This is a genomic window from Solirubrobacter soli DSM 22325 (assembly GCF_000423665.1).
Taxonomy (GTDB): Bacteria; Actinomycetota; Thermoleophilia; order Solirubrobacterales; family Solirubrobacteraceae; genus Solirubrobacter; species Solirubrobacter soli.
In genome coordinates this window covers 1-188,572 of record NZ_AUIK01000026.1, presented here as the reverse complement: position 1 = coordinate 188,572, position 188,572 = coordinate 1, and the positions used below count along the sequence as shown (strand labels likewise).

The following is a 188,572-nucleotide window of genomic DNA, read 5'->3' as shown; positions in this document are numbered from 1 at the left end:
ACGCCGCGATCGCCTGGATCGCCAGCTCGTCAGTCCGGTTGGCGACGCGATGAGGCGCTGAAGAGCGATCCAACAGCCCCGGCTTGCCTTCGGCGCGGTAGCGCGAGACCCACTTCGAGCACGTGCGCTCGCTGACTTCGGCCGCCTCGGCGGCCTTCGCCAGCGACCACCCATGCTCGATCACACGCGACACCATCCGCTCGCGCTGTCTCAATGACAACGCCGCGTTAGCGTGCAACTTCATCCGGTGTCCTCCTTGGATCTGGCGGCCTCGAGAACCACCAGCCTCCAAGGAGGCCCGGATGAACAACCTCCTCAGGAACTACACCTAGGGGCGGATCTCTTCGAGCGGCGGGCAGTGCGGCGGCGCGGCTGCACCCGCGCGCCCGGTGACCGGGTCCAAAACGGCGAGACCGCGTGACGGACGGCCGGCGATCGAGGCGAAGAGGCCGCCCGCGAACACCTGCCCGCCGGACACGCGCAACTCGTTCACGGGCTCGTCCGGGGACGGATCCCACGGCGTCAACGCGCCGGTCGCCGTGTCGAACGCGCCCGCGAAGCAGCGGGCCACGCCGCCCAGCCGAGTGAACGAGCCACCCACGTAGAGCGTGGACTCGTCGGGTGAGAGCGCCAGCGCCGCGATCTCGGTCCGCGCGGCCCGCGGGTGCCACGACGTCGCGCGAGCCGTCCGCGGGTCGAGCGCCGCCAGACCATCACGAGAACGCCCGCCCACGCGGCTGAAGTAGCCCGCCACGTAGACGGCGCGCCGGCCGACCGCGACCGCCCGGACGTCACTGTCCAGGAGCGGATGCCAGTCGAGCACGCGCCCGCTCACGCGATCGACCGCCACCATCCGATTGGGGCCGAACCGCCGGCGGACGAGGACGTAGACCCGGCGGCCGGCGGGGATGATCGACTGCACGGAACCGGAGATCCTGGGCGCCCACCGCGTGACCGCGCCGGTGCGCGGGTCGAAGGCCGCGAGCCGCGCGCGCCGCTCGCCGCCGATGCGATCGAACTCGCCCCCGACGTACACCCGCCCGCGCGACGTGGCGAGCGCGTAGACGGCGGCGTCGACGCGCACACCGCCGCGCACCCGCCGGCCACTCGCCGCGTCCACGGCCGTCACGGTGCGGCCCGCGATCTTGTAAAGCCGACGCCCCGCGACGATGAACTGGGAATCGAGCCGCTCGCGGTACGTCGCGAACGCGGTCGGCTGCCCGGTCACCGCGTCGATCGCCGCCATCCCCGCGCGGGGGACGCCGGTGGCGGAATCGATCGCGCCGCCGGCGAAGAGGGTGTCGCCCGCGAAGGCGAGCACGTCCGCGTCGCCCGCGAACCCGGGCGCCCAGGCACGCCCCGCGCCGGAGCCGCTGTCGAACGCCGCGATCCCGGCGCCGCCGCCGCCCGTCTCGTGCGCGCCGTCGCCGACCCCCTCGCCGCCCACGTAGACGACCCCGGCGGCGGCCGCGAGCGCGTGCACCTCACCGAAGGCGTCGCCGTGCCACGGCGTCAGGGTGCCACTGGCCGCGTTCACGGCGGCGAGCTCGGTCCCGATCCCGCCGGTGATCGCGGCGACGTAGAGCGTCGAGCCGGAGAGCGCGAGCGCGATCGCGTGGCCCCCGTCGAACGCCGGCGCCCACGGCCGCGGCGTCGCGGTGACCGGGTCCAGGGCGACCACGACCGGGTGCGGCTCGCCGTGCACGCCGGTGAAGTCGCCGCCCGCGTACACCGTCGCGCCGTCGGTCACGAGCGCGTCGACGATGTCGTTGGCATTGCCGTCCCATGCGGCGACCGCGCCGGTGGCGGCGTCGACCGCTCCCAGGCGGTTGCGGGAGTGCCCGCCGAGCGAGGTGAAGGCGCCGCCCGCGTACACGGTGCCGCCGATCGCCGTCAGCGCGAGCACCTCACCGTCCGCGCCGAGCACGAACGGCAGTGGCAGGCCCGAGCCGGCGTCGACCGCCGCGAGGTTCGCGCGCAGCCCGCCGCCGACGGCGGCGAACCGACCGCCCACGAACACGCTCGAGCCGCTGACGGCGAGCGCCAGCACGGCCCCGTCCACCTCCAACACGTTCCAGGCCGGGTCCAGGGTCCGGTCGGCTCGCACGTGCAGCAACCGGCTGTTCGTCGGGCCTTCGTCGCCGTGGCCGCGTCCCGCGGCGACGTACCACCCGCCGGACCCGTCCGACGCCGCGGCCGTCACCCGCCCGTCGATCATCGGCCAGGAGGGGTCGCGCGCTCCGGTGAGTGGATTGAGCGCGACCCAGCCGCCGACCGGTGGGCCGACCGTCGTGAACTCGCCGCTCAGATACAGCCGTCCGCCGACGGGCTGGATGTGGTCGACGTCCCCGTTCGGCACCCAGACGACCGGCGGCGTGGCCGGCCAAGCCGGCGCCGCGAGCACCAGCCAGGCCAGGAGGATCGCGACCGCGGGGCGCATAGGGCGTTCATGGCGACCTTACGCCCGTGGCGGGCGCGAAGCTAGCCGAAGCGCCCGGGGTCCGTCGGCGAGGTGCTCGCGCTCGGGCGGGTGGTCGACGCCACCTCGTGCATGACCACCTCGGACGGCGTGGAGAGCAGCTCGTCGACCGGCGTGCTGGTAGTCGGCGTGGGCCGAGGTCGAGAAGTGCGCGCGCAGCGCGTCGTTCGACGCCCAGGTCTGGACGATCACGAACGACGCCGGCTCGTCGAGGCGCTCGGCGACCTCGTAGCCCAGGCAGCCGTCCTCGTCGCGGACGGCGCGTGCGCGGTCGGCGAGCAGCTGACGGAGCTCGGCGGAGCGGCCCGTCAGACCCGCGAGCTTGGCGACCACGACCTGGATGCTCATGGCGCGAACCCTAGCCTGCGGGCGCGTTCGGCGGCCGGAGCCGGGTCGAACGGCGCCTCCATCCAGGTGGCGGTGCGGGCGGCGAGATCGAGCGACAGCCAGGACGCGACCCCGCTCGGCATGTACACCGCGCCCGGGTTGAGCAACCACTTGCCGTCGCTGATGTCGAGCGGCTCGCCGACCGCGATCCGCACGCGTCGGACCCGGTCGCTGAACGCCGCCGGCACGTGCGTGTGGCCGACCAGGCCGATCGGCGCCCGCTGGCGTTCGAGACACGAGTCGGCATTGCGCGGGCCGACGAACTCGTGCACCGCGTTGTGCGGGCCGCCATGCCACATCTGGACCTCGTCGCCCCGCCGGGACGCGGGCTTGCGCGAGCGCATCCACGCCATCGCGTCGTCATCCAGCGCCGCCCGGGCATGCAGGATCGACGGGTTCGCCTCGCCGTCGCGCAGCGCGAGATAGTCGTGGTTGCCGATCAGCGCGACGCGGCACACCGCTCGCACCCGCGCCACCACCTCGCAGGGGTCCGGCCCGGTCCCGACCATGTCCCCGAGCGACCACAGCTCGTCGAATCCGGAAGCGGCCGCGAGCACGGCCTCCAGCGCTTCCGCGTGCGCGTGCATGTCCGCGAAGACCGCTACCCGCATCGGGAATAAACCCGGGGGACGCCCCGTTCGGAACCCATATGCGGATCATCTTCGCGACCGGACAGGGCGGCGGGCACTTCGGGCCGCTGGTGCCGTTCGCCCGCGCGGCGGTCCGCGCCGGCCACGACGTGCTCGTCGCCGCCCCCGGCTCGGCGCGCTCCATGGTCGAGCAGGCGGGGTTCGTGTGCCACGCGCTCGGTGAGCCGTGGGACCGCGAGGCCAAGTGGGCGCCGGTGTTCAACGGCAACGCGCCGGGCGCGCGGCACGTCGTCCAGGAGCTGTTCATCGCCCTCGACGCGCGCGCCGCGCTCCCCGGGATGCTCGCGCTCGTCCACAACGACCGGCCGGACCTGATCGTGCGCGAGACGACCGAGTTCGCGTCCTGCGTCGCCGCCGCACACTTCGGCGTGCCGGTGGTCGACGTCGGCCTGCACCTGGACGCCGCGGTCGACACCGACGCCGGCCTGCGCGCCCTCGCGGAGCCCGCGCTCGGGATGCTCGGCCCGTTCCGCCTCGACGCGCCCGTCCTCACGCTCTCCCCGTTCGGCGACAGCGACGCCGTCTCCCGCTTCCGCTATCCGGCGCAACCCCACGAGAGCGACGAGCTCGTCTACGTCTCCTTCGGCTCGGAGATCCGCCACCCGGACCTGTTCAGGGCGACCGCGCACGCCTTGAAGGACGTCCCGAAGCGCGTCCTGATGAGCATCGGCCGCCACGTCGACCCGGAGGCGCTCGGCCCGCTGCCCGCGAACGTCCGCGTCGAGCGCTGGGTCGATCAAGGGGAGATGCTGCGGCACGCCGCGGTGATGGTCGGCCATGGCGGCTCCGGTGGGACGCTGGCGGCGCTGGCCGCGGGCGTGCCGATCGCGTTCCTGCCGCAGTTCGTCGACGGGCCGGCCAACGCGCGGCGGGTCGAGCACCTCGGCGCCGGGATCATCGCGACCGACGTCAAGGACGCGGTCCACCGCCTGCTCGCCTACCCGACCTACCGCCAGGCGGCGCAGCGCGTGGCGAGCGAGATCCGCGCGCTGCCGCCGGTCGACGATGCGGTGGAGCTGTTCAGTCGTAGCGCTGGATCAGCCGTACGTTGAGCGCGACCATCAGCGCGCCGGCCACGAACACGACCGCGAACCCGGGCCAGATCGAGCTCCAGTTGAGGTCCTCGAGCACCAGCGAGCGCAGCGACTCCATCACGTAGGTGACGGGGTTCAGCGTCGCGGCGATCTCCATCGGCCGCGTCAGCAGGTCGCGCGGGACGAAGTTCGGCGTCAGGAACAGCAGCGGGAAGAAGATCAGGCCGGCCGAGTTGGTCGCCGCGGCCGACCGCGTCTTGAGCGCGACCAGCTGGATGAACCCGACGAACACGACCGCCCACAACGCGGTCAGCGCGATCAGCAGGATGAAGCCGAACACGCCGGACGCGATCGAGATGCCGAAGACCATGCCGAGCACGACGATCGCGGTCGAGATGATCAGGGCCTTGGCGAGCTCGGCGATCAGGCGGCCGAGCACGATCGCCACGCGCGAGATCGGCGCCGCGCGCAGCTTGTCGAAGTAGCCGCCCTCGATGTCCTCGACCAGGAACAGCGCGGCGGTGCCGAAGGACGCTGCCAGCAGCAGCGACTGCGGCAGCTGGAACGCGCCGTAGCCCTGGCCGTGCAGGAACTCCGTCGACGCCGACGGGAAGATCTTGCCCGCCTGGCCGACGTTGACCACCAGGAAGAACAGCGGGATGAACAGCGTGGGGAGGATCGCCTCCGGCGTGCGGTACGCCTCGCGCAGCGCGCGCTGCCCGAGCACCCAGGCCTGGGTCATACCCCGACCTCCTGCACGTCGCCCCGCGCGCGCCGGCGCCCGGTGGCATCGAGGAACACGTCGTCGAGCGTGGGCTCACGGTCCAGCTCCAACCGCTCCCGCAGCTCGAGCTTGAGCTCCGCCGGCGTCCCCTCGCGCACGATCCGCCCGCCGTCGATGATCGCCAGGCGGTCGCAGAGCTGGTCGGCCTCCTCGAGGTACTGCGTCGTGAGGAAGACCGTCGTCCCGTGGCGGTTGATGCGCTGGACCTCCTCCCAGACCGTCAGCCGGCTGGCGGGGTCGAGGCCGGTGGTCGGCTCGTCCAGGAACAGCACGTCGGGCTCGTGCACGAGCGCCGAAGCGAGGTCCAGCCGCCGCTTCATCCCGCCGCTGTAGCCCTTGATGCGGCGGTCGGCGGCGTCGGTCAGCTCGACCAGCACCAGCAGCTCCTGCGCCCGCGCGTGCGCGTCCGCGGTGGACATCCCGAACAGCCGCGCCTGCAGCACGAGCAGCTCGCGACCCGTCTGGCGCGGGTCCAGACCCGCCTCCTGCAGCGCGACGCCGATCCGGTGGCGCGCCGCGTCCGGGTCGCGCGCGACGTCGACGCCCGCGACCTCCGCCGTCCCCGCGGTGATCGACAACAACGTCGTCAGCATCCGCACCGTGGTCGATTTTCCGGCGCCGTTGGGCCCCAGGAAGCCGAACACCTCCCCGCGCTCGACCCGCAGGTCGACGCCCCGTACCGCCTCCACGTCGCCGTAGTGCTTGACCAGCCCTTCGGCCCGCACCGCGATCTCTCGTTCGCTCATTGCCGCGTAAGACTTCGCGGCGCGCCAGAAGTCATCGGTACGTGAGGAGGACGCCCGCGCCCGCGCGCTCGCAGCCGGTCAGCTCGAGGTCGCGCGCGCCGTTCTCGAACAGACGCCGGCCCTGGCCGAGCACGACCGGGAACACCAGCAGGCGGTATTCGTCGACGAGGTCGCGCGCCATCAGGTCACGGGCGACCTCGAGGCTGCCCACCACGATGAGGTCCCGCTCCGTCTCGGTGTGTCGCGTCGAGTTCGCCCAGGCGTCCAGGTCGAGGTCCGACCGCGACAGCACACGCTTCTCGATCCGGTTGATGATGTCCGCGAACGGGTCGTCGCGGTCCGGCCAGAAGCTCGCGAAGCTCTCCCACGTGCGGCGGCCCATGAGCAGCGAGCCGGTCTCGAGCGTCGCGCCGAGCCGGAACTTGTCGCCGGCGACGGTCTCCGGTCCGAACCGGAACGCCCAGCCGCCGAAGCTCGTGCCGTCCCGGCCGTCCGGGTCCTCGACGACGCCGTCGAGGGTGATGAACTGCACAAGGGTGATCATGTCCCGTTGACGAACGGGGGACGCCGCCGGGGACAGGTCGATCAGAGGTCGCGCACCGAAGCGATCCCATCGTGCTCGAGCAGCGCGACGAGGCCGGCGAGGATCTCCTTGACGAGGCTCGGGCCGTGGTAGACGAGGCCGGTGTAGAGCTGGACGGCCGTCGCTCCGAGGCGGAGCTTGCGGTAGGCGGCCTCGGCGGTCGTGACACCACCCGCGGCGATCAGCGCGTAGCGGTCGCCGACGATGTCCTTCAGCGTCGCCAGGATCGCGTTCACGAGCGCTTCGACCGGTGGGCCGCCGACGGCGCCGGGCATGCGGGCGAGCGAGTCCCGCGAGACGGTGAGCCGCAGATCGTCCGGCTTGCCCGCGGGGAGGTTGATGGCGAAGCCCGAGACGAACGGATGGCCGTCGGCGATCGCGACGATCTCGCGGAGCACGCCCGCGTCGCGGGTCGGCTTGAGCTTGAGGATCAGTGGGCGGCGGACGTCGCACGCGCCGAGCCGCGTCAGCAGCTCGTCGATCCGCGGCAGCTCGTCGAAGAAGTCGCGATCGGCGGCCGAGTTCGGGCAGCTCATGTTGAGCGCGATGTAGTCCGCGCGATCCTGCAGCGTGGTGAGCGAGGCGGCGTAGTCCTCGTAGACCTCGGGCCCCGCGGCGGGTTTGAGCGGGTCGTTGGTCTTGACGAGGTTCAGGCCGATCGGCACGCGGCGTGGGCCGGTCAGGCGCTCGCGGACGACGTCCGCGCCGTCGTTGGGCACGCCGTAGGCGACGACGATCCCCTCGTCCTGCGGGATCCGGAACAACCGCGGCTTCGGGTTGCCGTCGGACGCGTCCGCGGACACCGAGCCGATCTCGAGATGCCCGAAGCCCAGCGCGCCCAGCATGCCGATCGCGCGCGCGTTCTTGTCGAAACCGGCGGCGAGGCCGAGCGGGTTCGCGAGCGGGAGCCCGGCGAGGGAGGTCTCCAGGCGCGGGTCGCGGAACGTGAACGCCCGGCCCGCGGCGCGGCGGAGCAGCGACGAGCGCCCGCTGAGCTCCGAGGCGCGCAGCGCGAGGTTGTGCGCGCGCTCGGCGTCGAGCCGGAACAGCAGCGGCCGGACCGCGGATTCGTACACGCTCATGGGCTAGGAGTTCGTTGAAGAATGGTCGGTGTATCGGAATTCTTCAACGGGCTCTTACATGATGAACTCGGCGCGAGAGCGGCCGCAGGTGGCGCAGCAGAAGCCGGTGACGTTGACCGTGCCGTCGTCCGGGCAGTCCCAGACGAAGCCGAGCGCGCGCACCATCTCGTCGTAGGTCGCGCCGACGCGAAGCGGGTGCTTGCGGCGGAAGCGGCGACGCAGGTGCGGGTCGGTCAGCTGCGCCCGGTTGTGCTCGCGCACCTCGTCGTCGAAGTCGAGGTCGACCGGACCCTCCAACGTCCATGGACGCGTCGCCACGACAGCAACTTACGCGTCGCGGCGGCGGATGGCGAGATCCCGTCAGGGACCCGACGCGCAGCGCGCGAGCTTGTCCACGTCGCCCTCTGCCTTCTGGACGCATGCGAGCTGCCGCTTGGCCGCGCCGAGCTGAGGCGAGTCCGTCTGAGCGATGACCGGCGCGGGGTCGGGCGTCGTGGTGTCGAGCCACACGCCGTCGAGCAGTGTGCTGTCGGCGGGGCTGCCGCCGCGGGCGTCGAACGCCTTGGCCAGCGCGGCGAACTCGGCGTCCGAGAGCGCGTCGCCCGGGACGTCGGCGGGCGCGAGCTCCTCGATGCCGGTCACCTTGTCGTAGCCGTTGACGAGCATGCCGCCGTTGAACGCGAGCTCGACCACCATCGGGCCCTTGGCGGTGTCGAGCAGGACGTCGCCGACGAACCACGTGGTCGCATCGTTCCCGTGGCCGTGGGTGGTGTTGCGGGTGTCGATGACGCGTGCGGATTTGATCGGGCCGAAGTTGGCGAGGATGCCGTCGAGGTAGTCGTCGGCGCCCTTCGGGCCGGCGTTCGGGTTCTTGTTGACGAGCGCGGTCGCGAACTGGGTCGACGCGTCGCGGGCGGCGCTCTCGTGGCTGAGGAGGACCCACGCGACCAGCACGCCGATGGCGACGGTGCCGCCGAAGACGGCGCCGAGGATCAGGAACAGCCGTGTCGAGATCATGCCGCGCAGCCTGCCGTTCGGCGGGGCGTGCGTCTGTGAAGGCAGCTTGCGGACCGTTTGGCGGTTTCCCGCCGTAATGGATCAGCGGGTGGTGTAGATCCCGGTCGTCTCGGCGTGGTAGCCCTTGGCGCCGACGTGGTGCGTGAGCGCGCTGCGCCAGTCCTCGCCCTTGTCCAGCTTTGCGAGGACGGTGCCGAAGTCGTAGCGGGGCGCCCAGCCGAGGTCGCGGCGTGCGGCGGCGTTGACGTACACGCGCTCGATCGCGGGGAACATCCGCCAGCCGAGTCGCTCGTAGATGGCCGCATAGCCGGGGTGGTGGCGCTCGACGACGGCGGGCGCGTCGGTGTGGAGCTCCTCCAGGTCGGCGCGCGTGAACGGTGTCGTGGCGCTGATGATGTAGCGGCCGAAGCCGAGCTCCGGCGCCCGCTCCAGCGCCAGCTTGTGCGCCTCGGCGATGTCCTCGATGTCGGCGCGGCGGTAGAGCAGCTCGTTGACCTTGAGGTTGGCGTCCTCGTACGCGGTGCGGACCTCGTCGCGGTCGTCCGGCTCGGGGAAGAAGCGCGAGGTGCGCAGGATCACGACCGGCAGGCCGTGGTCGCGGTGGACGAGCTCGCAGACGTTCTCGGCCGCGACCTTGGTGACGCCGTAGATGTTGCGCGGAACCGGCACGACGTCCTCGGTGATCCAGTTCGCGGGGGCGCCTTCGTCGGGGGTCAACGCGCGGCCGAACGCGCTGGTCGTGGACGTGTAGACGAAGCGGCTCACGCCCGCGGCGACCGCCTCCTCGAGCAGGTTGACCGTGCCCGTGACGTTGGTCTCGACGAAGTCGTTGCGGGTGTGAGAGCCGACGTGCGGCTTGTGCAGCGTCGCCGTGTGCAGGACCGCGTCCACGCCCCGCATGGCCTCGCGGACGAGCTCGCGATCGGCGATCGAGCCCACGTAGGTCGTGTGCGGCGACGGGAGGACGTCGATCCCCACCGTGTCACCCAGGATCCGGCACAGCGCTTCGCCGAGGTGACCAGAGCTGCCGGTGACGAGGATGCGCATGCCGTCTAGGTTATACGTATGACGGCGCCGTTTTCAAGGGCGACCCAGAGCGCGTCGTCAGGGCCGATGGCCATCCCGTGCGGCTCGCTGCCCGGCGGCAGGTCGATCGTGGCGATCTCGCCCTCGTCGGACACGTGCGCGATCTGGTCGGTGCCCCACAGGCTCACCCACACGCCGTCGGACTGCGCGGCGATCACCGCGTGCGGCTTCGCCTCGGGGTTCTCCAACGGCAACTCCTGGATCGGCGCCTCGTCCGCGATCCGGCCGATCCGCGCCGCCAGCAACTCCGTGAACCAGAGCGCGTCGTGGGTCGCCGCGATGCCGACCGGGCCGGCGCCGCGGGTCGGCAGGTCGCGCACCGTGAGGTCGCCCTCGACGTCGATCCGCCCGAGCGCACTCGCCTGATTGAGCGTGAACCACAGCGCGCCGTCGGGGCCGGTCGTGATCATCGCCGGCATCGAGCCGCCTGGCAGCGCCCACTCGTCGAGACGCCCGTCGAGCGCGAGCCGGCCCACCCGGTCGGTCGCGGTGAACCACAAGGCACGGTCCGGCCCGGCGGTGATCCCGAACGGCTCTTCGACCTCGAAGACCGTCTGCTCGCCGTCCGTCGTGAGCCGCACGATCGCGTCCGCGCGGGTGAACCACAGCGCCCCATCAGGCCCGGCGGTGATGATGGTCGGCCGCAGCCCGGCGTCGAACGTCGTGACGTCGCCGTCCATGGACACGCGCGCGATCTCCCCGCCGTGCACGCACGTCACCCACATCGCGCCATCCGGTCCTGCCGCCAGCGCGTACGGACCCCCGCCCAGCTCAACCCGCATGGGCGGCGACTCTAGCTACCGCGCGAACAGGTCCTCGCCGGCGACGAACAGCGTCTTGTCGTTGCGCCGCTCCCAGCGGCTGAGCGTGCCGGCGGTCACGAGGTCGGTCGCGCCCATTGCGAGCGCCACCCCCGCCGCCGCGGGCGTGAAGCCGGTCAACACGGTGAGGACGATCAGCCCGGCGACGAGCATCGGGCCGCGGATCAGCCGTGCGGGCCGGAACGGCACGATCGAGGCCTCCGCGGTGGCCGGCCGGACCTTGTCGAGCCCCTTGCCCAGGTCGCGTCCGTCGAGCCACCAGAAGACGGGCATCAGCACAGCGCCGAGAACGACGGCGTACACCGCGTCGGCCTCTTTGCTCAGCGCGAGCAGGAGCACGACCCCGCCGAGACCCGCGAGCAGGAGCGCCCAGCCACGCAGCCGCCGCGGCCGCACGGGGGCGCGCAGCGGGGCGTGGACCGGGCCATCCATGGCGTCGAAGATCGGCATCCTGCCGCGAGTCTCAACAATTCCACCGCGCCTGTCCAGTACGACTATCGTCCGCGCATGGACAACCCGTTCGCGCACAAGAAGCGCCGGCATCGCAGAAAGAAGCGCCGCGGCCCTGACGCCGACGACTGCTGTTGCATCGTCGGCGAGGTGTTCGACGGGCCGTGCTTCGTCGCCACCGCCGCCCACGGCGACAACGCCGCCGCGGAGCCCGTGCGCACGCTGCGCGCGTACCGCGACCAGCGCCTCGCGCAACACAACGCGGGCCGTGTCTTCGCCCGCCTCTACTACCGCTACGGTCGCTACGGCGCGCGGTTCCTGAGGCGCTTCCCGGTCTTCAAGCCGGTCGTGCGCGTGGCGCTGAGGCCGCTCGTGGCCTACGCCCGCACCCCGGATTGGCTGAGGGTCGCGCGCCAAGGTCGGATGATCGGGGTGGGGCGGAGGGGCTGCCCCTGCCTTGGTTTAACGGGTCGTGGACTCGTCGGGCTCGCGCACCGACGGCCAGAGCGCGGACGCGCCGGGGACGACGTCGACGACGATCGCGGAGACGTTGTCGCGGGCGCCGCTCTCCAGCGCGAGGTGGACGAGCGCGTCGACGCAGGCGTCGCGGTCCTCGTAGGCGAGCAGGAGGCGTTGGAGGGCTTCCTGCTCGACGACGTCGGAGAGGCCGTCGGAGCAGAGCAGCAGGCGGTCGTCCGCGGTGGCGGCGAGCGACGTGATCACGGGGCGGCGGTCGGGCTTGCCGTCGAGCGCCTCCAACACCAGCGAGCGCGACGGGTGCTTGCGCGCCTGCTCGACGGTCAGGTGGCCCTCGTCGATCATGTGCTGGACGAAGGAGTCGTCGCGGGAGAGCTGGGTCAGCTCGCCGTCGCGCAGCAGGTAGGTCCGCGAGTCGCCGATGTTGGCGAGCGTGTAGACGCCGTCGTTGGCCAGGGCGACGGCGGTCAGCGTCGTGCTCATGCCCGACATCTGCGGGCGGTTGGAGCCGACGAAGCCGATCGTCTCGTTGCCCCACGCGATCGCTTCGCGCAGGGCGTCGTCGAGCGACCCGCCGAGCCGGGACTTGTCGAGGGTCTGGAGCGCCTGGATGATCCAGCCGCTCGCGACCTCACCCGCCGCGGCGCCGCCGACGCCGTCCGCGACGGCGGCCATCCGGGGGGACGAATAGACCGCGTCCTCGTTGTTCTTGCGCCGCCCGATGTGGCTCCTGGCCGCACATTCCAAGCTGAGCGTCGCGATCACCACGCGCATCGTACGCCTGCACGGAGTACGCGCAATGACAACTGGTCTATTCGGGAGTCACGTAGGCCCCTGAGAGACCCCCGTCGACCATGAAGGTCGAGGCCGTCACGTAGGACGACTCGTCCGAGGCCAGGAACAGCGCCGCGTTGGCGATCTCGCGGGCGAGCGCGAAGCGGCCCATCGGCAGGTGGACGAGCCGGCGCGCCGCCTTGGCGGGGTCGTTGGCGTAGAGCTCGCGCAGCAGCGGCGTGTCGACCGGGCCCGGGCAGAGCGCGTTCACGCGTACGCCCCGGCGGGCGAACTCGACGCCGAGCTCGCGCGACAACGCGAGCACCGCGCCCTTGGACGCCGTGTACGAGATCTGCGAGGTCGCGGCGCCCATCACGGCCACGAACGACGCCGTGTTGATCACGGAGCCGCCGCCGCTCGCCAACAGATGCGGGATGCCGTGCTTGCAGCACAGGAACACCGAGCGCAGGTTGACGTCCTGCACGCGCTGCCAGGCCTCGAGCGTCGTGTCGAGCACCGAGACGTCGTCGTCGGGGGAGATGCCCGCGTTGTTGAAGAGCACGTCCAGGCGTCCGTACTCGGACGCCGCGCGGGCCATGAAGGCGATCACGGCCTCCTCGGACGCCACGTCCGCGGCCAATGCCAGATCGACGCCCTCGAAGTCGTCGCTCAGGTCGATGCCGACGACGGTCGCGCCCTCCGAGCGGAACAGCGCGGCCGCTTCGGCGCCGATGCCACCCGCCGCGCCGGTGATGACACAGACCTTGCCCTCGAGCCGCCCGCTCACGACCGCGCCGCTTCCACGAGCGCCGCGATCTCACGCGCCGCGGGGTCGGCCTCGGGATGCCACTGCACCCCCAACGCGAAGCGGCGCGAGCGATCCTCGAACGCCTCCGGCAGCTCATCCATGACAGCCCACCCGGTCACCTCGAACCCTTCTCCGATCTGATCCACGCCTTGATGATGGTGCGACTTGGTCGGGTGCGTGGTCGCCCCCGCCGCCCGCGCGGCCAGCGAGCCTTCGACGAGTCGCACGTCGTGATCGCCGAACGCCCCGGGCACCGCGCGGTGGTCCTCGTGCCCGAAGACGTCCGGCAGATGCTCGATCAGCGTCCCGCCGCGGGCGATGTTCATCAGCTGCATCCCGCGGCAGACCCCGAGCAACGGCAGGTCGGCGTCCAGCGCCGCCAATCCCAGCGCGATCTCGAACTCGTCCCGCACCGGGTTCTCGCCGTAGTCCGCGCCTCCGGCGAGGATGAGCCCGTCCAGCAGGTCGAGGATGCCGGACGGATCGGGATCGGGCGGGAGCATCACGGCGATCCCGCCCGCACGCTGGATCGCGTCCGAGTAGCCGCGCGGAAGCAGCACCGCCTCGTCATCCCATACCGTCCACCGCGCGCGCTCCACAGCCGCGCACAGGCCGATCACCGGCCGCTTCATTGCACCCCGGCGCCGTCGTCGAACTCGACCGTCCGCACGGGTCCCGTGAACGTATGCCGCGCGCGCACCAGCCACCACACGCCCACGATCAATAGCAGCGCGCCCACCGTGATCGGCGCGTAGTTGACGTACTTCCAGTCGAACTCGTCACGCCACGGCACCGCGGCGGGCGTGAACGGCAGGCAGAAGATGATCACGCAGATCGCGACCCAGATGATCGCGGCCGGGTTGATCCACTTGTACTTCTTGCCGAGCGTCCACGGCCCGGGCACGAAGTCGTCGCCCTTGCGCCAGCGCAGGTAGACCGGCATCACGTAGGCGATGTAGAGGCCGATCACGCAGATCGAGACGACCGCGAAGAACGCGTAGGGCGCGCCGTTGGCGTCGCCCTCGAGCGCCGGCAGCGTCATGATCAGCGCGGCGATGCAGGAGAAGACCACGGCGTAGGCGGGCACGCGATGGTGGTTCAGGCGCGTCCACAGCCGCCAGCCCGGAACGGCCCGGTCTCGCGAGAACGCGTAGGTCATGCGCGAGCACGACGTCACACACGCCATGCCGCAGAACAGCTGGCCGATCGTCGCCGTCACCACGACCACCTTCTGCCAGCCCTCCGGCAGCGCCGTGGCGAACACGGCGAGCGACGAGCCGGCGCCCTTGTTGATGCCGGCGACGTCGGTCGCCGCGAACGTGATCGCGAGCAGGACGATCCAGCCGCCGACGCCCGACCAGAAGACCGAGCGCCACACGCCCTGCGCCGCGGCCTTGGCCGCGCCGTGCGTCTCCTCGGAGATGTGGGCCGACGCGTCGTAGCCGGTCTGCGTGTACATCGTCAGCAGGAAGCCGAGCGGCAGCACGTAGAACCAGAACATCCCGCCGCCGAACCCGGAGTTGTTGATCGTCGCGGTGAAGACGAAGTCGACGCTCTGGTGCGTGTCGGGAACGAACGCGAGGATGAGCACGATCGCCGCCACGCCGGCGACATGCCAGAACACGGAGATGTTGTTGAACAGCGCGACCAGCGGCGACGAGTAGATGTTGATCAGCGCGTGGACGAACAGGATCGCCATGAACAACATGAACGTCTCGGAGAGGATGTGCGCGCTGTCACCCCAGTTGGCGAACCCGAGGTTGACGCCGAAGAGCATCAGGGTGGCGTTGAGGAACTGCGAGCAGCCGTAGTCGACGGAGGCGACCACGCCGACCAGCCCGACGAGGTTGAACCAGCCGGTGAACCAGCCCCACTTCGGCCCGCCGAGCGTCGAGGCCCAGTAGTAGATCCCGCCCGCGGTCGGGTACGCCGACACGAGCTCGGACATCGAGAACGCGACCAGCAGGATCAGCCCGCAGATGATCGGCCAGCCCCACGAGATCGCGATCGGGCCGCCGTTGTTCCACGCCTGCCCGTAGGTGGTGAAGCAGCCGGCGAGGACCGAGATGATCGTGAACGAGATCGCGAAGTTCGAGAACGAGCTCCAGGACCGCTGCAGCGCCTGCGTGTAGCCCAGCTCGGCGAGCCTTCGCTCGTCGTCGGATTGCTGCTGCTGCGGCTGGACCGTCTCAGTCATGACCCGACCTCCGTAAAAGGTACGCTCCTCCGTCCTTAGACCGGGAGCGTACTGGCGCCGTCAAGGCAAGAGGCCGGCGAGCACGTGCTCGGTGCCGCGGAGGTGGTCGACCATGATCCGCATGGCGGCGGACGGATCACGCTTTTGTAGGCAATCGAGCAGCCGCGCGTGCTGCGCGTTGGACCACGCGAGGACCTCGGGCGGGTGGGCGATGTAGGAGATCAGGTCCGTCATCGCGCCCTGCGCCTCGGTGGCCGCCGCGACCAGCGCGGATGAGCCGGTCGCCTCGGCGAGGCCGACGTGGAAGCGCACGTCGGCGCGCCGGTAGCCGCCGAAGTCGTCCGAGCACGCGGCCATCTCGTCGACGTAGGAGCCGAGGCGGGCGATCGCCGCCACGTCGGCACGCTCGGCGGCCAGGTAGGCGATGCCGACCTCGACCGAGAAGCGCACGTCGCAGCGATCGCGCCAGTCGACGAGCTCCTCGGCCGGCGCGATGTCCAGCGGCTTCTCGGAGACGAACGTGCCGCCGCCGCGCCCGCGCACGGCGTGCAGGTGCCCGCTCTGGACGAGAGCGGTCAGCGCCTGGCGCAGGGTCGAACGGGCGATCCCGAGCTGCTCGCACAGGTCGCGCTCCGGCGGAAGCCGGGTGCCGGGCGGAAGCAGCCCGAGCTTGATCGCTGTGCCGAGACGCTCCAGCGTCTCCTCGAACGCTGTCGTGGACTGGACCGGCGCGAAGACGGCCTCCACGATCACAGCCGCTCGAACCCCCGTACTCGCTCCCAATCGGTCACGAACGACTCGTACGCCTCGAGCTCGACGCGGGCGTAGTTGAGGTAGTGGTCGACGACGTCCTGGCCGAAGGCGTTCTTGGCCACCTCACTGCCCGCGAAGAGGTCGCGAGCCTGCGTCAGTGTGCTCGGCACGTGCGGCTTGTCGGACGCGTAGGCGTTGCCGGGGAGCGGCTCCTCCAACTCGAGCTCGGCGTCGAGCCCGTGAATGCCCGCCGCGACCATCGCCGCGAGTGCCAGGTAGGGATTGACGTCGGCGCCGGGGACGCGCAGCTCGACCCGCAGGGCGTCGCCGTGCCCGACGACCCGCACCGCGCACGTCCGGTTGTCCCGCCCCCAGGCGACCGCGGTGGGCGCGAACGAGCCCTTCGCGAAGCGCTTGTACGAGTTGACATTGGGTGCGTAGAAGAGGGTCAGCTCGCGCAGGCAGGCGAGCTGACCGGCGATGAAGCGGTTGAAGAGCTCCTCGTCGCGCCCGAACGCGGCGTCGCCGTCACGCCGCAGCGAGAGGTGGATGTGGCATGACGACCCCTCGCGCTGGTCGTACTTGGCCATGAACGTGATCGCCATGCCCTCCTGCGCGGCGATCTCCTTGGCGGCGGTCTTGTAGATCGAGTGCTCGTCGGCGGTCCGCAGCGCCGGGCCGAAGTGGAAGTTGATCTCGTGCTGGCCGTCGTTGCACTCGCCCTTGGAGCTCTCGACCGCCATGCCCGCGCCCGCCATGTGGTTGCGGATCTTGCGCAGCAGGGGCTCGACGCGGGTGCCGCCGAGCATCGAGTAGTCGACGTTGTACTGGTTGGCCGGCTTGAGATCGCGGTAGCCCTTCTCGAACGCCTGCTCGTAGGTGTCCTTGAAGACGATGAACTCGAGCTCGGTGCCGGCGAACGCCTGCAGCCCGCGCTCCTGCAGGCGGTCGAGCTGCGCGCGCAGGATCTGGCGCGGCGAGGCGACGACCGGCGCGCCGTCGGCCCACGCGAGGTCGCCGAGGCAGAGCGCCGTGGCGTCGTTCCACGGCGTGATCCGCAGGGTGCCGAGGTCCGGCTTGAGCTCGAAGTCGCCGTAGCCGCGTTCCCACGAGGACATCGCGTAGCCGTCGACAGTGTTCATCTCGACGTCGACGGCGAGCAGGTAGTTGCAGGCCTCCGACCCGTGGGTCGCGACGTGCTCGAGGAAGTACGGCGCGGTCAGTCGCTTGCCCTGGAGCCGGCCCTGCATGTCGGTCAGCGCGAGGGCGACGGTGTCGATCTGCTTCGCCTGCACGGCGTTGCGCAGTTGGTCCAGCGTGAGCGCGGGGGGAAGGTCCATGCGGCGCGAAACGCTACACACTCCTATCCATGAAGCAACTTGCCTACATCACGCAGGGTCACTCGGAGTACGACCCCGCGCTGCGCGAGCTCCTCGATGCCACCGGCATCGATCCGGAGGAGTTCGTCGGCCTCGACTACTTCTCACTGACCCCGTTCTTCGTGCTCGCGGGCGCGACCGTCACCCCGGACGCCCACACGCACGGCACCGACGTTCACGTCACCGGCGTGGTCGTCTCGATCCCGGAGGAGCTCGAGACGGGCTTCTTCGCCGCGCTGCCGGAGTTCCTGGCCGACGCGTACGGCGCCGACGAGGCGTAGGTCAGCTCCCAGCCGGGCGTCTGGAGCACGGCCAGCAGCGCCACCACGACCTGTGGGTCGAACTGGGTGCCCGAGCAGCGGCGGAGCTCCTCCACCGCTGCTGCGACCGGCATCGCCTCGCGGTACGAGCGGGTCGTGGTCATGGCGTTGAAGGCGTCGCAGACGGCCACGATCCGCGCCGCGAGGGGGATCGTGTCTCCTTTGAGCCCGTCGGGGTACCCGCAGCCGTCGTAGCGCTCGTGCGAGGCGCGCACGACGCGGCCGACGCTCCCGAGCAGGCCGCCGACGCGGTCGAGCATGCGCTGGCCCTCGACGGTGTGGGTCTTCATCAGCGCCCACTCCTCGTCGTCGAGCGGGCCGGGCTTGTTGATGATGGCGTCGGGGATGTGGATCTTGCCGATGTCGTGCAGCATCGCTCCGAGCTCGGTCTCGCGTTTGACCTCCTCGGAGACGTCCATGTGGTCGGCGACCTTGGCGGACAGCTCGACGACGTCCTGGGTGTGGTGGCCGGTGTACTCGTCGTCATCCTCGAGCAGGTCGCACAGGAGGAGCGCGGTGCCGCGGTAGGAGCGGCCGAGCTCGAGCGTCTGCGCGATCCGCGCCTCCCGCTCGCGGCTGAAGACGTTGAGGATCACGACGACCGGGAGGACCAGCAAGGCGGTGGCCGGTTGTCGCGCGGCGGCGATCGCGGCGAGCAGGCCGATCGGCGCGATCAGCGCGTCGAAGCGGAACACGTGCGCCATCTCGGTCAGCACGACCTTCGGGGCGATGCGGGCGCCGAGGGTCGCGCGCAGCGACTCGCGCACCGTGTCGGTGGCGAACTGCGCCGCCAGCGCGGCGACGTAGGCGGGCCAGTGCTCCCAGGCGGGCAGCTCGGCGTCGAGCGCGACGAGCACGGCGGCGGGGACGAACGCGAAGGTGCCGTCGTTGACCGCGAGGATCACCCGTCCCGGCGCCGTGCGTCCGCGGGCCACGTTGAGGAGCGCCGCCGCGGTCGCCGCCAGCACGATCAGCAGCGGGACGATCGGCGTGGGCAGGAGCAGCAGCATCGGCACGACGATCAGCTGCGTGGGGATCAGATAGCCGTCGCCGAGCACGAACTCCACCCGCGCGACGATCGCGTACGCGGTGACGAACGCGGCCGCGAGCGGGAGCGAGAGGTCCCGAGCCGGCTCGGTCAGCAGCGCGAAGGCGATGATCGCCGCGACCGAGAGGACCGCGAACGTCCCCTCGACGATCCGCTCGCGCGCGGTGAGCACCGAGGTACGGCGCTCGACCGCGTCCTGGAGCAGGCGTTCGGTGGCGGCGTCGATCGGTGCGGGTGACATGTGTTGGACACCCGTCCGGTCCGGTGCGGGTGTCCTTGTGGTCGACCGCCCCACGTGCCGACTTTAGGAACATGCACAGCTCCCGTATCCGCCGCGCCGCCCTGTTCGCCGCTGCTGTGCTGGCAGTTTCAGCCGCCCCCGCGAACGCGGCCTCGTTGGTGAAGACGACGACCGACTGCGGCGCCCCGACCGTCACGCAGCCCTTCGCCCCGTGGGGCGACAACGCGTGGTACAAGCCCGTCGACGGCGGCTCCTTCGAGAACGGCGCCGCGGGCTGGGACCTGCGCGGCGGCGCCCACGTGGCCGACGCGGCGCTCTCCCTCCCGCCCGGCTCGTCGGCGGTCTCGGCGCCCGTGTGCGTCGGCCACGACGAGCCCACCATGCGCTTCTTCGCCGGGGGCGCGCGCTCACTCTCCGTCGCCGTCCAGTTCGAGCTCGTCAACGGCACGCGCGTCACATTGCCGATCGGCCTCGACTCCGGCGGCGGCTGGGCGCCCTCGCCGACGATGCTCGTGCTGGCGAACCTGCTCCCGCCGCGCGGCGAGCAGACCGCGGTGCGCTTCGTCTTCACCCCGCTGCTCGGTGGGGACTGGCAGATCGACGACGTCTACGTCGATCCGCGCATGCGCATCTAGGCGTAGTGTCCGGGCGGATGATCGATCCGCTCGAACGCTGGCGCGAATACGGTGAGAAGCCGGACTACGCCGGGCTTCTCACCTTCTCCGGCATGCCCTACACGCAGGACGCCGCCGAGCTGGCGGGCGTCGACGTGGCGATCGTGGGCGCGCCGACGGATGACCTGGTTTCCGACCGGCCGGGCACGCGGTTCGGGCCGCGGGCGATCCGGGCGGCGTCGTGCCCGCACGGTCCCCACCTCGAGGTGGGCGTCGATGCCATGGAGGTGTTGAAGGTCGTCGACTTCGGCGACGCGCCTGTGCTGCCCGCCGACGCCGAGCGCACGCACGCGGCGATCGAGGCGACGGTCGGCCAGGTGGTCGACGCCGGCGCGCTGCCGATCATCCTCGGCGGCGACCACTCGATCGCCGAGCCGGACATCCGCGCGATCGCCACCCGCCGGGGCGGGCCGGTCGGGCTGATCCACTTCGACACCCACACGGACACCGGCCAGGAGGTGTTCGGGGTCGAGCTCTCGCACGGCTCGATCATGTACCGCCTGGTCGAGCAGGGCCACGTGGACCCGACCCGGTACGTCCAGATCGGCCTGCGCGGCTACTGGCCGGGGGAGACCGAGTTCGGGTGGCAGCGCGAGAAGGGCATCACGTCGCTGTTCATGCACGACGTGCGCGACCGCGGCATCCGCGCGATCGTCGAGGAGGCGCTGGCGATCGTGGGGGACGGGCCGACGTTCCTCTCAGTGGACGTCGACGTGCTCGACCCGGTCTACGTCCCCGGCACGGGCACGCCCGAGCCGGGCGGGATGCAGTCGATCGACCTGCTGTGGGCCTGCCGCGAGATCTGCAGGCGGGTCGAGCTGGTCGGGATGGACGTCGTCGAGGTGATCCCGACGATGGTCGGCTCGGCCGACATCACGGCGCTCGTCGCGGACCGCATCGTCCGCGAGGTCCTCACAGGTGTGGCGTTAAGCCGCGCCTGAGTGGCGAGCCTGGAGCTTGCGCGTCCGCGTCCGCTCCTCCTGCTTGAGCACCACGTTGGCGATCAGCTTGAGGATCTCGGGCGGGCCGGAGGCCTTGACGTGCCCGGATGCGAAGCCCTCGCGCCACGCCCGGATCGTCCCCTCCTTGACGAGCTCGTTGAACTCGGCGCGGGGGATGCTGAGGCGGACCTTCGCGTCGGAGGCGATGTCCCGGGTGATCTTGGGGCCCGGGACCTCGACGCGGAAGAGCTGGATGTCACCGCGGCCGCGCAACTCGAGCTCGAAGACGAGCTTGAGCTTCTCCAGAGCGGGGACCTCGTGCTGGAAGCCCTTGATCGCGGTCTCGATCAGCGCCTTGGTATCCGCGGTCGACATGCCGCGAGATCTTAGTCGGCGGCGCGCTTGACCTTGGTGGAGTACTTGCTCGGGGTGACCGGGACGGTCGGGTTGTCGATCTCGGAGAGACGGCCGATCAGCTTGATCCACTGCTTGGGCTTCAGGATCGCGTTGATCTGCTTCGCGGCTTCCTTGTTGTCGCCGTAGAGCGGGCGCCAGCCGACGTGGATGTGGTCGGCGTGGTCGGCCATCGCGAGCGTGTTGTCGGCGTCCTTGAAGGTCATCAGCGAGATGATCTGGTGCGGCTTCATCGTGCCTTGGAGCGTGAGCAGGCGCTGGATCGTCACGTCGGCGATCGACCCCGGGCCCTGGTGGCCGTAGATGTTGATGCCGTTGATGGCGGCGATGTCGACGGCGGTGCCGGTGGTGTGCTCGGACACGTTGCCGGAGCTGGTCAGATAGCCGTGGCCGCACTTGAGGCTGGAGACCGTCGGCTTCAGGCCGCTCGACGCGAGGAACTCGAGCGTGGCCAGCACGCGGCGGTCGATCGCGCCGGAGCGGATGTCGGACTCGCCGCAGCCGTAGATCGTGACGCGGCGGTCGGCGAGCACGCGGCGGGCGAGCGTCTCCTTGCTCATCAGCATGATCTGGCCGATGCTGAGCTCGTTGTCGGCGTCGGCGCCGAACAGCGCGTTCTTGCCCTTGGCGCGGTAGACCGCGGTCGACTCGAGCAGCTTCCAGCCGTCGAGGATCGGCTTCGGGTCGATGCGCGGGGCGCCGCGGCCGGCGGGGCGGATCTCGAAGAGCAGGTGGGGGGCGAGCTGCGTCGTCTTGCCGATCCGGCCGAGTGTGGTGCCGCCGAGGATGCGGGCGCCCTTGACGAGCTTCTTGGCGGTGAAGTCCTTCGGGTTGAGCCCGAGCGGGGCGCCGGCGCTCGCCAGCTCCTCCGCGGGCGCGTCGCCGTCGACGAGTTGGGCGTCGCCGCCGTTGGCGAGCGCGTTCCTGCGCTTGGGGTGGGCGAAGAGGCGGACCTTGGCGGTCGGGGCGGCCGTGGCGGCCGGGGCGGGCGTGGCGGCGGCCTTCGCGACCTTCGTCGCCTTGGCGTCGGCCTTGCTCTCGTGCTCGGAGGTGATCTGGGCGATCCCGCGGCGCTTGGCGCCCTTGTCCGCGGGCGCCTTCTTGGTGCGCCGCTTCGGGAACGGGTAGGTCTTGGCGACGCTGCCGAGGTGGCCGTAGGTGTACGTGTTGCCGTAGACGTCCTGGACGATCACGAAGCGGCCGAGACGCTTGCTCGTGCCGATCTTGACGACCTTGCCGTCATTGACGGAGATCACCGGGGAGCCGGCCTTGGCGTAGATCTCGATGTTGCGGCGCGTCTTGTCGGCCTCGACGGTGACGGCCGCGTTGGCGCCCTTGATCTTTCGGTCGGACTTCTTCAGCGCACCCGCGTAGGTCGCCTTGGCGCGAACCGGGAAGCGGCCCTGGGTCAGGCCCGTGAGCGAGCCGACGAGGTCGCCGGGGATACCGCCGATGACCTGCGCCCGCATCAGCACGCTGTCGACGTACCAGTCGGCGTGGTTGTAGGCGAAGATGCCCTTGCGCAGGTCCTTGTCGCCGCCCGCGGCCTTGAGGTAGCGCGCGGCCGCGAAGATCGCGTCGACCGGGTTGAACGGGTCCTTGACGCCGTCCTGGTTGGCGTCGACGCCGTACATCTTCCAGGTGGCGGGCATGAACTGCATCCAGCCCACGGCGCCGGCGCTGGAGACGTTCAGGTTGCGGCCGTAGTCGGTCTCGATCTCGTTGATCCCGGCCAGGATCTCCCAGCGGATGCCGTACTGCATGCCCGCGGCCTGGTAGATCGGGAGCAGGAAGGGAGGAATCCGGAACTTGTCGATGAAGAAGTTCGGCACGCCGATCTTCGCCGGACCCGGAACCGCGAGCGAGTAGCTCGGGTTCGAGGCGGCGGGGCTGCCGTCGGTGTTGGTGAGCTTCGGAGCCGGGGCGGCGGTCGGGGCGGGCGCGACGGGAGTCGTGTCGATCTTGACGCACCCTGAAGCTGAGGTCGAGGTCGAAGCCTTACCGGTGTTCTTCGCGGTGCACTCGCGAGCCTGACCGTTCTTCGCCTCGGACGTGTTGGCGGCGCGGGGGGCCTTCTTCTTCTTGGGCGCCTCGGTGGCCGTGGGGGTCGCCGTGGCCGTCGCGTCAGCAGCAGCCGCCGTCTCCGTGGGAGCGGGCGTGGCGATCGTCGTGTCGACCGGGGACGGGAAGGGCGTCTCCGTCGGAGCCTCGGTGGCGGTCTCGGTCGGCGCGGCCGTCGCGGTGTCCTGTGCCTGAACCGTGGGCGCCTCCGTGGGCGCCTGGGTCGGGGCCTCCGTCGGAGCCTGCGTGGGCGCTTGCGTGGGCGCCTGGGTCGGAGCCTCCGCCGGCGCGGACGAAGCGGTGGCGGTCGGCGTGGCGTCATCCTGCGCAGTGGCGGGGATGCCGAGCACGGCCGCGGCGGCGGAGGCGCTGATCAGGGCTGTAGCGAGGATTCGGCGGGTCACGTCCCCCTCGGTGTCGGCATCGCGGCATGGCCGCTTGAATCCTGAGGGTGGGGTTCAGACCCGATCCGCCAATATCTCACCCTCGACTCGAGCCTGAGATAACCCGGACTTCGATACAGTCGTCACGAATGGACGCGACAGCGCTGGACATCCGGATCGCGGTGCCGGATGACGCGCCCGCGCTCGCCGAGACGACCCGGCTCGGCTTCGACTCCTACCGCGAATGGGCGCCCGAGGGGTGGGAGCCGCCGCCGCACGCGCTCGAGGTCCGCGCGATCCGGGAGCGCCTGCGGCACGACACGACCTGGTGCGCCATGGCGGTCGAGCTCGGCGGCGAGCAGGCCGGGCACGTGGGCATCACCCATGCAGCGGATCGTGCACGCCCGCACGTCCGGCTGCCGAACCGCGCGCACCTGTGGATGCTGTTCGTGCGCCCCGCGTGGTGGGGGACCGGGTTGGCGGCACGGTTGCACCGGCTCGCCCTCGAGGAGGCGGGGCGTCAAGGCTACGAGACGATCCGCCTGTACACGCCCTACGGGGCCTCCCGCGCCCGCGCCTTCTATGAGCGCGAGGGCTGGGAGCTCGCCTCGCCGGCGTTCTCCGAGCCGCTGCTCGGGCTGGACCTGGTCGAGTACCGTCGCGGGCTGTGATCCCCGAGCGCTTCTTCGAGGACGCCGCGGAGCGCTCACGGGTCTCGATGGCCACGCGCTGGCACCGGGTGGTGACCAGCTGGCGGACGATGGTGCAGGCGGGCGTCGCGGTCGCCGCGGCGTGGGCGGTGGCCAAGTGGGTGCTCGGGCACCCGGCGCCGTTCTTCGCCCCGATCTCGGCCGTGATCGCGCTCGGGACCTCCTACCACCAGCGCGGCCGCCGCGCCGTCGAGCTCGTGGTCGCCGTGACGCTCGGGATCGCCGCCGCCGACCTGCTCGCGTACCAGCTCGGCTCCGGCGTCGCGCAGCTCTCGCTGGCGGTGTTCATCGCGATCGGCCTCGGCGTCTTCTTCGGCACCAGCGCGCTGTTCGTCAACCAGGTCGCGGTCTCGACCGTGCTGGTCTTCACGGTCTCGACGGCCGGGCACGGCTTCTCGTTCGCGCGCTCCCTCGACGCCCTGACCGGCGGCGTGATCGCGCTCCTGGTCGCCGCTGTGATCCTGCCCGACGACCCGCTGCGGATCCTGCGTGACGCCGCCAAGCCCGTGCTCGACGAGCTCGCCGCGACGCTCGAGGACATCGCCGCCGCCCTGCGCGAGCGCGATCCGGACCGCGCCGAAGCGGCCCTCGTCCGGGCACGCGGCATCGACGATCTCGGTGCGCGTCTCTTCGACGCGACGCGCGAGTCGCGTGAGACGACCCAGATCTCGCCCGCGCGCAGGCGCGCCCGCGGGACCGTCGAGTTCTACGCCGAGGCCGCCGCCCGCGTCGACCTGGCCGTCCGCAACGTCCGCGTCCTCGCCCGCGGCGCCATGCGCGCGCTCTCGCTCGACGAGAACGTCCCGCCGGAGGTCGCGGACGCGCTCGACGACCTCGCCGCCGCCGTCCGCGCGCTCCGAGGCGCCCTCGAGGACGGCAACGACCTCGACGCCGTCCGCGACCCCGCCCTGCGCGCCGCGTCCACCGCGACCCGGGTGCTCGAGGGAACGGCGAACCTGTCGGTCTCGGTGATCGTCGGCCAGATCCGCTCGACCTCGACAGACCTGTTGACGGGGATCGGTTACACGTACGAGCAGGCCACAGGCGCGGTCCGCGAGGCGTCCGCGGGCGCGTAGACTTCCCTTCGGAACTGGAGGGTCCGATGTCCGTGCCGCTCGCTGGTCTCGTCGGTACCGATGCCTTGCTCGAGGCCGTGCTGCAGACGGTCGCTCAGCCGATCTGCGTCGTCGATCCCGAGGGGCTGATCCGGTTCGCCAACCCCGCGGCGGCCGCCGCGCTCGGGTACCGGGACGCGGGCGAGTTGCTCGGCCGCCCCGGCTCGACGATCCCCGTCGCCGCCGTCGTCGCCCCGATCGCGTTCTCCGCGGGCGACGGCTCGGTGCTCACCTGGGAGTCCACACGCGGCCAGGCGGCGCTGAACCGGCTCGCGGGGCGCGTGCGGCGCGGCGAGCCCGCCCACGAGATCCTCGCGGCGATCGCGCGCGAGATCGCCGATGCGCTGGAGGCTGCGCGCGTCGAGCTGCTCCAGGACGGGGCGGTGGTCGCGTCCGCCGGTGGCGTCGGGCACGGCGCGCGCGCCGAGGTCCCGATCACGGCCGACGGCAACGCGTGGGGTACGCTCGCCGCCTACGGAGACGGCGAGCCGCGCCTCGAGGGCTTCGCGGAGCTGGCGGCGACGGTGATCGGCGGCATTCAGGCGCGCGATCGGCTCCGTGCGCTCGCCGACGAGCAGGCCGCGCTCCGCCGGGTGGCGCTCCTCGTCGTCGAGGGCGCGGCGCCGGAGACGATCTTCAACGCCGTCTGCGCGGAGGTCGGCCGGTTGGCGGGTACGCACATGGTGATGCTTTCCCGCTACGAGCAAGACGGCTCGGCGGTGGTGGTCGGCGCGGCGGGCGAGCATCCGTTCCAGCCGGGTGTCCGGTGGCGGCTCGACGGCCCGAGCATCCAGCGCACCGTACTCGAGACCGGGCGCGCCGCGTGGACCGACGAGTCTCCCGGCGATACGGGGACGATCGCCGAGGTCGCGAGCGCGCATCGCGTGCAGACGCGGATCGCTGTCCCGATCGTCATCGACGGCGAGGTCTGGGGCGTGATCGGGACCGGCTTCACCCGCGAGCAGACGCCGCCGCCGCACATCGAGACGCGGGTCACGCTGTTCACCGACCTGCTTGCGATCGCGGTCTCGAACACCCAGGCGCGCGAGGACCTCAAACGGCTCGCCGACGAGCAGGCCGCGCTGCGCCGGGTCGCGACGCTCGTCGCCCACGGGTCAGACCCCGCGACGGTGTTCGGCGCCGTCGCGCGCGAGGTCTCGGAGCTGCTGGACCTGCCGATGGTCGAGCTCGCCCGCTACGACGACGCCGGCACGGCGACCGTGATCGGCGCGACCGGCGACCATCCGTTCCAGCCAGGGACGCAGTGGGTGCTCGACGGGCCGAGCCTGACCGGGCAGGTCCGCGAGACCGGCCGCCCGGCCCGCGTCGACGACTACACGAACGTGACCGGGATGGTCGGCGAAGCGGCGCGCGCGGGCGGCGTACACGCCGGCGTCGCGGCGCCGATCTTCGTCGACGCCGAGCTTTGGGGAGCGCTGGCCGCCGGCGGCGGTCCCGGTGTACGCCTGGCGCCCGACGCCGAGCTGCGCCTGGACGCCTTCACGGAGCTCGTCGAGGCCGCGCTCTCCAACACGCAGGCCCGCGACGACCTCGGCCGCCTCGCGGAGGAGCAGGCGGCGTTGCGCCGGATCGCGACGCTGGTCGCCCACGGGGCCGAGCCGCCGGTCGTCTTCGACGCCGTCGCCCGCGAGACCGGCAGCCTCGTCGGCGCGGCGACCGTCAACCTCGTCCACTTCGACGACGACGTCAACGTCACGATGGCGGGCTGGAGCGAGCGCGGCATCCACGTCCCCGTCGGGACACGCCTGCCGCTGACGGGCGAGACGATCAACACGCTCGTGATGACGACCGCCGCACCAGGGCGATTCGACAGCTACGAGCACGCGACCGGCGAGCTCGCGCACAGGTTGCGTGAACTCGGCATCCGCTCCGAGGTCGGCGCGCCGGTCGTCGTCGAGCGACAGCTCTGGGGCGCGCTGATCGCCGGCACCGACGCGCCCGACCCGCTGCCGAGCGGCACCGAGTTCCGGCTCGCCGGGTTCGCGGAGCTCGTCGGCACGGCGATCGCCAACGCCGACGCGCGGACCGAGCTGATCGAGTCGCGCGCCCGCATCGTCCAGAGCGCGGACGAGCAGCGACGGCGCGTCGTGCGCGACCTCCACGACGGTGCGCAGCAACGGCTCGTGCAGGCGATCATGACCCTGCAGCGTGCGCAGGCCTCGGGCGGAGACGCCGAACGTCTGGAGCGGCTGGTCGGCGAGGCGCTCGAGCAGGCGCGGCTGGCCACGAGCGAACTGCGCGAGCTCGCTCACGGGATCCATCCGGCCGTGCTCACCCATCGCGGGCTGCGAGCGGCGGTCGAAGGGCTCGCCGATCGCGCGCCGCTGCCGGTCGACATCGCGATCGCCGAGGAGCGCCACCCGCCCGCGATCGAGTCCGCCGCGTACTTCATCGCGGCTGAGGCGCTGACGAACGTCGCCAAGTACGCGAACGCCACGACGGCGCGGGTCGAGGTCACGCACAGGGGCGACGCACTGGCGATCGAGGTGGCCGACGACGGCGTCGGCGGGGCGAGGCCCTACCCCGGCAGCGGCCTCGCCGGGCTTCAGGACCGCGTCGCGGCGGTCGCGGGCACGCTGACGCTCGACAGCCCACCCGGCGCCGGCACACGGGTGCGGGCCGAGATCCCGCTCAGCGCGTCCCACGAGGCGGCGAACGCGGCGAGGCCCGCCTCCTCCAGCGACCGCGTCACGTCGTCGTAGTCGATGCCGGCGGCCGTGACCTCGGCGAAGGTGCGCTCAGCATCCTCGACGTCGCGGTCGAGCGTGCGCTCGGCGCGCCCGTGCGCGGCGAATGCGCGCAGCGTCTCGAGAGGCATCGTGTTGATCGTTCCCGGGCCGATCAGCTCCTCGACGTAGCGGACGTCGCGGTACCGAGGGTCCTTGGCCGACGTCGACGCCCACAGGCAGCGCTGGATGTGCGTGCAGCCCGCGAACAGGCGACGCGCGTTGCGGTAGGCGAGCTTGGCGTTGGCGATCGCGAGCCGTCCGAACAGTTGCTCGGGGGCGCCGAGCGCGGCCAACCGCGCGTCGGTCTCGGTGTCGACGCGCGAGACGAAGAAGCTCGCGACCGACGGCGCCCGCCCGCCGCGATCGATCCCCCGCAGGTAGGCCTCGGCGACGGCGCGGTGGCGATCGAGGCTGAAGAGCAACGTCACGTTGACCGGGATGCTCAGAGCCGTCATCTCCTCGACCGCGTCGACGCCGGCCTCTGTGGCGGGGATCTTCACGAGCAGGTTCGGACGGTCGATCTCCGCGCGCAGCCGGAGCGCGGCCTCGACCGTCGCACTGGCATCGCCGGCGATCGCCGGGTCGACCTCGAGCGACACGAAGCCATCGTGGCCGCGCGACGCCGTGAAGGTCGCCGCGAAGCGGTCGCAAGCGGCCTGGATCGCGGGTGTGATCGCGTCGCCGGCGACGGTGCGTTCGAGGATCGTGGGATTGGTCGTCGCGCCGGTCACGCGGCTGTCGCGGACGAGACGGTCGAGGTCGGCCGGCGTCGGAAGCGTGTCGATCCACACGCTCTGCCCGAGCGCCACGAGGCGGTCGATGGAGGAGGGCATGCGGCGACGGTACGGCCGCCGCTTCGTCGCGGCCATCGGGAAATCCCGAGGTCCGGCCTAACGCCGTCCCCATGGCCCGTGCGGGCCCGCACCCATACCGTGCCTGGCATGCCGATCGCCACGCCGCGCCGGTACGCGGAGATGCTCGACGCCGCCCACGACGGCGCGTTCGCGTACCCGGCGGTCAACGTCACCTCGTCACAGACGCTCAACGCCGCGCTCGAAGGCTTCGCCCACGCCGGATCCGACGGCATCGTCCAGGTCACCGTGGGCGGCGCCGCGTACCTCGGCGGCGGCGACGCGCTCGCCGGCGCGCAGGCGTTCGCCGCGGCGGCGCACGAGCTGGCGGCGCGCGTCGACGTCTCGATCGCGCTGCACACCGACCACTGCCCGCCCGCCCGCGTCGACGACTTCCTGCGCCCGCTGATCGCCACCCGCCGCTTCAACTCGCACATGTTCGACGGCTCGACGCTGCCGCTGGGCGAGAACCTCGCCCGCTCGCGCGAGCTGCTCGATGCCACTCACGCCGCCGGCCTCGTGCTCGAGGTCGAGGTGGGCGCGGTCGGCGGGGAGGAGGACGGCATCGCCGGGGAGGCGCTCTACACGACCACCGACGACCTGCTGGAGGTCGCGCGCGTGCTCGGGACCGGCGAGCGCGGGCGCTACCTGCTCGCGGCCACCTTCGGCAACGTGCACGGATTGAGCGCGCCCGAGCGCGTCCGCCTGCGCCCGGAGATCCTGCGCGAGGGTCAGGAGGCGCTCCAGGCCGGCCGCTTCGACTACGTCTTCCACGGCTCCAGCGGCACGCCGGTGGCCGAGCTCCAGCGCACGCTCGCCTACGGTGTCGTCAAGGTCAACGTCGACAGCGAGAGCCAGCTGGCGTTCACGCGCGCCGTCGCGGATCACCTCGCGCGCGAGTTCGACTCTTCGGGCGTCCGCAAGGCCGCGTACGACCCGCGCGCGTGGGGTAGGGCGGGGGAGGCGGCGATGGCCGAGACCGTCGCGCAGGCGTGCCGGACGCTGGGCTCCGCGGGGCGAGCGCGATGATCCCGGGCTTCGCGCCGGAATCGGTGCTCGAACGCTCCTTGCTCGGCGAGCCTGAGCTCCGGCGCGGTTGGGCGTGGGGAGCGCCGCGGTACGGGCACCCGGAGGGCGCGGTCGGCAACCACGTCGCGGCGATGCTGGCCGCGATCGAGCCCGATGACCCGTTGCGCGCCGACCTGCGGCTGCTCACGCTGCTGCACGACACGTTCAAGTACCGCGTCCGGGCGGGTGAGTCCTGGTCGCCGGACAACGACCACGCGGAGCTGGCGCGCGAGTTCGCCGAGCGCCACGGCTGTCCGCTTCGGATCGCGCGCACGCTGGAGTTGCACGACGCGCCCTACTGGGTGTGGCATCGCCGCGGCGGCGATCGAGCGCTGCTGGCCGAGATCCTCGCCCGCGCACCCGATCGCGAGCTGCTCGAGCGCTTCATCGCGCTCGACGCCTCGACCTGCGGCAAGGACCCGGCGTTTCTCGAGTGGTTCCAAGAGGAGTAGCGTTGGCCGCGATGTCGCCGATCCGCGTGCTCGTCGGGGAGGACCAACCGCTCGTCCGCGAAGGCATCGTGAGCGTGCTCGAGGAGCGCGGGTTCGAGGTGGTCGGCGTCGCCGGCGACGCCGACGAGCTGGTCCGCAAGGCCGGCGGGCACAAGCCCGACGTGGTGGTCACCGACATCCAGATGCCGCCGCACAACGCCGACGACGGGCTGCGGGCGGCGATCACGATCCGCCGGCAGCGGCCCGAGACCGGCGTGATCGTCCTCTCGCAGTACCTGGAGGACCGCTACGCGCTCGATCTCGTGGGTGACCGCGCGGAGGGTGTCGGCTACCTGCTCAAGGACCGGGTCGGCGACCTCACACGGTTCATCGACGCCGTCGAGCGCGTCGCCGAGGGCGGCTCGGCGCTCGATCCCGACGTGGTCCAGCGCATGGTCGGCCGGCGCCGGCACAAGAGCAAGCTCGACGACCTCTCCAAGCGCGAGCGACAAGTGCTCGAGCTGATGGCCCAAGGGCGGTCGAACCAGGGCATCGCCGACGAGCTCGTCGTCACGGTCGCGGCGGTCGAGCGCCACGTGACGAGCATCTTCTCCAAGCTCGACCTGCGCCAGGCCCCGGAGGACCACCGGCGGGTGCTCGCCGTGCTGGAGTTTCTCAAGCGCTCTTGAGTTTTCCCGATTGCGGACCGGCGGCGTGACCGTAGCCTGGGCTGCGTGACCGTGATCATCGTGGACGACGACGAGGGCTTCCGCCGCGCGGCGCGCGAGTTGCTCGAGGGGATGGGGCTGCGCGTCGTCGCCGAGGTCGCCGACGGGGCGGCCGCGCGGGCGGCGTGCGCTGCGCGGCGCCCGGCGGGCGTGCTGCTCGACGTCACGCTCCCCGACATCGCGGGCCACGCACTGGCGCGCGAGCTGCGCGCCGCCTACCCCGGGCTGCGGATCCTGCTGACCTCCAGCGACGACACGATCGGCGGCGAGGCCGGCGTGGCGGACTTCGTGCCGAAGATCGACCTCGCCGTCTCGGATCTCGCCGGCTACTTCCGAGGCTAGCCCCGCGGCCCTTTGGAGCTTGCCCTATGGGACGGGGCCGGCGCGGGCCTAGAACTGATTGCATGAACAACAACCGTGATCTTCGCGTCGCGCTCGGACTCGCGCTCGCGCCCGTGGTGGCGCTCGGGTTCTCGCGCTTCGCCTACGCCCTCCTGCTCCCGCCGATGCGGGACGACCTCGGCTGGAGCTACACCCGCGCCGGGGGCATGAACACCGCCAACGCGATCGGCTACATCGCGGGGGCGGCCGGCGGCGCCTGGCTCGCCAAGCGCCTCGGCATCCGCCGCGCCTTCATCGCCACGCTCGCGCTCAGCGCGGCCGCGTTGACCGCGACGGCGGCGACCAGCGACTACGTCGCGCTCCTGGCGCTGCGCGCGACCGGCGGCGTAGCCACCGCCGTCGCGTTCGTCGTCGGCTCCTCGCTCGCCGCGCGCCTGCGCCCGGGCGTCCTGCCCGTCTACTTCGCCGGCGTCGGCGTCGGGATCGTTCTCTCGGGGATCGTCGTGCCCTCGGCGCTGACCCGTGCTGCGCCCGACAGCTGGCGGCTCGGGTGGCTGCTGCTCGGCCTCGCCTCGCTGCTCGCCCTCGTCCCGGCCTGGCTGGCGGCGCGTGCTGTTCCCGAGACCGGCGAGCGCCCGGTCGCCGCGCTCAGCCGCGGCGACCTGCGCAAGCTCGCTCCCACGCTCGCCGGATACGCGCTGTTCGGCGCCGGCTACGTGAGCTACATGACCTTCGTGATCGCGCTGCTGCGCGGCCAGTCGCTGCCGGGCTGGGTCCCGGACGCGTTCTGGCTCGTGCTCGGCACGTCGTCGGCGGTCTTCATCGGGCCGTGGGGCCGCTTCCTCGCCCGCTCGCGCGGCGGAAACGGCAAGGCGGTGGTCTCCGGCGTCGTGCTCGTGGGGACGCTGCCGATCCTGATCGCTCCGGGCCCGGTCGCTGCACTCGCCTCCGCCGTGATCTTCGGTTCGGCGTTCATGGCCGGCCCGGCGGCGGTGACCGCGATCTCGCGCCACGTGCTCCCGCCGGGCGCCTGGACCGCCGGCATCGCCGTCATGACCACCGGGTTCGCGCTCGGCCAAGCGGTCGGGCCACTGGTGTCCGGGCTGCTGTCGGACGGCTCCGGTGGGCTGAAGGCCGGCCTGTGGCTGTCGCCGATCCTGCTGGCGGCAGCCGCGGCCGTCTCACTCCTCCAGGCCCACCATCCCCATCACAGCGCTACACGGGCATGAGCTCTGCCTCTTCCGCCGGGGCGGGGGCCTGCGGGTCCTCGTCGCGGCGGTTGCCCGGCCACCACGCGCGGCAGCCGAGCAGCGCGGTGATGCTCGGGACGAGCAGCGTCGAGACGACGACCGCGGCGAGGATGATGCCCAGCGCGAGCCCGAAGCCGATCTGCTTGGAGCCCTCGTCGTGCTCGATCAGCAGCGTGCCGAACGAGACGGCGAGGACCGCGCCGGCGGCGCCGACCGCGGGCGCCGTGTGGCGGACGGCGGTCGCGACCGCCGCCCGCGGTGAGGTCCCGCCGCGCATCTCCTCGCGCAGCCGCGCCGAGGCGAGCATGTTGTAGTCGGTCCCCAGCGCGACCACGAACAGGAACAGGATCAGTGGGAGCGTGAACACCAGGCCGGGCTGGTCGAGGACGTCCTGGAAGAGCCAGACCGACGCGCCAAGCGTGGCGGCGAACTCCAGCCCGACCGCCGCCAGCAGATACAGCGGCGCGACCAGCGAGCGCAGCAGCACGATCAGGATCAGCAGGATCAGGAGGGCGGCGAGCGGGAAGATCAGCCGCAGGTCCCGGTTGATCGATCGGCTGACGTCGGCCAGGATCCCGGCGTTGCCGCCGACGAGAGCCTCGGTGCCGGGCGGTGCGGCCTTGTGCGCCGCGTCGCGCAGCGGGCCCGCGGCGATGTCCATCGCCTTGCTCGTGGCCGAGTTGTACGCGAGCACGAGCGGGATCTGCGCCGCCCGGCGGTCACGCGTGAGCACGGGCTCGCCGACCTGCTCGACGCCCTTCACGGCGGCGAGCGCGTCCGTCATCGTCTTCAACTCGCCGACCTCGAGCGTGCGCGATCCGCGGACGTAGACGACCTGTGGGTCGGTGGCGCCGCGTGGGAGCGCGCGGGTGATCTCGCGCTCGACCCGGGCGGACTCGGTGCCGTCCGCGTTCGCCCGCAGGTCGTAGTTCATGCGCACGCCGAGGGCGCCGACCGCGAGGATCGTCAGCGCACCGGCGCTGGCGAGCGCGACCCGGGCGGGATGGCGGGCGACGAGCCGGCCGAGACGAGCGGCGACGCCGTCGCGCGGCTCCCGCCGCCAGGACTTCGACGGCCAGAACAATGCGCGGCCGGTGACCGCGAGCAGGGCGGGCATCAGGGTCACGCCGGCCAGCAGCATCATCGCCACGGCCAGGGCGATCGCTGGGCCGAGCGCCTTCAGCTCGCCGTACTGGGCGAGGCCGAGCGTCGCGAACGCGACCACGACGGCCAGCGCGGCCGAGGCGATGACGGGCGCGATCCGCCGTGCCGCGCCGCGGGCGGCCTCTTTGCGGGGCTTGCCCGCGCGCAGTTGCTCGCGGAAGCGGAACAGCATGAACAGGAAGTAGTCGATGCCGATGCCGACCAGGACGACGGTGATCAGCTGCGGCGTGCTCGTCGCCACGGTGAGGCCGAGCGCGTCGGCGCCGAGCGTCACCAGCCCGGACGCCGCGCCGCCGACGATGAAGACCGTGACCAGCGGGACGAGCGCCGCCAGGATGCCGCGGAAGAAGACCGCGCAGAGCAGGATCGCGGCGGCGAACAGCAGCGTCTGACCGAGCTGCTCCGAGGGTCGCGCGTCGTCGGCGGCGTCGCTGGCGGACGCGACGCCGCCGGTGAACCCGGTGCTGTAACCGGCTTGCCCGAAGTCGCGGCGGACGTCCGCGCGCAGCTGCTTGAACGCCGCCTGCACCCACGGATCCACGGCGTTGCCCTTGAAGACCATGCTCACGAGCTGGAAGCCGTGCGGGTCGACCGCGCCCGCGACCGCGCCCACCACGCCCGCCGAACGCTCCTTGGCGTTCGGATCGCCCGAGGCGCCATCCGGTGGCTCGACGCGCTCCCAGTCGGGCTTCCAGGTCGAATAGCGCCGTGTGAGCTCCTCGACCGCGCCGGCATCCGCCCGCGGGTCGCGCGCCCTGACGAGCACGGTCGTGGTCGTCGCGCCCTCGACCTTGCCGAAGCGCTCCTCGCCGAACGCCAGCGCCCGCGCGGACTCATAGCTGGAGGGCAGGAACTCGGCCTCGTCGTCGGTCATGACATCGGTCGCCTTCTTGGCCCCCGCCGAGCTGAGCACTCCGAACGCGGCGAGCCAGATGGCGATCACCACCCATGGGTAGCGGGTGACGGCGGCGGTGAGTCTGGAGAAGACCATCGGAGCTCCTTCGGCGATCGGACACTGGACCGCGGGTCATCCTCCGGCGCGGCAGCCCGCTCGAACATCGGGCGCGATCCAGTTCGGCTGCGGGAAAACCCCAGATCTCGGTTGGAGGCGGCTCGACGCCCGGCGTCTCATGACCGCCGCTGGGAACGCCTGGTAGAAGCGGGATCTTGACGGTGCCGACGGCGTTCCCGACAGCCGATTTCGTCGGGCGAGAGGACGAGCTAGCCCGGCTTCGAGACGCCTTCGAGGCCCACCACCGACCGGTCGTGGTGGTGCACGGCGAGCCCGGCATCGGCAAGACGAGGCTGCTGCGGGAGTTCGCCCGCGGCGTCTCCGGCGTGCGGGTGCTGTGGGGGACATGCGACCCGGTGCGGGTCGGCTCGCCCTACGCGCCGTGGGCGGAGGCGCTCGGCGTGCTCGCGGACCCGCGCGACTACGAGGCGGTGGCGCAGGCGCTCGACGGGTCGGTCCTGGTGCTCGACGACGCGCAGTGGGCGTCGCCGGAGACGCTCGAGCTGCTCGTGCACGCCGCGCGCTTCGCGTCCGACGCGCTGATCGTCGTCGCGCTGCGCGGGGTGGAGATCGAGTCTGCGCCGCTGGCGGTGATCGCCCGCCGGCGCGAGTGCGTCTACATCGGGCTCGGGAGCCTCTCGCCCGACGAGTCCGTGGTGCTCGTGGAGGGCGCCGCGGAGTCGCGGGTCGGTCCCGACGTGCTCGACGCGATCTACGCCGAGAGCGGCGGGAACCCGTTCTTCGCGCAGGAGCTCGCGCGGCACCTGCGCGCCCGCGACGGGGACCCGTCGGCGCCCGCGTGGCGGCCGCCGGTGACGATCAGGCGGGCGATCGGGCTGAGGCTGGGCGAGCTGTCCGAGCCCGCGCAGACGATGCTCGGGCTCGCCGCGGTGTTCGAGCAGGGCTTCGGGTTCCGCGAGCTCGAGACCGTGACCGGGTTCGAAGAGGCGCAGCTGCTCGATTGCCTGGACGAGGCGCTCGAGGCGGACCTGCTGCGCCCGGCCGGCCCGGAGCGCTACGACTTCGCCCACGCGCTGGTACGCCGCGCGCTGTACGCGCGGCTGGCGCCGAGCCGCCGCTCGCGCGTGCACCGGCGGCTCGCCGAGGCGCTCGAGGGGCGGGAAGAGCTGGCGGCCGAGGTCGCGCGCCAGTACCACGCCTCCGCCGACCTGCCAGGGGCCTCGCGCGGCGTGCAATACGCCCTGGCCGCCGCCGAGGCCGCGGGCGAGCCGGCCGACGCGGCGCGCATGCTCGAGCTCGCCGTCGACATGCTCGACCCCGGCGACTCCGAGCTGCGCGCGAGCATCCTCGGCGACCTCGCGTACGCGCTCGCGATCGGCGGGCACCCGGCGGACGCGACGCTCACGCTGACCGACGCCGTCGACGTTCACGAGCGGCTCGGCACGGACGGCGAGCGGCTCGCAGACCTCGTCCAGCGCGTGAGCGCGGCCGTGCTGGATCTGATGGGGAGCCCGCTGAGCCTGCAGCCGCTGCTCGCCCGCGCGCTGGCCGCCTTGGGCGATGAGCGCGGGCTGCCGTGGGCGCGGCTGAAGCTGCTCGAGCGCCCGGTGACGGTGATCGACGCGGCGCCGGTGCGGATCGCCCGCTTCGAGGGCTTCGATCCCGAGGCCGTGCGGATCATCCGCGAGCAGGGCACCGAGGCGGACGCCGCGCGGGCGGTCGAGGAGGTCGCGCAGTGGCCGCTCGACCGCTTCGAGGCGTACATGCCGACCGTGCACCGTTGGCGCGATCCCCGCGCGCGGCTGCGCGGGGTCCTCCTGCTCGGGATCAACGCGGTCGTGGGGCGCTGGGCGGGCTCGGCGCTGCCCGCCGCGCGGCTGTGCGCGGAGATCGAGGCGCTGGCGGACCTGACCGGCTCACCCCCGGCGCGGGCGAGCGCCGCGGCGCTGCGGACCGCGCTGCACGGGGCGCGCGGGGAGCTCGCCCAGGCGCGAGCATCGCTGGCGCGCGCGGAGGACGCGCTGCGCGAGCTCGGGCGCGATCACCGGGCGGCGTCGCTGGTCGCGTTGGTGGCGGACCTGACGCTCGTGCACGTCGATCCCGACTGGGCCGACGTGGGCGAGCGGATGGAGGCGTTCGCGACCCGCCGCGAGCCGGGGCCGTGGGCGGGGCAGCTGTGGGCGGCGATCGGGGCGCACGCGTTCGCCCGTGCCGGGATGGAGGAGCGGGCGCGTGCGTTGTTGGAGACGATCGTGCCGGTCCTGGTCGCGTCGAGCCCGTGGGAGGAGGCGCAGACCGGCGCGGTCGGCTTCGCCGCCGAGGCCGCGTGGGTGCTGCAGGCGCCGGATCTCGCGCGGCCGCTCGCCGGTCCCGTGCAGGCCGTGGTCGAGGCGCGCGCGGGCGACTTCTACATGTCCAACTCGTCGCTCGCGCTGGCGCGGGTGATGGCGCTGTTGGGTCGAGGCCGGGAGGCGGAGGCGGCGTTCGCGCGGGCGCGGGCGCAGGTGGCCGAGCGCGAGCTGCCGATCCTCGCCGCGATCGTCGACCACGACGAGGGCGTGGCCCGCCGGCGCGCCGCGTCGCCGGACGCCGAGCCGCTGCTGGCCGCGGCCGCCGAGCGCTTCGACATGCTCGGCATGACCGCGTGGCGCGAGCGTCAGCAGGCGTCGCGCGAGCGGCTCCCCGACGCGCTGACGCCACGCGAGGTCGAGGTGCTCCGGCTCGTCGCCGCGGGGCGGACGAACAAGGAGATCGCCGCCGAGCTCGTCGTCAGCGTGCACACGGTCGAGCGCCACCTCGCGAACGCCTACCGCAAGATCTCCGTCCGCAACCGCGCGGACGCGACCGCCTACGTGCTGCGCGCGAAGCTCTGAAAGCGCCAGGCGAGCGCGTCCTGCGCCTCGTCGGCGCGGTCCTGCGCGTCGCGGTAGTGCGCGTAGGCGGTCGCGCCGCCCTGCTCGCGCCAGGCCTCATAGGCCATCCGCGCGTGCGCCTGCGCCTCCCTCCAGCGCCAGGTGTGGTCCTCGAGTGTCGGCTCGGCGGTGCGCATCATCCCGCTCCGGGACACATGAGCAGCGAGAGCTCGACGAGGCGCCGCTGCGACGACCCGCCCGGAGGAGCAAGGACGGGCCGCTGACCAGGCGGCGGCGCCTCCGGGCGGGGTCGCTGCGATTGGGGCGTCTCGTTCCCCTGCTTCGAGACGGTCGCCTTCCCCAAACTCGGCATGGCGCATGTTCTACGCGTGCCCGGGCTAGCCCGCATCACGGCAATTGCCCATCTTGTGTAAAGACGACCATGTAGATGGCTAGCCTCGACGCCGTGCGCATTCTGATTGCAGTGCTCTTCGTGTTGGCCGTTCCGGGTGTCGCCGCGGCCCAGACCCCTGTCGACGGCCACGTGGACAGCCAGATGTCGCTGAGCCTCGACCAGCCGGCCAAGGGCTTCGCCGCCTTCACCAAGGCCAAGACGTACGAGACGTCACTGAAGGCGCGCGTCACCGCGACCGACGGCGCGATGCTGCTCTCGATCACCGACGGCGACGCTTCGAGCGGCGCTTCCCGCGGCCACCTGTCCGTCGGCTCCAAGCGTCTCGCCTCGCCGCTCGAAGCGACGGTCGGCACGGCCGCCTTCCAGCCCCTGGACGCCTCCGTCGACCCGCTGTTGAAGCGCTGGTCGTCGTTCGGCAGCAACCTCGCGGCCACGATCAAGCTGCGCCAGAAGGTGACGGGCAAGACGACGGGCAGCTACCGCAAGCTCGTCCTGGTCACGCTCTCGACCGAGACGCCGTAGAACGCGTCGCGCTTTTCTGCGCGACGCGCTCGACCTCTAGACCTGCTCCTTCGGGCACCAGAACGTCGTCCGCCCACCGATCGTCGCCCGCTCGAGCGTGGTGCCGCAGCGCGGGCACGCGCCGCCGCGCTTGCGGAACGGGATGAACTCGCCCGTGTGGACGCCGCCTTTGCGGATCGCGGACCGCGTCGCCTTGCGCAGCTCGCGGCGCAGGTGGTCGAGCTCCTCGATGCTCAGCGAGCCCGCTTCGCGGCGGGGCGAGAGCCGCGCCTGCCAGAGCGTCTCGTCGGCGAGCAGGTTCCCCACGCCGGCGATCGACTTCTGGTCCAGCAACCGGGCCTTGATCGCCATCGTGCCGCGGCCGACGCGCTCGCGGAAGACGTCGCGCGAGACCTCGGCGGCGTCGGGGCCGACGTGGGCGAAGTCGGGCTCGATCACGGCGCGGCCGAGGCGGCGCTTGTCGCGCAGCGCCAGGCGGCCGCCGTCGGCGAACTCGAGGACGAAGCGGTCCCAGCCGACCGGTTCCTCGTCGAGGACGATGCGGCCGGCCATGCCGAGGTGCAGGCCGAGCTCGGGGCCGCCGTCGGTCTCGGCCCAGAGGAACTTGCCGCGGCGCAACGCCTTCGTGAGCTTGTGGCCGACCAGCGCGGAGGCGATCTCGCCCGGCGTGTGCGGGCGGGTGACGTAGACGTCGTTGTCGTCGACGGCGACGATCTCGCGGCCGAGCGCGCGCTCGATCTGCTGGCGGGCGCGTTCGGCCTCTGGGAGCTCCGGCATGGCTCTGAGACTACGATCGCGGGTGATGCCGAGATCACGCCGCACCTGCCACGCCGTTCCCGGGTCCAGCGAGCGCTTCATCGCCAAGGCGGTAGGACTTCAGGCGGACGAGATCTTCCTCGACCTCGAGGACGCGGTCGCGCCGAACGAGAAGGACGCGGCGCGGGCGCGGGTCATCGAGTCGCTGAACACATTGGACTTCGGCTCCAAGACCGTGGTGGTGCGCGTCAACGGGACCGACACGCCGCACTACTACAAGGACCTGATCGCGGTGGTCGAGGGCGCGGGTGCACGCCTGGACGCGATCATGCTGCCGAAGGTCCGCACTCCCGGCGACGTCGAGATGACCGACAAGCTGCTCACCCAGATCGAGCTCGCTCAGGGCCTGGAGCCGGGGCGGATCGGCATCGAGGCGCAGATCGAGGACGCGACGGGGCTGATCGCGTGCGAGGCGATCGCGGCCGCTTCACCGCGGATGGAGACGCTGATCTTCGGTCCGGGCGACTACAGCGCGGCGGTCGGGATCCCGATCACGACGATCGGCGCCGCCCCGGCCGGGTATCCCGGTGACCATCTCAACTACGTCTACACGCGGCTGGTCGTCGCCGCCCGCGCGGCGGGCATCCAGGCGATCGACGGGCCTTACGGGAACATCTCCGACGTGGACGGCCTGCGCGAGCGCTCCCAGCTCGCCCGCGCGCTGGGCCTCGACGGCAAGTGGACGATCCACCCCGGCCAGATCGACGTCGTCAACGAGGTCTTCTCGCCGGCCCCTGAGCAGTGGGAGCGGGCGGAGGCGATGCTCGCCGCATACGAGCAAGCGCACGCCGACGGTGCGGGCGCGGCTATGTTCGATGGCGAGATGATCGACGAGGCCAACCGCAAGATGGCCGAGCGGATCGCCTTCGCCGGGCGCGCCGCGGGGTACGAGCGATGAGCAAGGGACTGCGGTTCGCCTTCCTGGGCGTCGCGGTCGCGATCCTCGTGGTCGCGTTCCTGATCCTGCGCCCGAGCTCCGACAACCCGGAGACGACGGCCGACGCGCCCACGCAGACCGCCACGCCGTCTCCGGGCGAGACGGCGACCGAGACGCCGACCCCGACGCCCACGCCGACCGTCGACCCCGGCCCGGTGCTGACCGGCTCCAAGGTGGTCAAGCTGCGGTACGCCAAGGGCGACACCGTGCGCTTCCAGGTCAAGGCGCCGCAGGACGAGGAAGTCCACATCCACGGGTACGACATCAAGAAAGACGTCAAGGCCGGCGAGACCGAGCAGATCAGTTTCAAGGCCACGATCGACGGCATCTTCGAGATCGAGTTCGAGGACTCCGCGAAGCAGATAGCGGAAATGCGCGTCGATCCGTAAGGTGTGCGGCGTGCCGTGCTTCGCCGCGCTGCTCGCCTTCATCTCGCCCCGCCTGGCGATCATCTTCGTCGCGATCTTCAGCAACATCCTGACGCGGGCGTACGACAGCTGGTTCCTGCCGTTCATCGGCTTCTTCATCCTGCCGTGGACGACGCTCGCCTACGCGATCATGTGGGACGTCGGCACGCATGAGGTGACCGGCTTCGAATGGTTCGTGGTCGGGCTCGCGTTCCTCTGCGACCTCGGCTCCTACTTCGGCGGCAGCCGCGCCCGTGGCTAGGCCCGAGCGCGGACGCGGCGGCGCTGGCCCGCGAGGACGCCGGTCCCACCGGCGAGCGCAGCGGCGCCGGCCGCCAGCACGTAGAGCTGCGGCACCAGGACGCCCACGGCGAAGAGGATCAGGCCGAGAACCGCGAGAGCGGCGGCCAGCAGGCTGAGGACGTCACGTCGTTCGATGGTCATCGATCCTAGGCGGACGACGCAACGAATTCTTCTACCGAGCGTCGGAAATGCGTCCAGGCGACTTAGACTCGATTGCATGATCCGAGTCCTCCGAGGCCGCAGCCTCCACGACGTCGACGTCGGCTGATTCAACGCGCTGGCGGCGCGCTACGACCGCCTCACGATCGACCTCGGGACCGGTGACGGCCGCCACGTGCTGGCCGCCGCGCGGGCGCGTCCCGACACATTGACGCTCGGCCTGGACGCCAACGCGGCGGCCATGGCCAGGAGCTCGCGGCGGGCGCCGGACAACGCGCTGTACGTCGTCGCCGCGGCCGAGCACCCGCCATAACCGCTGCAGGGCCGCGCTCACGCGATGACGATCAACTTCCCGTGGGGCTCGCTGCTGCGCGGCGTGCTCGGGCACGACGAGACGGCGCTCGCCGGCCTCGCGGCGCTGCTCGCGTCGGGAGCGCGCGTCTCGGCGCTGTTCTCCGTGATCCCGCGCGACGGGGTCCCGGCGTTGCGCGAGGACGTCGCGGCCGTCTACGCCCGCGCCGGCCTCTCGCTGCTCGAGCGCCGCGCCGCCACCGCGGAGGAGATCGCCGCGTCCGGCTCGAGCTGGGCGAAGCGCCTGCGCGCCGGTTCGGCACGCCCGGTGACGCTCCTAGAGATCGAGCGCGTCGCGCAGCGTCTGGATGACGAATCCGTGCCGGTGCTCGACGTCGATGTGTGAGAAGCGAACGACCGCGTATCCGGCGTCGCGGAGGATCCGCTCGCAGCGGGCGTCGTTGCGTCTGGCCCGTTCGCGGGCATGGCCCGGACCATCGACCTCGACGACCAGCCGGCGGTCGGACCAACGGAAGTCCGGCTCGACGTCGAGCGTCGGGGTGTTCACCAGCGGTTCGGGCAGCCCGGCCCCGTCGACGATGGCGAGGAAGGCGTCCTCGAGATCGCTCCGGGTTCCGGCGCTGCCGCTCGCGTTGAGCGCCAGCGCTTGCTCGAGCACCCCGAGCTTCTGCCGTCCGGTCGCTCTCGCCATCGCCGCTCGCGTCGCGGGTTCGCTGAAGCGCTTGTGGAACGCGGCCTCGTAGATCACGTTCGCGAGCTGATGCGGGGTGTTGGTGTCGGTGAGGTCGACGAACATCCGGGCGGTGTGCGTGACCGGGATGCCGCGGTGGCGGACGATGTCCCCTGGGACGAGCGTGCGCGAGACGAGCAGCCGGATCGTCCCCTGGGCCCGTCGTTTCTGCGGCACGACCACCTCGACATGGGGGACCCGTTTGCGGGCGACGCCCCAGAACTCCCCGACCGATCGCGCACCCAGGCCGGCATCGCTGCCCGACGCGAGCACCGCCGCAAGCCACTCGGCTTCGCGTGAGAGTGCCGCGTGACCGACGGCGTACACGGCGCGGTAGATGCGATGCAGGCGTCCGTGCTTGACGCGCTCGGACACCGCGCGGTGATCGAGCCCCAGAGCGCGCAGTTGATCGAGCCGCACGAGCCCGTGCTGAGTTGCCGCGAGCCGCGCGATCAGCACATCGCGCGAGGGGGTGTTCGACGTTCTGCCCTTGTACAGGGGCGGTTTGTTCGCCACCCCCGGATGATCAGTGCGGCGGCCGCAACCGATCTACCCGCGATCGTTACGAATGTGTGCCAAACGTGTGCCGCGTTACGCTCGGCGACATGCCGACCTATGAGTACCGGACCGAAGTGCTGACCCACGGCTTCCTCGGGCGCAAGGACGAGGAGTTCGACCGCAAGGAGTTCGAGGAGCGCTTGAACAAGGTCGGCGCAGAAGGGTGGGAGTTCGACAAGCTGCTCCCGAACATGGCGCTGCACGGTGAGAAGGACGGACACCTGCTCGTCTTCAAGCGCGAGAGCGCCTAGTCGCCGCTCGTCTTGCGCGACCGCGCGAGGAACGGGATGCCGGCGAGCGTGATCGCCGAGCTGATGAGGTAGCTCGCCGGGTAGCCCCAGGCGTCCGCGGCGCGGCCCAGGACCGGCTGCGCCCACACGCCGCCGGTGCTGGTGGTCAGCGAGTCGAACGAGAGGATCGTCGCGCGCTCCCGCGACGGGATCAGCGCGTTCAGGTAGGCCTGGCGGATCGGGACGGTCGCCGCGAACAGCAGCGCCCACACGACGGCGATCGCGATCGCGGCCCAGAAGTGCTCGAGCAGGCCGAGCGCCAGCAGCGTCAGCGCGCTCAGCAGCGCGACCAGCAGCAGGGCGGAGGTGCGGCGCTTGAAGCGGGCGCGGATTCGCGGCGCGCTGATGCCGCCGAGGATCTGCGCGCCCGCCACGATCGCCGCCGACAGGCCGGCGATGACGTACGCGTGCGGGTCGCCGTAGAGCTCGAGCAGGTACGGCTGGAGCGCGTAGAAGCCATAGATCCCTACCCCGCCGGTGACGAGACCCTGCACCATCAGCCACTTAACCGGCGGCACCCGCCAGCCGTTCTCGATCGAGGCGCGGGCGATCGCGCGCATCTCCGTGAGCGGGCCGCCGCGGCGCTCGGGCGTGAAGCCGATGTCGCGCATCAGCACCCACGCGACGACGAACATCACCGCGAGAACGGCTGCGCGCAGGACGAACGGGAAGCCGAGGCTGATCTGCTTGGCGAGCACGCCGCCGAGGAGCGAGCCGGTGAGCATCGCCGCGCCGCCGACGATCTGCCCGCGACCGAACACGGTCTCCAACTCGCCGGTGAAGCCGGTGGCGTGCAGCGCGTCGACCAGCCACGCCTCGACCGCGCCGGAGAAGAACGTGAAGCCGAGCCCGAGCCCGAGCGACGCCAGTGCCCACAGCCAGAACGCGGCGCGGACGTCCCACAGCCACACGTACAGCAACGTCGCGAGCGTGAGCGTGACCGTCCCCCACAGGTACGACGCCCGCCGCCCGATCGTGTCCGCCACGATCCCGGTCGGTACCTCGAAGATCACCATCCCCGCCGTGAAGAACGCGTTGGCGGCGAACGCCTCGAGGTTCGACAGCCCCGCGTCGAGCAGGAAGATCGTGTTGATCCCCCAGATGAACGACGCGGCGAGCGTGTTCCCGAGCGTCAGGATGAGATACGTCCGCTGGACGGTGCGGGTGGTCGGCACTCCCATGCATGTTGGGACCGCGCCCGGCGGCTCGACTCATCGGTCACCCCGCGCGCGAGGTGGGCGGCGAGCAGGCAGAGTCCCCCGACCGCGGCCAGCGAGACGCGCAGCGAACTCGCGTGGGCGAGCAGCCCGACCGCCGGCGGGCCGAGCAGGAAGCCGACGTATCCGAGCGTCGTCACCGCGCCGATCGCCACCCCTGCCGGGACGCCGGGCTGCGCAGCGGCCGTCCGCATCGTCAGCGGGTAGACCGACGCGAGGCCGAGGCCGAGCGTACCGAACGCGACGATCGCCGTGACCGCACTCGGCGCGGCCGCCGCCGCGACGAACGCCAGCGCCCCGCCGAGCAACCCACCGCGCGCGACGGCACGCGAGCCGAAGGCCGTCGCCAGCCGGTCGCCGGCGAGCCGTGCGAACCCCATCGTCAGCGAGAACACCGCGAGCCCCGCTGCCGCCGTCCCGGCCGCGGCGCCGTGGACACGCGAGAGATAGACCGCGCTCCAGTCGTTGAGCGCGCCCTCGGCGAGCAGCACGCAGAACGCGACCGCCCCGAGGCCGAGCAACGCCGGCGACGGCCGGGCGAAGCTGCCGCGGCAGGGCGCCTCGCCGCCGCCTGCCGGTTGGCCGCCGCGTGCCGGTTGGCCGCCGCGTGCCGGTTGGCCGCCGCGTGCCGGCTCGGCGCCGCGTGCCGGCTCGGCGCCGCGGGGCGCCTCGCCGCCGCGCGCCGGCTCGCCGCCGCGCGCCGGTTGGCGGGCGCGGCTCGTCCCGTCCGGGGTGAACCGGCGGATCGCGACGGCCATCGCCCCCGCGACGAGCGCGCCCACGCCGACCAAGTGCGCGGTGAGCGGGACGCCGGCGTGGGCGATCAGCCCCGCCGACGCGGCGCCCGCGAGCGCGCCGAACGAGAAGCCGGCGTGCAGGGAGGCGAAGATCCGGCGCGGGGCGCGGGCTTCGACGGCGATCCCCTGGGTGTTCATCGCGACGTCGAGTGCGCCGCTCGCCGCGCCGAGGGCGAACAGGGCGAGTGCGAGCGCGGCCATGCTCGGGGCGACCGCCGGGAGGAAGAGCAGGCCCGCATAGCCGGCGGCGCCGACGGCCGCCACGATCCGCGACCCGTGCCGCGTGACGAGCGGGCCGGAGAGCGCGACCGCGGCGATCAGCCCGACGGGCGCGGCGAGCAGTGCGAGGCCCAGCGCGCCCTCGTCGAGCCGCAGCCGCGTCTGCACCTCGGGCAACCGCGAGAAGAGCGAGGCGAACAGCAGACCGTTGCCCGCGAACACCGCGGTGACGGCGATACGATCACGTGTGAATCGATCCACAAGGCGCAACCTAGCGCCGTGTGGAACGATTCACAACGAACGATGTCGCGAAACCGACCCACGCTGCTCGACGTCGCCCGCGCCGCGGGCGTCTCCCGCTCGACGGTCTCCTACGCCTACAACCAACCCAACCGGCTCTCGGATGAGACGCGGGCCCGCGTCCTCGCGGCGGCGCGCGAGGTCGGCTACGCCGGACCCGACCCGCTCGCGGCCTCACTGCGCCGCGGCCGAACGGGTGCGATCGGCGTCCTCTTCACCGAGAAGCTCTCGTACGCGTTCGACGACCCTGGCGCGGTCCTGTTCCTGCGCGGCGTGGCCTCGGCGGCCGAGAACGCCGACGTGGCCCTGACGCTGCTCCCGGTCCCGCCGCGCGGGGAGGGGGCGCCGCCCGGGGCGGGTGCGCTCGCCGCCGTGCGCGGGAGCGCCGTCGACGGGGTGATCGTCTTCTCGCTCCCGCCCGAGCACGCCGCGGTCCGGGCGGCGGTCGAGCGCCGGCTGCCGATCGTGCGGGTCGACATGGACGCCCCGCCCGGCGAGCCGGTCGTGCGGATCGACGACCGGGGCGGCGCGCGCGCCGTCGCCGAGCACGTGCTCGCGCAGGGGCACCGTCGGGTCGCGGTCCTCGTCGACCGCCTGCTCGACGACGACGTGCGCGGTCTTGCGGACGCGCGACGCCGCTACGCCGCGACGTTCGCCGTCTCCCGCGAGCGCCTGAAGGGCTACGACGACGCAGGCCTCGGGGGCGTCCCCGTGTTCGAGTGCGCGGGCAACACGATCGAGGACGGACGCAGCGCCGCCCAGGAACTGCTGGCGACGCCCGACCCACCCACCGCGCTGCTGTGCATCACCGACCAGCTCGCCCGCGGCGCCCTGAGAGCCGGCGACATCGCGGTGACCGGCTTCGACGACCTGCCCGAAGCAGCGGCGAGCGATCTCACGACGGTCCACCAGGACCACATCGCCAAAGGCGCCCACGCCGCCCGCATGCTGTTGGACCCGGACGCCCCGCGCGAGGTCACGCTCCCGACCCGCCTGGTCGTCCGGGGGTCGAGCGCGAGAGCTCCCACCCGCGACGGCCGGTGAGCCGCTCGGCGGCGTCCGGCCCCCAACTGCCCTGCGCGTACGGCTGGACACTGGGCGGCGCGGCCAGCAGCGGCGCCGCGACCTCCCAAACGCGCTCGACGCCATCCGCTCGCGTGAACAACGTCTGGTCGCCGATCAATGCGTCGTGGAAGAGGCGCTCGTACGGCGCCAGGAGCTTGTCGCGGTCGGCGGCACGCACGCCGAAGTCGAGCGAGGACTCCTCGACGACGAGCTCCGGCCCCGGTTCCTTGCCGAGGAACTCGAGCGTGATCGCGGGCGGGTCGTGGAGCTCGAACCGCAGCGCGTTGCGCGCGTCGCGCACGCCCTCGGCGCGCGCGAAGAGCCGCATCGGCGGCTCCTTGAAGACGACGGTCACCGTCTCGCGCGACACCGCCATCGCCTTGCCGGTCCGGAGGAAGATCGGCACGCCCGCCCACCGCCACGAGTCGATCTCGACGCGGGCGGCGACGAGCGTCTCGACGGTCGAGTCCGCCGCGACGCCCGGCTCGGAGCGATACCCGTCGTACTGCCCGTAGACGACCTCGCGCGGATCGATCGGCCGCATCGACTGGAACACTCCGCCCGTGCGATCGCGCAGCGCGTCGGGCTCGAGCGAGACCGGCGGCTCCATGGCGACGAACCCGAGCACCTGGAGCAGATGGGTCGTGACCATGTCCTTCAGACAGCCGGTCTGCTCATAGAAGCCGGCGCGCCCCTCGATCGTCAGTTGCTCGGGGACGTCGATCTGGATCGAGTCGACGTGGTCGCGGTCGAACACGGGCTCCACGAACGCGTTCGCGAAGCGCAGGGCGAGGATGTTCTGCAGCCCTTCCTTGCCGAGGAAGTGGTCGATGCGGAAGATCTGCGCCTCGTCGAAGACCTCGTGCAGATCGGCATTGAGGGTCCGCGCCGAGTCGAGGTCGGTCCCGAACGGCTTCTCCAGGATCACCCGCGTCCGCTCGCGATCGGCCAGCCCGGCCTGATCGATCGACCGCACGACCGCCGCGGCCGCCGAGGGCGGGACCGCGAGGTGGAAGAGCCGTCGCGGCGAGCCGCCCAGCTCCCGCTCGGCGGCGCCGATCGCGCCCGCGAAGTCGTCGTGCCCGAACGACAGCATCGCGGCGAACCGCTCCCACGCCTCGTCGGTGAGCTCGACCCGCGCGTGCTCCTTCAACGACTCGTGCACGACGTCCTTGAACCCGTCGTCATCGAGATCGTCGAGCGAGAGCCCCACGATTCGGCACTGCTCCGGCAGCAGCTCGGCGACCATCAGGTGAAAGCACCCGGGGATCACCATCCGCCGCGCGAGGTCGCCCGTCCCGCCGACGAGCCCGATCACCGTCGCCTCAGGCCTGTGCATCCCCCGACTGTCGCAGGTCCCGATGAAGCTACGCCGCGGCGTGGATCGCGCCGCGCAGGACCTCGTGGTGGTGGTCGGCGAACATCTTCGCCACCAGCTCGGCGCGGCTCGAGACGCCCGTCTTCTCGTAGACGGCCTTGAGGTGGTCCTGGATCGTGTAGCGGGAGAGGTGCAGCTCGTGGGCGATCTCGTTCGTCGACAGCCCGCGGGAGAGCGCGCGGGTGACGTCCACCTCGCGCGGCGTGAGCTCGTAGGCGTCGACGATCAGCGGGGCGACCTCGCTCGCCTTGGCCGGCTCGATGACCACGGCGACCTCGCCTTCGGCGGCGCCCTGCAGGCAGGAGGCGTGGATGAGCAGCCAGAGGCCGGCGCGGGTGCGCACGCGGGTGCGTGAGGCTCCGCCGCGAGCGCGGGCCTCGGCGGCGGCGACGGTGATCTCGCTCGGCAGGTCGCCGTCGAGTCCCTGTCCGCGGAGGCGGTAGATCGACTCGAGGTCGTCGAGCCAGGCGAGCGCTTCCGGGGTGGCGGAGGCGAGGTGGTTGGAGGCGTCGAGGATCGCCATCCCGGGGCCGCGGACGGCGGTGCCGTGCGCGGGGTAGGAGATCAGCGCCAGTCGCAGCGCTCGCCCGAGGATCGGGGCGATCGTCTCGACGAACGCGATCTCGTCCTCGGTGAATCCCGTGCTCGTGTCGGCGCGATTGATCTGCACGAGGCCCCAGCCGCGGCCGCCGGCGTTGAACGTCGCGCGCAGCTCCGCGTCGGCGTCCATGTGCGTGCGCAGCTCGCGCCAGCGGGCGCTGCGCTGCGGGCGGCCGCCCGTCGCGGCGTGCAGGTCGGCGACCGGCCGCGGCGCGCGGGCGATGTCACTGAACTTGTTGAAGTCGGGGACCTCGAACTCGTACTCCCAGAACGGCTTGCACATGCTCTGCGGCATGTTGCGGACGACGCCGGCGCCGATGCCGAGCAGCGTGTCGGGGTCGGTCGCCGCGACGATCAGCGCGTCGATCGGCATCGCCGCGCACAATTCGTCCGCCACGCCCTCGATCAGGCTCTGGGCAGGGAGACGCTCGGCGGCGAGCGCCTCGATCCTTCGCACTGCTCGGGAGAGGCCGTTCGCTGGCATGCGGCGACCCTACGGACGCCATGCGCACCGGGCGATGCGGCTAGCTTCACCGCTCGGGGTGGATCGCCGAACCCCCCTGAAACGCGGGGGTGGCCGGGGCGCGACTCACCCCTGATCGCGGGATCGACGCCGGGGCCCGGAATCCCGACCATCGGCGACATGCTCACCGCGCCTGAAGCCATCGACTCCCTCGTTCTCCCTGGCGACCCGACCTACGACGACGCCCGCTCGGCCTTCAACCTCCTGCTCGACCAGCACCCCGCTGCCATCGCCTTCCCCGCCGACGCCGACGAGGTCGTCGCGGCGGTCGACTACGCCCGCGAGGCGGGCCTGCGCATCGCGCCCCAGGCGACCGCACACAACCAGGGCCCGCTGGGCGGCCTCGAGCAGACGCTGCTGCTCAACGTCAGCCGGCTGCAGGAGGTGCACGTCGACCCGGGCGCCAAGCTGGTGCGGGTGGGCGCCGGCGCCAAGTGGGAGCGCGTTGTCCCGCGCCTGTCGGCGTACGGCCTGGCGGGGCTGCACGGCTCCTCGCCCGACGTGGGCGTCGCCGGCTATTCGCTCGGCGGCGGGATCGGCTGGCTGTCGCGCAAGTACGGCATGCAGGCCAACGCGGTGACCGCGTTCGAGCTGGTCACGGCCGACGGTCGGCTCGTCCGCACCGACGCCGAGCACCACCCCGACCTGTTCTGGGCGCTGCGCGGCGGCGGCGGGAACTTCGGCGTGGTGACCGCGATCGAGTTCGAGGTCTTCGAGGTCGACGAGCTCTACGCCGGCGCGATGTTCTTCCCGATGTCGCACGCGTCCGCCGTGCTGAAGACGTGGGTGGAGCTGCTGCCCTCGCTGCCGGACGAGATGATGACCTGGGCGTCGATCATGCACTTCCCGCCGATCCCGGACGTCCCGGCCTTCGCCCGCGGCCGCTCGTTCGCGGTCGTGATGGGCGCGTTCCTCGGCAATCAGGCCGACGGTCGCGACCTCCTGTGGCCGCTGCGCGACCTGCGCCCCGTGCGTGACACGTTCGCGATGGTCCCGCCGGTCGCGCTCTCAGATCTCGCGATGGACCCGCTCGACCCGGTGCCGTTCCACCTCACCCACCAGCTCCTGGACGGGCTCTCGCCCGAGACGATCGAGACGCTGGTCGCCTCCTCCGGTCCCGAGTCCGGCGTCACGATCCTGCAGCTGCGCCACATGGGCGGCGCGCTGGCGCGCGAGACGCCCGAGGCAGGCGCGCGGGCGACGCTCCCGGGCGAGATCTGCATGATGGCGCTGGGCGTCGTCGTCAACGCCGAGTCCGACGCGGCCGTCCGCCTCGCGCTCGCTGACATCGACGCCACCGTCCTCCCGCACCGCGCCGGCCACTACCCGAACTTCGTCGAGGTGCCGGCGGACGCGAGCCGCTTCTTCGAGCCCGCCACGTGGGACATGCTTCGCGAGGTCAAGGCCCGCTACGACGCCACCGACCTCTTCGTCGGCAGCCACCACATCCCGCCGCGCACTTAAAGGGGTCAGGCCCCTTTAAGTTATGCCGGGCCTTCGCCGAAGGGCTCGAGGCCCGGGTCGTCGGCGACGGCGCCGACGGCCACCCGCAGCCAGGAGTCCACGCGCGGCTGCACGCGCTCCAGCGACTCGAGCTCCTGCGCCAGCTGCAGCGCGCGATCGGCGGCGATGTCGCCCTGGCCGCGCGCCGCGGCGTCGTCGACGGCTCGCAGCGCGCGTTCGAGGTCGCCGCGGAGCGTGGTGATGCGGGCGTCGACGCGGCGGGCCGTCCATGCGTACCCCATGACGCGCTTGCGGTGGCGTTCCTCGATCCCCTTGGGAACGGAGGCGATCAGGCGGTCGATCTGGGCGGCGTTCACGAGAGCCGCGCCTTGCGGAAGTCGCGATTGAGCATCGCGATGAAATCTATGCTGATCTCCTTCGGGCAGGCGGCCGAGCACTCCTGGTGGTTGGTGCAGGAGCCGAAGTACTCCTCCATCGTCCCGACCATCGCGAGCGTGCGCTTGCCGCGCTCGGGCTGGCCCTGCGGGAGCAGGTTCAGGTGGGCGAGCTTGGCGGCCGTGAAGAGCTGGCCCGCGCCGTTGGGGCACGCGGCGACGCAGGCGCCGCAGCCGATGCAGGCGGCGGCGTCCATCGCGCGGTCGGCATCGGCCTTCGGGACCGCGATCAGGTTCGCGTCCGGGGCGGACCCCGTAGGCGCGGTGATGAAGCCGCCCGACTCGATGATGCGGTCGAACGCTCCGCGGTCGACGACGAGGTCCTTGACGAGCGGGAAGCCCGCCGCGCGCCACGGCTCGACGGTCACGACGTCACCGTCGTTGAAGCGGCGCATGTGCAGCTGGCATGTGGCGGTGCCGCGCTGCGGGCCGTGGGCCTGGCCGTCGATCATCAGCCCGCACGAGCCGCAGATCCCTTCGCGGCAGTCGCTGTCGAACGCGACCGGCTCGCGCCCCTCGCCGACGAGCTTCTCGTTGAGCGAGTCCAGCAGCTCCAGGAACGACATCTCGTGGGTGACATCGTCGACCTCGTAGGTCTCGAAGTCGCCCTCGACGTCCGGGCCGGCCTGGCGCCACACGCGCAGCGTCAGCTTCATGCGTAGCTCCTCTGCGACGGCCGCACGTGCTGGAAGGTCAGGTTCTCCTTGTGCAGGATCGGCTCGCCCCCCGTGTACTCCCACGCCGCCACGTAGGCGAAGCGGTCGTCGTCGCGCAGCGCCTCGCCATCGGGCGTCTGGTGCTCCTCGCGGAAGTGCCCGCCGCAGGACTCCTCGCGGTGCAGCGCGTCGCGGCACATCAGCTGGGCGACCTCGAAGAAGTCGTCGACGCGGCCCGCCTTCTCCAGCGACTGGTTCAAGGACTCCTCGTCGCCGAGGACCTTCACGCCCACCTTGAAGCGATCGTGCAGCTTGGCGATCTCGGCCATCGCGTGCTCGAGGCCCGGCCCGTTGCGGGCCATGCCACACGCCTCCCAGAGGATCTTGCCGAGCTCGCGGTGGAACCAGTCGACGGAATGCTCGCCCTCGGCGCGCAGGTAGTGCGAGACCCGGTCGCGCACCGTGGCCTCGGCCTCCGCGAACGCCTCATGCGAGGTGTCCAGCGGCGCGGTTCCCAGCAGCGGCGCCAGGAAGTCGCCGATCGTCACCGGCAGGATGAAGTAGCCGTCCGCGAGCCCCTGCATCAGGGCGGAGGCGCCGAGCCGGTTCGCGCCGTGGTCGGAGAAGTTCGCCTCGCCGATCGCGTACAGCCCGGGCACCGTGGTCATCAGGTCGTAGTCGACCCACAGGCCGCCCATCGTGTAGTGCGGAGCGGGGTAGATGCGCATCGGAACCTGGTACGGGTCCTCGCCGGTGATCCGCTCATACATCTGGAAGAGGTTCCCGTACCTGGCGCGGATGACGTCCATCCCGAGCCGGTTGATGGCGTCGGCGAAGTCGAGGTAGACGCCGTTGCGGCGGGCGCCGACGCCGCGGTCCTCGTCGATCATCGCCTTCGCGGCGCGCGATGCCACATCACGCGGGACGAGGTTGCCGAACGCCGGGTAGCGGCGCTCGAGGAAGTAGTCGCGCTCGGCCTCGGGGATCTTGTTCGGCGCGCGGTCGTCGCCGACCTTGATCGGGACCCAGATGCGGCCGTCGTTGCGCAGCGACTCGCTCATCAGCGTCAGCTTGGACTGCGTGTCGTCGGACTGCGGGATGCAGGTCGGGTGGATCTGCGTGAAGCAGGGGTTCGCGAACGCGGCGCCGCGCTTGTGGGCGCGCCAGATCGCGGTGGCGTTGGACGCCTTGGCGTTGGTGCTCAGGAAGAACGCGTTGGAGTAGCCGCCGGTGGCGAGCACGACCGCGTGGGCGGAATGACTCTGCACCTCGCCGGTCAGGAGGTTGCGCGTGACGATCCCGCGGGCGACGCCGTCCGAGACCACGACGTCGAGCATCTCCGTGCGCGTGTGCAGCTGCACCTTGCCGGCGGCGACCTGGCGCATCATCGCCTGGTACGCGCCGAGCAGCAGCTGCTGCCCGGTCTGCCCACGCGCGTAGAACGTGCGCGAGACCTGCGCGCCGCCGAAGGAGCGGTTGTCGAGCAGCCCGCCGTACTCGCGCGCGAACGGGACGCCTTGCGCGGTCGCCTGGTCGATGATCTCGTTCGAGACCTGCGCCAGCCGGTACACGTTGGCCTCGCGGCTGCGGAAGTCGCCGCCCTTGATCGTGTCGTAGAAGAGCCGGAAGATCGAGTCGCCGTCGTTGCGGTAGTCCTTGGCGGCGTTGATGCCGCCCTGGGCGGCGATCGAGTGCGCCCGCCGCGGCGAGTCGTGGAACGTGAAGACCTGGACCTCGTAGCCGAGCTCGGCGAGCGTGGCGGCGGCGGAGGCACCGGCGAGGCCCGTTCCCACGACGATGACCTTGAAGCGCCGCTTGTTGGACGCGTTGACCAGCCGGACGGTGAAGCGATGGTTGTCCCAGGCCCGCTGGATCGAGCCCGGCGGGATCATCGACTCGAGCTCGATCAATTCACCACTCCGAGCATCACCGACAGCGGGAACGAGACGTTGCCGACGACGATCACGACGGCGAACACGGTCGCGATCGTCCGCTGGCGCGGAATCCGCAGGCCGAGGCTCTGGAACATGCTCCAGACGCCGTGGAACAGGTGCAGGCCGAGCGCGAGGTTGGCCACGATGTAGATCAGCGCGACCGGTGTGCGCTCGAAGCTCGCGATCAGGTTGTGGTACGGGTCGCCCTCGACGAAGTCCGGGTTCGCCGGCCCCCAGGTGAGGTCGAGCAGGTGGAAGACGATGAACAGCGCGACGATGATCCCCGTCCAGCGCATCGTCCGGCTGGCGAAGCTGGCGACCACGTAGTCGCGCTTGGAGCGGTATGCGTCCGGCCGCGCGCGCCGGTTGATCATCGTCAGCGCGTAGGCGGCGTGGATGTGCGCGGCCACCGCCACCAGTAGCAGGATCCGCGCGGCCCACAGCATCGTCGCGCGCGGCAGCGCCGGCTCGCCGATCTCGCGCAGCCAGTGGCTGTATGTGTCCAGCGCCGACTCCCCGAAGTAGAACTTCAAGTTGCCGACCATGTGCAGCAGGACGAAGCCCATCAGGATGAACCCTGAGATGGCCATGACGTACTTCTTGCCGACCGCCGTGGAGTAGAGCGACGGCCGCGTTCCGAGCGCGGCGCCCATGTAGAGGAGCGATCCTAGCCCGCGCGCTGCGAACCACCCGGTCACGTCGGACATGTCCGCGTCGCGACAGACCGGACTTCGTCCGGTGACAGACGCTCCTGATGCGACTAGCGTCGCGCCATGGAGTACGAGCGCGGGGTCGTGGAGGAACCCCGGCGGCCGCGGTCGACCGTCCCGGATACCGCGCCCGTGCGTCATCCGCTGCTGGCGCTCCAGGGAACGGCCGGAAACCAGGCCGCGACGCGCTGGGTCCAGCGCCAGTTCGTCGAGCAGACCACGGCCAGACGGGTCGTGCCGCCGTCCGAGATCGCGACGACGCTCAAGGACGTCGACTTGCAGAAGCTGATCGCCGGCCGCCTGGGGGGTCCCGTCGAGCCCGAGAAGGCGGTTCCGTACGCGCTGAAGAAGCTCGCGGAGGGTCCGGACATCACGTTCACCACCAAGGAGGAACTGGTCAAGAACATCGATCAGCGCCTCGCGCAGATCGCTCCGACGGCGGGTGACGAGCCGACGAGCAGAGGGCGGCGCAAGCTCAACCGGATCGTCGGCCAGCTGAACGAGAAGTTGCAGCGGCTCGCGGCGACCCAGACCGCCGCCAAGAAGCTGCTCGACAAGTTCGGCCCGGTGGTCGAATACGCGTCCCGGCCGGCCGACAAGCGCGACGACCAGAAGCTGCTGATCGAGTGCCAGGCGTGTCTCGACGCGTTCAGCGTGCTGCTGTCGGGCGACGTGCACGGCATGTGGGTCGGCTACGACGCCGTTTCGAGCTTCGGTCCGTTGGGCCACGCGCTCGTCACCGCGGCGGGGACATCGAAGGGCGCCGACGGGCTCAAAGACGTGCACGGTCAGAACCTCGGCAAGCTGCGGGAGATCCGGCGCCTGATGGCCACACGGCCGGGCGTCTCGGTCGTGGCGCACCGCGGCAGCGGCCCCACCAACCGCACGATGGGCGGGCTGATCGCCCAGGCCGACCAGCGCCGGACGACCCGACCCGCGGAGAACTCCCCGGACGCGTTCAAGGCCGCGCTCGACGAGACGACGCACGTGGAGTCGAGCACGAAGCCGCCGGTCCCGCGGCTCGACGGCGTCGAGTGCGACGTCTTCCTGTCACAGGACCGCGTCCCGATCCTCACCCACGAAGGACGGATCAAGGAGCAGCTCAACCAGATCCGTCAGACCGCGGAGAACACGCTCGCCGAGACGACCGAGGTCCACCAGGTGACCGCTGACCGCATCAAGCAGATCCTGCGCACGCAGAGTCCGACGAGCCGCTTCATCACGCTCACCGAATTCCTGGCGCAGGTCCGGCCGTACGGCCAGCTGTACTTCGAGGCGACGGGCTTCCCGTTGCGGGTCGAGATCGAGATGAAGGGCACCAAGCACGACAACGACTTCGCGCACGCCGAGGGCGAGTCGCCGCTCACGAAGGCGGTCGCGAAGATCGTCAGCCAGGAGATCAAGAGCGCGCAGGGCAACCCGGTCGAGTACATCCTCTTCAACGGCACGCCGGCGGACATCCCGGTGTTCTCGGCCGTGCGCACCGAGAAGTCCGCGCTCGGCGGCCTGTACACGGGAACGGCACCGGCGTCGACCACGCTTCCGGAGACCTTCAACAAGCTCTGGGTCGACGAGCTCCGCTACCAGTTCACGACGGCGATCCCGCCGCGCGACCAGATCGAGAAGTTCCACGCCAAGACGAACCCCAAGGCCGCGGAGGTCCTCGGGAATCTGCTCAAGGGGTACATCGTCACGCTCGTCTACGGCCAGGAGTTCGCGCCGCGCGATCATCCGGCCTACAACTCGCCGGAGCTGCAAGGCTCAGAGCCGACCCACGACATCGCGCTGACAGGACGCACCAGCGACCAGGTGACGAAGGCGCTGGAGCGGCGCATCGCCCACGGCACGGACACCGAAGAGCTGATCCAGCTGTGGCTCGAGTGGTACGTCAAGGGCGGTGGGCAGGTCTCCCACCTGCACGTGCTGACGGACTTCCCCGCCAAGGCCTGGTGGATGAAGGACAAGCTGAGCAAGGTCTGACCGCGCGCAGGCGTACAGTCGTGGCGCAATGAGCGCCGTCGAGCACCTGCCCGCCGAGCGCGCGCCCCGCGGCGTGGAGCTCAACGGGATCAACGTCATCGCCGAGAGCGAGCGCCAAGGGGAGCCGCGCTCGCTGTTCTGGCCCTGGTTCGCCTCGAACATCTCCGTGCTGGGGGTCTCCTACGGCGCGTTCATCCTCGGGTTCGGGATCTCGTTCTGGCAGGCGGTGCTCGCGGGCGTGGTCGGCATCGTCGTGTCCTTCTCGCTGTGCGGCGTGATCGCGCTGGCGGGCAAGCGCGGGTCGGCGCCGACGATGGTGCTCTCGCGCGCGGCGTTCGGCGTGCGTGGGAACCGGCTGCCGTCCGCGCTCTCGTGGCTGCTGACGGTCGGCTGGGAGACGGTGCTGGTGGTGCTGGCGACGCTGGCCACCGCGACGGTCTTCAAGGAGCTCGGCTGGGGCGGGGGAGACGGGACCAAGGTCGTCGCGCTGGTCGTGGTGTCCGCGATCACCGTGGCCGCGGGCGTGGCGGGCTTCGACGTCGTGATGCGCCTGCAGGCCGCGATCACCGTGATCGCGGGGGTGCTGACCGTCGTCTACATGCTGCTGGTCGCCGACGAGATCCACTGGAGCGTCGTCTCGGCGCGCCCGGCGGGCTCCACGCAGGAGCAGATCGGCGCGCTCGTGTTCGTGATGACGGGCTTCGGGCTGGGGTGGGTGAACGCGGCCGCGGACTACTCCCGCTACCTGCCGCGCAACGCGTCCGGGCGCGGCGTGTTCGGCTGGACGACGTTCGGCGGCGCCGTCGGCCCGGTCATCCTCGTGATCTTCGGCCTGCTGCTCGCCGGGTCGTCGCAGAAGCTCTCGGACGCGATCGCGCTCGACCCGATCGGCGCGCTGACGACGCTGCTGCCGACGTGGTTCCTGGTGCCGTTCGCGATCACGGCGGTGCTGGGCCTGATCGGCGGCGCGGTCCTGGACATCTACTCCTCAGGGCTCGCGCTGCTCTCCGCCGGCCTGCCGATCCCGCGCTTCCTGGCGGCGGGCGTCGACGGCGTGATCATGGTCGCGGGCACGATCTACGTCGTCTTCTTCACCGACAACTTCCTCGCGCAGTTCCAGGGCTTCCTGATCACCCTCGGCGTGCCGATCGCGGCCTGGTGCGGCGTGATGCTCGCCGACGTGGCGCTGCGCCGCGCCCCCTATGCCGAGCCCGAGCTCTTCGACCCCGCCGGCCGCTACGGCGACGTCCGCCTGCTGCCGCTGACGCTGGTCGTCGCCGGCTCGGCGATCGGCTGGGGCCTGGTCACGAACACCGCCGCGGGCTGGCTCGACTGGCAGGGCTACCTGCTCGGCCCGCTCGGGCTGGGCGGGAAGGACGGCGCGTGGGCGTTCGCGGGCCTCGGCGTCCTCGCCGCCTTGGTGATCGGCCTGCTCGGCACCTTGATCGGCACGCGCAGCCAGGTGCGCGCCCAGGAGCGGCCGGCGGGGATCTCGTAGCGGCAGACGCGCTCGACGTTGCGGGTGGCGATGAACAGCGTGGCGAATTGGTCCATGCCAGGGTTGACCGGCCCGCGACGCCAAAGTGATCGCTACTCGCGAATCTCTTCCGGAAGGCCGAAGCGCGGGAAGATCCCCTTGGTCTTGAACGCCGTCACCGCGGCGATCCGGTCGCCTCGGATCGTGTAGACGTCGAGCGCCTCCGGGAGGAAGAGCCCCGCCGCCGGCTCCCACATGTAGGAACCGATCGCCGTCTGGCCGTTGGCGCGGGCGGGCAGGTGGCGCCACTGGTTCGTCAGCGGCCACTCGACCAGGAACGCGCGCAGCGCCTCGCCGCGATACCACGTCGAGTCGGGCGGCATCGACCAGGTGGCGTCCGCGGTCAGCTCGGCCACGACCGCGTCGACGTCGCTGCGCTCCATCGCGTCGACCAGCCGCTCGACGAGGGCCCGCAGCCGCGTGTCTCCGAGCCCCCGCGCCGCGGTCTGCTGGCTCTCCTGGGGCAGCCGGCTCTCGAGCGTGCGCCGCGCGCGGCCGAGCGCGCTGTTCGCGGAGGCGACCGACATGTCGAGCACGTCCGCGACCTCGCGCGCGGAGAACCCGAGCACGTCGCGGAGCAGGAGGACCGCGCGCTGACGCGGTGGGAGGAACTGCGTCGCCGCGACGAACGCGAGCTCGACGCTCTCCCGCCGCTCGTAGCGCGCCTCGGGCCCGGCGAGGCCCTCCGGCTCCTCGTGCGGGTAGGGCTCGATCCACACCGACTCCTCGAGCGGTCGCCCCGGCACCGCGTGGACCTCGGCGGGGCCGACGTGGTCGGTCGGAAGCGCGCGGGACGCTCGCCGGGCGGCGACGTCGAGCGAGGCGTTCGTCGCCACCTTGTACAGCCACGTGCGCACCGAGCTGCGGCCCTCGAAGCGCGCCAGGCCCCGCCACGCCCGCAGCAGGGCGTCCTGGAGCGCGTCCTCGGCGTCCTCGACGGAACCGAGCATCCGGTAGCAGTGCGCGTGCAGCTCCCGCCGGAACGGTTCGACGAGCTCGAGGTAGGCGGTGTCGGTCATCACCGTTTAGACCGCTTTCAATCCGCAAACTGATCGGCCGCAATAGACTGCCGCGCCGTGAGAGGCATCGTGCTTGCCGGAGGATCGGGAACTCGCCTGTACCCGATCACCAAGGGCATCTCCAAGCAGATCATGCCGGTGTACGACAAGCCGATGATCTACTACCCGCTGACGACGCTGATGCAGGCGGGCATCCGCGAGATCCTGGTCATCACGACCCCTGAGGATCAGAGCCAGTTCCAGCGCCTGCTGGGCGACGGCAGCCAATGGGGGTGCCGGATCGAGTACGCGGTCCAGGACGCGCCGCGCGGGCTGGCCGAGGCCTTCATCATCGGCGCCGACTTCATCGGCGACGGGCCCGTGGCGATGGTCCTGGGCGACAACATCTTCTACGGCTACGGCCTCGGGAACCAGCTCAAGGGCTACACCGATCCCGACGGCGGCGCCGTCTTCGCCTACCACGTCGCGGACCCCGAGCGCTACGGCGTCGTCGAGTTCGACGAGCGGATGCAGGCGCTCTCGATCGAGGAGAAGCCGGAGCGCCCGCGCTCGCGCTTCGCGGTCGTCGGCCTGTACTTCTACGACAACGACGTGGTCCGGATCGCGCAGTCGATTAAGCCGAGCCCGCGCGGCGAGCTCGAGATCACGGACATCAACCGCGAGTACCTCGAGCGCGGCAAGCTGCAGGTCGCCGTGCTCGGCCGTGGGACCGCGTGGTTGGACACCGGCACGTTCGTCTCACTGATGCAGGCCGCCGAGTTCGTGCGCGTGATCGAGGAGCGCCAGGGGTTGAAGATCGGCTCCCCGGAGGAGATCGCCTGGCGCGAAGGCTTCATCGACGACGCCGGCCTGCGGGCGGTCGCCGAGCCGCTCGTCAAGAGCGGCTACGGCGAGTACCTGCACGGGCTGTTGGACACCTAGCAGCGCAGCCGCGCGACCGCCACGCAGGCGACTCCCTGGCCCGGTCGCGGCCCGTAGATGCGCGTGTCCGCGTGGTCGTCGACAAGGTGCGCGTTGCTCGCCGTCGCGGCGGCGATGTTGCGTTTGAGCCCCGGGCTGCCCGCCTTGATCACGACGCTGCCGTGGACGGTGCGCGACTCGCCCGGGTCCAACGTCCCGATCCGCCAGACCGCGTTGCCGCGCACGCGGCGGTAGGGCGTGTCGGTCTTGAGCGAGGTGAACGCCACCGCGGCGGGCGGGATGTCGGCGACCTGGACGCCGGTCGCCGCCACGTCGCCGGTGTTCGTGACCTTCAGTGAGAAGCGCACCGTCTGCCCGACGGCGGCGACCTCCGGCGCGGTCTTGACGATCTCGAGCTCGGTCGCGTTGGTGTCCGACGCGCCCTCGGTGCCGCCCTGGTCAGGGGTCGGCGTCGGGCTCACCGTCGGCCCGGGCGTCGCCGTCGCGGTCGGCGTGGGCGAGACGCTGGGCTGCGGCGTGGGCGTCGTTGTCGGGGTCGGTGTTGGCGTCGGCGTCGGCGTCGGCGTCGGGAACGGCGGGTTGGTGCGCAGGTCGTGGTAGGTGCAGACGACCGAGTCGCCGGGCCCGATCGTGATCGTCACCTGCGCGCCCGCGATCAGCACCGCGGGGTCTGAGCAGGTGATGCTCGTCAGCGCCCAGTTGACCGGCACGCGCTCGCTCACGGTGTAGGTGCCGGGCGGCAGGTTGGCGAAGATCTTCGACGCCGCGGCCGGATCGGCCGCGCTGTCGACGAGGGTGAAGTCGCCCAGCGGCCCCGAGCCCGTGAACTCGAAGGCCTTCGCGCCTTGCGGGGTCGCCGCCTTCTCGATCTCGATCGTGCCCGGGATGATCCGGTTGCGGACCGTGCACCTCGCGTACTGGTTCGGCCCGATGACCGCTGTCGCACGCGGGGTCGGCGAGGTCGTGCGCTTGATGATGCGGGTCCCGGTGCGGGTCGGCGCGGCGGTCGCGCACGTGGCGTCGACGAAGGCATAGCCCGCCTTGAGCGTCTCCTCGAGGGTGACGGTGCTGGTCGCGGTGGAGTCCGTCGGCTTCCACTGGAACGTCGCGATCCCGTCGTCGTTGGTCACCTGCTTTCGCTCGCCGCGATCGGGTGGCGGCGCCGGCTGCACCCAGGCGTACCTCCCGTCGCTCATCGACACCGACGCTGAGAACTCCCACCCGGGGTCGGGCCGGAAGACGCCGTCGCCCTCGTCGACGAGCTTGGTGACCGTGACCGATGCCTCGCACAGCGCGACGGCGATCTGCCGCAGCGCCGCGGCAAGGTCGTCGAAGTTCTGCACGAGCGTGTAGTCCGCCGACTCGAACGCCGTCTCCGGGAAGCTGTCGAAGCCGGAGATCGCGGTGAGCCTGCTCGCGCTCGCGGGCTTGGTCACCGCCGCGCCGACGCCCATCGCGAACACGTGCGAGCCCTGTCCCTTGACCAGGTCGGCCTGGATCGCCGCCGGGCGCATCGCACGCACGTCGCCGTCGGGCAGGCCGGTCTGCACGCCGGTGGCCGTGTTGCGCGCGGTCGGGTCGCCGTCGGTGATGAACACGACCAGGTCGGCGAGCGGGCCGAGGTCGTTGGCGGCGCGGACCTCGCCGAACGCGGCCTCCCAGTTGGTGTAGCCGTTCGGCTTGTAGCCGGTCGCCAGGTACGGGTTGAAGACACTGGAGATCGTGTCCACCGTCACCGTCGTATAGGGCACCGGACGCGCGGCCGACGAGCTGAAGTCGACGATCGAGACCTTCGCCCCGGTGCCCGCGAGCGCGGTCAGGAACGCGCGGGTCGCGTTCTTGACGGTCTCGGTCTGCCCGGACGAGGCGATCGAGCCCGACTCGTCGAGCACCAGCATCACGTTGATCCCGCAGCGCGGCGGCAGGTTCGGGTTGGCGGCGGGCGTGGTGACGCGCAGGCCGTCCACGAGCCTGTACGGCGTCCCCGCGGTGCCTGCGCAGTCGTCATCCGCGTAGGGCGTGAACGTCACGTCATAGTTGCCGGGGTCGCCAGGTGCGGTGACCCTGAACGCCGCGTGCCGCCCGATCCCTGAGCTCTCGTTGTCGTGACCGGCGCAGACCGGGGGCTCGCTGCCGAAGCGGACCCGGGTCGCCCGCCAGGTCGTGGCCGTGACGTTGGCGGTCACGCTCGCGTCCATGACACTGCCGGCCGGCGCCGACGTGCTCGCGACGCCGTCGATGGTCGCTCCCGTGGCCGTGATCCCCGCGGCCGCGACGGCCGGGAACGCCGCGGCGGAGAAGAACACCGCTGCGACGAGACTCAGAAGACCAGAACGACCCCTGCGCATGGTGCATCCTGCGCACTCAGACGCGGTGTGTGCATCATCCGAACCGGATGACGCCGTGCGGCGGGGCCGGCCGCGGCGCGGCCGGCCCCTCCGCGGTTGGGACCCCTCTACGGCGTGGTCGTCGACAGCGTGAACGTCAGCGTCTTGCTGTACGTCCCCGTGCGCAGCGCCTCGTTCTGACCGATCGACTGCTTGAAGCCGATCGCCACCGACTCGTTGGACGTCGGCGCGTTCCAGGTCTTCACGGTGGCCGGGATCGGCGCGTAGGTGCCGCCCGTGCCGGCCTGCAACGTCTGTTGCAGGGCGAAGGACCCGTTGACGAGCTTGCCGGTGTTGACGGCGCTCGGGTCGGCGACGCTCAGTGCGGCGTCACCGGCGGTCGAGATGACCGTGGCGGTGGTGGTGGCGAAGTAGTCCTTCGCGACACCCGGCGTGAACGCCCCGAACGCGGCCGGTGCGCCCATCGACAGCGAGAGCGTGGCCGGCACCGTGCCGCCGACGCCGCCGCTCACCGAGGTGATCGGCGCATCGAACGCCTGGACCTCGTCCTGCGTCGTCTGGAAGGCCACGAGCGCGGAGCCGCCGCTCGAGATCTTCGCCGCGCCGGCCTCGCTCACGGGGAGCGAGATGACCTGGTGGCCGGCGGTGATCGTCTTCTTGACGTCGGTCACGACGCGGCCGCTCATGTCCGGCGACCAGGCCGGGATCGAGCCATCCGTCAGCGCGCAGGCCGACAGGCCGTCATCGGCGGTGCCACTCGCCGCGCAGCTCGAGTTGAACACCGGGATGTAGCCCTTCTCGCCGTCGTACAGGAACGCGTGCAGCGTGCCCGGGCCGGCGGCGTCGATGTCGATGTCGACCGAGCCGGTCTTGAGCACCGCGCTGTTGACGGTGATGCCACGGCTGGCCGGCGCCGGCACGCGACCGGAGATCGGCACGCCGCTGCGGGCCGACTGGGCGATCGTCTGCGGCGAGTCGATCCCGTTCAGGTTCGGGTTCGACACGTTCGGCGCGGGCGGCGTCGTCGGCAGGTTCGCCGGCGGCGTGTAGCCCGCCATGATCGCCTTGCCCCAGCGGTACGGGTCGGACTGCACGCTGCCGAACGTCGACCAGGCCATGCGGGTGCTCTGGTCGATGTGGCGCAGCGTCGTCGTGCCCGCGGCCGAGGTGTCGTCCTCGTCGTAGGGCGTGATGTTCAGGCCCATGTTGTTGGGGTCGACCGCGGCCGGCAGGTCCGCCAGCGGGATCTTGACCTCGAGGTTGTAGCCGCCCTCGGCGCCGTAGCCGTGCGGCACGGTCGTCGAGTTGGAGCCGACCCAGGTCGCCGTCGACTTCACGACCACGCCGGGGGCGTTCGGGGCGTCGGAGACGTTCGCCGCCAGCGGCCCGGTCGAGAAGCCCTGGTGGTTGTCCGCGTCACGCGCCCAGCACGGCCCGTTGACGCCGTTGCCGTTGAAGTTCGACGGGTCGTTGGTGAACGGGAAGATGCCGAGCTTGAACGTGTTCGCGGTGTCCTTGAGCACCTGCGACGCGTTCCCGCGCGGGTCGATGATGATCTCCACCGAGTCCGCGAGCCAGTGGCCGACGCACTCCTCCGGCTTGACCGCGTAGGACTGGAAGTCGTCCTTGACGTGGATGAAGAAGTAGAGGTCCTCGCCGGAGCGGGTGACCTTGGCGTACGTGCTGTTCGCGGTGCCCGTGGCGGAGGAGGAGCCGCAGTCCACGCCGAGCGGCGAGCAGTTGCGGGTCGAGCCGCCGGGCTCCCACTTGCGGCCGATCTCGAGCGCCTCGCCCGAATACTCGCCCGCGCCCTCCTGGCCGTCCATCGTCGGCGCCCCGGCGGCCGCCGGGATCGTCGTCTTCGGGACGATGCCGAGCGTCAGGTCCTCGAACCCGGTCCCGTTGGCGCCGAACGTGGTCGTGATGCGCACGTTGACGTTGCCGTTCTGCGAGTCCGCGGGCGTCGCCGTGGTGGGCAGCGTCGCGTTCGTGTACGAGTTGGAGACGGTGAAGTTGACCGTCGCGTCCGCGCCCGGGGCGAGGTTGGTGTACGGCTTGGTCACGGCGTCGGCGGTCACGTTGGCGGGCAGCGTCAGGGTGACGTTGCCGCTCTGCGGCGCGTCGGTCCAGTTGTGGACGATGACCGGCAGCGTGAAGGACGTGCCGACCGCGACCGTCTGGATCGCGGCCGAGCGGCCGAGGCGACGCGCCGACGGAGCCGTGTTCTCGGTCCAGTTGTCGTACTCGAGCCAGTTGCCCCAGCGCTGGAAGCGGCCCTCGACGGGGGAGACCACGCGCACGACCTGGTCGGTGTAGCCGGAGGCGGTGCCCACGGTCCACGTGGCCGAGATCTTGAAGTTCGTGTTCACCGCGGCGGTCGCCGACGGCGTCACGTTGAAGGTCACCGTCTGGCCCGAGCCGTCGGTGGCGGGAACGGTCTTGGCCGCGTCAGCGGTCCAGCCCGCCGGGACGTTGAGCGTCGCGGTGCCCGCCGGGATCGTCGTCCCCGCCGGCGCCTTCACGTTCAGCGTCGCCGTGAACGGCACGCCGGGCGCGTTGTAGAAGCGGTTGAACGTCAGGTACTCGAGCGTGCCCAGCGGCAGCCCGCCCTTGTCGGCGACGGTCGCGCCGTACAGGATCGCGTCGTCCTTGCCGGCGTTGGCGTTGGCCGAGCCGTCCGCGTTGACGTTGGGTTGGAACGGCACGAAGTTGTTGGTCATGCCGAAGCGCGAGCAGCCGGGCGCGATCGTGCCCATCTGCATAACGCGGCTCTGCGTCGGGTAGGCGGAAGCGCCTTCGGAGGCGACCTGCGCCCAGATCTTCGGCGTGCCCGCCGGGCGGCCCTGGACGTTGCCGGCCGGCCACAGGTACGGCGAGTCGTAGCCCGTCCACACGCCCGCGACGTTGTCGAGGCCCGTGGGCGTGAAGCCCGTGGTGCAGTCCGCGGCGGTCGTGGTGCCGCCGGTGCCGGCGGTCGCGCCGCCGGAGAACGCCTTCTTGACCTGCCAGGTCGAGAGCGCGTTCGGCCCGGTCAGCTGCTCCGGGAACATGGTCGGGTCGGCCGCGGCCTTGATGCCTTCCCAGATGTAGCGGCCGGCCTGCTGGTGGTTGCCGTGGCCGGCGCCGAGCGTCGGCGTGAAGCCGATGTAGATGTCCGGCTGCGTCATGCGGATGATCCGCGTGACCCGGCGCAGCGTCTCGTCCTGGCCCCAGAACGACTGCGTCAGCGGCGCGCTCTGGTTGTAGAAGAAGTCGACGCGATCGAGGTTGAAGATGTCGACCGTGCCCGAGCGGAAGTGGGCGACGCGATCCTCGTTCTCACGGCGCAGACCGAGCGCCGGGCCGATCTCCGACGCGACGGCGTTGCCGCCGCCCTCGCCGCGGGTGACCATGATGATCCCGCACTTGACGCCGTAACGCTGATGCCACACGCCGCACGGGCCGATGATGCTCGTGTCGTCGTCCGGATGGGCCCATTCGCCCATCACGTTGATCTTCACGGCCTTGTCGGCCGTGTAGGGCGCCGCGCTGGCTTTGGATGCCGCTCCGAGCAGCACCGCCAGCGCCGACAGCAGGACCAAACCCGTTCGTCTCACGTCCCTCTCCCTCACGCTCGCACCTCTTCGCACGACTTCGAACAGGGAACCTATTCCTGGCATTTAGCTCGTGTCAAGTTCCCGGGCTACCCTCATCAACGTGCGGATCGCCGTTGGACTGACGCTGGCTCTCATTCTCGCGCTCCCCGCGAGCGCGCAGGCCGCACCGACGATCGGCGTGACGCTCGCCAAGCCGTCGGTCCGCTACGGCCAGACCCACAAGATCGACGGCACGCTGATGGACGGGACGGTCCCGCTCGGCGCCCAGGAGGTCGTGCTCGAGGGCCGCCGCTACCCCTACGAGGGCTCGTACCGGGTCATCGCGCGGACGACGACCGACGCCGAGGGCAACTTCAGCTTCAAGGCCGAGCTCGACCGCAACCACCGGCTGCGGGTCACCGCCCCCGCGCAGAACCTCACCTCGAAGCTGGTGCAGGCCTACACGCTGCCGGCGTTCGAGTTGAGCTTCCGTGCGCTGCGCCCCGGCGTCGTCCGGCTCTACCAGCGCTACACGGTGCCCAAGACGGTCAAGCTGACCTCGCCGACGTACTTCTATCTCGGCCCGCGCAAGGCGAAGAAGTCGACGATGCGCAAGACGGCCAAGACCGAACGCACCAAGGCCGGGCACTACACGGCGCAGATCGACGTGACGCTGCCCGACAGCTGGCACGGCGCGTTCCGCTACGCCAGCTGCTTCCGGCCCTCGCCGGGCGCGGGCATGGGCGATCCCGCGGCGACCTGCCCCAAGCTACGCCTTGAATTCTAAGGCGACGCAGCCCCTCCGCCCCACCCCGATCATCCGACCTTAACGGGGAGGCGTTTTTGCACGTGGGCGTTCGAAGCTGGTAGAAGTCCGCTCGGAACTGTTCAATACTGTTCCCGCCCAAGCGATGACGCTCCTACCCGCTCAGCGACGCCAAGAGATCCTCCGCGCGGTACGCAACGGGACCGCGCATGTCTCCGACCTGGCCGAGTCCTTCGGCGTGTCGGAGATGACGGTCCGGCGCGACCTCGGCGCGCTGGCGCGCGACGGCAAGCTCGAACGGGTCCACGGCGGCGCCGTCGACGCCGGCACCGAGCCGGGCTTCTCGCAGATCGAGGTCGAGCGCTTCGACATCAAGGACCGCCTGGGCCGCGCGGCCGCCGCGATGGTGCAGGACGGGATGACCGTGATGATCGACATCGGCACCTCGACGCTGCAGATGGCGCGCCACCTGCACGGCTGCAAGATCACCGTGGTCACGACGAACCTGGCGGTGGTCGAGGAGCTGCTGCCCGACCCGGACATCGAGCTCGTGCTCCCGGGCGGGATCGTGCGGCGCAACTACCGGTCGCTGGTCGGCGTCCTCGCCGAGGACTCGCTGCGCCAGATCAAGTCCGACATCCTCTTCCTGGGGACCAGCGGGGTCGATCTCGAGATCGGGGTGTGGGACACCACGATGGTCGAGGTCCCGATCAAGCGGCTGATGATCGCCGGCGCCTCCGAGGTCGTCCTGATCGCCGACGCCGCCAAGTTCTCGATGACCGGCATGGTCCGCGTGTGCGGACCTGAGTCGCTCTCTCACATCGTCACCGACGCGCCGCTGCCGGCATCCGCGCGCTCGGCCGTCGACGCCGCCGGGATCGAGGTCACCGTCGCATGAAACTGACGATCGTCGGAGGAGGCGGGTTCCGGGTTCCGCTCGTCTACGGCGCGCTGCTGGACAAGAAGGAGCGGCTCGGGCTCGAAGAGGTCGTGCTGCACGACATCGACGGCGGCCGCCTGGAGCGGATCGGCGCGGTGCTCGAGGGCCTGGCCGCCGAGCGCGGCACGCAGCTCCCGTTCCGCTTCACCACCGACCTGGTCGACGCCGTCGAGGGCGCGGACTTCGTGTTCTGCGCGATCCGCGTCGGGCAGCTCGAAGGTCGCGTGGTCGACGAGGACGTCCCGCTCGGGCTCGGCGTGCTCGGGCAGGAGACCACCGGGCCGGGCGGCATCTGCTTCGCGCTGCGCACGATCCCGGTGATGGTGCGGCTGGCCGAGACGATGGCCAAGCACGCGCCCAACGCCTGGCTGATCAACTTCACGAACCCCGCCGGGATGGTCACCGAGGCCGTCCAGCAGGTGCTCGGCGACCGCGCCGTGGGCATCTGCGACTCGCCGTCCGGCCTCTGCCGGCGGGTGGCGGCGGCGGTCGGCCGCCAGGCGGACGACCTCTGGTTCGACTACTTCGGTCTGAACCATCTGGGCTGGCTGAAGGGGGTCCGCGACGCGGGTGGAACGCAGCTGCTCGACGGTCTGCTCGAGGATGACGAGCGGCTGAACGGCTTCGAGGAGGGTCGGCTGTTCGGTGGCGAGTGGCTGCGTTCGCTCGCGATGATCCCCAACGAGTACCTGTACTACTTCTATTACGCCTCGGACACGGTCAACGCGATCCGCGGCTCGAGCGCCTCGCGCGGCGCGTTCCTGCTCGAGCAGCAGCGCGCGTTCTACGCGCGCTCCGGCGGCGACGCCCTGGGCGACTGGCGCGCGACCCGCCACGACCGCGAGCGCACCTACATGGCCGAGGCACGCTCGGCCGCGGGCGACGAGCACGAGCACGACAACGACACGAACGCGGGCTACGAGTCCGAGGCGATGGCGGTGCTGGAGGCGATCGCGCTCAACAGCCGCAAGGTGCTGATCCTCAACACCGCCAACCGCTCGGCGCTGCCGTTTCTGGACGAGCGCGCCGTGGTCGAGGTGCCGTGCGTCGTCGGCCGCGCCGGCCCGGTGCCGATGGCGATGGGCCAGGTGCCTGCACACGCGCGGGCGCTGGTGGAGATGATGAAGGACGTGGAGCGCACGACGATCGACGCGGCGCTGCTGGGCTCGCGCGAGCTGGCCGTCAAGGCGCTCTCGCTGCACCCGCTCGTGCCCTCGGTCAGCACGGCGCGCGAGATCTTCGACGGCTACCGCCGCCGTCTGCCCGCGCTGCAAGAGGCCTTTGCGTGAGCCCGAGCCTGAAGACGCGCCGTGGCGGCACCGGCCGTCCGGTTTCAGGCATCCCGGGGGTGGCCCTGTGAGCCCGGGCGTCGACCTCGCCTGCGCGGAGCCCGCGTTCCTCGACCTCACGATGACCGGCCTGGACAAGATCCCGGGGCCGGGCGAAGAACGGCTGGCCACGGATTTCCTGCGCTCGCCCGGTGGCGGAGCGATCACGGCGGTGGGTGCCGCACGTCTTGGTCTGTCCAGCGCGCTGGTCTCGCCGCTGGGCGACGACGCGGTCGGCATCCTGCTGCGCTCGCTGCTCGCCGACGACGGCGTGCGCTGGTCGGGGCGGCTCGTCGACCGCTCGCCGGTCACCGTGATCATGCCGTCCGGCGGGGACCGGGCGATGGCGACCTTTGACCCGGGGGAAGGGGTGACCGCCGAGGAGCTTGCCTCCGTGGATCCGCGCGCGGTCGTCCTGTCGATCCCCCGCTTGCCCCTCGCGCCGGCGGGCGCCCGCGTCTATGTGTCGATCGGCGACGTCGACGCGCGGGCGCTCGCCGGCAGCGAGTTGCCACCCGAGCTGAGCACGGCGCGCGCGCTGCTGGTCAACGCGCGGGAGGCGCGCCTGTTGACGGGCGCGAGCGATGTCGAGACCGCGGCGGCGCAGCTGGCGACCGCCGCCCCGGTCGTGATCGTCACCCTCGGTGCCGACGGCGCGCTGGCCGCGAGCGCGGAGGGCGCGGTCCGCGTTCCCGGCGTCGAAGTCGACGCCGTCGACACCACCGGTGCCGGCGATCTGTTCGCCGCCGCCTACGTCTGGGCCGACCATTGGGGCGCCGGGCTTAACGAGCGCCTCCGATGGGCGGTGCTATACGCATCCCTCTCAGTGAGGGTCGCCACCGCCGTCGCGGGGGCGGTGACATTGAGGGCGCTCTTGGAGGAGGGCGCTGAACACGGGCTGGCGTCGCCAGTGCGACAGCCGTCAGCAGCGATGAAGGAGGACCAGTGATGGCACGGAGAGTGTTCGCCGCTTTGGCGCTGGCGATGGTGGTGGCCGCCTGCGGTTCTGCTCCCGGATCCAAGGACGACACCGCGAAGTCGACGGCGACGCCCGCACCCTCGGTCGATGCCAAGCCGGACATCTCCAAGGTCGGCGATGTCACGTTGACGGTCTGGGATCAGAACGTCCGCGGCGGTCAGAACGCGGAGATCGAGGAGCTCAACAAGCAGTTCATGGCCAAGTACCCGAACGTCAAGATCGAGCGCACGGCCAAGTCGTTCGAGGACCTGCTCAAGACGGTCAAGCTCGCCGTCTCGGGCCCCGACGCCCCGGACGTCGTCCAGGCCAACCAGGGCCGCGGGACGATGGGCGAGATGGTCAAGGCGAAGCTGATCCGCCCGGTGACCGACTACGCGAAGGTCTACGGCTGGAACGACCGCTACTCGCCGACGCTGCTCGCGCTGAACTCGTTCTCGCCCGACGGCAAGGAGTTCGGGTCCGGCGACCTCTACGGCCTCTCGCAGGCCGGCGAGATCGTGGGCGTCTTCTACAACAAGGACAAGGTCGCCACGCCGCCGACCACGCTCGACGAGTTCGAGGCGTCGCTGCAGGAGGCCAAGGACGCGGGCGAGACGCCGATCATGTTCGGCAACCTCGAGAAGTGGCCGGGCATCCACAACTTCGAGTCGGTGCTCGGGCAGACCGCCGACAAGCAGGCGATCCGCGACTTCGTCTTCGCCAAGCAGGGCGCGTCATTCGACAACCCCGACTTCACCGCGGGCGCGACGAAGATCAAGGAGTGGGTCGACAAGGGCTACTTCAACAAGAACTTCAACGGCACGGACTACGACCCGGCCTGGCAGCAGTTCGCGAAGGGCAAGAGCCGCTACCTGATCGCCGGCACGTGGGTGACCGCGGACCTGGCGAAGCAGATGGGCGACAAGGTCGGCTTCATGCTGATGCCGGGCAAGGACCCGAACGCGCCGGTCTCGCTCGGCGGCGAGGACCTGCCGTGGTCGATCACCTCCGCGGCCAAGAACCCGGACGTCGCGGCGGCCTACATCGACTTCCTCACCGACGCCAACGCGGCCAAGGTGCTCGTCGACACCGACAACCTGCCGGCGATGAAGGGCGCGCCGGCGCCGGCCGAGGGCCTCTCGGTCGACGTCGCCAACGCCTGGCAGAAGCTCAACGAGGCCGACGGCGTGATCCCGTACCTGGACTACACGACGCCGACCTTCTACGACGACATCTCGGGCGCCATCCAGGAGCTGCTCGCGGGCAAGCAGGACCCCGCCGCGTTCACGAAGGGCGTGCAGGCGGACTTCGATAAGTGGGCCCAGAAGCAAGGCTGAGCCGGTGGCGCGGCTCCCGGGAGGATCGTCCCCCCGGTGAGCCGCGTCTCGTCGGCTACCTCTACCTGCTGCCCGCGTTCGCGGTCTTCGCGACGTTCGTCCTGTACCCGCTCTACCGGGCGGTGTACATCTCGTTCTACGACTGGGACGGGCTGACCGTCGGCACGTGGACCGGGCTGGACAACTACAAGGAGGTCGTCACCGACCCCGAGTTGCGCAGCGCGTTCGCGCACGCGCTGATCCTGCTGATCTTCTACGCGGTGCTGCCGGTGATGATCGGGCTGCTGCTCGCGGGGCTGATGGCGCGGGCGCGGATCCGCGGCCTGGCGCTCTTCCGCACGATCCTGTTCCTGCCGCAGGTGATCGCGCTGGTCGTCGTCGCGGTCATGTGGAAGATGATCTACGACCCCGACAACGGCGCCCTGAACCGCTTCCTCGGCGTCTTCGGGATCGAGGGCAAGTCGTGGCTCGGGGACTTCAGCCTCGCGCTGCCGTCGATCGGCCTGATCGGCACGTGGGTCTACTACGGGCTGGCGATGGTGCTGCTGACGGCGGGCGTGCAGAAGATCCCGTCCTCGCTCTATGACGCGGCGCGGGTGGACGGCGCGGGCGCCTTCCGGGAGTTCACCGCGGTCACGCTGCCGGCGCTGCGCGGGGAGATCGCGGTCGCGCTGACGCTGACGACGATCTACTCGCTGCGCAACTTCGACCTCGTCTACGTCACGACGCAGGGCGGCCCGGGGGACGCGACCACGGTGCCGGCGTTCCAGGTCTTCTCGCGCGCGTTCCAGTCCGGGCAGGTCGGCTCGGCCGCGGCGGTCGGCATCACGCTGACGGCGATCATCTTCCTGATCTCGCTCGGCATCAACCGCTTCTCGGAGCGTGCGACATGACGTCGCGGACCGAGCAGACGGTCGCCTACGTGGTGCTCGGCGTCTTCTCGCTGATCGCGCTGCTGCCGATCGCCGGGATCGTCTTCACCGCGCTCCAGAACCCCGACGGCGGCGCGTCCTTCGGGTCCTTCGACGGCTTCCACTTCTCCAACTTCAAGAACGCGTGGGAGGAAGGCCACTTCGGGTCCTACCTGAAGTCCTCGATCCTCGTCGCCGTGGTCGTCGTGACCGTCGCGGGCGTGTTCTCGATCATGTCCGGCTACGCATTCGGGCTGATGCGGTTCCGGGGGCAGAACGTCCTGTTCTACGTGTTCCTGCTCGGGCTGATGGTGCCGATGGAGGCGATCATCGTCCCGCTCTACTACGACTTCCGCGACCTCGGGCTGACCAACACCTACTGGGGCCTGATCCTGCCGCAGATCGCGACGTCGGTGGCGTTCGGGACCTTCTGGATGCGGGCGTTCTTCCGCGGCGTGCCGCGCTCGCTGGTCGAGGCGGCGCGGATCGACGGCGCGTCGTCGTGGTTCACGCTCTGGCGCGTGCTGCTGCCGCTGGCGCGGCCGGCCGTGTTGACCATGACGGTGCTGCTGTTCATGTGGACCTGGAACGAGTTCCTGCTCGCGCTGGTGATGGTGTCCGACGAGAACCTGCGCACGGCGCCGCTCGGGCTCTCGTTCTTCCAGGGGCGCAACACGTCGGACCTGACGCTGTTGGCCGCCGGCTCGGTGATCGTGGCGCTGCCGGTCGTGATCTTGTACGTGTTCCTGCAGCGGCATTTCATCCGCGGCATGCTCTCGGGGGCGGTGAAGGGCTGATGGCGGGTGTGACGTTCGACGGGGTCGGCAAGACGTTCGGGACTTCGGTCCAGGCGGTGCGCGACTTCAATCTCGACATCGCCGACGGCGAGTTCATGGTGCTGGTCGGCCCGTCCGGCTCCGGCAAGACCACGGCGCTGCGGATGCTCGCCGGGCTGGAATCGGTCACGTCGGGGTCGATCGCGATCGGCGAGAAGGTGGTCAACAAGATCGCCCCGCGCGAGCGCGACATCGCGATGGTCTTCCAGGACTACGCGCTCTACCCGCAGTGGACGGTGTTCGACAACCTCGCGTTCGGGCTGCGACGGCGCAAGGTGCCGCGCGAGGAGATCCAGCGGCGGGTGACCGAGGCCGCGCGGGTGTTGGACCTGGCGCCGTACCTGGATCGGCGCCCTGGGCAGCTGAGCGGCGGCCAGGCCCAGCGGGTCGCGCTGGGGCGCGCGCTGGTGCGCGAGCCGCAGGTGTTCCTCATGGACGAGCCTTTGAGCAACCTGGACGCGAAGCTGCGCACGCAGACCCGCGGCGAGATCCGGCGCCTGCAGCAGGAGGTCCGCACGACCACGGTCTACGTCACCCACGACCAGGTCGAGGCGATGACGATGGGCGACCGGATCGCGGTCATGAACCACGGCGTGCTCGAGCAGGTCGGGACGCCGGAGGAGCTCTACGAGCGGCCCGCGAACCGGTTCGTCGCCGGCTTCATCGGCTCGCCCGCGATGTCGTTCATCGAGGACGGCGCGTTGCCGGGGCTGCGGGAGGGGGTCGTGGTGGGCGTGCGGCCGGAGCACACGCGGCCGTGGCGTGACGGTCTGGTCGGCCCGTTCCGCGGAACGGTCGCCTTCGTCGAGGCGCTGGGCCGGGAGACGTTCGTGGGCGTCGACGTGGGCGAGACGCGGCTGGTGGTCTTCGAGGAGGGCCGCGCCACGCGCGACGTGGGCGAGGAGATGGAGTTCGGGCTCGTCGAGTCCGGGCTGCGCCACTTCGACCGCGAGACCGGCAGAGCCGTATAGGGCATTCCTACGGATGTAGATCGGGCGAACACCCGATGGCAGCGCGGCCGGGTGGGCGTAGCGTCGCGGCCTATGAAGGGTCGAGGAGTTGCCATCGCGATCGCCGCCGCGCTGGCGGCGCCCACCACCGCCGCCTGGGGATACCCCGACTGGCGCGATCCCGCGAGCATCGGCGTCGCCCAGGACGGCGTTCTGCGTTTCCCGCAGGCGCTGGCCTATGACGCCTCCGGCGTCCCCGATCCGGGCGCCGGCGCGCCCGCCGGGCCGTACGTCTACGTCGCCGACCAGCATTCGTTCACCGTCCAGAAGTTCACGGCGGACGGGACCTTCGTGCGGCGCTTCGGCGGCTACGGCTCGGAGCCGGGGCGCCTCGGCGCCACGTCGTCGAGCGCGAGCCCGACCACCGGCCTGCTCGGCGGCGTCGGCGGCGTCGCCGTCGACGCCCGCGGGCACGTGTATGTCCTCGACTCGTTCAATGCGCGCGTCGAGCGCTTCACTTCCGGCGGCCAGTTCGAGGGCCAGTTCGGGTCGCTCGGCACGGCGCCGGGACAGCTCAACCCCGGGATCAACGGCGGGCTCGCGCTGCTCGGCGACGAGCTCTTCGTCGGCGACCAGGACAACCACCGCATCCAGCGCTTCCACCTCGGCGCCGACGGGCTCCCAGACTCGCCGCCGATCGTGTTCGGCGTACACGGCGCCGGTCCGGGGCAGTTCGACATCGTCTCCGGCCTCTCGGTCGACCCGGCGCGGGACCACAAGGTCTTCGTCGCCGACGACCGCAACAACCGCATCCAGCGGCTCACGCACGACCTCGCCTTCGACGCGCTGACCGGGACGCTCGGCAGCGGACCGGGGCAGTTCGACAACCCGTACGACACCGGCGTCGACCTGGCGGGGCGGCTGTTCGTCGCCGACAACCAGAACCACCGGGTGGTGCGGCTGGACGCCGGCACGCTGGCGTTCACGACCAGCTTCGGCGGCTCCGGCCTCGGCCCGGGGCGGCTGAACAACGTGCGCGGGATCACGGTTTCGCCCGAGGGCCGCGTCTACGCCACCAACACCTCGCTCAACCAGGTGTCCGAGTTCACGCCCGACGGCGGGTACGTACGCAGCTTCGGACTCGACGGGCGGGGGCCGACCGCATTCATGCAGCCCCGCGACGTCGCGGTCGAGGCCAACGGCGACGTGGTGATCGCCGACACCCGCGCGGACCGCGTGCAGGTCCTGCGCGCCGACGGACGGGTGGACACGTGGGCACGGATCAGCGCGAACCTCGGCACCCCGGTCGGCGCCGGCGGCAAGCGCGAGTTCCAGGAGCCGACGGCGGTCGCCGTCGACCCGCGTAACGGCGACGTGTGGGTCGCCGAGGGCGGAAATCACCGCGTCCAGAAGATCCCGCAGGACGGGGCCATCGCCGGCGTCGTCACCTTCGGCGGGAGAAGCGCGTCGACCGCTCCCGGCGGGTTCACCGAGCCGCTCGGGATCGCCGTGGCGGCGGACGGGACCGTGTGGGTGGCCGACACCCGCAACGACCGCCTGCAGAAGCGCGACCCGGTGTCCGGCGTCTGGACGGTGCTCGGCGGCTTCTCGCACCCGACGGCGGTCGCCGTCCTGGCCGACGGCCGCATCGCGGTCACCGAGCTCGACCCCGGCCGCGTGAGCATCCTGGCGCCCGACGGCACGCGGGTGGCGAGCGCCGGCGGGCTGGACAACCCCGAGGGCGTCGGCTCCGACGGCCACGGCGGCGTGCTCGTCAGCGACACGCAGCACAATCGCCTGCTCGCCTACGACGCGCAGCTGCAGCAGGTCGGGGAGATCGGCGCAGGCACGTTCACGCGCCCGATGGGCACCGACATCGACGCACAGGGCCGGCTGCTGGTGGCCGACACGTACACCAACCGGGTCCTGCGCTTCGCCGCGCCAGCGGTCTCCGAGCCGGGCGGCACGGGTGGCTCCGTCGCTCCGGCGCTCGCGGTGACCTTGGCGGGCGGCGGCTTCGGATCGTTCACGCCCGGCGTCGCGCGCACCTACAAGGCGACGATCGCGGCGGACGTGCTGTCGACCGGCGGCGACGCCGCGCTGACCGTCTCGGACCCCAGCCCGACCGCGCCCGGCCGGCTCGTCAACGGCGCCTTCGCCCTGCAGCAGCCGCTCCTCGTCGCCGGCTCGCCGCTCCCGGCGACCGCGAAGACCTGGCAGGCCCCGGTCGCCCACGACCCGGTCGCGATCGAGCTCGCACAGTCGATCGGCGCGAACGAGCCGCTGCGCACGGGGACGTACGCGAAGACGTTGACCTTTACGCTGTCGACGACGCAGCCGTGAACGATGTCGACCTCCAACATCTGCGCCGTGCCGTCGAGCTCGCCGAGATCGCGCTCGAGGCCGGGGAGGAGCCGTACGGCTCGGTGCTCGTCGGCGCCGACGGGACGGTGCTCTTCGAGGATCACAACCGCACCTCGGGCGGCGACCAGACACGCCACCCGGAGTTCGAGATCGCGCGCTGGGCGGCGAACCACATGGCGCCCGAGGACCGCCCCGGCGCGACCGTCTACACATCGGGCGAGCACTGCGCGATGTGCTCCGCCGCCCACGGGTGGGTCGGGCTCGGGCGGATCGTGATCGCCGCGTCGTCGGCCCAACTGCGCGGCTGGGCGAGCGAGCTCGGCGTGCCGGCCCCCGCGGTCGCCACGCTGCCGATCAACGACGTCGTGCCGGGCCTGCCGGTCGAAGGCCCGGTCGACGAGCTCGCGCAACGGGTGCGCGAGCTCCAGCGCCGCTCCTTCGCGCGACCGTAGGCGATGGGCCGGCTCCTGCTCGCCGTGGCGCTGCTCCTGGCGTTCGCCGCGCCCGCGCAGGCGGACACGCGCACCCTGACGCTCCGCTACGGCCCGGTCCACATGGGCGGGTACAACGTCGACTTCCCGAAGGCGGCCGTGCGCGCACCGAAGCTCGACGGCTACGTGACGCACATGAGCGCGCGGCTGGTGGACCGGCGCGGGCGGGCGATCACGATCCGCGACGTGATGCTCCACCACCTCGTCTTCCACCGGGTCGGCACCCGTCCGGAGCTCGGGCCGTGCACGAGCGGCTCCGGTGAGGCCATCTACGGCACCGGCGAGGAGGACGAGGAGTTGCGGCTGCCGGGCGGGTACGGCTATCGGGTCGCCAAGCGGGACCGCTGGCGGGTCACGGCGATGCTGATGAGCCACTCCGAACGCTCGGTCGACGCATACATCCAGTACACGGTCACGGTCGTCACCGGGCGCTCGATGACGCCGGTCGAGCCGTTCTGGGTGCGCGCCAACGGGTGCGGAGCGCAGGTCTCCTACGCCGTGTTCGGCGGTGGAGCGCCGGGCTCGACCTACATCCGCTCCTACGACTGGCGGGTGCCGTTCGACGGCCGGATCGTGGCGGTCGGCGGTCATCTGCATGGCGGCGCGAAGGACATGTGGATGTCCCAGCCGCGCTGCGGCGACCGGCGCATCCTCGACAACTCGCCGCACTTCGGGATGCCGGATCACATCTACTACCGCGCGCGACCGATCCTGCACGAGCCCGGGCCGTTCGACACCCGCTACTTCCTCTCGCGTACGGGCATCCCGGTCCGCAAGGGCGAGGTGATCAGGCTCAACGCCGGCTACGACAACAGCGCGCCACACCCGCGGGTGATGGCGATCTCGCACGTCTACGTCGCCCCGGACAAGGCGTTGCCGAAAGCCTCGGCCGCGTGCGCCCCGCTTCCTGCCGACGCGGTCGAGCTGACCAAGCCGGGCCCGTTCCGCGCCGAGCCGCCCGCCGTCTCGGTGCCGCTGAACCGGATCGGCAAGGACGGGCGCACGGAGACGTTCTCGCTGAACCCGGCGAGCGCGAAGCAGGTCAAGTCGGGCTCGACGGTGCAGCTGCGAGATCTCCGCTTCGCCCCGTCGCACATCCAGCTGCCCGCCGGGGGATCGGTCAAGTGGCGCTTCGCGGACGCGATCCCGCACAACGTGCTGTTCGCCTCCGGTCCGCGCCTGGTCGGCAGCCCGACGTTGAGCAACGGGCAGACCTACACGACGACCTTCACCACGCCCGGCCACTACGAGCTCTTCTGCTACCTGCACCCGATGACGATGCACGAGACCGTCGAGGTCACGGGGTGATCGTGCGCGCGCTCGACGAGGCGACGTGGCCGGCGTACGCGGCGCTGATCGAGCGCCACAACGGCGTCTGGGGCGGGTGCTGGTGCATGGGCTTCCACCCCGAGGGCGTCGGGCGCCACAAGACGCCGGCGATCAACCGCGCCGAGAAGGAGCAGCGGGTGCGGTCGGGACACGCCCACGCCGCACTGGTCTTCGAGGACGGGACGTGCGTCGGCTGGTGCCAGTTCGGCTCGCCGGACGAGCTGCCGCGGATCAAGTTCAAGCGGGCGTACGAGGCGGGCTCGCCCGCGCCGCCGGACTGGCGGATCACGTGCTTCTTCGTCGATTCCGGCCATCGCCGTCAGGGCGTCGCGGACGCCGCGCTCGGCGGAGCGCTCTCGTTGATCGCGGGCCTGGGAGGCGGCGTCGTCGAGAGCTCCCCGGAGGACATCGGCGAGCGCACGAAGGTCTCGGCCTCGTTCCTGAACAACGGCACGCTGGCGATGTTCGAGCGTCACGGGTTCGAACGCGTCCGGGCGCTCGGCAAGCACCACTGGCTGGTGAGCCGTACCGTCTGACGCGTGCTCGACCGCTACCGCGCCGTCCTCACGCTCCCGGGGGCGCGTGGGCCGGTGGCGGCGTCCGCCCTGGGCTCGCTGCCGATCGGGATGTTCGGGCTGGCGATCCTGTTGCTGGCGCGCGAGGAGACCGGGTCGTTCGCGGTCGCCGGCCGCGTCGCCGGGGCGTTCGGGCTCGCGAACGCGATCGGCGCGGTGGTGCAGGGGCGCCTGATGGATCGGCTCGGACAGAGGCGGGTCCTGCGGCCGGCGTCGGTCGCCCACTTCGCGGCGGTGGGTGCGCTGGTGGCGGTGGCCGACGCGGGGGCGCCCTTCATGGCGATCGCGGCGGCCGCGGGCGGCTTCACGCTCCCGCAGGTGCCGGCCGCGATGCGCTCGGTCTGGGGCGAGCTCGTGCGCACCGCCGCGCAGCGCCAGGCGGCGTACGCGCTCGTGTCGATCACGTTCGAGGTGGCGGTGATGACCGCCCCGGTGCTGGTCGCGGTCGTGACCGAGGTCGCGGGACCCGGGGAGGCGGTGCTGCTGGCCGCCGCGCTGTGCAGCGCGGGCGGGCTGGCGTTCTCCGTGACCGGCGCGTCGCGGCGCTGGCGCGGCGAGCCGCACGACGTGAGCTGGCTCGGGCCGCTGTCCGCCGGCGGCATGCAAGCGCTGCTGGCCGTGCTGCTGGCGTTCGGCGTCGCGCTCGGGATCGTCCAGGTCGCGGTGCCGGCGTTCGCCGCCGCGCACGGCTCGGCCGCGGCCGGTGGACTCCTGCTGGGGGCGCTGTCGGTGGGGAACCTGACCGGCGGCGTGGTCTACGGTGCGCGCTCGTGGCCGGGCACGCCCGCGTTCCGGCTCACCGTGTTGCTGCTGGCGCTGGGCGCGGGGCTCGCGTTCCTGTCGCGGGCGGGCTCGCCCGCGATATTGGCCCTGCAGCTGGCTCTGGCCGGGCTCGTGCTGGCGCCGTCGACGGTCGTCGGGTCGACGCTGCTCGACCACGTCGCCCCGCCGGGGACGACGACGGAGGCGTTCGCGGTGCTCGTGATGGGGATCGTCGCCGGCTCGGCCGCGGGGAATGCCCTGGGCGGGGCGCTGGTCGACGGGGCGTCCTACGAGGCGGCGACCCTGACGGCGGGCGCGCTCGCCGTCGCGGGCGGCGGGCTCGCGTGGGTGCTGCGGCGACCGCTCACGGGATCGTCAGTCGCTCACGCCCGACCGTGACCGCGTTCAGGTTGCCCATCGGGAGCTGCCCGGGCTCGGTCGCCTGGTTGTAGGTGACGACGATCCGGTACTCGCCGCCGCCGTTGAGGTGCTGGAAGAGCACCTCGGGGCGATCGCCCGCGCGAACCTGGCCGCGCACCGGCCCCATCGCGCTGCGGCCGGACTTGGTGGGCGGGAAGATCCGGACGCCGTAGCCGGCGGACACGCCGTCGGCGTCGCGTCGCGCGTTGAAGCGCACGCGCAGGTTCCAGAATCGGCGACCCTGGCGGGCGGTGGCGGTGATCGGCGAGCCGACCGCCGCCTGCTCGGGCAGCGTGATCGTCCGTGGGTGGAAGCCGGGGAGCGGGCAGGCCGCGGCGTCGAACTGCTCGCGCGTGCAGGTGCGGCCGTCCCGGAACGTGATCGCGGTGATGGCCTTCGCACGCGGGTAGCGGGAGGCGCCGCCGGGGTCGTTGGCGTTCGGCGGCGCGATCAGGTACACGCCTTCGGGGCCCGAGACGGGAACCGTCTTGGATCCGAAGGTCACGCTCGCCGCCTCCGGCCCCAGCGCGCCGTACAGCAGCGGTTCCTGGCGCGGATTGCCGCACGACGCGGGCGTGAGGTCGCGGGCGCAGGCGTCGTCGAGCAGGGCTGCCCGGGATTCGTTGAAGAACAGCCGGTCGCCGGCGTCGAGCGGGGAGCAGTCGAAGATCCCGGCCGGAGTGCGTCTCGCGCCGCCGACGCGTTCGGGCGTGAGACAGGCGGCCTCGCCGATCCGGGAGAGCCGCAGCGTCCACCCTTCGACCTCGATCGGGAGCAGACGGTCGGTGCCGTCGACGACGACCCCCGTGTCCGCGTCGGCGGGGGCGACGCCGATCCGAGCCGGCACGCTCTTGCTCGAGAGCGCGCCGCTCGCGGCGAGCGCGATCCCACCGGTGGCGACCAGCGCGACCGGCGTCAGGCCGAGGATCCAGCGCCGGCGACGGCGCGTGCGGCGCTCGAGGGTCGCGCCCAGCTCGGACCGCAGCTCCGGGATCAGCGTCATCGCGGTGCCCTCCAGGTCTTGCGCAACGTCGCCAGGCCGCGGCTGACGCGCTGGCGCACGACCGCCTCCGAGCATTCCAGGTCCGCCGCGATCGACGCGTAGTCGTCCTCCGCCAGCACTCGCCGGCGCACCGCCTCGCGCTGCTGCGCGGGCAGGTCCGACAGCCACGTCTCGACGACCGCCGCCTCGGACTCGAGCACCGTCCGCTCGACCTCCGCCAGCGTCTCTTCGGTGAGCGCGATCGCCTGCATCGTCAGCTGCCGCCGCGCCTCGGCCTCGACGCGTCCACGCCGCCAGCTCGCGAACACCACGTGCCGCGCGATGCCGAGCAGCCACGCCCGGGCGCTGTCGGCCTCGCGGAACGTGCGCCGCGACTGGTAGGCGCGGGCGAACGTCTCGGCAACGATGTCGATCGTCACGTCCGGGTCGCGCACCATGCCGCCGACGAACGCGACCAGCGCCCGCTCATGGCGGTCGTAGAACGCGACGTAGGCCGCGGGGTCGCGGTGGGCGCGGGCGAGCAGTTGCGCGTCGGTGGGCGGCACTCTGAGACCTCTATTGCGCGGTTCGCGCGCTCTTGTGACTAGAGGATCTCGCCGACGTCGAACTCCGTCGCGACCTCCAGCTGCGAGAAGCCGCAGGAGGCGGCGTCGCGGTCCGGCCGCCAGCGCAGGAACGTCGCGGGGTGGCGCAGGAAGCCGCCGTCCATGTGGTCGTAGCGGACCTCGACCACCCGTTCCGGGGCGAGCGGGACGAACTTCGCCTCGCGGGCCGGGTTCCAGCGGTTGCCGTCGCGCTCGTGCTGGAGGGCGCCGCCCCACGGGTGGTCGGCGGCGGGGATCTCGAGCGGGCGCAGCTCCAGCAGCAGCTCCTTGCGGCGCGCCATCGGGAACGAGGCGGTCGCGCCGATCGGCAGCAGCCCGCTGAACATCTCCCCCCAGGGCGCCGCGCGCTCGTCGTCGGCATACAGGCCGAGGAGCAGCGAGCCGATCGCGTCCTCGGCCGTCTTGTGCACCCGGTAGCCGCAGACGACGCAGTCGGCGGTGCGCTGGTGCTTGACCTTGAACATCGCGCGCACGTTGGGGCGGTAGGGGTGGGCCGGGTCCTTGGCGATGATGCCGTCCAGGCCGGCGCCCTCGAAGCGCTCGAACCACTCGCGGGCCTGCGTCTCGTCGCGCGTGAGCGGCGTGATGTGCAGCGGCGGGGAGGCGTGTTGCAGCAGTCGCTCGAGCGCGGCACGGCGGTCGCCGAAGGGCACGGGCTGCAGATCGGTGTCGCCGAGCTGCATGAGGTCGAACGCGATGAAGCTCGCGGGGGTCTCGGCCGCGAGGCGGTCGACCCGGCTCGCCGCCGGGTGCACCCGCTGCTGGAGGGCGAAGAAGTCCAGCCGCCGGTCGGTGACCACGACGATCTCGCCGTCGAGCGTGCAGCGATCCGGCAGCTGCGCTCTGAAGGCCGCGATCAGGTCGGGGAAGTAGCGCGCCATCGGCTTCGTGTTGCGGCTGTGGATCTCGATCGCGTCGCCGTCCTTGACGACGATCGCGCGGAAGCCGTCCCACTTGGGCTCGTAGAGCAGGCCGGGCGGGATGTCCGCCACGAGCTTGGCGAGCATCGGCTTCACGGCGCGAACCGGCTCACGGTGAAGTCCTCGGGTCGCACGTCGTCGAGCTGATCCCATTCGAGCGGCGCCGAGATCAGGCCGCCGGGGCGGATCGAGTAGGCCGAGGCGACGGTCTGCGGGCCGCAGTCGACGTACACGCGGGCGCCGCGGTCGCGCTTGAGGCGACGCATCGTCGCCAGCTCGGGCGCTCGGGCGACGACCGCTTCGCCGATCGCCTCGCGCAGCTTCTGCACGTCGCCCCAGGGTGCGGGCTCGATCGGGACGATGACGTGGATCCCGCGCCCGCCCGACGTCTTCGGCGCGCCGCTGAGGCCACGCTCGGTCAGCGCGTCACGCACCAGGCGGGCGACGGCCACGGCCTCGGCGAAGCCGGTTCCCTCCTGCGGGTCGAGGTCGATCAGCAACCGGTCGGGCGTGGTGAGGGCGCCGCGTCGCACCGGCCAAGGATGGAACGTCACCGCGCCCAGGTTGACCATCCACGCGACCACGGCGAGGTCGTCGGGGCAGACGAGCTCGTAGTCCGGACCTCGCACCGTCGGCACCCACTCCGGCGCGCCCTGCGGGACCCGCCGCTGGAAGAACACCTCGCCGTCGCGGCGGCGCTCGAGCATCACCGGCCGGTCACGGAGCGCGCCGACGATCCCGTCCTCGACGGCGGCGAAGTAGCGCAGCGCGTCGCGCTTGGTGACGCCGTCGACGAGCACGCGGTCGGGGTTGGTGATGCGCACCTCGCGGCCGGCGACTTGGAGCTGCACCGCAGCGACCATACTGGCCTCGTGCGCAAGCCTCGGCGCAAGGGCGGCACTTTAAAGGACGGCGAGCGCCGCCAGCTCGCGCGTGCCTCGCGACACGGACCGGTCCCGTTGCCGGCATGCGCCGACCGCCCGCTCCTGCTCTGCGACGGCGGCTCGCGGGGCAATCCCGGGACCGCCGCGATCGCCGCGGTGTTGGTCGACGGCGACCGCGTGCTCGAACGCTCGGCGCTGATCGGCCACGCGAGCGCCGCGGAGGCCGAGTACCGCGCGATCGTCCTCGGGCTCGAGCTGGCCGCGTCGGAAGGGGTCGATGAGGTCGAGGTGCGCTGCGACTCCCAGCTCGCGATCCGCGCGATCGAGGGCGGCGCGGCCGTCGCCGCCCCGGTGTTCGAGGCCGCCCGCCCGTTCCGCTCGGTGCGCTGGCGCTGGCACCCGCGGGGCGAGAACGAGGCCGCGGACGCGTTGGTGCGCGCGCTGCTCTGGCCTTAGCGTCCGAGGCCGGTCTCGCGCAGCGTCAGGTTCAGGCGGCCGTTCAGCAGCCCGGGGCTCGTCCCGGGCAGGATCTTCGGGACGCCGTGGTAGGCCCAGCGCGACGGCCCGCCGAAGACGAACAGGTCGCCCGACCGCAGCTCGATGTCGGTGAAGGGCTTCCCGCGCGTCTCGGCGTTGCCGAAGCGGAACACGCACGTGTCGCCGATGCTCAGCGAGACCACCGGCGCGTCCGCGCGCTCCTCCTTGTCCTGGTGCATCCCGAGCTTGGCGGCGTCGTCGTAGAAGTTGATCAGCGCGGCGTCGGGGTTGTACTCGCGTGTCTCGCCGTACGCCGCGGTCAGCGCTTCGCGGCCGAGCTCCGCCAGCCACTCCGGGAATGGCTCGACCGGCGCGCCGTCGACGTCGTCGGCCGTCCGCGAGTAGCGGTACGGCAGCCAGTGCCAGCCGAGACAGACCGTCTGGACCGACATGACGCCACCGCTCGGGAGCTTCGTGTGCCGCATGCGCTTGGCCCACCCGCGGCACGCCTCGACCAGCCGCCGCTGCTGCTCGGCGTCCAGGTAGCCCGGCACGTGGACCGCGCCGGGCGCGATCTCGACCGGCTCCCGGCTGAACAGCGCTTCCGTCATCGCAGGATCACGGTACGCATCGGGTCCCAGCTCTCGGTCTCGCGCAGGCGCCGCTCGATGTTCGCCCACCCCGCAGGCGTGTCGGCGATCACCCATGCGTCGGCGTCGGCCGCGGTGAGCCGTTGCGCCGGGCGCAGCCAGGACGCCGCGGTGCGCGGCCAGTCGACGACCACGGCGATGTCGTGCGGCCACGTCGCTCGGAACGCCCGCGCCGCGGCGACCGACGCCTCGTCCCGACCGTGACCGACCGCGACGAGTCGCGCGTCCATCTCGGCGAGGAGCTCCAGTGCGCGGCGCAGATCGGGCACGATGAGGTGAACGCGTGGGAGGGGTGGGAACGTGAGGAATGCGCTGATCACCGGGGTGAGCCGGCGGGCCGGGATCGGGTTCGCGACCGCGCGGCGCCTGCTCGACGACGGGGTGGCGGTCTTCGCCCACCACCACGTCGAGCACGATCTCGAACGGCCCTGGGGCGGCGATTCGTTGCCCGACGTGCTCACAGAGCTCGACTCACCGCCGCACCGCGGGCTCGACCTGGCGGTTCCGGACGCGCCTGAGACGCTGATGCAGGCCGCCGTCGACGCGCTCGGCCACGTCGACATCCTCGTCTGCAACCACGCGTCCAGCGGCCCCGACGGCGGCCTCGGCGACCTGACCGCCGCGATGCTCGACGACCACTACGCCGTCAACACCCGTGCCTCGCTCCTGCTCGTCCAGGCGTTCGCCGCCCAGCACGACGGCCGCCCCGGCGGCCGCGTCGTCCTCATGACCTCAGGCCAGAACCTCGGACCGATGCGCGGCGAGATCGCCTACGCCGCCTCCAAAGGCGCCCTCTCCGCGATCACCGCGACCCTGTCCGACGAGCTGATCGACCGCGGCATCACGGTCAACTGCGTCAACCCGGGCCCGGTCGACACCGGCTGGCCGGACCCAGAGCTGCGCGAGACCGTCGCGGCACAGATGCCGCTCGGGTGGGCGTCTCCCGACGACCCGGCCCGCCTGATCGCGTGGCTGGTCTCCGAAGACGGCCGCTGGATCACCGGCCAGGTGCTAAACAGCGAGGGTGGGTTCCGCCGCTGACGGCGCCATCGTCGGCGCCTCCATCCGCACGCTCGATCCTGACCGGCCGTGGGCGTCCGCGCTCGCGTGGCGCGACGGCGTGCTGATCGCGGTGGGCGAGGACGTCGGTGAGCACATCGGGCCGCGCACGCGGGTGATCGACGGCGCGGGGATGGCGGTCGTGCCCGGGCTCACGGACAGCCACATCCATCCGTTCTGGGGGACGCGGCTCACGCGCGGCGTCGATCTGCGCGACGCGGGCACGTTGGACGAGATCCGCGCGCGGTTGGCGACTGCGCCGCGGGAGGGGGAGTGGGTGCTCGCGCACAGCGCGCACTACGAGCCGTTCCACGAGTCCGGGCTGCGGGCCGACGCGATCGAGGAGGCGCTCGACGGCGCGCCGGCGGTCATCCACTTCTTCGACGCGCACACGTCGCTGGCGTCGTTCGAGGCGCTCAGGCGCGCCGGGATCACCGGCGCGCGGGCGTTCGAGGAGGCCGCGGAGATCGTCGTCGATCAGGACGGGACGCCGACCGGCGCGCTGCTGGAGAACGCGGCGATGGACCTCGTCAACGCCGTCGTCCCGGACTGGACCGACGACGAGCGGCTCGACGCCTACGCGGAGACGATGCGGCGCCTGAACGCGGTCGGGCTGACGGGCGGGCACGTGATGCTCGGCGATCCGTGGCTGCTCGATGATGTGAGAGCGCTCGAGGGTCGGAAGCAGCTTACGTTGCGGATTGTCGTCCCCATGCACCAGGAGCCGGCGATCAGCGACGAGGAGGTCGAGCACAGGCTCGGGCTGGCGGACGAGCGCGGGCGGCTGTGGCGGACCGGGACGGCGAAGTTCTTCCTCGACGGCGTGCTCGAGTCCGGCACCGCGTGGCTGCTCGATCCTGGCCCGAACGGCGAGAACGCGCACCCGTTCTGGCCCAGCGTCGAGCGCTACGCGGAGCTCGTGGCGCGCTTCACCGACGCCGGGTTCAGCGCGATCACCCACGCGGTCGGGGACGGCGCGGTCAACGGCGCGCTCAACGCCTACGAGGCGGCCGGGCCGCCACGGCGCGGGATGCACCGGGTCGAGCACATCGAGACGCTGGTCGACAGCGACCTTCCGCGGTTCACCGCGTTGAACGTGGCGGCCTCCATGCAGCCGCTGCACATGGAGGGCCTCGACGACCCGGACGCTCCGAGCGCGTGGCACGAAGGCTTGTCGGCGGGCCGCGCGGAGCGTGGGTTCAGGTCCGGCGACCTCGTGCGCAGCGGTGCCACGCTCCCGCTCGGCTCGGACTGGATGGTCGCCGACTTCGACCCGCGCTACGGGATGGCGTGGGCGCGGCTGCGGCGCACACCGGGCGAGCCGACCCGGGTCCCGTACCTGCCGGGGCAGGCACTGTCCGCGCTTCAGACCCTGGACGGCTACACGACCCACGCCGCGCGGGTCAACGGCGACGAGCAGGTCTACGGTCGCCTGCACCCGGGCCTGCGGGCGGACATCACCGCGTTCGCCCAGGACCCGGTCGAGACAGACCCGGACGAGCTGCCCGACGTTCCCGTCCTCTTGACGGTGGTGGACGGACACGTGGTCTTCGCGGCACACTGACCCCTGTGCAGAAGGATCCGTATCGCGTACTCGGCGTGCCCCACGGGGCGTCGCAGGCCGTCGTCCTCGAGGCCTACCGGCGGCTGACCAAGCTCCATCACCCGGACCGCGACGGCGGGACGGACGAGCGGTTCATGGAGATCCAGCGCGCCTACGAGACGCTTCGCGCGCGGCCGGAGCCGCCCGGGGCGATCGAGGACCGCCTCGCGGCGATCGAGCGGGAGCTACGGGAGAAGGGGCCGCGCGGGCCCTACCGGGACGGGCGCGCGGACGCGGTCGTGCGCGGCGTCAATGACCTCGTGGACGGGCTCGATGGCCTCTCGTCCCAGCTTGATTGAGTGCGTCGCGGAGAACGCGATGCACGAGGCGGTCGAGATCGCGCGCTTCTATGACCGCTGCAGCGACCTGATGCGCGAGCTGCTCGACCACCTGGCCGAGGGTCCGCACCGGCCACGGCCGTTCCCCGAGATCGAGGATGCGATGGGCTGGCCGCGGCGCCGGATCTCTTCGGTGCTCGGTGGGGTGGGGCGGGTGCGCAAGCTCGAGTTCGGCGGCCGGCGCCCATACCACTTCCAGGACGAACGCCAGTCGGCGTCCGGACGCTGGGAGATCTGGATGGACGCCGACCAGGCCGGATGTGTCCGAGCCGCGGCCGGCGACTAGCGCCGGTGCGGCTTTGACTCGAGGCCGTCGATCACGCCTTCGACGTGAGCGACATCGAGGTGCGACGTGTCCTCGACGACGTGCTGGTCTTCGACCGCCCCGTCCTCGAGTTTGCGCGCGGCCCTCTTGGCCTGCTTGATCTGGCGGCGATCGCGGACCGCCGCCTCACGGTTGAGCTTCGCGAAGGTGGTGCGCTTCTTGGAGCTCGACGCCATTTAGACCGCGGTGACGTTTACGGCGTTCGGCCCCTTCGGCCCGTTCTCGGCGTCGTAGCTGACCTTCGCGCCCTCAGCCAGGGACTTGAACCCGTTGCCGGCGATGCCGGTGTGATGGACAAACAGGTCCTTGCCCTGGTCATCGGGAGTGATGAACCCGAAGCCCTTCTCGTCGCTGAACCACTTAACGGTTCCGGTTGCCATGTGTACTGCCCTCCAATGGATATGTGCTAGCGAAACGCGGAGGGTGCTTCGGCAACCACAGAGAAACGCGGGCACTGCTTCGCTGGACCTTCGTCCAGCACGATGGATGACAGTTTAGAGACTCAGCAAAAGTTTGCGCAGCAGGTCGGCGAGTACGGCCTGTTCGCTGGTGTCCAGGGCGCTGATCAGGCTCGCCTCGTTGGCCAGGTGGGCGGCCGTCACGGAGTCGATCAGCGCGCGTCCTGCGTCGGTGAGCGTGATCAGCGTGCCGCGTCGGTCGTCCGGGTCGGGGTCGCGGCGGATCAGGCCCTGGGCCTCGAGCTTGTCGAGGCGCTTGGTCGTCCCGCTCGAGGTCAGCATGCTCGCGTTCGTGAGGTCCGTCGGGCGTAGTCGGTAGTCGGGGCCCGTGCGGCGCAGCGTCGCCAGCACGTCGTGCCAGCCCGGCTCGAGCCCATGCGCCTTGTAGACGGGCTCCAGGCGCGCCTCCAGTTCCCGCGCGAGCCGTGACACCCGTCCGACGATCCCGATCGGCGACGGGTCGAGGTCGGGTCGCTCCGTCTTCCACTGGTCGAGGATGGCGTCGACGCCGTCGCGCTCGGTCATGGAGCGAACTTTATCGTCCTGGCGAGTTGCGTCCTGGGAAGATATGTCCTAAGATGCAAAGCATGCTCAAGAACTACTTCTCCCGCCGCCTGTCCCGCGCCCCTCAGCCGCAGCCGCGCATGCGCTGGTATTGATCCATGCGTGACCCGCGTTCTCGCTCAGCTGTCTGTCCGCCGCGGACCGGAGGCCATCGCCTTCTACGAGGCCGCCTTCGGCGCCGTCGTCGACTACAAGGTGGGCGACGAGACGATCGTCGCCCAGTTGTCGATCGGGGCTGACGCGACCTTCTGGGTCGCCGACGAGTCCCCCGAGCACGCCAACTTCAGCCCCGAGACCGTGGGCGGGGGAACCGTGCGGATGTTGTTGATCGCCGACGACCCGGACGCCGCCATCGCGCGAGCGGTCGAGGCGGGCGCGACGCTGGTCTACCCCGCCGAGGACGCCCACGGCTGGCGGCTCGGGCGCGTCGCCGACCCGTTCGGCCACCACTGGGAGATCGGCAAGCCGCTGGTCCCCTGGCCGCCTACCTGAGCTTGTCGAGGTTGGCCGGCGTGGCCGGGAGCTGCTCGATCGCGTCGACGACGGTCGTCGCGGTGAACGTCCCGTTCGGGCCCGTAGCCGGCTGGCCCGGCCCGGGGCTGAGGACCGCGAACTCCTCGATCGACCCCAGCGGCATGCCGGACTCGGCGTCGATGAAGTACTCGGCCCGGTTGCGGCCTTCGTCGACCACATACCGGCGGGCGTGGCGGCCGTTGAAGGTCGTCGTGTCGCTCTGGTCGAGCGTGCCGCGCTCGTAGCGCTTGCGGAACTCCTCCACGAACCCGGGCTCGCGCAGTTCGACGTAGCTCTGCGGGGCGACCGTGCCGTCGCTGAAGCGCAGCTTGCCGTCCGCTCCCCGCGTCTCGCCGAAGACCTTGCCATCCATCTCGACTCGCTCGTTCCAGCGCTCCCCCTGCTGCCAGCGCTCGCGGATCGCGTGGGTGTCCTTGGTGACGGTCGGGGTGCGCATCGTCGTCTCGATCGTCGTGCGGACATAGAGGATGTGGCCGCTCGTGGGCGCGGTCTGCGCGTAGGCCCGGGCGGCGAGGTTCGTGTTGGCGCTGGGGATGAGGAAGGCGGCCGCGGCGGCGGCGATCGCGACCGGGACGAGCAGGAGCGCTCGGTGCCGGCGCTTGCGCTTGCGCGGTGGAGTCGCCTTGAGGCGGGTCAGCAGCGCCTCGGGGGCGATGGGGTCGACGTCGCGCGCGGGATCGGCGGCGCGCAGGCGCTCGATGACGTCAGCGGGCATGGTCGGCTCCGGAGGTCGAGTGGGTGACCGCGGCGGCGGCGCGGACGGATGCGGCCGGCGGCGCCCCGCCCCGCGCGGACGCGCCGCGCGGCGCCGGGACCGGCGCGGCGTCGCTGTGGGGTGCCCTGCCGCGCGCGGACGCGCCGCGCGGCGCCGCGACCGGCGCGGCGTCGCTGTGCGGCGCCCCGCCACGCGGTTCCTCTTCCAGCGCCGCCGCCAGGCGCTTGCGGGCGCGTGAGACGCGGACCGCGAAGGCGACGCGGGTCGTTCCCGCCACCTTGGCCGCGTCGGCGAGGCTGAGGTCCTCCCACGCCACGAGGCGCAGGGCCTCGCGGTCGCGGGCGGACAGGGTCGCGAGCGCCCGCAGGACGGCGTCCCGCTCCGCCAGCGCGTCGGCCGGGTCGCGGCCGTTCTCGTGGCCGAGCGCGGCCGCCTTGTGCTCGTCGCTCGCGGCCTTGCGGCGGCGGTTGTTGAGCTCGTTGGCCGCGGTCGTGTAGAGCCATGGGAGCGGCTTCTCGGGCGGGACCTTCTCAAGCCGACGCCACGCGATGGCGAACGTCTCGGCCGCGACGTCCTCGGCCGACGCCGGGTCGGTCCGGCGGCGCGCGAAGCGCAGCACGGCCGCGTAGTGCGTGCGGTACAGGGCGTCGAAGCGCTCGTCGGGGCTCACATCGACTACACGTCGCGAGGCGGGCGATGTTGACGCACGAGGTCGGCGAGTTCACGCACGCCGGGCACGATCGCGGGCTCCGGCAGCGCGCCGTAGCCGAGCATCAGCGTCGGCGGGCCGGTCGCCTCGTAGTCCTCGAGCGTGCGCAGGTCGATCCGCCGCTCCCGCGCGCCCTCCCGGATCGCCGCGGCCTCGTACGGGAGCTCGACGGTGACGTGCAGGCCGGCCGCGATGCCCTTGACCGTCGCCTCGGGCAGCTCGGCGGCGAGGGCCGCGACGAGCGTGTCCCGGCGGGAGCGGTAGCGGGCGCGCATGCGGCGCAGGTGGCGGTCGAGCTCGCCCCGGGCGATGAAGTCGGCGAACGCGTGCTGCTCGATCCGCGCCGTCCCGAGGTCCGCCAGATACTTGCTCTCGCGGATCGGGTCGACCAGCCGCCGCGGGACCACGAGCCACCCGAGCCGCAGCGCCGGCGCGAGCGTCTTGCTCGCCGACCCGGCGTACACGATCCGCTCAGGCTCGAGCCCCTGCAACGCGCCGATCGCCGCGCGGTCGTACCGGTACTCCGCGTCATAGTCGTCCTCGATCGCCAGCGCGTCGCGGTCGCGGAGCCAGTTGAGGAGCTGTGCGCGACGCTCGGCCGTGAGCACGACTCCCGTCGGATGCTGGTGCGCGGGCGTGATGAGCACCGCGTCGACATCGCCCAGCTCGTCGACGCGGATGCCCTGCTCGTCCACTTCGACCGGGACAGGCTCGAGCCCCGCGCGGGCGACCACCTCCCGGTTCTCCGGGTTGCTCGGGCTCTCGAGGGCGACCCGCTTCGCCCCGCCGCGCCGCAGGACGCCGCACAGCAGGTTCAGCGACTGCCCGAACCCGTTGGTGACCACGACGCGTCCCGGCTCGGCGACGACCCCGCGCACCCGCCCGAGGTAGTCCGCGAGCACGCGCTTGAGGACGTCGTCACCCGTGGGGTCGCCGTACTGGAGCTCCGCGTCCGTGGCGTTCGCGATGGCGGTCCGCAGCGACTTCAGCCACGCGGCGCGGGGAAAGGCGCTCACGTCGGGGACGCTCGGCCGGAAGTCGAACCGCGCCGCCCGCGGCGCCGCGGCGGCCGGCAGAGGTGCGGCGAGCGGCCCGCCGCCGCGCGCCGGCTCGTCCGCTCCGCCGCCGCGCGGTCCCGCGTCGCGTGTCTCTCCGCCGCGCCATCCGGCGACGGTCGGCGCCGTCTCGACGGCGGTCTCGGACACCCGTGGGCGGGCGCCCTGGCGGATGCTGAGGTAGCCCTCGGCGGCGAGTTGGGCGTAGGCCTCGACCGCGACGCGGCGTGAGATGCCGAGTTGCCGCGCGAGGTCGCGCGTCGAGGGGATCTCCGCTCCCGGTCGGAGCGTGCCGGTGCGGATCGCGGTGCGCAGCTGCTCCTCGATCTGGGCGCCGAGGGTGTGCGGGCCGTCGCGATCGACCGCGAGCAGGAGCTCTACTGAACGACTGGTACCGTCCACGGCGGCGAAAGTGGCACTGGTATCTGCACCAGTGGAGCGTAGCTTCTTTCGCATGCTCACGCTCTCGATCGTCGCCCGCCTGCCGCTCGCCATGTTCAGCATCGGCCTGCTGGTCCACGCCCAGCGCGTGACCGGCTCGTTCGCGGCCGCGGGGCTCGTCACCGCCGCCTACGCGATCGCTCTCGGGATCGGTGGTCCTGCGCTCGGCCGGGTCGTCGACCGGCGCGGCCAGACGCTCGTGCTGGCCGTGACCTCGTCGGTCTCGCTCGCGCTGCTGGTCGCGATCGCGCTGCTCCCGGCCGGCGTGCCGCTCGGCGTGCTGCTCGCGCTGTCGGCCGGGATCGGCCTCGCGACCCCGCCGGTCGGCGCCTGCGTGCGCACGCTGCTGACCGACGCGCGTGCGTTCGCGGTCGAGGCCTCCGCCGTCGAGCTGTGCTGGGTCTTCGGCCCCCCGCTGGCGCTGGGTGCGGGCGCGCTCTTCTCGACCGGCGCCGCGCTCGTCGGCGCCGGCGCCGTCCTGCTGGCGGGGACGCTCGCCTTCGCCGCCCACCCTGCGTCCCGGGCATGGCGTCCGGCGACCGACGGTGAGGGGCGCGTCGCGTCGGCGGGTGGCGAGCGCGGCGCGGCATCGGCGGGCGCGGCGTCGTCGCGCTCGCCTCGTCGTGGCGCGCTGGGGTCGCCGGCGCTGCGCGCGCTCGTCCTCGTCATGGGCTCGGTCGGCGCGATCTTCGGTGCGACCGAGATCGGCGTGACCACGGCGGCCGACGCGCTCGGGAACGCTGCGGCGGCCGGGCCGCTGCTCGGGGTCTGGGGCATGGGATCGCTGCTGGGCGGGGTGTGGCTCGCGCGGCGTGGGGGGATCGCGCCGCTCGTCCCGCTGCTGCTCGTCCTCGCCGCCGGCCACACCGCCTTGGCGGGTGCCGCGGTCAACGTGTTCGTCCTGGCGCTCGGGCTGCTGGTCGGGGGCGCGGCGATCGCGCCGACATACGCCGTCGTGTACGGGCTGGTCGAGCGGGCGGCGCCCGCGGGCACGGTCACCGAGGCGTTCGCGTGGCTCGCGACGGCGGTCTCGGTCGGCGCGGCGCTTGGATCGGCACTGGCCGGCACGGTCGCCGACGCCTTCGGGCCGTCCGCGGTGTTCGTGATCGCGGGTGTCGCGGGCGCCCTCGCGCTGGCCGCCGGCTCGACCCGCACCGCCCGCACCCCCGCCGTCGACTGCGCCTAGCACCGGGTGCGTCGGCTTGGTCTGGTTTTCCGCGACCAAGACGGCACACCTCGTTCGCTGCGAGCCACGAGGCGGCGCGACGCGGGTCCGGCGGGGCGTGGAGGCGGCGCGCCGCGGGGTCGGGCGAGGCGGCGCGACGCGGGTCCGGCGGGGCGTGGCGGCGGCGCGCCGCGGGGTCGGACGTGGCGGCGCGACGCGGGTCCGGCGGGGCGCGGAGGCGGCGCGCCGCGGGGTCGGGCGTGGCGGCGCGACGCGGGGTCCGGCGGGGCGTGGTGGCGCCGGCGCGGCGGCGTGACGCGGGGTCGGGCGGGGCGCGCGGCGCGACGCGGGGTCCGGCGGGAAGCGATGGCGCTGACGACGCGGCGCGCCGCCAGCGGCACCGCGTGGGCGGTGTACGGTGGCCGGCGTGCCTCAAGACGTGCTGATCGACGCGGACACGATCCGCTCTCCCGAACTGCGCCATGAGATCCCCGCGAGCGTGGTCGATCCGTTCCTGTACGGCGAGCGGGACGGGCTGGCTTTTGCGGCGGTGTCGTCACTGGACGCGGCGACGATCGGCGCCGCGCGGCCGGAGTTGCAGCAGCTCGACATGTTCGCCGACCTCGGGCTGCGGGACCTGATCGACTCGGGTGAGTCGCGGGAGGGCGCGCTGCTGGAGGTGCGGTTGCGGGCGTGCCGGGAGATGGGGATCACGCGGGCGGCCGTGCCGCCGACCTTCCCGCTGGCGACGGCCGAGCATCTGCGGGCGGGAGGGATCGAGCTCTACGTCGACCATCAGCTGTTCGCGCAGCGGCGGCGGAACAAGAGAGCGGCGGAGTTGCGCGGGATCTGGCGTGCCACGAAGGCCGCGGAGGCCGGCCTCAAAGCGGCAGCTCAGGCTCTACATGAGGCTGAGGGTCGCGACGGCGTTCTGCACCAAGACGGAAAGCCGCTCACGTGTGAACGGCTCGGTGAGGCGGTTCGCGCCGCGGTCGAGGCCAACGGCGCCTCGCTCGCCACGTTCACCGTCGCCCGCGGGGCGCAGACGGCCTCGGGGCACGGGCCGGGGTTCGGGCCGATCTCGGCAGGCGAGGTCGTGATCGTCGACCTCGCGCCGCAGGACCGGGAGTCCGCGTGCTTCTCGGACATCGCGCGGACGTTCGTCGCGGGCACGCCGGACCCGGAGATCGCCGAGTGGCACGCGCTCGTCGTCGAGGCGCACGACACCGCGATCGCGAGCGTCAAGCCCGGCGTGCTGTGGGCCGCGACCTGTGGGCCGCGGCGTGCGACCGGTTCGAGGCCGAAGGCCTGCCCACCCAGCGCACGAGCGCGGCGATGGAGGGCTTCCCGACCGCGCTCGGGCACGGTGTCGGCCTCGAGATCCACGAGGATCCGGGCCTCGGGCGTTCCGGCACGGAGCTTCAGCCCGGCGACGTGATCACGATCGAGCCGTTCCTGTGCCGGCCGGACTTCGGCGCCGTCCAGGTCGAGGACATCCTCCTGGTGACGGCGGACGGCGCCGAGGTGATCAGCTCGCTGCCGACCGCCCTAGCTCCGGGCGAATTCCAGTAGGTCGTTGTTGAGTCGGTCCGTGTGGGTGTCGGTGATGCCGTGCGGACCGCCCTCGTAAGTGATCAGCGTCGCGCCATCGATCAGCGCCGCCGAGGCCTTCCCGCCCACCTCGTAGGGGACGACCTGGTCGTCGTCGGAGTGGATGACCAGGGTCGGGACGTCGAACTTGGCGAGGTCGCCACGGAAGTCGGTGGCGCTGAACGCCGCGATGCACTCGTAGGCGTTGCGGGCGCCGGACTGCATGCCCTCACGCCAGAACTCGTCGCGGGTGCCCTGGGGGATGTCGGTCCCCTCGCGGTTGTTGTTGAAGAACGGGCCATCGGCCAGGTCGCGGTAGAGCTGCGCGCGGTTGGCGAGCGAGCCGGCGCGCAAGCCGTCGAAGACGTCGATCGGCACGCCCCCTGGGTTGTCGTCGGTCTTGAGCATGAACGGCGGGACGGCCGAGACCAGACACGCCTTCGCGACACGAGCGGTGCCGTGGCGGCCGATGTAGCGGGCGACCTCGCCGCCGCCGGTCGAGAACCCGACGATCGTCACGTCGGTCACGTCCAGCGCGTCGAGCAGCGTGGCCAGGTCGTCGGCGTAGGTGTCCATCTCGTTGCCGCCCCACGTCTGACTCGAGCGACCGTGGCCGCGCCGGTCGTGGGCGATGACCCGGAACCCGTTCATCGACAGGAAGATCGACTGCGCGTCCCAGCTGTCGGAGCTCAGCGGCCAGCCGTGGCAGAGCACGATGACCGGACCGGTGCCCCAGTCCTTGTAGAAGATCTCTGTGCCGTCCTGCGTGGTGATCGTGGGCATGGACGCGACGCTACGACCGCCTTTCCAGCGCCGCGTACGTCGCGTGACTGCCGCGTCACTCGAGCATCGCCTCGCACAGTTCGATGTTCTTCTCCGTCGCCGGGTCGTGACCGTGTTGCTCGAGCGAGGCCTCGAAGAACTCGATCGCGTCCTCGTAGTCCTGCAACTCGTAGAGCAACAGCCCGATCGCGAACGGGAGGTCCGGGTCGCCGGGCACGGCGAAGTGCTGGTCGTACGTCTCGAACAGGGCGAAGCGCAGGTCCTCCTGGGTCGCCGGGTCGGCCTCTGCCGCCTTGTCGCGCAGCGGCCCGAGCACCGCGTGCAGGGTCGTCGCGTCCCACCCGCTCAGCCGCAGCAGCGCGACGATCTCGCCGACGCCCAGCCCGTCAGCCACCCGCTCGACGCCCGCCGTCAAGGTCGCCAGATCACCCGGCCCGAACCGCTCGATCGCGTCCGCGTACGCCGCCCGCGTCTCATCGCCCGCGCCGAACACCAGCGCGGCCACGTCGAGCGCCTCGTGCCGGTCGCCGCCGTGCAGCAGCTCACCGCCATGGCGCCGCGCGTCGAGGCCGAGCGCGTGCATGTTGACCATCAGGCTGAACGCGCCACTGTGCCGGGCGGGCTCGGGCTCGGAGCGGTAGGCGAGCGACTCCTCCGTGTTGAGCGACTTGTCCGCCGCCAGGACGAGCAGACGGTCGCCCGACAGCTCGCGCAGGCGCCGCAGCGCGCGGATCGCTGTCGTCGGGATGGTGAACACCGTGTCGTCGAGCGCGGTGCGGTAGTGCTCGAGCAGCGCGTCGAGGTCCGCGTCGCCGTACCCGGTCGCCGGCCTGCGCGTGAACCGGAAGTCCTCGTCGACCAGACACTCCGAGATGACGCCGTCCTTCACCGCGAACGCATCCACCGGGAGGCTGTCGAACACGTAGTTGGCGATGACGACGAGCGGGCCGGAGACGTCGAGCGCGATGTCGCCCGTGAGATCCACCCGCGCGAACTGGAAGCCTTCGAGCGCCGGGTGCTTGCGCCAGTCGTCGAGCTGGCTCTCGGCGAAGTCGGTGAGCGTGTACGTGAACGGGAGGCGCAACGCGCGTGCGAGCCCGTGCGCGAAACGCCCCGCACCCGCCCCGAGCTCGACGATCTGCACCCGCTCGACCGGCTGATCGCGGACGAAGGCCTCGATCACCCGCGCGTACGCCGCCGCCACCCACGGGTTGTCGACGGCCTCATGGGGGATCTCCGCGAACGCCTCGCTCGCGCGGTCCTCGTAGAACGCGCGCTGCTGCTGCCAGGCCGGCGACTGGGACAGGGGAAGCATCCGGGCGAGATTAGAGTCCTGTCTCCTATGGACACCGAAGCCGAACTCGCCCGCCTCGCGGCGGCCTTCTTCGCCGCCGTCTCCTTCGAAGAGGGCGGGCAGCCGGGCTACGACACGATCCGCGACCTCTTCATGGACGGCGGGATGCTGATCCGCAACACCGGCGACGCGCCGGAGGTCACCACCGTCGACGAGTTCATCGCCCCGCGGGCGGCGCTCGTCGCCTCGGGCGCGCTCACCTCCTTCTACGAGGGTGAGCTCGAGGCGGTCGATCAGATCTTCGGCACGGTCGCGCATCGGTGGTGCTCCTACGAGAAACGGGGCGTGCAGAACGGGGCGGCCTTCGAGGCGCGCGGGGCGATCTCGACGCAGTTCGTGCTCACGCCGCACGGCTGGCGCATGAGCTCGATGGCGTGGGACGACGAGCGCTGACGGCAGCGACGATCGTCTCGCTCGGCGTCGTGTCGGGGAAGCGCAGCACCTCGTAGCCGGCGGTGGTGAGGATGCGCTCCTTGAGCTTGTCCTCGCGGCGGGTCGACGGGCGGCCATGGCCGGCCCCGTCGATCTCCAGCACGAGCTTCAGCGACGGGAAGTGGAAGTCGACCTCGATGTCCTCCACGTGCACGTTCTGGCGGAACGCGGGGAGGTCGGCGGCTCTGAGGGCGAGCGCGAGCTCGGCGCGGCTCTTGGCGCCGGCGGAGCCGTCGTTGTAGAGCGCGATCGCCTGCTCGAGCACCTCGAGGTTCTGGCGGCCGTTGAGGCGGGCGGCGCAGTCCCGGACCGCGGTCTCGACCCAGCGGCCGAGGTGGGCGGCCTCGTGGATGACGTTCGCGAGCTCGGGCGGCGTGAGCTCGTCGGCGAGGTCGACGATGGTGCGGTGGAGCGTGGTGACGGGGATGCCGCGCTCGGTTGTGACATCGCGGGGGTCGAGGGACCGGTACCTGTGGACTTTGACGCCCGGGAGGGTGCGAACTCGCGGAGAAAAGACAGCAATAAGGGGAGGGCGATGGGAGCGGACCCCGTGCAACTGTGAGGCCGAGCAGCGGCACAAGACCGAGCCTGGACCGGCGCCGAGCACCGCTGCAAGCCACTGTGCCTCAAGCGAGAGATGTGCCGGGCCGAGCGAGTAGACGCACCGGAAGCGGCGATGCAGGACCCCGCGCGCGACGCGCTTTGCGATCGCGCTGTCCGAGAGCCCGCACGCGCGGAGTTGAGCCGTGGTGATGAGGTCCTTCTGCGCTGCTGCGATCACCTCCACGGAGGGGGGTGATCCGGCTGACTTGCCTGTGGGGAAGGTGGGTCGGATCACCCCCCAAGCATCGACGCCAAACTGCGACGAAACAACACGCGAACTGTGACTTAAGCGTGCAAACTCTCGCGCAGGATTGCGGAGAGATCGTCGTCGGTCACCGGGCGCGGCGAGCCGACCAGCAACCGCTCCTGCGCCCGCGCCCCGCGTACCAACGCCGGGATGTCCTCCTCGCCGTAGCCGAGATCGGACAAAGACGGCACGCCCAAGTCAGCCATCAAGGACGACAGCGCCGACGGCAGCGCGTCCGGACCCGACCCCGGCGCGCCCAACAGCGCGGCGACGTGCTCGTGGCGCGAGGGAGAGGCCGGAAAGGTGAACCGGAACGCCGCCGGCGCCGTCACGATGACGGAGATCCCGTGCGGCACGAACGGATGGTCCGACGGGTAGCCCGGCGGCACGTACAGATGTCGCAGCCCCGCGATCGGATAGGCGCACGCGTGGGGGATGTGCACGCCGGCCGAGCCGAAGCCCACGCCCGCCATCGACGCCGCGAGCATCATCCAGCCCCGCGCCTCCACATCGCCGGAGACCGCTCGCCGCAGATATCGCCCGCCGTACTCCAGAGCCGTCGATGACCACACGTCGGCCACCGGGTTCGCCCCCTGGTAGGGCGGGCGAGCCGAAGGAGAAGCCGCCGCCGGGCGCGAGGAATACGGCAGCGACAGGTACGACTCGGCCGCGTGGCAGATCACGTCCAGACCAGCCGACGCGACCACCTCGGAAGGCAAGGAAGCTGCCAACGACGGGTCGACGATCGCCTGCGAGGGCCGCAAGAACCGATGCGAGATCCCCGACTTCACCGAAAGCGACGGCACGTCCAGCACGGCGACCGTCGTCGCCTCCGAGCCCGTGCCGCACGTCGTGGGAATGGCGAGGTGCGGGCGGAGCGGCCCCGGCACGGCAAGACCGTCACCCACCGGCGCATTGACATACGACATGAGCGGCGCCGGCCAGGAGACGATCAGGTTCGCCACCTTGGCGGTGTCGATCGCCGAGCCACCGCCGATCGACACGAACCCGTCGACATCGGATGCCAGAGCGAAGTCCGCCGCCGCCTGCAGCGACTCGAGCGTCGGCTCGACCCGCGACTCCGAGAAGACCACCACCGAGATGCCCGAGGCGCGCAGCGACGCGCAAACGGACTCGACCCAAGGAATCCCTGGATCGGTGACCACGAGGGCCCGCGTGATCCCGAGGCGCGCCGCCTCGAACCCGGCGTCGGCAACCGCGCCGGGCCCGAACTTGATCGGCGTCGCCTCGAGGGTGAAGATCGATTCGAACGCGATCAGCGCACGGTAACGCTCGTGCGGGCGGTCACGCGCTTGGACCCCTGGACCAGCGACGCCGACACCGTGTAGCGGCCCTTCTTCAGGCCCCGCACGGCGCCCAGGGACAGCCCGACGAGCTTGCCCGGGATCACCTTCACGCCGGCGATCGACCCGTTGCGGGAGCCCGCGCCGGACAGCGTGTACGTCCCCGAGACCGGGTCGATCGAGTTGCCGAGGTTGCGCACCGGGAGGATCAGCGACCCGCCGCGCACCTGCGCCGCGCCCGTCTTGAGCCGGTAGGACTTACGCGACGGGTTGAGCCGCAGCGACGAGACGATCTTGTACTGGGGGATGATCCCCTTGCGGCCCTTCGTGTTGGTCGGCTTGCCGAACGCCTCGACCGACGCGTACAGCGACCCGCCCGACGGGCGCCGGACCATCCGGAACGACACCGGCCGCTTGGCTCCGGCGCTCAACGTGAACGTCTGCGTGGTCGCCCGCACGTAGCGCGTCAGGTTCGCCCGCGGGTCGGAGATGACGGTCCCGTCGAGCTGCTGCCGCCACGGCCGCACGGTGACCGTCACCCGCAGCGACTCCTTGGTCGTGTTGTTCAGCGTGTAGGAGCCGACCGAGCCGAGCTGGGCGCGATGCTCCAGCACGGCCGGTGTGACCGATAGGCCACCATCCGCGAATGCGGGAGCAGCACCGCCCAGGACGATGAAACCAGCGACGACCGGCACGACGAGACGCCGAGTTTGAGAACCCATCACAACCCTCCAAAGAAGACAGACCCGCGCGTCGTCTCGACAGCGCGCAGCGAGTCTCGACTGACTCCCTAAGCGGGCAATGAAGAGAGAAGTAAGAGTTCCTCAGGGTTGTTAGGGTCGCGACATGGCGAGGCTGGTGGCGCTGCTGCGCGGGATCAATCTGGGCGCCAAGCGCCGGGTCCCGATGGCGGACCTCCGCGACCTGATGGAGGAGCTCGGGTTCACGGACGTCAAGACCGTCCTGCAATCCGGCAACGTCATCTTCACGGGCGCGAAGAAGGACGCCCGGAAGACGCTGCAGGACGCGCTCGAGCAACGTTTCGGCTTCGAGATCGAGGTCGTGATCCGCACGATGGACGAGCTGCGAAAGGTCTCCGAGCACGACCCGTTCAAAGCACAAGCCGACGACCTGAAGCGCTCCTTCGTGATCTTCACCGAGGGCAAGCTCTCGGTGCCGGAGGACGATTGGAGCCCCGACGAGCTCCACGTCCACGGCCGCGAGCTCTACGCATGGTGCCCGGACGGGATGCAGGGCAGCCGGCTGATGAAGGCGCTCGGCAAGCCCGGTCTGGCCGACGTCGCCACGTTCCGCAACATGGCGACGGTCACGAAGCTGCTGGACTGAGCAGGCGTCCCATGCTGACCCCGAGCCGGTCGAGCAGCCGCCGGCCCTCGGGATCCTCCAGCGCGGCGCGCACGAGGTGGTCGAGCTGCAGCGTCCCCGGGTCGCGGGTCAGCCGCGCGTGCAGCGCCGGGTGCAGGCCGCTCGGGGCAGCGGCGTTGATCGCGGGCGGCGGGAAGGTGCGGCGCGCGGCCTCGACGTCGACCCCGCGGCCTTCGGCGATCGCCAGCAGCAGGTGCGTGGCGTCGATGCTGATCGAGCCGTGGCGCGCGGCCTCCTGGCGCGCGCGGATGAGCGCGGCCCGCGCCTCCGGCGCCAGCGTCGGCTTCTGCGGGGGCGGAGCGGCGAGGTCGCGGTAGCGGCGATGCGCTGCCTGGCGCGAGATCCCCAACGGCCGTGCGACGTCGGCGAACGAGCTGCCGGCCTGCAATGCCCGGCCTACGTGGCTGCGCTCGAGCTCGTCGAGCTCTCGCCGCAGGTCGGTCAGGATCAAGAGCGCCTTCGTGGGCTCTGGATCGGTGAGAGTGCGCTCGAGCAGCGCGATAATCCGTTGCGCGTTGGGGGCCATGCCCTGACAACGCAGCGTGACGCCCAGGGTTGGGTAGTACCCAACCCGGAGAGAGGTTTCGCGTTGAGCACCTGTGAGCGATGACGGCACTACGGATCAGAAGCGAGGGCGTACTCCGCTCGAAAGCGGCGCGAGGCGACTCGGCGGCCTTCGCGGCCGTCTACGAACGTCATCACCAGGCGCTGTACCGCTACTGCCGCTCGATCCTCCGCCACGACGAGGACGCGCAGGACGCGCTGCAGAGCACGTTCACGCGCGCGTTCGCTGCCTTGCAGGACGAGCAGCGGGACTTCGAGCTGCGTCCGTGGCTGTTCCGGATCGCGCACAACGAGGCGATCTCGATCCTGCGCCGGCGCCCCGCGACCGACGAGCTGGACGAGCGACCCGCGCCCGGCGAGCTCGAGGACCGCATCTCGGAGCGCGAGGAGCTGCGCCTGCTCCAGCTCGACCTCGCCGACCTGCCGGAGCGTCAGCGCGCGGCGCTGGTCCTGCGCGAGCTCAACGGTCTCTCGCACCAGGAGATCGGGCTCGTGCTCGAGCTCTCCACCGGGGCGGTCAAACAGGCGATCTTCGACGCCCGGTCCGCGCTCTTCAGCTTCCGCGAGGGGCGTGAGATGGCCTGCCACGACATCCGCCGCATGCTCTCCGACGGCGACGGCCGCGTCCTGCGCGGGCGCGGCGTCCGCGGGCACCTGCGCTCCTGCCCGGACTGCCGCCGCTTCCGCGCCGACCTCGAGACGCGCCCGAAGGCGCTGAAGGCGCTCGCTCCGCCGCTGCCCATGGGCGGCGCCGCCGCGCTCTTGGCCCAGCTGCTCGGCGGCGGCGCGACCGCCGCGAAGCTGCTCGCCTGCGTGGCGATCGCGGGCGGCGGGACGACGATCGCGGTCGAGATGCAGCACGCGCGCACGCCCAAGCCGGCCGAGGCGGCGACCACCGAAGCGCCGCCGCGGGCCGCCAAGGCGGTCCCGGTCGCCGCGACCTCGACGCCCGCCCCCACGGCGACCGTCGCCCCACCGCGCGGCGCGGCGAAGACGAACGCGCGCGCGAAGGCCAAGGCGCACGTCCGCGCGCTCGGCAAGCCGAAGACGAAGACGGACGAACGGGCGCACGGCAAGGCACGCGGGCGGACGAAGACGGACGGGCAGACGGCGGTCGGCAAGAGCCAGGCGCCCGGGCAGACGGGGGAGACCGGCAAGGCCAACGCGCCGGGCCAGGTCAAGAAGGCCGAGACCACGAAGACCAACGGCAAGACCAGCGCGCCGGGCCAGGTGAAGAAGACCACCGCGCCCGGTCAGATCAAGAAGGCCGACACCACGAAGACCAACGGCAAGGACACCGCCCCCGGCCAGATCAAGAAGGAGTCCGCGACCCCCGAGGCGACCTCCGTTCCGCCGGGCCAGGCGAAGAAGGACGAAGTCAAGCCCGAGAAGGACAAATCGGCCAAGCAGGACAAGTAGGCTTGCCGCCAGATGGCGGCAAGCGGCGTATGGGTGACCTGCGGGGCACCGCTCCAGAGCGGCGACGGCTGGCGCGTCTGGTACTCCTGGACCGGGGATGACTTCACGCCCGCCCCGGTGACGGTGCGCACCCCGGACAGGCAACCCCAGCAGAGCACACAGGGTCCGTTGACCCCCATCCAGCCGCCCGGCTCCAAGCGCCGCATGGGGGTGAGCGAGCTCCGCATCGAGCAGGCGACCGCGGGCGCGCTCTATGAGGTGACGATCCCCGAGATCGGCCGCCCGCTGTACTGGCGCACGCTCCCGAGCGGCATCCCCGGCGGCGGCTTCAGCCTCCTGTTCGGCTCCTGCTTCTGGATCAACGACGACCGCGACGGCTTCTACAGCGCCGCCGTCAAGGAGCTCGTCCAGCGCGAGCGCCCGGTGTTCAAGATCCTCGCCGGCGACCAGCTCTACATGGACGTGTGGTCCCCGTTGCCGGACAAGGTGCCCGAGGGCCTGGCCGACAAGTACGAGCGCTACTGGGGCGACGGGCCGTACCTCGAGCTCCTGCAGTCCTGCCCGACCCTGGTCACCTGCGACGACCACGAGTTCTGGAACGACTTCCCCCAGCCGCAGCTGCAGGTCCCGCTCAGCTGGGACCGCTACCAGCCCAAGACCACGGACGCCCTGCGCGAGATCCTCGACGCGTACCAGACCGCGCTGAACCCGGGGGCCAAGCGCTGGTACACGATCGCCGTCGGCCCTGTCAGCTTCTTCGTCGCCGACACGCGCTCCTACCGGACCCGCGACAAGGTCCCCGATGAACGCCTGATGCTCCCGGAGCAGTGGGACGACCTCGAAGCCTGGGCCGCCGGCCTCAAAGGGCCTGGCGTCCTCGTCCTGCCGCAGCCGCTGATGAAGAACGGCGGCTCCAAGACCGACCGCACGCTGCTGGACTTCCAAGAGTCCGCCCGCTTCGGCCCGATCTTCGAGCGTCCGGTGCACGACATCCTGATCCTGACCGGGGACATCCACACCGGTCGCCTCTCGATGGCGAAGATCAACGGTGGGGACGGCCGTTGGATCTACGAGTTCGTCGCCAGCCCGGCCAGCCGCGTCACGCCGTACCTGCCGCCGTGGGGCCAGAAGGCATCCAAGTTGGACACGGCGGTCAGGGTCAACCGTCGCGTCTGGGACGTCCTCCCCCGCGACGAGGTCCCCACGACGACCGACAACAACATCGGGCTGATCCGGATCGCGCAGGGCCGCAACGGCAGCACGCGCTTCACGCTCCAGCTCTGGTGCGTGCGCCCGTACCAGACCGTCCCCGGCCGGATCTTCAAGCGCAAGCCCGCCAAGGGCGCGCAGCCGATTCACGACCCCATCGAACTCGAGCTTCGCTGAGGAGGAGAACGTGCTCCGGCACTCCCAGAGCGACACGCAGAACCCGAACGTCATCGACTGGTCGGACACCCACGCCGGCGGCGACAACGCGACGTTCTTCAAGGACGCGATCGATGACCTCGGCGGCGCCCTCGGCCTGATCGGCCTGGTGGGAAGCAGCGACCTCCCCGGCGTCGCGCTGCGGCGGGCGCAGAGCATCCTGCGCTGGGACCGGCGCCCGAGCCTGTGGTCGCACGCCTTCCTGCTGGTCGGCGGGAACGAGCTGCGCGAGGTCGCCCTCCACAGCCGCGCCGGGCACTTCCCCGAGCCGGCCGACAACGCGATCACCGAGGCGACGCTCGAGCACTACGGCGACAAGCGGCGCGACCCGAACATCGCGCTCCTCAGCGTGAAGATGGACGCCGAGGAGGCCGCGCGCGTCGTCGCGCGCGCCACCGAGACCCCCAACCTCGAGCGCCTGCGCTTCGACCTGTTCGAGACGCTCGGCTTCTGGCAGGCGTACCTGTGGACGCGGGGCACGCCGAACCCGCTCGAGAACGGCATCCCCAACCACTCGTCAGCGATGGTCGAGTACTGCTTCGAGGAGATCCAGCTCGACCTCACGCCCGGTGCCAACGACCGCAGCTCGGCGCCCGAGCACGTGTGGAACGGGGCGCGCTGGTGGAGTGAGGCGTTCGGCGAGTTCGACCGCCCGATCGCCGGGCGCTACCTGATCCGCGACCCGCATTGCGCGGTGCTGGGGCCGGGGGAGCTCTAGGTGGAGGTCATCCGCCGCCGGCCCGACACCAAGCGCGGGCCCAGCGATTGGTTCACCGGCGACGTCTACCTCGACGAGATCTCACCGGGCCCGCACGTGAAGCTGCTCAGCGTGCACTTCACGCCGGGTGCGCGCACCGCCTGGCACGCGCACCCGTTCGGGCAGACCATCCACGTGACCGAGGGCGCCGGGATCTTCCAGGTCGCGGGCGAGCCGCCGCAGCCGCTGCGCGCCGGCGACACCGTGCGCTTCGACCCCAACGAGGTCCACTGGCACGGCGCCGACCCGGCGACGTTCATGACGCATCTGGCGATGCAGGAGCTCGCGGACGACGGGACCGACGCCGTGTGGGGACCCCACGTGACCGACGAGGAGTACTACCCGGCATGAGCCGGGACCGCGGCCGGGGCGGACGCCTCGCGCGGGACCCGCAGCACGACCAGCGAGACGACCACGGCGACGGCCAGCGCGCCCGCGCCGATCAGGTACGCGAGGTGGTAGCCGCTGTTGATCGCCGCGGCGTCGGTCGCGCCACCGGTGCGCTCGGACGCCAGCGTGGCGAGCACGGCCAGGCCGATGGCGCCGCCGACCTGCACGGTCGTGTTGATCAGACCCGAGGCCAAGCCGGAGTCCTGCGGCGTGGCGCCCGACATCGCCAGCGTCATCACCGCCGGCATCGACATGCCCATGCCGAGGCCGATCAGGATCGTCGCGGGCAGGATGTCGGTGACGAAGGTCCCGTCCACCGGCGTGCGGGCGAACAGCAGGAGGCCCGCGATCGTCGACACAAGCGCGGGAACGAGAATCCGCTGCGGGCCGAAACGCATCATCAGCGGCTGCGAGGCGCGCAGCGACACGATGCCCATGACGACCGTGCTCGGGAGGAAGGCGAGGCCCACCTCGAGCGGCTCGTAGCCGAGGATCTTCTGCAGGTACAGCGCGCCGAGGAAGAACAGGCCGAACATGCCGATCACGATCATCGCCATCACCACGTTCGAGCCGGTGACGTTGCGCGAGCGGAACAGGCGCAGCGGCATCAGCGGGTTCTCGATCCGCGTCTGGCGCACGAGGAACGCGCCGACCAGGGCCGCGGCGATGGCGCCGAGGCCGAGCGTGCGCTGCGAGGTCCAGCCGTGCTCGGTGATGCCGAGGATCGTGTACACGCCGAGCATCACGCCCGCGGTCAGCAGGAACGCGCCCGGGATGTCGGCGCCCGCGCCGACGCCGATGCCCGGCTTGGGCTCGATCAGCCGCAGCGCCAGCAGCCCGGTGGCGATGCCGATCGGCAGGTTGATGAAGAAGATCCAGTGCCAGCTGATGAGGTCGGTCAGGACACCGCCGGAGAGCAGGCCGATCGACCCGCCCGCGGAGGCGACGAACCCGTAGACGCCGAGCGCCTTCGCCTGCTCGCGCGGCTGCGGGAACATGGTCACGATCATGCCGAGGACCACGGCGCTGGTCAGCGCGCCGCCGACGCCCTGGACGAAACGAGCGACGATCAGCATCTCCTGCGTCTGCGCGAGCGCGCACACGGCGGAGGCGGCGGTGAAGACCGTCAAGCCGATCAGGAAGATCCGCCGCTGCCCGATCAGGTCGCCCATGCGCCCGGCGAGGAGCAGCAGCCCGCCGAAGGCGATCAGGTACGCGTTGACCACCCAGGCCAGGTTGCTGGCTGAAAACCCGAGGTCGTCCTGGATCGACGGGAGAGCGACGTTCACGATCGTCGCGTCGAGCACGATCATCAGCACGCCGGCGCACAGCACGTACAGCGCTGCCCAGCGGTTGCGGTCTGTCTGCGTGGAGGTCATGCCCCTATGACCAGGACCGCTCCGAAAACTCATCGGTCCGATTCGTTCAAGACGCCCGCGCGACACTTACGGGCATGGGCGAACTGACCGACATGCCGAACATCGGGCCGAAGGTCGCCGCCAAGCTGCGGCGGCTCGACATCGACGCGCAGGAGGACCTTGAGGGCCAGGACGGCGAGGAGCTGTTCGAACGGTTGTGCGCGATGGACGGCCGCCGTCACGACCCGTGCCTGCTCGACACCTTCGTGGCCGCGGTCGACTACGCCAACGGCGCCCCGGCGCGGCCGTGGTGGGAGTACTCGCGCGAGCGGCTTGCGCGAGAATCCGCGCATGGAAGTACGGCCCAGCCGGCCTGAGGACGGCGTCGAGACGTTCCTGGCGGAGCGCAACGCCGACCGCGTCGCGCGGCTCGGCGCGCTCGAGGACGCCGTGTCGCGGCCGCATCTGGTCGCGGAGTACGCGGACGGGACGCTCGCGGGCGTCCTCACCTACGTGATCCGCGGCGAGGAGTGCGAGGTGCTGACCCTGAACGCCGTGCACCGCCATCGCGGCACGGGCACCGCCTTGATAGCGGCGGTCGAGGCGCTCGCCCACGAGGCGGGCTGCACCCGCCTGTGGCTGATCACGACCAACGACAACGTCGACGCGTTGCGCTTCTACCAGCGGCGCGGCTTCCGCCTCGCCAAGCTCCACGCGGGGGCGGTCGACGACGCCCGCGCGCGCCTGAAGCCGGGCATCCCGAGGTTCGGCGACCACGGCATCGCGCTACGGGACGAGATCGAGCTCGAACGCGTGCCGTGATCCGCCGGCACGAGACGCTCGACGGCTGGGTGATCGGCGACGCGCCCACGGCCCTGGCCGTGCTGCGCGACCCGGCGACCTGGAGCTCGGACCGCTTCGACGGGCCGCGGCCCGCGGAGTACGCGGCCTGGATCTCCGAGCTCGAGGCCGAGGAGGGCATCAAGGAGCTGCTGGAGCTGACGCCGCAGGCGCTGATCGGCCTCGACCCACCGCGCCATACGCGCATGCGGGCGGTGCTGCGGCGCTCGTTCGCGCCCGGCGCGGTCGAAGCGTTGCGGCCGATCGTCGCCGAGGAGGTCGACGCCGCCCTCGGCGCGATCCTCACCGGCGAGCCGGTCGACGTCGTGCCGGCGTTCACCCGCCCGGTGCCGTTCCGCGTCGTCGCCCGCCTGCTCGGGCTGCCGCGCGAGCACTGGGCGGAGCTCGAGGCACTGGCCCACGCCGCCAGCACCGACGACACCGCCGCCGAGGACTTCGCGACGCTGCGCGGGCGGCTGCTGGCCGAGCGCGACGTGATGCGGTTCTTCCTCGCCCACCTCGACATGCCGGTCCTGCGCGAAGCGGTCGACGAAGCGACGATCACGCCGCGCGAAGCCGCCGGCCTGTGCCGGGAGATCCTCGTCGCCGGCTCGGACTCGGTCGGCCACCTGCTGGCGGGCGCGCTGCTCGAACTCGCGCGCAGCGGCACCGTGTCCGTGGAGGAGCGGCTCGCGCTGGAGCCGCCGTTCGCGGCATTCTGGCGGCGCGCCACGCGCGACACCGCGCTGGACGGGGTGACGATCCCCTCCGGCGGACTGGTCCAGCTCCCCTACGCCCAGCTCAACCACACCGCCGCCCGCCATCTGAGCTTCGGGCACGGCGTCCATTTCTGCCTCGGCGCCGCGCTCGCGCGGCTGGAGGCCGAGGTGGCGCTGACCGCGCTGCGCGGCGTCACGATCGAGGTCGCCGGCCCGATCGAGCGGCTGGCGTCGCCCGACGTCAACGGCTACCGCCGGCTCGTCCTGAAGTTCACTTGAGAATCGACTTCGGTAGGGGGTCGCGACCCGCGGCGGCACGTACCTTCGCCGCCGATGCCCGCGGCGTTCTCCACCCACCACCGAGGTCGACGGATCGAGGTCGTGCCCGACTCCCTGTGGGAGCGCGACCGGATCCGCCTGCTGGTCGACGGCGAGACGGTCGACGAGACGAGGGCCCACGGCCCCAAGACGCGCCTCACCGGCGAGGACTTCGAGATCCGGGCCGTGACCCCGCTGTGGGGCGGGAGCGTCACCCGCGCCGAGCTCGTGCCGCAGGACGGCGGGGAGCCGATCGCGCTCGAGCCCGAACCGGGCACCCGCGCGGCGCGACGGGCGCGATTCGCCCGCGAGCACCCGCGCTGGTACGCCGCCCGCTACGTCGTCAAGGGCGCCGCGCAGGTCGCGCTCGCGCTGATCGGCCTGACGTTCCTCTTCAGCCTGATCCCGGACATCACGATCGACATCGATCTGCCGCACATCGACCTGCCGGACATCCCGTGGCCGCACGTCGACCTCCCCGAGATCCCCGCCTGGGTTCGCGAGGTGCTGCAGTCCAAGAAGTATTGGCTGCCGATCGTGATCGGGCTCTTCCTCGCCAATGCTGAGCTCAAGCGGCGACGCAATAAGGTGACGCGCGACGATGATCGAGCTTGAGACCCCACATGGCCCCGCGCGCGCCCACGTCAACGAGGCCGAGGCGCCCGTGGGGGTGCTGGTGCTCGGACACGGCGCGGGTGGTGGCGTCGGTGCACCGGACCTGAAGGCCGCGACCGAGGCGGCGCTCGCGGTCAACGTGACGACGATCCTGGTCGAGCAGCCCTACCGCGTCGCCGGCCGCAAGTCCGCCGCGCCCGCCGCGCAACTCGACACGGCATGGAAGGCCGTCATCGAGCAACTGCCGATCGAGGGGCTGCCGCTCTACGTCGGCGGGCGTTCCTCGGGGGCGCGAGTCGCCTGCCGGACGAGCGGTGCGGTCGGCGCGACCGGCGTGCTCTGCCTGGCGTTCCCGCTGCACCCGCCCGGGCGCCCGGAGAAGACGCGTCTCCCCGAGCTCGAGCAGGTGACCGTGCCGGTGCTGATCATCCAGGGCGAGAGCGACCCGTTCGGGATGCCGCCGGAGGCGCCGAACCGCACCGTCGTCCGCCTGAAGGGCAACCACAGCCTGAAGTCCGACGTGCGTGGGCTGCGCGCGGCGGTGACGAGCTTCCTAGCGGGAAGCGACGACGACGCCGTCGATTAGCCGCGCGCAGGTCACGCGAGCGCGAGCGGGTGCGAGCAGCAACTCGTCGAGGACGCCCTGCAGCGTGCGCGCGGACGCCGGCTGCAAACGCGACGGGCGCACCGAGACCGAGCAGATCAGCCGCACGTAGGCCGTGCCGCGCTGGTGCGCGACGCGCTCGACGCCGAAGGAGTCCACGTGGTAGCCCTCGTCCTCGAGCGTCGCGTGCTCGTGACGATGCTCGCGGTCGCCCAAGAGCTCCGCGGCCCAGTCGGTGTCAGCGCGGTGCGCGCGGACGCAATCGACCGCCCAGACACCCACGACCTCGGCGTGCCGCACGATGCGATCGCGCAGCTCGGTGACGGGGCCTGCGGGTACAGCGGTCACAGACATGTGACTCTCCTCTCCGCAACAGGGTATGCCCGCGATGCCGCTCAGGTATTCATAAGCCGGTAGAGCACGTGGTCGCCGAAGGTCTTGTACGGAGCCGTCTTCTCGTACGTGAAACCGAGCTTCTCCATGACCCGCCGCGACGCACCGTTATGCGGGAGCGTGTAGGCGACCACATCGGGCGCCTTCAAGCGCGTGAAGGCGACTTCGACCATGGCGCGTCCGAGTTCGGACGCGAAGCCCTCGCCCCAGCGCTCGGGCGTCGTCGTCCAGCCGACTTCGAGCACCGGCTCGCCGTCGAAGACGGCGTTCGACAGGCCGCCGCGCGCGATCGGCTCACCGGTCGAGCGCTCGAACCACATCAGGTAGCCGAAGCCATGCTCGGACCAGTGCGCGTCGACGGCCGCGGTGGTCTGCTCGACGGTCTCGCGTGACCAGACGCCGCCCATCGTCGCGCCGACCCGCGGGTCGCCGAAGATGACCTCCAGCGCGTCGTTGTGCCGGGGCCCGAGGCGCTCGCCACGGAGGCGTTCCGTGGTGATCTCCTCGAGCCCGGCCATGGCTTCAGGCTACTGGTAGATCGAGGTGTCGAACGTCACCTCGTCGCCCCAGAAGGTCGTCGCGGCGTTCCCGACGCGGCGCTCGATGCGCACGATGTGCGGACCGTCGCCGACGCGCTTGACCCACTCGTACGCGTGAGCGGAAGCCGTCGCGTCCTCGGAGTCCATCGCCTGGAAGCCGGCGCCGTTCGGGTCCATCGGCGCGCCGTCGATCAGGGCGCGGACGTAGCAGAAGTCGTTCCCCGCGAAGCCCGAGCAAGCGGTCTCGGCGGTCAGAAGGACCTTCACGCAGCGCGTCTGGCCGTCCGGGACGGCGAATTGCGTGGCCAGGCCGTTCCACTGCTCGAACTCGACCGAGTTGGTCGTCGTCGGCGAGGCGTCGGTCTTGACGATGCTGTTCACGTTCGGTCCGCACGCCGTCGTCTGGACGTTCGGGCCGGCAGGCTGCGGCGGACCGCCGTCGGGCGGCGGGCCGGGGATCACCTGCGCGAGCGCGATGCCGGCGGTCGCGGCGAGGGTGGCGGCGGCGCCGCCGATGCCGATCGCGAGCTTGCGGCGGGTGGTGCGGGGACGAGGCAACATGCCTTCCTCCGAGGGAGTGGGTGGGGGGATCGAAAGGGAGGACCCCGCCCACCCGGCGAAGGTTGGCCGGTTAGGGTCCGCGGATGCGCAACGTGATCCGCCGTCTGATGGGCAAGCCCGTTCAGCTCTCCCCCAGGCAGGAGGAGAAGATGGCGCGGATGTACGCGCGGGCCGAGCAGCAGTCCGCCAAGCAGGAGGCCGAGGCGGCGAAGGCGCGCGCGGAGTACGAGGCGTTCATGACGTCGCAGGGGCTCGAGGTGCAGCCGGCCCCGAACACCGCGGCGCCGACGAGCCTGCGCGAGATCGGCGGGCTCTTCAAGCAGTCGCTGGAGGACTTCAAGGACGCGATCGGCGAGACGTTCGACGATCGCCGCGACGTGCTCGACCCAGGCGACGCGGACCTCAACAAGCCGCCCGCCGAGGTCGAGGACCCGGCTGAGCGCGAGCGGATCATGGCCGTCGAGCGCGCGGATCGCGACCGCGCCCGCGGGCCGTTCTGCGCGCCGGTCGTCCCGGAGCTCGCCTTCACCCGCTTCGCGACCACGGGCAAGCTGCAGCTGGCCGACGTCGAGGCGGCGCTGCGCGAGGCCGGTCTGGCGGCCCATCCGGAGCGCGTCTACGGCGTCTACCGGGTCCCGACCCGCTACGAGCTCCGGCGCAAGAAGGAGGGCGACGTGCGCGTGGAGTGGGAGATCGCGCACATGCCGGGCACGCTCCCGCCCGCGACCGACGGGGTGCTGGCCGCGGGGTTCAAGCGCTCCGACCACTGGGCGGCGCGGCGACCGGGCGAGCCGTCGGTGCTCGACGAGGACGTCGCCGGTGCGCTCGTCAGCCGGGCCGGGATCGCGCCCGAGGACTGCTTCGGTCTGCACCGCCTGCTCAACGTGCGCGGCAGCGACATGGAGGACGGCATCAACTGGACCCCGGTCGTCGAGGGCGTTCTGCTGTTCACCCGGCCGTCGGAGCCGGTCGCGGCGGCGCAGCGGGCCATGACGGCCGAGGCACCGCTGCGGGTCGACCCGCCGCCGTTCCACGTCGAGATCCTCGACTGGGAGGCGGTCGCCGCGTGGGTCTCACCGCACCGCTACGGTCCGCAGCGGGTCCCCTCGCCGCTCCCGCACCTGCCGAGCACCTGGCAGGAGCTGATCGGGGCGTACCTGCAGGTGGTGGGCGTGCGCAGCGACGACACGTACGGCGTGCAGGTCACGCGCGCCGGCGACGACCGCTCGCTCGCCGATCTCTCGCTGGCGAGCTTCTCGAAGAACCTCCGCGGCGCACGCAACGAGATGCACGTGGGCCAGCACGTCGTGATCGCCTATCGCGACCGTCCCGAGTACGTCGCCGGCCGCGGGCGCTGGCGCCTCTACCAGGACGAGGTCCTGCGCGCGCGGCTGGACCACCTGACCGGCGTGCGCAGGCCGATCGAGGTCGACGACCACCCGCGCCAGTCGTTCCTCTCCGAGGTCTTCGACATGTTCGACCCGTTCGGCGCCTCCGCGCTCCCGCAGGTCTTCCACCGCAACGCGCTGCCGAGCCTCGGGCCCTACTGCGGGGAGCTCGAGGACTGAAGGAAGCCCTCGATCACCGGGGCGAGCAACGGTGACTCGAGCATGTTGTAGTGGTTGCGACCGGGCAGGATCGCGAGCTGGTTGGCGGGCTGCTTGGAGCCGTCCCAGCCGGCGTCGGCGAGCCCGCCGCCGAGCAGGCCGTAGAACTCGGCGATGTGGTCGGGGCGGATCGAGTCCGCGTCGGCGAACACGAGCAGCGTGCGGGGCTTGAGGCCGCGGATCTCGTCGGTCCAGTCGAAGTCCTGCTTGATCGCGTCGGCGGTCTTGCCGATCAGCGTGCCCCAGTTGTCCGGGTCGGGCGCGTTGGCCGCGTAGAACTGCCCGGGCGGCGACGGCTTGATGAACTCGGCGGCCTCGGCGGACATGCCGTCCATCGCGGCGATCACCTCAGGGTGGTTGCCGGAGCGCTTGATCGCCACCGAGATGACGATCAGGTTGTCCACCCGCTCGGGGTGCTGGAGCGCGAGCCGGACCGCCACCTTGCCGCCGAGCGAGTAGCCCAGCAGGTCGAACCGGTCGGGGAGGATCCCCGCGACGTCGTCGGCCATCTTGGAGACGTCGAACGGCCGGTCCACGTCCGCGGTGCGCCCGTGCCCCTGCAGGTCGACGGTGATCACGCGCCGGCCTTTCAGCGCGGGCCTGAGCGCGGCGAACATCTCGCCTGACCCGATCCCACCGTGCAGCAGGACGAGCGGCGCGCCCTCGCCCTGCTCCTCGTAGTAGAAGTCGATCCCGTTGCTCGTGGCGTAGCTCATGCCGCGTCTAACGTTGACGGCTCGCGAAACTCATCGCACGGGCGTCACGATCCGCTCGCGGGTGGCGCCGAAGGCGTAGAGGGTCACGTACCGCACGCCGGCGGCCGGCCTGAGCGTCAACGAGAACGACCGGTGGTCGCGGGACGTGCCGGTCCAGCCTTCGACGAGCGGCTCCTCGAAGCGCGAGCGGGTCGCGGTACCGACCGCCGGGAACGTGACGTCTTCCTGCGGCTGGGACATCCTGAACCGCACGCGGATCGCGTTGCCGTCCCGGGTGACGCGCAGGTTCGTGACCCGCGTCGGCGGCTCGTGGTGCAGGCCTGTGCGCGCGATGCGGAAGGAGATCGTCCGCTGCTCCTGCCGGGTGCCGCCGATCGCCCTGGCCGACACGCGCACGCGGACGCGGCCCTCGCGGTTGCGGTCCACGTCGTCGAAGAGCGGTCGCATGGACAGCGTCCCGGTTCCGGCCTTGTCGAGGTCGAGGTCGGCCCACCCCTCGACGATCCCGCTCGCCTCGGCGACGAGCTCGCACGGGCGGTCGCACTCGACCGGGATCCGTAGGGCGGCACGCTCGCCGCGGAGGGTGCGCTCGGCGGGCGCGCGGACCCGCAGCCGCGGCAGCGCCGGCTCCTCGTGCGTGGCTCCATCCGCGGCCAGACGGAGGCGGAGACGGCCTCGTTCGTAGCGATCGATCCAGGCCAGCGCGGGCGCGCCGTCGGCGAGGAAGAGCGGGATCGGGTTCCCCATCGGCCAAGGTGCGCCTCCGATCGACCGGACCTCCGGCCGCTCGCCGGCGGTCCCGAACGTGGCCAGATTGACCTTGTCGGCACGGGGCCAGGTCAGGGTGGCGCGGCCGTCGGGGCCGAGCGCGGTGGCGATGTCCGCGCCGCCGAACTCCCAGTGCCCGGGGCCGCCGCTGATGCCGCCGAAGAGGTCGTTGAGGAACATGTCGTCGAGCATGCGGCGATTGCCGGCGGCGAGCGTGACGGGCGCCGAGAACGCGCCGCCGGCCGGTCTCGAGATGACGTGGACGCCGCCGAGGGCGATGCCCGTCCACGCGATCACGGCACGGCCGTTCGACCCGAGCACGGCGCGGGTCTTGACCGCGACCGGGTCGTGGGCGTCCGCGATGACGGTGGGCGCGCCGAACGTCGTGCCCGGAGCCCGCTCGGCCACCTGCACCGACGCGCCGTCCGAGAAGGCGACGAGCGCGTGCCCGTCGGCCGCGACCGCGAGCGACGCCGCGCCGCGGCGGTTGAGCCGTGCCAGCGTGGTGGCGGGACCGGCGGCCGTCGCGACCTTGACATCGACGGTGTTGCGCGGCTGCGCGTTCGGGCGCGTCCACATGACGGCGACGTCGCCGTCGCCACCGATGCCGGAAGCGATCGTCCCGCTCGTGCCGGAGTACGGGCCGTCGAGCACCTCCGGCGCCCCGAACGTCCCGCCAGGCGCGCGGCGGACCATGCTCACCTGGACGCGGTTCCTGCCGGAGCGCTCGATCCAGGCCACGACCGTGTCGCCGCGCTCCGACACCGCGGCGGTGATGCCGACGACCTGCGTGCTGTCGTCCGCGAGCTCCACCGGCTGGCTCCATGGGCCGCCGGGATCGCGCGTCGTGGCGATCGGGACGCCGCCCCGGTCGACGCAACACGCCATGACGCCCGCTCCGCTCGCGGTCGTCGCCACGACGGGACATCCGCTCTCGAGCTCGACCAGCGCACCCGGCGCGATGCCGCCACGGCTCGCAGTGAGCAGGCGCACGCCGGTCCGCTCGACGGTGAAGAGCTCGCCGGGAGCGCCGGCGGGTCGCGTGCACTCCGCGCGATCGGACTGCACCGTGGACGGTGGGGCGTCACCGAACGGGGCGGCGACAGCCGCCGCCGTCAGGATCGTCGCCAGCATCAGGACGCCTTGAAGGCGCGGAGCTTCACGGTGGCGTTGCGCTTGCCCCGCAGGTGCAGGGTCCCGTTGCCGGACGCGGTCAGCTTGCCGGAGACCCGCAGGCCGGTGAACAGGGAGACGTTGCGCAGGTCCAGAGCGCCGCGGCGGGCGAGGGCGGAGCCGCCGCGCATGCCGGGCAGGGTCACGCGCGAGGGCGGGTCGTCGTCGCCGGCGTTCACGACGTCGAGGTCATGCCGGACCCCGGCGACGGTCTGCTCGACGGCCTTGGCCGGGGTGCCCTTGAAGATCGCGGGGAAGTACGCGCCGGCGGTCACGAGCGGCTTGGTCGGGCACGGCGCGACGGGCTGGCCCGCCAGGAACGCGGCGGCGCCGTTGACGGCGCACTTGCTCTCGTCGGTGGTCAGCACCGAGTGGCCGATGTGGGGGACGTCGAGCACGGTCGCGTGCGGGTAGGCGGCGGCGACGGCCTGGGCGCCCTCGAGCGGCGTGCGGATGTCGTCGCGGCCGGACAGCACGAGCACCGGGACGTCCGGCGCGGTCGCGGGCGCCGGCTCGGGGAGCGGCGTCGCCGGCCACTTCAGGCACTCGGGGGAGGCGCCCATCGCGTTCACGACCGACGGCTTGAACGGTGCGAAGGGGCGTGAGCCGAGCTTGGCGAGGTAGTCCTTCGTCGCGGCTTTGCGGGTCGACGGCGCCGACGTGGGCGACCACGGCAGTTGCGCCTCGAGACAGGCGGTCGCGAGGAAGCGCGAGATGCTGTACTCGTCGTCGTCGGACTGCAGGCCGTGGCGGATCAGGCTGAATTGGTCCACGCCCGTCATCCGCAGGAAGATGTGGGCGAACGGGGCCGCGTCGCCGTGCGCGAGCGAGCTCAGCACGGCGGGCAGGTCGGCGCGCAGCAGCGGCTCGAAGTCCGACGAGCGCATCACGAGCAGGATGTCGCTCTCCTTCACGCGCGCGGACTCGCGTCCGATGCGGATGCGCACGTTGCTCTCGCGCACCCGCTTGACCGCGGCGAACAGCGCCGCGCCGGCGTCCTTGACGGTGCCGGCGCACGGGCCGCCGTCGCCGCAGATCTCGCGCAGGATGCGCGGCATCGCGGCGATGCCGCCGAGCGCGTCGAAGTCGATCGGCTCGACGCCCACCGGCGAGTCGAGGATCACCGACGCCGTGCTCGCCGGGAACCGGCGCGCGTACTCGTTGGCGACCTTGGTGCCGTAGGAGACGCCGAGCGGCGTGATCTTCTCCAGCCCGAGCGCCTTGCGCAGGTCGTCGAGGTCCTTCGCGGTCTCCACCGTGGTCAGGAACGGGCGCTTGGCCCCGAGCTTCTTCGCGCACGCCTGCACCGAGCGCGAGTTGTTGCAGTCGACGGCGCCGGAGCGGCCGGTGCCGCGCTGGTCGACCATCACGACGTCGTTGTTGGTGCGCAGGGGTGCCAGCTCGCGGCGGACGAGGCCGGTGTAGACCACCGCCGACTCGCCGGGGCCGCCGCTCAGGAAGAAGATCGTGCCGGTCTTCGGGCCGGTGGCCGGAAGGACGGCGTAGCCGATCGGCAGCGTGCCGGGCGTCGCGCCCGTGTGATCGAGCGGCACAGTGATCGAGCCGCAGCGTGCCTGATACGGGCACGTCGCGGCGGCGGCGGGGGCGGCGAGCGCCGCGAAAAGGGTCAGACCAATGATGAGGAGACGCAAAGCGTGGCGGAGGGTACTCATCCGCGCGCTCCCGCGACCAGCGCCTGGACGGATGGACGGGCTGCATCGGCCTCGCGGACCACCGCCAGGATCCGTCTTTTCACACCGGTGGGCTTCAGGACGACCCCGGGATGGTGTTGCGGGATCGCCAATCCCGGCACGAGCGCGACCGCGAGCCCGTGGGCGACGAGCGCGAGGCTGACCGTCGCGTCGTTGGTCCGGTGGCGGATGTCGGGCTCGAAGGCGCCGAGCTCGCGGCACGCGCGTCGCGTCATCTCCTCCCAGGCCATGCCGGGGTGGCCGGTCGTCCAGGGCTCGTGGGCGAGGTCCTCGAAGCTCGCGTGTTCGAGTCGCTCAGGGAGCGCCACGTGGACGGGGTCGTCGAACAGCTCCTGGCGTTCGAGGCCGGGCGGGAGGCGCAGCGGCTGGTGCTGCCACTCGTCGCCGAGCACTAGGTCGAGGTCGCCGAGCGCGAGGGCGGGCAGTGCCTGCTCGGGCTCGGCCTCGATCAACTCGGTGCGCAGGCGGGGTGCCTCGTGCTTGAGCCGCTCCATCATCGGTATCGCGAGCGTAAGCGCGACCGACTGGAACGTGGCGATTCTTGCGCGCCCGACGACCGTCCCCGCCGCGGCGGCGAGGTCCGCCTCGGCTCTGGCCGCACGGTCCAGGAGTGCGGTGGCGTGCTCGACGAGGACCAGCGCCGGGTCGGTCAGCCGCACCCCGCGGCCTGCCTTCTGCAGCAGCGTGACGTTCGTCTCGCGCTCGAGCATCGCCAGTTGCTGGGAGACCGCGGACGGCGTGAACTGCAGCGCGTCGGCCACCGCGGCGATCGTCCCCCGCTCGTGGAGCTCCTTGAGAAGACGCAGTCGCCGCAGGTCGAGCATGTAGCAAAACTACCGAATAGTGCGTAGAAATCGGAATCGACACTTGCGTGTTCGGGCGACACGATGCCGACATGCTCTTCAGCCTCGGCTCCGGCGCCGCCTTCGGCGCCATGGCGGTGTTCGGCAAACTCGCGTACGGCGAGGGCGCGACGGTGGGAACGCTCCTCGCGGTGCGCTTCGCGCTCGCCGCCGCACTGTTCTGGGCCGCGGGCGCCGCCGCGCGGGCGTGGCGCGCCCGCGACGCGCTCGACGTCCCGGGCCGGACCGCGCTGTCCCGCCCGGCCGTCGCCGCGCCGCCCCACCCGCGGCGCCCCGCGCCGTCCCGCCCGGCCGTCGCCGGGCCGCCCCACCCGCGGCGCCCCGCGCCGTCCCGCCCGGTCGTCACCGCGCCGCCCCGCCCGGCCGTCGCCGGGCCGCCCCACCCGCGGCTCTCGCGGCGCGACGTCCTCGCCGGCCTCGCCCTCGGGGCCGGCGGCTATGCACTCCAGGCCGGGTGCTACTTCGCCGCGCTCCAGCGGATCGACGCTTCGCTGCTCGCGCTGCTGGTCTACACGTTCCCGGGGATCGTGGCGGTGGCGGCGATCGCGCTCGGGCGCGAGCGGGCCGATTCGCGCCGGCTCGCCGCGCTGGTCGTCGCGCTCGGCGGGCTCGCGCTCCTGGTCGCCGGTGGGGCGGGCGCGCTCGACCCGCTCGGCGCGGCACTCGGCATGGTCGCAGCGGTCACCTACAGCGCGTACATCCTCGTCAGCGAGGGGATCGCGCGGCGGGTGCGCCCGCACGTGCTCGCCGCGCTGGTCTGCACGGGCGCGGCGATCGCGCTGACCGCCGGGTCGCTCGTGCTCGGCGATCTGCGTCCCGGCGAACTGACCGCCGCCGGGTGGGGGTGGCTCGCGGCGCTGGCGGCGATCTCCACCGTCGGGGCGATCGGGCTGTTCTTCGCGGGCCTCGCGCGCGTGGGACCGACGACCGCGTCGATCCTCGCGACGGTCGAGCCGCTCGTGACCGTCCTGCTGGCGTTCCTCGTGTTCTCCGAGACGCTGACGCAGCTCCAACTCGGCGGCGGGGCGCTCGTGCTCGCGGCCGCCGCCACCATCGGGAGGATGTCGACATGATCGCTCTTGTCACCGGTGCCACCCGCGGGGCCGGGCGCGGGATCGCGGTCGCGCTCGGCGAGGCCGGGTTCACCGTGTACTGCACCGGCCGGAGCACCCGCGAGCGACGCTCGGAGATCGACCGGCCCGAAACGATCGACGAGACCGCCGAGCTGGTCACCGAGGCCGGGGGCGTCGGCATCGCCGTGCCGACCGATCACCTCGACCCCGCGCAGGTCGCCGCGCTGCTCGACCGCATCGACGCCCTCGACGTCCTGGTGAACGACATCTGGGGCGCCGAACACCTCTTCGAGTTCGACACGCCCGTGTGGGAGCACGACCTCGACAACGGCCTGCGCCTGCTGCGCCTCGCGCTCGACACCCACCTGATCACGAGCCACCACGCGCTCCCGAAGCTCCGCCCCGGCGGCCTCGTGGTCGAGATGACCGACGGCACCGCCGCCTACAACGCCACCCGCTATCGCGTGAACCTCTTCTACGACCTGGCCAAGAACGCGGTCACGCGCATGGCATGGGCGCTCGCGCAGGAGCTCGGCGAGGACCGCACCGCGGTCGCCCTCACGCCGGGATGGCTGCGCAGCGAGACGATGCTCGAGCATCACGGCGTCACCGAGGCCACGTGGCGCGACTCACCCGTCCCGCACTTCTGCATCAGCGAATCCCCGCGCTTCGTCGGCCGCGCCGTCGCCGCGCTCGCCACCGACCCGGACGTCCACCGCTGGACCGGCCAGTCGTTGTCGAGCGGCCAACTCGCCCAGGTCTACGGCTTCACCGACCTCGACGGCACCCGCCCGGACTGCTGGCGCTACCTGACCGAGGTGCAGGAGGCCGGTCTCCCGGCCGACGACACCGGCTACCGCTGACAGCACCTCGCGCGGCCGCTCGTATACGGCGTCGGCGGGAAAGCGCAGCACCTCATAGCCCGCATCGCGCAGCGTCCGGTCGCGCCCGGCGTCGTCGAGGCGGGTGTGGGGGCGGCCGTGCGCGGGCCCGTCGATCTCCACCACGACGCCGGGCCAGCGGAAGTCCCGCTCGAACCCCTCGAAGCTCACGTTCACGAGCGGCTCCGGCAACTCGTGCACGAGCGCGAGGAACGCGTCCTCCGCCGCGCTGCGCGTCCCCGCGCTCCCGCCCGCATGCAGTTCCAGGGCGCGCTCGACGACCCACAGCCGCGGCCGCCCCCACACCCGCGCCATCGCGTCCCGGATCGCCGCCGGGACGAGCCGCCCGCGAAACGCGGCCTCGTGCATCACGTTCGCGAGCTGATGCGGCGTGAGCACGTCCGCCAGGTCGACGACCGTGCGGTGCATCGTCGTCACGGGAATGCCGCGATGGGTGGTGCGATCGATCACCGCCGCGCGATGGAACCGGACCCCGGGTCGGTCGCGGCGCTGGCGCGGGACGACCACGTCGATCACCGGCACCGCGAACCGGCTCACGTCAGAGTGCTTCGCTGCGGCGAACCGCGCGAGCGCCGCGCCCTCCCCGCCGCCCAGCACGGCCGCGAGCCAACGCGCCTCGCGCGCAAGCGCGTCGTGCCCCACGGCATAGACGCGCGGGCCGACGCGGTGGAGCTCGCCACGCCGCACGCGTTTGCTGATCGCGCTGTCCGTCAGGCCGAACGCACGCAGCTGCGCGGCCGTGACGAGGCCGTATTGCCGCGCCGCGACGTCCGCGAGCGACGGACGTCCGTTACGAAACTTGCCTGTGAGGACGGTTTCGTAACGCACGTCCTAAGGCTGGGACCCACCGCGTTATGGAACAAGACGCGTTTGTGACTTAACTGCCACCAAATCCATACGCCTCTGCCAATTCCGGGTCCTTGGCGGCGAGCAGTTCGGCGAGGTCGACCATGACCTTCGACTGCTTCCAGGTGGCGTCGTCCTGCATCTTGCCGTCGAGCATGTGCACGCCCGCGCCGTCGGGGATCGCCTCCAGCACCCGCCGCGCGAAGGCGACCTCGGACGGCTCGGGGGAGAAGACCTTCTTGGCGATGGTGATCTGGTTCGGGTGCAGCGACCAGGCGCCGACGCACCCCATCAGGTACGCCCCGCGGAACTGGGCCTCGCAGCCGTCGAGGTCGCGAATGTCGCCGAACGGCCCGTAGAACGGGAAGATCCCGGCGGCGGCGCAGGCGTCGACCATGCGGCCGATCGTGTAGTGCCAGAGATCCTGCTGGTAGGAGGCCCGCGACTCGCCGGGGTCCGCGAGGACCCGGTAACCCGGATGCCCGCCGCCCACCCGCGTGGTCTTCATCCGCCGCGAGGCGGCCAGATCCGCCGGCCCCAAAGACATCCCCTGCATGCGCGGCGACGCCACCGCGATCTCCTCGACGTTGGCCACGCCCTGCGCGGTCTCGAGGATCGCATGGACGAGGATCGGACGTTCCAGCCCCGCGCGTGCTTCCAATTGCGCGAGCAGCCGATCCACGTAGTGGATGTCCCAGGGACCTTCGACCTTCGGAACCATCACCACGTCCAGGCGCGAGCCGATCTCTGTGACCAATGTCACCAGGTCGTCGAGCACCCACGGCGATTCGAGCGCGTTCACCCGCGTCCAGAGCGGTGTTGAACCGAGATCGATCTCACGCCCGGCGCGAACCAGGCCCGCCCGCGCGGCCTCCTTGCGATCGGCGGGAATCGCGTCCTCGAGATTGCCCAGCAGGATGTCCGCCGAGGCGACCATATCCGGCAGCCGGCCGAGCATCTTCTCGTTCGACGGGTCGAAGAAATGGATCATCCGCATCGGCCCGACAGGGATCTCGCGGAGGGGTTCAGGAGCGCCGATCGCGAGCGGCGCGAAGTGCGAGCGAGGGTTGCGCATCCCGGGCATCATGGCGCTCTATGACCCCTGTTGACACCGATGGCGCCACCCGCGAGGCGTCCGGCGCGCACCCCTACGGGCGCTACTTCGAGGAGTTCGAGGTCGGCGCGATCTACAAGCACTGGCCGGCCAAGACGGTCACCGAGGCGGACGATCACCTGTTCTGCCTGTTGACGATGAACCACCACCCGCTGCACATCAACGACGTGTACGCGGCGGCCTCCCAGCAGGGCAAGAACGTCGTCGTCGGGCCCTACGTGTACAGCCTCGCGCTGGGGATGTCCGTGTCCGACATCAGCGGCAAGGCGATCGCCAACCTCGCCACCCAGGAGCTCAGCCATCCGAATCCCGTCTTCCACGGCGACACGTTGTTTGCGGAGACAGAAGTGCTGGAAAAGAAGGAGTCCAGGAGCAAGCCCGACCGCGGCACCGTGCTCGTCCACACCCGGGTTCTGAACCAGGAGGGAACCCTTGTGGCTGAGTTCAAGCGCCTTGTGCTCGTCCCCAAGCGAGAAGTTTGAACGGGGCTGGCAAAACCCCCCAGAGCGCACCAGACGTTCGTCTGGTGGTGTTCCGGGGAAGCCTCGCGTAAGCTTGAGCTCGGCGGAGTGATCGATCTGGCGCGTTGACGTTCAATCGCGGCGGATCGGTCGTTCGTTTCCCACAAGGTTTGTAGTGCCCTGCCAAACCCCGCGAATGTCCAAGAGAGGTCGAACGCCCAAGTGACCATCGAGACCACCGTCCCCACCAAGAACAAGAAGCTCCTCGCCTGGGTGGAGGAGGTGGCCGAGTTGACGCAGGCGTCAGCGATCCACTGGTGCGACGGCTCCGCGGAGGAGTACGACGCGCTGTGCCAGGAGCTCGTCGACGCCGGCACCTTCGAGAAGCTCTCCGAGGCCAAGCGCCCGAACTCCTATCTGGCCCGCTCCGACCCGGGCGACGTCGCTCGTGTCGAGGACCGGACCTTCATCTGCAGCACGGAGCCCGAGGACGCCGGTCCGAACAACAACTGGCATGACCCGGCCGACATGCGGGTCGTCCTCAAGCACAAGTTCAACGGCGCGATGCGCGGCAGGACGATGTACGTCGTCCCGTTCTCCATGGGCCCGCTCGGCTCGCCGATCGCCGAGATCGGCATCCAGCTCACGGACAGCGCCTATGTGGCGGTCTCGATGCGGATCATGACCCGCATGGGCAAGCGCGCCCTCGACGTGCTCGGCGAGGACGGCACCTTCGTTCCCTGCCTGCACACGGTCGGCGCCCCCCTCAAGAAGGGCGAGAAGTCGGCGGCTTGGCCGTGCAACGAGGAGAAGTACATCGTCCACTTCCCCGAGACGCGCGAGATCTGGTCCTACGGCTCCGGCTACGGCGGCAACGCGCTCCTGGGCAAGAAGTGCTTCGCCCTGCGGATCGCGTCGGTCATGGCCCGCGACGAGGGCTGGCTGGCCGAGCACATGCTGATCCTCAAGCTCACCTCCCCCGAGGGCAAGGTCAAGTACATCGGCGGCGCCTTCCCGAGCGCCTGCGGCAAGACCAACCTCGCGATGCTCGTCCCGACGATCGAGGACTGGGAGGTCGAGACCGTCGGCGATGACATCGCGTGGATGAAGTTCGGCTCCGACGGCAAGCTCTACGCCGTCAATCCCGAGTACGGGTTCTTCGGTGTCGCGCCCAACACGGCGCGCAAGACGAACCCGAACGCGATGGACACGATCGAGCGCAACACGATCTTCACCAACTGCGCCAAGACCGACGACGGCGACATCTGGTGGGAGGGCATGTCCGGCGAGACCCCGGACCACCTGATCGACTGGAAGGGCAACGACTGGACGCCCGAGACCGGGACGCCCGCCGCCCACCCCAACGCCCGCTTCACGACGCCGGCGGCCCAGTGCCCGTCGATCGCCGACGAGTGGGAGGACCCGAAGGGCGTGCCGATCGACGCCTTCCTCTTCGGCGGCCGCCGTTCGAGCGGCGCCCCCTTGGTCCGCGAGGCCTTCGACTGGGAGCACGGCGTCTTCCTCGGCGCGACGATGAGCTCCGAGAAGACCGCGGCCGCCGCCGGCACCGTCGGCGAGCTGCGCTTCGACCCGATGGCGATGCTCCCGTTCTGCGGCTACAACATGGCCGACTACTTCGCGCACTGGCTCAAGCTCAACGAGCGCGACGACGTCCAGCTGCCGCGGATCTTCCACGTCAACTGGTTCCGCAAGGACGCCGACGGCAAGTTCCTGTGGCCGGGCTTCGGCGAGAACTCGCGCGTGCTCGCGTGGGTGTTCCGCCGCTGCGACGGCGAGGCGCAGGCGAACGAGACGCCGATCGGCTTCGTGCCGAGCCCGGAGCACCTCGAGCTCAACGGGCTCGACCACGCCCGCGTGGCCGAGGCGCTGAGCGTCGACCTCGACGAGGCGCGCGCGGAGCTCGAGCAGACCGCGGCCCATCTCGACGGCTTCGGCGCCGCCCTGCCCACGCCTATCCGTCAGCAGTTCGAAGCGCTGAAGACCCGCCTGAGCTAAGTTCACTCGAGTGAGCCTCGCGGAGGAGACCGAGGCAGGCTCAACCGAGTACCGGGACCGCCTGCTGACCCTCGTGGGTGACCACGGGGGTGACACCGCACGCGCGTTCGCGGCCGCATACGTCCGCCGGTTGTCCACCGACGGCATCTCGCCCGAGCACCTCGCCGCAGAGGTGCTCGGGGCGTATGGCTTCGCGAACGAGCGTGGCCGCGCGCCGATCGGCGTGCGCGCCTTCAATCCGACCCTCGGCGACGAGGGCTATGAGCCCCTGGGCTCGGTCGTCGAGACCAACACCGACGACTGGCCGTTCCTCGTGGACAGCGTGTCCGCGGCGCTCGAGCGCCGCGGCGAGCACGTCGCGCGGCTCGTGCACCCGATCATCGGCATCACGCGCGAGGACGGGCACATCGCGAGCGTCTCGCACGCCCGCAACGCGATCCATCGCGAGTCGGTCATGCACTTCGACCTCGCCCGCAAGCTCACCGACCGTGAGCTGCAGGAGGTCGAGAACGACATCAAGGCGGTGCTGCTCGCCGTCCGCGCCACGGTCACCGACTTCGGCGCGATGACGCAGCGGGTGGAGTCGATGATCGGCCTCGCCCGCAAGGCGAGCACGCGCTACGACAGCGACGAGGTGCGCGAGGCGGTCGACTTCCTCGCCTGGCTGCTGCGCGGGAACTTCGTCCTGCTCGGCGCGCGCGAGTACGAGATCCGCGACGACGCCTACCGCTGCATCCCCGGCTCCGGCCTCGGCATCCTGGCGGACGAGGAGCGCTCGGCGTACGCGCAGCCGGTCCCGCTGTCGAAACTCAGCGAGCGCCAGCGGATGCTCGCCACCACCGGCGACCTGCTGATCGTCGACAAGGCCAACGCGCGCTCCCCGGTCCACCGCCACGAGCGGATGGACTACGTCGGCGTGCGCCGTGTCACGCCCGACGGTGAGATCGCGGGCGAGGCGCGCCTGCTCGGCCTGTTCACCTCCAAGGCCTACACCGAGCCGGCGTCCGAGACGCCTGTGCTCCATCGCAAGCTGCGTCGCGTGCTCGAGGCCGAGGACCTGATCGAGGGCTCGCACGACTACAAGGGTGCGGTCGCGCTGTTCGACACGTTCCCGAAGGACGAGCTGTTCGCCGCACCGGTCGACGACCTCCGCCGCGCCGTCGTCGCGCTGCTGCGACTGGAAGGCACGGACCGAGTACGGCTGCTCGGCCGCCCGGCCCAGGACCGCCGCAGCGCCTCGTTCATCATCTCGCTCCCGCGCGACCGCTACCGGACCGCGCTGATCGACCGCGTGCGCAAGCTGTTCATGCGCCGCTTCCACGCCGACGACGTCGAGGCCCAGCACGTGCTGGGCGAGGGGACGCGCGTGCGCGTGCACTTCCTCGTCCACGCGCCCGCCGGGCTGCCGGAGATCGAGAACGCCGAGCTCGAGCGCGAGGTCGTCCAGCTCGCCCGCACGTGGGACGACGCGCTGCGCGACACGATGGTCGAGCGCTTCGGCGGCCCGCACGCGCGGCTGCTGCACTCGATCTGGGCGGGGGTGCTGCCCGAGCACTACAAGGGCTACACGGCGCCGCAGACGGCGGCGCTGGACATCGCGCTGCTCGAGCAGCTCGCCGAGGACGGGCCGTTCCTCGTCTCGCTGCAGCCGCTCAAGGAGCACACCCGCGTCGCGCTCTACGTGCGCGGGCCGAAGGTCGAGCTCGGCGACGCGCTGCCGATGCTCGAGGACCTCGGGCTGCGGGTCATCGAGGAGATCTCGACGCGGTTGATCGGCGACGCCGAGACGTGGGTGCAGGAGTTCCGCGTGCTGGGGCCGGACGGCGGGCCGCTGGACATCGACGCGCTCGGCTCGCGCGTGGCGGAGCTGCTCGCCGCCGTGCATCGCGGCGACGCCGAGACCGACAACCTCAACCGGCTCGTGATCACGGCGGGCCTGGACCGTCGCCAGGTCGCGATCCTGCGCGCCTACCGCAAGTACCGCGCGCGGGTCGGCTCGCGGTTCACCGAGAGCTACCAGAACGACGTGCTGGTCGCGAACTCCAAGGTCACCGCCAAGCTCGTGAGGTTCTTCGAGTTGCGCTTCGACCCGGACATCGAGACCGACGAGGCGGCCGAGACCGCGCTGCGCGACGAGATCCTCGCCGATCTGGAGGACGTGGCCTCGCTCGACCACGACCGGATCCTGCGCAACCAGCTGACGGTGATCGAGGCGACGCTGCGCACCAACGCGTACAACCCCGACCGGGCCGCGCTGGCGTTCAAGCTGCGCTCCAAGGACGTGCCGGCGATGCCACAACCGGCGCCGGCGTTCGAGATCTACGTCTACTCGCCCGCGGTCGAGGGCATCCACCTGCGCGGCGGCGCGATCGCCCGCGGCGGTCTGCGGTGGTCGGATCGGCAGGACTACCGCACCGAGGTCTACGGCCTCATGCGCGCGCAGCTGACCAAGAACGCCGTGATCGTGCCCGCGGGGGCGAAGGGCGGGTTCTATATCAAGGGCGACGGGGCGGTCGAGGACCACTATGTCACCTTCATCCGGTCACTTCTGAGCGTCACCGACAACCTCGTCGACGGCGAGGTCGTCCATCCGGAGCGGGTGCGCGTGCGCGACGGGGACGACACCTACCTCGTCGTCGCCGCCGACAAGGGCACGGCGACGTTCAGCGATACCGCCAACCGCGTCTCGCAGGAGTACGGGTTCTGGCTCGACGACGCGTTCGCGTCCGGCGGCTCGGCGGGCTATGACCACAAGGCGCTCGGCATCACCGCGAAGGGCGCGTGGGAGTCGGTGAAGCGGCATTTCAAGGAGCTCGGCGTCGACACGCAGGCGGATGAGTTCACCGTCGTCGGCATCGGCGACATGAGCGGCGACGTGTTCGGCAACGGCATGTTGTTGAGCGAGCACATCCGGCTCGTGGCCGCCTACGACCACCGCCACATCTTCATCGACCCGGTGCCGGACGCGGCGACCGGCTTCGCCGAGCGCACGCGGCTCTTCGAGACGCCGCGCTCCTCCTGGGACGACTACTCGCGCGAGCTGATCTCCGAAGGCGGCGGCGTGTTCCCGCGCAGCGCGAAGTCGATCCCGCTCTCGCCGCAGGCGCGTGAGGCGCTGGGCATCGACGCGTCCTCGCTGGCGCCCAACGACCTGATCCGCGCGGTGCTGCGGGCGCCGGTCGACCTGTTCTGGAACGGTGGCATCGGCACCGTCGTGAAGGCTTCGGTGGAGAGCGACGCCGACGCCGCGGACCGATCGTCGGACGCGATCCGCGTCAACGCGAACGAGCTGCGGGCGAAGGTCGTGGGCGAGGGCGGCAATCTCGGCTTCACCCGCCGCGCGCGGGTCGAGTACGCCGCCGGCGGCGGGCGCATCAACGCCGACTTCATCGACAACTCGGCGGGCGTGGACTGCTCCGACCACGAGGTCAACCTGAAGATCCTGCTCGGCTTGGCGGAGCGGCGGGGCGAGTTGACCCGGGCCGAACGCGACGAGCTGCTCTTCGACGTCACCGAGGACGTCACGCGGCACGTGTTGTACGACAGCTTCCTGCAGGCGCAGATCATCGCCCAGGAGGTCGATCGCTCGGCCTCGCGGCTGTACGCCTACGAGGATCTGATGACGCTGCTCGAGGAGTCCCGGATCTTCGACCGGGCGAGCGAGGACCTGCCCACGGGCGAGGAGATCGGCGAGCGGCGGCGGTCAGGGCGCGGGATGGAGCGGCCCGAGCTGGCGATCCTCGTCGCCTACTCGAAGCGGCTGCTGGCGCGGGCGCTCGAGCAGTCGCGCTTCGTCGAGGAGCCGTGGCTGGAGCGCGACCTGCGCGAGTACTTCCCGGCCGCGGTCGTCACCCGCTTCGGGCACCTGCTCGCCGACCACCCGCTCAAGCGCCAGCTGATCTGCATGGTCAACTCCAACCAGGTCGTCAACGCGCTCGGGCCGACGTTCGTGTCGCAGCTGCTGGCCGAACGCGGCGCCGAGGCGGCGGACGTCGTGCGCGCCTTCCGGATCGCCCGGGCGGTGACCGGCGCCGACGCGCGCTGGGAGGTCGTCGAGCGGCTCGAAGGGGTCGACAAGGCACCGCAGCTCGAGCTGATGGGCGGGGTCGACCGGCTCGTCGAAGAGGTCACCCGCTGGTACCTCGCCTGGGAGCCGGAGGGTGACATCGAGGAGACGATCGTCGCCGGCCGCGACGGCTTCGAGCGGCTGGCCGCCGTGCTGGGCGAGCTCGGCTCCGACGAGCGGCGGCGCCGGCGCGAGCAGACCGCCGAGCGGATGATCGGCCTGGGCGTCCCCGAGCCGCTGGCGCGGGCCCACGCGGTGCGGCCCGAGCAGCGCTACGCGCCGGACATGGTCTGGGTCGCGGGCTCGACCGGCTGCGCGATCGAGGAGGTCGCCGAGGTCTTCTTCGAAGTCGGTGCCGAGCTGCGCCTCGACTGGATGGAGACCGAGCTCGAGCGAGTCCCGGCGACGTCGAGGATGCAGCGGTGGGCGCTGCAGGCCGTGCGCGAGGACGCCGCCCAGGTGCGCCGCGAGCTCGCGGGCGGCGTGCTCGCCGAGACCCAGCCGGGTTCGGCGTCCGAGCGCGTGCAGGCCTACCTGGCCGATCGCGGCGACGCCCGTCGGCGCCTCGAGGCGTTCCTGCGGTCGTTGTCGCGCGAGGGCGAGCCGGACCTCGCGGGGCTCACGCTGGCCGTCCGGCAACTCCGGACGTTGGTCGCCTAGGTTCGGCGAAGCATGGTCGGTCCGACCGCGTTGGTGCAGCCGCCAGTGGCTCGGACCGGCCGCGCTCGCGATGCGGCCCTCTGGGCCGTGAGCAGCGGGGGTGGTGCGAGACGCTGCGGATGTGCCGCCGCGGGCGCACCGGAATGCTTCGCCGGGCCTCAGGTGGGTGGGTCGCCGCGCTGGTCAGGCGCGGCGACCCGGCACCGGGTTCGGTCCACGGGTTCGGTGTGGGGGAAGAACGCGTGGTCCGGGGTTGCGGAGAGGTGGTCAACCTCCACGGCGGCAGCTTTCCGCGTGCGCGCGCAAGTACCTATCGCTCTCGGGGGTGAAACAGATCACCCCTTAAAGAGGAACGGCCGCCGCGCTGGTCAGGCGCGACGGCCGGGGAGAATCGAGGCCGGCGAGTGTCGGGGAGGAGAGGAAGGGACTGCCCGGGGGCCTTGTGTGTCTGTAAGAGGCATATTGGCCTGCGCCAGATACATCTCCTATCGCCTAGAGGGGTGAACCGGATCACCCCTGCCGGTACCGTTGCAAGGAGATGCTCGCGCTGCTCGCCGCCGCAGCCTTCATGGCGCCCCCCGCGTGCGCGGCCGATTCGCCCGCCTCGCTGTCGCTGACCGGGCTTCCAGCCGTCGCGATCACCGGCAAGGCGTACGCGGCCACGCTGTCGGGCGATGGGCCGGTGGTCGACTCGGCCGGTTCGGACATCGGCATCAAGGACGCGAACGGGCGGGGCTGGAACGCGCACTTCGAGTACGCGCGCGGGGTGACGCAACCGTTCAGCCTCTCGCTCGCCCGCTCGCCGTTCACGGTCACCGCGTCATGGACCGAGCCCGGGCCGTGCCTCCGCACGGTGACGGTGTCGCTGCCGACGCAGCGGCGGATCCTCGCCGTGGTGGCGTGCAAGCGGGGCGCGACGGCGCCGGCGGGGCTCACCCTGCGCTGCGACGGGCCGCGGCTGCGCCTGGGCTCGTTGACCTGGAGCGGGTGGAACGGTGCGAAGCCGGTCGGGCATGGGCGGTTGAACGGTCGTCCCGTCCGGGTGACGCTGTCGCGCCCGGATGAATGCTCTGAGGTCGACGGCTTCATCTACACCCGCGCGACGGTCAAGACCGCCGCGCGGACGCTCAAGCTGCCGGTCGACTGTCCGCTTCCACCGCGGTCATGAAGAGGTCGATCGGCCCCGGCCCGGTGCCGAGGCGCTCGTCGATGAAGTCCTGATTGAGCTCCATCGCGTCGAAGTCCTTCCAGATGCGGTCGTCGCCCACGCAGCTGTACTGGTGACACGGCGGCGGGCGGTCCTCGTAGATCAGGCAGGCGTGGGTCTCGGGCTCGGACTGGTGGCAGTAGCCGTCCGGGCCGTGCCGGTTGAAGTACGGGCGCCCGAGGTCCCACTTGATCGGCCCGCCGGACTCGACCTCGTCGATGCTCAGCGGGAAGCGCAGCCGGCAGCAGACCGCCTTGCAGATGTGCAGCCGCGCGGAGCAGTCCACCGGCGGGCCGTCGGTCGGGTCGTCGGCGTCGTCGACGCGGATCGCGACGTCGACGTCGGTCTTTGTCTCCGGACGGACCGCGTTGACCGCGGCGACGAGCTCGGACGGCTCGACGACCCCACGTTCGATCAACAGCTCGACGAGGCCGCGGATGATCGCCTCGTTCTCGCCGGCACGGTTGGCGTGCTCGGCCAGCAGGGCGTGATTGAACACATGCCCTCGTTCGACCTGCCTCTCCAGCTCCCGCAGCGGGTCGGGCTCCATGGCCCGACCCTACTGAGGGGCGCGTTTACAAGCTAGCCCTGCGGCTGCGGGACGATCCGGATGTACGGGCGCGGCTCCTTCCACCCGTCCGGGTACGTCTCCTTGGCCTCGTCGTTGGAGACCGAGCCGGCGATGACGACGTCATCGCCCTGCTGCCACTGGGCCGGCGTGGCGACCTTGTGCTTGGCGGTCAGCTGCAGGCTGTCCACGACGCGCAGGATCTCGTCGAAGTTGCGGCCGGTCGTCATCGGGTAGACGAGGATCAGCTTGACCGTCTTGTCCGGGCCGATCACGAACACGTTGCGGACGGTGGCGTTGTTCGCGGGCGTGCGGGCCGTCGGGTCACCCTCGACGTCGGCGGGCAGCATCCCGTAGAGCTTGGACACGTTGAAGTCGTGATCGCCGATCATCGGGTAGTTGGGGCGGAAGCCCTGCGTCTCCTCGATGTCGTCCGACCACTTCTCGTGGTTGGACACCGGATCGACCGACAGGCCGATGATCTTCACGCCGCGGGCGTCGAACTCCGGCTTGATCTTGGCCAGGTAGCCGAGCTCGGTCGTGCAGATCGGGGTGAAGTCACGCGGGTGTGAGAACAGCACGGTCCACGAGTCGCCGATCCAGTCGTGGAAGGAGATGCGGCCTTCCGTGGTATCGGCTTCGAAATCGGGAGCAACGGAGCCAATTGACAGTGCCATGTGTGGCGGTCTCCTCTAGGGCGGGGGCGAGGCGGCGGGACCCAACCTCTATACACGGTCGAGTTTAGGGTACTTCGCGAATGCGACCGGTCTGAGGCGGGCAGGCCGCATCGACGCGCGGCGGAGCTGACGAGACCGTATCTGCATGACGACGACCGTGGTGAAACTCTTGCGCCCTGGGGTGCGCGCCGGGCTCGCGCTGCTCGCCGCGATAGCGTTGACCGTCTACGGCGTGCTGCACACGGCGTACGGCGGAGTCGTCCTCGGCGTCCCGACCGCGCTGGTCGGTCTGTCCCTCCTCGGGCTGGCGGCATGGATCCCCTGGCACGCGCGCGGGAGCGGGTCGTGGCGCAGCCGGGCCGTGGCCGTGCCGGCGCTCCTGCTCGGGCTCTTCTACGTCGTGCTGCCCCTGAGCATCGGGATCACCGAGACGCAGAAGTGGCGCTCGGATGTCGGCTCGCCGCCCAGCGCCGCGTATCGCGACGTCTCGTTCCGGGCGGCCGACGGCGTGCGGATCTCCGGGTGGTACAGGCCGTCGCGCAACGGCGCGACGGTGCTGGTGGCGCACGGCGGCGGGTCCGACCGGCGCGGGTCGGTCGCGCACGCCTCGATGCTCGCCCGCCACGGCTACGGCGTGCTCCTGTGGGACGCGCGCGGTCGCGGCCGCAGCGAGGGCCGGCAGAACGCGTGGGGCTGGGGCTGGTCGCGCGACGTGGAGGGCGCGCTCGCGTTCCTGCGGCGGCAGCCCGGCGTCGACATGTCCCGGGTGGGCGGGCTCGGCCTCTCGACCGGCGCGGACGTGCTCGTCCAGGTCGCGGGGACGAGCGGCGGCCTGCGCGCCGTCGTGGCCGACGGCACCGTCGCGTCCTCCTTCGCGGACGTGCGCCGCGTCTACGGCGTCGACGCGATCACGCCGTTCTTCGCGGCCGAGTTCGCGGCGGTGCGCCTGACGTCGGGTACGAGGCCCGGCCCGACCCTGGAGGACGTGGTGCCGCACATCACCGCGCCGACGCTGCTCGTCGCCGCCGGCCCGCAGGAACGGGACGCGGGCCGCGTCTATGACCGCGCGGCGGGCGACGCTCCCGTCGACGTCTGGTATCTGCCGAAGGTCGGCCACACGGCCGCGATCCGCGAGGTCGCGGACGAGTACGAGCGCCGCGTCACCGCGTTCCTCGACGCCGCACTTCTGGGATGAGCGGCGCGAGCGTGCGAGCGCGCAGGCATCCCGCCCAGACGCCCGCGGTGTAGGCGAGGTCGTCTGCGACACGCAGCGCGGTGAAGCGCGCGGGGTCCAGCGCGGGACGCCGTGTCGCGTAATCGGTGGCGGAACCGGCGAGCAGCGCTCCGGCGAGGAACCGCCGCCCGCGTCCGGTCGTGGCCAGTGCGGGCGCGTGTGCGCGCCAGGCGGCGTCGGCGATCTGCCGCGCCGTCCGCGCCCGCGCCTCGAGGGCGAGCGCGGCCGGCGACGAGCGGCGCAACACGTCGTGCGGTAGCGCGGCGAGAAGCGCGAGGCGCGGGCGGCCGGCGAGGGCGAGCGCCCACGGGAGCAGCGCGTCGCGTCCGACGACGACGTGCCGCATCTTCCCGGGATGCCGCCGTGCGAGCGGCCCGGCCGACGAGCCGTACGCCGCGCGCTGGCGCAGCCAAGCGCGGAGCGTCGCCCGGTGGGGGTGCTCGACGACGCTCGCGGGCTCGTACCGGACGGTCCACCCGGCCGCGGCAAGGCGCCACACGAGGTCGACGTCCTCCCCGAACCGCAACGAGGGGTCGAAGGGGGCCGCCAAGGCCGCGGCGGCGGGCGACGAGGGCGCGGCGGCGGGCGACGAGGTGACGGCGGCGGGCGACGAGGTGACGGCGGCGGGCGACGAGGTGACGGCGGCGGGCGGCGAGGGCGCGGGCGGCGAGCCGGCGCGCGGCGAGGTCGGGGCCGCGGGGGCGGCGCCGGCGAGGGCGTCGCGGCGGACGACGAGCGCGGCGGCGGGCACGTAGCCGACGCGGCGGCCCGGGCCGACGATCCCCGGGTCGGGGCCGAGGTCGAGCGGCGAGCGGACGGCCTCGTAGCGCGCGAGCGCCGACCGGCCTGCCGGAACGCGCACGCGCGGCGCGACCGCGCCCACCCGCGGGTCGGCGAAGTGCGCGAGCAGCGGCTCGAGCCATCCCGCCGTGGGGAGCGTGTCCGAGTCCAGGAACGCGACGAACGGCGCGTCCGTTGCCGCGACGCCGTCGTTGCGGGCCGCCGCCGGCCCGCCGCTGACATCGCGGCGGATGACGCGCACGGAGGCCGCGCGGGGCGGGGTGGGCGGCGCCGGAGCGGGTGCCGGCGGGGCCGCGCGGAGTGGGGCGGGTGCCGGCGGGGCGGCGCGGGGTGGGGCGGGCGCCGGCGAGGCCGCGCGGGGCGGGGCGGGCGCCGGCGGGGCCGCGCGGGGTGGGGCGGGTGCCGGCGGGGCCGCGCGGAGTGGGGCGGGCGCCGGCGAGGCCGCGCGGGGTGGGGCGGGCGCCGGAGAGGCCGCGCGGGCGGGGGTGGCGATCGGCGCCCGCGAGGCGTCGTCGACGATCACGATCTCGCGGCAGGGGCCGACTCGCTCCAGGCACGCGGCCAGCTCGTCCGGGCGGTCGCGGACCGGGATCACGATCGCGACGTCGCGCGGGGAGACGTCGCCGGCGGCAAAGCGGGGGTGGGCGAGCTCGGCCGAGACAAGGCGCTCCGCGAGGGCGCGGGCGCCGGCGCTCGTGCCCACCGGCGCGCCCGCTCGCCACCCGGCGACCAGCTCCGCGCCCGCCGCGGTCAACCGCAGCAGGCGGGTCGGGCGGCCGCCGATCAACACGCGCCCGCCTTCCAGCGTTCGGGCCGACGGATCGAAGACCAGCGTGGTCATGCCCGCCGAGACGCTAGCGTCCCACCTGTGAACACTCGCGGCAGAACCGGGATGCCCGAAACCCGCGGCCAGGGTGGCCGAATCCGGGGGCCGGGCTCGTGAACACCCGCGGCAGAACCGGGATGCCCGAAACCCGCGGCCAGGGTGGCCGAATCCGGGGGCCGGGCTCGTGAAGACTCGCGGCAGAACCGGGATGCCCGAATCCTGCGGCCGGGGGCCGGGCTCGTGAACGACATCGTGGTCTTCGGGGCCACGGGGTTCGTGGGGCGTCTCGTCGCCGGCTACCTCGCGGGTCACGCGCCGCGGGAACTCAAGATCGCGCTGGCCGGACGCTCGCGCGACAAGCTCGAACGCGTCAGGCAGGAGCTCGGAAAAGACTTCGAGCTCATCGTCGCCGACAGCCGGGATCCCGCCTCGCTCGACGCCATGTGCAAACAGGCGAAGGTAGTCGCGACCACGGTCGGGCCCTACCGGCAGGACGGCCTGAAGCTCGTCGACGCGTGCATCGCCAACCGCACGGACTACGTGGACCTCACGGGCGAGATCCTGTTCGTCCACGACAGCCTCACCCGCCATGACCGAGCACGGGCGAACAACGTGCGGATCGTGCACAGCACGGGCTTCGACTCGATCCCGTCCGACCTCGGGACCCTCCTGCTGCACCGCGAGACGGGGCAGCTCGGTCCGACGACGCTCGTGGTGGCGGCGATGAAGGGCGGCCCGAGCGGCGGCACGCTCGCGTCGATGAAGGGCCAGATCGACGACATCACGGCCGACCACTCCAAGCGCAAGCTCGTCTTCGACCCCTACCTGCTCGGCGGCGACGGCCCACCCGCCCGGGACGTCACGAAGGTGTCGCGCCACAAGCAGCTCGGCTGGATCGGCCCGTTCGTGATGGCGACCTACAACACGCGGATCGTCCGCCGCAGCCACTCGATCCTCGACTACGGCTCGCGCTTCTCCTACAGGGAGGTCCAGCGCTACAAGGACCCGGTCACCGCGCTCGGCTTCACCGCCGGCCTCGGCGCGCTCGCCGGCGGCCTCGCGTTCAAGCCCACCCGCAAGCTCCTCGACAAGGTCCTGCCCGACCCGGGGGAGGGTCCGAGCGAGGAGTCGCGCAAGTCCGGCTTCTTCCGCATGGAGATCCACAGCGGCAACCACAAGGCGACCGTGGCGGCCAAGGGCGACCCCGGCTACGCGGCGACCGCGGTGATGATGGGCGAGAGCGCGCTCGCGCTCGTGCTCGAGCGCCCGAAGCTCCCGCCCTACACCGGCATCCTCACGCCGGCGACCGCGCTGGGCGCCCCGCTGATCGAACGCCTGAAGACGGCGGGCATGACGTTCGAGGTCGATGTAACGAAGCGTTGACGTTACTTCGCACGCAGCGTCGTCGAAGGCGTAGGGTGACCCAATCTGACCGGAAGTATGGGGATTGGGGGTTGGAGAATGAGTGGCAGACGTGCGCGGCTGGCTGGAGGGCTCGCCGCAGTGGTGGCAGCGGGGGTGCTGGCCGTCCCGTTGGTCGGGGCGGAAGCCAATGGCGGTGGCGGTTCCGACCACGACTGGGGCCACGGCCATGATCACGGCGACGACAGCGGGAAGGTCCTGTTCTTCGCCTCCGATGGCATGCGCCAGGACGCCATCGAGAACTTCGGCAAGGACCTGCCGGGCTTCAACGAGATGCTCAAGAAGGGCGCGCACGCGTCCGACAACGGCCTGCTCACGCAGGCGCCGCCGAACACCGGCGCGGGCTGGTTCAGCCTGACCACGGGCGCCTGGCCGGGCGTCCACGGGTCGACGAACAACACGTTCCACATCAACGGCGCCGCCTTCACCGGCTCGACCGCGGCGTTCTCGAACCCGAGCATCCTGCAGGCCGAGACGCTCGCCCAGGCGGCTGAGCGCGGCGGCAAGAGGGTCGCCCAGATCGAGTGGGCCGGCGGGCGCAGCGGCTCGATCAACGGCCCGACGCTCGACTTCCGCAACTTCCGCTCCGGCCGCGGCGTGGTGACCAACTACACCGAGCCGCCGGACAACCTGCCGTTCGCCGCCCAGCTGGGCGTGCAGTTCGATCGCGCCGACCCGGTCGCCGCGACCGGCTGGACGGGCGCGCCGACGTCGTACTCGCCCGCCAAGGAGATGCACCTGCGGGTCATCGACTCAAACATCGACAAGTACGGCCTCAACGCCTACATCTACGACTCCAAGAACGACCGCAAGACGCGCTATGACCGCGTCTTCTTCAGCCGCACGAAGGCCGCCGCCGACAAGGTCGCGGACCTCAAAGAGGGCGAGTGGGCGGACGTGAAGGTCAAGATCGTCGGCTCCGACCTCGACGGCAAGACCGGTGCGTTCCTGCTCAAGGTCGAGCGCCTCGACCAGGACCTCAGCCACGTGCGCCTCTTCCACACGAGCGTCACGCGCGCGATCGCGATCTGGCCGAACTGGACCGGCGAGGCGGGCTACACGAACTTCGAGGACTTCGTCGCCGACAAGTTCCCGTCATCGCAGGCGGGTGACTTCGCCGTGCTCGAGTCCGGCGTCGTCTCCGAGGACACGTACATCGAGCAGGGCCAGTACTGGGAGAAGCTCTACCAGCCGCTGATCAAGTACGTCCTGACCAAGTACAAGCCGGACCTCGCGCTGGTCGGCTACCCGGGCACCGACGAGGTCCAGCACCAGTTCCTCGGCCTGGTCACCAAGCGGCTGCCCAACGGCGCCAAGAACCCGGCCTACGACGACATCGAGGTCAACGGCACGCCGGACGGCCGCGTCAAGCAGCGTGAGGCCTACATCAAGGAGGCCTACGAGGGCTCCGACGAGACGATGCGTCTCGCCCAGCAGTACATGAACGACCGTGACCTGAACACGTTCGTCTCGTCCGACCACGGCTTCGCGCCGCAGTTCGCGGCGATCGATGCCTCGAAGGTGCTCGTCGACCTCGGCCTGCTGAGCACGCCGCAGACCGGCAACTGCCGCCCCGCGGCGACCGAGACGCTCTCCAGCGCCAAGGCCTGCTGGGCCGGCGGCGCCGTGCAGATCTACCTCAACCTCGCGGGTCGCGACCCGGCGCCGCCCGCCGGCAGCACGATCAAGCAGATCCCGGCCAACCAGGAAGCCGCGACCGTCGACAAGATCAAGGCCGCGTTCCTGGCCATCAAGGACCCCAACGACTGGACCGGCGACGGCCAGCCCGAGGGTTGGAAGGTCATCGACCGCGCCTACACCAAGGCCGAGGCGCGCTACATCCCGAACGGCAAGAACTCGACGGCCGACATGTCACACCCGACCCGTACGGGTGACGTCGTGGCCTTCAGCTACCCGCCGTACCAGTTCGACGCCGAGACGCCCGGCACGCTGATCGCCCGCTCGGCGTTCTTCGGCCAGCACGGCTACGTCCCGGACGTCCAGGACCTCAAGTCCAACACGAACATGCGCGCCACGTTCCTCGCCGACGGCCCGGCGATCGAGCGCGGCGAGGCCGACGACGTCCGCACGATCGATCTCGCGCCGACGATCGCGTTCCTGCTCGGGATCCCCGAGCCGCAGCAAGCGCAGGGCGTCGTGCGTCGCGACATCCTCGAGAACGGGGATCGCTACACGCCGATCTCGATCGTGGGGCTGAACGACTTCCATGGTCAGCTCGAGGCGACCACGGCGACCTACGACAACGGCATCGCCCGCCCGGTGGGCGGCGCGGGTCAGCTCGCGACCATGTTCGACGAGGAGGCCGCGGCGCTCCCGAAGCCGTCGCTGCTGCTGGCGGCGGGTGACAACGTGGGCGCGTCGCCGCCGATCTCGGCGCTGCTCGAGGACATCCCGACGATCGATGTCGAGAACGCGTGGGGGCTCGATGCCACGAGCTTCGGCAACCACGAGTTCGACTACGGCCTCGCGCGCATCCTCAAGCACGAGGCACGGGCGAACTTCCCGTTCCTGAGCGCGAACATCGTCGACGAGCAGACCAACGAGGCGCCGCCGTGGATCAAGCCGTCGACCGTCTTCAAGGTCAACGGCGTCCGCGTCGGCGTGATCGGCGCCACCACCAAGGAGACGCCGGAGCTCGTCGCCGCGGGCAACACCGCGGGCCTGCTCTTCCTCGACGAGGCCGAGCGCATCAAGCGCGAGTCCAACAACCTGCGCCGCCAGGGCGTCAACGTCCAGGTCGTGGTCATCCACGAGGGCGCGTCGGTCGGCTCCAACCCGATCGGCAACACCCCCGGCTCGCCGTGGGACGGCCGCATCAAGGGCATCGTCGAGGGCCTGGCGGGGAGCAGCGTCGACCTCGTCATCGCCGGCCACACCCACCGTGTGGCCAACACGGTCATCGGCGGCATCCCCGTGGTCGAGGGCGTCAACGCGGGCGGCAGCTACACCGTCGCCCAGCTCATGGTCAAGAACGGCGACGTGGCGTGGGCCGGCGCGGCCACCCGCATCGCCAAGAACCAGGGCGTGGCCTCGCGGCCTGACGTCCAGGCGATCGTCGACAAGGCCAACGTCGACACGGCGCCGTTGCGCAACCGCGTGATCGGCACGCAGAGCGTCGACCTGCTCCGCGACCCGACGCGCCTGAAGGAGTCCAACATGGGCAACCTCGTCGCTGACGCGATGCGGGCCAAGTACCCGGAGGCCGAGGCGGCGATCACCAACTCCGGCGGCCTGCGGCAGGACATCCGCGGCACTCCGCCGTCGGCGAACGAGGCGGTGAACGAGATCACGTACGGCGAGATGTTCGCCGTGCTCCCGTTCGGCAACCAGACCGTCGTCGAGACGCTCACGGGCGCGCAGCTCGTGACCGCGCTGACCAATGGGTTCAGCCCGGTCTGCAACCCGCTGGTCGCGACGGGCCGCTTCCCGCAGGTGTCGGGCCTGAAGCTCACGTTCCACTGCAACGGCACGACCGCGGTGGTGGATCAGATCCTCAAGGGCTCGACGGTGGTCGGACCCACCGACACCGTCCGCTTCGTCACCAATGACTTCATGTTCAACGGCGGCGACGGCTACACCGCGTTCACCGGCGGCGCGGACGTCCAGTTCAAGGGCGACCTGCTGCTGGACGTCGCGATCGGCTACGTCACGGCGCACTCGCCGGTGGCGCCGGCGATCGAGCAGCGCATCGTGCGCACCTCCTGAACCGAGGCTGGGGAGGCCGGCTTAACGGTCGGCCTCCCCATTCGCCGGTAGGCTGGGTGGTCCAGGGTCCATTCCGGATCATTCGCCACCGCGTCAGGAGCGGCACTTATGAAGAGCAAGCCCAACGAGGCACCGCTGCGTGGCGAGGCGGCATGGCGGGCGGAAAAGCTCCGCATCGCTCAGAGCAACGAGCAGGCGTGCGCCAAGGCGCAGGACGAGCGCGGACGTCGAGAGCGGGCCGCCGAGGTCGAGCGCCGCGCGGCCGATCGCCGCGATTTCGCGAACCTGCCGGTACAGCCGCACCCGTAGCGCGCCGCGGCGTGGCACGGTTCGGCGTCCCGTATGGTGCGCTCGCCACATGAGCGTCACCATGAGCGCATGCCGACCCGCCTGCTGGAGCGCGATGCACCGCTCGCTGCGCTCCTGACGGCGCTGGACGACGCCGAGACGGGGCGCGGCTCGATCGCGCTCGTGTCGGGGGAGGCGGGCATCGGCAAGACGTCGCTGGTCCGGGAGTTCGCGACCCGCGCGGAGGCGCGGGCGCGACTGCTGCAGGCGGCGTGCGACGACCTCGTGACCCCGCGCACGCTCGGTCCGCTGCACGACGCGGCGGCGGGGACCGATGGGCCGCTCGCCGCCGCTCTGGAGGAGGAGGGGCCGGTCTTCACGGCGCTGCTGGACGAGCTCGAGGCCTCCGCCCCGACCGTCCTGATCGTCGAGGACGCCCACTGGGCCGACGATGCGACCTTGGACGTGCTCGGGTACGTCGGGCGGCGGGTGGAATCCAAGCCGGCGCTGCTCGTCCTGACCGTGCGCGACGAGGCCGTCGACCCGCATCACCCGCTGCACCGGCTCTACGGGATGCTCGCGGGGAGCCCCGTGCACCGGCTCGAGCTCGAACGGCTCTCGCGCGAGGCCGTGGGCGCGTTGGCGGACGGGACCGGGCGGGACGCGGGCGCCGTGCACGCGCTGACGCGCGGGAACCCGTTCTTCGTCGCCGAGGCGCTGGCCGCGCCCGCGGACGAGGTGCCGGTGTCCGTCAAGGACGCGGTGCTGGCGCGGGTGCGGCTGCTCTCGCCGGAATGCCGCGCCGCGCTCGACTGCATCTCGGTCGTGCCCTCGACGATCCCGACCGACCTGGCGCAGGCCGTGGGGGCGCTCGACTCGCTCGAGGAGGCCGAGCAAGCGGGCCTCGTCGAGCTGCGCCCGGACGGCCTCGGGTTCCGGCACGAGCTCGCGCGGCGGGCGATCGAGCAGTCGCTGAGCGCGCTGCGGCGGAGGCAGCTCAACGCGGCGGTCGTCGCGGCGCTGCGGGCGCGCGGCGGCGCCGACCGCGGGCGGCTCCTGCACCACGCCGCGCAGGCGGGGGACGTCGAGACGCTGCTGGCCGAGGGCCCCGCGGCGGCGCGGCAGGCGGCGCGGGCGGGCTCGCACCGGCAGGCGCTGGCGCACTTCCAGGCGGTCGTGCCGCACGCGGACCGCCTGGGGTTGGAGGAGCGCGCCTCGTTCCTGAACGACTACGCGTGGGAGCTCTACAACGCCCACCACTTCCGGTCCGCGGTGGACGCGTCGCACGCCGCCGAACGGCTCTACCGCGAGATCGGCGAGCCGGTGCCGCTGGCGATGTGCCTCGTGCGGCTCTCGCGGCATCTGTTCATGACGGGCGCGACCGACGCGGCCGAGGAGGCGGCGCAGCGGGCGGTGGTGACGCTGCTGGACGCGCGCGACGAGCCGGCGTTGGCGTACGCGACGCTGTACCTCGGCGGGATCCTCGCCCAGACGCGGCCGGAGTTCGCGGCCGACGTGCTCGAGCGGGCGGACGCGCTCGCGTTGCGCTCGCGGCTCCCCGAGCTGGCCGCGTTGTGCCTGAACTACCTCGCGATCGTGCGGGTCGAGGCGGGTGAGCCGGACGGCCTGCAGACGATGCGCAACTCGATCGCCCTGGCCCAGGCGGGCGCGCACCACGAGGCGACGGCGCGCGGGTACTGCAACCTCGCCGAGCTGTTGCTGCGGGTGGGGCGGCTGGACGAGCTCGAGCGCTGCGTGCGCGAGGGCCTGGACTTCACCCGCGAGCGGGGCTTCTGGTCGCACGCCTACAACCTCGAGGTCCACCGCTGCGTGCTGCTGATGCGGCGCGGTGACTGGGAACCCGCGCGGGCCGGGCTGCGCAAGCTGCTCGACGAGGTCTCGGACCCGGGGATGATGTTCGCCTACAGCGCGCCGTGGCTCGGCCGGCTCCTGGCGCGGCGCGGGGACCGCTCGGCGGAGAAGCTGATCGTGGAGGCGTGGGAGCACGCGCAGAGCGGGCGGCTGCGGATCGGCCTGGCGTATGCGGGGATCGCGCGCGCCGAGTGGGCGTGGCTGAACGGCGACGTCGACGCGGCGCGCGAGGTCGCGGCGGTGATGCTGCCGCGGATGGAGAACGCGGGCGCGGCGCCGTTCCGGGCCGAGCTGCTGCGGTACCTGAAGCGGGCGGGCTTCGGCGTCGAACCCTTCGAGGGCTGTCCGCCGGGGTGGGACCAGGGGCTGCGCGGCGACTGGCGGGCGGCCGCGGCAGCGTGGCGGCGGGCGGGCGATCCGTACGAGCTGGCGCTCGAGCAGATGGAGGGCGACGCCGACGCGTGCGCCGAAGCGGTGATCGCGCTGGAGCGCCTGGAGGCGACCGCGGTCCTGCCGTTCGCCCGCGACCGCCTGCGCGACTTCGGCGTCTCGGTCCCACGCGGCCCACGGGCGACGACCCGCGCCCACCCGGCGGGCCTGACGGCCCGCCAGGTCGCGGTGCTCGAGCTCGTGCGAGAGGGCCTGACGAACGCCGAGATCGCCGACCGCCTCGTCCTCTCGGTGAGGACCGTCGACCACCACGTGGCCGCGATCCTCTCCAAGCTCAACGTCTCTTCCCGCCGAGAAGCCGCGTCGCTCGAAATCTAAAGGGGCCTGACCCCTTTATCTACGCGGCGAGGGCGCAGGCGAGGCGGGAGCGGCCTCGGGAGAGGCGGCTCATGACCGTGCCCGGCGGGATGCGGAGCTGGCGGGCCGTCTGGCCGTAGGAGAGGCCGACGATGTCGACGGCTTGGACGACCTTGCGGAAGTCCTCCGGGAGGGCGTCGACGGCCTTATAGACGTCCTTGGCGATCACGGTCGCCTCGGGGTTGCCCTCGGTCGCGAGGGAGGGGTGGTCCTCGTCGACCTCGCCGACGACCTGGGGCCGGCGCTGCTCGGAGCGCCAGTGGTCGTTGGCGACGTTGCGCAGGGCGCGCACCAGGTAAGGGAAGTCGGCGCCGCCTTCTGAGAGGCGCCGTGGCTTGGCGAGGACCCGAGCGTAGGTTTCCTGCGTCAGATCCTCGGCGAGCTGCTGAGACCCTGTCAGCGCACGCGCCACCGCGACCAGGCGGTGCCGGTGCTGCGCAGCAGCGTTCGGATCGAGGAGCGAGATGTGGGGAGGCATCGCCGAGAAGCCTCCCCGGCGGAGGGGTACCGGCGCATCGGCAGGCGGTGCCCAAGTTACCTAGGTAGGTACCTATTTTGGTCCGCAGACCAGCCTGCCGCTGGATCGGCCCGTTTGGAGACTATATGTTCCGCCGCCACATGAGCGCCTTCGAGCATCTCCTGACGGGCTGGGACGGACAGCAGGTGGCCGTCCGCTACGACGCCGACTTCGCCACGTGGATGTTCATCGGCGTCCACTCCACGTTCGAGGGCCGCTCGGGCGGCGGAACCCGCATGGCCGTGTACGACGCGCCGGAGGACGGGCTCGCCGACGCGCTCAAGCTGAGCGCCGCGATGACCCGCAAGATGGCCGTCTGCAACGTCTCGATGGGCGGCGGGAAGGCCGTGCTCGCCGTGCCGGAGCTGCCGGTCGGCGAAGCGCGCGTCGAGCTCCTGCACCGCTACGGCGACTTCATCGGGTCCCTCAACGGCCTCTACGCCACCGCGCCCGACGTGAACACCTCGGAGCGCGACATGGACACGATCGGCGAACGAACCGAACACGTCTTCTGCCGGTCCGTCGCCAACGGCGGTTCGGGTAGCACCGCGCCGGCCACCGCGGTCGGCGTCTTCCACGGCATCCGCGCCAGCGTCGGCCACGCGCTCGGCACCGATCTCACCGGCGTCAAGGTGCTCGTGCAGGGCTTCGGGGCGGTCGGCTCGCTGCTCGCCCAGCAGCTCAAGGCCGCCGGAGCCGACGTGCTCGTCTCCGACATCGACCCGACCCGCGTCGACGGCTTCGCAGCCGTGGACCCGCAGGACGTCATCGGCACCGAGTGCGACGTCTACGCCCCCTGCGCCATGGGCGGCACGATCACCGCCACGACGGTGGAGGCACTGCGCTGCCGGGTCGTCGCGGGTGCGGCCAACAACCAGCTGGCCGACCCGTCGCTCGCCGACCGCCTCCACGAGCGCGGCATCCTCTACGCGCCCGACTACGTGATCAACTCCGGCGGGGTCCTGCACGGCACCGGCCTCGAGCTGCTCGGCTGGGACCACGCCCAGCTGGACGAGGCCCTGCGCGGACTGGGCGACACGCTGCTCGAGCTCTACGCCGGGAGCGACCGCTCGCCGGTCCACGCCGCCGAGGCACTCGTCGCCCGCCGCCGCGGGCTCGGCCGCTAACCCAACCGCCGCACGGCGTCCTCGGTGACGCCGCGCTCGCGCAGCCAGGCCGCGACGGCGCCGTCGCGGTCGAGGATGAGGCTGAGCAGGTGCGCGTCGACGCTCGACGAGCCGATCGCGCCGAACCCGACCCCGTTGAGCGCGACGGTGACCCGCTCGGAGACGACGGACGCCGCCACGGCGCCGGGCGGCGGGGCGGCGGCGAGCCGCTGCGTGATCCGCTCGCGCAACTCGCTCGGCGTCGCGCCCGCCGCCACGAGGATGCGCCGCGCGACGCCGTCGCGCTGCTTGAGCACGGCGAGCAGCAGGTGTCCCGGGCCGACCTCGCGCTGACCGAGCCGCATCGCCTCCCGTAGCGACTCCTCGAGCGCCTCTTTCGCCGCCGCCGTGAACGGGATCCGCCCGGACACGCCCACGTCACCCAGCCCGGTCGTCTTGACCACCTCGGCCCGCGCGCGCTCGGGGTCCAGCCCAAGCGCCGCGACCTCCGGCTCGCCGGCCAGCGCCACGAGCAGGTGCTCGGTCCCGATGTGCCCCTGGCGCATGTCGCGCGCCTCGCCCTGGGCCTTGACGACGACCTGTTGGGCGTCCTGCGTGAACCGTTCGAACATGGCTATGCCCGCAGACGGTACCCCCGCGCGAAGAGGCGGTAGTTGATCGCAAACAGTCCTGCAGACGCGCCGACCAGGAACAGCAGCGACAGCGGGATGCTCTGGTCGCTGTAGCCGAGGAAGCCGTAGCGGACCAGACCGATCATGTAGTAGACGGGATCGAAGCGCGTCAGCGTCTGGAACGGCTCGGGCAGCAGCGCGGCGCTGTAGAAGACGCCACCGAGGAAGATCAGCGGCGTGAGGATGAACGTCTGATAGAAGCTGACGTCGTCGAACTGCTCCGCCCGCAGCCCCACGAGCACGCCGAGCTGGGAGAAGAAGAAGCCCACGAGGAACAGCGAGGGGACGAGCACCAACACGTTCTCCAGCGGGATGTCGACGAGCACCCGCGCGGCGACGAACGTGCACACCGCGACGATCCCGCCGCGCAGGAACCCGCCCGCGGAGAACGCGAGCAACAGCTCCGAAGGCGACGCGGGGGAGGAGAGCTGGTCGTCGATCGAGCGCTGGAACTTCTGCTGCAGCAGCGACGACGAGTTGTTCGAGAACGCGTTCGTCGCCCAGGCCATCATGATCAGCCCAGGGATGATGAAGACGACGTAGTCGACCCCGTGGAGCTTGTCGATGCGGCTTCCCAGGGCGGCGCCGAAGACGCTGATGTAGAGGAACGTCTCCAGCAGCGGCGCGCCGAGCGTCTGGCGCTTGATCTTCCAGAAGCGCGTCGTCTCCCGCCGCACGAGCGACAGGAAGCGGATCTGCCCGGGACTCAAGGTGCGTCGGCCCCGATGTGGGCGCGGCTGAGCTCGCCGCGGCCGACCAGCGCCAGGTAGGCGTCCTCCAAAGACCTCACGCCGTACTGCTCCGCCAAATCGCCGCTCGTCCCGGTGGCGACGATCTCGCCCCCGTTGATGAACGCGATCTTGTTGCACAGCTGCTCGGCCTCTTCGAGGTAGTGCGTCGTGAGCAGGATCGTCGTGCCCTCCGCGTTGATGCGCTGGACGTAGTGCCAGAGCTCGAGCCGCAGCTCGACGTCCACGCCCGCCGTCGGCTCGTCGAGGATCAGCAGCTTCGGCCGGTGCATCAGCGCGCGGGCGAGCACCAGTCGCCGCTTCATACCGCCGGAGAGCGTCCGCGTGCGGTCGTCCTTCTTGGCCGTCAGCGAGAACTCGTCGAGCAGCTCGCGCGCCCGCTCGCGGCGCTCCTTGCGCGGCATCCCGAAGTAGCCGCCGTGGTAGTCGAGCTGCTCCTCGAGCGTCAGGAACCAGTCGAGGTTGAGCTCCTGCGGCGCCAGCCCCACGGCCATCCGTGCGTCGCCGTAATGGTGCACGGCGTCGTGGCCGAACACGCGGATCGCGCCCGACGTCGGCTGCGCGAGCCCGGTCGTGCAGTGGATCAGCGTCGACTTGCCGGCGCCGTTCGGGCCGAGTAGACCGAAGAACTCGCCCTCCTCGATGTGCAGCGAGACGCCCTTGAGCGCCTCGGTGCCGGTCGGGTACCGCTTGACCAGGTCTTCAATGTCCAGGGCGTGCATGAGCGGCGAGCCTTATAGCAGGGGGTCCGGGGGGCGGCAGCCCCCCGGTGGTTGTCTAATTCGATGAGTTTTCAAGGGCACCGCCGTCACAGAAGGCATGACCGTGACCGAGACCGCTTTCAGCGCACAGATCGAACAGCACCGCCGCGAGCTGCAGGTCCACTGCTACCGCATGTCCGGCTCGCTCGACGAGGCCGAGGACCTCACGCAGGAGACGTTCCTTCGCGCCTGGCGGTTCCGCGAGACCTACGCCGGCCGCGCGTCGCTGCGCGCCTGGCTGTACCGGATCGCCACCAACGTGTGCATCGACGCGCTCGAGAAGCGCCCGCGGGTCCCCACCGCCGACGGTGAGCTCTCGTGGCTGCAGCCGATCCCGGACGACCTCCTGGTCGCGGCCGACGACGAGACCGACGCGGAGGTCGTCGCCCGCGAGACGATCGAGCTCGCGTTCCTGGTCGCGTTGCAGTACGCGGCGCCGCGCGCCCGCGCCGTGCTGATCATGCGCGACGTGCTCGGCTGGCGCGCCCGCGACACCGCCGAGCTGCTCGAGACCACCGAGGCGTCCGTCAACTCCGCGCTCCAGCGCGCCCGCGCCGCGTTGAAGGAGCACCTGCCGGCGCGCCGGAGCGAGTGGAGCGTCGAAGCCAGCGCCGCCGACAAGGCGCTCGTCGCCCGCTACATGGAGGCCTCCGAGGCCGGCGACATCCCCGCGCTGAAGGCCCTGTTCGTCGACGACCTGCGCTTCTCGATGCCGCCCGAGCCGGGCATGTTCGTCGGCGTCGACACCATCGTCGACTTCTGGGAGCAGGGCGGCTTCGGCGACCCGGAGCGCCTCGGCGAGTTCCGCTGCGTGCTCACGTTCGCCAACCGCCAGCCCGCCGTCGCCAACTACCTGCGCAAGCCCGGCGGGGACACGTTCGAGGCGCTCGCGCTGGACGTGCTGACCGTCGCCGACGGCAGGATCACCGACATCGTCACGTTCGGCGCCTCGCTGTACCCAGCCTTCGGGCTGCCGGAGACGCTGTGAGGATGCGGGTGGTCGCGGTCGCGCCCGGGGACGAGCGCCCCTACGACGAGGACGAGTGGCGCGACGCCATCGTGCTCGTGCGCTCGGGCGAGCTCGAGCTGTGCGGCGTCTCCGGCGCGCGCAGCTCGTTCGGCCGCGGCGACCTGCTCTACCTGCAGGGCGTGCCGCTGCGCGCCCTGCACAACCCGGGCTCGGAGCCCACCGTGCTCGTCGCCGTGTCACGTTAAGGGGGTGAAGCGAGAGCTGGCAGCGGCGCACGCCGCGGTGGACGAGGCCGTCGCGCTGCTGCGCGCCCGGCGCGACGAGCGCCACACCCGCACGGCGAAGGCCGCCAAGGACTTCCTGACGGAGGTCGACACCGCCTCCGAGGCGCTGCTCAAGCGCCTGCTGTCGGAGTCGACGCCCGACATCGGCTTCTACGGCGAGGAGGGCGGCGGCGCCGAGCTGCACACCGGCCGCGTGTGGGTCGTCGACCCGCTCGACGGCACGATCAACTACGCCACCGGCTCACCGCTGTGCGGCGTGATGGTCGGCCTGCTCGAGGACGGCGTGCCCGTGCTCGGCGTGATCGACCTGCCGTTCCTCGGCACCCGCGTCGACTCGACCGCGGGCCACCTGAACGACGTCGACGCCCTCGACGAGGGGATCGTCGCGGTCGGCGACGCCTTCCACCGCGGCGGGCCGCGCATGGACGCGTTCCTGAACCTGGGCTCAGAGGTCCACCGCCGCGCGCTGCGGTTCCGTTGCGTCGGCGCCGCGTCGGTCCTCTGGACCTGGCTCGTCGGCGGCCAGATCCAGGGCATGTTCCTCGCCCACAACAACCCGTACGACGTCGTCGCGGGCCACGCGATCGCCCGCGCCGCCGGCGCCACGGTCACCGACTACGCGGGCAACCCGCTGACGATCGACTCGACGGGCGCGATGGCCGCCGTTCCCGGCATCCACGCCCCGCTCATCGACCTGGCGTCCGACCTCGCGGCGGCGGCTACTTAGCGGGCAGCTCCAGCGCCCGCGCGGCGCCGCGCTCCACCCACTCGGCCAGCTCCGCGTCGCTGAGCCCGTCCGGGTCGATCAGCACGAAGCCCTTCATCGGCTTGGAGCCCGGGCGGCCGAACTCGTGGACGTGCGGGGCCTGGATGGCCTCGTCGACCTCCTCCGGCGGGAGCCGGACGACCATGTGGTCCTCGCGCATCACGCCGACGGCCATGTTGCCGCCGATCGTCCAGCCCATGCCGCCGAACATCTTGCGTTCGACCACGCCGGGGCGGGCGTGGATGAGCTCGGAGATCCGCGCCGCCAGCTGTTCGTCGTACGCCATCAGGGCCTCCTCTTGAGCTCAACGTAGTAGCGCCCGTCAGCCTGCTCTCCCGAGCGGACGACGTCCAGTCCGGCCCGCACCGCGCGCTCCCGGAACGCGGCGAGCGAGTCCGTGGTCCCGCCGACCAGGACCATCTCGATCATCAACCTCCGCGGCGCGTCGTCGGCCGCGACGCCGCCGGAGACGATCAGGCGGCTCGAATCGCCCATCGCCGCGGCGACGTTGCGCAGCAGCGCGTCGGTGTCCGCGTCCGGCCAGTCGTTGAGCACGCTGCGCAGGATGTACAGGTCGGCGCCCGCGGGCAGCGGGTCGAAGAAGCTCTGGCCGACCGTGGCGAAGTCGCCCGACGCGCGCGCCACCGTGCCGGGGAAGTCGACCAGGGTCGCGCGCACGTGCGGGTACGCGCGCGTGACCTCGCGCAGCAGCGCGCCCGTCCCGCCGCCCAGGTCGACGACGGTCGCGATCTCGTCCATCGGCAACCCGAAGTCCGGATCGGGCGTCGAGTGGCCGCCGGGACCGATCAGGTCATCGAACTCGGTCGCGAGCTCCTCGTGCGCGGCGAGGTCGTCCCAGAACGGGCGCCCGAACTTGTCCGCGTAGGCCGGCCGGCCGGTGCGCACGTAGGCGGGGATCGTCTCCCACGCGCCCGCGAATCGCCCGCCGATCCCGTCCAGCCGGAGGAACGGCATGCCCAGCAGCGAGCGGCCCGCGTCGGTCAGCGCGAAGCGGCCGGGCGAGGGCTCGGTGAACACGCCCTTGGTCGCCAAATGTCCGAGGACGTTGTGCAACGCGCGCTCGTCGCAGCCGGCAGCGGCCGCCAGCGCGCCGATCGAGTCGGTACCGCCGTCGACCAACTCCGCGATCCTCAGCGTGGCGACGGCGTGGACGCACCAGGGCGTCATCAGGTCCATGAGGTCGTCCATCACCCGCAAGGGATACCGTGCGCCGATGAACAAGCGAGCCCGGCCCACGTCCTCGAGGGACCGGCCGTGCGGTTTCGGGCGTACCAGGGTGGCTTCGTGAGTCGCCGCGCGCCGGCCGACGGCAGCGAGTGGTCGACGATCGTCCTGCTGATGCTCGGCGCGTTCTTCGTCGGGATCGGCTGGTTCGTCGGCGTCTACGCGCTGTGGCGCTCGAAGGTCTGGAGCGTGCCCGAGAAGCTGGCCGGCACGTTCCTGTGGCCGGGCGGCCTCGTCACGGGGATGTTCTTCGGCGTGATCGCCGCGCAGGGAGGCGGCGCGCTGTGGCTCGTCGCGGCTGTCTCGGTGGGCGTTCCGCTCGGCACCGCGTACCTGCTCTGGGCTCGCGCGGCCAAACAGTCGTCCACTTGAAGGGCGTCAGCGGGCTGACGGGTCAAGTCCCGTCCAGCCGCGCCGATCCGGTTGGAGGTGAATGTCCTCTTTGCGGGTGTTCCGGTGCTGGTCGCGACAGCGGCGGTGCTGGTCCGCGCCTTCAAGCGCACGCAGGATCGCGGCGCCTGGGTGGCGCTCACCTTCGCGCTGGCCGCCAACTCCGCGGGCGCGATCACGCTCGCCGCTCATCACGACGCGCTCGAGTTCCCGTCGCTCGCCGACATCTTCCTGCTGGCCTTCTTCCCCGCGGCGTTCGTCGCGGCGGTCCTGTTCGCCCGCGCGCGCGTCCCGCGCTTCGGCCTCGCGCTCGCGCTCGACGCGGTCATCGGCGCGCTCGGCGCGGCCGCGGTCGTCACCAAGCTGCTCGGCCCGGCGCTCGGAGCCGACATCGGCAGCGCTTCCGAGACCGCGCTCGCGCTCGCGTTCCCGATGGGCGACGCCCTGCTGGTGATGATGGTCGGCGTGGCGTTGACGCTGCGCGGGTGGCGGGTCAACGCGGTCTGGGTGCTGCTCGCGGCGGGCGTCGTGCTGCGCACCGCCTGCGACGCCGCGCATGTGCGCGCGGGCGTCTACGGGACCGGCGAGACCTGGTTCGCGCCGGTGTTGGGCGTCTCGTCCATGCTCGTGATCGCGGCGGCTGCGTGGTGCCGCGACTCGCCGCCATGCCAGGTCGCGCGCGGCGGCCGGCACATGCTCGTCATGCCGACGCTGCTCGCGCTGCTCGCCGCCGGGCTGCTCGTCGCCGACCACTTCCACCCGACCGTCGACGCCGTGATCTGGTTCTCGGCGGCGACCCTCGTCGCGGTCCTCGGCCGCGTCGCGCTGACCTTCGCCGAGAACAACGCCCTGCACGCCAGCCGCGAGCTCGCGCTCACCGACGAGCTCACCGGCCTGGCGAACCGGCGTCTGTTCCACGACCGGTTGAACGATGAGCTCGGCGGCGACAACGACACGCCGCTGGCGGTGGCGATGGTCGACCTCGACCGCTTCAAGGAGCTCAACGACACGCTCGGCCACCACGCCGGCGACCTGCTGCTCGCGCAGCTGGGGCCGCGCCTGCAGGAGGTCGTGGGGGAGGCGGGGCTGGTCGCGCGCATGGGCGGCGACGAGTTCGCGCTGCTGCTCCCGGGCGCCGGTCTCGCCGCGGCCACCGAGCTCTCGCGGCGGGTCGGCATCGCGCTGCAGACGCCCTTCGAGATCGACGGGCTCGAGGTCGTGATGGACGCGTCGATCGGCGCGGCGCTCTGCCCGGACCACGGCGTCGACGCCGAGGCGCTGCTGCAGCGCGCCGACGTCGCGATGTACCAGGCGAAGGAGGCGCGCACGGGCTTTCAGGCCTACGACTCCACCCGCGATCGGCACTCGCGGGAGCGTCTGGCGCTGATGGCGGAGCTGCGGCGCGCGCTGGAGGGCGACGAGCTCGTCCTGCACTATCAACCTAAGGTCGACCTCCAGACCGGGCTGGTGGCCGGCGTCGAGGCGCTCGTGCGCTGGCAGCACCCGATCCACGGGCTGCGCGGTCCGGGCGCGTTCCTCCCGCACGCCGAGCACACCGCGCTGATGCGCCCGCTGACGCTGCACGTGCTCGAGACCGCGCTCTCGCAGCTGGCCGAGTGGCGCGCGATGGGACTCGATCTGCACGTCGCGGTCAATCTCGCGGTCCAGAACCTGCTCGACCTGCGCACCCCGCGGCAAGTAGCGGACCTCCTCGACCGCCACGGACTTCCGGCGCAGGCGCTGACGCTCGAGGTCACGGAGTCGCTGATGCTGCACGATCCGCAGCGTGCCGGCGAGGTACTGGCGGACCTTGCCGACCTCGGCCTCGGGCTCGCGCTCGACGACTTCGGGACCGGCTATTCCTCGCTGGAACATCTCAAACGGCTCCCCGTCAACGAGCTCAAGATCGACAAGTCGTTCGTGATGTCGATGGACCGGGATGCGGCGGATAGAGCCATCGTGGCCTCCACCTCGGCGCTCGGGCGCTCGCTCGGGCTGCGGGTGGTCGCGGAGGGCGTCGAGTCCCACGCGGCCGGCTCCGTGCTGGCCGCGATCGGGTGCGATCTCGCCCAGGGCTTCCACTATTCGCCCCCGGTCCCCGGCGAGCAGATCCCCGGGCTGGTGCGCGCGGCGGTGGCCATGCAGGTCGGCGTCGCCACCGTCAGCGATCGCTGACGAACCTACTACCCCAAGTAGTCATAAGCAGTAATGTGGGTCTTCAGAGGGCTGTGGGAGCCCTCACCCGCACATACCTGAGGGGGTACACATTGTCACTGAGCCGTTTGGCTCTGGCGGCCGCATGCGCCGCCACGCTGACGTTTGCGCCGACCGCGTTCGCGGACGGCGGTGGAGGGAACGTCACGCCGCGCGATCCCGGCGCCCGGAAGTTCGTCGAAAACGTTTCTGTGCCGAACATCGTCAAGCACCAGATCGCGCTGCAGCAGATCGCGACGTTGAATGACGACACGCGCGAGGTCTTCTCGCCCGGCTACCAGGAGTCGCTCGACTACGTCGTCCAGACGCTGAAGGACGCGGGCTACAGCCCGAAGGTCACGCCGTTCAACTATCCGGTCTGGAAAGAGACGCAGCCGGCGGTGCTGAACTCGCTCCCGCCGAACGCCAAGACGTACAAGCCCGGCACGGCGGCTGACGACGGCTCGCCCAACGTCGACTTCATCACGATGGCCAACTCGCCCACCGTCGAGCTGACCAACGCACCGGTGTTCCCGGTCGGCGGCATCGTCGACCCGCCCACCGGTGGCTCGGCGTCCGGCTGCGTCGCGGCCGACTACGCCGGCGTCTCCGGCAAGGTCGCGCTCGTCCAGCGCGGCACGTGCCCGTTCGTGACCAAGTGGGAGCTCGCGCAGGCCGCGGGCGCGACCGGCGTGATCATCTACAACGAGGGCAACACGCCCGCGCGCCAGACCCCGATCTTCGTCGACAACCAGCCGACGCCGGACGCCACGATCGCGGCCGTTATCACGAGCTACACGCTCGGCAACGACCTGCTCCAGGCCTACAAGGCCGGCAAGAACCCGAAGGTCGACTTCAAGGTGTACGGCTTCTTCGAGCCGCGTTACCTGAACCAGGTGATCGCCGAGACGCGCGGCGGCGACCCGAACAACGTGGTCGTGGTCGGCGCGCACCTGGACTCCGTGCCCGAAGGCCCTGGCATCAACGACGACGGCTCCGGCACCGCGACCCTGCTCGCGCAGGCCGAGGAACTCGCCGACGGGCACTACAACCTGCGCCAGAAGATCCGCTTCGCCTGGTGGGGCGCCGAGGAGAACGGCCTCGTCGGCTCCTCGTACTACGCGAAGACGCTGAGCGACGCGGAGGTCAAGAAGATCGACGTGATGCTCGACTACGACATGCTCGCGTCGCCGAACTACATCCGCGGGATCTACGACGGTGACGGCGACGACCCGTCCGAGGATCCGAACGTCCCGAACCCGCCCGGCCCGCCCGGCTCCGGTCGCGTCGAGGACGTCTTTGACGAATGGTTCAAGGCGCAGGGCTTCAAGTCCGAGCGCGGCGCGTTCGACGGCCGCTCCGACTACGTCGGCTTCACGCTGCGGGGCATCCCGTCCGGCGGTGTCTTCGCCGGCGCCGAGGGCGTCAAGACCGCCGAGCAGGAGCAGATCTATGGCGGCGCCGCGGGTGCCTGGTACGACCCGTGCTACCACCAGATCTGCGACAACCTGCAGACGGTCATCTCCGGCGTGCCGCCGATCACCGCGGACGGCTTCACGGAGGAAGGGGTCTTCCCGGAGAACGCCGCCAAGAAGGCCGCCGCCCGCAAGATGAAGGGCGGCGCGCTCCGGAGCCTCAAGGAGCTCTCCGGCGCCGCGTCCTACGGCGTGTACTACTGGGCGATGTCCAAGGACGGCTTCAACTCCAAGCCGCACGGCGGCAAGCCGCCCAAGTGGCCGCGCCACCGCTGGCACGGCCACGGCCACCGCAACAACGGGTAGCTGACCCCGCGGGGGCGCGCGTCGCGCGCCCCCGCCCGGTTACTCTCCGCCGGTGGCCGAGACCTTCCTGCTCGTCGACGGCGAGAACATCGACACGACGCTGGGCGTCAGCCTGCTCGGCCGCCGCCCCGCCCCCGAGGAGCGCCCGCGCTGGGATCGCGTCCTCGATTACGCGCGTGCGATCTGGGAGCAGCCCGCCCGCGGCCTCTTCTTCTTGAACGCCACGGCCTCGGTGCCCTTGAGCTTCGTCCAGGCGCTGACCTCGATCGGCTTCCGGCCCGTGCTGTTGAGCGGCCCGCCCGAGGTCAAGGTCGTCGACGTCGCGATCCAGCAGACCCTCGAGGCACTCGCCGAACGCGAGGCGGGCGGGGACGCGCTGCTGGCTTCGCACGACAGCGACTTCGCGCCGCAGGTCGCCGGCCTGCTGGCCGTGCCGGGCCGGCGGGTCGGGGTGATCTGCTTCCGCGAGCTCGTCTCGAGCGCGTTGGCCGACCTGGAGGGGCTCGAGGTCTACGACCTCGAGGACGACGTCGGGGCGTTCACGGTCACGTTGCCGCGCACGCGCGTGATCCCGATCGAGCGCTTCGACCCGTGGGTGCTGCTGGACTAGGCGGCGATGCGCGCCGGACGGCGGCGCAGGCGGGCGACGACGCCGGCCACGACCGCGATCAGCACGACGAGCGCCAGAAGCGGGAGCCACGGGATCGCCCAGCCGTGGCCTGTGGCCTTGATCGGGGCGAGTGGCGCGGTCGAGCCCGCCTCGTCGGTGAGCAGCGGCGTGAGCGTGACGGTCGCCGTGAGGCGCACGGCGGGGGTCACGTCGCGGACGGGTGCGGTTCCCTTCCAGGTGGCGCCCGGGAGCAGCGGCGGGGAGTCGGGGAGCGTGCCGGCCTTGGCGGTCCAGCGGCCGAAGGGGCCGGAGACCGACACGGCCGCGTGTGCGGTCAACGTCGCGTTGCCGGTGTTGCGGATGGTGTAGGTGACGGTGGAGTCGCCGATCCGGACGTCCTCGATCGCCAAGCTCGGCTTCAGCGCGCCGCCGACCCGGAGACGGATCGGGATTCCGGCGATGCCACTCGCGTAGTCGCCGGCGGCGGCGTCCTTGGGCAAGGACACGGTGAACGGGACCTCGACGGAGTCGCCGGCCGGGACCGTGACGTCGTCGCGCGAGGGGCGGACCCAGGCGCTCATCGGGCCCTTGGCGGTGCGCAGGGCGACGTGGACCGGCGCGGCGCCGTCGTTGACGACGACGAGGCCGTCCTCCATCTGCCCGCCGGGGTTGATGGTGTAGCTGAACGCCTGACGACCTTCACCGAACTGGTTCGCGGCCGGGGCGGCGGTCCAGTCGGCGGCGGCCGCGGGTGGGGCGAGCAGCCCGACCAGTCCCAACGTCAACAACAGCAGCGAACGGGGACTGATCGGGCGCATCGTCATCTCGCTACGGGTTGGTCGTGGACAGCGTGAACGTCAGCGTCTTCGCGTAGGTGCCCGTACGGAGCGCCTCGTTCGCGGCGATCGACTGCTTGAAGTCGACCGTGACGTTGTCGTTGGAGACCGGCGCGGCGTACGTCTTGACCGTCGACGGCAGCGGCGTGCCCGCGACCTGCAGCGGGGTGGCCAGGGCGAACGTGCCGTTGACCAGCTTGCCCGTGGCGGTGGAGCTCGGGTCCGAAGCGGTCAGGGCGGCGTCGCCGGCGGTCGAGATGACCGTGGCGGTGGTGCTGGCGGTGTAGTCCTTCGCGATGCCGGGCGTGAACGGGCCGAACGAGGCCGGGGCGCCGAGCGTCAGGGCGAGGGTGGGAGCGACGGAGCCGCCGACGCCGCCGTCAGCGGGAGCCTCGGCAGCGTGGATGACGACCTTGTCGACGACGGAGCCGACCGGCTGGGCCGGGCTGGCGCCGTTGTTGGGGCCGCACCACGGCACGTTCTTGAGCTCGACCGCCGCGTTCGGGGCGGCGCACGTGCCGGAGCGGATGTTCTCGACCGTCAGGGCGTCTTTGCGGACCTGGACCTTGACGTAGGTGCGGACGTGCTCCTGGTTCTCGACCGAGTTGGCGTAGTGCCGGTTCGGATCGAGCGGGTCCGGACCGAACTCGCCGGCGACCGGCTTCGTCAGGTCGTAGTACTTCGAGCCCGAGGCGGAGTTGCCCGTGACGTAGATCACGCCGCCGGGACCCTGGACGACCTGGGCGGCGCCGGGCTGCTCGCTCGCGTTCGCCTTCTGGCCGTTCTTGAGCGCGTAGGAGCGCGAGTAGCTGTGATCGTGGCCCGCGAGGACCAGGTCGACGCCCAGGTTCGAGAAGGCGGTCGGGAAGTCGACGCGGCGGATCTTGTTGTCGCCGTCGTTGGCGTGCGACGCCGGCGAGTAGATCGCGTGGTGGAACACGAGGACCGTGTAGCGAGCCTCGGAGCCGTGGGCGTTGACCACGCTGGTGATGTAGTTGATGTGCGCGGGGTCAGCGCCGTTCTGGTACGCGTTGGAGTTCAGGTGGATGAACAGCGCGTCCTTGTAGACGTACCAGTAGTCGCCGCCCGACTGGGTGGTCTGGCTGCCCTGGTAGAAGGCCGCGGAGCGGTCCGTGTTCGGGGTCCAGAAGTGCTGGTCGTAGGCCTTGCCACCGACGTCGTGGTTGCCGATCGTGGCGGCCCAAGGGTAGGAGCGCAGCTTGTCGGAGGCCAGGAACGCGTTCCACTGCGTCTCGGTGTTGGCGGTCTCGACCTGGTCGCCGCCCGACACGAGCAGCTCGGCGTCCGGGTTCGCGGCGAGCGACACGTTCAGCGTGTCGACCCATCCCGCGCCGTCCTTCGGCACGTCGCCCGACGAGCCGATCTGCGGGTCGCCGAAGAACAGGAAGTCGAAGGCGCCGTTGAACTTCTGCGTCTTGAACGTGTACGTCGCCGACCAACCGCCGTCAGCGCCGACGCGGTACGAGTACGCGGTGTCCTCCGAGAGGCCGCTGAGGACGGCGTGGCCGTTGAAGCCGCCGTTGACCGAGTTGGCCGTGACGGTGGCCGCGAACGTGAGGGCGTTCGCCGGGAACTCGCCGTTGACGAGCTGCGACGTCGGGGCGACCTGCACCGACTGCGCCGTGTTGGCCGACGTGTACCAGGACACGACGCGCTGCGACGCGTTCGCGCCGACGCCCAGCACGACGGCCGAGTTGGTGGCCGGCGCCTGAGCGCCGGCGGTCGTGATCGAGCCGATGCCGAACGCCGCCGACGCGGCGAGGGCCACCAGGCCCGTGGCTACCACACCTCGCCGGCGACCAACCGGCGAATGAGATGACTTCAAGTGGTTCCCTTCCTTGAGTGCGGATGGACGGCGAGGAGCTTGTTCGAGCCGGTGCCCTCGGATGTGAAGAAGCCGTCGCAAAGGGATGAGCAGAAGATGAGAGTCAGAGTGCGAATGTTCGTTCGGCGAACCACACGAGGCCCATCGCGCACACGCCCGCCGCGATGACACCGGTCGCCGAGAGCCCGGCGAGCGGCGCGCGGCGGCGCAGGAGCGCGAGCATCGGGAAGACGGCGGCGATGATCGCCAGCTGCACGCACTCGATGCCGACGTTGAACACGAGCAGCGAGGACAGCAGCGTCCACGAGAACGCCTCGTCGATCCCGAGCGCGCCGGCGAACCCGAGCCCGTGCACGAGGCCGAAGCAGAACACGGCCACGAGCCGCGCCCGCCCCGACGCGTCAAGGCCGATCAGCCCGTGCCCGGTCGTCTCGAGCTCGGTCGCCTGCGATCCGCGCTTGAAGATCCGCCACAGGTGCAGCGCGGCGACGACCGAGATCGACAACGCGATCGTCGGCTCGACGATCGCCGCCGGCACGGCCACGAGGCCGAGCGCGGCCAGGATGAACGTCACCGAGTGGGCGAGCGTGAACGTCGACGCCGTCAGGACGATCTCGCGCAGGCGCCGCGACCCGGCGATCAGCGCCAGCAGGAACAGGATGTGGTCGATCCCGGTGTAGAGGTGCTCAGCGCCGAGGCGGAAGAACTCCCAGTAGCGCTCCAGCAGCGACTGGTGGGTGGAGAACGACGGATGGGCGGCCTCGAGGCTCGCGCTGCCGTGGGTGAAGTCGAGGTCGTAGGTGACGATCGTCTTCGTGCCCTTGACGTACTCCTCGCCGTCCGGGAACAGCCCGCTGCGAACGATGTGCGCGTTGCCGCCCGGTGGGCAGGTGAAGTCGAGCGCGACAAAGGCGTAGGGGACGCCGACGCGCTGCTTGATCTCAAAGCCGCCGTCGTAGGCGGGCGTGCACGCGCCGCCGCCGTCGACCTCGACGCCGAAGCGCTTGCTCACGTAGGCGAGGACCGTGTCGGCGTGCGCCTCCAGCGCCGCCGCCATGGCCTGGTCGTCGCGGTCCTCCCACGCCGGGGTCCCGGTCTTGAAGAGCGGATCGTCCTTCTCGGCGTCCGCGGCCGAGACGACCAGCAGGTCGTACTCCAATCCGAGCTCGGTGCGCACGTGGCCCTTGCCGGGCGATGTGGCATCGACGTAGACGACGGAGCTGAATCCGTGACCGAAGGCCGACGCGGCGGTGAGCAGCAGGAGGCCTGCCGCGACGGCCGCCGCGATGGCGGAACGGCCTCGAAGGCGAAGAGGGTTAGCCATGACCGAGGCCGATCTTGTTCGACCACCGGTGCACGAGCGGTGAACGATGTGTGAACGGATGCCACCGACCGACCGGAAAGGCGGCTAAGACAGTGCGGTGCCCCGAGGTCCGCTGCTCGCGCTGCTCCTGATCGCCGTGGTCGTGGCCGGCTGCGGAGCCGACGACTGGTCGCAGCCACACCCGAAACCGACCGCGATCGGCAAGCTCGGCGCCGGGTTCGTCGAGGGAAAGCCCGCGCCGGAGGCGACGATCACGCCACGCCCCGGCTCCTGGGACGGCGTCCACCCGTCCAAGGGCTACCGCGTCGTCCTGCTGACCGCGGGCACCGACAAGGCGACCCGCACCCTCGCGAGCGCGGTCACCAACTGGGCCGACGACGAGGACGCGAGCCTCAAGACCGTCACCGCGAAGGCCCCGACGGAGTTCATCTCACGCATCCGCGAGGCCATGGACCTCAAGCCGGACCTGATCATCAGCGCCGGCAACGAGCTCGTCGACCCGCTGGCGCTGGTGACCGCCAACCATCTCGACCAGCACTTCCTCATCATCGGGGCCGAAGTGGCCGAGCCCACCTACAACGTGACCGCGGCCGACTGGGTGGGCGCCTCGTTCCGCGGCGAGGGCCTGAAGATGTCCGACAGCTACGACCCGAGGACGTTCACGCCCGAGCGGGCGACCCGCGCCGTGCGGGCGGGGGTCGCCGCGGTGCTCAACGGCATCACGGGCATCGTCATCCGCGTCGATTGAGGAGCCGGTTCGACGAATACCGGTACGCCCGCTGCGGCGCATCCGCGGCGTCTCGCGCCACCCGCGCGGCTCACGGCCCAGAGGGGCGCATCGCGAGCACGTGCGGCCCGAGCCACTGGCGGGCTGCACCACATCGGTCGGACCGACCATTCGCCAACAGACTCCTAGCGAGCCAGGTACCCACCGTCGATCACGAGCTCGGTGCCCGTGACGAAGCTCGCGTCGTCGCTCGCCAGATATGCCACGGCGCCCGAGATCTCTGAGACGTGGGCGCGGCGGCCGAGGGGGGTGAGCGGGACGACGCCGCCCTCGGGCTCGTCCTCGTTCATGGTGGTGGAGACGCCCCCGGGGCAGATCGCGTTGACGCGGATGCCCTCGGCGGCGAGCTCGAGCGCGGCGGTCTTGGTCATCGCGAGGATCGCCGCCTTGCTCGCGGTGTAGGCGATGTAGCCCTCGGAGCCGGTGACGCCGAAGATGCTGGCGACGTTGATGATCGAGCCGCCCCCGGCCGCGCGCATCGCTCCGATCGCGGCCTGCATGCCGAGCAGCGTGCCGGTCGCGTTGACGGCCAGCAAGCGGTTCCAGGCCTCGAGCGTCTCCTCGATCAACAGGTTGACGTGGATGATCCCCGCGTTGTTCACCAGCACGTCGAGGCGGTCCGGCACCGCCGCGGCCCAGTCGGCCGGGTCGGTGACGTCCAGGCGGCGGTAGGTGACATCGAGCCCGTCGCCGCGGAGGCGGGCGGCGGTCTCCTCGCCCGCTTCGTCGAGGACGTCGCCGGTGATGACACGAGCGCCCTCGCGGGCGAGCCGCTCGGCGTGGGAGGCGCCCTGCCCGCGGGCGCCGCCGGTGATCAGCGCGACACGACCGGCCAGCCTCATCGGGCGACCCGCTCCACCCGCGCGGCGCGGTCGAGCGCCTTGTGGGCGTCGCGCAGCTGGCGGTTCCAGATCGCCCGCACGATGTCGATCCGCGCGTCGGGGACGTCGATCTCGGCGAAGTGGGCCGCCAGGGCGGTCCGGCGGGCCGGGTCGAGCTTGAGCATCCGCACGACGAGCTCGGTCTGCATGGAATAGACGGGCAGCTGCGGCCCGCGCGGCGCCGCGAGCCCGACGAAGTAGAGGTTCTCGGCGCCGACCGGCAGCGTCAGGCCCGCGGTGCGCAGCGGGACGCCGTCGCGTTCGCGGATGAGGCTGCGGTCGAGGAACGGGAGCGAGACGTTGAAGCCGGTCGCCCAGAGGATCGTGTCGAACTCGCGGCTCGTTCCGTCGACGAAGTGGACGGTCTTGCCGTCGAGCCGCTCGATCGCCCCGGCGACGTCGATCCGGCCGTGGTGGATCCAGTACGGCAGCAGGTTGTTGACGACCGGTGGCAGCTCGTTGAGGTTGCGGGTGGGCGGCTCGGGCAGGCCGCGGTAGGCGCGGGTCGGGCCGATCACCATGTCGGACATGAAGCGGGCGATCCGCTCGTTGACCTTGACGGGCAGCTTCGCCATCCAGCCGATCTCCGCCCGCGGGCGGCCGAAGACGGCCTTGGGCTGGAACATCTGGCCGCGCCGTATCGAGATCGTCGACTGCAGCCGCGCGTTGGCGACGTCCACGGCGAGGTCGCAGCCGGAGTTGCCGGCGCCGACCGTCAGCACCCGCGTGCCCTCGATGTCGTCGATCGACCGGTAGGCGCCGGAGTGGATCTGGCGGCCGGTGAACTCGCCCGGGTACGTCGGCAGGTGCTGGTCGGTCAGGTGCCCGTTGCACACGATGACGCCGGTGTACTCCCGCGTCTCGCCATCGGAGGTCGCGACGCGCCAGCCGTCGAGGCCGATCGGCTCGATCCGGTCGACGGACACCCCGAAGCGGACGTGCGCGCGCACGCCGGTGTCGCTCGCGAAGCCCTCGAGGTAGTCGCGCATCTGGTCGCGGCTCGGGTACACGGGGTAGTGCGATGGCATCGGGTAGCCCGCGAAGCCCGAGAGGTCGCGGGACGTGATCAGGTGCAGCGACTCGTAGTCGGTGTGCCAGTGCCCGCCGACGCGCTCTGAGCGCTCGAAGCAGTCGAACGCGATGCCGTGCCGCTGCAGCACTTCCATCGCTCCAAGTCCGGCCGCGCCGGCGCCGATGACGCAAAACCGATCAGTGGTCATGAAGGGCAGAATGACCAGCGCGGGCGCCGCCGTCCATCACGGATGTTCGACGTCGGCTATAGGGCTGGGCTATATCAACGCGAGATGCTGCTCGATGATCGCGATCAGGGCGGTCATCGCGGGCGACGCCGGCGCGCCGCGCGGCGTGATGAACGCGAACCGCTCGATCAGCGGCGGGTCGAGCGACACCCACGCCAGCCGGTCGGCGAGCCCGAGGTCGTCGATCAGTGCGCGTGAGGTCACGGAGTCGCCGACGCCGCGCACGACCAGGTCCAGCACCGCCGCGGGCGACTCGACCTCGACCACCGGCTCCAGGCGCACGTCGGCGTCGGCGGCACGGTCGCGCAGCTGGCGCCGCGTCGGGTCCTCGTTGCCGGCCAGCACCTCCGGGAGGACGAGCTGCGCCGCCGCGAGTTGCTGGATCGAGCGCGGCTCCCCGCGCAGGCGGTCGCCGTCGGCGGTCACGTAGACGGCTTCCGTCGTCCACACCCGCTCGCCCACCACGAGACCGCGCTCGTCCACCGGCAGCGCGACCAGGCCCGCCTCGAGGTCGCCGCGGCGCACCGCGTCCGCGGTCTCGGTCGAGTTGCGGCTGAAGATCCGCAGCCGCACACCGGGGTAGCGGCGCCGGAACTCGGCGACGGCGGCGCCGAGCAGGAGGTGGTGCGCGGTCGAGAAGGCGCCGAACGCGACGGTGCCGGAGACGATCGCGCCCGCCTCGCGCACCGCGTCCTCGGCGTCGCGCGCGGCGGCGACCGCTCGCTCCGCGCGGGGGACGAGCAGCCGCCCGGCGTCGGTCAGCACCAGCCCGCGGTTGGTGCGGACGAACAGGGCGACCCCGAGACCCTGCTCGAGCCTCCGCAGCTGCTCCGAGAGGCTGGGTTGCGACACGAAACAGGCCTCGGCGGCGCCGGAGACCGAGCCGCGCTCGACCGCCGCGAGGAAGTAGCGCAGCTGCTGGAGCGTGAGCGTCACAGCGCCCCGGCGAGCGCGTCCACGAGCACCGGGACGTGGGTCTCGTCGAACGCCAGCGGCGGGCGGATCTTGAGGGTGTTGCCGTCCCGGCCGGTGGTGCCGACGAGCACGCCGGCCTCGCGCATCCGGTCGCGCACGCTCCGGGCATCGGGAAGGTCCACGCCCCAGGCGAGGCCGACGCCGCGGACGTCCCCGACTCCCAACGCGCGCAGCGCGGCGCCGAGCGCGCGGCCGGTGCGCTGCACGCGGTCGAGCACGCGCTCGTCCTCGAGCACGTCGAGGACCGCGATCGCCGCGGCGGCGCTCACGGGGTTGCCGCCGAAGGTGCTGAACAGCGTCACGTGGCCGACGAGCTGGGCGGCGATGTCGCTGCGGGTGATGACCGCGGCGACCGGGTGGCCGTTGCCCATCGGCTTGCCCAGCGTGACGAAGTCCGGCACGACGCCGAAGCGCTCGAAGCACCAGAGCGCGTCGCCGGTGCGCCCGTGGCCGGCCTGGACCTCGTCGGCGATCCAGAGGCCGCCGGCGGCGTGGGTGCGCCGCACGAGCTCCTGCACGTGACCGGGGTCGAGGTCGGCGATGCCGTCGCTCGTGATCAGGCCGTCGAGGACTGCGGCGGCGAGGCCGCGGTCCCCCAGCCGGTCGATGGCAGCGGCGAACGAGGCGGCGTCGTGCGGCTCCCACGTCTCGACGTGGGCGGGCCGGACGCCGTCGAGCCAGCCCTCGGGCGACAGCGCCGCGGTGGCCTCGGTGATCCCGTGGTAGGCGAACGTGGTGCAGAGCCCGCCGGTGCGCCCGGTGACCGCGGTCGCGATCCGCCAGGCGAGGTCGTTGGCCTCGGAGCCGGAGTTGACCAGCAGGACGGTGTCGAGCTCCGGCGGGCAGGTCGCGGTGAGGCGCTCGGCGAGCTCGATCGCCGTCGGGTGCAGGTAGCGCGTGTGGGTGTTGATCGCCCGGCTCTGGCGCGCGATCGCCGCCGTCACCCGCGGATGCGCGTGGCCGATGCACGGCACGTTGTTGTAGGCGTCGAGGTAGCGACGGCCGGCGGTGTCGGTGATGTGGACGCCTTCGGCGCGGGCGACCTCGATCGGCGTCGCGTAGAAGAGCGGGTCGATCGCGGGGCCGAACGCGGCCGCGCGGCGGGCGGCGAGCGACGGGTCGGGGCGCTGGGCGGGTGCGCCGAGCCGGCGCGCGACCTCGTCGAAGCCGGCGCTCTCGAACGTCTCCAGCACCCGCAGGCTCGTCGCGTTGTAGCGCTCGGCGAACGTCTGCTCCTCCAGGCCCTGGGCGACCCGCCAGGAGCTGATCGCGATCGTGATCGCGCTGCGCGCGGCCCACGCGACGCCGAGCACCTCGAGCTCTGCGTCCTCGAGCACGACGCGGCGCTGGTAGCCGTCGATCACGAGCCGGGCCATGCGGAACAGCTCGTCGCCCTCGCGGCCGTCGCCGAGCGAGTCCAGCACCGACGCGAGGTCGGTGATCAGCGCCGTGTGGCTCATGTCGCCGAAGTCGATGATCCCGGTGATCAGGCCGTCGTCATCCGTCAACGTGTTGTCGACGGTGAGGTCGGTGTGCGCGATCTGCGCGCGCAGCCGCGGCCAGATGGGCACCGCTCGATCCTCGAACGCGTCGAGGATCCGCGCGGTGGTGGCGCGGGCGTGCGGGTCGCGGATGTCGTCGAGCATCGCGCGGGCCGACAGCGCGTGCTGGACGTCCCACGGCATCGTCCGGTGCGCGCGCGGGTGGGTGAAGCCGCGCAGCGCCTGGCCGAGGCGGGCGGTCGTCTCGCCCCAGGCGATCAGCGCGGGGTCGGGGAGGTCGGCGGCGGCGATCCGGCTGTTGCCGGGGAGGACGTCGTAGAGGCGGATCCAGTGGTCCTGCCAGCGGGCGCGCAGCTCACCGTTCGTCGCCGGCTTGGGGAGCGCGACGCGCAGGCCCGGGTCGACCGCGTGGATGTGCAGCGCGGCCGCGGCCTCCATGTCGAGCACCTCGGGGTCCTCGGCGGCGTTGGAGACCTTCAGGATCGCGATGTCGTCGAGGGCGAACGTGCGGTCGCGTTCGCTGCCGAGGTCGCGCGCGCCGGTCGCGGCGACACCGAACGCGCTCGCGCCGATCGCGACCGCGTCGGCCGTGGTCAGCTGGGGCGTCGCGCCGCTCAGGACGGAATCCATTCCGAAAGGAAACCAGGTGGTACCGTCGCGGCGTGACGGACTTTCTCGTTCGGCGCGACGACCTGCGCGCCTGGAAGGTCACCGACGGCGACGCCGACGAGGCGCCCGGCCCAGGCTCGCTGCGGCTGCGCGTCGAGCGCTTCGCCCTCACCGCCAACAACCTCACCTACGGGTTGCTCGGCGATCGGCTCGGCTACTGGAGGTTCTTCGCCGCGCCCGAGGGGTGGGGGCGGCTGCCGGCGTGGGGCTTCGGCGAGGTGACCGCGACGGGCGTCGACGGGATCGGGGTCGGCGAGCGCTTCTACGGCTACTTCCCGATGTCGAGCGCGGTCACCTTGGAGGCGAAAGCGACGGGCGAGGGGTTCGTCGAGTCCTCCGAGGCGCGCCGGGAGCTGGCGCCGGTCTACAACCGCTACGCCGCGGCCACGGAGGAGAACGGCTACCCGCGGGCGCACGACGACGCCAACGCGATCCTGCGACCGCTGTTCCTGACGGGCTGGCTGATCGCCGACCACCTCGAGCAGGCGGACTGGTTCGGCGCCGGCGCGGTCGTCCTGGCCAGCGCGTCGTCCAAGACCGCGTTCTCGACCGCGTTCGAGCTCGCCGCCCGCTCCGAGCGACCGGAGATCGTCGGCCTGACGTCGCCCGGCAACCGGGAGTTCACGTCAGGTCTCGGCTGCTACGACCGCGTGGTCACGTACGACGAGATCGGAGCGCTCGGCGACGCGGAGCTCGTCTTCGTCGACATGGCGGGCGCGCCGGACGTCCGCAGTGCCGTGCATCAGCACGCGGGCGACGGGGTGCGGGCGTCGCTGATGGTCGGCGCGGCGCACTGGGAACACGCGTCCTTCCGCTCGGAGGCGCTCCCGGGCGCGCAGCCCGAGGTGTTCTCGGCCCCCGCCCACGTCGAGCGGCGCGCGCACGAGCTCGGGCCGGCGGAGTTCAACCGGCGCCTCGGGCGGGCGTGGCTGGCGTTCGCCGACCGCGTCCCGGAGCTGCTCGAGATCGAGGTGAGCAGCGGGGCTGACGCGCTCGGCCGCGCCTACGACGCGCTGGTCGCCGGGAACGCCGACCCGCGCAAGGGGTACGTCTTCATTCTTTAGTGGGGCGCCGGCGGCGGCTCGGGGTCGGACCCGGTCTGCATCACGATCGCGCCGATCACGATCGCGCCGCCGATCAGGGTCGGGGTGCCCGGCTTCTCGTCCATCGCCAGCCAGACCCAGAGCGGGCCGAGGACGACCTCGAGCAGCGTGATCAGGCCCACCTGCGCCGCGGGGATCAGCCGCGCGCCGACCGTCAGCAGCGCGAACCCGAGCGCGATCTGCCCGACGCCGAGCGCGATCAGCCAGACGACGTCGGCGCCGCCCACCTCGCTCGCGGTGGCGAACGGGGCGAACACGACGACCAGCAGCACCTGCGACAGACACGTCGCCGGCGCCATCGAGACGTCATGCCGCCAGCGGGTGATCACGACCATCACCGCGAACGCGCTCGCGCACAGGAACGCGAGCCCATCGCCCACCAGGTCCCCGTCGCCCGGCGTGCCGAGCATCACGCTCACACCCACGAGCGCGATCCCCATCGCGATCCACGTGCGGCGCGAGATCGGCTCGTGGAGCGTCACCCGCGCCAGCAACGCCGCCAGCACGGGGGAGAGCGCGAGCAGGAACAGCACCCGCGCCACGCTCGAGTGGTTGAGCGCCGCGATGAAGCTCGCCGAGGCGATCGCGACGCACAGCGCCACCGCGACCCCGGCCAGCCCGACCGACCGGAACGCCTGCAGCACCCGCCCGCGGTCGACCACCGCCACGTAGGCGAAGAGCGCGATCCCGGCGAACAGCGCCCGCCCGGCGACCTGCGTCGCCGTCCCCACGGTCAGCTGCCGCTGCAACACCCCCGCGGTCGACCAGGCGATCGCGGCGAGCGCGACGTAGACCTGCCCCTGTCGTTGGCGGCCCAACGTCGCTGTTGTCACGCCGCCAAGTGATAGCGGACGCCGCCGTCCGCCCGTACCCTTGCGCGTCGATGCCCGATTCGGTGATGTATGGCCTCCTCGTCGTCGGCGTTACCGCCCTCGTCGGCGCGCTCGTCGCCGGACTGTTCGGCAGCGACCTGGCGCTGTGGCTGTTTCCCGTGTGGTTCGGCGCCGGGGTGGTCTTCCTCGTCGGCGGCTACGGGATCGCGTACGTGCTGCGGATGCTGCGCGTCGTGGCGATCGCCGCCGCCGCGCTGGTCGCCGCGGCGCTCGTGCTGCCCGCGGAGCTCATCGCGACGCTCGGACCGGTCGCGTTCACCGGGGCCGTCGCGGTGTTCTTCCGCCTCGAGCGGCGCCGCCGGCCCCACTTCTGATCCTCAGGTCGAGGGTGAGACCTTGCCGAGCGGCAAGGTCCGGGCAACGTTCCTAAAGCCCGCGTCAAGGTTGGGTCAAGGGCGGCTCAGCAATCTGCCGCCTCGATGAATCAAGGACGACGCATCGAGCGCGCGGCCGCCATGGCCATAGCGCTCGCCGCGCTGCTCTGCGCGGCGCTATCCACTTCCGCGGCCAACGCCGCGCGAGGGCTCGAAGGCCGGATCGCCTTCGCCCCGAGCCAGACCACGATCAAGACCGTCGAGGGCGACGGGACGCGCGGCAAGGATGCCTACACGGGCGCGGCGCCGTCCGAGCCCGCGTATTCCCCGGACGGGCGCCGGCTGGCGTTCGCCGATCAGGGCATCAAGGTCATCAGCGACGGCGGCTCGCCGAAGACTGTTGCGGACGCCGGCACGCGCCCGGCGTTCAGCGCCGACGGCAAGACGATCGCGTTCGTCGCCCCCGAGGGGCTGTTCACGGTCCCGGCCGCCGGCGGGACCCGGGCGCGGATCGCGCTGCCCGCCGGGTACACCGCTCCGCGCGACCCCGCGTACTCGCCCGACGGGCGGCTGTTCGCGTTCTCGGCGCTCGACGCCTCAGGCGACCGCCGGATCTACATCAAGAACCTCGAGACGGACGCGATCACGCCGCTGACCACGAGCGGCGGCCGCCAGGAGCTGCCGGCGTTCTCGCCCGACAGCGCCGACGTCACGTACGTCGACACCCCGCTCGCCCCCGGCGGCGGCTTCGGCTTCCCGCGGCTCGCGGTCCGCCCGCTCTCGGGCGGCGCGCCGGACATCCTCTGGTCCAACCAGGTCGAGCCGGGTCGCGAGGTCAGCGGCCGCCCGGCCTACTCGCCCGCGGGCAACAAGATCGCTTTCACGGTCACCAAGCCGGGCGACCCCGCCTGCACAGGCGACCTCATGCTCGTCAACACCGACGGCGCCGCCAACCCGCGCTCGATCGGCTGCTCGACCGGCACGGTCGACTGGGGCGCGCGCCCTGCGACGGGCGTCAACAAGCTGATGTCGGCGCTCCCCGGGTCTTCGCGCGAGAGCGCGAGCGCCGCCAGCGATTCCGCGCAGATCAGCGCGGCCGGCCGCTACGCGGTCTTTACCTCCGACGCGACCAACCTCGTCGCCGGTACGACCGATGAGAACGAGGCGGGCGATGTCTTCGTCCGCGACCTCGCGGCCGGCAAGACGATCCTGAGCAGCACGTCAGAGTCGGCTTCGGTCACCGCCAACGGCGTGTCGGACCTGCCGCTGATCAACGCCAACGGCACCCACGTGGTGTTCCGCTCCACGGCGACGAACCTGACGCGGCTCACCGGAGCGGCCCGGAACGCGGTGTACGCGCAGGTCATCGGCGGCCGGTCCGCGGCGCTGATCTCGCGGCGTGCCGGCTCGACCACGGTGCCCGCCAACGGCGACAACCGCCCGGTCGCGATCAACGCCGCCGGCAACCGCGTGCTGTTCAGCTCGACCGGCACGAACCTGGTCGACCAGCAGGGCGAGTCCGACCAGGACGCCGACCTGTTCGCGTTCGACATCGCCGGCGGCGCCACGCACCTCGTCACCGCCAAGGCGGGCTCGGAGACCACGCCGGGCAACGGCGCCGCCGGCCGGGCGTTCATGAGCGAGGACGGCCGCTACGTCGCGTTCGAGTCGACCGCGACCGACCTCGTCGAGGGCTTCACCGACGCCAACGGCGACGCCCCCAGCATCTTCAAGCGCGACATCACGACCGGCACGACGACGCTCGTCGACGCCGGCACGGGCACGCCGCAGCTCACGGGCATCAGCGCCGACGGCCAGACCGTGCTCTACACCGACGGCGACGCGCTCTACGCGAACGCCACCCGCGTCACCGACAAGAAGACCACCGGGAGCAAGGCCGCAAGCGGCAAGGTCCTCTACTCGACCGCCGAGGACGGCCAGGTCTACGCCCGCGCCACGGACGGCACGACGACCCGGATCAGCAACGGCGTGCGGCCCGACCAGCCCGCCAACGGCCCGTCGACGCTGGTGGACGCCACCGACGACGGCGCGTACGTGCTCGTCTCGAGCACCGCGACCGACCTCACGTGGCCGCACAAGCACCACGACGACGCGCCCTCGCTATACCGGATCGAGACCGCCACGGGCGAGGCCGAGGCGCTGACCGCGCTGGGCGACGACACCGCCGACAAGGCCGCGACCGGCGGCACGATCGCCGCCGACGGCAAGGTCGTCACCTACACCTCGACCGCGAGGAACCTCATCGATGGCTTCATCGATGGCAACGGCGAGGCGACGGACGTCTACGCGTGGATGGAGCGCAGCGCTGCCGAGCGCGATCCGTTGCCGCCGACGATCACGGTCGTCACCCCGAAGGAGCAGCAGGTCTTCCGCCAGGACCAGGTCGTGTTCGCCGACTACTCGTGCGAGGACGAGGGCCCGTCCGGCATCGTCGCCTGCGACGGCACCGTCGCCGCCGGCCAACCGCTGGACACGAGCACCACCGGCGAGTTCGAGTTCAAGGTGACCGCGAAGGACGCAGCCGGGAACACGAGGAGCCGCGAGGTGAGCTACATCGTCGCCGCGGCCAACAAGAAGCTGTCCCTCGCGACGCGGACGGTCAACGGCAGCGGGAGCGCCAACGCGCACGCCGACAGCGTGTCGATGAGCTCCGACGGCCGCTACGTCGTGTTCCGCTCGGGCGCGACCGACCTGGTCAAGGACTTCATCAACGCCAACCAGGGCGACAGCGACGTGTACCGCCGCGACGTGGTGACCGGTAAGACGGAGCTCGTCAGCGTCGGCCTCCCGCGCGACGGCGACAACGGCCGCCCGCGCGGCGCCAACGACGGCGCGACGCTCGACTCCGCCACCCGCGCGATCAGCCCGGACGGCCGCTACGTCCTGTTCTCCTCCGACGCGACGAACCTGACCGAGCGCCAGAACTTCCCGGCCGGCACGCAGCTCTACCTGCGCGACATGCAGGAGGGCGTGACCAAGCTCGTCACCCACCGCCCCGACGGTCTCTCGTCGGGGGACGCCGACCCGTCCGGCTACGCGTTCTCGCGCGACGGCAAGACGGTGGTCTTCGCCGCGGCCGCGGCCGGGCTCGTCCCCGACGACACCAACGCCGCGAGCGACATCTTCACGTACGACCTCGCGACCGCCGCGCTGACGCTCGTCTCGGTCGAGAGCACCGGCAAGTTCCCCGCCGACCGCTACTCGAACAACCCGCTCATCTCCACCGACGGCCGTCGTGTCGTCTTCCAGTCGCGTGCACAGAACCTGCTGTCCAAGCGGATGGAGGACGACGGCCAGATCCATCTCTTCTGGCGCGATCTGCAGACCGGCACGACCAAGCTCGTCGACCGCAAGTGGGACAAGCCCCAGGAGGGCGGCCGCTGGTCGCCGCGCGGGGCGCGCCTGAGCGCCGACGGCGCGATCGTGCTCTTCGGCTCGGAGGCTCCGGAGATCGTCGAGGGCTATGCCGGCACCGCCCAGGGCGAGGAGCTCACGCAGCTCTACCTGCGCGACATGACGACCGACGGCCCGGCCACGCTGGTCACGACCGCGTTCGACAACCCCAAGAGCGGCACCGGCGGCGAGATCCAAGACGCTGACTTCTCCCGCGACGGCCGTACCGTGATCTGGTTCAGCCGCTCGCACCGCGTGATCGCGGACTTCGTCGACCACAACGACAACTTCGCGTGGGACGACGGCGGCGACCTCTACATCCGCACCCCGGACGCGCCGGTCAGGCTCGCGGCGCACGGCTTCGAGGGCCCGAACCACGGCCTGCGGTTCTCGCCGCGCGTGCGCTCGCTCGCCGACAACGGCCGCTGGGTCACGGTCTACATGCCCACCGAGGGCTGCGACAAGTGCCACATCGGCGAGGACGTCCAGCGCCTGGACCTCAAGCGCAACAAGTTCACCAACGTCGTGGCCGAGGCCAACGACTACATCGATGAGGTCGTCGCCTCCGACGACGGCCGCCGGGTCGCGGTGGTCACGGCCGCCGACAACCTGATCGACGGCTTCATCGACAACAGCTCCAACCAGGACGACGTCTTCACCTGGTACGACGCGCCGCCGGTCGCCAAGGCCGACGTGCGCATCACCGGCTCGCTCAAGCTCGAGTTCGACGGCTCCGACTCGGCCGACAGCGACGGCACCATCGACTACTTCACGTGGAAGTTCGGCGACGGCGACGCCACCGCCGACACCGAGAAGGCCTCGCACGTCTACCCGGACGAGGGGACCTACGACGTCACGCTGACGATCGAGGACGACGGCGGCAACGAGGTCGTGCACACGTTCCAGGTCGTCGCGATCAAGGGCATCCTCACGACCGGCCAGCGACCGCTGGACTTCCTCGGCGTCGACAAGCACCTGCGCTGCAGCGTCGTCCGCGACGGCCCGGTGCTGGCCGACGGCGGCGGCAACTGCGGCACGTTCGTGGCCGTCGACGGCAAGACCTACGGGCCGCCGGAGCTGCTCGACGGCATCGAGACCTACACGCCCGTCTCCCAGGACCTGACGACCGAGGGCGACGTGACCAAGCTCGTCACCGTCGTCGCGGTGGGCGAGACCGGGCTGAAGGTCCGCCAGACCGATCAGTACAAGGCGGGGAAGGACTGGTACCGCACCGACGTCGACGTCATCAACGACGGCGCGACGGCCATGACGGCGACGGTCTACCGCGGGGCTCGCTGCGAGATCGGCGACGGCGCGGGCCGCCGCTCGATCCACGATGCCGCCACGCAGATGGCCGGCTGCGACGGTGCGGGCCAGAGCGGGCGACTGCTCGCGGCCTGGCTGCCGCTGACCGCGGGCGCGAAGCGCGACGCGGGCGCGGCGGACTCCGTCTACGGTCGCATCAAGGCGGGCGCGGCGCCGGCTGACAGCTGCGCCTGCGGCTCCCAGCCGGACCCGGCGGCCGCGATCGGCTGGCCCGTCGAGGTCGCGGCCAAGGGCCACGCCAACCTGGCGTCGGTCGCCGCGTTCGGCCCGGACGGCTCGATCCCGGTCACGCTCGCCCTCAAGGCCGACAAGGACCAGGTCCAGCCCCTCGACGACAACGCCTACACCGTCACGCTGCGCAATCCGAACGCGGGCGAGCGGGCGATCACGGGGCTCGCGGTCGACAGCACGGGAGCGTGGGACGTCACGCCCGGCACGACCACCGGCCTGACCACGGCCGAGCCGACGGTCGCGGGGACGGTCGCGACGTGGAGCGCGCTGAAGATCGGCGGGCACGCGGGCGGGGAGCTGCGCTTCGGCGTCCAGCACCGCTCGGGGCAGCGCACGACGACGACGCTCGCGACGCCGAGCGGCGGCGAGTACGCGAACCTCGCCGCTGTCGGCATCGCCGATCTCCCGACCGCGGGCGCGACCGTCGTCGCGCGCTCGGACGGCTCGGCCAAGCCGAACACGGCGATCACGAGCGGCCCGTCCGGCGCCACGACGGACCGCAACCCGGCGTTCGGACTCGAGGCGTCCAAGGAGGACGTCCACTACGAGTGCCGCTTCGGCGACGACGCGTGGGCGCCGTGCGAGGGCAACCCGCACAGGCCCGGCCCGCTGGCCGACGGCCCGTACGTGCTCGAGGCGCGCGCGGTCGACGGCGTCGGCGCGGACGAGACGCCCGCGAAGCGCTCGTTCCTCGTCGACACCGCGGCGCCGGCGACGACACTCTCGAGCGCTCCGCACGGCACGATCTCCGACCCGCGGCCGAACTTCTTCTTCTCGGCCTCCGAGGCCGGGGCGAAGTTCCAGTGCCGCCTGGACGGCGCGGGCCGCGCGGGCGCCTGGTTCGCGTGCGAGAACCCGTACCGGCCGAGCGCGCTCGCCGACGGTGAGTGGACGTTCTCGGTGAAGGCGGTCGACGCCGCCGGCAACGAGGACGCGACGCCCGCCACGGCGACGTTCACGATCGACACCACGCCGCCGGTGACCGTGATCGACGGCATCACGGGCAAGGTGCTCGGGGCGAACCGGACGGGCTCCGCGGCCGCGGCCGGCGGCTCGGGCTCGACGGTGGCGCTCGGCGCCGACGGCGCGGCCGCGCTGAACGTGTCCTGCCCGGCCGACGGCCCAGCCTGTGAGGGCACGGTCGGTCTGGCGAGCGCGCCGGCGACGGCCTCGGCGTCGGCCGCGCGGGCCTCCGCGTCGCCGCGCGCCTCCGCGGCCCAGGCCCGCGGCTCGGTCCCCGCCAACGCGGTCACGCTCGCGCGGATCGCGTTCTCGGCCCAGCCCGGCCAGACCGTGGGGGTGCGGTTGCCGCTGAGCAAGACGGTGCGCAACACCGTCGAGCGGGTCGGCCGGATGGCGGTGTTCACGACGATCGACCTCGGCACGGGCTCCGTGACCCGCGGCTCGGACGTGGTGCTCACGCCGGACCCGCGGACGGTGCGCCTGCTCAACGCGGGCCGGACGGTGGCCGTCAAGGGCGGCTTCGTGAAGCTGCCGCTCGTCTGCCCGGCGACGGCCTGCAAGGGCTCCGTGAAGATCGGCGCGCACGACCGCGCGACGTTCACGATCAAGCGCCGCGGCACCGTGCGCGTGCGCATCTCGTCCAAGACCAAGCGCGGCAAGGAACTGACCGTGCTGCTCAACACCCGCTCGGCACCGTCGAAGCGGTTGACGCTGACCCTGAGGGCACAGGAGGCCCGTCGATGACCCGCATCCTCGCGTTGCTCGCGAGCCTGTTCGTCCTCGTCCCCGCCGCTTCGGCGGCGGCGGCCGAGGTCCACATCACCTCCGGCCCGGAGGGCGCCACGCGCATGGACGCGCCGACCTTCGAGTTCACCGCCTCCGACGCCACGGAGTGCCGGCTCGACAACGGCCCGTGGACGCCGTGCACGGACTCCTACAAGACGGCCGTGCTGGCGGACGGCGGCCACCTGTTCGTCGTCCGCACCACGGACCGCGCGGCCAACGACATCCGCTCGTTCCGCGTCGACACGACGGTGCCGGAGGTCTCGATCGACGGCGCCGACGACCAGACCGTCGACGACATCCGCGCCACGGTGAGCTTCGGCTCGCCGGAGGGCGGCGTCGAGTTCTCGTGCGCGATCGACAGCGATGCGGCGGTGCCCTGCACGACGCCGTGGACGACGCCGGTGCTGACCAACGGCCAGCGCTCGATCCGCGTGATCGCCACCGACGAGGCGGGCAACGCGGGCGTGGCGACGAAGCTGGTGAAGATCGCCGCTTCGCCGCCGGAGACGGTCCTGGACGGGCCGCGCGGCTCGGTCCGCGACCGCGAGCTGCACTACGGCGTCTCGGCGGACCGCGCCGGCTCGACCTTCGAGTGCAAGGTCGACGACGGCGCGTGGGCCAAGTGCGACGCGGCCTTCAATCCGCCCGCGTTCGCGCCGGGCGCGCACACGGTGCTGGCGCGCGCGACGGACGAGGCGGGCAACGTCGACCCGACGCCCGCGGGCGCCGACGTCGAGGTCTCCAACTGCGAGACCAAGGTGACGATCGGCGTGCTCGAGGCCGTCGCGGAGTGCTTCACCCGCAACGCCGACGGCAACCTGGAGGCCGACGGGTCGGTCAAGGTCAACGGGATCACGTTCAACGCGATCGGCGGCCACAAGCTGGTCTTCGACACGAAGAACAAGAAGATCGCGCTCGGCGACGTGCACCTGAAGCTCGGCTCGATGACGCTCTACAAGGGCGACCTCGGGTACGCGGTGCCGGACGGCGATCGCGTCACGCTCGCGAAGTTCGACATGAAGTCGCACACGCGGACGGACGTGCAGTCCAAGGACTCCGAGTCCGCGCTGGATCTCGAGGGCGACGACAACGCCAACGTCCAGGGCTTCCAGCTCGCGGGCGAGGCCAAGCTCGAGCTGATCAAGGGCGGCAAGGCGCTGCTGAGCGGCAACGTGAACCTGCCGAAGGTCTTCACCGACGCCGAGGGCAACGGGTTGAGCGGCGCGGTGCAGATCGAGTCCGACAACGAGAAGGGCGTGCATCTGAGCGGCATCCAGATCAAGGCGCCGCTGGTGTGGATCGGCAAGGTCGAGGTGCACAACTTCTTCGTCAACTTCGTGGGTGAGAAGAGCGGCGAGGCCAAGGGCACCTGCAACGCGGAGTCGCCCGGCCTGCGCTGGGAGGGCGGCGCCGAGAAGGTCGTCCTGCCGACCCCGGACAAGCTGACGGTCGAGAGCGTCGGCCTGGGCTTCGCCGACGGCGAGTTCAACTACGCGAAGGGGACGTTGCAGGGCGGCTCGCCGGGCCTCTCGATCGGCGCCGGCATCCGCGTGCAGAAGATCGCCATCTCGGTCTGCGCGGGCCCGCCCGTCACGGTCGAGGGCCGGATCGCGCTGACCGCGGCCGACGGCAAGCTGACGGTCCCGGACGGCGGCCTGCTGTTCAAGGGCGGCGACCCGTGGTCGCTGCGCGCCGAGGCGCCGTCGGCGGTCTTCAAGGCCGACCGCGACTACACGTTCAAGGACGTCTTCGTGCAATACGCGTCCTCGGGCGCGATCGACTTCGGCGCGCGGGTGAACTTCTCGCTCGGCCTGAAGGGCTCGGTGCCGATCGGCACGCTCGACGCGTCGCTGGCGATCGACGCCGGCGTCAAGGGCTGGATCGAAGGCGGCAGGTTCAACGCCGACATCGACGCCACCGGCTGCTTCAACGGCAAGTTCACGGTCGGCGACGCGATCCCGGTGAACATCCCGAAGGACCTCTGCCCGAAGATCACGGGCGTCGTCTCGTCGACCGGCATCGCGCTGTGCGGCGAGCTCAAGGTGGGCGACAAGAACGTCGGCGGCGTCGGCGCGGGCTATGCCTGGGGCGGCGCGCTGAAGTTCATGGCCGGGACGTGCGACGTCGGCACCTGGCGCGCCGTGCGGGCGGGTGCGAGCGCGGCCTCGCCGGGTGCGCGGCGCGTGACGCTGCCCGGCGGGCAGCGCGGCGTGCTCGTCGCGGTGCGGGGCATCGGCCGCGCGCCGGTCGTGACCCTGCGCGGGCCGGGCGGCGTGACCGTTCGCACGCCCGCCGACGTCGACGGCATGGTGTCGACCCGCCGCGCGGTGGCCTTCGCCAACCGCGGCGAGAAGACCACGTACGTCGTGCTGGCGACGCCGCGGGGCGGCCGCTGGACGGTCGAGCCGGCTTCCGGCTCGCAGATCGCCGAGGTCAAGGCCGCGAGCATGCGGCCGGCCGCCAAGGTGACCGCGTCCCTGCGCGGCAACTCGCTGCGCTACCGCATCCCGCGCGTCAAGGGCCAGACGGTGACCTTCGAGGAGCGCGGCCGCGGCGTCGCGCACGCCCTCGGCACGGTCCGGACGGGCGGTCGCGGCACGCTGCGCTTCACCCCGGCCGACGGCGCCGGCGGCACCCGCAGGATCGTCGCCACGGTCCTGCAGGACGGCCTCCCGCGCAAGCGCATGACGGTCGCGACCTTCAAGGCGCCCGCGAGGGCGAAGCCGGGCCAGCCCGGCGCGGTGAAGGTTGCCGTGGGCGCGGGCGGCAAGACGCGCGCCAGCGCGTCCGCGGCCGGCGCGGCGCGGGGCGCCGCCGCGACCGCGGCCGCCGCGTCTTCGCGCGGCCTCACGATCACGTGGAAGCCCGCCAAGGGCGCGTCTCGCTACGGCGTGCGGGTCGTCCTGCCGGACGGGCGCAAGCTGTTCTTCCTGCGCGGCGCGGATGACCGTTCCGTGCGCATCGACGACGTGCCGGCCGACGGCCGCGCGATCGTCCGGGTGGTGGGGCTGCGTGCCGACAACGGCACCGGGCCGGCCGCCACGTCCAACACGAGCCTCTCTGGAGGGACCCGCTGATGCAAGGACGCATCCGCCGCCTGGTCGCGACGACCGCCGCGGCCCTGATGCTCGTCGGGACGGGCACCGCGCTCGCCGACGGCACCGCGGTCACCGGCGGGCCGTCGGGCACGACGACCGACGCGACCCCGACGTTCACGTTCACCGGCGAGCCCGGCGCGCGCTTCGACTGCTCGATCGTGCCCGCCGGCCAGCCCGCGGCGTTCAAGCCGTGCAGCTCGCCGATGACCGCGCAGCTCACCGACGGCGACTACGTCTTCACCGTCCGCGCCACCGACCCGGCCGGCAACGTGGAGACCAACCCGCCGAGCCGCGCGTTCACGGTCGACACGAGCGCGATCGACACCGCGATCGACGCGGGTCCCGAGGGCCTGACCAACGACGCGACGCCGAGCTTCACCTTCAGCACGGCGACCTCCGGCGCGACCTTCGAGTGCCAGATCGACGGCGCCGGATCGAGCGTCCCGACGTACACGGGCTGCTCGACGCCGTTCACCGCGCCGAAGCTGGTCTCTGGCGCCTACACCCTCAAGGTCCGCGCCAAGAGCCCGGACGGCAAGACCGACTCGACGCCCGCGACGCGCGCCTTCACGCTCGACGCCGACAAGCCGGAGACGACCTTCGCCGAAGGGCCCGAAGAGGGCTCGAAGGTCACGATCCGCACCCCGACGGTCACCGCCGCGTCCAACGAGCCGGGCGCGACGTTCGAGTGCCGCCTGGACAACGTCACCAAGGAGAAGGTCGACACGGTTCCGTGGGCCCCGTGCGACGCCAGCTGGAAGCTCCCGCAGCTCGACGGCGGCAAGCACACGGTCGAGATGCGCGCGACCGACCAAGCCGGCAACACCGACGACTCGCCCGCCAAGCGCACGTTCACCGTCCTGGTCTGCGACACCGAGGTGCGCTTCGGCGTCGTCGAGGCGCTCGGCAAGTGCCTGGCCAACACGGGCACGTCCGCGGCGCCGGTCTGGGAGTCGACGCAGCCGATCAAGCTCAACGGCCTGACGCTGCCGGTCGTCGAGGGCACCAAGCTCGTCCTCACGGGCCCGACGCCGGACAAGCCGGGCGGCTCGCTGGCGATCACGAACATCAAGATCGAGATCGCCGGCATCAAGCTCTACGACGGCGGCTTCGAGTGGGCGCTGCCCGAGGGCGGAGCCGGCGACGAGAAGGAGTTCAAGAAGATCGACCTCTCGGGTGCCGGCCAGAAGCTGTTCGGCATGAAGGTCGAGGGCTACGCGGCCCTGCGCCTGCGCCGCCCGCAGAACGAGGGCGGGGCGTACAAGACGGTCTTCGCGCTGCACGTCGCGCTGCCGGAGGTCTTCAAGGCGGGCCCGAACGCGGGCGCCGGCGGCGTCACCGGCGACGTCTCGATCAACATCGACTCCGAGGGCGTCCATCTCGACGGCCTCAAGATCCTCGTCACCAACGCCTACATCGGCAAGCTCGGCGTCAAGTCGGTCTGCCTGTCGTTCGCCGCGGCCGGCTCCAGCGCCGTCGCGCCCTGCACGGCCCCGAGCATCGGCGGCGGCAAGCCGCAGCCATACATCGAGTGCCGCTCGGACAACCAGGAGGACCGCTGGGACGGCGCCATCGCGATCGTCCTGCCGACCGAGGCCAAGACCGAGCTCGGCCTGTGGGGCGGCCTGCGCGGCGGGCGCCTCAGCCACGCCGGCGCCTACGTCGACAATCTCGGCACGGCGGTGCCGCTCGCTCCCGGCGTCTTCCTGCAGAGCGTGCGCCTCGGCGTCTGCCTCGAGCCGCCGCCCTTCCAGATCAAGGGCGGGGCGGGGATCTCGATCGGGCCGGCGGTCAACGGCGTCTCGCTCGTGCGCCTCGACGGCGACATGCACTACTCCGACGCCTACGGCGACCAGCCCTGGTTCATCCGCGCCGACGGCCGCCTGCGGCTGTTCGACAAGCAGGTCGCGTCCGCGTACTTCCAGTACTGGGGCACGGGCATGATCGACTTCGGCTTCGAGGCCGGGATCGACTTCGGGCCCGCGAACATCAGCGGCAACGTCGACGGCTGGATCCAGACCAAGTCGCCCTCGACCTTCAACGTCCAGGGCCACGTCGAGGTCTGCGTCGACAGCGTCGCGTGCGCCGAGGGCGACGCGGTGTTCTCGACGATCGGCGCCGCGGGTTGCATCAGCGTCTCGATCGTGCGGGTCCCGATGCTGGTCAAGAACGACAACTGGAAGTGGTACGCGCCCTGGCGCATGCACATCGAGATGGTCCCGATCAAGGTCAAGGGCGGCGCGGGCTACACGTGGTCCAAGAAGGACCTGGACCTGATGCTCGCCTCGTGCTCGATCGGCAAGTGGGTCCTCGCGCGCCCGTCGCAGGCCGGCGGGACCTACCTGATCCCGGTCCCCGCGGACATGCCCGCGTTCACCGTGCGGATGCACGGCAAGGACGCGCCGCCGATGGTCGACCTGGTCGGCCCCGACGGCCGTCGCATCGTCATGGACAACTACGAGGGCGGCGGCTTCGTCAAGGGCTCGCACCTGATCGCCACCAACCCGGACGACAACACGACCTCGATCATGGTCACCAACCCGGCCGCGGGTGAGTGGAAGATCGAGCCGCACGCCGGCTCGAGCGCGATCACCGAGGTCGACCGCGCCTACGCCGAGCCGGAGCCCACGATGGGCGCGGGCGTCGGCGGCACCGGGTACAAGCGCACGCTCGGCTACGCCTACGGCGTCAACCCGGGCCAGAAGATCACGTTCGTCGAGCGCGGCGAGCGCACCACGCAGGTCCTCGGCGTCGCCAAGCCCGGCCACTGCAAGGCGCAGCCGGGCGGCATCGAGGCCGACATCCAGATGGCCTGCGGCCAGCTGAAGTTCACCCCGGGCCACGGCCCGGCCGGCCAGCGGCAGATCGTCGCCGTGATCGAGCAGGACGGCCGTCCGCGCGACGAGAAGATCGTCGCCACCTACACGGCGCCGAAGGACCGGCTCCCGGGCCGCCCGCGGCTCCTGCGCGGCCGCCGCTCGGGCAGCAACGTGCTGTTCCGCTTCCAGGCCGTGCCCGGCGCGACCGGCTACACCGCGTCGGTCACGACGTCCGACGGGCGCAAGCTGTCCTTCGCGCCCGCCAACGCCTCAAAGACCATCAAGGTCGCCGGCGTCGGCCGTGACACCACCGTCCGCATCGCGCTCCGCGCGCTGCGGGTCGACGGCGCCGTCGGCCAGGCGTCGCGCCTGAAGGTCAAGGCCACGCGCAAGGCCAACGTGGCCCCGCGCAAGGCGAAGCCGATCAAGATCAAGAAGGGGGGCCGCTCGTGATGCGCCTGCTCATCGCCGTCCTGGCGGCACTCGCCATCGTCCCGTCCGTCGCTCAGGCGGACCGCACGGACGACTTCAACAAGCCGGTCCTGTTCGTCCCCGGCCCGGAGCAGGCGGACCCGAGCTGCTCGCCGTTCGACGACATGACGATGCACTTCAACGAGTACACGACGACGGTCGGCGGCCAGAAGGTGGGCTTCACCGGGCAGCTGATCGGCCTTGGGCTCTACGCGGGCTCCGACGGCTGCAGCGAGCTCGTCGGGGCGGCGCGGGGCGACTCGATCGCGCAGCTCGGCGCCAAGCTCGCCGCCTGGATCAACCAGGCGTACACGTCGCAGAAGCAGCCGGTCGACATCGTCGCCTACGGCGGCGGCGGGCTCGTCGTGCGCTCGGCGCTGGCGCAGCAGCCGAAGCTCATGGTGGAGGACGTCGTCGCGCTGGGGTCGCCCAACGGGGGCTCCGCGGCGCTGGCCGCGGCATGCGGCAGCCGGGCGGTCTGCGCGGAGCTGGCGCCTGGCAGCGACACGGTGAAGGGCCTGGCCCGCAACCCCCAGGGCGCGGGCGGCACCGACTGGTCCGCGATCGGCTCGGAGGCGGACACGCTGGTGCCCGCCGACTCCGCGGTCGCGATGGACGCCGAGCACAAGACGATCTACCGCGCCGGCGGGCCGTCGCACGACGGCCTGCTGACCGACAGCTCCGACAACCAGGACGCGAAGATCCGCTACTCGCACGGCGCGGGCAAGTGGGTCGACTGGAACCAGGCGCCCCACGCCGTCGAGCGCGCTGCCGAGGACATGATCTTCGGCGGTGGGGCGAGCGCCGAGGTGTGCGGCCTGCAGGCGACCCAGCCCGAACTGTGCGGGCAGACGCCGGTGATCCTCGTGCCCGGCTTCGGCGCGTCGCAGATCGACTGCACGAGCCAGTTCGGGACCGGGAACATGTGGCCGCAGGCGCTCTTCAACAGCGACCGCTGGATCCAGATGTCGCTGGCCGACGACGGCAAGTCGCCGGCCGGGACGAGCGAGTGCGCGCGGACCGCCGGGCCGAACGGCCACGTGATCCAGAACATCGCGGGCTTCAAGGACTGGGCGAACATCCACGGCAAGTCCTGGGCCTGGCTGCAGCGGATCGCGCCCGGGCGCGCCTACGAGTTCGGCTGGGACTTCCGCAAGGGCCCGGATCAGTCGATCGCAGTGCTGGATCGCTTCATCGACGCGGTCAGGGCGCGGCACGGCGTGCAGCGCGTGGCGATCGTCTCCCACTCCTACGGCGGGCTGCTGACACGCTGGTACATCGACGACCCGCAGCGGGCGCGCAAGATCACGCGCGTGGCGAACTTCGGGTCCCCGTGGTGGGGCGCGCCGAAGGCGTGGTTCGCGCTGGCCTACGGCTACGAGTCCCCGGCGGGCGGCCCGATCGACAGCACCACCAAGCCCGAGATCTTCGGCGCGTTCACGCACAACCTGACGGGGCTCTATTACCTGATCCCGCCGAAGGCCTGGTTCGACGGCGCGCCGCCCGTGCTGCGCAACTGGCTCGAGGTCGACGACAAGCCCGTCAAGAGCGTGACCGAGGTCGTCGACGCGATCCGCGCCTTCAAGGGCAACGCGAAGATCGCCGCTGACGTGGCGGGCAATCACGAGCAGCACATCGACGGCTTCAGTCGCAAGAACGGGGTCGACTGGCGCACGTTCATCGGCTCGGGGCTCGGCACGCTCGGTCACGTCCGCGCCTACTCGGACAGCAAGGCCGTGCAGTACTCGTGGATCAACGGGGACGGCACCGTCCCGCTGTTCTCCCAGCGCCAGTCGGCCAAGGCCGGCGACGACCAGCTGGGCGACGACGTCCCGACGTACAACTTCTGCGGGATCCCGCACATGGGCGAGATGGAGGACGCCAAGCTCCAGGACGCGGTCACGCCCTTCGTCGCCACCGGCGCCGACCCGGTCGTCGACGGCGACACGCTCAAGCGCCAGCCGTGCTCGATCGCCGCGAGCGAGTTCGTCAAGACCGGCAAGGAGGACGAGCGTTCGCTGTGGCTGTCGAAGATCGCGAGCGCGGGCGCCGCGAGCGTGAAGGCGCACGCCGCGCAGGCTCCGGCGCGCATGACGGTCGACGAGGCCGAGCGTGCGGGCCTGATCGAGGTCATGCACGACGCCGGCCGCCTGACGTTCATCACCAACCAGCCCGTCGTCGTGCACAGCGAAGGTGAAGGCAGCCTGCAGGTCACGCCGATCACCGGCGAGGGCAAGCGGGGCGAGGCGCGCGTCTACGACGGCCCGGTCGAGGTCACCGCCGACGGGGCGAAGGCCACCGCGCCCGTCGCGGGCCGCGCGGCGGACCGCAAGGCGCCGCGGACCGTGGCGAAGTACCGGCGAGGCCGGCTGACGCTGAAGGCCAGCGACGCCTCCGGTGTGGCGGTGACGATGGTCAAGGTCGGGCGCGCGAAGACCAAGTCGTACAAGCGCGCATTGAAGGTTCGTCGGGGGACGAAGGTCCGCTACTGGTCGATCGACACGTTCGGAAACGTGGAGACCGTGCGGATCAGCAAAGCCGGCTAGGCAGCTTCGCCCAGTCGGTGTGCGCCAAGGCGGCGCGGATCGCGTTCACGCGGTCCGCGCCGACCTGCTTCTCGGTCTCCTGCCCGTTCGCGCGGTCGACGCGGCGGCCGTCGGCGTAGATCTCGAGCAGCTCCTCGCCGAAGTCCACCGAGACCAGCGGCGTGCCCTCCGGCGGGTCGTCGGCGGCGGGGCGCGCGGCGCTCGCGTCGGGCATGAACAGCGCGTCGCGCAGCGCGCTCAGCGCCTGCACCTCGCCGATGTCGCAGCGCGCCTCGAGCGTCACGACCTCGCCCTTGCTCCACAGCCGCCAGGTGCTCGGCAACGCGGGAACCTTGCGCAGCTCGGCGATCTTGTCGAGCAGCTCGGCGAGCTGCGGCGCGGCCTTCGGCCACTCGTCGACCTTCACGGTGCGCCCCTTGAGCACGAACGTCGCCGTGGCGGCGTCGGGCGGACGGTCGCCGGTGATGTGGTCGGGGACGTCGAGGGCGTCGATCGCCTTCTCGATCTCGGCGACCTGCTCCTGCGTGAACGGGTCGTACGCGGTCCATTCGGGATCGTCGTCGTCGCGCAGCTCGTAGCGGCCGTCCATGTAGACGCGGCCGCCGTAGTGGTGCAGGTGGTTGCCCGCCTCGTAGGAGAGCAGCAGGTCGGTGCCTTTGCCGTTGGTCTCGGTCACGGGTCGCTCCTCAGCACCGCAGGCCATCGCCACGAACGCGAGCAGGACGCATAGGAGCCTCACACGACGACAGGATCGCCCTCTTTGGCGGGCACCGGGGTCTCGCCCGCCGGCTCGCCCGCGCCGGTACCGGGCGCGGCGGCGCCGGGGAGCGCCTCGTTCTTGCCGGTCGCCGGGCCGAGCGCCCACGGGCTCTGCTTGGTGATCTGGGTCAAGGCGGCGTGGAAGGTCGCGTAGTGCTGCGGGCGGACGACGTTGCCGACCGACATGATCGAGTCCGTGGGCTCGCAGACCGCGCCCGCGAGCGGGTGGCCGCCCGCGTCGACCATGTTCTTGACGAGGTTGTCGTGGGTGGCGTCGTCGCCCATCTGCGGCGTGCCCGTGTCGCGGCCGAGCCCGGAGCTGACGAGCGGCGTGTTCGCGTACTCGTCGCCGAGGCCGAACGCGTGGCCGAACTCGTGCTGGAGCGTGTTCTGGTTCCCGCCCGAGCCGATCACGATGTCGACGCGCCGGTCGTTCTCGTTCTCGCCGCCGGTGGCGGTGGTGTCGCCCACGCCGGAGCCGGACACGCGCTTCTCGACGTTGACGAAGCCCTTGGCCTTCATGAAGGCCTCGACGGCGGCGGCACGCTGCTCGGAGAGCTCCTGGTTATGGGCCGGGTCGCCGGTCGCGGAGGCGCGGCCGGTCAGCACGACCGGGGTCTGGATGCTGCGCGCGTCGGCGACGCCGGGGCTCGTCTCGGCGCCCTTGAAGGTCTTGACGACGTTCTCGAGCTTGGTCGCCTGGTCGCCGACGATCGCCGACGAGTTGACCGCGAACGTCACCTTGTGATTGAGGAAGCTGCCCTCGGCCCCGATGTTGCTCGTGACGTTCATGACCTGGTCGCGCGCGTTGGTCGCCTGCCCCGGTTCGACGTTGGCGCCGAGGCTGACGTCCGGCGGGACCTTGACCGGCTTGATCAGCAAGTGCTGGTCGGTCATGTCCTCCTTGTCCTTGATCTGGATGTCGACCTTGACGTTGGCGCCGAGCCAGCTCCAGCCCTTCTTGCGCAGGAAGAACTGATGGTTGCCGCTCCAGAACGGCTCGATCGTGGTCTCGACGCCGCTCATGAAGTTCGTCTTGTCGATCGCGGTCTTGGCCTCGGGCCAACGGAACAGCGCGAGCCGCTCCTGGCGCTGCGCCTCGGTCGGCAGCTTCTTGATCTTCTCGAGCTGTTTCTCGAGGCCCTTGGCGGCCTTGCCGTCCTTGTCGATGCCGTCCACCCACTGCACGGCGCAGCGCATCGTGATCGTCAGCTCGTCCTTGCTCGGGTCATACGAGGCGTCGAAGCCGCCGGGCGCGTTGTTGAGGCCGGCGCCGCCGACCCCGGGCGTGAGGTCCTTCTCCGCGAACGGGCCCTTCGCCGCCCAGTCCTCGGCCTCCTTGATCTCGGCGGCGGAGGGCAGATCGTCGCGGGCGAGCGTGCGACCTTCGGCCTGTGCCCAGCGCGCGACCATGCGGCCGAACTGCGCATTGCCGACCTTGCGCTGCAGCGCGAGCAGGCGCTGCGGAACGTCGAGGGCGGGGGCTGCGGCCTGTGCTGCGGGCGCCGCGGTCTCGGCGACGCTCTCAGCCGCTTCATGCTCACGGCTCATCCTCGGCCGACCTTAACGGACCGGGGTGCCGTGCGATAGGGGGTTTCGGGAAGCCGTTAGTGCGGGTGGTCGCCGCCGGTCGACGCGGGCGGGCGCGACTCCTCGGCCAGCGACGTGATCGTCAGCTCGCCGCGGGCGGCCTCCTCGAGCACGCCCGTGGCCTCCTCGCTGGACCGCGCGTAGAGCTCGACCAGCAGATGGACGACGATCTGCTCCTCCTCGTGCTTGTGGAAGCGCACGTGGGTGAAGAACTCGCGCGTGCCGTGGTCGCCGAAGGCGGCGTAGGCCAGGGCGTCCGCGGCCTCGGGGCCGGAGCAGGTCTCGACCGACTCGGCGTCGACGGTCACCGTGCAGGACGCGACCCACGGCGTTCCAACGACCATCCGCTCCCACCGGTCCTCGACGGGTTCGATGCGGTCGTTGTGGAAGATCAGGTGCGGCTGATCGTGCATGCAGTCCAGGCACTGGACGACGGCCTCCTGCAGCTCGTCCACGACATCGGCGCGCTTGCCGGTCACGGGATCGATGCGGTGGATGCCCTCGTAGTGGACCTGGACCTCGAGGTCCTGGGACCAGCAGCGATAGCAACGCAGCCAGGAACGGATCGGTCCTGCAGTCGACATGGCGAGCCATTCTATGCTCCGCCCCGTGCGCCGCCCGATCGTCGCTGTTTTGGCCGTTTCCGGCGTCTTGAGCGGCTGCGGCGACGGACCGTCCGACACCCAGCGCGTGCACGACGTCGTCGAGGCCTTCGGGCAGGCCTCCGCGGCCAAGGACTATCAGCGGCTCTGCGACGACCTGCTGGCGCCGAAGCTCGTCTCAGAGGTCGAGTCCACGGGGCTCCCGTGCGAGCTCGCCCTCAAGCAGGGGCTCGGCGACGTGTCCTCGCCGAAGCTGACGATCGGGACCATCCGCGTCAACGGCGACGCCGCCACCGCCGACGTCCAGTCCTCCGCGGAGGGCGAGGAGCCGTCGCGGGACACGCTGCAGCTGGTGCGCGTGAACGACTCCTGGCGCATTGCTTCTTTGAAGTAGCAGTTTCTGCTGTTTATGATGCGCAGTCATGCGGCTGGCTGCGTTGCGTGGAGACATGTCGGTGCTCGAGCTGTCGCGGCGCTCGGGCGTGACGCGGAACACGATCGCGGCGCTCGAGCGCGGCGAGGGGAACCCGACGCTCGAGACCTTGTACGCGCTCGCGGACGCGCTCGGCGTCCCGCTCGCCGAGTTGCTCGTCGCTCCGGCGCCGCCGGTGTCGGTGGTGCGGGCGGGCGCCGGCGCGCACGTGTCGGGCGAGGCGCTCTCGGCCGAACTGCTCGAGCGGATCGACCGGCCGGGCTGGCTGGGGGAGCTCTACGCGATCCGCGTCCACGGGCGGCGCGAGGCGCAACCGCACCCGTTCGGGGTCGAGGAGCGGCTGCACGTGGTGAGCGGGCGGCTTCTGGCCGGGCCGCTCGACGCGCCCGTCTCGCTCGGGCCGGGCGACTACGCGACGTACTCCGGCGCGGTCCCACACGTCTACGACGGCGAGGCCGCCGGAACCCTGTTGATCCTGACGCCCGGAAGGGGTGTGCGATGAAACGCGCGGCACGGATGGAGGGCATCGCCGGCTTCGGCATCGACCGGGTGGCGGCTGCGGTCCTCGACGCCGACGTCCTGCGGTTGGAGAACCTCGACACCGATTTGGGATTGCCGCCAGAAGCGGTGTCGGTGACGCGTTCGGCGTTGGAGGACCCGGTCTCGAACTCGTGGCTGCCGTTCACCGGCGACCTCGGGCTGCGCGACGCGATCTCCTCGCACGTCGCCCTGCGGCACGGCCGCGTCTATGACCCGGTGTCTGAGATCGTGGTGACGTGCGGCGGGACCGAGGGCGTGCTCGACGTGCTCCTCGCGACGGTCGACCCGGGCGACGAGGTCCTGATGACCGACCCGATCTATGCCGGCCTGGTCAACCGCGTGCGGCTCGCCGGCGGCGTGCCCACCTTCGCGCCGCTCTCGGTGGTCGACGGCGAGTGGCGGCTCGACCGTGTGGGGTTGGCCGCGGCCGTGACCGATCGCACCGTCGCGCTGCTGCTGATGAGCCCGTCGATGCCGTCCGGCTGCGTGCTCGACGCCGACGATTGGACCTTTGTCGCGTCGCTTTGTCAGCGTCATGACCTGTTTCTGGTCTACGACGCGGCAATGGAGGCGCTGCTCTTCGACGGCCGCGCGCCGGCCGGCCCGCTCGACGTCCCCGGGATGGACGAGCGCACGGTGCTGGTGGGCTCGATGTCGAAGGCGTACCGGATGATCGGCTGGCGCGTGGGCTGGATCGCGGGGCCGGCCTCCGTGGTCGGCGACGCCGGCTGGGTCCACACGTACAACACCACCGGCAACGTCTCCGTGGCGCGGCGGGCCGCCGAGGCGGTGCTGCGCGGGCCGCAGGGCCACGTGGGTGAGGCGGTGGCCGAGCTCGAGCGCCGCCGCGACGCGATCCTCGCCGCGCTGCCCGGCTGGCCGTTGGTGCGCCCCGCGGGCGGCTGGTCGCTGCTGCTCGACGTCGCCGCCCTCGGCGCCGACCCGGCGACGGCCTCGGCGGCGATGCTCGAGGCGGGCGTCGCCGCGACCGGCATGACCGGCTGGGGCGCCGAAGTCGCCGCCCGCTACGTGCGCTTCGTCTTCAGCGCCGAGCCGGTCGAGCGCCTGGCCACCCTCGGCGAGCGGCTCGCGCGCACGCCGCTCGCCGCGGCGCTCTGACGCCGCGCCGGCGCGCCCCGCGCGGGTCCGCGCCCCCCCGCGCGCCCGCGCCGCGCCACGCCGCTCGCCCCGCTCCGCGCGCCCGCGCCGCTCGGCGGGGCCGCGCCGCTCGGCGGGGCCGCGCCGCTCCGCGCGCCCGCGCCGCTCCGCGGGGCCGCGCCGCTCCGCGCGCCCGCGCCGCTCCGCGCGCCCGCGCCGCTCCGCGGGGCCGCGCCGCGGCGCTCTCCCCGCGGCCCCCCGCCGCTCGCCCCGCGCCGCCGGGTAGCCTGGCCGGCATGTCCGAGCTCACGCCGAACGGTCTCTACGCGGCCGAGCATCGCGCGTACCGCGAGCTCCACGCCACGACGCGGCAGCTTCAGAGCCATTGGGGGAAGCTCGCGCGGCGGCTCGATGAC

General features: G+C 71.7%; 170 protein-coding genes and 5 pseudogenes. 88 read left to right on the top strand and 87 right to left on the bottom strand.

All coding sequences use genetic code 11. The features are described 5' to 3' along the window. The 4 genes from G569_RS0121575 to G569_RS0121560 form a co-directional block, all read right to left on the bottom strand. Nucleotides 1-244: leucine zipper domain-containing protein (locus G569_RS0121575; RefSeq protein ID WP_157592205.1), on the bottom strand; the 244-nt coding region annotated here is incomplete at its 3' end. 84 nt (nucleotides 245-328) lie between these two features. Next, a complete protein-coding gene (locus G569_RS0121570; protein ID WP_028064967.1) occupies nucleotides 329-2,440 on the bottom strand; it encodes a hypothetical protein in 2,112 nt (703 codons plus the stop codon). Between the two features lie 18 nt (nucleotides 2,441-2,458). Continuing rightward, nucleotides 2,459-2,827, bottom strand: a complete 369-nt coding sequence (locus G569_RS58585) for an antibiotic biosynthesis monooxygenase family protein (protein WP_053226766.1) — start codon at nucleotides 2,825-2,827, stop codon at nucleotides 2,459-2,461. Then, nucleotides 2,824-3,477 (bottom strand): metallophosphoesterase family protein, encoded by a 654-nt coding sequence (locus tag G569_RS0121560; protein ID WP_084285331.1) that lies wholly within the window; start codon nucleotides 3,475-3,477, stop codon nucleotides 2,824-2,826. The genes G569_RS58585 and G569_RS0121560 overlap by 4 nt, the downstream gene beginning before the upstream one ends. 38 nt (nucleotides 3,478-3,515) lie before the next feature. Between G569_RS0121560 and G569_RS58580 the strand changes: the two genes are divergently transcribed. Then, complete coding sequence (locus G569_RS58580; RefSeq protein ID WP_028064965.1) at nucleotides 3,516-4,568, top strand: glycosyltransferase; 1,053 nt, start codon at nucleotides 3,516-3,518, stop codon at nucleotides 4,566-4,568. Here G569_RS58580 and G569_RS50365 read toward each other — a convergent pair. The 9 genes from G569_RS50365 to G569_RS0121510 all read right to left on the bottom strand — a co-directional run bounded on the left by G569_RS50365 (nucleotide 4,537) and on the right by G569_RS0121510 (nucleotide 11,119). After that, nucleotides 4,537-5,292, bottom strand: coding sequence for an ABC transporter permease (locus G569_RS50365; protein WP_053226765.1), 756 nt, complete (start codon nucleotides 5,290-5,292; stop codon nucleotides 4,537-4,539). The two genes, G569_RS58580 and G569_RS50365, sit on opposite strands and share 32 nt — an antisense overlap. After that, nucleotides 5,289-6,080, bottom strand: a complete 792-nt coding sequence (locus tag G569_RS50360; protein ID WP_037498052.1) for a daunorubicin resistance protein DrrA family ABC transporter ATP-binding protein — start codon at nucleotides 6,078-6,080, stop codon at nucleotides 5,289-5,291. Before G569_RS50360 ends, G569_RS50365 begins: the two co-directional genes overlap by 4 nt. Before the next feature lie 31 nt (nucleotides 6,081-6,111). Then, nucleotides 6,112-6,612, bottom strand: a complete 501-nt coding sequence (locus G569_RS0121540; protein ID WP_211233045.1) for a dihydrofolate reductase family protein — start codon at nucleotides 6,610-6,612, stop codon at nucleotides 6,112-6,114. A 53-nt stretch (nucleotides 6,613-6,665) separates the two neighbouring features. Continuing rightward, a complete protein-coding gene (locus G569_RS0121535; protein WP_028064963.1) occupies nucleotides 6,666-7,745 on the bottom strand; it encodes a quinone-dependent dihydroorotate dehydrogenase in 1,080 nt (359 codons plus the stop codon). Between the two features lie 54 nt (nucleotides 7,746-7,799). Beyond that, complete coding sequence (locus tag G569_RS0121530) at nucleotides 7,800-8,063, bottom strand: hypothetical protein (protein ID WP_028064962.1); 264 nt, start codon at nucleotides 8,061-8,063, stop codon at nucleotides 7,800-7,802. A gap of 42 nt (nucleotides 8,064-8,105) precedes the next feature. Beyond that, nucleotides 8,106-8,762: a hypothetical protein gene (locus tag G569_RS0121525; RefSeq protein WP_028064961.1), complete on the bottom strand. Its 657-nt coding sequence runs from the start codon at nucleotides 8,760-8,762 to the stop codon at nucleotides 8,106-8,108. Between the two features lie 81 nt (nucleotides 8,763-8,843). Next, nucleotides 8,844-9,809, bottom strand: coding sequence for an NAD-dependent epimerase/dehydratase family protein (locus G569_RS0121520; RefSeq protein WP_028064960.1), 966 nt, complete (start codon nucleotides 9,807-9,809; stop codon nucleotides 8,844-8,846). A gap of 5 nt (nucleotides 9,810-9,814) precedes the next feature. After that, nucleotides 9,815-10,630: a virginiamycin B lyase family protein gene (locus tag G569_RS0121515; RefSeq protein WP_028064959.1), complete on the bottom strand. Its 816-nt coding sequence runs from the start codon at nucleotides 10,628-10,630 to the stop codon at nucleotides 9,815-9,817. Between the two features lie 15 nt (nucleotides 10,631-10,645). Beyond that, entirely contained in the window at nucleotides 10,646-11,119 is a 474-nt protein-coding gene (locus tag G569_RS0121510) for a hypothetical protein (RefSeq protein ID WP_028064958.1), read from the bottom strand. 57 nt (nucleotides 11,120-11,176) lie between these two features. On the opposite strand from G569_RS0121510, the pseudogene G569_RS66435 reads away from it, so the two are divergent. After that, nucleotides 11,177-11,482: pseudogene (locus tag G569_RS66435) on the top strand (CFI-box-CTERM domain-containing protein); the annotation flags it as partial. Nucleotides 11,483-11,581: 99 nt separating this feature from the next. Here the strand turns inward: G569_RS66435 and G569_RS50355 are convergent. Genes G569_RS50355 through G569_RS0121480 form a run of 6 tightly spaced genes read right to left on the bottom strand, consistent with a single transcriptional unit; the run spans nucleotide 11,582 to nucleotide 17,468 of the window. Further along, nucleotides 11,582-12,361, bottom strand: a complete 780-nt coding sequence (locus tag G569_RS50355) for a PP2C family protein-serine/threonine phosphatase (protein WP_169542214.1) — start codon at nucleotides 12,359-12,361, stop codon at nucleotides 11,582-11,584. A gap of 46 nt (nucleotides 12,362-12,407) precedes the next feature. Further along, the gene (locus G569_RS0121500) at nucleotides 12,408-13,157 is read right to left on the bottom strand and encodes an SDR family oxidoreductase (protein ID WP_028064957.1); all 750 of its coding nucleotides are present in this window, start codon (nucleotides 13,155-13,157) and stop codon (nucleotides 12,408-12,410) included. Beyond that, nucleotides 13,154-13,810 carry a gamma-glutamyl-gamma-aminobutyrate hydrolase family protein gene (locus G569_RS0121495; RefSeq protein WP_028064956.1) on the bottom strand — a complete coding sequence of 219 codons (657 nt, stop codon included), beginning with the start codon at nucleotides 13,808-13,810 and terminating at the stop codon, nucleotides 13,154-13,156. Before G569_RS0121495 ends, G569_RS0121500 begins: the two co-directional genes overlap by 4 nt. Then, nucleotides 13,807-15,375: an amino acid permease gene (locus G569_RS0121490; RefSeq protein ID WP_028064955.1), complete on the bottom strand. Its 1,569-nt coding sequence runs from the start codon at nucleotides 15,373-15,375 to the stop codon at nucleotides 13,807-13,809. The genes G569_RS0121495 and G569_RS0121490 overlap by 4 nt, the downstream gene beginning before the upstream one ends. A 60-nt stretch (nucleotides 15,376-15,435) precedes the next feature. Continuing rightward, nucleotides 15,436-16,122, bottom strand: a complete 687-nt coding sequence (locus tag G569_RS0121485; protein ID WP_169542213.1) for a FadR/GntR family transcriptional regulator — start codon at nucleotides 16,120-16,122, stop codon at nucleotides 15,436-15,438. A 2-nt stretch (nucleotides 16,123-16,124) separates the two neighbouring features. Then, nucleotides 16,125-17,468, bottom strand: coding sequence for a glutamine synthetase family protein (locus G569_RS0121480; protein WP_028064953.1), 1,344 nt, complete (start codon nucleotides 17,466-17,468; stop codon nucleotides 16,125-16,127). 29 nt (nucleotides 17,469-17,497) lie between these two features. Here G569_RS0121480 and G569_RS61350 point away from each other — a divergent pair, with 29 nt between their 5' ends. Beyond that, complete coding sequence (locus tag G569_RS61350) at nucleotides 17,498-17,788, top strand: hypothetical protein (RefSeq protein WP_084285328.1); 291 nt, start codon at nucleotides 17,498-17,500, stop codon at nucleotides 17,786-17,788. Here the strand turns inward: G569_RS61350 and G569_RS58575 are convergent. Continuing rightward, complete coding sequence (locus G569_RS58575; RefSeq protein ID WP_053226763.1) at nucleotides 17,683-19,116, bottom strand: HD-GYP domain-containing protein; 1,434 nt, start codon at nucleotides 19,114-19,116, stop codon at nucleotides 17,683-17,685. The genes G569_RS61350 and G569_RS58575 overlap by 106 nt on opposite strands. A 71-nt stretch (nucleotides 19,117-19,187) precedes the next feature. On the opposite strand from G569_RS58575, the gene G569_RS0121470 reads away from it, so the two are divergent. Continuing rightward, entirely contained in the window at nucleotides 19,188-19,751 is a 564-nt protein-coding gene (locus G569_RS0121470; protein ID WP_157592204.1) for a hypothetical protein, read from the top strand. Nucleotides 19,752-19,768: 17 nt separating this feature from the next. Beyond that, on the top strand, nucleotides 19,769-20,731 hold the full coding sequence (speB, locus tag G569_RS0121465; RefSeq protein ID WP_028064951.1) for an agmatinase: 963 nt from the start codon (nucleotides 19,769-19,771) through the stop codon (nucleotides 20,729-20,731). Here the strand turns inward: speB and G569_RS0121460 are convergent. Further along, nucleotides 20,717-21,106 (bottom strand): hypothetical protein, encoded by a 390-nt coding sequence (locus G569_RS0121460; protein ID WP_028064950.1) that lies wholly within the window; start codon nucleotides 21,104-21,106, stop codon nucleotides 20,717-20,719. The genes speB and G569_RS0121460 overlap by 15 nt on opposite strands. A gap of 11 nt (nucleotides 21,107-21,117) precedes the next feature. Continuing rightward, nucleotides 21,118-23,610, bottom strand: a complete 2,493-nt coding sequence (locus tag G569_RS58570; protein ID WP_053226762.1) for a lytic murein transglycosylase — start codon at nucleotides 23,608-23,610, stop codon at nucleotides 21,118-21,120. Nucleotides 23,611-23,738: 128 nt separating this feature from the next. On the opposite strand from G569_RS58570, the gene G569_RS0121450 reads away from it, so the two are divergent. The 3 genes and pseudogenes from G569_RS0121450 to G569_RS64670 form a co-directional block, all read left to right on the top strand. After that, nucleotides 23,739-24,260 (top strand): GNAT family N-acetyltransferase, encoded by a 522-nt coding sequence (locus tag G569_RS0121450; protein ID WP_028064949.1) that lies wholly within the window; start codon nucleotides 23,739-23,741, stop codon nucleotides 24,258-24,260. Beyond that, the gene (locus tag G569_RS50340) at nucleotides 24,257-25,375 is read left to right on the top strand and encodes an FUSC family protein (protein WP_053226761.1); all 1,119 of its coding nucleotides are present in this window, start codon (nucleotides 24,257-24,259) and stop codon (nucleotides 25,373-25,375) included. The genes G569_RS0121450 and G569_RS50340 overlap by 4 nt, the downstream gene beginning before the upstream one ends. A 26-nt stretch (nucleotides 25,376-25,401) precedes the next feature. Next, nucleotides 25,402-28,011, top strand: a pseudogene (locus G569_RS64670) (GAF domain-containing protein); the annotation flags it as partial. On the opposite strand, the gene G569_RS65475 reads toward G569_RS64670, so the two are convergent. After that, on the bottom strand, nucleotides 27,981-28,997 hold the full coding sequence (locus tag G569_RS65475; protein WP_037498044.1) for a transaldolase family protein: 1,017 nt from the start codon (nucleotides 28,995-28,997) through the stop codon (nucleotides 27,981-27,983). The pseudogene G569_RS64670 and the gene G569_RS65475 overlap by 31 nt on opposite strands. Before the next feature lie 108 nt (nucleotides 28,998-29,105). Here G569_RS65475 and fbaA point away from each other — a divergent pair, with 108 nt between their 5' ends. From fbaA to G569_RS0121410, 5 genes are all read left to right on the top strand, one after another. After that, on the top strand, nucleotides 29,106-30,044 hold the full coding sequence (fbaA, locus tag G569_RS0121430; RefSeq protein WP_028064947.1) for a class II fructose-bisphosphate aldolase: 939 nt from the start codon (nucleotides 29,106-29,108) through the stop codon (nucleotides 30,042-30,044). After that, a complete protein-coding gene (locus G569_RS58555; protein ID WP_053226758.1) occupies nucleotides 30,008-30,535 on the top strand; it encodes a hypothetical protein in 528 nt (175 codons plus the stop codon). Before fbaA ends, G569_RS58555 begins: the two co-directional genes overlap by 37 nt. An 11-nt stretch (nucleotides 30,536-30,546) precedes the next feature. Continuing rightward, the gene (locus tag G569_RS0121420) at nucleotides 30,547-31,203 is read left to right on the top strand and encodes a response regulator transcription factor (protein ID WP_028064946.1); all 657 of its coding nucleotides are present in this window, start codon (nucleotides 30,547-30,549) and stop codon (nucleotides 31,201-31,203) included. Nucleotides 31,204-31,248: 45 nt separating this feature from the next. Then, nucleotides 31,249-31,584 carry a response regulator gene (locus tag G569_RS0121415; RefSeq protein ID WP_053226757.1) on the top strand — a complete coding sequence of 112 codons (336 nt, stop codon included), beginning with the start codon at nucleotides 31,249-31,251 and terminating at the stop codon, nucleotides 31,582-31,584. Between the two features lie 62 nt (nucleotides 31,585-31,646). Further along, complete coding sequence (locus tag G569_RS0121410; RefSeq protein WP_028064944.1) at nucleotides 31,647-32,813, top strand: YbfB/YjiJ family MFS transporter; 1,167 nt, start codon at nucleotides 31,647-31,649, stop codon at nucleotides 32,811-32,813. On the opposite strand, the gene G569_RS50325 is transcribed toward G569_RS0121410, so the two are convergent. After that, on the bottom strand, nucleotides 32,800-34,989 hold the full coding sequence (locus G569_RS50325; RefSeq protein ID WP_037498039.1) for an MMPL family transporter: 2,190 nt from the start codon (nucleotides 34,987-34,989) through the stop codon (nucleotides 32,800-32,802). The genes G569_RS0121410 and G569_RS50325 overlap by 14 nt on opposite strands. A 182-nt stretch (nucleotides 34,990-35,171) precedes the next feature. On the opposite strand from G569_RS50325, the gene G569_RS0121400 reads away from it, so the two are divergent. Continuing rightward, a complete protein-coding gene (locus tag G569_RS0121400; protein WP_028064943.1) occupies nucleotides 35,172-37,844 on the top strand; it encodes an AAA family ATPase in 2,673 nt (890 codons plus the stop codon). Here the strand turns inward: G569_RS0121400 and G569_RS0121395 are convergent. After that, nucleotides 37,820-38,020, bottom strand: a complete 201-nt coding sequence (locus G569_RS0121395) for a hypothetical protein (RefSeq protein ID WP_157592203.1) — start codon at nucleotides 38,018-38,020, stop codon at nucleotides 37,820-37,822. The genes G569_RS0121400 and G569_RS0121395 overlap by 25 nt on opposite strands. A 269-nt stretch (nucleotides 38,021-38,289) precedes the next feature. On the opposite strand from G569_RS0121395, the gene G569_RS0121390 reads away from it, so the two are divergent. Further along, on the top strand, nucleotides 38,290-38,760 hold the full coding sequence (locus G569_RS0121390) for a hypothetical protein (protein ID WP_157592202.1): 471 nt from the start codon (nucleotides 38,290-38,292) through the stop codon (nucleotides 38,758-38,760). Between the two features lie 36 nt (nucleotides 38,761-38,796). Here G569_RS0121390 and G569_RS0121385 read toward each other — a convergent pair whose 3' ends face one another. Next, on the bottom strand, nucleotides 38,797-39,537 hold the full coding sequence (locus G569_RS0121385) for an Fpg/Nei family DNA glycosylase (protein WP_028064940.1): 741 nt from the start codon (nucleotides 39,535-39,537) through the stop codon (nucleotides 38,797-38,799). A 25-nt stretch (nucleotides 39,538-39,562) separates the two neighbouring features. On the opposite strand from G569_RS0121385, the gene G569_RS0121380 reads away from it, so the two are divergent. Genes G569_RS0121380 through G569_RS0121370 form a run of 3 tightly spaced genes read left to right on the top strand, consistent with a single transcriptional unit; the run spans nucleotide 39,563 to nucleotide 41,182 of the window. Further along, nucleotides 39,563-40,474: an HpcH/HpaI aldolase/citrate lyase family protein gene (locus G569_RS0121380; RefSeq protein ID WP_037498033.1), complete on the top strand. Its 912-nt coding sequence runs from the start codon at nucleotides 39,563-39,565 to the stop codon at nucleotides 40,472-40,474. Next, on the top strand, nucleotides 40,471-40,902 hold the full coding sequence (locus tag G569_RS58550) for a cupredoxin domain-containing protein (protein WP_053226756.1): 432 nt from the start codon (nucleotides 40,471-40,473) through the stop codon (nucleotides 40,900-40,902). The genes G569_RS0121380 and G569_RS58550 overlap by 4 nt, the downstream gene beginning before the upstream one ends. A gap of 10 nt (nucleotides 40,903-40,912) precedes the next feature. After that, on the top strand, nucleotides 40,913-41,182 hold the full coding sequence (locus G569_RS0121370; protein ID WP_157592201.1) for a hypothetical protein: 270 nt from the start codon (nucleotides 40,913-40,915) through the stop codon (nucleotides 41,180-41,182). Here G569_RS0121370 and G569_RS0121365 read toward each other — a convergent pair. Then, nucleotides 41,179-41,364: a twin-arginine translocation signal domain-containing protein gene (locus G569_RS0121365; RefSeq protein WP_028064937.1), complete on the bottom strand. Its 186-nt coding sequence runs from the start codon at nucleotides 41,362-41,364 to the stop codon at nucleotides 41,179-41,181. The genes G569_RS0121370 and G569_RS0121365 overlap by 4 nt on opposite strands. Nucleotides 41,365-41,500: 136 nt before the next feature. On the opposite strand from G569_RS0121365, the pseudogene G569_RS66685 reads away from it, so the two are divergent. Beyond that, nucleotides 41,501-42,079: pseudogene (locus G569_RS66685) on the top strand (class I SAM-dependent methyltransferase). On the opposite strand, the gene G569_RS0121350 reads toward G569_RS66685, so the two are convergent. Then, nucleotides 42,011-42,940, bottom strand: a complete 930-nt coding sequence (locus G569_RS0121350) for a type IV toxin-antitoxin system AbiEi family antitoxin domain-containing protein (protein WP_028064935.1) — start codon at nucleotides 42,938-42,940, stop codon at nucleotides 42,011-42,013. The pseudogene G569_RS66685 and the gene G569_RS0121350 overlap by 69 nt on opposite strands. Before the next feature lie 89 nt (nucleotides 42,941-43,029). Between G569_RS0121350 and G569_RS0121345 the strand changes: the two genes are divergently transcribed. Next, a complete protein-coding gene (locus G569_RS0121345) occupies nucleotides 43,030-43,233 on the top strand; it encodes a DUF4177 domain-containing protein (RefSeq protein WP_028064934.1) in 204 nt (67 codons plus the stop codon). Here G569_RS0121345 and G569_RS0121340 read toward each other — a convergent pair. Then, nucleotides 43,230-44,447, bottom strand: a complete 1,218-nt coding sequence (locus G569_RS0121340; RefSeq protein ID WP_211233043.1) for an MFS transporter — start codon at nucleotides 44,445-44,447, stop codon at nucleotides 43,230-43,232. The genes G569_RS0121345 and G569_RS0121340 overlap by 4 nt on opposite strands. Further along, nucleotides 44,405-45,766, bottom strand: a complete 1,362-nt coding sequence (locus tag G569_RS50315; protein ID WP_169542211.1) for an MFS transporter — start codon at nucleotides 45,764-45,766, stop codon at nucleotides 44,405-44,407. The genes G569_RS0121340 and G569_RS50315 overlap by 43 nt, the downstream gene beginning before the upstream one ends. A gap of 42 nt (nucleotides 45,767-45,808) precedes the next feature. Between G569_RS50315 and G569_RS0121330 the strand changes: the two genes are divergently transcribed. Continuing rightward, nucleotides 45,809-46,849: a LacI family DNA-binding transcriptional regulator gene (locus tag G569_RS0121330; protein WP_037498029.1), complete on the top strand. Its 1,041-nt coding sequence runs from the start codon at nucleotides 45,809-45,811 to the stop codon at nucleotides 46,847-46,849. On the opposite strand, the gene zwf is transcribed toward G569_RS0121330, so the two are convergent. Continuing rightward, nucleotides 46,782-48,209 (bottom strand): glucose-6-phosphate dehydrogenase, encoded by a 1,428-nt coding sequence (zwf, locus tag G569_RS50310; RefSeq protein WP_064750414.1) that lies wholly within the window; start codon nucleotides 48,207-48,209, stop codon nucleotides 46,782-46,784. The genes G569_RS0121330 and zwf overlap by 68 nt on opposite strands. 28 nt (nucleotides 48,210-48,237) lie before the next feature. Continuing rightward, nucleotides 48,238-49,332 carry a helix-turn-helix transcriptional regulator gene (locus tag G569_RS50305; RefSeq protein ID WP_157592199.1) on the bottom strand — a complete coding sequence of 365 codons (1,095 nt, stop codon included), beginning with the start codon at nucleotides 49,330-49,332 and terminating at the stop codon, nucleotides 48,238-48,240. A gap of 159 nt (nucleotides 49,333-49,491) precedes the next feature. Between G569_RS50305 and G569_RS50300 the strand changes: the two genes are divergently transcribed. After that, complete coding sequence (locus G569_RS50300; RefSeq protein ID WP_053226753.1) at nucleotides 49,492-50,835, top strand: FAD-binding oxidoreductase; 1,344 nt, start codon at nucleotides 49,492-49,494, stop codon at nucleotides 50,833-50,835. A 20-nt stretch (nucleotides 50,836-50,855) separates the two neighbouring features. Here the strand turns inward: G569_RS50300 and G569_RS0121310 are convergent, their stop codons facing one another. Genes G569_RS0121310 through G569_RS0121295 form a run of 4 tightly spaced genes read right to left on the bottom strand, consistent with a single transcriptional unit; the run spans nucleotide 50,856 to nucleotide 54,566 of the window. Then, nucleotides 50,856-51,191: a hypothetical protein gene (locus tag G569_RS0121310; protein WP_028064931.1), complete on the bottom strand. Its 336-nt coding sequence runs from the start codon at nucleotides 51,189-51,191 to the stop codon at nucleotides 50,856-50,858. Next, the gene (locus G569_RS0121305; protein WP_028064930.1) at nucleotides 51,188-51,925 is read right to left on the bottom strand and encodes a succinate dehydrogenase/fumarate reductase iron-sulfur subunit; all 738 of its coding nucleotides are present in this window, start codon (nucleotides 51,923-51,925) and stop codon (nucleotides 51,188-51,190) included. The genes G569_RS0121310 and G569_RS0121305 overlap by 4 nt, the downstream gene beginning before the upstream one ends. Then, on the bottom strand, nucleotides 51,922-53,817 hold the full coding sequence (locus tag G569_RS0121300) for a fumarate reductase/succinate dehydrogenase flavoprotein subunit (protein WP_084285338.1): 1,896 nt from the start codon (nucleotides 53,815-53,817) through the stop codon (nucleotides 51,922-51,924). Before G569_RS0121300 ends, G569_RS0121305 begins: the two co-directional genes overlap by 4 nt. Before the next feature lie 14 nt (nucleotides 53,818-53,831). Next, nucleotides 53,832-54,566: a succinate dehydrogenase cytochrome b subunit gene (locus tag G569_RS0121295; RefSeq protein ID WP_211233042.1), complete on the bottom strand. Its 735-nt coding sequence runs from the start codon at nucleotides 54,564-54,566 to the stop codon at nucleotides 53,832-53,834. 66 nt (nucleotides 54,567-54,632) lie between these two features. Between G569_RS0121295 and G569_RS0121290 the strand changes: the two genes are divergently transcribed. Further along, nucleotides 54,633-56,549, top strand: a complete 1,917-nt coding sequence (locus tag G569_RS0121290; protein ID WP_028064927.1) for a glycerophosphodiester phosphodiesterase family protein — start codon at nucleotides 54,633-54,635, stop codon at nucleotides 56,547-56,549. Between the two features lie 28 nt (nucleotides 56,550-56,577). Next, nucleotides 56,578-58,047, top strand: coding sequence for a purine-cytosine permease family protein (locus G569_RS0121285; RefSeq protein ID WP_053226752.1), 1,470 nt, complete (start codon nucleotides 56,578-56,580; stop codon nucleotides 58,045-58,047). A 92-nt stretch (nucleotides 58,048-58,139) separates the two neighbouring features. Here the strand turns inward: G569_RS0121285 and G569_RS50295 are convergent, their stop codons facing one another. Beyond that, nucleotides 58,140-59,105, bottom strand: a complete 966-nt coding sequence (locus G569_RS50295; protein WP_053226751.1) for a sigma-70 family RNA polymerase sigma factor — start codon at nucleotides 59,103-59,105, stop codon at nucleotides 58,140-58,142. Nucleotides 59,106-59,162: 57 nt separating this feature from the next. On the opposite strand from G569_RS50295, the gene rfbA reads away from it, so the two are divergent. Next, on the top strand, nucleotides 59,163-60,026 hold the full coding sequence (gene rfbA, locus G569_RS0121275; protein WP_028064925.1) for a glucose-1-phosphate thymidylyltransferase RfbA: 864 nt from the start codon (nucleotides 59,163-59,165) through the stop codon (nucleotides 60,024-60,026). Here rfbA and G569_RS0121270 read toward each other — a convergent pair. Together G569_RS0121270 and G569_RS50290 are read right to left on the bottom strand one after the other, a co-directional pair. Continuing rightward, nucleotides 60,023-62,332 carry a prealbumin-like fold domain-containing protein gene (locus G569_RS0121270; protein WP_028064924.1) on the bottom strand — a complete coding sequence of 770 codons (2,310 nt, stop codon included), beginning with the start codon at nucleotides 62,330-62,332 and terminating at the stop codon, nucleotides 60,023-60,025. The genes rfbA and G569_RS0121270 overlap by 4 nt on opposite strands. 149 nt (nucleotides 62,333-62,481) lie before the next feature. Then, a complete protein-coding gene (locus G569_RS50290) occupies nucleotides 62,482-65,970 on the bottom strand; it encodes a PIG-L family deacetylase (RefSeq protein ID WP_211233041.1) in 3,489 nt (1,162 codons plus the stop codon). 100 nt (nucleotides 65,971-66,070) lie between these two features. Between G569_RS50290 and G569_RS0121260 the strand changes: the two genes are divergently transcribed. The 13 genes from G569_RS0121260 to G569_RS50275 all read left to right on the top strand — a co-directional run bounded on the left by G569_RS0121260 (nucleotide 66,071) and on the right by G569_RS50275 (nucleotide 79,895). Next, nucleotides 66,071-66,736, top strand: a complete 666-nt coding sequence (locus tag G569_RS0121260; protein WP_028064923.1) for a hypothetical protein — start codon at nucleotides 66,071-66,073, stop codon at nucleotides 66,734-66,736. Nucleotides 66,737-66,860: 124 nt separating this feature from the next. Next, nucleotides 66,861-67,613, top strand: coding sequence for a DeoR/GlpR family DNA-binding transcription regulator (locus G569_RS0121255; RefSeq protein ID WP_028064922.1), 753 nt, complete (start codon nucleotides 66,861-66,863; stop codon nucleotides 67,611-67,613). Beyond that, nucleotides 67,610-68,944: a family 4 glycosyl hydrolase gene (locus G569_RS0121250; RefSeq protein ID WP_028064921.1), complete on the top strand. Its 1,335-nt coding sequence runs from the start codon at nucleotides 67,610-67,612 to the stop codon at nucleotides 68,942-68,944. Before G569_RS0121255 ends, G569_RS0121250 begins: the two co-directional genes overlap by 4 nt. Before the next feature lie 67 nt (nucleotides 68,945-69,011). Further along, nucleotides 69,012-69,932, top strand: a complete 921-nt coding sequence (locus G569_RS50285) for a PfkB family carbohydrate kinase (protein WP_053226750.1) — start codon at nucleotides 69,012-69,014, stop codon at nucleotides 69,930-69,932. Then, on the top strand, nucleotides 69,932-71,278 hold the full coding sequence (locus G569_RS0121240; protein ID WP_053226749.1) for an extracellular solute-binding protein: 1,347 nt from the start codon (nucleotides 69,932-69,934) through the stop codon (nucleotides 71,276-71,278). Before G569_RS50285 ends, G569_RS0121240 begins: the two co-directional genes overlap by 1 nt. Further along, on the top strand, nucleotides 71,257-72,171 hold the full coding sequence (locus tag G569_RS0121235) for a carbohydrate ABC transporter permease (protein ID WP_211233040.1): 915 nt from the start codon (nucleotides 71,257-71,259) through the stop codon (nucleotides 72,169-72,171). Before G569_RS0121240 ends, G569_RS0121235 begins: the two co-directional genes overlap by 22 nt. Continuing rightward, entirely contained in the window at nucleotides 72,168-72,986 is an 819-nt protein-coding gene (locus tag G569_RS0121230; protein ID WP_028064918.1) for a carbohydrate ABC transporter permease, read from the top strand. The genes G569_RS0121235 and G569_RS0121230 overlap by 4 nt, the downstream gene beginning before the upstream one ends. After that, entirely contained in the window at nucleotides 72,986-73,996 is a 1,011-nt protein-coding gene (locus G569_RS0121225; protein ID WP_028064917.1) for an ABC transporter ATP-binding protein, read from the top strand. The genes G569_RS0121230 and G569_RS0121225 overlap by 1 nt, the downstream gene beginning before the upstream one ends. 72 nt (nucleotides 73,997-74,068) lie before the next feature. Next, entirely contained in the window at nucleotides 74,069-76,318 is a 2,250-nt protein-coding gene (locus tag G569_RS0121220; RefSeq protein ID WP_028064916.1) for an NHL repeat-containing protein, read from the top strand. Then, nucleotides 76,315-76,791 carry a nucleoside deaminase gene (locus G569_RS0121215; protein WP_028064915.1) on the top strand — a complete coding sequence of 159 codons (477 nt, stop codon included), beginning with the start codon at nucleotides 76,315-76,317 and terminating at the stop codon, nucleotides 76,789-76,791. The genes G569_RS0121220 and G569_RS0121215 overlap by 4 nt, the downstream gene beginning before the upstream one ends. A gap of 3 nt (nucleotides 76,792-76,794) precedes the next feature. Then, nucleotides 76,795-78,138, top strand: a complete 1,344-nt coding sequence (locus G569_RS58545; RefSeq protein WP_053226748.1) for a plastocyanin/azurin family copper-binding protein — start codon at nucleotides 76,795-76,797, stop codon at nucleotides 78,136-78,138. Next, entirely contained in the window at nucleotides 78,135-78,695 is a 561-nt protein-coding gene (locus tag G569_RS0121205; protein ID WP_028064914.1) for a GNAT family N-acetyltransferase, read from the top strand. The genes G569_RS58545 and G569_RS0121205 overlap by 4 nt, the downstream gene beginning before the upstream one ends. 3 nt (nucleotides 78,696-78,698) lie before the next feature. Then, nucleotides 78,699-79,895, top strand: a complete 1,197-nt coding sequence (locus tag G569_RS50275) for an MFS transporter (protein ID WP_053226747.1) — start codon at nucleotides 78,699-78,701, stop codon at nucleotides 79,893-79,895. Here the strand turns inward: G569_RS50275 and G569_RS0121195 are convergent. Genes G569_RS0121195 through G569_RS63910 form a run of 4 tightly spaced genes read right to left on the bottom strand, consistent with a single transcriptional unit; the run spans nucleotide 79,861 to nucleotide 83,295 of the window. Next, entirely contained in the window at nucleotides 79,861-80,919 is a 1,059-nt protein-coding gene (locus G569_RS0121195; protein WP_028064913.1) for a hypothetical protein, read from the bottom strand. The two genes, G569_RS50275 and G569_RS0121195, sit on opposite strands and share 35 nt — an antisense overlap. After that, the gene (locus tag G569_RS58540; RefSeq protein WP_028064912.1) at nucleotides 80,916-81,464 is read right to left on the bottom strand and encodes an RNA polymerase sigma factor; all 549 of its coding nucleotides are present in this window, start codon (nucleotides 81,462-81,464) and stop codon (nucleotides 80,916-80,918) included. Before G569_RS58540 ends, G569_RS0121195 begins: the two co-directional genes overlap by 4 nt. A gap of 38 nt (nucleotides 81,465-81,502) precedes the next feature. Then, on the bottom strand, nucleotides 81,503-82,531 hold the full coding sequence (locus G569_RS0121185; protein WP_245602532.1) for an ATP-dependent DNA ligase: 1,029 nt from the start codon (nucleotides 82,529-82,531) through the stop codon (nucleotides 81,503-81,505). Nucleotides 82,532-82,536: 5 nt separating this feature from the next. Next, nucleotides 82,537-83,295, bottom strand: coding sequence for a DNA polymerase domain-containing protein (locus G569_RS63910; RefSeq protein WP_053226745.1), 759 nt, complete (start codon nucleotides 83,293-83,295; stop codon nucleotides 82,537-82,539). Between the two features lie 21 nt (nucleotides 83,296-83,316). Here G569_RS63910 and G569_RS63905 point away from each other — a divergent pair, with 21 nt between their 5' ends. Further along, a complete protein-coding gene (locus G569_RS63905) occupies nucleotides 83,317-83,784 on the top strand; it encodes a ribonuclease HI family protein (protein ID WP_169542210.1) in 468 nt (155 codons plus the stop codon). On the opposite strand, the gene G569_RS0121170 is transcribed toward G569_RS63905, so the two are convergent. After that, entirely contained in the window at nucleotides 83,781-84,416 is a 636-nt protein-coding gene (locus G569_RS0121170; RefSeq protein ID WP_028064909.1) for an alpha-ketoglutarate-dependent dioxygenase AlkB family protein, read from the bottom strand. The genes G569_RS63905 and G569_RS0121170 overlap by 4 nt on opposite strands. Continuing rightward, nucleotides 84,413-84,724, bottom strand: a complete 312-nt coding sequence (locus G569_RS50260; protein ID WP_157592196.1) for a hypothetical protein — start codon at nucleotides 84,722-84,724, stop codon at nucleotides 84,413-84,415. Before G569_RS50260 ends, G569_RS0121170 begins: the two co-directional genes overlap by 4 nt. A gap of 31 nt (nucleotides 84,725-84,755) precedes the next feature. Here G569_RS50260 and G569_RS0121160 point away from each other — a divergent pair, with 31 nt between their 5' ends. Genes G569_RS0121160 through G569_RS0121145 form a run of 4 tightly spaced genes read left to right on the top strand, consistent with a single transcriptional unit; the run spans nucleotide 84,756 to nucleotide 87,741 of the window. Continuing rightward, on the top strand, nucleotides 84,756-85,496 hold the full coding sequence (locus tag G569_RS0121160) for an SDR family oxidoreductase (protein ID WP_028064908.1): 741 nt from the start codon (nucleotides 84,756-84,758) through the stop codon (nucleotides 85,494-85,496). After that, nucleotides 85,480-87,078, top strand: a complete 1,599-nt coding sequence (locus G569_RS0121155; RefSeq protein ID WP_028064907.1) for an amidohydrolase — start codon at nucleotides 85,480-85,482, stop codon at nucleotides 87,076-87,078. Before G569_RS0121160 ends, G569_RS0121155 begins: the two co-directional genes overlap by 17 nt. Before the next feature lie 5 nt (nucleotides 87,079-87,083). Then, nucleotides 87,084-87,416: a J domain-containing protein gene (locus tag G569_RS63900; RefSeq protein ID WP_053226743.1), complete on the top strand. Its 333-nt coding sequence runs from the start codon at nucleotides 87,084-87,086 to the stop codon at nucleotides 87,414-87,416. Beyond that, nucleotides 87,409-87,741 carry a hypothetical protein gene (locus G569_RS0121145; protein ID WP_157592194.1) on the top strand — a complete coding sequence of 111 codons (333 nt, stop codon included), beginning with the start codon at nucleotides 87,409-87,411 and terminating at the stop codon, nucleotides 87,739-87,741. The genes G569_RS63900 and G569_RS0121145 overlap by 8 nt, the downstream gene beginning before the upstream one ends. Here G569_RS0121145 and G569_RS0121140 read toward each other — a convergent pair. From G569_RS0121140 to G569_RS0121130, 3 genes are all read right to left on the bottom strand, one after another. After that, nucleotides 87,738-87,956, bottom strand: coding sequence for a hypothetical protein (locus G569_RS0121140; protein WP_028064905.1), 219 nt, complete (start codon nucleotides 87,954-87,956; stop codon nucleotides 87,738-87,740). The genes G569_RS0121145 and G569_RS0121140 overlap by 4 nt on opposite strands. After that, nucleotides 87,957-88,160: a cold-shock protein gene (locus tag G569_RS0121135; protein ID WP_028064904.1), complete on the bottom strand. Its 204-nt coding sequence runs from the start codon at nucleotides 88,158-88,160 to the stop codon at nucleotides 87,957-87,959. 114 nt (nucleotides 88,161-88,274) lie between these two features. Then, complete coding sequence (locus tag G569_RS0121130; RefSeq protein WP_028064903.1) at nucleotides 88,275-88,763, bottom strand: MarR family winged helix-turn-helix transcriptional regulator; 489 nt, start codon at nucleotides 88,761-88,763, stop codon at nucleotides 88,275-88,277. Nucleotides 88,764-88,904: 141 nt separating this feature from the next. On the opposite strand from G569_RS0121130, the gene G569_RS0121125 reads away from it, so the two are divergent. After that, entirely contained in the window at nucleotides 88,905-89,294 is a 390-nt protein-coding gene (locus tag G569_RS0121125; RefSeq protein WP_028064902.1) for a VOC family protein, read from the top strand. Here the strand turns inward: G569_RS0121125 and G569_RS0121120 are convergent. Genes G569_RS0121120 through pdxR form a run of 3 tightly spaced genes read right to left on the bottom strand, consistent with a single transcriptional unit; the run spans nucleotide 89,287 to nucleotide 92,217 of the window. Further along, the gene (locus G569_RS0121120; RefSeq protein WP_028064901.1) at nucleotides 89,287-90,051 is read right to left on the bottom strand and encodes a hypothetical protein; all 765 of its coding nucleotides are present in this window, start codon (nucleotides 90,049-90,051) and stop codon (nucleotides 89,287-89,289) included. The genes G569_RS0121125 and G569_RS0121120 overlap by 8 nt on opposite strands. Then, on the bottom strand, nucleotides 90,041-90,721 hold the full coding sequence (locus G569_RS50250; RefSeq protein WP_053226742.1) for an RNA polymerase sigma factor: 681 nt from the start codon (nucleotides 90,719-90,721) through the stop codon (nucleotides 90,041-90,043). Before G569_RS50250 ends, G569_RS0121120 begins: the two co-directional genes overlap by 11 nt. A gap of 5 nt (nucleotides 90,722-90,726) precedes the next feature. Next, nucleotides 90,727-92,217 carry a MocR-like pyridoxine biosynthesis transcription factor PdxR gene (gene pdxR / locus G569_RS0121110; protein ID WP_028064900.1) on the bottom strand — a complete coding sequence of 497 codons (1,491 nt, stop codon included), beginning with the start codon at nucleotides 92,215-92,217 and terminating at the stop codon, nucleotides 90,727-90,729. Nucleotides 92,218-92,269: 52 nt separating this feature from the next. Between pdxR and G569_RS0121105 the strand changes: the two genes are divergently transcribed. The 3 genes and pseudogenes from G569_RS0121105 (at nucleotide 92,270) to G569_RS65465 (ending at nucleotide 94,993) form a co-directional block, all read left to right on the top strand. Further along, complete coding sequence (locus G569_RS0121105) at nucleotides 92,270-93,442, top strand: MFS transporter (RefSeq protein WP_028064899.1); 1,173 nt, start codon at nucleotides 92,270-92,272, stop codon at nucleotides 93,440-93,442. Between the two features lie 589 nt (nucleotides 93,443-94,031). Beyond that, nucleotides 94,032-94,673 (top strand): annotated as a pseudogene (locus G569_RS65470) (M24 family metallopeptidase); the annotation flags it as partial. Continuing rightward, nucleotides 94,556-94,993 (top strand): M24 family metallopeptidase, encoded by a 438-nt coding sequence (locus tag G569_RS65465; protein WP_084285309.1) that lies wholly within the window; start codon nucleotides 94,556-94,558, stop codon nucleotides 94,991-94,993. The pseudogene G569_RS65470 and the gene G569_RS65465, both read left to right, overlap by 118 nt. Here the strand turns inward: G569_RS65465 and G569_RS0121095 are convergent. After that, entirely contained in the window at nucleotides 94,970-95,794 is an 825-nt protein-coding gene (locus G569_RS0121095) for an alpha/beta fold hydrolase (protein ID WP_028064898.1), read from the bottom strand. The two genes, G569_RS65465 and G569_RS0121095, sit on opposite strands and share 24 nt — an antisense overlap. Nucleotides 95,795-95,849: 55 nt before the next feature. Further along, nucleotides 95,850-97,109, bottom strand: a complete 1,260-nt coding sequence (locus tag G569_RS0121090; protein WP_037498020.1) for an SAM-dependent methyltransferase — start codon at nucleotides 97,107-97,109, stop codon at nucleotides 95,850-95,852. Nucleotides 97,110-97,136: 27 nt separating this feature from the next. On the opposite strand from G569_RS0121090, the gene G569_RS0121085 reads away from it, so the two are divergent. Beyond that, on the top strand, nucleotides 97,137-97,541 hold the full coding sequence (locus tag G569_RS0121085; protein ID WP_037498019.1) for a hypothetical protein: 405 nt from the start codon (nucleotides 97,137-97,139) through the stop codon (nucleotides 97,539-97,541). Here G569_RS0121085 and G569_RS0121080 read toward each other — a convergent pair. The 3 genes from G569_RS0121080 to G569_RS0121065 form a co-directional block, all read right to left on the bottom strand. Beyond that, nucleotides 97,489-98,367 carry a DUF559 domain-containing protein gene (locus tag G569_RS0121080; RefSeq protein WP_028064895.1) on the bottom strand — a complete coding sequence of 293 codons (879 nt, stop codon included), beginning with the start codon at nucleotides 98,365-98,367 and terminating at the stop codon, nucleotides 97,489-97,491. The two genes, G569_RS0121085 and G569_RS0121080, sit on opposite strands and share 53 nt — an antisense overlap. Before the next feature lie 101 nt (nucleotides 98,368-98,468). Next, nucleotides 98,469-99,710 (bottom strand): hydroxyacid-oxoacid transhydrogenase, encoded by a 1,242-nt coding sequence (locus G569_RS0121075; protein WP_028064894.1) that lies wholly within the window; start codon nucleotides 99,708-99,710, stop codon nucleotides 98,469-98,471. Then, nucleotides 99,707-100,348 (bottom strand): hypothetical protein, encoded by a 642-nt coding sequence (locus tag G569_RS0121065; RefSeq protein ID WP_028064893.1) that lies wholly within the window; start codon nucleotides 100,346-100,348, stop codon nucleotides 99,707-99,709. Before G569_RS0121065 ends, G569_RS0121075 begins: the two co-directional genes overlap by 4 nt. A 232-nt stretch (nucleotides 100,349-100,580) precedes the next feature. Here G569_RS0121065 and G569_RS0121060 point away from each other — a divergent pair, with 232 nt between their 5' ends. Further along, on the top strand, nucleotides 100,581-101,081 hold the full coding sequence (locus G569_RS0121060) for a DUF1697 domain-containing protein (protein ID WP_028064892.1): 501 nt from the start codon (nucleotides 100,581-100,583) through the stop codon (nucleotides 101,079-101,081). Here G569_RS0121060 and G569_RS50240 read toward each other — a convergent pair. Beyond that, nucleotides 101,062-101,646 carry a Clp protease N-terminal domain-containing protein gene (locus G569_RS50240; protein WP_037498017.1) on the bottom strand — a complete coding sequence of 195 codons (585 nt, stop codon included), beginning with the start codon at nucleotides 101,644-101,646 and terminating at the stop codon, nucleotides 101,062-101,064. The genes G569_RS0121060 and G569_RS50240 overlap by 20 nt on opposite strands. A gap of 80 nt (nucleotides 101,647-101,726) precedes the next feature. On the opposite strand from G569_RS50240, the gene G569_RS0121050 reads away from it, so the two are divergent. The 4 genes from G569_RS0121050 to G569_RS0121035 are packed head-to-tail and all read left to right on the top strand — an operon-like array spanning nucleotide 101,727 to nucleotide 105,636. Then, nucleotides 101,727-103,103 carry an RNA polymerase sigma factor gene (locus G569_RS0121050; protein WP_028064891.1) on the top strand — a complete coding sequence of 459 codons (1,377 nt, stop codon included), beginning with the start codon at nucleotides 101,727-101,729 and terminating at the stop codon, nucleotides 103,101-103,103. Nucleotides 103,104-103,115: 12 nt separating this feature from the next. Next, nucleotides 103,116-104,489, top strand: a complete 1,374-nt coding sequence (locus G569_RS0121045) for an alkaline phosphatase D family protein (protein ID WP_084285307.1) — start codon at nucleotides 103,116-103,118, stop codon at nucleotides 104,487-104,489. Nucleotides 104,490-104,499: 10 nt separating this feature from the next. Next, nucleotides 104,500-105,246, top strand: coding sequence for a hypothetical protein (locus G569_RS0121040; RefSeq protein WP_028064889.1), 747 nt, complete (start codon nucleotides 104,500-104,502; stop codon nucleotides 105,244-105,246). Continuing rightward, a complete protein-coding gene (locus G569_RS0121035) occupies nucleotides 105,247-105,636 on the top strand; it encodes a (R)-mandelonitrile lyase (protein WP_028064888.1) in 390 nt (129 codons plus the stop codon). Here the strand turns inward: G569_RS0121035 and G569_RS0121030 are convergent. Next, entirely contained in the window at nucleotides 105,624-107,054 is a 1,431-nt protein-coding gene (locus tag G569_RS0121030) for a DHA2 family efflux MFS transporter permease subunit (RefSeq protein WP_028064887.1), read from the bottom strand. The genes G569_RS0121035 and G569_RS0121030 overlap by 13 nt on opposite strands. Nucleotides 107,055-107,128: 74 nt before the next feature. Here G569_RS0121030 and G569_RS0121025 point away from each other — a divergent pair, with 74 nt between their 5' ends. The 5 genes from G569_RS0121025 to G569_RS0121005 are packed head-to-tail and all read left to right on the top strand — an operon-like array spanning nucleotide 107,129 to nucleotide 110,111. Then, the gene (locus tag G569_RS0121025; protein ID WP_028064886.1) at nucleotides 107,129-107,410 is read left to right on the top strand and encodes a helix-hairpin-helix domain-containing protein; all 282 of its coding nucleotides are present in this window, start codon (nucleotides 107,129-107,131) and stop codon (nucleotides 107,408-107,410) included. After that, the gene (locus G569_RS0121020; protein ID WP_028064885.1) at nucleotides 107,385-107,855 is read left to right on the top strand and encodes a GNAT family N-acetyltransferase; all 471 of its coding nucleotides are present in this window, start codon (nucleotides 107,385-107,387) and stop codon (nucleotides 107,853-107,855) included. Before G569_RS0121025 ends, G569_RS0121020 begins: the two co-directional genes overlap by 26 nt. Next, a complete protein-coding gene (locus G569_RS0121015; RefSeq protein ID WP_028064884.1) occupies nucleotides 107,852-108,871 on the top strand; it encodes a cytochrome P450 family protein in 1,020 nt (339 codons plus the stop codon). Before G569_RS0121020 ends, G569_RS0121015 begins: the two co-directional genes overlap by 4 nt. Nucleotides 108,872-108,925: 54 nt before the next feature. Then, on the top strand, nucleotides 108,926-109,525 hold the full coding sequence (locus G569_RS0121010) for a hypothetical protein (RefSeq protein ID WP_028064883.1): 600 nt from the start codon (nucleotides 108,926-108,928) through the stop codon (nucleotides 109,523-109,525). Further along, complete coding sequence (locus G569_RS0121005; protein ID WP_037498013.1) at nucleotides 109,512-110,111, top strand: alpha/beta hydrolase family protein; 600 nt, start codon at nucleotides 109,512-109,514, stop codon at nucleotides 110,109-110,111. The genes G569_RS0121010 and G569_RS0121005 overlap by 14 nt, the downstream gene beginning before the upstream one ends. Here the strand turns inward: G569_RS0121005 and G569_RS0121000 are convergent. Genes G569_RS0121000 through G569_RS0120990 form a run of 3 tightly spaced genes read right to left on the bottom strand, consistent with a single transcriptional unit; the run spans nucleotide 110,079 to nucleotide 111,622 of the window. Next, complete coding sequence (locus G569_RS0121000) at nucleotides 110,079-110,483, bottom strand: hypothetical protein (RefSeq protein ID WP_037498004.1); 405 nt, start codon at nucleotides 110,481-110,483, stop codon at nucleotides 110,079-110,081. The two genes, G569_RS0121005 and G569_RS0121000, sit on opposite strands and share 33 nt — an antisense overlap. Nucleotides 110,484-110,524: 41 nt before the next feature. After that, complete coding sequence (locus G569_RS0120995; protein WP_028064880.1) at nucleotides 110,525-111,040, bottom strand: GNAT family N-acetyltransferase; 516 nt, start codon at nucleotides 111,038-111,040, stop codon at nucleotides 110,525-110,527. A 9-nt stretch (nucleotides 111,041-111,049) separates the two neighbouring features. Further along, on the bottom strand, nucleotides 111,050-111,622 hold the full coding sequence (locus tag G569_RS0120990; RefSeq protein ID WP_028064879.1) for a hypothetical protein: 573 nt from the start codon (nucleotides 111,620-111,622) through the stop codon (nucleotides 111,050-111,052). A gap of 83 nt (nucleotides 111,623-111,705) precedes the next feature. Between G569_RS0120990 and G569_RS0120985 the strand changes: the two genes are divergently transcribed. Next, entirely contained in the window at nucleotides 111,706-113,190 is a 1,485-nt protein-coding gene (locus tag G569_RS0120985) for a hypothetical protein (protein WP_028064878.1), read from the top strand. Here the strand turns inward: G569_RS0120985 and G569_RS0120980 are convergent. From G569_RS0120980 to G569_RS50235, 4 genes are read right to left on the bottom strand one after another with little or no spacing between them, the layout of a single operon-like run. Beyond that, the gene (locus G569_RS0120980; RefSeq protein ID WP_028064877.1) at nucleotides 113,166-113,945 is read right to left on the bottom strand and encodes an alpha/beta fold hydrolase; all 780 of its coding nucleotides are present in this window, start codon (nucleotides 113,943-113,945) and stop codon (nucleotides 113,166-113,168) included. The genes G569_RS0120985 and G569_RS0120980 overlap by 25 nt on opposite strands. A gap of 30 nt (nucleotides 113,946-113,975) precedes the next feature. Continuing rightward, nucleotides 113,976-115,847 carry a hypothetical protein gene (locus tag G569_RS0120975; protein WP_028064876.1) on the bottom strand — a complete coding sequence of 624 codons (1,872 nt, stop codon included), beginning with the start codon at nucleotides 115,845-115,847 and terminating at the stop codon, nucleotides 113,976-113,978. Beyond that, nucleotides 115,847-117,538, bottom strand: a complete 1,692-nt coding sequence (locus G569_RS0120970; RefSeq protein ID WP_037498001.1) for an alpha/beta fold hydrolase — start codon at nucleotides 117,536-117,538, stop codon at nucleotides 115,847-115,849. Before G569_RS0120970 ends, G569_RS0120975 begins: the two co-directional genes overlap by 1 nt. Before the next feature lie 17 nt (nucleotides 117,539-117,555). Next, a complete protein-coding gene (locus G569_RS50235) occupies nucleotides 117,556-118,422 on the bottom strand; it encodes a LysR family transcriptional regulator (RefSeq protein ID WP_037497999.1) in 867 nt (288 codons plus the stop codon). 71 nt (nucleotides 118,423-118,493) lie between these two features. Between G569_RS50235 and G569_RS50230 the strand changes: the two genes are divergently transcribed. After that, nucleotides 118,494-119,534: a DMT family transporter gene (locus G569_RS50230; RefSeq protein WP_053226740.1), complete on the top strand. Its 1,041-nt coding sequence runs from the start codon at nucleotides 118,494-118,496 to the stop codon at nucleotides 119,532-119,534. After that, nucleotides 119,531-120,397, top strand: a complete 867-nt coding sequence (locus G569_RS65460; protein ID WP_028064874.1) for an SDR family oxidoreductase — start codon at nucleotides 119,531-119,533, stop codon at nucleotides 120,395-120,397. The genes G569_RS50230 and G569_RS65460 overlap by 4 nt, the downstream gene beginning before the upstream one ends. Nucleotides 120,398-120,448: 51 nt before the next feature. Here G569_RS65460 and G569_RS61320 read toward each other — a convergent pair. Together G569_RS61320 and G569_RS0120945 are read right to left on the bottom strand one after the other, a co-directional pair. Next, nucleotides 120,449-121,264: pseudogene (locus G569_RS61320) on the bottom strand (type IV toxin-antitoxin system AbiEi family antitoxin domain-containing protein); the annotation flags it as partial. 49 nt (nucleotides 121,265-121,313) lie between these two features. After that, nucleotides 121,314-122,357: an HpcH/HpaI aldolase/citrate lyase family protein gene (locus G569_RS0120945; protein WP_028064872.1), complete on the bottom strand. Its 1,044-nt coding sequence runs from the start codon at nucleotides 122,355-122,357 to the stop codon at nucleotides 121,314-121,316. 20 nt (nucleotides 122,358-122,377) lie between these two features. Here G569_RS0120945 and G569_RS0120940 point away from each other — a divergent pair, with 20 nt between their 5' ends. The 4 genes from G569_RS0120940 to G569_RS0120925 all read left to right on the top strand — a co-directional run bounded on the left by G569_RS0120940 (nucleotide 122,378) and on the right by G569_RS0120925 (nucleotide 130,767). Further along, nucleotides 122,378-122,878 (top strand): MaoC family dehydratase, encoded by a 501-nt coding sequence (locus tag G569_RS0120940; RefSeq protein ID WP_028064871.1) that lies wholly within the window; start codon nucleotides 122,378-122,380, stop codon nucleotides 122,876-122,878. A gap of 159 nt (nucleotides 122,879-123,037) precedes the next feature. After that, nucleotides 123,038-124,873, top strand: coding sequence for a phosphoenolpyruvate carboxykinase (GTP) (locus G569_RS0120935; RefSeq protein WP_371683482.1), 1,836 nt, complete (start codon nucleotides 123,038-123,040; stop codon nucleotides 124,871-124,873). Between the two features lie 10 nt (nucleotides 124,874-124,883). Beyond that, complete coding sequence (locus G569_RS50225) at nucleotides 124,884-129,599, top strand: NAD-glutamate dehydrogenase (RefSeq protein WP_037497996.1); 4,716 nt, start codon at nucleotides 124,884-124,886, stop codon at nucleotides 129,597-129,599. A 538-nt stretch (nucleotides 129,600-130,137) separates the two neighbouring features. Next, the gene (locus tag G569_RS0120925; protein WP_028064869.1) at nucleotides 130,138-130,767 is read left to right on the top strand and encodes a hypothetical protein; all 630 of its coding nucleotides are present in this window, start codon (nucleotides 130,138-130,140) and stop codon (nucleotides 130,765-130,767) included. Here the strand turns inward: G569_RS0120925 and G569_RS0120920 are convergent. Both G569_RS0120920 and G569_RS0120915 read right to left on the bottom strand, forming a co-directional pair. Further along, nucleotides 130,727-131,356 (bottom strand): hypothetical protein, encoded by a 630-nt coding sequence (locus G569_RS0120920; RefSeq protein WP_028064868.1) that lies wholly within the window; start codon nucleotides 131,354-131,356, stop codon nucleotides 130,727-130,729. The genes G569_RS0120925 and G569_RS0120920 overlap by 41 nt on opposite strands. A gap of 32 nt (nucleotides 131,357-131,388) precedes the next feature. Next, nucleotides 131,389-132,051 carry a peroxiredoxin gene (locus G569_RS0120915; RefSeq protein WP_028064867.1) on the bottom strand — a complete coding sequence of 221 codons (663 nt, stop codon included), beginning with the start codon at nucleotides 132,049-132,051 and terminating at the stop codon, nucleotides 131,389-131,391. Between the two features lie 145 nt (nucleotides 132,052-132,196). Between G569_RS0120915 and G569_RS58535 the strand changes: the two genes are divergently transcribed. Further along, nucleotides 132,197-133,246: an alpha/beta hydrolase gene (locus G569_RS58535; protein ID WP_053226739.1), complete on the top strand. Its 1,050-nt coding sequence runs from the start codon at nucleotides 132,197-132,199 to the stop codon at nucleotides 133,244-133,246. Here the strand turns inward: G569_RS58535 and G569_RS58530 are convergent. After that, complete coding sequence (locus G569_RS58530) at nucleotides 133,212-134,927, bottom strand: glycosyltransferase (protein WP_053226738.1); 1,716 nt, start codon at nucleotides 134,925-134,927, stop codon at nucleotides 133,212-133,214. The genes G569_RS58535 and G569_RS58530 overlap by 35 nt on opposite strands. 225 nt (nucleotides 134,928-135,152) lie before the next feature. Between G569_RS58530 and G569_RS0120900 the strand changes: the two genes are divergently transcribed. The 4 genes from G569_RS0120900 (at nucleotide 135,153) to G569_RS0120885 (ending at nucleotide 142,988) form a co-directional block, all read left to right on the top strand. Next, complete coding sequence (locus tag G569_RS0120900) at nucleotides 135,153-136,295, top strand: saccharopine dehydrogenase family protein (protein WP_211233039.1); 1,143 nt, start codon at nucleotides 135,153-135,155, stop codon at nucleotides 136,293-136,295. A gap of 78 nt (nucleotides 136,296-136,373) precedes the next feature. Further along, the gene (locus tag G569_RS0120895; RefSeq protein WP_169542209.1) at nucleotides 136,374-140,060 is read left to right on the top strand and encodes a 5'-nucleotidase C-terminal domain-containing protein; all 3,687 of its coding nucleotides are present in this window, start codon (nucleotides 136,374-136,376) and stop codon (nucleotides 140,058-140,060) included. A gap of 108 nt (nucleotides 140,061-140,168) precedes the next feature. Further along, entirely contained in the window at nucleotides 140,169-140,369 is a 201-nt protein-coding gene (locus G569_RS0120890) for a hypothetical protein (protein ID WP_028064864.1), read from the top strand. A gap of 69 nt (nucleotides 140,370-140,438) precedes the next feature. Continuing rightward, nucleotides 140,439-142,988: an ATP-binding protein gene (locus tag G569_RS0120885; RefSeq protein WP_028064863.1), complete on the top strand. Its 2,550-nt coding sequence runs from the start codon at nucleotides 140,439-140,441 to the stop codon at nucleotides 142,986-142,988. A 19-nt stretch (nucleotides 142,989-143,007) separates the two neighbouring features. Here G569_RS0120885 and G569_RS58525 read toward each other — a convergent pair whose 3' ends face one another. Then, the gene (locus tag G569_RS58525) at nucleotides 143,008-143,505 is read right to left on the bottom strand and encodes an RNA polymerase sigma factor (protein WP_053226737.1); all 498 of its coding nucleotides are present in this window, start codon (nucleotides 143,503-143,505) and stop codon (nucleotides 143,008-143,010) included. Between the two features lie 140 nt (nucleotides 143,506-143,645). Between G569_RS58525 and G569_RS50205 the strand changes: the two genes are divergently transcribed. Next, nucleotides 143,646-144,671 carry a Glu/Leu/Phe/Val dehydrogenase family protein gene (locus G569_RS50205; RefSeq protein ID WP_037498069.1) on the top strand — a complete coding sequence of 342 codons (1,026 nt, stop codon included), beginning with the start codon at nucleotides 143,646-143,648 and terminating at the stop codon, nucleotides 144,669-144,671. Here G569_RS50205 and G569_RS50200 read toward each other — a convergent pair. The 3 genes from G569_RS50200 to G569_RS50195 are packed head-to-tail and all read right to left on the bottom strand — an operon-like array spanning nucleotide 144,668 to nucleotide 146,813. After that, entirely contained in the window at nucleotides 144,668-145,282 is a 615-nt protein-coding gene (locus G569_RS50200) for a Clp protease N-terminal domain-containing protein (RefSeq protein WP_053226735.1), read from the bottom strand. The genes G569_RS50205 and G569_RS50200 overlap by 4 nt on opposite strands. A 2-nt stretch (nucleotides 145,283-145,284) precedes the next feature. Further along, nucleotides 145,285-146,052, bottom strand: a complete 768-nt coding sequence (locus tag G569_RS0120865) for an ABC transporter permease (RefSeq protein WP_028064862.1) — start codon at nucleotides 146,050-146,052, stop codon at nucleotides 145,285-145,287. Next, complete coding sequence (locus G569_RS50195) at nucleotides 146,049-146,813, bottom strand: ABC transporter ATP-binding protein (protein ID WP_037497993.1); 765 nt, start codon at nucleotides 146,811-146,813, stop codon at nucleotides 146,049-146,051. Before G569_RS50195 ends, G569_RS0120865 begins: the two co-directional genes overlap by 4 nt. A gap of 97 nt (nucleotides 146,814-146,910) precedes the next feature. Between G569_RS50195 and G569_RS0120855 the strand changes: the two genes are divergently transcribed. Genes G569_RS0120855 through G569_RS50190 form a run of 3 tightly spaced genes read left to right on the top strand, consistent with a single transcriptional unit; the run spans nucleotide 146,911 to nucleotide 148,833 of the window. Beyond that, nucleotides 146,911-147,840 carry an RNA polymerase subunit sigma-70 gene (locus G569_RS0120855; protein ID WP_028064861.1) on the top strand — a complete coding sequence of 310 codons (930 nt, stop codon included), beginning with the start codon at nucleotides 146,911-146,913 and terminating at the stop codon, nucleotides 147,838-147,840. A 2-nt stretch (nucleotides 147,841-147,842) separates the two neighbouring features. Continuing rightward, nucleotides 147,843-148,067, top strand: a complete 225-nt coding sequence (locus tag G569_RS0120850; RefSeq protein WP_037497989.1) for a cupin domain-containing protein — start codon at nucleotides 147,843-147,845, stop codon at nucleotides 148,065-148,067. A gap of 4 nt (nucleotides 148,068-148,071) precedes the next feature. Beyond that, the gene (locus G569_RS50190; RefSeq protein ID WP_053226734.1) at nucleotides 148,072-148,833 is read left to right on the top strand and encodes an inositol monophosphatase family protein; all 762 of its coding nucleotides are present in this window, start codon (nucleotides 148,072-148,074) and stop codon (nucleotides 148,831-148,833) included. Here the strand turns inward: G569_RS50190 and G569_RS0120840 are convergent. Continuing rightward, on the bottom strand, nucleotides 148,826-149,158 hold the full coding sequence (locus G569_RS0120840; RefSeq protein WP_028064859.1) for a TfoX/Sxy family protein: 333 nt from the start codon (nucleotides 149,156-149,158) through the stop codon (nucleotides 148,826-148,828). The two genes, G569_RS50190 and G569_RS0120840, sit on opposite strands and share 8 nt — an antisense overlap. Beyond that, nucleotides 149,158-150,081, bottom strand: a complete 924-nt coding sequence (locus G569_RS0120835; protein WP_053226733.1) for a methyltransferase — start codon at nucleotides 150,079-150,081, stop codon at nucleotides 149,158-149,160. The genes G569_RS0120840 and G569_RS0120835 overlap by 1 nt, the downstream gene beginning before the upstream one ends. 96 nt (nucleotides 150,082-150,177) lie before the next feature. On the opposite strand from G569_RS0120835, the gene G569_RS0120830 reads away from it, so the two are divergent. The 4 genes from G569_RS0120830 (at nucleotide 150,178) to G569_RS50175 (ending at nucleotide 155,091) form a co-directional block, all read left to right on the top strand. Continuing rightward, nucleotides 150,178-150,489, top strand: a complete 312-nt coding sequence (locus G569_RS0120830) for a hypothetical protein (protein WP_028064857.1) — start codon at nucleotides 150,178-150,180, stop codon at nucleotides 150,487-150,489. Between the two features lie 84 nt (nucleotides 150,490-150,573). Then, entirely contained in the window at nucleotides 150,574-152,682 is a 2,109-nt protein-coding gene (locus G569_RS50185) for a putative bifunctional diguanylate cyclase/phosphodiesterase (RefSeq protein WP_053226732.1), read from the top strand. A gap of 230 nt (nucleotides 152,683-152,912) precedes the next feature. Then, a complete protein-coding gene (locus G569_RS50180) occupies nucleotides 152,913-154,481 on the top strand; it encodes a M28 family metallopeptidase (RefSeq protein WP_053226731.1) in 1,569 nt (522 codons plus the stop codon). A gap of 52 nt (nucleotides 154,482-154,533) precedes the next feature. Further along, complete coding sequence (locus G569_RS50175; RefSeq protein ID WP_037497982.1) at nucleotides 154,534-155,091, top strand: NYN domain-containing protein; 558 nt, start codon at nucleotides 154,534-154,536, stop codon at nucleotides 155,089-155,091. Here G569_RS50175 and G569_RS50170 read toward each other — a convergent pair. From G569_RS50170 to G569_RS0120800, 3 genes are all read right to left on the bottom strand, one after another. Next, nucleotides 155,088-155,909, bottom strand: a complete 822-nt coding sequence (locus G569_RS50170) for a COG1470 family protein (RefSeq protein ID WP_157592192.1) — start codon at nucleotides 155,907-155,909, stop codon at nucleotides 155,088-155,090. The two genes, G569_RS50175 and G569_RS50170, sit on opposite strands and share 4 nt — an antisense overlap. Nucleotides 155,910-155,919: 10 nt before the next feature. After that, on the bottom strand, nucleotides 155,920-157,719 hold the full coding sequence (locus G569_RS50165) for a purple acid phosphatase family protein (RefSeq protein WP_084285333.1): 1,800 nt from the start codon (nucleotides 157,717-157,719) through the stop codon (nucleotides 155,920-155,922). Between the two features lie 157 nt (nucleotides 157,720-157,876). Further along, on the bottom strand, nucleotides 157,877-159,097 hold the full coding sequence (locus G569_RS0120800; protein WP_028064856.1) for a HupE/UreJ family protein: 1,221 nt from the start codon (nucleotides 159,095-159,097) through the stop codon (nucleotides 157,877-157,879). A 97-nt stretch (nucleotides 159,098-159,194) separates the two neighbouring features. Here G569_RS0120800 and G569_RS0120795 point away from each other — a divergent pair, with 97 nt between their 5' ends. Then, nucleotides 159,195-159,845 (top strand): type 1 periplasmic-binding domain-containing protein, encoded by a 651-nt coding sequence (locus G569_RS0120795; RefSeq protein WP_028064855.1) that lies wholly within the window; start codon nucleotides 159,195-159,197, stop codon nucleotides 159,843-159,845. A 164-nt stretch (nucleotides 159,846-160,009) separates the two neighbouring features. Here G569_RS0120795 and G569_RS0120790 read toward each other — a convergent pair whose 3' ends face one another. The 4 genes from G569_RS0120790 to G569_RS0120775 all read right to left on the bottom strand — a co-directional run bounded on the left by G569_RS0120790 (nucleotide 160,010) and on the right by G569_RS0120775 (nucleotide 165,131). Further along, the gene (locus tag G569_RS0120790; protein ID WP_028064854.1) at nucleotides 160,010-160,726 is read right to left on the bottom strand and encodes an SDR family NAD(P)-dependent oxidoreductase; all 717 of its coding nucleotides are present in this window, start codon (nucleotides 160,724-160,726) and stop codon (nucleotides 160,010-160,012) included. Beyond that, nucleotides 160,723-161,985, bottom strand: coding sequence for a flavin-containing monooxygenase (locus G569_RS0120785; RefSeq protein WP_028064853.1), 1,263 nt, complete (start codon nucleotides 161,983-161,985; stop codon nucleotides 160,723-160,725). Before G569_RS0120785 ends, G569_RS0120790 begins: the two co-directional genes overlap by 4 nt. Before the next feature lie 69 nt (nucleotides 161,986-162,054). Further along, on the bottom strand, nucleotides 162,055-162,960 hold the full coding sequence (locus tag G569_RS0120780) for a LysR family transcriptional regulator (RefSeq protein WP_028064852.1): 906 nt from the start codon (nucleotides 162,958-162,960) through the stop codon (nucleotides 162,055-162,057). Continuing rightward, nucleotides 162,957-165,131 carry an aminotransferase class III-fold pyridoxal phosphate-dependent enzyme gene (locus G569_RS0120775; protein WP_037497979.1) on the bottom strand — a complete coding sequence of 725 codons (2,175 nt, stop codon included), beginning with the start codon at nucleotides 165,129-165,131 and terminating at the stop codon, nucleotides 162,957-162,959. Before G569_RS0120775 ends, G569_RS0120780 begins: the two co-directional genes overlap by 4 nt. Nucleotides 165,132-165,163: 32 nt before the next feature. Here G569_RS0120775 and G569_RS0120770 point away from each other — a divergent pair, with 32 nt between their 5' ends. Continuing rightward, nucleotides 165,164-166,234 (top strand): DUF2855 family protein, encoded by a 1,071-nt coding sequence (locus G569_RS0120770; RefSeq protein ID WP_028064850.1) that lies wholly within the window; start codon nucleotides 165,164-165,166, stop codon nucleotides 166,232-166,234. Here G569_RS0120770 and G569_RS0120765 read toward each other — a convergent pair. Next, nucleotides 166,231-167,106: a DMT family transporter gene (locus G569_RS0120765; protein ID WP_064750412.1), complete on the bottom strand. Its 876-nt coding sequence runs from the start codon at nucleotides 167,104-167,106 to the stop codon at nucleotides 166,231-166,233. The genes G569_RS0120770 and G569_RS0120765 overlap by 4 nt on opposite strands. Before the next feature lie 50 nt (nucleotides 167,107-167,156). Here G569_RS0120765 and G569_RS0120760 point away from each other — a divergent pair, with 50 nt between their 5' ends. The 5 genes from G569_RS0120760 (at nucleotide 167,157) to G569_RS0120740 (ending at nucleotide 183,134) form a co-directional block, all read left to right on the top strand. Next, entirely contained in the window at nucleotides 167,157-167,480 is a 324-nt protein-coding gene (locus tag G569_RS0120760) for a hypothetical protein (protein WP_157592191.1), read from the top strand. Between the two features lie 141 nt (nucleotides 167,481-167,621). After that, nucleotides 167,622-174,158, top strand: a complete 6,537-nt coding sequence (locus tag G569_RS0120755; RefSeq protein WP_028064847.1) for a PKD domain-containing protein — start codon at nucleotides 167,622-167,624, stop codon at nucleotides 174,156-174,158. Next, entirely contained in the window at nucleotides 174,155-177,277 is a 3,123-nt protein-coding gene (locus tag G569_RS0120750; RefSeq protein WP_028064846.1) for a hypothetical protein, read from the top strand. Before G569_RS0120755 ends, G569_RS0120750 begins: the two co-directional genes overlap by 4 nt. Further along, the gene (locus G569_RS0120745; protein ID WP_028064845.1) at nucleotides 177,277-180,570 is read left to right on the top strand and encodes an Ig-like domain-containing protein; all 3,294 of its coding nucleotides are present in this window, start codon (nucleotides 177,277-177,279) and stop codon (nucleotides 180,568-180,570) included. Before G569_RS0120750 ends, G569_RS0120745 begins: the two co-directional genes overlap by 1 nt. Then, the gene (locus G569_RS0120740; protein WP_028064844.1) at nucleotides 180,570-183,134 is read left to right on the top strand and encodes a lipase/acyltransferase domain-containing protein; all 2,565 of its coding nucleotides are present in this window, start codon (nucleotides 180,570-180,572) and stop codon (nucleotides 183,132-183,134) included. The genes G569_RS0120745 and G569_RS0120740 overlap by 1 nt, the downstream gene beginning before the upstream one ends. On the opposite strand, the gene G569_RS0120735 is transcribed toward G569_RS0120740, so the two are convergent. From G569_RS0120735 to G569_RS0120725, 3 genes are read right to left on the bottom strand one after another with little or no spacing between them, the layout of a single operon-like run. Beyond that, nucleotides 183,118-183,873 carry a hypothetical protein gene (locus G569_RS0120735; RefSeq protein WP_157592188.1) on the bottom strand — a complete coding sequence of 252 codons (756 nt, stop codon included), beginning with the start codon at nucleotides 183,871-183,873 and terminating at the stop codon, nucleotides 183,118-183,120. The two genes, G569_RS0120740 and G569_RS0120735, sit on opposite strands and share 17 nt — an antisense overlap. Beyond that, on the bottom strand, nucleotides 183,870-185,444 hold the full coding sequence (locus G569_RS0120730; protein WP_028064842.1) for an OmpA family protein: 1,575 nt from the start codon (nucleotides 185,442-185,444) through the stop codon (nucleotides 183,870-183,872). The genes G569_RS0120735 and G569_RS0120730 overlap by 4 nt, the downstream gene beginning before the upstream one ends. Nucleotides 185,445-185,500: 56 nt before the next feature. Further along, nucleotides 185,501-186,067: a hypothetical protein gene (locus G569_RS0120725; RefSeq protein WP_028064841.1), complete on the bottom strand. Its 567-nt coding sequence runs from the start codon at nucleotides 186,065-186,067 to the stop codon at nucleotides 185,501-185,503. 25 nt (nucleotides 186,068-186,092) lie between these two features. Between G569_RS0120725 and G569_RS0120720 the strand changes: the two genes are divergently transcribed. Genes G569_RS0120720 through G569_RS0120710 form a run of 3 tightly spaced genes read left to right on the top strand, consistent with a single transcriptional unit; the run spans nucleotide 186,093 to nucleotide 188,177 of the window. After that, the gene (locus G569_RS0120720; protein WP_169542208.1) at nucleotides 186,093-186,479 is read left to right on the top strand and encodes a nuclear transport factor 2 family protein; all 387 of its coding nucleotides are present in this window, start codon (nucleotides 186,093-186,095) and stop codon (nucleotides 186,477-186,479) included. Between the two features lie 28 nt (nucleotides 186,480-186,507). Further along, entirely contained in the window at nucleotides 186,508-187,020 is a 513-nt protein-coding gene (locus tag G569_RS50160) for a helix-turn-helix domain-containing protein (protein WP_037497977.1), read from the top strand. Beyond that, a complete protein-coding gene (locus G569_RS0120710) occupies nucleotides 187,017-188,177 on the top strand; it encodes a pyridoxal phosphate-dependent aminotransferase (protein WP_211233037.1) in 1,161 nt (386 codons plus the stop codon). The genes G569_RS50160 and G569_RS0120710 overlap by 4 nt, the downstream gene beginning before the upstream one ends. Nucleotides 188,178-188,572: the final 395 nt, after the last annotated feature.

Excerpts from the sequence above, each read along its gene's own strand:
- G569_RS0121570 (WP_028064967.1), bottom strand. The coding sequence starts at position 2,440 with ATGCGCCCCGCGGTCGCGATCCTCCTGGCCTGGCTGGTGCTCGCGGCG.
- G569_RS58585 (WP_053226766.1), bottom strand. The coding sequence starts at position 2,827 with ATGAGCATCCAGGTCGTGGTCGCCAAGCTCGCGGGTCTGACGGGCCGC.
- G569_RS0121560 (WP_084285331.1), bottom strand. The coding sequence starts at position 3,477 with ATGCGGGTAGCGGTCTTCGCGGACATGCACGCGCACGCGGAAGCGCTG.
- G569_RS58580 (WP_028064965.1), top strand. The coding sequence starts at position 3,516 with ATGCGGATCATCTTCGCGACCGGACAGGGCGGCGGGCACTTCGGGCCG.
- G569_RS50365 (WP_053226765.1), bottom strand. The coding sequence starts at position 5,292 with ATGACCCAGGCCTGGGTGCTCGGGCAGCGCGCGCTGCGCGAGGCGTAC.
- G569_RS50360 (WP_037498052.1), bottom strand. The coding sequence starts at position 6,080 with ATGAGCGAACGAGAGATCGCGGTGCGGGCCGAAGGGCTGGTCAAGCAC.
- G569_RS0121535 (WP_028064963.1), bottom strand. The coding sequence starts at position 7,745 with ATGAGCGTGTACGAATCCGCGGTCCGGCCGCTGCTGTTCCGGCTCGAC.
- G569_RS0121525 (WP_028064961.1), bottom strand. The coding sequence starts at position 8,762 with ATGATCTCGACACGGCTGTTCCTGATCCTCGGCGCCGTCTTCGGCGGC.
- G569_RS0121520 (WP_028064960.1), bottom strand. The coding sequence starts at position 9,809 with ATGCGCATCCTCGTCACCGGCAGCTCTGGTCACCTCGGCGAAGCGCTG.
- G569_RS0121515 (WP_028064959.1), bottom strand. The coding sequence starts at position 10,630 with ATGCGGGTTGAGCTGGGCGGGGGTCCGTACGCGCTGGCGGCAGGACCG.
- G569_RS0121510 (WP_028064958.1), bottom strand. The coding sequence starts at position 11,119 with ATGCCGATCTTCGACGCCATGGATGGCCCGGTCCACGCCCCGCTGCGC.
- G569_RS0121495 (WP_028064956.1), bottom strand. The coding sequence starts at position 13,810 with ATGAAGCGGCCGGTGATCGGCCTGTGCGCGGCTGTGGAGCGCGCGCGG.
- G569_RS0121490 (WP_028064955.1), bottom strand. The coding sequence starts at position 15,375 with ATGACTGAGACGGTCCAGCCGCAGCAGCAGCAATCCGACGACGAGCGA.
- G569_RS0121480 (WP_028064953.1), bottom strand. The coding sequence starts at position 17,468 with ATGGACCTTCCCCCCGCGCTCACGCTGGACCAACTGCGCAACGCCGTG.
- G569_RS61350 (WP_084285328.1), top strand. The coding sequence starts at position 17,498 with ATGAAGCAACTTGCCTACATCACGCAGGGTCACTCGGAGTACGACCCC.
- G569_RS58575 (WP_053226763.1), bottom strand. The coding sequence starts at position 19,116 with ATGTCACCCGCACCGATCGACGCCGCCACCGAACGCCTGCTCCAGGAC.
- G569_RS0121470 (WP_157592204.1), top strand. The coding sequence starts at position 19,188 with ATGCACAGCTCCCGTATCCGCCGCGCCGCCCTGTTCGCCGCTGCTGTG.
- speB (WP_028064951.1), top strand. The coding sequence starts at position 19,769 with ATGATCGATCCGCTCGAACGCTGGCGCGAATACGGTGAGAAGCCGGAC.
- G569_RS0121460 (WP_028064950.1), bottom strand. The coding sequence starts at position 21,106 with ATGTCGACCGCGGATACCAAGGCGCTGATCGAGACCGCGATCAAGGGC.
- G569_RS0121450 (WP_028064949.1), top strand. The coding sequence starts at position 23,739 with ATGGACGCGACAGCGCTGGACATCCGGATCGCGGTGCCGGATGACGCG.
- G569_RS65475 (WP_037498044.1), bottom strand. The coding sequence starts at position 28,997 with ATGCCCTCCTCCATCGACCGCCTCGTGGCGCTCGGGCAGAGCGTGTGG.
- fbaA (WP_028064947.1), top strand. The coding sequence starts at position 29,106 with ATGCCGATCGCCACGCCGCGCCGGTACGCGGAGATGCTCGACGCCGCC.
- G569_RS0121420 (WP_028064946.1), top strand. The coding sequence starts at position 30,547 with ATGTCGCCGATCCGCGTGCTCGTCGGGGAGGACCAACCGCTCGTCCGC.
- G569_RS0121410 (WP_028064944.1), top strand. The coding sequence starts at position 31,647 with ATGAACAACAACCGTGATCTTCGCGTCGCGCTCGGACTCGCGCTCGCG.
- G569_RS50325 (WP_037498039.1), bottom strand. The coding sequence starts at position 34,989 with ATGGTCTTCTCCAGACTCACCGCCGCCGTCACCCGCTACCCATGGGTG.
- G569_RS0121395 (WP_157592203.1), bottom strand. The coding sequence starts at position 38,020 with ATGCGCACCGCCGAGCCGACACTCGAGGACCACACCTGGCGCTGGAGG.
- G569_RS0121385 (WP_028064940.1), bottom strand. The coding sequence starts at position 39,537 with ATGCCGGAGCTCCCAGAGGCCGAACGCGCCCGCCAGCAGATCGAGCGC.
- G569_RS0121380 (WP_037498033.1), top strand. The coding sequence starts at position 39,563 with ATGCCGAGATCACGCCGCACCTGCCACGCCGTTCCCGGGTCCAGCGAG.
- G569_RS58550 (WP_053226756.1), top strand. The coding sequence starts at position 40,471 with ATGAGCAAGGGACTGCGGTTCGCCTTCCTGGGCGTCGCGGTCGCGATC.
- G569_RS0121365 (WP_028064937.1), bottom strand. The coding sequence starts at position 41,364 with ATGACCATCGAACGACGTGACGTCCTCAGCCTGCTGGCCGCCGCTCTC.
- G569_RS0121345 (WP_028064934.1), top strand. The coding sequence starts at position 43,030 with ATGCCGACCTATGAGTACCGGACCGAAGTGCTGACCCACGGCTTCCTC.
- G569_RS0121330 (WP_037498029.1), top strand. The coding sequence starts at position 45,809 with ATGTCGCGAAACCGACCCACGCTGCTCGACGTCGCCCGCGCCGCGGGC.
- zwf (WP_064750414.1), bottom strand. The coding sequence starts at position 48,209 with ATGCACAGGCCTGAGGCGACGGTGATCGGGCTCGTCGGCGGGACGGGC.
- G569_RS50305 (WP_157592199.1), bottom strand. The coding sequence starts at position 49,332 with ATGCCAGCGAACGGCCTCTCCCGAGCAGTGCGAAGGATCGAGGCGCTC.
- G569_RS50300 (WP_053226753.1), top strand. The coding sequence starts at position 49,492 with ATGCTCACCGCGCCTGAAGCCATCGACTCCCTCGTTCTCCCTGGCGAC.
- G569_RS0121305 (WP_028064930.1), bottom strand. The coding sequence starts at position 51,925 with ATGAAGCTGACGCTGCGCGTGTGGCGCCAGGCCGGCCCGGACGTCGAG.
- G569_RS0121300 (WP_084285338.1), bottom strand. The coding sequence starts at position 53,817 with ATGATCCCGCCGGGCTCGATCCAGCGGGCCTGGGACAACCATCGCTTC.
- G569_RS0121295 (WP_211233042.1), bottom strand. The coding sequence starts at position 54,566 with ATGTCCGACGTGACCGGGTGGTTCGCAGCGCGCGGGCTAGGATCGCTC.
- G569_RS0121290 (WP_028064927.1), top strand. The coding sequence starts at position 54,633 with ATGGAGTACGAGCGCGGGGTCGTGGAGGAACCCCGGCGGCCGCGGTCG.
- G569_RS0121285 (WP_053226752.1), top strand. The coding sequence starts at position 56,578 with ATGAGCGCCGTCGAGCACCTGCCCGCCGAGCGCGCGCCCCGCGGCGTG.
- G569_RS50295 (WP_053226751.1), bottom strand. The coding sequence starts at position 59,105 with ATGACCGACACCGCCTACCTCGAGCTCGTCGAACCGTTCCGGCGGGAG.
- G569_RS0121255 (WP_028064922.1), top strand. The coding sequence starts at position 66,861 with ATGACGCTCCTACCCGCTCAGCGACGCCAAGAGATCCTCCGCGCGGTA.
- G569_RS0121250 (WP_028064921.1), top strand. The coding sequence starts at position 67,610 with ATGAAACTGACGATCGTCGGAGGAGGCGGGTTCCGGGTTCCGCTCGTC.
- G569_RS0121240 (WP_053226749.1), top strand. The coding sequence starts at position 69,932 with ATGGCACGGAGAGTGTTCGCCGCTTTGGCGCTGGCGATGGTGGTGGCC.
- G569_RS0121230 (WP_028064918.1), top strand. The coding sequence starts at position 72,168 with ATGACGTCGCGGACCGAGCAGACGGTCGCCTACGTGGTGCTCGGCGTC.
- G569_RS0121225 (WP_028064917.1), top strand. The coding sequence starts at position 72,986 with ATGGCGGGTGTGACGTTCGACGGGGTCGGCAAGACGTTCGGGACTTCG.
- G569_RS0121220 (WP_028064916.1), top strand. The coding sequence starts at position 74,069 with ATGAAGGGTCGAGGAGTTGCCATCGCGATCGCCGCCGCGCTGGCGGCG.
- G569_RS58545 (WP_053226748.1), top strand. The coding sequence starts at position 76,795 with ATGGGCCGGCTCCTGCTCGCCGTGGCGCTGCTCCTGGCGTTCGCCGCG.
- G569_RS0121195 (WP_028064913.1), bottom strand. The coding sequence starts at position 80,919 with ATGACGCTGATCCCGGAGCTGCGGTCCGAGCTGGGCGCGACCCTCGAG.
- G569_RS0121185 (WP_245602532.1), bottom strand. The coding sequence starts at position 82,531 with ATGCTCGCCAAGCTCGTGGCGGACATCCCGCCCGGCCTGCTCTACGAG.
- G569_RS0121170 (WP_028064909.1), bottom strand. The coding sequence starts at position 84,416 with ATGACGGAAGCGCTGTTCAGCCGGGAGCCGGTCGAGATCGCGCCCGGC.
- G569_RS0121140 (WP_028064905.1), bottom strand. The coding sequence starts at position 87,956 with ATGGCGTCGAGCTCCAAGAAGCGCACCACCTTCGCGAAGCTCAACCGT.
- G569_RS0121135 (WP_028064904.1), bottom strand. The coding sequence starts at position 88,160 with ATGGCAACCGGAACCGTTAAGTGGTTCAGCGACGAGAAGGGCTTCGGG.
- G569_RS0121130 (WP_028064903.1), bottom strand. The coding sequence starts at position 88,763 with ATGACCGAGCGCGACGGCGTCGACGCCATCCTCGACCAGTGGAAGACG.
- G569_RS0121120 (WP_028064901.1), bottom strand. The coding sequence starts at position 90,051 with ATGCCCGCTGACGTCATCGAGCGCCTGCGCGCCGCCGATCCCGCGCGC.
- G569_RS0121105 (WP_028064899.1), top strand. The coding sequence starts at position 92,270 with ATGCTCACGCTCTCGATCGTCGCCCGCCTGCCGCTCGCCATGTTCAGC.
- G569_RS0121095 (WP_028064898.1), bottom strand. The coding sequence starts at position 95,794 with ATGCCCACGATCACCACGCAGGACGGCACAGAGATCTTCTACAAGGAC.
- G569_RS0121090 (WP_037498020.1), bottom strand. The coding sequence starts at position 97,109 with ATGCTTCCCCTGTCCCAGTCGCCGGCCTGGCAGCAGCAGCGCGCGTTC.
- G569_RS0121085 (WP_037498019.1), top strand. The coding sequence starts at position 97,137 with ATGGACACCGAAGCCGAACTCGCCCGCCTCGCGGCGGCCTTCTTCGCC.
- G569_RS0121060 (WP_028064892.1), top strand. The coding sequence starts at position 100,581 with ATGGCGAGGCTGGTGGCGCTGCTGCGCGGGATCAATCTGGGCGCCAAG.
- G569_RS50240 (WP_037498017.1), bottom strand. The coding sequence starts at position 101,646 with ATGGCCCCCAACGCGCAACGGATTATCGCGCTGCTCGAGCGCACTCTC.
- G569_RS0121050 (WP_028064891.1), top strand. The coding sequence starts at position 101,727 with ATGACGGCACTACGGATCAGAAGCGAGGGCGTACTCCGCTCGAAAGCG.
- G569_RS0121045 (WP_084285307.1), top strand. The coding sequence starts at position 103,116 with ATGGCGGCAAGCGGCGTATGGGTGACCTGCGGGGCACCGCTCCAGAGC.
- G569_RS0121030 (WP_028064887.1), bottom strand. The coding sequence starts at position 107,054 with ATGACCTCCACGCAGACAGACCGCAACCGCTGGGCAGCGCTGTACGTG.
- G569_RS0121025 (WP_028064886.1), top strand. The coding sequence starts at position 107,129 with ATGGGCGAACTGACCGACATGCCGAACATCGGGCCGAAGGTCGCCGCC.
- G569_RS0121020 (WP_028064885.1), top strand. The coding sequence starts at position 107,385 with ATGGAAGTACGGCCCAGCCGGCCTGAGGACGGCGTCGAGACGTTCCTG.
- G569_RS0121010 (WP_028064883.1), top strand. The coding sequence starts at position 108,926 with ATGCCCGCGGCGTTCTCCACCCACCACCGAGGTCGACGGATCGAGGTC.
- G569_RS0121005 (WP_037498013.1), top strand. The coding sequence starts at position 109,512 with ATGATCGAGCTTGAGACCCCACATGGCCCCGCGCGCGCCCACGTCAAC.
- G569_RS0121000 (WP_037498004.1), bottom strand. The coding sequence starts at position 110,483 with ATGTCTGTGACCGCTGTACCCGCAGGCCCCGTCACCGAGCTGCGCGAT.
- G569_RS0120995 (WP_028064880.1), bottom strand. The coding sequence starts at position 111,040 with ATGGCCGGGCTCGAGGAGATCACCACGGAACGCCTCCGTGGCGAGCGC.
- G569_RS0120990 (WP_028064879.1), bottom strand. The coding sequence starts at position 111,622 with ATGTTGCCTCGTCCCCGCACCACCCGCCGCAAGCTCGCGATCGGCATC.
- G569_RS0120985 (WP_028064878.1), top strand. The coding sequence starts at position 111,706 with ATGCGCAACGTGATCCGCCGTCTGATGGGCAAGCCCGTTCAGCTCTCC.
- G569_RS0120980 (WP_028064877.1), bottom strand. The coding sequence starts at position 113,945 with ATGAGCTACGCCACGAGCAACGGGATCGACTTCTACTACGAGGAGCAG.
- G569_RS0120975 (WP_028064876.1), bottom strand. The coding sequence starts at position 115,847 with ATGCTGGCGACGATCCTGACGGCGGCGGCTGTCGCCGCCCCGTTCGGT.
- G569_RS50235 (WP_037497999.1), bottom strand. The coding sequence starts at position 118,422 with ATGCTCGACCTGCGGCGACTGCGTCTTCTCAAGGAGCTCCACGAGCGG.
- G569_RS50230 (WP_053226740.1), top strand. The coding sequence starts at position 118,494 with ATGCTCTTCAGCCTCGGCTCCGGCGCCGCCTTCGGCGCCATGGCGGTG.
- G569_RS65460 (WP_028064874.1), top strand. The coding sequence starts at position 119,531 with ATGATCGCTCTTGTCACCGGTGCCACCCGCGGGGCCGGGCGCGGGATC.
- G569_RS0120945 (WP_028064872.1), bottom strand. The coding sequence starts at position 122,357 with ATGCGCAACCCTCGCTCGCACTTCGCGCCGCTCGCGATCGGCGCTCCT.
- G569_RS0120940 (WP_028064871.1), top strand. The coding sequence starts at position 122,378 with ATGACCCCTGTTGACACCGATGGCGCCACCCGCGAGGCGTCCGGCGCG.
- G569_RS0120925 (WP_028064869.1), top strand. The coding sequence starts at position 130,138 with ATGCTCGCGCTGCTCGCCGCCGCAGCCTTCATGGCGCCCCCCGCGTGC.
- G569_RS0120920 (WP_028064868.1), bottom strand. The coding sequence starts at position 131,356 with ATGGAGCCCGACCCGCTGCGGGAGCTGGAGAGGCAGGTCGAACGAGGG.
- G569_RS0120915 (WP_028064867.1), bottom strand. The coding sequence starts at position 132,051 with ATGGCACTGTCAATTGGCTCCGTTGCTCCCGATTTCGAAGCCGATACC.
- G569_RS58535 (WP_053226739.1), top strand. The coding sequence starts at position 132,197 with ATGACGACGACCGTGGTGAAACTCTTGCGCCCTGGGGTGCGCGCCGGG.
- G569_RS58530 (WP_053226738.1), bottom strand. The coding sequence starts at position 134,927 with ATGACCACGCTGGTCTTCGATCCGTCGGCCCGAACGCTGGAAGGCGGG.
- G569_RS0120895 (WP_169542209.1), top strand. The coding sequence starts at position 136,374 with ATGAGTGGCAGACGTGCGCGGCTGGCTGGAGGGCTCGCCGCAGTGGTG.
- G569_RS0120890 (WP_028064864.1), top strand. The coding sequence starts at position 140,169 with ATGAAGAGCAAGCCCAACGAGGCACCGCTGCGTGGCGAGGCGGCATGG.
- G569_RS0120885 (WP_028064863.1), top strand. The coding sequence starts at position 140,439 with ATGCCGACCCGCCTGCTGGAGCGCGATGCACCGCTCGCTGCGCTCCTG.
- G569_RS58525 (WP_053226737.1), bottom strand. The coding sequence starts at position 143,505 with ATGCCTCCCCACATCTCGCTCCTCGATCCGAACGCTGCTGCGCAGCAC.
- G569_RS50205 (WP_037498069.1), top strand. The coding sequence starts at position 143,646 with ATGAGCGCCTTCGAGCATCTCCTGACGGGCTGGGACGGACAGCAGGTG.
- G569_RS50200 (WP_053226735.1), bottom strand. The coding sequence starts at position 145,282 with ATGTTCGAACGGTTCACGCAGGACGCCCAACAGGTCGTCGTCAAGGCC.
- G569_RS50195 (WP_037497993.1), bottom strand. The coding sequence starts at position 146,813 with ATGCACGCCCTGGACATTGAAGACCTGGTCAAGCGGTACCCGACCGGC.
- G569_RS0120855 (WP_028064861.1), top strand. The coding sequence starts at position 146,911 with ATGACCGTGACCGAGACCGCTTTCAGCGCACAGATCGAACAGCACCGC.
- G569_RS0120850 (WP_037497989.1), top strand. The coding sequence starts at position 147,843 with ATGCGGGTGGTCGCGGTCGCGCCCGGGGACGAGCGCCCCTACGACGAG.
- G569_RS0120840 (WP_028064859.1), bottom strand. The coding sequence starts at position 149,158 with ATGGCGTACGACGAACAGCTGGCGGCGCGGATCTCCGAGCTCATCCAC.
- G569_RS0120835 (WP_053226733.1), bottom strand. The coding sequence starts at position 150,081 with ATGGACGACCTCATGGACCTGATGACGCCCTGGTGCGTCCACGCCGTC.
- G569_RS50170 (WP_157592192.1), bottom strand. The coding sequence starts at position 155,909 with ATGCGCCCGATCAGTCCCCGTTCGCTGCTGTTGTTGACGTTGGGACTG.
- G569_RS0120800 (WP_028064856.1), bottom strand. The coding sequence starts at position 159,097 with ATGGCTAACCCTCTTCGCCTTCGAGGCCGTTCCGCCATCGCGGCGGCC.
- G569_RS0120790 (WP_028064854.1), bottom strand. The coding sequence starts at position 160,726 with ATGAGGCTGGCCGGTCGTGTCGCGCTGATCACCGGCGGCGCCCGCGGG.
- G569_RS0120785 (WP_028064853.1), bottom strand. The coding sequence starts at position 161,985 with ATGACCACTGATCGGTTTTGCGTCATCGGCGCCGGCGCGGCCGGACTT.
- G569_RS0120775 (WP_037497979.1), bottom strand. The coding sequence starts at position 165,131 with ATGGATTCCGTCCTGAGCGGCGCGACGCCCCAGCTGACCACGGCCGAC.
- G569_RS0120760 (WP_157592191.1), top strand. The coding sequence starts at position 167,157 with ATGCCCGATTCGGTGATGTATGGCCTCCTCGTCGTCGGCGTTACCGCC.
- G569_RS0120755 (WP_028064847.1), top strand. The coding sequence starts at position 167,622 with ATGGCCATAGCGCTCGCCGCGCTGCTCTGCGCGGCGCTATCCACTTCC.
- G569_RS0120750 (WP_028064846.1), top strand. The coding sequence starts at position 174,155 with ATGACCCGCATCCTCGCGTTGCTCGCGAGCCTGTTCGTCCTCGTCCCC.
- G569_RS0120745 (WP_028064845.1), top strand. The coding sequence starts at position 177,277 with ATGCAAGGACGCATCCGCCGCCTGGTCGCGACGACCGCCGCGGCCCTG.
- G569_RS0120740 (WP_028064844.1), top strand. The coding sequence starts at position 180,570 with ATGCGCCTGCTCATCGCCGTCCTGGCGGCACTCGCCATCGTCCCGTCC.
- G569_RS0120730 (WP_028064842.1), bottom strand. The coding sequence starts at position 185,444 with ATGAGCCGTGAGCATGAAGCGGCTGAGAGCGTCGCCGAGACCGCGGCG.
- G569_RS0120725 (WP_028064841.1), bottom strand. The coding sequence starts at position 186,067 with ATGTCGACTGCAGGACCGATCCGTTCCTGGCTGCGTTGCTATCGCTGC.
- G569_RS50160 (WP_037497977.1), top strand. The coding sequence starts at position 186,508 with ATGCGGCTGGCTGCGTTGCGTGGAGACATGTCGGTGCTCGAGCTGTCG.
- G569_RS0120710 (WP_211233037.1), top strand. The coding sequence starts at position 187,017 with ATGAAACGCGCGGCACGGATGGAGGGCATCGCCGGCTTCGGCATCGAC.